We start from the raw sequence: 225,995 nt of genomic DNA, 5'->3' as shown, positions 1-225,995 counted from the left end.
TACGGCCCATGACCTCGTCCAGCCGGTCGCCGATGCGGAAATATTCAGGCCCCACCGCCTGCATCGCGCCATGGACCAGATCGGGCCCGCCGGCCACCAGCCAGGCCATGTGCCCCGCCTCACGCGTTGCCGCGTCGGTGAGGACGGCGATCGCGTCGAGCTTCGACACGAAGGGGGCCAGTCGTTTGCGGGCCCGGTTCCAGTCGATCAGGAAGACGATCCGTGCGCCCAGCCCTTCCAGTGTGCCGTGCAATGCCGTCTCGTCGGCACAGTCGAAGATCGCCGTGCCGACGTGATAGGCCTCGCCGGCATTCAGCCCGCGGGTCCGGCGGCTCTCGCTGTCCGACCAGACGGCGCCAATCGCGCCCAGCAGTCCCTGAAAGAAGGCGAAGCGCTGCCGGTGGAGGTCGGAATAGGTCAGGGTGATGCGCAGGGCCTGTACCTGGACGACCAGCACATGGGCGTCATTGGTGCCGATGTCGTTCTGGATCAGCAGCCGCTCCCCGTCGCGGGTCGCGGCCGTCTCAAGGCCCGGATGATCAAATTTGAGCGGCCGGGTGCGATTGAGCCCGCGCATGAAAGCGGCAATCCTCGGCCGGTCAGCATCGGCAATGGCCCAGACATGGGCGCCGTCGATCTGCTCGTCGGCCAGCTCCGTTGCCAGCCGGTTCAGGCTCTTGTGCAGGTCCATCACCAGCGGATGGAAGCCGTCGGGGGCGATATCGCGACCGGCGGTCAGCGCCGTCAACACAATATCCTCCAGCCGGTTGCCCTCCATCCCGTCAAGCCGGGCCATCCAGGCCGCAACCCGCCTGGTCCAGGTGCCTGCCTCATCATGGCCGCCATCGATCAGCGGCCGGGCCATCAGCTTCAGGTCCTGGGCCAGCAACTGCCGGAGCCGGGGCAGATCCGACAGATGTACGCCGTCGGCATCGGGCGTTGCAGTTGCGACGGCTTCGCTGGCCCAGGCGCCGTCGACGCCGGCCGCGGCCGCCTCCCGCGTCAGGTCTACGGGGACAGCGCCGGGCCCGGTCGACCGATGTCGCGCGGCCTGCAGGATGCTCAGATACAGCTTCAGCCGGTCATTTGCCGCAAGGGCGGTGGTGATCCAGGCCGGCAGCAACAGCTGCACCTGGCCGAGCGCATCGACGACCCCGGTCTTCTCCATACCGTTCAGCTCCTGCACGAATGGGCATCTGCAGGATGCTAGCCCGGCCATGTGGCAGCTTCATGGCAGCGGGGCGCGTCTAGTGGTCGCAGCTTTCCGGCCCTCATCCGGGTTTCCTGCGTCGGGGCGTGCGGGGCTTTTTAGGAGGACGGGCACGCGATGCCGTCAGCGCCGCCTGCCAGGCTGCCCTTGCGCGGCTGCAAAGCGCCTCGTCATCGTCGAAGACCTCGTCGGGCGCCTCGTAATACGACCCGACGGTGACCGTTCGTCCCGGCCGGTCATAGCGGAACGGCTCCAGCCCCATGGCCTCGTATTCGGGCCGACTCTGGTCGTCGACCCTCAAATAGAGGGTACCACCGATCACGAACGCAAAGTTCACACCGTCGATGGACAGCCCTGCCCCGCTGAACATGCGCTTCACGACCACCGGGCCCAGCGTGCCCAACCGTTCCGCCACCTCCAGCGCCTGTTCGCGGGCTTCCGCACTGCTGCTCATGACCGGTCTCCTGCGTTATGGCTGCCCCGCAGACGCTTAAGCTCTTCTTTTGGGGGCAGATTGGGTGACGTATTGTATCTGAGGATGTTCTTATTTTGTCCTCGTCTCTCTGGATTACGCGGTCAGATAATTTTTCTTTTTCAAAGGCCGATAATTGTTGCAGCATGTGGCCGCTGACGGAAGAAGATGACTTCGGTGGGAATCTACCGCAGGGTATGCAGAAGACCTTCGGGTCGGATGACCCCTCGTCCCCTCCTCAGAAGAACAAGATCAAGGCGTCCGGGCTCCCCATGACCACCACATCCCCCGCATCTCCGGTCTTCCACGGCTGGTTCGTGGTTGCTGCAGCCTTTGCCGTGATGTTTATCGGCTTTGGAGCTGCCTACAGTTTCAGTGCCTTCGTCGACCCGCTGCAGGGCACGTTCGGTGCCTCTCGCGGGGAGGTCTCGCTGATCTTCTCCCTGGCGGGTTTTCTGTATTTCGCCCTTGGCCTCATCACCGGACCGATTGCGGATCGTTGGGGGGCACGACCGATCACCCTTGCCGGCATGGTCTTCGTCGGTCTGGGCATGATTCTGGCGGCACAGGCGACATCCATGAACCAGGTCTATATCGCTTACGGGCTGGGTGTCGGCCTGGGCGTCGGCTGTTCCTATGTTCCTGCGATCGCCTGTGTCCAGCGCTGGTTCACCCGCAAACGCGCCTTCGCATCGGGCCTCGCCGTGGCTGGCATCGGCGTCGGTACCCTGGTGGTTCCACCGGCGGCGTCTCTGGCGATCGAGGCACTGGGCTGGCGAACAGCCTGGGTGGTGATGGGTGTGGCGGCGATTGTCCTCGGCGCCGGGATGGCTCTGCTCCTGGAGGCGGATCCACGCCATCGCGGGCTTGCACCGGATGGCGGCGCTGCCGTCGCGGTTCAGGGAACCGGTCCGGCGCCAGGCATGTCGGTTGCCGAGGCCCTGCGCTCGCGTGCCTTCTTTCAGCTCTATCTGTCGGGCACCATCTCGGCCTTCGGCGTTTTCGTGCCCTTCGTCCATCTCGTCCCCTACGCCACGGATCGCGGCACGGCACCGGCGACCGCAGCCCTGCTTCTGGGGGTGATCGGTATCGGCAGCACTGCCGGCCGCTTTATGCTCGGCGGAATCGCCGACCGCCTGGGCCGGCGGACGACTCTGGTCTGCATGTATGTGGGCATGGGCGCATCGCTGATCATCTGGGCCGGGTTCTCCAGCCTTTGGGCGCTCGGCCTTTTTGCCTTCCTCTATGGCGTGTTCTATGGCGGCTGGGTCGCCGTGCTTCCGTCAGTGGTCATGGATGCCTTCGGCAGCCGCAATGTCAGCGGCATCATCGGCATTCTCTATACCTGCGTGGCGGTGGGCACGCTGGTTGGCCCCACGGCCGCCGGCTATATCTACGACGCCTCGGGCAGCTATCTGCTGCCGATTCTGGTGGCGATGACGGGAAACTTCACGGCCGCCGGAGTGATGGCGCTGGGCATGCGGCGCGGGCAGTGAGCGCAGCGTGGCGGTCCTGCGTCTTCCGCGCGACATCGGCGCCCCCCTCTGGCATCCCGAAAGATGCGGTCCGATGTCCTGATGCCAATGGCCACAGTCGGAGGATCCACCGCCATGGATACCAGCAGCAGCCACGACCAGATCGCCAAGAAGCTTCAGGATATGGGCGCGATGCTCGAAATGCAGACCCGCAAACTGCATGACGACGGCAATGAGGGTGGAGCGCTGTCGCGCGATCAGCAGGAGCTGCACGATGCCTATCGGGCCCTCAAGACGCGGCTCGAAGACGGCGTTCGTGATCTCGCCGCCTTCGATCGCGAAGTCGACCGGCTGGAAGAGCGGGTCACCGCCTGGATGGGGCAGGTCGAAACCAGGCCGGCAAGCCGCCCCTCACGATCCTGACCCGTCCCGATCCTAGCCGGCGCCGTTGCGTCCGACAGCCATGCCGCCCGTCGCGAGTTCGATGATCTCGTCGGTGATCTCGTCCTGATGGATCCGGCGGGCGAGATTGGTCAGATCCTCGCGCCGCCGTTCGATCCCCGTCTTGGCGGCGATCATCGCGGTCATGCGGGCGGTGTTCTCGGCCGCATAGGCGAGCAGCAGCACCTCGCAGAGTTCGGCAAAGACGTATTCCGCGGCCAGCCCGTCCAGCAGGTCGGCAGGCGGCAGCGTGATGAGCGGCGCCACGCGCCGGCCCGACACCGGGAAACGCGAGAAATCGAACGGCACCAGCTGGCGATGGATGATCTCGACGGTGTTGCCCTCCCCGCCGGACGAGGGCGTACCGTGCACCACCGCCAGCTGCCGCACCCGCCCGGTGTCGAGCCGGTCATAGACGGCGCCTGCAACATGATCGGCAAGGGCCGGCACGTCATCCACATGGGCCGACATCGGCACCGACCAGGCCACATCCAGCCCGCGCACGCCGGCCAGCATCAGCCCGCGGTCGCCCACGATCAGCAGATCCACCGGAGCCGACCCGGCCACCTCCATCGCCCGGTCGAGCAGCCGGTCGGGCAGACCACCAACAAAGCCCTGATCGGGTGTGACGACCAGAAGAGCGGTGCGCGTCGGCACCACCCGCCGTGGCGCCCCGCCCCGGTCATCACCCGCCTGCATCGCCAGCGCGTCGCCGATTGCGCGCCCGACGATGCCGGCATGGGCCCGGACCGCCTGTATACGCTCGCGCGCCTCCCGCGCCCGGACGGACGCGATGCCGCGCATGGCGGTCACGATCGCCTCCAGCTGACGGACCGTACCGATCCGCGCTTCGACGTCGTGGAGGCGGCCGCTCATCCGTTTGTCCCCGTGGCAGCGAGTGCCGGCAGATGACCCGTCAGCTCCTTCAGGGCCGCGACCAGTTCGGCCCGCGCGGCATCATCCAGCTTGCCGCCAGCCGCCACGACCCGGGCAGCACCGGGTGCATGCGCGTCCAGATGTGCCGCCAGCCGCGGCCGGACGGTCTCCACCTGATCCTTCGACAGACCATCGAAGACGCCTTCCGACAGCCCCACCAGCACGGCGATCTCGTCGATCGGGCGGAGTGCCGCATAGCGCGGCTGGCGCAGCCAGGCCCGGATCGCCTCGCCGCGGCGAATGCGGTCGCGCACGCGGGTGTCGGTCATGCGGCCGAAGCGGGTGAACATCTCCAGTTCCAGGAACTGGGCATAGTCCAGCCGCAGCCGGCCCACCGCGCCGCGAAGGGCTGCGGTCTGGGTCTTGCCGCCCACCCGGCTGACCGACAGGCCGACATCCACCGCCGGCCGCTGATCGGCCGCAAACAACCCGCGGTCCAGAACAATCTGGCCATCGGTGATTGAGATCAGATTGGTGGGGATATAGGCCGAAAGATTGCCGGCATCGGTCTCCGCGATCGGCAGCGCGGTCAGCGAGCCGCCGCCCAGTTCCGGTGACAGCTTGGCGGCCCGTTCCAACAGGCGGGAATGCAGATAGAAGACGTCACCCGGATAGGCCTCACGGCCCGGCGGCTCATGTGTGAGCAGAGCGAGTTCGCGGTGGGTTGCGGCATGGCGGGTCAGATCGTCGATCACGATCAGCGCATGGCCGCCGGCATCGCGTACCGCTTCGGCAATGGTCATGCCGGCGAAGGGTGCCATCCATTGCAGCCCGGCCGGCGCGCCTGCGCCGGCAACCACGAACACCGTGCGTTCCGGCGCCCCGAAACGCTTCACCGCATCGATCACCCGGCGCACGGCCGACGCACGCTGGCCGACCGCGACATAGACGCAGATCATGTCGCTATGGGCCTGGTTGATGATCGTGTCGACCGCCACCGCCGTCTTGCCGGTGGCACGGTCGCCCACGATCAGCTCCCGCTGGCCGCGGCCCAGGGCGAAGAGGGCGTCCACCACCAGCAGGCCGGTCTCCACCGGCTCGGTGACCAGATCGCGATCCATGATCGCCGGTGCAGGGCGTTCGACCGGCAGGGTTTCCGTCGCCTTCACCGCCCCGCCCCCGTCCAGCGGCCTGCCCAGCGGATCGACGACCCGGCCCAGCAGGCCCGGGCCCACCGGCACCGTCACCACCTGGCCGGTGCCGCGCACAGGGCTGCCGGCTGCGATGCCGGCGCCGTCATCCATCATCACCGCGCCGATCCGTCCGGTGTCGAGGGTGAGCGCGAAGGCGCGGCGGCCCTCGCCCATATCCAGCAGCTCCATCAGCCGGATATCGGGCAGGCCCGAGACCAGGGCGATGCCGTCACCCATACGCTCCACCCGGCCGACCGCTTCGGCGGCAGCCCCCACCCGGGCGCGATCGAGCCGGGCCTCGCCATCGGCCAGCCAGACGCCGGCCTCGGCCCTGGCTGCCTCCTCGATCGGATCACTGGCGGTCATCGCGCGCGAACTCCCGGGCAATCTGCGCCAGATCGGCGCGGAAACTGTTGGTGACCACGGCATGATCGGCTGCGGCCTCGAAGCCCGCGATCAGGGCGGGCTCGACCCTGATCTCCAGCGGGGGGACGGAACCGAGCACCCGGCCGATGGCCGCCTCGAGCGTTGCACGGGTGGCCGCGCTCACCTCGGTGGCGGCAAGCAGGACCAGCGTTTCACCGCCATCGGTGAAGCGTCGTTTGACCGCATCGGGCAGGCCGTCCAGGGCTTGAGCGAACCCGTCGATGAAGCCGTCGAGGCGCGCTCCGACCGGCAGGCGATCCAGCAGGCGCGCAGCGATCCTTGCTGCGAGGGTCCTGGCTGCGGCCTCGACTTCCGTGGTGCGCGCCGCCGCCGCGCGATCGGCCGCTTCCGTAGCCCGCGCCGTGATCCGCAGAGCTTCGGCCTGTGCCGCATCGATCACGGCGGCCGCCGCCCGATCTGCCGCCGCAACCGCCGCGGCCTCGGCAGCGGCATGGCCGGCCTTCAGGGCCGCATGTTCAGAGGCAGCGGTCGCCCGTTCGGCAAGGGCTGCCTGCCGCGCGGCCTCGGCTTCGCCGAGGATCGCCCGCGCCGCCTGCTGGCGCCGGTCGATCATCGCCGTCACCGGCTTGAACAGAAAGCGGCCGAGCAGCCAGATCAGAACCAGGACGTTGACCGCCTGGATGCCCAGCGTCCACCAGTCGATATGCATGGCGAGGGGCCGATCAGCCGACGAAAGGATTGGCGAACAGCACCAGCAGCGCGATCACCAGACAGTAGATCGCCATGGTCTCGATCATGGCGAGGCCGACGAACAGGGTGCGCGACAGGGTGGGCGCCGCCTCGGGCTGGCGGGCGATGGCATCCATCGCGGCGGCCACTGCCCGGCCTTCGCCGAGCGCGGGGCCGATGGCGCCGAAAGACACCGCCATCGCGGCGGCGAGGATGCTGACGATCTCGATCCAGTTGGTCATGACTCAGTCCCGGAGGAGGTAGGGGAGGAAGAAGATGTGGACGTATGGCCGGACGCGGGCGGTGAGCCGCCCTCGCCTTCCAGCCCGGAGGCGATGAACACCATGGCGAGCACGGCGAAGATGTAGGCCTGCACCGCCCCGGTCAGCAGGTCGAGCGCCATCAGCGGGATGGGCACCAGAAGCCCCGCCAGCGACAGCACGATGCCGATCACGAACACGCCGCTCATCACATTGCCGAACAGGCGGATGACCAGAGAGAAGGTCCGGGTGATCTGCTCGACGAGGTTGAGCGGCACCATCACCAGGCTGGGCTCGGCAAAGGTCTTCAGATAGCCGCCGAGCCCCTGCGCCTGGATGCCGAAGACGATCACCGAGACGGCGACGATGGCGGCCAGTGCCGCGTCGGTTTCGATATGGGCGGTCGGCGGTTCGATACCCGGCACCAGCGAGGACCAGTTGGCGGTCAGGATGAACACCAGCAGCGTGCCGATCAGGGCGCGAAACCGCGCAGGCTCCACCCGCATGGTCTCGCGGATCTGGCCGTCGATGGCCTCGACCACCAGTTCCAGCACGGCCTGCACCCGGCCCGGCATCAACTCCAGCCGCCGGGTCAGCATCCAGGAACCGCCGGCAAGCAGGATCATGATGCCCCAGGTCACCAGCACCGGCGTTGCGATCGGCACCGGCCCCAGATGAAAGGCGATCGGGGTTTCGAGCGGTGATCCGATCACGACGACCGCCCCCCGTCGGGCAGCATGGCGGCGGATCGACGGCGTACCCGGCCGACCACCACCCGCCGCGCGATCAGAACACCCAAGGCTGCCGCCAGCAGTGGTCCCGCCCCCTGGCGGGCCGCCAGCACCAGAACCGGCACCAGAACGGCGAAGCGCGCCACCTGCATCGCTATGGCGAGACCGATGCGGCCGCCGGCAAACAGATCCGTGTTCCGTCGCAGCACCAGAAAAAACCCGGCCCCGGCGGCAAGCCCCGCGACAAATGCCAGCGCCAGCGCCGTCGGATCCACCGTCAGGGTCGAGAGGGCGTTCATGGGCGATGCATCCATTTCCAGGCCGACCAGAAACCGAGTGCCACGCCCGCCATCAGCAGGGCGGCAGCGAAGGTGATGCCGGTGCCGGCCAGCCGGTCGAACCAGCGGCCGAGGAACAGGCCGAGCAACATCGGCGTCACGATCATCCAGCCGAGCACACCGATCTGCCCCAACCGGTGACCGATCCCGGGCTCATGATCCTTGCGTTTCGCCGCCTCGCGGGCGGCCTGGCGATCGGCGGCCTGCTCCATCCGCCGGTCCTGACGGCGGTCGCGCGGCGGGGTCATGGCGTCGCCTCCCCGGTCATGGCGTCACCTCCTCGGGCCGGTCACGCAGATAGCGCACCATCTGCCGCACGGCGCGGGTCTGCATGCCGACCTCTGCCGTGCGGGCCTTGCGGTCGGCATCGTCGCGTGCCTCGCGGGCCGCGGCGATGTCGGCCTTGAGCCGTTCCGGATCGCTGCCGGTCACCACGCTGCGTGCGGCCAGCGAAATATCGCGCCCGCCCTCGACCCTGAGCACGCCACCCGAGACCACACCATATTCCGCACGCCCGTCGGCCCGCCTCCAGCCGATCACCGAGGCGTCGAGGACGGTCAGGAAATCGGCATGGCCGGGCAGGATGCCGAAGCCGCCGCTGGCATCCTCGGCTCGCACCGACACCACGTCGTCCAGGTCGCGGACGACGGTTGCGGGTGTGGCGATCACCAGATGCAGGCGCCGCCCGCTCATGCTGCCGCATCCCCGCGCCGCTCGTCCCGGTGCCGGGCCTCCATGCGCTGGCGTCCTTCCTCCAGATCGCCGATCATGTAGAGTGCATCTTCCGGCCAGTCGTCGCATTTGCCGTCGAGGATCGCGCGGCAGCCGGCGATGGTATCGGCCAGCCTGACCGACCGTCCCGGTGTGCCGGTGAAGGCTTCGGTCACCTTGAAGGGCTGGGTAAGGAACCGCTGCAGGCGCCTGGCCCGCTCTGCCAGTCGCCGGTCTTCGGCCCCCAGCTCTTCCAGGCCCAGCAGCGAAATCACGTCCTGAAGTTCACGGTAATGCTCGATGGTCCGGCGCACCTCTTCGGCCGTGCGGGCATGGGTTTCGCCCACGATCAGCGGGTCGAGCAGGGTGGAGGACGAGGCGATCGGATCGATTGCCGGATACATGCCCTCGGCCGCCATCGATCGCGACAGCACGACCAGACTGTCCATATGCCCCGCAATTGCGGTCACCGCCGGGTCGGTGAAGTCGTCGGCCGGAACATAGACCGCTTCGATCGCCGTCACCGCCGCCCCGCCCACCGAGGCAATGCGCTCCTGAAGGGCCGCGACTTCGCTCGCCAGGGTCGGCTGATAGCCGACACGCGAGGGCAACCGGCCCAGCAGGCCCGAGACTTCCATGCCGGCCTGGACGAAGCGGAAGACATTGTCCATCAGCAGCAGCACGTTGCGGCCCCGCTGGTCGCGGAAATGCTCGGCCACGGCAAGCGCCGTCATCGGCACCCGCCAGCGGGCGCCAGGCGGTTCGTTCATCTGACCGAAGACCAGGACGGTCCGCTCCAGCACGCCTGAATTACGCATGTCGAGCAGCAGCTCGTGCCCTTCCCGCGACCGCTCGCCGATGCCGGCGAAGACCGAGATGCCCTGATAGCCCGACACCATGGCCTGGATCAGCTCCATGACCAGCACGGTCTTGCCGACACCGGCGCCGCCGAACATCGCGGCCTTGCCGCCATGGGCGAGCGGGGTCAGCAGATCGATGACCTTGATGCCGGTCTCGAAGACATCGGTGGCGGCGGTCTGATCGGCGAGGGCCGGTGCGGCCTGCAGGATCGGCGCGCGGGGCACGTCGTCGGGCAGGGCCGCCCCCTTGTCGCCGATCCGCCCGGTCGCGTCGAGCAGCCGGCCGAGCACGGCATCCCCCACCGGCACCATCACCGGCGCCCCGGTGGCGATCGCCTCGGCCCCCCGGCGCAGCCCGCCGGTCGGCATCAGGGCGATGGCGCGCACATGCTCGCGGTCCAGATGGGACTGAACCTCGGCCACGATCTCGGGCGCGTCGCCGTCGTGGACGTGAAGCACATGGCCGATGGCGGGCAGATCGCCCGCGGGAAAACGGATATCGAGCACCGCGCCACGCACGGCGGTGATCACGCCCGGACCGCTCATGGAGCTGGAACCTCCTGCTGAGCCTGCGGCCCTTCACGGGCCCTTCATTGCTGCTACGCACAATCTCCACCCCGATGCTCCCTCCGACCTTGATCAGGATCAAGCAATTCAGGATTCGGCCGCGGTTCATACACCGACCCTCATTTGGTTCATTCAATGAACCATGATTTGCATATTGACACCAACAAGCAGGCCGCGCAGGATCCACTCAAGTCAAGATGATCACCGGTGCATGAAATCTGGTGGCGTGACGGGAGGACAACAAGTCATGGGCTACACGCTCGCGGAGAAGGTTCTCGCGCGGACCTCGGGTCGCGATCATGTTCGGGCCGGAGACGAAATCGAGGCTCGCCCCGATTTCGTTATCGCGTATGATTTTCCCGGTTATACCGATGTGATCTTCCGTCAGATGCGGGATGATTTCGGTATAGAGCGTGTCGATGATCCATCCCGGTTTGCCATCTTCATCGACCACATGGTTCCGACGGCCACGCCGAAGGAAGAAGAGCTTCACCAGATGACCCGGGCCTGGTGCGCCGAACAGGGCGCAGCCCTTTACGAGCGCCATGGCATCGGTCATCAGGTCTCGGCCGAGGTCGGCTATGCGGTGCCCGGCGGCTTCGCGGTCCATTTCGACGGTCATGTCAGCCAGCTCGGCGCCTTCGGTTCGCTGGCGATCGGGCTGCGCCGCAACCTTCTTGAGGCCTTCGTCCGCCCCGCCATCTCGATCCGGGTGCCAGAGACGGTGCGGATCAATCTGACGGGCTCTCTCCGGCCGGGGGTGATGGCGCGGGATGTCTTCCACCATCTGGTCCGGGCGCTCGGCCCCAAATTCGCCGCCTTCAAAGTGCTGGAGCTGGGCGGGCCGGCGGTTACGGAGATGAGCATCGAAAGCCGGCAGACGATCTGCGGCCTTGCGATGTTCACCGGCGCCACCACCGCTGTCATGATGCCCGACGACAAAACCGCGGACTGGCTGGGAGACCGGCCGAAGCTCGCCCTCGACCCGGTATTCAGCGACACCGATGCCGTCTATGCCGCCCGCCACACCGTCGACCTGTCGGCGCTGGAGCCGGTGGTCGTCCTGCCGCCCACGCCCTCCAATACCCGCGATCTCTCGGAGGTGATCGGCACCGAGGTCCAGGCCGGCTATCTCGGCAGCTGCGCCAGCGGCCGGATCGAGGATCTGCGCGCCGCGGCCCAGGTGCTGAAAGGCCGTCAGATCGCCCCCGGCTTCGCGCTTCATGTCGTGCCGACCAGCCGGGCGCTGATGGCCCGGGCCGCGGCGGAGGGCTTGATCACCACTCTGGTCGAGGCGGGCGCCTTCGTCAGCAGCCCGTCCTGCGACTATTGCTTCGGCCGGATCGCGACCATGGCCGAGGGCCAGCGGGCGGTCTCTACCGGCACGCTCAACGTGCCTGGCCGCATGGGGCATCCGAAGTCCGAAATCTTCCTGTGCAATGCCGCAGCCGTGGCCGCAGCCGCCATCGAAGGCCGGATCGCAGATCCCCGCCGCTATCTCTGACGGCAGCGCCTGTCGTCGGCCCGTTGCCGCCATCTTTCCCCATCCAGGAGTGCAGCCCATGTCGCTGCCCGATCTCCGCGGTCGCGCCGTCTGGGTGTTCCGCGAGGACGACTACGACATCGACCGCATCATCGGTGTCGAGAACATCAAGATCACCGACATCGACGCGCTGGCCGCGCTGGTGATGAAGGATGACGAGCCCGGCTTTCCGCAGAAGGTCCGGCCCGGCGACCTGCTGGTCGGCGCCGACAATTTCGGCTACGGCCATCCGCATTATCCGGCGATGCGCGCCATGCGCCATCTGGGTGTCGCGGGCGTGATCGCCGACGGTTTCTCGCCCGGCTTCTGGCGGGGTGAAATCAGCATGGGCTTTCCGCTGATCCCCTGCCCCGGCGTCGCGGCCGCCACCGACCGCTTCGACAGCCTGGAGGTCGACTGGCAGGCAGGCTGCGTCCGCAACCTGACCAGGGGCTGGGAAAAGCCGTTCGAACCGCTGTCGGTCGCCGACCGGGCGATGCTCGAAGCGGGCGGACTGGTGCCCTATCTCAAGCGCGCGGTCGATGCCGATCGCGCCCGCACCGGAGGCTGATCCCATGCTTGCGCAAATGGCGGTCAGCGGCATCGCGCTCGGTGCCATCTACGGTCTCGTCGCGCTCGGCATCGTGCTGGTCTATCGGGCGACGGGGGTGATCAATTTCGCCCATGGCGAAGGCGTCATGATCTCGGCCTTCATCGCCTGGACCCTGCTCGAAGCCGGCGTCCCCTACTGGCTGGCGGCCATCCTGACCATCGCCGCCGCCGCCCTGATCGGCCTTGCGATCGAAGTGGTGCTGATCGGCCGTTTCATCGGCAAGCCACTGCTCGCCAATGCGATCGCCACCCTCGGCCTGTATCTCATCCTGGGCGACGTCGCGGTCTGGATCTGGGGCAAGGATCCCCACGACATGGCCGGGCCGTTCTCGCAGGCGCCGATCCTGATCGGCGGCGTGGCGGTCAGTCTCGCCGATCTCGGCATCATCGCGACCTGTCTGGTGCTGTCGGCGGCGCTCTTCGCCTTCTTCCGCTATGCCCGGACCGGTATCGCCATGCAGGCGGCCATGAGCAACGAAACCGCGGCCCGGCTGCAGGGCGTGCCAGTGGCCCGCATGCACGGCCTCGCCTGGATGCTTTCCTACATGGTGGGTGCTGTGGCCGGCCTGCTGATCGCACCGCTGACCTTCCTTCATTTCACCATGATGCAGCAGGCCCTGCACTTCGCCTTTGCCGCCGCGGTTCTGGGCGGGTTGACCTCGATGCCGGGCGCGCTCGTCGGCGGCGCCATCGTCGGGCTGACAGCGAACCTCACCGGCGCTTATGTCGACTCGGCGTTCAAGGAATTCATGCCCTTCCTGGTCATGCTCGCGATCCTGATCGTCAAGCCCGCCGGCCTGCTCGGCCGCCACGCGACCAAGAAGATCTGAGGCGGAGGGAGACCTATGACCATGAGCCTCGATCTGCCCGCCGCGCGCAGCCGCCCCGGCCGTCTGGCCCTCACGGGCCTCGGCGTCGCCATCCTGCTGGCCCTGCCCTTCATCCTCGGCGGCTATTTCCTGTTCATCGCCAGCCTGGTGCTGGTCTATGTACTGGCGGCCTTCGGCACCAATCTGCTCACCGGCTACACCAATCTCATCTCGCTGGCAGGGGCCGTGTTCTTCGGCATCGGCGCCTATGGCGCCGCCATCCTGACCGGGGAATACGGTGTCACTCTGCTGGTCGCGGCGCTTGCCGCAGGCCTTGTCGCCATGGTCGTCGGCCTGCTGCTCGCCATCCCGCTGCTGCGCCTGGAAGAGGTCTTTCTTGCCATGGCGACGCTCGGCTTCGTGATGATCTTCGCCGAGATCGCCAAATCGGGCGGCGAACTGACCGGCGGCGAGAACGGCATGGGTGTCGCCGCGCCGGATCTCTTCGGCATGGAACTCGGTGGCGCCGGCACCTACTGGATGCTGCTTGCGGTGGTCGCGGTGCTGATGTGGATGGGGGCCAATTTCGGGGCCAGCCGATGGGGGCGTGCGCTCAAGGCGGTGAAGGGCAGCGAATCCGCCGCCCGGATCATGGGGCTCGACACCGCCCGCCTCAAGATCGTCGCCTTCGCGCTGTCCTCCTTCTATTGCGGCGTCGCCGGTGCGCTCTACGGCCCGCTGATCCGCTTCATCGACCCGTCCACCTTCGATCTGATGGTCTCGATCAGCTTCGTGTCCATGGTGATCGTGGGTGGGCTGGGCTCGATCCGCGGCTCGATCCTGGGCGCCGCCTTCGTGATCGCGGTGCCGCAATGCCTCACCTATCTGGGGCTCGATCAGGTCCAGCGGTCGGTCTATGGCCTCGCCATGATCCTGTCGCTGATGTTCCTGCCGGGCGGCCTTTCGGGCCTTGGCCACACGCTGTTCCGGAGGCATCGCCCGTGACCGCTGCACCCGAACTGCTGACCATTCGCGACCTCGCCATCTCTTTCGGCGGCCTGAAGGCCGTGGACGGCATCGATGTGACCGTCGGGCAGGGGGACGTCCATGCCCTGATCGGCCCCAACGGTGCCGGCAAGACCACCGTGCTCAACTGTGTCAGCCGGTTCTACGACGCCGCGCGCGGCAGCATCCGCTTCGGCGGCCAGGAGCTTCTGGGCCTCAAGCCCCACCGGGTCGCCCGGCTCGGCATTGCGCGCACCTTCCAGAACCTTGAGCTGTTCCCGGAACTGAGCGTGCTCGACAACGTGCTGATCGGCCGCGACCGGGCGATGTCGGCGGGCATTCTGCCGGCCATGCTGCGCCTGCCGTCGGAACGGCGCGAAGCGATCCGCGAACGCGACCATGCCCTTGGTCTGATCGACGAGGTGGGGCTTGGCGGCGATGCCGACGCCATCGTCGCGGATCTCCCCTATGGCCGTCAGAAGCTCGCCGAACTCGCCCGCGCTCTGGCACTGGATCCCAGACTGCTGCTGCTGGACGAACCGGCCGCTGGCATGAACCAGACCGAAGCGCGCACCCTCGGCGACCTGCTGCTACGGCTGCGCGATCGTCACGGCCTGACCATCCTGCTGATCGAGCACAACATGTCGCTGGTGATGCGGGTGTCGGACCGGATCACGGTCATGGAGCAGGGCCGCTTCCTTGCCGCCGGCACCCCGCCCGAGATCGAGCGCCACGAAGCCGTGATTGCCGCCTATCTGGGCAATCGCGATGCGGATGCCATCCCCCGGCGCGACCGGCGCCGCCTGGGCCCGACGAAGGAGATGGCCCATGCCTGATACGCCCATTCTGGAGGTCTCGGGCCTCGTCGCCGCCTATGGGGCGATCCGTGCCCTGCACGGGATCGATCTGTCGCTCATGCCGGGCGAGGTTGTGGCCGTGCTGGGGGCCAACGGCGCCGGCAAGACCACCCTGCTGCGCTGCCTGTCGGGGCTGCTGAAGCCGGTCGACGGCCGGATCGTCTTCGACGGCGACGACATTGCAGGAAAGCCGGCCGAAGGGCTGGTCGCCCGCGGCATCTCGCATGTTCCCCAGGGCCGGATGGTGTTTCCGGGATTGAGCGTGCGCGAGAACCTGATCGTCGGCGGCTGGACCCGCGACCGTGCCGCCACGGCGCAGGGCATCGATCGCGCCTGCACCTATTTCCCCCGGCTTGCCGAGCGCATGGACCAGCAGGCCGGCACGCTGTCGGGTGGCGAGCAACAGATGCTCGCCGTCGCCCGCGGGCTGATGTCGCAGCCCCGCCTGCTGATGCTCGACGAACCCTCGATGGGTGTCGCGCCGGTGATCAAGGCCGTGATCTTCGACGCGCTCGCCGACATCGCCCGCGATGAGGGCGTCACCATGCTGATCGTCGAACAGGATGCCGAACTGGCGCTCGACCTCGCCGACCGCGGCTATGTGCTGGAAACCGGCAGTCTGGCGGTCCAGGGCCCGGCCGAAGCGCTGCTCGTCGATGATGCCCTGCGCCGTGCCTATCTGGGCGGCTGATCCGCCCCCCTTGAAGACTTCGCATCCGCACCGCCGGCGGATCCGCCCGCATCAAGAGATCCCCGGCACCACAGGGAGGAGAGACCGGATGACCCTGCGCTTCGACCGGCTGCGCCGCCGTCTGCTGACGGCTGCCGCCGCCATCGCCCTTGCATCCGCCCTGCCGGCGGGGCTGTCGCACCCGGCTTTCGCCGCAGATCCCGGCGTTTCCGACGACGCCGTCAAGGTCGGCAGCACCCTCGCCCTCTCGGGCACGCTCGCCTATATGGGCAAGGCCGTGCAGGAGGGTATGGAAACCTATTTCGGCATGCTGAACGATCAGGGCGGCGTCAACGGCCGCAAGATCGAACTCGTCTCCTATGACGATGAATTCAAGCCGCCAAAGGCCGTCGCCAACGCCAAGCTGCTGGTGGAGCGCGACGACGTGCTGGCCCTGGTCGGCCCGGTCGGCACTGCTACGGTACTCGCGGCCTACGAATATCTGGAACCGAAGGGCGTGCCGATCGTGGGCGCGCTCAGCATTTCGGATGCGGTGACCAACCCGCCGCGGAAGCTGCTCTTCGCCCTGCCCTCGCCGCAGTCGACCGAGGCCCCGGCCTATGTCGACTATGCCGTGAACGAGTTGGGCGCCCGAAAGATCGCGATGCTGGTTCAGAACGACGCCTGGGGTAAACCGGCGCAGGAGTATACCGAGAAGCAGCTCGCCACTCATGGCATGAAGCTGGTCGAGGTCCAGAATTTCGAGCGCCTGGCCACCGATCTCACCAGCCAGGTGGCGCGGCTGAAGGCGGCCGAGCCGGATGTGGTCATCCTCTACGCCCTGGGCCAGCAGGCGGCGATCTTCTTCAAGAATGCCGAGAAGCTGGGCTGGAACCCGACCGTGTTCGGCGCGGGTGGCCTGAATGATCCCAAATTCGTCGAGCTGCTGGGCGGCGGTGCCGGCAAGACCCTCTATGTCGCCTCCTATTACGACCCGGTCGATGGCGAGAACCCGGCGATCAAGGCCTTTGTCGCGGAATACGGCAAGCGCTTCCCGAAATCGACCCCGTCCAGCCTGGCGCTGATGGGCTATTCGGCGGCGGCGACTTTCGCCGAAGCCCTGAAGCAGGCGGGCGACGACCCCACCCGCGAAAAGCTGGTCGGCGCGCTCGAAGGCATGAAGGGCTTCGATCAGAAGATCGGCCCCGCGATCACCTTCGCGCCGCTGTCGGACGATCCCTATTCGCGCCGCGGCCAGACCGGCGTGGTGCTGATGCAGCTCAAGGATGGCGGCTTCCGCTCACTCGGCGCCGTGATCGACCCGGTTCGCGGTGGCAAGTAACCGTGCCTGAGGCCGGCCGGGTGGCGCACCCGGCCGGCCGCGCCGCACGACAGATGCGCTCCTTTCCACGAAAGAGAATCCAATCGATGTCCCATGCCCGCATGCTCCGCGACCGGATCGAGGCCGGCCAGACCGTCTGGATGGCCGGTGCCTATGACGTGTTGTCGGCCCGGCTGGTCGCCGATGCCGGCTTCGACGCCGTCTTCACCACCGGCTTCGGCGTCTCGGCCAGCCTGCTGGGAGAGCCGGATGTCGAGCTTTACACCATGACCGAGAATGTGGGTGTGGTCCGCGCTATCGGCGACGTGATCGACATGCCACTGGTTGCCGATGCCGATACCGGCTACGGCAATGTGGTCAACATCGTGCGCACCGTGCGCGCCTTCGAGAAGGCCGGTGCCGCCGCGATGATCTTCGAGGACCAGGTCGTGCCCAAGCGCTGCCCGGTGGTCGCTGGCGCGCTTGAGATCCTGCCCATCGACGAAGCCACGGCCAAGATCCGGGCGGCCGTCGATGCCCGCCGCGATCCGGACACCATCATCGTCGCCCGCACCGATGCCGAGACCATGGAAGAGTGCATCCGCCGCGGCCAGGCCTATGCCGAGGCCGGCGCCGACCTCATCCAGCCGATTTCACGCTGCGTGAAGTCGAAAACCGATCTCGTCGCGCTCCGGCATGCGGTGGGCAAGCCGCTGTCGCTGCAGATCCTGGGCTGGCTGGAAGATGAACTGTCGCCCGAGGAAATTGCCGATGTCGCAGGCTTTGCCACCTTCCCGCTGGTGCCGCTGATGACGGCGACCCAGGCGCTGGTCGACAATCTGTCCGTGCTGGCGCGCGATCGCAGCACCCGCAACCTGCCCCGCGCCCGCACCCAGCCGCAGCTGTTCAAGAGCCTGATCGGCTACTCGCGCATTGAAGAGTTGCAGGATAAGTATATCCGCGGCAGATGACGGCAGACGCGATCCCGGCCGAGCGGCCGGTATGGGTGAAAGTGGCAGGCATGAAGGCGAACGGACGGATGGGTGACGAGCCCGAGACGACAGCCGCAGGCGGCGAGACCGTAGGGAGCGACAGCGGCCCGACCACGGTGCGTGCCGTGCTGCGCGCGGTCCAGGTGCTGCGCGCCTTCACCGTCGTCGAACCCTGGGCGACCCTGACCGAAGTCGTCGCCCGGACCGGCCTCGACAAGGCCACGACGCGGCGGCTGCTGGTGACACTGATCGAAGCGGGTCTCGTGGTCCAGGACCGCGAGACCCATCGCTACGCCCTCAGCCTGGCGATGATCGAGCTGTCCAGCGCCGTACCCGACAATCTGGGGCTGCGCAAGGCTGCGGCCCCGATCCTCACCGATCTGGCGCGCGAGATCGACGGGACGACCTTTCTGTCAATTTACCGCGAACATTCAGCGCTTTGCCTTGAGAAGTTCCACCATGACCGATCGATTCAGGTGCGCTGGTGGGCAGTGGGCGGTGCCCTGCCCGCCAATGTCGGCGGTGCCCCCAAGCTGCTGCTCGCCTTCCAGCCATTGGCAGAGATCGAGCGCGCGATCGGCCAGGGATTGAGCCGGCTTACCCCGCACAGCATCACCGATGCCGATACCTTCCGGGAGGAACTCGGCCGGATCCGCACGCAGGGGCACGTCATCGCCGTCGATGACGTGGTCGAAGGCCTGGCGGCCATGGCGGCACCGGTGCGCGATCGCGACGGCCGGGTGATCGCGGCCGTTTCCCTCGCCGGCCTCACCCCGCATATCGCAGGCAGCCGTGCGGCCGCAAATCTGGCGGCATTGCTCGATGCCGCACGCCGGATCAGCCAGAGCGTGGGCTGATCGGCACGGCTTTCGCCCCGTGCCGCCACGCGCGCGATTCCAGGCCGTACAGGGGGTTGCGCGCCATTTTGCTGTCGCATCCGGCCTGGAACCTGCCTATAGTGGTTGAAGTCATCGTTTCGAATCAGACGATGACCCGCAGGCGATCCCGCCCGCAGGACGGTTCCGTGCCTCGTTCTCCGACCATACCCCGGTCTTCGTTCGAGCGCTCGGGGTGTCGTTTTCCGGGTGGGTTCCGGCGGAACCTCTGGAATCAGGAGCGCGCGCGTACCGGCAGGCGATTTCGCCCCCAGCCCCCGTCCGGCCAAGTCTTACGGATCCCGTCAGCGCGGTTCCAGACCTACCCGTTCAGGCAACGGCACGGCGCCATCGCCGCTCAGTTTCTCCGAAAGTAAAAACCAAACCGGCGGCCGAAAAGGCTGGAGGATTGCGCTACCTGGAGTGGTGTGTCCTGCCTTGGTCCGGGACATGGAACCTTTCGGCGTCTCACCGGTTTCCACGCCTCCTTGTATCGTGACGTCCGCCGCGGGGAACGGCGGGCTCCGCAGTCGGAAGGGAAGGGCGACGCGCCATGGCGACCGGCACCGTCAAGTGGTTCAACAGCACCAAGGGCTACGGCTTCATCACGCCTGATACCGGCGGCAAGGATGTTTTCGTGCACATCAGCGCGGTTGAGCGGGCCGGCCTGACGACCCTGAACGAGGGTCAGCGGCTGGAGTACAACGTGTTGACCGAGCGCAAGGGCGAGAAGGCCGTCGATCTCGTTCCGGCCGACTGACAACCCGGCTTCCGGATCCCGGTCGCAGGCCCCGCAGGGAGGCGGGGCAGCGGGTGGTATCCGGTCGGGTCTCCGGCGACGGAGACCCTGCACGACGCATGGCGCTTCCACAAGCGCCGTGACGGGTGGCTGTCAGGCCGGCCATCCGTACCGGATCAGGTTTGCACCAGATCGGGACGGATGCGGGGCCGGACCGCCGCAGGACCAGGAGTGCGCGTACCGGAAGATGCCGGACGGCGGGGAGGAACCGGCGATCCGCATCGACGCTGAACAGTGTCCGGTCACTTTCCGCCTCCATCATCACGTCCGGCGGACCGATCGCGTGTGGAGACGCGGCCGTCGGATCACCAAGACCAGGAAGAGCGACCAGACATGGCGACCGGCACCGTTAAGTGGTTCAACAGCACCAAGGGCTACGGCTTCATCACCCCCGACGAGGGCGGAAAGGACGTCTTCGTGCATATCAGCGCCGTTGAGCGCGCGGGCCTCTCGACGCTGAACGAGGGACAGCGTCTCGAGTACAGCCTGCTCACCGAGCGCAAGGGTGACAAGGCCGTGGATCTGGTTCCCGCCGACTGAGGCGGAGCCGGACTCCCGGGTTTCGAGAAAACGGGCGGCAGCGCAGGCTGTCGCCCGTTTTCGTTGCGGGATTACCCTTCTTTCCCGGAACCTCTTCTTTCCCGGAACCATCGTCACCGGAACGTCATTGCCACGCCATAAAACCTGACGGTCGAACGGGTTAAGACTTCGCTCCGAGAAAGCGACACGTGCCGAGGGAGCGGTGCTCCGCCGCTTCAGGCGCCAGTCGCCCGGAGGGCCCTTGCCGATGACCACGGTCGCACGAGTTCAGCCGCCGCTCTCCTTTCGCCCGGGTACCACGGCATCAGGCGATCACGACCATGCCGGCCATCCCCACCGACGGCCGCCGGCAGGCCAGGACCGGCGAACGGTCGACAGCCGTACGGAGGGCGAACGCCGGCAGTATCGGACGGTGTTCATTTCCGATCTTCATTTGGGTACGCGCTTCTGTCGCACCGATCTGCTGCTCGATTTTCTCGACACCGTCGACTGCGATCACTTGTTTCTGGTCGGTGATATCGTCGACGGCTGGCGGCTGCGCCGGTCCTGGTTCTGGGATGGGCCCCATAATCAGGTCGTGCAGGCGATCCTCGCCAAGGCCGCGGCGGGCACCCGGGTCACCTGGGTGATCGGCAATCACGACGAGTGCCTGATGGCCTATGCCGGCCTCGCCTTCGGCGGAATCGAACTGGTCCGCGAAAGCGAGCACGAGCTGGCCGACGGCCGACGCTTCCTGATCGTCCATGGCGATGCCTTCGACATGGTGGTGCGCTATGCGAAGGGCGTCGCCCTGCTGGGCGACGTTGCCTACAACCTGGCGCTTCGGGTGAATCGCTGGCTGAACATCGCGCGCAGACGGCTTGGCCTGCCCTACTGGTCGCTTTCGGCCTATCTGAAACAGCGGGTCAAGGAAGCGGTCGACTTCATCAACCGCTTCGAGCATGCCGTGACCGACGAGGCCCGGCGCCGCGGTTATGACGGCGTGGTCTGCGGTCATATTCACCATGCCGACATCCGCGAAACCGATGGCATCGTCTATGCCAATGACGGCGACTGGGTCGAAAGCTGCACGGCCATCGCCGAAACCCGCGATGGCCGTCTGCAGATCCTCGACTGGGGCGCCCGCGCCCGCCGCCGCGAACTCGTGGCCCTGGCCCGTGCCCGCCGGTCCCAGACCACCGGTGGGCTGCTGCCGGCGCCGGCCGATGCCCGTCGCCCTGCGCGTGAGCCGGCGGCCTGATCGATGACCCAGGACATCACGCCCCCCGTCACGCGCCTCGCCCTGGTCACCGATGCCTGGGCGCCACAGGTCAATGGTGTGGTCCGCACGCTGGGACGCATGGTCGATGCCATGACGGCAGGTGGTGCCGCAGTCAGGGTGATCGCGCCTGCCGACTTCCGCACCCTGCCCTGCCCCACCTATCCGGAAATCCGGCTCGCACTCGCCACCCCGGCCATGGTCGGGCGGCGGATCCTGGCCCACCGCCCTGATGCCCTGCACATTGCGACCGAGGGCCCCCTCGGCAGCGCCGCACGGCGCTGGGCTTTGCGCCATGGCATCCCCTTCACCACCGCCTTTCACACCCGCTTTCCGGAATATGTCGCCGCCCGCACCGGCCTGCCGCTCAGCCTCTCCTATGGCTTCATGCGCCGGTTTCACAATGCCGGGGTGCGGACCATGGTTGCGACCCCCTCGCTTGCCGAGGACCTCAGGCAGCGGGGGTTTTCGCAGGTCGCCATGTGGTGCCGCGGCGTCGACCTCGACGGTTTTTCGCCCACCCTCCGCGGGACACCGCCCCCTCAGGGCGATGATGAACTCGCGCGGCTTCCCGACCTGCCTCGCCCCCTGATGCTCTATGTCGGCCGGGTGGCGGTGGAAAAGAATATCCAGGCCTTTCTCAGCACGCCGGATCTGCCCGGCACCCGGGTGGTGATCGGCGACGGTCCGGCCCGGCCGGAGTTGATGCGGCGACACCCGGATGCCGTCTTCCCGGGGCTGCGCCGCGGTGCCGCCCTTGCCTGGGCCTATGCTCAGGCCGATGTCTTCGTCTTTCCCAGCCGCACCGATACTTTCGGTCTGGTCATGCTGGAGGCGATGGCGAGTGGCGTGCCGGTTGCCGGCTATCCGGTTACCGGCCCGATCGACGTGGTCGACGAGGCCGGCGGTACCGGCGCGCTCGATGCAGACCTGGGCGCCGCAATCCGCCGGGCACTGCCTCTGGGCGGCAGCGCGGCACGCAGCCATGCGGAGCGTTTTACCTGGGACGCCTGCGCAAGCCGTTTTCAGGCGCTGCTCGCACCGTTTTCCCCAGCCCGTCTGCCGGCGCCCGCCGGAAAGGCTGCGCTGGCAGGGTGACGGCAGGGCGGCTGCGCCCCATATCGACGATGACACCCCATCACGCGTCGAGGTTGCCGCAGATGCCCGCCACATCCGATCCCGCCGGCATCGCGGCGGTGGAAGGCCTTGTCCGCGGCCTGCTGTTCCTCGGCGGGTTCCTGCTGCTGGCCCTGGCGGAGCGGTGGCGGCCGCGGCGCGGCCGGCATCACAGGCTCGACCGTCGCCGGCGGTGGACCACCAATCTGGGTCTTGCGGTCATCGATACCCTGGTCCTGCGTCTTGTTCTGCCGGCAGCCGCGGTGGGCGCCGCTCTCGGCTTCGAAGCGCAGGGTCTGGGCGCCTTCCCGATGCTGGGTCTGCCCGGCTGGCTGGCCGCCGTGGTCGGTTTCCTGGCGCTCGATCTCGCGATCTGGGCGCAGCACGTGGCGATGCACCGTGTGCCACTGCTCTGGCGGCTGCACCGCATCCACCATCTCGATACCGCCCTCGACACGACGACGGCCCTGCGCTTTCACCCCGCCGAAATCCTGCTCTCTGCCGGCTGGAAGATCCTGGTCATTCTGGTGCTCGGCATACCGGCCACGGCAGTTCTCGCCTTCGAAGCGGCCCTGAGCCTGGCGGCGCTGTTCAACCATGCCGATCTCGATCTCGGCCAGGCAGACCGGCCACTCTCCAGTGTCATTGCCACACCGGACTGGCATCGCATCCATCATTCGACGGTTCCGGCCGAGACCGACAGCAATTACGCCTTTCTGCTGACCCTCTGGGACCGGCTGTCGGGGCTGGCCCGGACGGCGCCGGCAGGGGGGCATGACGCGATGAACATCGGCCTTCAGGACGACCCGGCCGGGCGGGCATCGCTACCCGGACTTCTTATCCTGCCCCTCCGGAAACACGATCCGGGATCTTCCAACCGGTTTGCATGATGCAGCACTTTTACGCAAATCATGTAAACTTGATTCTAGTAATGATTGATTAACCAAGCTCGGCATACCTTCGGAATCTCGGTGTTCGTCGGCCACTTCGCCCAAAGGGTTTCGCATGCGTATCTCACTCGGGCTCTCCGCCAAGATCATCCTCATCGGCGGCGGGGCGCTCGCAGCCCTTCTGGCGATCGGCATCCTGGCGGTCAGCCGGGTGGCCGAAGATCGTGTGCTCGACCTCTCCCGCGAGTCGGGTCGCACCCTCTCGCGTGAGATCGCACAGGAAGCCGCGCGAAGCCTCTCCCTCGATCTTTCGATCGCCCGCGGCATCGCCAGCACGATGGAGACGCTGAAGGCGCAGGGGGTCAGCAGCAGGGCAACCTATGATGCCGTCCTGGAACGGAATTTCACCGAGCACCCGGACCTGCTCGCCGTCTGGGCGGCTTTCGAGCCCAATGCCGTCGACGGCCAGGACATCCTCTTCCAGGGCGAGGAGAACACCGACGACAGCGGGCGCTACCTCACCCGGTTCAGCCGGGTCAAGGGGGCCCGCGAACTCGGCGCCGTCACGGGCTATGCCGACGGACCGGATGCCGGCTTCTACCGGTCGCCGGTCGAGACCGGCAAGCCCTATGCCAGCCCGCCGGTGATCCGGCGGATCGCGGGCATTGATGTGCAGACCATCTCGCTCTCTGCCCCGATCCGCCTCGACGGCAAGGTGATCGGCGTCGCCGGCGTCGATCTCAATCTGAAGGTCTGGAATGATCGCCTGAACGCGATCCATCCGCTGGATGCGGGCAACGCCGTGCTGTTCACCGACGGCGCCCTGACGGTGACCCACCCCGATCCGTCCAAAATCGGGGCGCCGCTGACCGATCTGTCGGCCGATGCTGCAGATTTCGCCGATGCCGTTCGCCGGGGCGAGGCGCTGGAGCGCACCGCCTGGTCGCCCAGTGTCGAGGCCATGGTTTTCCGGAACGCCGTGCCGGTCGCCATCACGGGTCTGGAGAGGCCGTGGAGCGTCCTGGTCAACATCCGCGAAGACGCCATGCGCGCGGCATCCTGGGAGATCCGCGATGCGATGGTGATCGGCGGCATCGTGCTCGTGGTCCTGATCGTCGCAGCGCTTGCAGTCACGGTCTGGCTGCTGGTGCAGCGGCCGCTCAAGGCATCGATGACCACGATCGGCCGGCTGACCGATGGCGAGACCGCGATCGACGTGTCCGGCACCCATCGTCGCGACGAGATTGGCGGGCTCAACCGCGCCCTGGTGCATTTCCGGGACACGCTGGCCGAGGCGGAGCGCCTGCGTCTTGCCCAGGCAGCGGCGGAACGCCGGGCGGAAGAGGCGCGGCGGGAATCGACGCTCGGCCTCGCCGATACGCTGGAACGCGAGGTGCGGGGCATCGCCGACGAAATGACCGAACTTGCCCAGGAGCTGGAGCGCGGCGCGGCCGAGATGCGGGGCATCGCCGACACAACCTCGGCCAATTCGGCGACCGTCGCCGCGGCCGGCGAAGAGACCAATGTCAACGTCCAGACCGTTGCCACGGCGACCGAAGAACTGACCGCGTCGGCTCACGAAATCGGCCGGCAGGTCACCACCGCCTCTGACATCATCGCCGAGGCATCGAGCCGCGCGGCCGACACCGACGGAATCGTCCGCAGGCTTGCCGGTTCGGCCCGCCAGATCGGCGATGTGGTGCAGTTGATCAACGATATCGCCGCGCAGACCAATCTGCTGGCGCTCAACGCCACGATCGAGGCGGCCCGCGCCGGTGAGGCCGGCAAGGGCTTCGCGGTCGTCGCCTCGGAGGTCAAAACGCTGGCGACCCAGACCGCCAGGGCCACCGAAGAGATCACCGCCAGGATCTCCGCCACCCAGGGCGATACCGAGCAGGCGGTGACCGCCATCGCCCGGATCGTCGAGACCATCGGCCGCGTCCGGGAAGCCTCCACCACCATCGCGAGCGCGGTGGAAGAGCAGATCGCCGCGATCGGCGAGATCGCGCACAACGTCAATCAGGCCGCCGACGGCACCCGTACCATCTCGTCGGCCATCGGAGAGGTGGCGGGCAGTGCCGGACGTACGGCGGAAGCCGCCACTTCGGTCGCCGACGCGACCGGCCATCTGTCCGGCGCGGCGACCACGCTGCGGCGTGCCGTTGAAAACGTGGTCGATTCGCTCCGTCGCGAAGCCCGGGAGACGGCGGAGCGTCTGGGTATGCAGCCCTGATCCCGTGGTCCCGCTTCAATCGGCATAAGGCGGCGGCGGCGGCTCCATCAGGCTGCGATGGGCGTCCAGGAAGGCCGCCATGGTCGCCTCCGCCCGGCGACGGTTCAGCTTCTGCACCGGCCCCGGCCGTTCGCGTGAGCGCAGCCGGTCGAACAGCACCAGACTTGCAGCCATGGCGACGTTCAACGAGAAGCGCATCGGGATCTTCACGACATGGGCCGCCCGGTCCAGGAACTCCGGCGCCAGCATCCCGCGCTCAGGGCCCAGCACATAGATCGCCCGCGACGGGTGTCGGAACGACGGCAGATCGACGGCATCCGGGGTCAGTTCAACGGCCACCAGGGTGAAGCCCTCGGGGAAAACCGTGGCGGCCGGTGTTTCGAAGGCAAGGTGCGGTACCGTCGGCCGTGGCGCCGCGGCCTCGGCGGCGGCGGCCTCTTCCCAGAATCGCCAATGCCGGCTCGCCTGCCAGTCCGCCCCGGCCGTGAAGGTGTAGGATCCGCCATGCGCCGCCGCCAGCCGGTTGAGCGTACCGGCGTTGAAGGGCTTGCTGGACCGGTCGAGGCCGATCGCAAAACAGCCACCGGCCACAGGATCCTCAATGGGTGTCGACATCGGTGCTTTCTCCGTCGGGCCTGTCATCCGCGCGGCAGGTATAACCGCCCGCCGACGGGACCGGCAATCCGTGATCGTCCCAAAGATCGATGCAAACCAATGATATTCACACAGTCTTGAACAATACGGAGATGCCGTGGCTTCCATGAGGGCACATTCCGCCCGCCACAAAATACAAAACTCTCTTTCCGGTTTTGTATTTCAGAATAAACTTCGACTATATAGGTCTAGATTCATTGATAACTGAAGGAGTTGATTAACACATTTCGTCTAAAGTACCTCGCAATGGACGAGAACGCTGTGCAGGCCGGCTGCAGCCAAGTATCCGTGTGGCCGGGACAGGCAGGACATGAACGCGGGGTACCGTATGCGTCTCACGCTCGGGCTTTCATCGAAGATCATCCTCATCGGCGGCGGAGCGCTCGCCGTATTGCTGACTGTCGGGATTACGGCGGTCACCCGGATCGCGGAGAACAGGGTTCTTGAATCCTCGCTTGAGACGGGGCGTACCCTGTCGAAGCAGCTGGCGGCAGAGGTCGGGCGCGATCTTGCCCTTGATGTGGGCACCGCTGCATCTCTCGCCAGCTCACTGAGCGCACTTAAGGCCAATGGCACGACCGATCGCGGTGCCTATGACGCGATCATCGACCGGACTTTTGCGGACAAGACCCATCTGCTCGGTGTCTGGGCAGGCTTCGAGCCAAATGCGCTCGACGGGAACGATGCCGCCTTCCGCAACACGCCCCGTTCGGACGATACCGGTCGCTTCATCAGCTATGTCAACCGGATCGGCGGCACTGAAAATACCAGCCACCTGACCGTCTATACCGGCCCCGGTTCCGAGTATTATCAGATCCCGATGAGCACCGGGAACACCTATCTGACGCCCCCCACCATCTATGACATTGCCGGTCAGAAGGTCATGACGCTGTCGGCATCGGTGCCGATCCTGGTCGCTGACAAGCCGATCGGCGTTGCCGGCGTCGATATCGAACTCGACGGCTGGAACAAGCGGCTGAACGAAACCAAGCCCTTCGGCACCGGCAATGTGCTGCTGTTCACCGATGCGGGGCTGGTGGTCAACCACCCCAAGCCGGAACTGCGCGGCCGGCCGATGAAGGATCTGACCACCGAGGACATCACCGACTATGCCCGCGCCGTGGTCGAAGGACGCGGCATGGAGCGTGTGGCCTGGTCTCCCAGTCTGGAAAAGAACGTCTTCCGCATGGTGGTGCCGGTGAAGATCACCGGCTACGACAAGCCCTGGAGCCTGTTCATCAACATTCCGGAAGACTCGATGCGCGCAGCATCGGTGGATGTGCGTGACAGCATGATCCTCGGCGGCATCGTTCTCGTCATCCTGGTCGTCGTCGCGCTCGCCATCACCGTCATCATGCTGATCAAGCGGCCGCTGACGGCGTCGATGGGCGTCATCGGGCGGCTGACCGAAGGTCATACCGGCATCGACATTCCCGGCACGGACCGCCGCGACGAGATCGGCGGGCTCAATCGCGCCCTGGTGAATTTCCGCGACACGCTTGCCGAGACCGAGCGTCTGCGCCTTGCCCAGGCTGCCGCCGAACGCCGCGCGGAGGAAGCCCGTCGGGAGTCGACACTGGGTCTTGCCGACACCCTGGAGCGCGAAGTGCGGGGCATTGCCGACGAGATGACCGGCCTCGCCCAGGATCTGGAGCGCGGCGCGGCCGAAATGCGCGGCATCGCCGACACGACCTCGGCCAATTCGGCGACCGTCGCCGCGGCCGGCGAAGAGACCAATGTCAACGTCCAGACCGTTGCCACGGCGACCGAAGAACTGACCGCGTCGGCTCACGAAATCGGCCGGCAGGTCACCACCGCCTCGGACATCATCGCCGAAGCTTCGAGCCGCGCGGCGGACACCGACGGGATCGTCCGCAGGCTTGCCGGATCGGCCCGGCAGATCGGCGATGTGGTGCAGCTGATCAACGACATCGCATCGCAGACCAATCTTCTGGCGCTCAACGCCACGATCGAGGCGGCCCGCGCAGGCGAGGCCGGCAAGGGCTTCGCCGTGGTCGCCTCTGAAGTCAAAACCCTGGCCACACAGACCGCAAAAGCAACGGAAGAGATCACCGCCCGCATCGCAGCCACCCAGGGCGACACCGAGCAGGCGGTCGGCGCGATTGCCCGAATCGTCGAGACCATCGGCCGTGTGCGGGAGGCCTCCACCACCATCGCGAGTGCGGTGGAAGAGCAGATCGCCGCGATCGGCGAGATTGCGCACAACGTCAATCAGGCCGCCGACGGCACCCGTACCATCTCGTCCGCCATCGGAGAGGTGGCGGGCGGCGCCGGGCGCACGGCCGAAGCTGCGACTTCGGTTGCAGATGCGACCGCCCATCTCGCCCACAACTCGGAAGCCCTGCGCCGGTCGGTCGAGAATGTGGTCGATTCGCTCCGCCGCGAGGCCCGCGAAACCGGCGAGCGCCTCGGCCTCTGATCCTCACATCATCAATGTCCTTCGCCCCCCGCTCCCCCGGAGCGGGGGGTTGTCGTTCGTGACCGGTACCCATCCGGTTCCGCGACGTTTCGATGGCCGTTTTTTGGCACTTCCGAAACCGCGCGTCCGGGCTTACCCTCAGCGCCATGATCAGTGACGCTTCCGTAAAGGGTGCCCCGGTGCCCGCAGCAGCCCCCGCCGCCTCTGCCCCTGCCGGCCAGTCCGACGGGCTGGTCGCCGCTTCGCCTGTCGTCGCATCCGCCGCCCTGCCGGCCATGCCTGCGGCGCAGCATGTGTTCGACACCGAGCGGTTCAACCTCACGGAATACTGTCTGGCCTGGAATGCCGAACGGCAGCCCGACAAGGCGGCACTGATCCTGCTGGACGATACTGGTATTCGCGGCGAGATCAGCTTCGGACAGATGTATGATCAGGTCCGCCGGGTGACGGCAGCGCTTCACGCGCTGGATCTGGCCCCGGGCTCGCGGATCATGATCCGGATGGGCAATCGTCTGGAATTCGCCCTGGTTTATTTCGCCGTAGCGGCCGCCGGGCTGATCGCCGTACCGACCTCGGCCCAGTTGACCCCGGCAGAAGCTGGTTTCATCGCCCGCGACTGCGGCGCTGCCGTGGCCTTCGTCGCCGACGGGCTGGAGATCGCACCTCCGCATCCGGGCGGTATGCGCCTGCTCGGCCTCGACTGGCTGGAAGCCGCCATACGAGGGCGCCGGGACATGGCGCCGATGCATCTGCCGGCCCATGATCCCGCACTGATGATCTACACCTCCGGCACCAGTGGCCGCCCCAAGGGCGTGCTCCACGCCCATCGCGCCGTCTGGGGCCGCCGGCCGATGGGGCCGGGCTGGCATGGCATGGGACCTGAGGATCGCGTGCTGCATGCCGGCCAGTTGAACTGGACCTATACCCTGGGCGTCGGCCTGATGGACCCCTGGGCACATGGGGCGACGGCAGTTCTTTATGCCGGGCCGCGTGATCCGTCGGTCTGGCCGCTGTTGATCGAGCGGGCGGAGGCGACGATTTTCGCTGCCGTCCCCTCGGTCTATCGACAGATGCTGAAATACGGCACGCTGACCCCCGAACGCCTGCGGACGCTCCGCCACGGTCTGACCGCCGGCGAAGCCCTGCCGCCCCCCCTGACCCATCGCTGGTTCGATGCCGCGTCCCTGCCGCTCTACGAGGCGCTGGGGATGAGCGAGGTGTCGACCTACATCTCCAGTGGCCCGGAGACGCCGCTCCGTCTGGGCAGCCCCGGCCGGCCGCAACCGGGCCGGCGGATCCAGGTGCTGCCGCTGGACGGGGGGACCGATCCGGTAGGACCGGATGAGGTGGGCGTGATCGCGGTGCATCGCGACGAGCCCGGATTGATGATCAGCTACTGGAACCGGCCCGAAGATACCGCAGCCGCCTGGCGGGGTGACTGGTTCCTCACCGGTGATCTCGCGCGCGTCGACAGCGACGGCTACTACTGGTACGATGGCCGCTCGGACGAAGTGATGACCGTGCTGGGCTATCGGGTCTCTCCGATCGAAGTGGAGGCGGCGTTGAGCGCCCATCCGGCGATCGCCGAAGTGGCCGTCGGCCCCAGGAAGGTCGATGATGCGCTGACCATCATCGCAGCCTATGTGGTCCCCAAACCCGGCCGTGCCGGGGAACTGGATCTCGACGGCGTGAATGCCTGGGTCGGCAAGCACCTCGCCCGCTACAAATGGCCCCGCGACCTCGTTCTGGTCGACAGTCTGCCGCGCGGCGTGAACGGCAAGATACTCCGGCGGGCTCTCGGCGCCGGATGATCGCAGGGGAACGGCAGAGGCATCCTTCGCGACGGGAGACTCCGGCGCCCATGGCTCATATCGCGCGCGTCCTGGTCGTCATGCAAGATCCTCGCGCCGCGCAGCAGGTGATGGACGGCCTGCGCGCGCAAAACATGTTTCTGTTCAGCGCGCGAACCGGCGCCGAGGGCCTTCGTCTTTCCCGACAGCTTCTGACCGACGTTATCATCATCGACGACCGCCTTCCGGATGGCGATGGCTGCGATTTCGTCGACATGATGCGCAACGATCCCGACACCCAGCACATTCCGGTGCTGATGATCGGGACCCAGGCGTCATCGGCCCTGAGGCGGCGGTCGCTCTCGGTCGGTGTCGACGAGCTGCTGTCCGGTGGCATCAATCTCGGCTTCCTGGCTGCCCGCATGGCCAAGCTGGTGCGTCTCGGCATCATGCAGGCGGAACTGCGCCGCCGCACCGCCACCGCGCGCAGCTTCCGGGTCGAACTGGACAAGCGCCGCCCGACCGCTAATGACGGGCCGCCGACCCTGCTTCTGGCAGCCCAGATGGGCGAGGATCTCGATGATGTGGCGGAGCTGCTGCAATCGCGCTATCGCCTGCTCAGAACGGCAGGCGCAGCCGAAGCGGCCCAGCTTCTGCACGAACAATCGGTGGACACCCTGATCCTGTCCTTCGACGGTGGCAACAGCGAAGACTGGCTGGGGCTGGCGCTGCATGTACGCGACACGCCGGCCCTTTACGACGTGCCGGTTCTGGCTGTCGGTCATGCCACAGTCGCACCCGATGCGGCTACCCTGCTCAAGACCGGCATCGACGACCTGATCCAGCGTCCCTACCCGCCCGACGAACTTCACGGTCGGGTACTGTCCGCCCTGCGCCGTCGGCGCATCCGGCGACGTCTGACCGATCTCTTCACCTCGCTCGAGGCACCCTCGACAATCGATGCCGAAACCGGCGCCTATCGGCCCGAATTCCTGCGCGTCCATCTGTCGCGCCTGGTTTTCGAGGCGGCGAAGTGGGAAAAACCGCTCAGCATCGCCACGGTCTCGTACCGCAATCTCTCACTGCTGATCGAACGCCGCGGTCCCGCCGCAGCCCGGTCGGTGATGAGCCGTGCCACCGAGACCCTGAAACGGCTTGTCCGGGTCGAGGACATGGTGGCGCGGGCTGATGATGCCACTCTGGTGGTGGTTCTGCCCGACACCCCCGGGGACCGGTCGATGAAAGCGCTGCACAAGATCGCCGGCAGCCTCGCCACCACCGACTACGGGCTGGGCGGGCTGCCGACGACGCCGATCTGGATGCAGATGGGCCATGCGACGCTGGAGCCGTCGGACACGGCCGATTCCCTGTTGCTCAGGGCGCGTCAGGTCCTGCTCTGACGATCATCCGAGGGCGGCTTGGGCGCGAGCGCCGCGCGCGCGGCATCGGCCAGAAGCCGGCGGATTTCCGGTGACGCGCCGATGGCGACGCCCGCAAGCGCTGCCATGGTGACGCCTTCGGCCGGATTGCGGCGGATCAGTTCCGAGACCACGCCGGTCATGGCGGCAACATCGGCCGCACCCGGGGGGCCTGAAGATCCGGCGGCAGAAGGCTGTTGACGCGCTGGCAGCCTCGGTGCGCGCAGAACCACGCGGCCCGCCCCCATCATCAGCAGGCCGATCACGGCCAGAAGCAGCCCCGTCCACAGCGCAGGCGAGGCCGGATGCCAGGTGATGCCGTCGATCCAGATGTAGAAGGCCGCCACACCAAAGCCGGCCGCGCCCAGAAGGACGAGGCCGGCCAAACCGTAGAGGCCTGCAGCGGCACCGGCTCTCGCCAGTGCCGCTTCGATACGTCTCATCAGCATGGCTGCAGGCTCCGGTGTCGTTGGGAGGTCGGAAGGGATCGGATGATCCCCCCTCACCGGCGATCGATCAGCTTGCCGATCACCAGGCCAACGCCAAAGGCCACCAGAACGCTGGTCAGCGGCCGCTCTTCGATCTTGTGCTCGGCGGCGGCTACTGCACCGCGGCTCCGCTCGCTCGCCAGATGCATCAGGCGATCGACCTCTGCCTTCAGTCGGCTGATCTCTTCATTGGCCTTGTCGCCCAACTCCTCGGCGCCGACGCCGGCCGTGCGTCCCGCCTGTCTGGTCACCTTCGCCAGATCGGCCTTCAGGGCGGCCAGGTCGGCCTTCAGGGTTTCCATCTCGGTGTCGACGGCCTTCCCGGCAGCGGTATCGGCGTTCGCCATGGCTGACGTCCTTTCCTGTCGCGATGGGGGTGCACCTGCAGACATCGTGTCTGCAGGCCATGAAACTCAAGGCATCACACATATGGGAAGGATGTCGGCCTGGCGTAACCCGTGGCGTGTGACCGTTTTGAGGTGCAGACGTGACAGGGACGCGACCTGCTCCGGCAGGGTCTATGCCGCCTTCCCGGTCCGGGCGATCCGGGCCAGGGTCGCGATCAGGTCGCGCGCCCCCTTCAGCCGGTCGTCGACGGTCGCCCAGGCCCTGATCACCACCAGCTTATGATCCGGCCGCAGCCGGATCGTGCCCGACTGGCCGGCAATGAACTGGATCAGCCCCTCCGGCCGGGCGAACTGGTCGAGATGGAAGGCGATGGTGGCACCTTTGGGTCCCGCCTCGACCTTTTCCACACCGGCGGCGATGCACAGCCGCTTGATCGCGACAATCTGAAGCAGCTGGCGAACCTCGTCGGGCAGCGGCCCGAAGCGGTCGACCAGTTCGGCGGCAAACGCATCCAGCTCGTCGCCCTCGTCCAGATCGGCCAGACGGCGGTAGAGCGACATGCGCACATCCAGATCCGAGACATAGGTCTCGGGGATCAGCACGGCGGCGCCGAGATTGATCTGCGGCGACCAGTCGCGCACCGGCGCCCGTGCGGGGGCGTCGCCGCCTCCGGTCTTTGCCGCCTCGATCGCGTCGTCGAGCATCTGCTGGAACAGTTCGAGCCCGACTTCGCGGATATGACCCGACTGCTCTTCACCCAGAAGATTGCCGGCACCACGGATGTCGAGATCGTGGCTGGCCAGGGTGAAGCCAGCGCCCAGGCTGTCGAGGGTCTGCATCACATCCAGCCGCTTCTCGGCGGTGCGGGTGACACCGTGATTGGCAGGCAGCATCAGATAGGCATAGCCGCGCAGCTTGCCGCGCCCCACCCGTCCGCGCAGCTGATAGAGCTGGGCCAGGCCGAAAAGATCGGCACGATAGATGATGATCGTATTGGCCCGCGGAATGTCGAGCCCGCTTTCCACGATGCTGGTGGAGAGCAGCACATCGTATTCGCCGCCATAGAAGCCGCCCATCACGTCTTCCAGCTCGCCCGCCGCCAGCCGGCCATGGGCGACCGCGATCTTGACCTCGGGCACCAGGCTGCGCAGCCGTTCCTCCACCTCTTTGACCTGCTCGATCCGCGGGCAGACGAAGAAGGTCTGGCCGCCGCGATAATGCTCGCGCAGGATCGCTTCGCGGACGATGACGCTGTCATAGGGCATGGTGAAGGTGCGCAGCGCCAGCCGGTCGACCGGCGGTGTGGCGATGATCGACAATTCCTTCACACCGGCCAGCGCCAGCTGCAGGGTGCGCGGGATCGGTGTTGCCGTCAGGGTCAGCACATGGACATCGGCCTTCAGCTCCTTCAGCCGTTCCTTGTGCTTCACGCCAAAATGCTGTTCCTCGTCGATGATCATCAGGCCGAGATCGCGGAACGAGATGCCCTTTGAAAGCAGGGCATGCGTGCCGATGACGATATCGGCCGTACCATCGGCGATCGCCTTCTTCGCCTCGGTGGCGCGCTTGCCTGCAACCAGCCGCGACACTTCGACGATCTTGATCGGAAATCCCTGGAAGCGCTTGGTAAAGCCCAGGAAATGCTGATGACAGAGCAGGGTCGTGGGCGCGACCACGGCGACCTGGACCCCACTCATCGCGGCAATGAAGGCCGCCCGTAGCGCCACCTCGGTCTTGCCGAAGCCGACATCACCGCAGATCAGCCGGTCCATCGGCCGGCCCGATGCCAGATCGTCGATCACATCCTCGATCGCGTGCAACTGATCTTCGGTTTCCGTGTACGGGAAACGGGCGCAGAACTCGTCATACAGCCCCTGTGGCCGCTCGATCCGGGCAGCGCCCTTCAGCTGCCGCTCGGCCGCGACCGCGATCAGCGCGTCGGCCATGTCCTTCAGCCGCCGCTTGGTGCGCTCCTTGCGCTGCTGCCACTGGCTGCCGCCCAGCCGATCCAGCGGCGCCGGCCCGTCGGCGGTGCCATAGCGCGACAGCATGTCGATATGCTCGACCGGCACGAACAGCCGGTCGCCGCCTTCATAGACCACCAGCACGCAGTCATGCGGTGCGCCGCCGGCGGTGATGGTCTCAAGCCCCTCATAGCGGCCGATGCCATGATCGACGTGAACCACCAGATCGCCGACGGTCAGGCTGTCGGCATCGCGCAGAAAATTCTCCGCCCGGCGCTTGCGGCGGGTCTTGCGGTGCAGACGGTCGCCCAGAATGTCCTGCTCGGTCAGGACCGAAAGATCGCCCGCAACATAGCCGTGGTCGAGCGGCAGCACGATCAGCACCAGCGCGCCCGGCTTCGCCTTGGCGATATCGGCCCAGGTCTCCACCTGCTCCAGCTGCTTCAGACCATGATCTTCAAAGACCGTCCGGATACGGTCGAGCGAGCCGGCGCTGTAACAGCAGACCACCACCCGCCGCCCGGCCGACCGCTCGGCATCGACATGGGCCTTCAGCGCCTCGAAGAGGTTGACGTCCTCGTCCTTGCGCTCGGGTGCGAAGTCGCGGGCAGCCCGCCCGGCAAGCCGCGCCGCCTGCCAGCCCTGCTCGAGCGGCCGCTCCGCAGCACCGGGCTGCACGGCGACCAGGGTTTCGCTGCGGCCGATTTCGGCCCATTCCTTCGCGGTCAGGTACAGCTGATCGGGTGGCAGCGCCCGGTAAGGGGCCTCGCGCTCGCCGCCGATGATCGACACCGGCCCCGTGCGCCGCGCCTCGTAATAGTCCTCGATCAGCACGCGCCGTTCGGTGAAGGCCTGATCGGCCAGATGATCGAACACCATCACCGGACGGTCGAAATAGGCGGTCACCGGCTCCAGATGGGTGTGGAACAGCGGCAGCCAGTGCTCCATACCGGCATGGCGCCGCCCGGCGCTGATCGCCTCGTAGAGCGGGTCGCCGGTACCGACCGCGCCGAAAGCCTGGCGATATCCCTGTCGGAAGCGCTGGATCACCCCTTCGGTCAGCAGGATCTCGCTCACCGGCTTCAGATCCAGCCGGCGGATGCGGGCATTGGACCGCTGGGTGACGGGGTCGAAATTCCGGATCGCCTCCACCTCGTCGCCGAAAAAGTCCAGGCGGACCGGGTCCGGCTCACCGGCCGGAAACAGGTCGACGATGCCGCCGCGCACGGCAAACTCACCCGGCTCCATCACGGTGCCGGCGCGGACATAACCGTTATGCGTCAGATAGTCGACCAGACGCTCTGTCGACAGCCGGTGTCCCGGCTCCAGCCGAAGCCTGGCCAGTGCCAGGCTCTCGCGCGGCGGCACGCGCTGGGCCAGCGCATTGACCGTGGTGACGACGATCGCGCGCGGCCGGCTTCCCGTCCCCGCCTTCGGGTCGTCCGCCGCCGGGCCGCCGGCCAGCCTGGTCAGCGTATCCATCCGCTCGGCGGCGATCATGCCGTTGGGGGACGCCCGGTCGTAGGGCAGGCAGTCCCAGGCCGGCAGGCGCAGCACCTCCGCTTCGGGCAGATGAACTTTCAGCGCGTCGGCCGCGGCCGCCATCCGGGCGTCGTCACGCATCACCAGAACCAGATCACGCTTTGGTCTGCCGGCTGCGAACTCTGCCGCCAGCTGCCAGACCAGACCGTCGGGCGCCTCGGTCAGCAGGATGCGTCCGGGGCGGTCGAAAAGCGTGGGATCGATCAGCACGGGCGTCGCATCCTTCAAGCGCGTCCTCCGTCCCCGAAGGACCGGCCCCGAAAAGGACCAGAGCGAGGCGGCGACGTCGTTCATTCGAAACGGTCTGGGGCGTGAAAGGTTGGCGGGAATGGAGAGGTTCCGGCGGGGCCCCGGTCTTGGAGGCCCGATCTCAGAGGTCAGTTCTCAAGCGCCGCCGAGGCCACCCTCGGCCAGACCGCGATCGGGCGCGGTTGCCACGTCGAACTGCATCATCATCTTCATGACCGGGTTGTCCGCCAGATCTTCGGGCAGAGGCTCGCGGCCGCTCAACCAGTTGTAGAGGTCGACATCGCTTTCGTCGAGCAGCGCTTCGAAGGCATCGAGCTGGTCGGCATCGAAACGGTCGATCCAGGCATCGGCGAATTTGCCGAACAGGATGTCGGTTTCCTTGCACCCGCGATACCAGCTCTGATAGCGCAGCCGGCGGCGACGGATTTCGAGGTCTTCGGCCATGAGAGCTGGTGCCCTTCCTGCTTGTCGTCTGCGTCCCGTGATATAGCCCGCGCGCCCTTCGCTGTCACCCCCCGGCGCGGCTTCGGGGCCTTGCGGCCATGCAGCTTGTCACGGCCCGGCCCCGCCCCTATCGTTGGCGCCCGATGCGCCCACCACGCCCGACCGTGCCTGTTGACCGGACCAGATGCGCCCCGAAGCCCTCTTCCCGCTATTTGCCGAAGCCACCAGCCTGCCCGGCATCGGCCCGCGCGTGCTTAAACTGGTGGAGCGTGCCGCACGCGGCAACCGGGTGATCGACGTGATCAACACGCTGCCGATCTCCGTGGTCGACAGGCGTTACGCGCCGCCCGCCGTGATCGCACCAGCGGGACGGATCGTCACCTTCACGCTCACCATCCTTGAACATCAGCCGGCCGAACGCCCGCGCCAGCCGCACCGGGTGCGGTGCGCGGATCCCGACGGCACGGGCGTGACCCTGGTCTTTTTCCACGGCCGCGAGGCCGACTGGCGGCGGCTCATGCCCGACGGGGAGGTTCGTATCGTCAGCGGCAAGGTCGAACGCTATGGCGGCGAGGTGCAGATGCCCCATCCCGACCATATCGTCCCGCCCGAGAAGCGGGCCGAGGTGGAGACGGTCGAGGCGATCTATCCCGGCACCGACGGTCTGTCGCCCAAGCTGCTGCGCAAGGCCGCGAAATTCGCGGTTTCCCGCCTGCCCGAGCTGCCGGAATGGATCGATCGCGGCGTGCTTGCCCGTGAAGGCTGGGCCGGCTGGCGGGGCGCGCTCGCCACAGCCCATGCCCCGACCGATGCCGATGATCTGTCACCGCTTCATCCGGCCCGCCGCCGCCTGGCCTATGACGAGCTCTTCGCCAATCAGCTGGCGATTGCCCTGGTCCGCAACCGTCAGCGACGGGCGGCCGGCCGCCATCTGGCCGGGAGCGGGCGGCTGACCCGGCCGATCGAAGCCGGCCTGCCCTTCCGTCTGACCCAGGATCAGCGTCAGGTCCTGTCGGAGATCGCCGGCGATATGGCAGGGCCCCTGCGCATGCTTCGGCTGCTTCAGGGCGATGTCGGCAGCGGCAAGACGGTGGTGGCGCTGATCGCCATGGCGATCGCAGTCGAAGCGGGGGCGCAGGCGGCGCTGATGGCGCCCACCGACGTGCTTGCGCGCCAGCACATGGAAACGCTGGCGAAGCTCGGCGCCCCGGCCGGGCTGCGCTTCGGCCTGCTGACGGGGCGCGAGCGGGCCAAGGCGCGGCGGGATGTGCTGGCGGCACTGGAGGCCGGGGAGATCGACATCCTGGTCGGTACCCACGCCCTGTTCCAGGAGGGGGTGGCTTTCCGCGATCTGGGCCTGGCGGTCATCGACGAACAGCATCGCTTCGGCGTCCATCAGCGCCTGCAGCTCTCATCCAAGGGCCGGGGGGTGGACACCCTGGTCATGACGGCGACGCCGATCCCGCGGACCCTGGCGCTCACCACCTATGGTGATATGGATGTCTCGCGGATCCGGCAGAAGCCCGCTGGCCGCAAGCCCATCCAGACCCGGGTGCTGCCGATGGACCGCATGGATCAGGTGATCGATGCCGTGCGCCGGACCATCGACGAGGGTCACAAAGTCTATTGGGTGTGCCCCCTGGTCGACGTCTCTGAGAAAGCCGATCTGTCGGCGGCGAGCGCCCGTGCCGAGGATCTGGTAGATCAGCTGGGGCCGCGGGTCGGCCTGATCCATGGCAAGATGAAGGGCGCGGACAAGGACGCCGCCATCGCCCGCTTCCGCGCCAGGGACGCCGATGACCGGACCGATGTGCTGGTGGCGACGACGGTGATCGAGGTCGGCGTCGATGTGCCGGATGCGACGGTGATCATCATCGAGCACGCCGAGCGCTTCGGGCTCGCCCAGCTCCACCAGCTGCGCGGCCGGGTGGGCCGGGGCGACGATCAGGCGAGCTGCCTGCTGCTCTACGCCGCCCCGCTGGGCGAAATCGCCCGCAAGCGCCTGGAGGTGATGCGGGCGACGGAGGACGGGTTCGTGATCGCCGAGGAGGATCTGAAGCTCCGCGGGGCCGGCGATGCGCTGGGGACGAAGCAGAGCGGCGAACCGGAAATGCGGTTCGCCGATCTTGATCTGCATGCCGACCTGATCGAGACCGCCCAGGCACAGGCCCGGCTGGAGATCGAGCGCACGCCGGAACTCGACGGGCCGCGCGGCCAGGCGCTCAGAACCCTGCTCTACCTGTTCGAGCGCGATCAGGCCGTGCGCTATCTCCGCTCCGGCTGATCAGCCGACCGCCGTCACGGTCAGATGGCGCTCGCGCCCCATACGGTCGCGCCAGGCGATCGATGCCCCGGTCCTGAGGCCGATCAGCGCGGCCCCCACCGGGGTCAGGATCGACACCCGGTTGGCCGCGATGTCGGCCTGGCGGGGGAAGACCAGCATCGCCTGATGCTCGGCGCCGTCATCGGCGCGATAGGCCAGGCGGCGGTGCATCGCAATCACGTCGCCGGGCAGTTCGTCATCGGCAACGATGGTCGCCCGATCGAGTTCGGCGGCAAGGAAGGCGACGGCGCTGCCGGGTTCCACAGCGGCCATATCGGCCAGCGCGCTCAACCGGTCGTAATCGCTTTCGCCCAGGATCACCGGCGGTGGCTGGGCGGGAATGGCCGGTGCGTGCTGAAGGTTTTCATTGGTCATCATGATGTTGTCTCCGTTTCTTTCGGATGATGGTTCAGGCGGCGTCACGCACCCCGTCCAGCCGGACGAGGCGTCGAGTGCCGCAGAGGTCGGTGAAGGGCATGACCGCGCCCGCGGCCAGCCCGACCAGTGCGATGCCGAGGGGGGTTGCGAGGGAGAGATCGAAGCCCTGGGCGGCCTGCCCCGCCGTCTCGGGCAGATGGAGACGCCGGCGGACGGGTTCTGCGCTTCCATCAAGGCGGAAACGCAGTTCTGCGCCGATCCGTGCAGTTCCCCAGGCGCCATGCGCATCGCGCACGATCACCGCACGGGCCAGTTCACGGGTCAGGGCCGCCACAAGCGGTGGGTTTTGTGTCACCAGCCGACCGGCAAGCGCGGCAAGCCGGCGGGCATCGTCCGGCAGCAAGCGGATCGGCGGCAGATGCCGGCCGGCCCCGCAAACGGGGCAGCCATCGCTGTGGAAGTCATCGGCCCCCACGGCACGATGACAAACGAAGCAGATCACGGTGGCCCGGTTTTCGGGGCCCCGTGACGGATCATGACGGGCGGACATCCTGACGGCTCTCTCGTCGCGAGGGAGGTAGACCGGGCGGCGGCGCCCCATGCCCCGAGACTGTGACCTCGGTTGCCTGGGCGGGTCGACGTTTCCGGTTTGTGGATGTGGCCCATGTCCCGAATGCGGACATGGCCACGGCGCCGCAACGGCGCAGGCACCCGGACCGGGCGCCGGGTCAACGGACGCGAACGGTCCGGGCGGTCAGCCCGTGACGAGATTGCCGCCGCGCAACAGGCAGGCGGACCGATGATGAACGCCGAAATGCATCATGATCCGTTAAACATGCGCATTCCCATCGGGTTTATCAAGTCCCTCGCGTCACTCGGTCACGCGCGGCACAGCTGGTGCCCGCGCTTCAGGATCTGCCGCATCCGGCGGCGTGATCAGACCGCCCGAAATGACCAGCTTCACGCCTTCCTCCACGGTCATCGCCAGGCGGACGATCTCGGTCTCGGGCACGAACAGCAGGAAGCCTGAGGTCGGATTGGGGGTGGTCGGCACGAAGACGTTCACCATCCGCGCCTTGGTCAGCCGCTGAATCTCCCCGCCGGTGGTGCCGGTGATGAAGGCCAGCGACCAGAGCCCGCGGCGGGGATATTCGATCAGGACCACCTCGCGAAACGACTGCGATCCCTGGGTCAGCACCGTCTCGAAGATCTGCTTCAGGGCCGCATAGATGCTGCGCAACACCGGCATCCGGGCCACGATGCCCTCGCCCAGCCGGACCAGTTCGCGGCCGACCAGACCGGCGGCAAAGGCGCCGATCAGGGTGATGCCGATCACGACCACAATCAGACCGGCACCCGGAATGCTGAACGGCAGGTACTGGTCCGGGTGGTAAGCCGGCGGCACGAAACGCAGCACCAGATCGTCGACAAAGGCGATAAACCACCAGGCGACATAAAGGGTGATGGCGATCGGCGCCGTCACCACAATTCCGGCCAGGAAATAGCGCCTGAGCCGCCCGCCACCATGCGGTCGCTCGGCTGTGTCGCTCTCGGCGTGTCGGTCACGTCTGCTCATGGTCTGGCCGGTCCCCTGATGCCCTGCATGTTTTGCACGGGCGAATGCCTCATCATGGGCATCGCCCGCGGCAGGGCTCAAGGGACAAGCTTGGGACACATGGCGTCCGGCTGGTTTTTATGTGGTGAAGAAAGCGATCATCCGCCGGGCCACCTCGTCCGGTGCCTCTTCCGGCAGAAAATGACCGCAGTCGAGCGCCTCGCCCTCCACCGTCTCGGCGTAACTCCGCCAGATCGCCAGCGGATCGAAACGTTTCCCGACCAGGCGATGCGCGCCCCACAACACCAGCAGCGGCACGGTCAGTTTCAGATCCCGATCCGCCCGATCATGCTCCAGATCGATCGTCGCCCCGGCCCGATAGTCTTCGCAGGTCGCATGAATGGTTTCGGGCAGAACGAACCAGCGCTTGTATTCCTCCCGCTCTTCGGGGCCGATCGCCGCCGGGTCGACGCACAGCCGGTCGCAGGCCCAGTCGAGCAGGAAGCCGGGATCGCCCGCAATCAGCCGCTCCGGCAGCCCGCCCTCCTGGATGAGAAAGAACCAGTGGAAATAGCTGGTGGCCACCGTGATGTCCGTCGCCTCATAGACGTCGAGCGTCGGCACCACATCCATCACCGAGGCTTTCACGATCCGCTGCTGGTGATCGCGCAGCAGCCGATGGGTCACCCGGGCACCGCGATCATGGCCCGCGACCGAGAACCGCTCATGGCCAAGGGCGGTCATCACCTGTGCCATGTCGGCCGCCATGCGCCGCTTGGAATAGGTCGCATGGGCCGCGTCGCCGGCCGGTCTGTCGCTGTCGCCATAGCCGCGCAGATCCGGAATGACCAGCCGGAAATGCGCCGCCAGCGCCGGCGCCACCTTGTGCCACATCACATGGCTTTCAGGGTAGCCATGCAGCAACAGCAGGGGCGGCCCCTCGCCGCCTTCGACCAGATGGATGCCGGTCCCGTCGTCGACGGTGATGCGACGACGTGTGAAGCGATCATCATAAAATCTTGTAGACATTGGGCCGGTCGTCTCCTCCTGTCGCGGCATCGTGTCTGACATGCAAAGGTCCGTCATCGCCGCCATGCGGACCTCTGCCTGACAGCATAACCTCGTGCCCGCCCGTGCGTCCGTCGCATCCGCGACGATCGGGAATGATCGTCACATGAAATTCGGTTGACACCCCCTCCCCCCATCCCTAGGTTCCAGCCACTTTATCCGGGCACGAGGCAATGCCGGTGACCCGTTCCGATGGCCGGACCGTGTTCCGATCGTGTGAAGATCGGGCGGCCCGGCTTTCGTCCTCTTGGGTGTGTAACGAACTGTGGCGTGAGACCTGGGGTGGATCGCCACCTTCTCTGAAAAGGGGGGTGTGCCGTGAAGGCTCTCGGACATCAGATCATCGCTGAATTCTACGACTGCGACGGCGATCTTCTGGCGAATGTCGACTACGTGACCGATGCGATGCTCGAGGCAGCCAAGCGCGCCAAGGCGACCATCGTCACCCATACCTTCCATCATTTCTCGCCGCTGGGTGTCAGCGGTGCGATCATCATCGCCGAAAGCCATCTGGCCATCCACACCTGGCCCGAATACGGCTATGCGGCGGTGGACCTGTTCACCTGCGGCGACAGCCTGCACACCGAACAGGCCTTCCACTATCTGCGCGAAGCGCTGAAGTCGGGAACCTTCTCGACCATGTCGCTGGAGCGCGGCCATCAGGCGATGCTTGCCGGTCGCGTGCCTGTCGAAGCGCCCAAGAAGGTCGTCAACGGCTGACCCCCGGTCACCCGCCCTTTCCGACGTTCCAGCTCAGGTATCGGACAAGATGGAAAAGATCATCGCAGCGGCGGACAGCGAGCTGTGGTTCACTGAACGCATGGCCGGCACCGGCTTCCAGTACAGTCTGCAGGTGGCCGAAGTCCTCCACGCCGAGCGGACCCCGTTCCAGCGCCTGGAGGTGTTCCGCACCACCGGTTTTGGCACGGCCATGGTGCTCGACGGCTTCGTGAACGTGTCCGACAAGGACGAGTTCTTCTATCACGAGGTCATGGCCCATCCGGCACTGTTCATTCATGAACGGCCCCGGCGGGTGCTGATCATCGGTGGCGGCGATTGCGGGGTCCTGCGCGAGGTTTTGCGCCATCCCGGGATCGAGCAGGTCGACATGGTCGAGATCGACGAGCGCGTCGTCCGGGTGTCGGAGAAATTCTTCCCCGAGCTGACGGCGTCGAACAATGATCCGCGAGCATCGATCCGTTTCGAGGATGGCATCGCCTGGGTGCGGAACGCAGCCGCCGGCAGCTATGACGTGATCATCGTCGACAGCACCGATCCGGTCGGCCCGGCGGAGGGGCTGTTCGGTGCCGCCTTCTATGCCGACTGCCACCGGATCCTGACCGATGGCGGCATGGTGGTGGTCCAGAGCGAATCGCCGCTCTTCCATCAGGGCCGCCTGAAGGAGATCCATCGCTGCCTGCGCGGCGCCGGCTTCACCGACAGCCACCCCATGACCTATCCCACCGTCATCTATGGCGGTGGTACCTGGTCGTCCTCGATCGCCCGCAAGGGCCGGCCGTTGAATGACGGCGTGCGGTGGGATGACATCGAGAGCCGCCCCTTCCCGACCCGGTACTACAATCGTGGCGTACATGTGTCGCTGATGACGCTGTCGGGCTATCTGGCGCCGGCTCTCGACGGCCTCTGAGCGCCGGACCTTCGGCCGAACCACGAGAAAGGGCGCCCGCTTCGCAGGGCGCCCTTTTCTCTTTGGCGGTCGTCGCTTATGCGGCCAGGCTCAGAACCGGCCGTAATTGATATAGTCGGACCAGACCCGCTCCAGCGTCCGCAGGCTCTCATTCACCTCGGTGAGATCATCGGCCTCCAGCACGCCCTTGGCGAGGGCTGTGCAGTTGCGCTCGTAGAGTTCATTGACGCGGTCGCAAAGATCCCGCCCCTTCTGAGTCAGGCGAATGCGCATCGCTCGCTTGTCGTGCGGGGAGCGTTCCTGTTCGAGATATTCATTCTCGACCAGTTTCTTCACGTTGTACGACACGTTGGAGCCCAGGTAATAGCCACGGACGGTAAGCTCGCCGATGGTGAGCTGTTCCTCGCCGATATTCGACAGGATCAGTGCCTGGACGTTGTTGATGTCGCTGATACCGAGACGATCCAGCTCGGCCTTGATCACGTCGAGAAAGCGGCGGTGAAGCCGCTCGATCAGACGAATTGTCTCCAGATAAGACTGTCGCACCTTGTCCTCGGCGTTGCCCGGCGGGAGTTCAGGCCATGGGTCGGGGCTGCGGGTGTCGCCGGTCCGCTGCCCGTGCCGCCATGAGCGGGGCCGTTTACTTTGACGAACGTCCTGCTTTCGCCGGTCTCTCTGCCGGCGTTGCAGTCCAATAGGCGATCATCTCGACCACGACGCCGAAGTCAAGATGGCCGCGCCGGCTCGCCGGTGCGGCCATTCATTTTGACGCAGAATCGACGCAAAATCAGTCGAAATGCAGGTCACGCTGGCCGAGGGGCGCGAACAGCGCGTCGATGGCTGCCGGGTCGACATCCTCGACACGTGCCGGCGACCAGACCGGGGCATGATCCTTGTCGACCAGCACCGAGCGGATTCCTTCGCCGAAATCATGGGTCCGCACGATGCGGGTCGCCACACGGAATTCGGTGATCATGCAGTCCTCGAAGGACAGGTTGCCGCCGATGCGCATCTGGCGGAGCGCAATCACCATGCTGGTCGGCGACTTGTGCGACAACTCCTTCGCCACGCCCGCACCCCATTCTCCGCCCTCGACCGGCAGCCGCGCGAGGATACCGGCCATATCGTCGCCCGCGAAGCAGGCGTTGATCGTGGGCAGATGCTGGGTGATCTGCGGGGTGCCGGCGGCAGCCGCATCCGAGAAGCGGTTCAGCACCGCCTCCACCTCGGCGTCGGCACCGGCACCGGCCGTCACCTGCGACAGGGCCTCGGTCAGCTCGCCCAGCTTCGCCGAGGGCACGAAATGGGTCGCGATGCCCAGCGCCAGGCAGTCCGCCGCCTTCAGGCGTGCCCCGGTCAGCGCCAGATAGGTGCCCGACAGACCGGGCAGGCGCGGCAGAATATAGGTGCCGCCCACATCCGGGAGCATGCCGATGGCGGTCTCGGGCATGGCGAAGAGCGTGTTCTCGGTCGCAATCCGCCAGCGGCCATGCGCCGACAGGCCGACGCCGCCGCCCATCACCACACCATCGATCAGCGACACATAGGGCTTGGCATAGCGGAAGATCTCGCGATTGAGGGTATATTCCTCGCCGAAGAACTCAGCCGCCAGCGTGCTGGTCGGGTCCTCACGCTCGTCCCAGAGCGCGCGAACATCGCCACCGGCGCAGAAGGCGGGCCGGCCATCGGGGCGCGCTGCACCGCGCACCACCACCACGGCCACCGCATCATCCGCAGCCCAGTCTTTCATCTGCGGCGCCATCAGGCGGATCATCGGCAGGGTCAGCGCGTTCAGAGCCTTGGGCCGGTTCAGGGTGATGATACCGGCCGAACCGGCACGGTCGAACAGGATCTGCGCGTCGCTCATCTGGTTTCCTCTGATCCTTCGTGTTGACGAGGCCGGCGGCGTGGCAACCGGGATCGGCCCGCGGCCATGGCAAAGGCCATGATATGCCGGGCATCATAGAGGCCACCGGGTGACTGTCAATTTCACCCGAATGCGGCCACGATGCACGCCCCGCCGGGCGATTTTACCGCGGCGCAGCGGCATCCGGTTTACGTCGGGCCCGGCCGGGTGCATTCTCTGGCCCCGGCAGAGCCTTTCGGACTTTCGATCAGGAGTATCGTGTCGTGGCACCGACCCCCCTCGGACGTTTCCCGCGCACCCGCATGCGTCGCAATCGCCGGACCGACTGGTGGCGCCGGCTGGTCGCCGAGAACCGGCTTTCGCCCGACGACCTGATCTGGCCGTTTTTCGTAGTGGATGGCGAAGGGGTCGCGCAGCCGGTCGCCTCGATGCCCGGGGTGGAACGGCTGTCGATCGATCGCGCGGTCGCTGCGGTGCGTGAGGCGCGCGATCTGGGCGTTCCGGCCGTGGCACTCTTTCCCTCGATCGATCAGGCGCTGAAGACCCCCGACGGCCGCGAGGCGGCCAACCCCGACAACCTGACCTGCCGTGCGATCCGGGCGATCAAGGATGCCGTCCCCGATATCGGCATCATCGTCGATGCCGCCCTCGATCCCTATACCAGCCACGGCCAGGACGGCATCGTTGAGAACGGCCAGATCCTGAACGACCCGACCGTCGACATGTTGTGCCGGCAGTCTCTGGTTCAGGCCGACGCCGGCGCCGACGTCATCGCGCCGTCGGACATGATGGACGGCCGCATCGCCGCCATCCGCGACGCGCTCGATGCCGACGGGCTCGCCGGCTGCGGCATCATGGCCTATGCCGCCAAATACGCCTCTGCCTTCTATGGGCCCTTCCGGGATGCGGTGGGCTCGGCAAAGAATCTGGGCGCCGCCGATAAGCGTACCTATCAGATGAACCCCGCCAACAGCGACGAGGCCCTGCACGAAGTGGCGCTCGACCTGGCCGAGGGCGCCGACATGGTGATGGTCAAGCCAGGCATGCCCTATCTCGACGTCGTGCAGCGGGTGTCGCAGGAATTCGGCGTGCCGACCTTCGCCTACCAGGTCAGCGGCGAATACGCGATGCTTCAGGCAGCGATTGCGAACGGTTGGCTGGATGGCGAGAAAGTGGTGGTCGAAAGCCTGCTGGCCTTCAAGCGGGCCGGTGCCGCTGGTGTTCTCACCTATTATGCGCGCGACGTGGCGGCGAAGCTGAACGGCTGAACCGTATCGCACGGCCTTTCTCTTTTCCCTGACGGTTTCCGGAGTTCCAGGTGCCGATCTCGTTCCGTCTTCCGGCCATGGCGGCCGCAACCAGCCTTGTGGCCGCCCTCCTCGCCCTGCCCGCCGTGGCACAGCAGTCGGGACCGCGGGTTCTTGTCCCGCAGGCACCCGCGGCACCCACCACCCCAGCGGCGCCAACCCCACCCGGGGTGTCGCAACCGGCAGGTGAGCCGCAGCCCGCGACACGGCCCGCCTCCGTCGCCCTTCCACCCAAGGTCGCCGAAGAGGCGGAACGTCTCGGCCGGGCCTGGCTGGCGCGGATCCAGCCCAAGGCGCCTGAGGTGAAGCCGGATCTTGCGCAGGCCTACGCCGCCCAGGACCGCTTCCTGGCTGCCGCCATGCCGTCGCGGCCGGCGCAGCTCGGCTGGAAGCTGACGCTGACGGCCCGCACCACGCAGGAGATGTTCGGGGCCCGCGCCCCGGTGGTGGGGCGGATCTTCGCCGGCCAGATCCTGGAGAACGGTGCCGATGTGCCGCGCGACGTCGGCGCGCGGCCGACGGTCGAGGTCGATCTGGCGGTTACGGTCAAGGATGCCGGCATCATGCAGGCGACCAACCCGCTGGAGGTGGCCGCCCATCTCGCCACGGTCTCGGCCTATATCGACGTTCCCGACCTGCTGCTGGCCTCAGGCGAGCCACTGAACGCCGAGACGCTCGCGATGATCAATGCCGGCATGCGTACCGGCGTGGTCGGCAAGGCGGTGCCGGTTCAGCCCACACCGGAATTCGTTGCCGCCATGGCCGAGATGCAGGTCAAGGTCCTCGACGGTCATGGCGGGCTGATCGTCGAGAGCCGGTCCTCGGCCATCATGGGCCAGCCCCTGAATGCCCTGGTCTGGCTGATCGGCCATCTGAAGGCCCGCGGCGAAAGCCTGAAGCCGGGCGATCTGATCACGCTGGGCGCCATCAGCCGGCCGCTGCCGCTGAAAGAAGGCCAGGTCGTGCGCGCGGTCTATACCGGCCTGCCGGGCGGGCCGCTGGAGGCGCAGCTGTCGGTCAAGTGACCGGAAGCACCGCCTCGGCCCGCCGCAACACCGAACCCGCCGCCCTTGCGGCGGGTTCGCCGATTTCGACCACGGCTTCGGGCAGGAAGCCGTTGAACCGGGTGGCGAGCGCGTTGGAATAGGCCCCGATCATATCGATCTCGATCCAGTCGCCCTCGCGGATGTCGGACGGCAGCAGCAGCGGCGCCGGCAGCACATCGGTCGAATCGCAGGTAGGCCCGAAGATGGTGAAGGGCTGACGCTCTGCATCCAGCGGCCCGGCCGGGCGGATGGCGCGGGCGGGGAAGCGCAGCTGGCCGGTCACGGTCTCCGACAGGCTGCCATAGATGCCGTCATTGATGAACAGCCGGTCGCCCTTGCGCAGATGCACCTGCACCACCAGGGACAGCCCGTCAGCCACCAGCGCACGCCCCGGCTCGCACAGAATGCGCCGGCCGGGCAGCGGCGGGATGGTATCGAGCGCCCGGCGGACGGCGGCGAAATAGTCGCCGACCGGCGGCATCTCAACACCCATGTCATAGCGTCCCGGGAAGCCGCCGCCGACATCCAGCGCCACCACGGGCACTTCCGGCGCGTGATCCATCGCCGCCCGCACCACCGCCATGGCCTCGTCATAGGCCTGCGGATCCGGACATTGCGATCCGACGTGGAAATACAGCCCGACCTGATGGCCCAGGCGATGGGCCTCGCGCATCATCGCCGCCGCCTCGGGCACCGAGGCGCCGAACTTGGCTGACAGGTCATAGGTGCTGCGGCTGCTGTCGGTGGTCAGCCGCACCATCATCACCACCGGCCCGCCGCGGGTCTCGGCATGGATCTTGGCCAGCTCGTCGGCGTGATCGACGGCGAAGCGTTCCACGCCATAGACCCGATAGGCATTGGCAATGGCCGCCCGGCTCTTGATCGGATGATGGAAGTGCAGCTCCGCCTCTTCGAAGAGATCGGCAACCAGCGCCACCTCGGCGAGCGAGGCGACGTCGAAGCCGGCGATCCCTGCTTCATAGAGCGTTGAGATGACAGCGCGTTCGGGATTGCACTTCACCGCATAAAGGACTTCGCCGGGAAAACCTTCGATGAAGGTGCGCGCGGCATCGGCCAGCCGCGAAGGTTTCAAACAATAGACCGGATAGCTGGGCTTCAGCCGCGTCACCATCGTATCGACATCCGGAAAACGGCCCGGGGTACTGCGTCGACGGGTGGGGAAGAGGTCCGACATCCGGTTCTGCTCCTCGTTGATCTGGGGGGCGAAGGTCATGGCTCTCCTGCATCATATGGGGATGACGTTGCGGATCCGCGACCATCGATCCACTCTTCTTCCTCAGTCCATGTGACGCAGAGGTTGATCCAAAGCTCCGCCTCCATCAGACTGCCGCCGTGACGCGGCACGGATTCCGCGGCGTTCTGACGGCAAGAGGCGGGGATCTTCATGCGCTGGATCGGTCGAATTCTGGGCGGTCTCGTCTTCATCGTGATCGCCGCTGTGGTGATCGGCGTGATCTGGCTGCGCACCAGCCTGCCCGAGACCGAGGGACGGCTCGCCCTGCAAGGGCTTTCAGGCGAGGTCACGGTCATCCGTGACGAGAACGACGTGCCCCATATCAAGGCCCGGAGCATCGAGGATGCGGTCTTCGCCCTCGGTTTCCTCCACGCCCAGGACCGGCTCTGGCAGATGGAGTTTCAGCGCCGGGTCGGATCGGGGCGGCTGTCTGAATTCGCCGGCAAGTCGACGCTGTCGATCGACCGCTTCATCCGAACCATCGGTGTCTACGGCCATGCCGAACGGGCCTATGAAAAGCTCGACGATCAGACCCGTCGCCGGCTGGATGCCTATGTCGCCGGTGTGAATGCCTATATCGCCAGTCATGACGGCGCCTGGCCGCTGGAATTCGTGCTGACGGGTATCACGCCGACGCCCTGGAAGCCCGCCGATTCGATGGTGTGGCTGAAGATGATGGCCTGGGACCTGGCCAAGAACTGGCGCGACGAGCTGCTGCGCGCCCGCATGCTTGCAGCCGGCATCACGCCGGAGCAGATCTCGGATCTCTGGCCGGACTACGATGCCGACGGCAATGTCGCCCTGCCGGAAATCGCCGGCCTCGGTACCGATCTGGACGCGTTGACGAAGATCTATGCCGCAACGCCCTTCGCAACCCTGCTGGACCAGGGGGCCACGCCGCCGATCGACGGTATCGGGTCCAACAACTGGGTGCTGTCGGGCGCCCACACCGCAACCGGCAAGCCGATGCTCGCCAACGACCCCCATCTGGGGCTCGCTGCGCCGTCGCTCTGGTACCTCGCCCATCTCTCGGCGCCCGGCCTGGAGGTGATCGGCGCCACCCTGCCCGGCCTGCCCAGCGTCATGCTGGGCCGCACCGACAGTTTCGCCTGGGGCTTCACCAATACCGGTCCCGACACGCAGGATTTCGTGATCGAACAGCTGACGGCGCCGGGCGCCGACACTTACGAAACACCGGATGGCCCCCTGGCCTTCACCACCCGCAGCGAGACCATCCAGATCAAGGGGGCGGAGCCCGAGAGCTTCACCGTGCGCGAAAGCCGCAATGGCCCGATCGTGACCGATGTCGTCAATGGCGGCGGGGAACTGACCGACCGACGCCATGTTCTGGCCTTCCGCTGGGTGGCGCTGACCGATGACGATCCCACCCTGCGTGCGGCCTTCGCCGCCAACACCGCCACCGATTTCCCCAGCTTCCGCGAGGGGCTGCGCGACTTCTACTGGCCGCAGCAGAACATCGTCTTCGCCGACACCGGCGGCCGGATCGCCTATCTGGCGCCGGCCCGCGTGCCGATCCGGGCCTCGGGCGACGGCTTTCTTCCCAGCCGCGGCTGGACCGGCGAGGGAGACTGGACCGGGTGGATTCCCTATGACGAGTTGCCGCAGCTGACCAACCCGGAAGATGGCCGGATCGTCACCGCCAATCAGCGGATCACGCCCGAGGGCTATCCCTATTTCATCAGCCGGGAATGGACGGCCCCCTATCGCGCCGACCGCATCGACCAGATGCTCGACGAGACGGACAAGCACGATACCGAGAGCTTCCGTTCGATGATGGGCGATACCGTCTCCCTGATGGCCCGCCAGTTCATGCCGCTGATGATGGCCGGCATTCGCGATGCCAGCCCCGAGCACCCGGCCGCCGCGGAGGCGCTCGATATCCTGAAGCGCTGGGACGGCGACATGGCGGCCGATCAGACCGCACCGCTGATCTTCTCGGCCTGGTATGACGCCCTGCTGCCGCGCATCGCAGCCGACGAACTGGGCGACGATCTGTTCGGCGACTATCGCGGCCACCGCACCGAATTCCTGCGGGTCGCGCTGACCCGCGACCCGGTCTGGTGCGACGACCGGCGGACCACGGAAACGGAGAGCTGCGCCGTCCAGATCGCCCGCGCGCTCGATGACGCGATAGCCCTGCTGATCCGTACCCAGGGTGAAGACATCTCAACCTGGACATGGGGCAAGGCGCATCCGGCAGTCTCAGAGAACCGGGTGCTGTCGGCCGTGCCGGTGCTCAAGGACGTGCTCGCCATCTCGCATCCGATCGGCGGCGATCCGTTCACCGTCAACGCCCAACGCTGGGCTGCCGATGCACCGGAAGGGCCGCAGATGTTCCGATCGACCCACGGCCCCGGCTATCGCGCGATCTACGATCTTGCCGACCCGCAGCGCTCTATGTTCATCCAGAGCACCGGACAGAGCGGCAATCCGCTCTCCGCCGGCTATGATGCCTTCGCATCGCGCTGGACCGAGACCCGCTTCATCCCCATGATCACCGACTGGTCGCGGATCGACGCCGCGGCCGGGACGAAGCGACTGACCCTGGCGCCCGCGACCGCACCGGCCAACTGACCGGACGCGGCACGGGCCCTGTACCGGAGCCCCCGACGTGCCAGCCTCCACCCTGCTGACGCTCGACCAGATCCGAGAGGCGGCCACCCGCCTTGCCGGATCGATCGAGCGCACCCCCTGCAAGGCCTCCCGAACGCTCAGCGACCTCACCGGCGCGAAGGTGGTCTGCAAGTATGAAAACCTCCAGTTCACCGCCTCGTTCAAGGAGCGAGGCGCGCTGAACCGCATGCTCGCCCTGGATGACGCGACCCGGGCGCGGGGTGTGATCGCCATGTCGGCCGGCAACCATGCCCAGGGCGTCGCCCTTCAGGCGCGCAGGCTCGGCATTCCCGCCACCATCGTGATGCCCCGCTTCACGCCCTTCACCAAGGTCGGCCACACCCGCGCACTGGGCGCAGAGGTCGTGCTTGAAGGCGACACGCTGGAAGAAGCCCGCGCCAGGGCGGATTCGCTTGCGGCCGAGCGGGGCCTCACCTTCGTCCACCCCTATGACGATCCGTTGATCGCGGCCGGTCAGGGTACGGTGGCGCTGGAAATGCTGGAACAGGCACCGGATATCGACGTGATGCTGGTACCGGTGGGGGGCGGCGGGCTGATCGCCGGTTGCGCCGCGGCCGCCAAGGCGCTCAAGCCGGAGATCGAGGTGATCGGCATTCAGGCCGATCGCTATCCGTTCATGGTGCAGGCGCTGGGCCGCGAGGTTCCGGCCGCCCAGGGCATGACCATTGCCGAAGGCATCGCAGTCAAGAGCCCCGGACAGTTCACCCGGCAGGTGATCGCCGACTGCGTCGACGACCTGCTGCTGGTGAGCGAAACCGCCATCGAGCGCGCGGTTCAGCTGTTCGTCGAGATCGAGAAGACGGTGGTCGAGGGTGCCGGGGCCGTCGGCCTCGCGGCCCTGCTCGACCCTGCGCATCACGAGCGCTTCGTGGGCCGCACGGTCGGCCTCGTGGTCTCGGGCGGCAATATCGATACCCGGATCCTGTCCTCCATCCTGCTCCGCGGCCTGGTGCGGGACGGCAAGGTCATGCGGCTCAGGGTGATTTCGTATGACCGGCCGGGAGAGCTGGCGCTGATCGCCCGGCTGATCGGGGACGCCGGCGCCAACATCCTCGAGGTTTATCATCAACGCGCCTTCTCTCATGTGCCGATCAAGGCGGTGGAGGTCGACCTGGTCGTGGAGACACGCGGCCCGGACCATGCTCGTGAACTGATCGCCCGGCTCGAAAAAGAAGGGCTGGAAGTTCAGCGCCTGGATCACGACATCAGCGAGAGCGGCTCTCTTCAGATGTAAGGCCCCCGCGGGGCCTTGGTCCGGGGTGGAAGCGACTGCTATAGTTATCGTCAGTGAACGCGCGTCACACGCCGCGCGTGCTCCCGCCTTCGGAGATCGCCATGAGGGAGTGGCCGCATCGGGCGCAGCATCTGTTCACCATGACCGTCGCCCATCCGTGCCCCTATATCGAAGGCCGGCTGGAGCGGGACGTCGTGGCGGATCTGAATGTGCCCAACGCCCAGTCCTTCTACGACTGGTTGCTGCGCTCCGGCTTCAGACGCGTGCAGCACATGGCCTATCGGCCCGCCTGCCCCGGATGCTCGGCCTGCGTGCCGGTGCGCATCCGGGTGGCAGGTATGGAGCCGACCCGCAGTCAGCGGACCGTATTGCGCCGGAACGCCGATCTCGCCCATACCATCGTGCCCCTGACGGCGACGCAGGAGCAGTACCAGCTGTTCCTGCGCTATCAGAAAAGCCGTCACGCCGATGGCGAGATGGCAACCATGACCTTCCATGATTACCGCATGATGGTGGAAGAAAGCCCCATCGACACCCAGGTTGTCGAATTCCGGGGCGAAGAGGGGCAGTTGATCGCCGTATGCCTGACCGACCGGGTGCGCGACGGGCTCTCGGCCGTTTACAAATTCTACGATCCCGACGCGGCACGCCGCAGCCTCGGGACGCGGATCGTGCTCTGGCACATAGACCGCGCACGCGAGTTGGGATTGCCCTATGTCTATCTCGGCTATTGGATCGCCGAGAGCCGGAAGATGGCCTACAAGGCCCGCTTCGCCCCGATGGAAGCCCTGGTCGATGGCGCCTGGGTGCCCCTGCCCCGTCAGGCATGACGCCGGTATTCGACACCATCGAAGACTGTTCGCCCTTCACGCTATGACCGCGGCACGCAGCGGTGGCGAAAGCATGCCGCGTGCATGGTCGTATTCGCGAACGCATGGTTGACCTATTCACTTTCGGCGCACGCCTCCTATAATCGGCGACCAAGAATGGTCGCGCGGCTCGTCCGTCCCGCAGACGGGGTATGCGCGCCCATCGGCCCGGCACCGGCAGATCCAGGTCCCACCGCATCGGGAGAGCGCGGCGGTGGCCGTCGGCAGCGGGCCGAACAGCATCCACGTGGGGAGGCCCGTCCAAAATGAATCGCCGTTCCTTCCTCCGCGGTGGCGCCGTCGCCGCCGCGGCAACCACAGCTGTGGCCGCCAGCGGCCTTGCGGCACCCGCGCTTGCCCAGTCGCGCACCGAATGGCGCATGGTCACATCCTGGCCGAAGAATTTCCCGGGTGTCGGCACCTCTGCCCAGCGGCTGGCCGATCGCATCGCGGCGATGAGCGCGGGCCGTCTGGTGATCAAGGTGTTCGGTGCCGGCGAACTCGCCCCGGCCTTCGGGACCTTCGATGCGGTCCAGCAGGGCGCTGCCGAGTGCTATCACAGCCCCAGCTACTATTTCGCCGGCAAGAATCCGGGCCTGACCCTGTTCACCTCCATCCCGCTCGGCATGACCGCCTGGGAAGCCCATGGCTGGTGGCTGCATGGTGGCGGTGAAGCGCTGCAGGACGAGATGACCAGGCCTTTCGGCATCAAGGCCCTGCCCTGCATCAACACCGGCGTCCAGGCCGCCGGTTGGTTCAACAAGGAAATCAAGACGGTCGAGGACCTGAAGGGCCTCAAGATGCGGACCGCCGGCCTCAACGCCGAAATCCTGCGCCGGCTTGGCGTCAATGTCGTGACCCTGCCGCCCGGAGACATCTTCCAGGCCATGCAGTCGGGCACCGTCGACGCGGCCGAATGGATCGGCCCCTGGAACGATCTGGCATTCGGCCTGCATCGCATCACCAAGAACTACTACGTCGCCGGCACCAACGAGCCCTGCGCCGTGGCCGAGCTCGGTGTCTCCGAGAAGCACTGGAACGAACTTCCCGAAGATCTGCAGGCGATCATCCGCAGCGCCTGCGCGGCCGAATACGAGACCGCCTTCACCGAGTACTTCACCCGCAACGCCGAGGCGATGGTGGTGTTGAAGAACGAGCATGGCGTCCAGGTCCGGACCTTCCCTGACGAGGTCCAGAAGGTACTGGCCGATGCCGCCCGTGCGGTCGCCCTGGAACTGCGCGATCGCGGCGACGACGTGACCCGGCGGGCCTGGACCTCGTACATGACCTATCTCGACCATGCCCGCACCTATGGCAACAGTGCCGAAGGCGGCTACCTGGCACTCCGGGCGAAGTTCGACCCCATCCCGGTCGGCTGATCCGCACCCGATCTTCAAGTCTGCCAAACGCAAGAATGCGCCGCACCATCATCTGGTGCGGCGCATCATTTTTCTGCAGATGCTCCTGGACAGCAGCGGCGCCCGGGCCTAGACAGGTCCCCCGGTGGTATACCGTTGGGGGTATGTCCATCGGGTTTCAGGAACCGTGCAAGGAAGACCGGCCGATGGACCGCCGTTCATTCATCAAGCGCAGCGTTGCCACCGGCGCTGCAGCCGCTGCCACCACCTTCGCCGCCCCGGCCATCGCCGAGGGCCGCATCGAATGGCGGTTGATCACGTCCTGGCCGAAGAACTTTCCCGGCCTCGGTACCACAGCCGAACGTCTCGCACAGAAAATCACCAGGATGAGCGGCGGCCGGTTGACCGTGAAGCTGTATGCCGCGGATGAACTCGTGCCGGCTTTCGGCGTGTTCGACGCAGTCCAGCAGGGGGCTGCCGAAGCCTACCATTCAGCCGCCTATTATTACGGCGGCAAGCACCCCGCGCTCAACTTTTACACCAGCGTGCCTTTCGGCATGTACGCGCCCGAACACATGGCCTGGTGGCTGTATGGCGACGGTGAAAAGCTGCAGGACGAACTGTACGCCCCGTTCGGCATCAAGGCCATCCCGGCCGCCAACACCAGCGCCCAGGCCGCGGGCTGGTTTGCGCGCGAGATCACCGGCCCGGATGACCTGAAGGGGTTGAAGTTCCGCACCGCGGGACTGAACGGCGAACTCTGGCGTGAAGCCGGCTGCAACGTCGTCCAGCTGCCGGGACGGGAGATGTTTCAGGCCTTCCAGAGCGGCATGATCGATGCTGCGGAATGGGTAGGGCCCTGGAACGATCTGGCCTTCGGGCTGCATCGTCTGGCGAAGAACTACTACACCCCCGGTATCGGCGAGGGCCAGGGTGCTGTCGAGATCGGCATCGGCCGCAAACATTGGGATGCCCTGCCCGACGATCTGAAGGCGGTCGTCCGCGAGGCAGCGATTTCCGAGTATCAGGCCAATGTTTCGGAGTTCCTTATTCGCAACGCCTCGGCGCTCAAGGCGCTACAGACCGAGCACGGCGTGAAAGTGCAGCCCTTCCCCGATACGGTGAATGACGCACTCGCCAAAGCCGGCGAGAGCATCATGTTGCGTCTGCGCGACGGTGGCGACGATCTGCTCAAGAAAGTCTGGGCCAGCTATTACGGCTTCCGGAACGACTGCATGACCTGGACTCGCCATGCCGAGCAGCCCTATCTGAACGCGCGGGCGAAAGGTCCCGCCTTTACCGACTGATACCTACGCGCGAACTTCGCACGGCAGTCATGGCCCTTGCGTGTTTCCTTTTGGTAAAGGCGCAAGGGCCAGATCATTTCTATCCCGTCGGACAGGTGCTCGGCACCGATTTGCATTGCATTGCATCATCGTATTTTGCGTCGCAACACAACAGAAGCCTTGATCCGATTGGGTGAACATTACTGACCCAATCTCACCATGTCAGCTTGCGTTCACTCGATGACCCCTTATACTACCCCCAGATCGTCGGGCCGGGGCCTGATCGCGGCGGAGACCCGCGGCCAGGGAGGGGCCGGACCGGCGATGGTTTCGGGGGTATCTCTACGTTCGCCGGCGATCCGCCCCCCGCCGGATCCGGGGACGTCGGGCAACCGACCAAAACGCACGAAAAGCTGCCAAAAAATTCATCAGGGAGAGACCGATCGATGGATCGTCGTTCGTTCCTCAAGGGATCGGCCGCCGCGGGTGCCGCTGCCGCCGCCGTCGCCGCTTCCAACTTCCCGGCGCCGGCCATCGCGCAGGGCAAGATCGAGTGGCGCATGGTCACCTCGTGGCCGAAGAACTTCCCCGGCCTCGGGACGGCCGCGGAGAGCATCGCGCAGAAGATCACCACCATGAGCGGCGGACGGCTGACCGTGAAGGTCTTCGCCGCCGGTGAACTGGTGCCGGCTTTCGGTGCCTTCGATGCCGTGCAGCAGGGGGCTGCGGAAATCTATCACTCGGCCGCTTATTACTATGGCGGCAAGCATCCCGGTTTCCATTTCTTCACCACGGCACCTTATGGTCTCTATGCCGCCGAACAGTTTGCCTGGTGGGCGATCGGCGACGGTGAGAAGCTCCAGGACGAGCTCTACGCACCTTTCGGCGTAAAGGCTTTCCCGGCGGTCAACACCTGTGCGCAGGCGGTCGGCTGGTTCGCCAAGGAGATCAACACTCCCGACGACCTGAAGGGCCTGAAGTTCCGCACCGCCGGCCTGAACGCGGAAATCTTCCGCCGGCTTGGCTGCAACGTGGTTCAGCTGCCCGGTGGGGAAATCTTCCAGGCCATGCAGTCGGGCACCGTCGATGCGGCAGACTGGGTCGGCCCCTGGAACGATCTGGCCTTCGGTCTGCATCGGGTTGCGAAGAACTACTACACCCCCGGCATCGGTGAGCCCTCGGCCACCATCGAGATGGGCATCGGCAAGAAGCACTGGGATGAACTGCCGGATGATCTGAAGGCGATCGTCCGTCAGGCCGCCTACAGCGACTACCAGGAGGGCGTCGGTCAGTTCATCGTCCGCAACTCCGCTGCGGTCGCAACCCTGATCAACGAGCACGGCGTGAAGGTCCGCCCCTTCCCTGACCCGGTCTACAAGGCCCTGGGTGACGCTGCCGAGTCGTTCATCAACGAGCTCAGCGGCGGCGGTGACGACATCCTCAAGCGGATCGTCAAGAGCTACTACACCTTCCGCAACAACAGCATGACCTGGCAGCAGCATGCTGAGCAGCCCTATCTGAACATCCGGGCCGCAGGTCCGAAGTTCGCGGTCTGAGGTCGCGCAGGGTATGGGCCTTGGCCCGTACCCATCCCGTTGTGCCGCAGACAAGCCGAGCCCGTGTCACCGCCTGCATCACCGCGGAGACACGGGTTTTTTTGTACGGGCGGCAGCGTTCCACATTGCGGCACAAAGATGGATCACTGATCAACCTTTACGCTCCGTGGCGGATGAGCTTTGAAACGTCGTTTCATAAATCGACGACTGCAAGACATCTTGCGTCGATGACTTGGCGAACTTTAAGTCGGATCGTTCGCAGGAACGAAAACGCGCGCTGATCTGTCAAAAAATGACAAAAAGACTGCAATTTCAGAGCGCTTCTTCTATACAAGGAGCACGTTTCGGCCGGGTTGTGGCCGATCGCTCCCCCAGCAGCCGCCTGTGAAGGCACAAAGAACCCATTAGGAGGGAACACCGTGAACGCCCTCAGAGCGCTTGCAAGCGCCGTGGACGCGGTGAACGAAGGGATCGGACGAGTCGTTTCCTGGCTTGCTCTCGTGCTGGTGGTCGTGCAGTTCGGAATCGTGCTGATGCGCTACGTCTATGGCGTTGGCGCGATCGCGGTTCAGGAATCGATCCTGATCATGCACGGCGTCCTGTTCCTCGTCGCTGCGGGCTATGCGCTGCTCTACGACGCGCACGTCCGGGTCGACGTGTTCTATGGCGAAGCAAACCCCGCAAGAAGGCGATGGTCGATCTGATCGGTTGCATCGTCTTCCTCGCTCCGTTCATCTACGTCATCTGGGATGTCGCCTACCCTTACGTCGCCTCATCCTGGGCGGTGAAGGAGGCATCCAACGAGACCAGTGGTCTGCCCGGCGTCTATCTGTTCAAAACCACCATCCTGGCCTTCACGGTCCTGGTCGGCATTCAGGGCGTGGCGCTGGCGCTACGCTCGATCCTGGTGATCGCCGGCCTGGCGGATACCAACAAGTCTCGGACGGGCGGGGCTGCGTAACGCCATGCTGATCAAGGACTATCTCGACATCGCCATGTTCCTCGTCCTGGTCGGGGCGTTGCTCATGGGCTTTCCGGTCGCCTTTACGCTCGGCGGCGTATCGATCATCTTCGCCTTTGTCGGCAACGCCCTCGGCGTCTTCGACCTGTCGTTCCTCAGTTTCCTGCCCCAGCGCATCTTCGGCACCATGACCAACGAGACGCTGGTCGCCGTGCCGCTGTTCGTGTTCATGGGCGTGGTGCTGGAACGATCCAAGGTTGCTGAGGAACTGCTGGAGACGATGGGTCTGCTGTTCGGCCGCCTGCGCGGCGGCCTCGGCATCTCGGTCTCGGTGGTGGGTGCCCTGCTTGCAGCATCGACCGGCATAGTCGGCGCGACGGTGGTGACCATGGGTCTGATCGCGCTGCCGACCATGCTGAAGCGCGGCTACGACCCGCGTCTTGCCACAGGCAGTATCGCCGCGGCAGGCACGCTCGGCCAGATCATCCCGCCCTCGATCGTGCTGGTCTTGCTGGGTGACGTCATGGGCTCCGCCTATCAGCAGGCGCAGCTCAAGATGGGCATCTTCTCGCCGGATACCGTCTCGGTTGGCGACCTCTTTGCCGGCGCGCTGATCCCGGGCCTGATGCTGGTCGGCATCTACATCCTGTATCAGGTCTTCGCCGGCATCATCAACCCGACCGGCTCGCCCGCACTCTCTGAAGAAGAGGTTGCAGTGGGTCGGGGTCCTGGTTTCGGCAAGCGCATCTTCAGCGCCCTGGTTCCGCCACTGGTGCTGATCATCGCTGTGCTGGGGTCGATCCTCGGCGGCCTGGCGACGCCGACGGAGGCAGCTGCGGTCGGCGCGGTCGGCTCGCTGATGCTGGGTGCAGCCCGCGATCCGGATCGCAGCCCCGTCCCGATCTACATTTCGGGCGCCGCGCTGATCGCCATCCTCGTCCTGACCGGCTTCATGGATCTGCGCTTCCAGCGCAGCGTGATCAGCACCGCCGAGAACATCGGCATCATCGTCGCGGCGATCCTGCTGGTGCTCATCGCCTGGGGCCTGATCATCTCCATCCTGCGCGCCGCCCGAACCAACATGCTGAACGAGGTGATGCGCGGCACCGCCCGGGTCAGCTCGATGGTCTTCGTCATCCTGATCGGTGCGGCTGCCTTCTCGCTGGTGTTCCGCGGCCTGGGTGGTGATGATCTGGTCCATGAAGTACTGACCGGCATGCCGGGTGGTACGTTCGGCGCCCTCATGATCGTGATGATCGTCATGTTCATCATGGGCTTCTTCCTGGACTTCATCGAGATCACTTTCGTGGTGGTCCCGCTGGTCGCCCCGGTGCTGCTCCAGCTGGATGTGAATCCGGTCTGGCTGGGCGTCATGATGGCAATGAACCTGCAGACCTCGTTCCTGACCCCGCCCTTCGGCTTCGCGCTGTTCTATCTGCGCGGTGTCGCACCGCCGTCGGTCAAGACCTGGGACATCTATAAGGGCGTGATCCCCTTCGTGCTGATCCAGATCGTGGCACTGGCCATCCTGTGGATCTTCCCGGGCATCACCACCTTCCTGCCCGATCTGCTTTACCGGTAAGCAACCCGGCTTCCGGCCAGCCCTGTCGGGGGACGGGACGACCGGAAGGGAGCAGGTCTACGAGAAACGGCCCGGTGGATGGGGATCCGCCGGGCCGTTTTTTACGTCTGATCAGATGTGCTGGACGCTCAGTCGCCGAACCGGTTGTCCCGCGGGAAGCCGTTGGGCGCCAGCGCGCCCGGGCCGCCCCGCGCTTTGGTGATCCAGCGCGCCAGTTCTGGCATCAGCACCTTGCGGGTCTGCGGTCCCCTCTGCCAGGAGAGGCCGTCCTGCGGATCAACCAGCTTCAGGCCCCGCACATCCGACGGACCGCCCTGGCGATAGGTTTGCAGCCGCACGCCCTTGCCCCGCGTCATATGCGGTACCTGATCGATCGGATAGATCGCCAGCTTCCGGTTCTCGCCCACGATGGCGAGATGGGTGGCATCGGCATCGATCCGGCGCACGAGCTTCAGCTTCTGGCCCTCGCCAGGCACCAGCACCTGACGTCCGGTCCGGGTCTGGGCAACGGCGTCCTCGGGCTTCACCATGAAGCCGCGACCGTCGCTTGCCACCAGCAACAGATCGCCCGGAGTCCCGGCCAGTGTCAGGGTCACGATCTGGGCGTCGGCTGCAAGATCCACCATCAGCCGCAGCGGCTCACCGAAACCGCGGCCGGGCGGCAGCTTGTCGCCCTGCAACGTATAGACCCGGCCGTCATCTGCGAAGACCAGGATCCTGTCGGTGGTCTGGGCCTCGATGCGCAGCGCCTCGGCGTCGCCCTCCTTGAAGCGCAACTCCTGATCGGGTCCGATATGGCCCTTCATCGCCCGGATCCAGCCCATGGTCGACAGCACGACGGTGATCGGCTCGCGCTCGACCAGTGCCTCGATCGAGACCATCTCGGTCTTCGGCGCCTCGCCCGGTGTGGTCCGCCGGCGGCCCAGTTCGGTTTCGGGGCCGAAACGCTTCACCAGATCGGCAAATTCCACATCCAGCGCATCCCGCTGGCGGCCTTCGTCGGCGAGCAGCCCTTTGAGCTTCTTCTGCTCGGTGGTCAGCTGCTTGCTTTCGCGCTCGATCTCGATCTGCTGCAGCTTGTGCAGGGCGCGCAGCCGCATGTTGAGAATGGCTTCGGCCTGGACCTCGGTCAGCTCGAACCGCGTCATCAGCCCGGCTTTCGGCTCGTCGGCGGTCCGAATGATATGAATGACCTCGTCGAGGTTCAGATAGGCGATCAGCTGGCCCTGCAGCACTTCCAGCCGCCGGGCGATTTCCGAGAGACGGTGCCTGGTGCGCCGGCGCAGCACCTCGATCCGGTGTTCGATGAAGGCGGCCAGCACGCCGCGCAGGCTCATCACCTGCGGCACGCCTTCGGCATCGAGCACATTCATGTTCAGGCTGAAGCGGTTCTCGAAATCGCTCTGGCGGAACAGGCTTTCCATCAGCAGGTTGGGGTCGACGTCGCGCGAGCGCGGTTCCAGCACGATGCGCACGTCTTCGGCCGATTCGTCGCGAATATCCGCCAGCAGCGCCAGCTTCTTGGCGGTCAGCAGCTCCGCCACCCGCTCGATCAGCCGGCCCTTCTGGACCTGGAACGGGATCTCGGTGACGACGATCTGATAGCGACCATGGGCCAGATCCTCGCGATGCCACCGCGCCCTGACCCGGAAGCCGCCACGGCCGGTGGCATAGGCCTCCGCGATCGAGGCCTTGCTCTCCACCAGCACGCCGCCGGTCGGAAAGTCGGGGCCCTGAACATGGCTCAGCAGTGTTTCATGGGGACAGTCGCGATAGCGATCCTCGGGGCGAACGGCCGTGCCCTCGGGGAAGTCCCCATCGGTCTTGCGATGGCCCAGCATCATGCGTGCCGCCTCGGCCAGCTCGGCGGCGTTGTGCGGCGGGATGCTGGTTGCCATGCCGACCGCGATGCCGGTCGCGCCATTGGCGAGCAGATTGGGGAAGCCCGCCGGCAGCACCACGGGTTCCTCGTCGGTGCCGTCGTAATTGGCACGGAACCCGACCGTGTCACGATCCAGATCCTGCAGCAGCAGCATCGCGACCTCGGTCAGCCGGGCCTCGGTGTATCGCATGGCCGCGGCATTATCGCCGTCGATGTTGCCGAAATTGCCCTGGCCGTCGACCAGCGGGTAGCGGAGCGCGAAATCCTGCGCCAGGCGGACCATGGCGTCGTAGACCGCGGTGTCGCCATGGGGATGGTATTTACCGATCACGTCGCCGACCACCCGGGCGCATTTCTTGAAGCCCTGAGCGGGATCGAGCTTCAGCTGCCGCATGGCGTAGAGCAGCCGCCGCTGCACCGGCTTCAACCCGTCGCGGACATCAGGCAGCGAGCGCGAGGTGATGGTCGACAGAGCATAGGCAAGGTAGCGCTCACCCAGCGCGTCGGCCAACGGTACGGTCTCGATCAGCCCCGCATTGTCCGGGCTTCCGGTCTCGTCGCTCATCGGATCTCCATCGGGTTGGTGCCGTCTGCGGAGGATGGTCCCCGGCCGCTCCGGCGCGCCAGCCGGTCGGCCAGTGCGATCCTGAGCGGCGGCACGGGCTGGCCGGCACCGGAAAACAGGTGTCGATCGAGGAAGTAAAGGGTCAGACGCAGGCCGTCAACGATCTCGGCGACCTCCGCTTCATCCAGCGGTACACTGCCGGTCATGAAGCCAGGCAGGGGGAGCAACCGCCCGGCCCAGGGCGCGCCAGCCGCTCGCGACACCGCCCGGCCGGAGCGGGGAGAGACATGGCTCAGATCCTCGGTCCCCCCCGTCAAGGCACAGCTGCCGAGATCGAGCCCATAGCCCAGATCGGCCAGAAGGTCGCGCTCCAGTAACACGAACGCAGCCGCCCAGACCGTTTCCGGTGCATGTTCGATTGCCGCGATCAGGGCGGCGGTCCGTTCGAAAAGCCCGCCAATGCGCAGCCGGTCGGGCAGGCTGCGATCCAGCACCGCCGACAGTGCACCAAGGGCCGTCAGTCTCAAGCCGTCGTCGATCAACCGTCCGGCCGGCTCGTCCAGCGCCTCGATCATATAGCCGCCAAGCTGACCGTCGAGGCGGCCCCGCCAGGTGACCAGCAGCCGGTTGCCGGGCTCGATCGTGCCGCGCATGCGCCGCCCTGCCCCGCCGCGAACCAGCCCCTGATGCCTCCCATGACCGTCGGTCAGGGCCGACAGCACGACATCGGCCTCACCATGGCGACGGGCGGCAAGCACGATGGCCTCCTCGGTCCATTCGATCATCCGGGCTCTCCCGCCGCGACATGACGACGAAGCCCCGCCACCAGGGCATCGAAGACGACCCGGCAGCGCGGGGCCCGGCGCAGGTTCTCGTGCATCGCAACCCAGGTGTCCAGCACCAGCCCGTTCACCTCGGGCAGTATGCGGACCAGCTCCGGGCTTCGACGGGCGACGGCCAGCTGGCAGAAGCCAATTCCGGCCCCGGCCCGGATCAGCGCCAGCTGCGCCAGATCATTGTCGGTCCTGAGCGCGAAGCGGGCGCGGGTGAACCCGGCCAGCCCCTGCGCCGCCGCACCGGCCATAAATCGCCGGACTATGGCGGTTTCGCGGTCGAAGCCGATCAGCCGATGCAGTTCCAGATCCGCCGGCGTGCGTGGCATGCCGTGGCGCTCCAGATAGTCGCGGCGGGCATGCAGCCCCAGCGGCACAAAGCCCACGCGCTGCGCAACCAGCGCCTCCTGCATCGGCGCGACCATGCGCACCGCAATGTCGGCGTCGCGGCGCAGCAGATCTTCCACTGCGTTCGACAGCACGATCTCGATCGTCAGGCCCGGATGGGTCTCCTGCAGGGCTGCCAGAATTGGCGGCAGAACCTCGACCCCGATCACCTCGCTCGCCGTCACCCGTACCGTGCCGGCCACCTCCGCAACCGACGCAGAGGCCGCCCGCAGCAGAGCCGCTGCGGTCGCCTGCAGGGTTTCGGCATAGGGGCCGAGTTCGAGTGCCGCCGGCGTCGGCATCAGCCCGTGCAGAGAGCGTGTGAAGAGCTGCTGGCCGACGGCCTGTTCCAGTGCATCGACATGACGCCCGACCGTCGGCTGGGCCAGCCCCAGATGGCGGGCGGCGGCCGACAGTGATCCCTCCCGCAGAACCGCAAGAAAGGTGCGATACAGATCCCAGCTCGGGTCACCCATGGCCATGCATGGAAGTATAGCGGCCATAGGAACCTCGTCAATTTTCTGGCAGCCGGATCGGGGGGATGCTGGGGCCGTCGCTATCAGACGGAGCAAAGAGATGAGCATGAGCGGTCAGGCCCTGGTCCTGGGGGCCTCGGGCGGAATCGGTGGAGAGACGGCGCGGCAACTGGTCGAGGCGGGTTGGCAGGTCCGGGCCCTCAGCCGCCGCGCAACCTCGATGCCGGTCACACCGGGCGTCACCTGGCTGCCGGGTGACGCCATGTCGCCGGACGATGTCCGCAAGGCTGCGGCAGGGTGCAACCTCATCCTGCACGCGGTGAACCCGCCCGGCTATCGCGACTGGCACCGGCTGGTGCTGCCGATGATCGATGCCAGCATCGCCGCCGCCCATGCCGTCGGCGCCACCATTCTGCTGCCCGGCACGATCTACAATTATGGCGCCGATGCCTATCCCATACTCACCGAAACATCCCCGCAGCACCCCGATACCGCGAAAGGTGCCATCCGCACCGAAATGGAGCGCCGTCTCGAACGGGCGGCAGATAGTGGTGTGCGCAGTATCGTCCTGCGCGCCGGGGACTTCTTCGGGCCCAGGCCCGGCAACAACTGGTTCTCGCAATGCCTGGTACAGCCCGGCGGACCGATCCGTCGGACGATCCATCCCGGCCGGCCGGGCATCGGCCATCAATGGACCTATCTGCCTGACATGGCCGCCACCTTTTTGCGCCTGGTGGCGATCCGCGACCGGCTGTCCGCCTTCACCACCCTGCACATGGCGGGTCACTGGGACCCGGACGGCACCGCCATGGCCGCGGCGATCACCCGGGTCGTTGGGCGACCGGTCAGGACGATCCACCTGCCCTGGCGTTTGCTTGGCCTCGCCGCGCCGTTCGTACCGCTGATCCGCAATCTGCGCGAGATGCGTCATCTGTGGCAGATCCCGATCCGGATGACCAATGACCGGCTGCGGGGAGTGATCGGCGACGAGCCGCACACGCCGCTGGACGAGGCCGTCCGTCGGACTCTGACCGGTCTCGGCTGCCTGCCCCGGGCTCAGACGTCCCAGCCGGGATGGCGATAGATCATCGGCCCGTCATCCTCCTCCTCGGGGCCGCGCTTGGGCGGCGGGGCCGGCTGCGGTGCCGCGTAGAAGCGGGGCTCGCGCCGGTCCCAGGTGGGTTCATAGGGCGAGCGCATCTTCAGCCCGTTCTGGTTTTTATCGGCGTCGCGCATCGCGTTCTGCAACTGCTGGGCCTGTTTCAGATCCCAGGGCAGAACGTAATAGCGCGGGATATTGCCGCCATCGGGCTGGATCCAGAGATAGATCCCCTCACCCTCTCGTATCACGGATCCCAGCACCGTGGCCTCGCCCGCCCCCTTGTCGAGCCATTCCATCGTGATCGGCTTGGGCTGTGACAGCAGCGTCGTGAAGCCAAGATAGGCTGCGGGCAGCAGCAAGGCCGTCAGCCCGATGGCGGCCATCCGGACCGGCAGGCGCCGGGGCGCCCAGATCGCAAGCGTCGCAAGCAGAGCGGTGATGCCGGCGGTGGCGGCGAAGACATAGACGACATCGTTCATGCGTCTCTCCTTCCCTCACCCGCGATTGCTGCGCAGGCGCTGATACAGGCTGTTGACGCTGTCCGGCACCAGCCGCGCCTTGTCGTCGAGCCGGAACCGCATCGCGGTGATTTCCTCGCCCTCGCGGTTCAGCGCCACCTCGGTCGCCAGGATCTGCCGGGCCGAAGACTGCTGGTCGCTCTTGACGCTGGCGACGACCTTCACCCGCACGGGCAGCTGCCGGCTCTGATTGCGGAACAGATGGACGTTCACGATGTACTCGCCCGGCGGAATGCCGCGGCTGTACGAGACTTCGTGATTGCTGTCGGTGGCGTCGCCATAGCGGCCGAGATCGTCACGCAGCAGGTTGAAGATCACCCCGCCCTTGTTGGAATAGCCGACCGGCACATCGCCCGGCGCCTTGACCCAGAGGTCGACATCGGTGTCGAGATCGGCTTCCCACAGCGCCTCGACAATCACATTGCCGGGCGCGGTGACTTCCGCCTGATCCTGCTTGCGCGGCGGGTTGAGATGCGGCAGCAGCAGGATGACCACGGCCACGAAACCGAGCAGGGTGAGCGTGATGACGTCGCGAAAGACGGTTCCCGCGCCATCGTCGCCATCGGGTTTGAGAGGGTCGTCATACAGCATCGCCTTCACCCCGCGCGACAAGATCCGCGACCAGGGTGACGGTGCCGCCCGCAAGGATCTGATAGTTCAGCCGAAGCCAGATGTGCAGGATGCTGCCGACCAGCGTCGTCCAGAGGGCGATCGCCATGCCGTCGAGCAGCTGGGCGACCATCGGCCCGACCGCCGAGACATCGGCGACACGGTTCTGATCGACGCCCGAGAGCGCCACGATGAAGCCGACCACCGTGCCGATCAGGCCCAGCAGAACCAGGCTGTCGGCGATGTAGCGCACATTCGATGCCCGGGCGTAGAGCTTGGCCTTCAACCCTTCGGCCACCACCGGGCGGCGCGCCTCGGGCACGCGGGTCAGCGTCGAAAGATAGGCAGCGACCCGGCCGTTCTTCGCCGGCTGGGCCCGCTTCAGATCGTTCAGGCCGTCGCTGATCTGGATGATCCGCCAGGCACAGAGCGTCAGGCCGACCAGAAACACCGCAAAGATCAGAACCGAGATCCGGCTCGAATCCGAGGCGAGCACCCGGTCGATCCAGCCATGAACCCAGGCCATGGCGAGCCCTGCGGCCGCCACCATGTTCACCAGCAGAAAACGATAGATCAGAAGATAGCGATGATGCATGCAAACCACCCCCTCGGACACGCGCGCCTCGGGCGCGGGTCGGGCCGCGCCATCGGCGTGGGACGGGGGGCGGGATCGGGGGCCGGCCGGGCGTGTCCGGCCCGGCGGGCGCTTGCGCGCACATCACCGGACCGGCAGCCGGATCGGCGCTGCGGGGTCCATGAACCGGACCGGAACCTCTCGCAGGAAACCCGCCCTCCTTTTCAGGAGGTGGTCGGGTACATGCGAGTGATCAAGCCGTTATTGAATGCTGCAACATCAATCCCTTGAGGGGATCCGGTGCGGTCAGCGGGGGTAGTCGAGGTTCATCTCGCGGTAGCGCTCGGGATCGTCGGCCCAGCTCTCGCGGACCTTCACGAACAGGAACAGGTGCACCCGACGTTCCAGGATCTGCTGTAGTTCCGTCCGCGCTGCGCTGCCGACATGCTTGATCGTCCGCCCGCCGGCGCCGAGCACGATCTTGCGATGGCTCTCGCGCTGGACATAGACCACCTGATCGATCCGGGCGCTGCCGTCCGGCTTCTCGGTCCAGGCTTCCGTCTCCACCGTCAGCGCATAGGGCAGTTCCTCATGCAGGCTCAGGAAGAGCTTCTCGCGGACGATCTCGGCGGCCAGGAAGCGCAGCGGCACGTCGCTCGCCTGATCTTCCGGATACATCCAGGGCCCCTTGCGGGCGATCGCGGCCAGGGCATCGGCCAGATCGTCGACGCCAGACCCGTTCTCGGCCGAAATCATGAAGATCCGGTCGAAGATGCCGAGCCCGTCCACCTCTGCCGCCAGCGGCAGAAGCTTCTCACGCGCCAGCAGGTCGACCTTGTTCAGCACCGCCCAGGCGCGGCGCCCTTCGGCCTTCAACCCGTCCACGATCAGCCGCACGTCGTCGGTGATGCCGCGCTTGGCGTCGATCATCATCAGCAGCCCGTCGCCGGCATCGCCGGCACCGCTCCAGGCGGCCTGCACCATGGCCTTTTCCAGCCGGCGCTTAGGCCGGAAGATGCCGGGGGTGTCGATGAACACCAGCTGGGCCGGCCCGTGCATCGCGATGCCGACGATGCGGCTGCGGGTGGTCTGCACCTTCGGACTGACGATCGAAACCTTGGAGCCGACCAGACGGTTCACGAGCGTCGATTTGCCCGCATTGGGCGCCCCGATGACCGCGAAGAAGCCGGTCTTCTGCTCGTCGACCGGCACCGAGGCCGGAGCCTCGGGCGGCGGCAGCATGTCGAGGCCGTCGTCTTCGTCCTCGTCGTCGTCATCCCAATCGTCGTCGAGATCGGAGGCGAGCCCGCCTTCCTGCAGGTCCTCGTCGCGGATCTCGCCTTCGGCGGGCGTCCCAGGGGTCTTGCCGGGGGTTTCAATCGTCATTTCTGGTCTCCACCGCGCCCCTCGGCGCGGCTCAGCAGGCTTTGGGCCGCGGCCTGCTCGGCAATGCGCTTGGAGGCACCGGTGGCCTCCTCGGCGCCGAGCCGTGCCACCTGGGCACGGACGCGGAAGGACGGGGCGTGATCCGGGCCTTCGCGGCCGATCACGGTGTAGACGGGCGCCTCAAGGCCCCGCGCCTGCGCCCATTCCTGGAGCGCGGTCTTCGGGTCCTTGGGCGGACGGAGGTCTTCCTCCATCAGCGGCGCCCAATAGCGTTCGACGAAGCGACGGGCGGTATCGAACCCGCCGTCGAGATACAGGGCCGCAATGACCGCTTCGCAGGCATCGGCAAGATTGGCAGGATTTCTGCGGCCACCGCTGTCGTCCTCGCCCCGCGACAGGCGCAGATAGCGGCCGAGCGACAGCATCTCGGCCACCCGCGCCAGGCTCTCGCGTCGGACCAGGGCTGCGAAACGACGGGCAAGCGCGCCTTCGCTCTCCCCCGGGAAGCGGTGATAGAGCTGGTCGGCCACCGCCAGCCCAAGCACACGGTCGCCCAGGAACTCCAGCCGCTCGTAATTCAGCCGGACCCGGCCATTGCGATCGCGACCGCCGCCATCGACGCTCGGATGGGTCAGGGCCGCTTCCAACAGCGACGGGTCGTCGAAGTCATGGCCGATCTCACGCGCGCATTCCGCAAGCGTGGTGGCCTGGCGTTGTTCATCCATGCTGTCGTCCGCGGCCGGCCTCGACCGCCGCCGCCCTCATGCCTCTGGTCTTCGTCACCCGGCTCATCCTCAACCCACGCCGTCCAGCAGGCGCGACCAGCGGATGGCCGACGGCCACTTCCACACCTGCCACCAGGCAGCGCTGTCGTCGATCGAGAAGAACAGCACTTCGGCCCGGCCGATCAGGTTCTCCTCGGGCACGAAGCCCACGGCCGACAGAACACGGCTGTCCTGGGAGTTGTCGCGATTGTCGCCCATCGCGAAATAATGCCCGGCCGGAACGGTATAGACCGGCGTGTTGTCCAGCGCGCCATAGGGTGTCTGGTCCAGCGTCTCGTAGGACGGGCCGCCCTCGGGCATCGTCTCGACATAGCGCGGGATGCGGATCTCCTGACCGCCCGGGCCCGTCTCGACAAAATCCTCGATCCGGCGCCGTTCAACGGCCGTGCCGTTGATGTGCAGGATGCCGTCGATCACCTGGATCCGGTCCCCCGGCAGACCGACGATGCGCTTGATGTAGTCGACCGAAGGATCGGTCGGCAGGCGGAAGACCGCCACATCGCCGCGCTTGACCGGGCTCGACAGGATCCGACCCTCGAAGAGCGGCAGGCTGCCCGGAAAGGAATAGCGGCTGTAGCCGTAACTGTACTTCGACACGAACAGATAGTCGCCGACCAGCAGGGTCGGCTTCATCGACCCGGACGGGATGTTGAACGGTTCGAAGGCGAAGGACCGGATCACCAGGGCGAAGAAGACGGCGATGACCACTGTCTTCACCATCTCGCCGAAACCGCCCGAGCGGTCTTCGGCTGCCCGCGGCTTGCGGTTCCGCGGATTGTCGCCGTCCGTCCGGCTCGTGTCGCGCGTCACGTTGAACTCCCGTCTTGCACCGAGATATCCGGCACGGCGCTGATGATCACGAGCGCCTGAGCATATGGATATTCGTCGGTCAGCGTCAAATCGATCTTCGGAAGGTACCCCGCCGGAACCAGTTGCGCCAGAAGGCGTTCAGCCCCGCCGGTGAGCTGCAGGGTCGGCCTGCCGCCGGGCAGGTTCACGACGCCGATATCCCGCCACGCCACGCCGCGGTCGAGCCCGGTTCCCAGCGCCTTGGCCCCCGCCTCCTTGGCGGCGTAGCGCTTGGCATAGCTGTTCGCCCGGCGCACACGTCCGTCGGAGAGGTTTCGCTCCGTCACCGTGAAGCAGCGCTGCACGAAACGCTCGCCGAAGCGGTCGAGCGTCTTCTCGATCCGCCGGACGTCGACCATATCGATCCCGGTGCCGATGATCCGCATCATAAGGTCAGTCGGCCCCGCGTGTCGCATGGCGCCGCGCCTGCCGGCGGGCGGCGTCGATCAGCCGGCGGGTATGGCGCACGGCCTCTTCGATACCGATGAACAGCGCTTCGGTGATCAGGAAACGGCCGCAGGTGATGCCCTGGATATGCGGCAGTCCGGCGATCGGCGCCAGCGTCGAATAGTCCAGGGCGTGGCCGGCCTGCAGGCCAAGGCCGATCCCGTGTGCGTGGCTCGCGGCATGGCGGATCTGCTGAAGCAGCGGTGCCCTCACTTCTTCGGCGGCCTCGCCATAGAAGGTGGTGTCGAGTTCGATACCGCGAATGCCCGAGGCGTGCACCTGATCGATGGCCTCCATCTCGGGCGCCACCAGCGCCAGCACCGGCACGCCGGCCTCGTGAAGGCCGCTCGCCACCTCGGCCATGCGCGCGACATCGGCCTCGGACTCGGGCAGCAGCATCACTGCCGCGGGGCTGAGCGAGGTGACCCAGGCGACCCGCGCCGGGTCGGGACGCATCTCCAGCGTCAGGGGCACGCGGGCACGTTCGGCGATGCGGCGCACATCATCGGCGGTGATCAGGCCACTGCCGTCATCAACACGCAGAACCACGCTGTCGGCGCCGGCCTTCACGGTCGCCTCGGCCAGCCGCGCCATGTCCGGGCGCTGGCCGTCGCCCGCCTGACGAAGCAAGGCTGCATGATTGAGCCGGAGCCCCAGGCGGAGCGGCCCGTCGCCACGCCGGCCGCCATGGGCCTGCAGGGGTGCGGACCAGGCCGCGAGCGGTCGGTTCTGGGTCACTGGCTTGCATTCCTTCTCGTGCTTTGGTGCCGGGGAGACAGGATCCGCCCGGCACCGGAAGCGGCCTCGCGCTCAGGCGAGGCCGCGGCTGCCCGGCTTGACGGCAGGCAGGGCCGCGAGTTCAGGCGGAAGATCGTTCGGGTCATAGCTCGGGACGTCGAGTCCGGTGAGCGACACGAACGGCACCCCCAGATCGACCTTGCCGGCCGACCGGTCGATCAAGGCCGAGGCGGCGACCACGCGCCCGCCGGCCGCCTCGATCGCCGCGATGCATTCCCGGCTCGACTTGCCGGTGGTCACGACGTCTTCGGCCATCAGCACCCGCCAGCCCGCCTCGATCGCGAAACCGCGGCGCAGGGTGAAGCTGCCGTCCACCCGTTCCGTGAACATGGCCGGCACGCCAAGCTGGCGGGCGACCTCATAGCCGACGATCACGCCCCCCATGGCTGGCGACACCACGCAGTCGATGCCACCGCCGGCGATGGTGCCGTCGGCCAGGCGCGCGTTGATCCGCTCCGCCAGCGCCCGGCACAGCCGCTCGCCCTGGACGGGATGCATCATGACCCGCGCGCACTGCAGATAGCGCGGGCTGCGCAGACCGGAGGACAGGATGAAATGGCCTTCGAGCAGCGCGCCGCAGGCGCGGAACACGTCCAGGACTTCTTCGGTGTCCATGGGTCGGGCGAACTCCGTGATAGGGATGCGCGGAAGCCGCGCATCGCCCGTGCGACACGCGGCCCCGAGGGGTGGGAAACCGGTGGTCAGCCGCGGGCGCGGTCGACCGAGTTGATCATCGGATCGGCCCGCAGGGCCGCGATGATATGGGTCAGATGCTTCACGTCATGCACCTCGACATCGACGATCATCTCGAAGAATTCCGAGGTGCGGTTGGTGATCTTGAGATTGGTGATATTGCCGTAATTCTTGGCGATCATCGTGGTCAAGGCCGCAAGACCACCCGGCTCGTTCGACACCATCACCGCAAGCCGCGCGGTATGCCCCGCCTCGCCGGTCGAACCCGTGTCCCAGGCGACGTCGAGCCAGCGTTCGGGCTCGTCGACATACTGCTCAAGGGTCTCGCAGTCGATGGTATGGATGGTGACACCCTTGCCGGTGGCCACGATGCCGACGATCCGGTCCCCCGGGATCGGATGGCAGCAGCCGGCATAATGCACCGCCATGCCCGGGATCAGACCGCGGATCGGAATGGCGTGGCCGTTGACACCGCTCTTGCCGCTGCGCATGCGCTTCAGCGGCACGACATTGCCGGTCTCCCCCTCATCCTTCGGCACACGGGCCTCGGGGAAGACGGTGTCGATGACCTGGCGGGCGGTGATGTCACCCTTACCCACCGCTGCGTAGAGGTCTTCCAGCGTCTTGTGGGTGAAGACCCGCAGCGCCCGGTCGAGGCCCTTCTCCGTCAGAGGCCGCTGTTCCTGACGGAAGGTCTTCTGAAGGATCGCCCGGCCCAGGCTGACATACTGCTCGCGCTCCCGCAGCCGGATGAAGCGGCGGATCCGGGATCGGGCCTTGCCGGTGACGACAAAGCGCTCCCAGGCCGGCGACGGGGTCTGCGCCTTCGAGGTGATGATCTCGATCTGATCGCCGTTCTGCAGCTGGGTGCGCAGCGGCATCATGCGGCCGTTGATCTTGGCGCCGACGCAGGTGTCGCCGATCTCGGAATGGACCGCATAGGCGAAGTCGATCGGCGTGGCACCGCGCGGCAGTGCGATCAGGTCGCCCTTGGGCGAGAAGCAGAAGACCTGGTCCTGGAACATCTCGAGCTTGGTATGCTCGAGGAATTCCTCGGGGTTCGACGCCTGCTCCAGGATGTCGAGCAGGCCGCGGATCCAGCGATACTGCCGGCCTTCGTGGCCGCCACTCTCCTGCTTGTAGAGCCAGTGGGCGGCGACGCCGTATTCGGCGACCTCGTGCATCTCGCGCGTGCGGATCTGAATCTCGATCCGCTGTCGTTCCGGTCCGATGACGGTGGTGTGCAGCGAGCGATAGCCGTTGGGCTTGGCGTTGCTGATGAAATCCTTGAACCGCCCCGGGACCATGCGATACGCGCCGTGAACGGCCCCCAGAACGGCATAACAGTCCCGGATGCTGTCGACGGTCACACGGAAGGCCATGATGTCCGACAGCTGCTCGAACACCACATTCTTGCGCTGCATCTTGCGCCAGATCGAATAGGGCCGCTTCTCGCGCCCGTAGATCTCGGCGCCGATACCGGTCTCCGCGATCACCGCCTTTAGTTCGGCGACGATCCGGGCCACAAGCTCGGACCCGTTCTCCCGCAGGAAGGACAGCCGCTTCAGGATCGAGTCCCGCGCATCGCCGTGCAATTCCTTGAAGGCCAGGTCGTCCAGCTCGTCCTTGATCGCCTGCATGCCGATGCGCTCGGCCAGCGGCGCGTAGATCTCGAGCGTTTCCAGCGCGATCCGCCGGCGCTTTTCCGGCTTGGCGATGTAGTGCAGCGTCCGCATGTTGTGCAGCCGGTCGGCCAGCTTGACCAGCAGGACGCGGATGTCGTCGGACATGGCCAGAAGCAGCTTGCGGAAGTTTTCCGCCTGCTTGGCCTGTTCCGATTGCAGTTCGATTTTGGACAGTTTGGTGACGCCGTCGACCAGCCGGGCGACTTCGCCCCCGAAGATCTGCTCGATCTCGTCAAGCGTCGCAGGCGTATCCTCGATCGTGTCGTGCAGCAATGCCGTCACGATCGACCGGCTGTCGAGCTTCAACTCGGTCAGGATGCCGGCAACTTCAAGCGGATGGAGGAAATAGGGGTCGCCCGATGCACGCTTCTGGCTGCCGTGCATCTTCATTGCGTAGACATAGGCGCGGTTCAGCGCCGTTTCGTCCACGTCCGGGTCATAGGCCTTGACCCGCTCCACCAGCTCGTATTGCCTGATCACCGAACAGCGTCACCCGCATGGCAGGACGCCACGTATTCGCACATCGCCGGCCTGGCCCGCGCGGGACCGGTCCGTCGACGGAAGCCGTGGCCCCCGTATGACCGGCCTTCCAAGCGAAACCCGTGCGCGGCCGGCCGGTCCGGCCGCTGCTGGGTTGCGACGCAGATACCCCGGACGAATCAATCGTCTTCGGGGTCGGCATCCTCGAACCGCGGGGCGCCGAAGCCATCGCCCTCGTCATCCGACACCGACAGCGAACCACCGCCCGACAGTTCGTCCTCGGCCAACTGACGGCTGGCGATCGAGGCGACCTCGCCGATGGCATCAAGGATGTCCTCGTCCGGCTCGTCGACCTCGGGAACGCGCTGATGGGTCTGCACCAGCTGCCGCGAGACGGTATCGAGATCAATGGTCTCGTCGGCAATCTCGCGCAGGGCGACGACGGGGTTCTTATCGTTGTCGCGGTCGACGGTCAGTGCCGCACCCGACGAGATCTCGCGGGCACGCTGGGCGGCCATCAGCACCAGATCGAACCGGTTGGGGACAAGACGGACGCAATCTTCGACGGTGACGCGGGCCATGGCTGGTTGCTCCGATGACTTTTAGAGTCGCTCAAAAAAGGTATGACGACGGAGAAGCGACCGCAAGGCCGTACTCCCGCGTCGGGCGCGGAACACTATGACACGACTATGCGGAAGTCAAAGCCTCGCCGCCGGAATCCGGGGCTTCCTCCATGCAGGGACGGATGATCTGCCCTGCAGGCAACGCGGCAATCAACTCTTCCACCGATCGGTCCAGGGTCGGATGACGCCAGCCCGGCGCCACATCGGCAAGCGGCAGCAGAACGAAGGCGCGTTCATGCAGCCGTGGATGCGGCAGTTCCGGGTCCGGCGCTCCGCCCCTGGTCTGAACCGGGGCGCCCGGCACGATGGGCACCGGCGCGATCCGAGGGCGACGGACCACGCCGCCATGGTCTATAATATCCAGATCCAGCGGCCGCGACTCCCAACGCTGGCGACGCACCCTGCCGAATGCCGCTTCGATCGCATGCAACCGCTCCAGGGCCTCGACCGGCTCAAGCACCGTTTCGGCATGCACGACACCGTTTACATACCACGGTCCGCCATTGTCCGGCAGCGGCGGACTCTCGTACCAGCGCGACACGCCGATCACATCGAAGCCCATCTTCCCAAGTTGCACCACCGCAGCCTGACAAGCAGCGCGCGGCATTCTACCTTCGGCATCGGGGAGATTGGCGCCAACTGCGATAAATATCGTGTCTTTACGCAATTCCATCATGATCGGACGTGTTCCGTCTTGTAATCTGGGGCCATGAGGGATTAAGTACGTCGCGCCGGCGGATGATCCGATACGCGACCCAACCGGCCTCTCCTGACGACGACCCATAGGCGAATTCTGGGGAAAGATATACTCATGCCACGGTCCATCGACAGTATTTTCCACGAAGGCGAGCGTGTTGCGCTGTTCATCGACGGTGCCAACCTTTACGGCGCCGCCCGCAGCCTCAGCTTCGACATCGACTATCGCCGGCTGCTGGATTACTTCCGGTCACGCGCTTACGTGGTGCGTGCCTTCTACTACACCGCCCTGCTGGACGAGCAGGACTACTCGCCGATCCGGCCGCTGGTCGACTGGTTGGATTATAACGGCTACACCATGGTCACCAAGCCGGCGAAGGAATTCACCGACGCCACCGGCCGACGCCGGGTCCGCGGTGACATGGATGTCGAGCTGACGGTCGATGCCATGGAAATGGCCGATCATGTGGATCACATCGTGATCTTCTCGGGCGATGGCGATTTCCGCCGTCTGGTCGAGGCGATCCAGCGCCGCGGCGTGCGCGTGACCGTGGTCGGGACCATCCGCACCCAGCCGCCGATGGTTGCCGACGAACTGCGCCGCCAGGCCGACGTCTTCCTCGACCTCAAGGATCTGGAGCCGGTGATCGCCCGCTCGCGCGCCGAGGCCGAGGCCGGCCGTCAGCGCGGTGAACGTCGCCGGAAGCTGATGGAAGACGTGCCCCTGCCCGCCTCCGAGCCGGAACCCGAGGACGAGGATCTGGAGGACGACGAGGATTACGAGGACGACGACGACTACGAGGATGATGACGACTACGAGGACGACGAGGATTACGAAGACGAGGACGAAGAGGACGAGCCGGCCCCGGCACCTGCGAAGCCCGCGCCCGCGCCGGCACCGGTGAAGCCGCGCACGCCGCCGCGTCGCAAGAGCTGATCCATCTGTGAACGCCGGCCTCTGATCCTGGACGTCGTCCCGGTCAACGATGTCACGCCACCCGCGCGGAGATCCGCCGGGTGGCGTCGTCGTTCATGGCCATCGTAACGTCGCCGCCGTCTTACTAATGGATGCCCCCATGCCGCCAGCCGTTGCCGCCCCCCTGCTTATGGTTCCGGATCCGGACTGCCCGCTCTGCCCCCGCCTCGCCGCCTGGCGGGCCGAACGGCAGGTCAGCGAACCGGATTGGCACAACGGGCCGGTGCCGGCTTTCGGCCCGCTGTCGGCACGCCTGCTGGTCGTGGGCCTGGCGCCGGGGCTGCGGGGCGCCAACCGCACGGGGCGCCCCTTCACCGGCGATTACGCCGGCGACCTGTTGTACCCCACCCTGATCGACCACGGCTTCATCCGCGGCCGGTTCGACCGCAGGCCCGATGACGGTCTGGAGCCGGTCGACTGCCGGATCACCAATGCGGTGCGCTGCGTGCCGCCCGAGAACAAGCCGACGCCTGCCGAGGCAAATACCTGCCGGCCGTTCCTGGTGTCTGAAATCGGGGCGATGACCGGGCTGCAGGTCATCCTGGCACTGGGCCGCATCGCCCATGATGCCGTGCTGCGGACCCTGGGCAGGCGGCTGGCCGATCACCCCTTCAGCCATGGCGCGATGCACGCGCTGGCACCGGCACCGTCCGGAAAAAAGGCCGCGTCTCCCGTGACACGGCCCCTGCTGCTGGCGGATAGTTTCCATTGTTCACGCTATAACGTGAACACCGGTCGGCTTACGGCCGAGATGTTCGACGCCGTCCTGGCGAAAATCCGCCGCCGCCTGCCTGCCGCGGAAGGTCTTGTTCAGGAATAGCGTTCTTCCTCGAACGGATCGGCGTAATTGTGATAGCCGCGGACCTCCCAGAAGCCCGGCTGATCGGTCTCGGAGAACTCGATCCGGCGGATCCACTTGGCACTCTTCCAGAAATAGCGCTTGGGCACGACAAGGCGCACCGGCCCGCCATGCTCGCGGGTCAGCGGCTCACCCTGCCAGGCATGGGCGAGCAGAACATCGTCATCCGCGAAGCCGTCGAGGTCGAGATTGGTGGTGTAGCCGTCATAGGAATGAAGCAGCACGAACCGCGCTTCGGGCTTGGGCTGCACCAGATCCATCAGGGCAAAGGCCGACACGCCGTCCCAGTCGTTGTCATAGCGCGACCAGGTCGTGACGCAATGAATGTCGGACCGCATCCGCACCTGCGGCAGGGCCTGAAAATCGGCCCAGCGCAAGGTGACCGGGTTCTCGACCGCACCTGCGACCGTCAGCTCCCAGTCGCCCGGCCGGATCTCGGGCTGGATCCCCAGGTCGAGAACCGGGAAGTTGGTGACGAGCCGCTGGCCGGCAGGCAGGCGTTCGGCCTCGGGCCGGGGCCCGGTGCGACCGCTCAGCCCGCGGCCTTCCGCCGCCCATTTCCGCTTGGTATCGATCAGCTTGCGACGAACCTGGCCAAGCAGGCCATCCTCGTCGCCGGTCGTGCGGTCTCCACCGGTCTTGCGGTCGTCACTGGCCATGACCTTACCCCTTCTCGCGCATCAGCCGGCCCTTCTGGCGGTCCCAGTCGCGGTCACGCTCGGTCGCGCGCTTGTCGTGCAGCTTCTTGCCCTTGGCCAGGCCCAGCTTCAGCTTGGCCATGCCCTTGTCGTTGAAATAGAGCACCAGCGGCACGATGGTAACCCCCTCCCGCTTGATCAGACCGAAGAGCCGGTTGATCTCCTTGCGGTGCAGAAGGAGTTTGCGCTTGCGGCGGGGTTCGTGATTGAAGCGGTTACCGCCGCCGTATTCGGGGATGTTGGCGTTGATCAGCCAGGCTTCGTTGCTTTCCACCGAAGCATAGCTTTCCGCGATGTTGCACTTGCCACCGCGCAGGCTCTTCACCTCGGTGCCGGTCAGCACAAGACCCGCCTCGACCGTATCCTCGATGAAATAGTCGAAGCGTGCCTTGCGATTGACGGCGACGTCGCCGTGACTGATCAAGCCGCTTTTGCGGGCCATGGGATTCCTCGGGCTTCAGGCCCCTTGGATGTCGGGCCTCGGGCGTCGCGCCGGCTCAGTTGCCGATGCGCGACGGGCCGACCGGCTCCAGGCCGGTACGGGCGATGGCGGCGTCGAGCACACGCTCGGTGCCGGGCGTCACCGGCACCAGCGGCAGACGGATCTCGGCTTCGCAGAGCCCCAGCTTCGCCGCGACATACTTCACCGGCGACGGGCTGGTCTCGGTGAACAGCGCACGATGCAGCGGCATCAGCCGCTCGTGAATCTCAAGCGCGGTCCTGGCATCGCCCGCCCGCCAGGCCGCCTGCATCTCGGCGCAGAGCCTGGGCGCGATATTGGCGGTCACCGAGATGCAGCCATGGCCGCCATTGGCCAGAAAGGCCAGCGCCGTGCCGTCCTCTCCCGACAGCTGAACGAACTCGGTGCCGATGGTCTGGCGCACCGCCAGCGGCCGAACCAGATCGGCGGTCGCATCCTTCACGCCGCGGATATTCGGCAGTTCGGCAAGCCGGGCCATGGTGTCGACGGTCATGTCGATCACAGAACGGCCAGGGATGTTGTAGATGAAGATCGGCAGCGAGGTGCTTTCGGCCACCGCCTTGAAATGGGCATAGAGGCCGGCCTGGGTCGGCTTGTTGTAATAGGGCGTCACCACCAGCAGCGCATCGGCGCCGGCCTTCTCCGCATGGATCGCCAGCTTCTGAGCTTCATGGGTGGAGTTCGAGCCGGCACCCGCGATGACCGGCACCCGGCCGGCTGCGGCCTCGATGCAGATCTCGGTGACCCGCATATGCTCGTCATGCGACAGGGTGGGCGATTCGCCGGTGGTGCCGCAGGGCACAAGGCCGTCGCTGCCTTCGCGGATCAGCCAGTCCACGAACGACGCATAGGCTTTCTCGTCGACCTTGCCGTCCTTGAACGGGGTCAGCGTGGCGACGATAGAGCCGTGGAAGCGTTCGGCGTTCATGGGGGTCCGTCCTCGAAGCGGAAGGCGTCAAGCCTGATTGGGCGGAGACTGGCCTTATGCGGGGTCAAGATCCCGGTCGATGGCGGCTCCGGCTTGTTCCGGGCGCGCGCAGCCGGGCGTTCGGGGCCGGCCGTGACCCGCGGGTTGTGACGGGTCATCGGCAGGTCCGCGCAACATAGCCCCGCCGGCAGGCTTCGACAAGGCGTGCGGCAGCCGGATCTGCCCGAATTCCTTTCAATCTGCGGCCAGGTCGGCACCCGGCCCCCGCCCTTGCCCGCCCCGGGGGCCATGATACACTGTTTCGCGGCCGGTCCGGCCCGGTGTCGTGCGATACCGCCTCCCGCAGTCAAGGCCGTCGCCCCGGCCACGAGGACAAGCTTTCCGATGCCCTCCGCTCAGCTCCGCCCCCTTCGTCATCTCGTCGCCGGCACCGCGCTGGCCCTGGCGCTCGCCGCGCCCGCCATCGCCTGGTCGGCCCAGCCCGTGGCGGCCCCGGCCGCCGCGACGGCATCACGTGCCGCGACCATCGCCCTGGTCCCGCCCGTGCGTGACATGTCGACGGTGCGGTCGGTCTTTGCGGCGGTCGATGACGGCCGCTACGACGATGCACGCGGCCTTGCCGCCGGGCTGAAGCTGCGTCCGCTGGACGATTACATCGACTGGGCAGAGCTTCAGGACAGCCGCACGCCAGCGGTCTACGACCGGCTGGAACGCTTTGCCGCCGCCCATCCCGAATGGCCGCGGGTTTCGCGGCTGATGGCCCGCGCCGAAACGGTGCTGCCCGACACCTGGACGCCGGAGCAGGTGGTCGGTTGGTTCGGCACCGACAAGCCGCGCACCGCAGAAGGGGCGGTGCGGCTGATCGATGCGCTGCGGCGGCTGGGTCGCGATGCCGAGGCCGGCCAGGTCGCCCGGGATGTCTGGGACCGGATGGTGATGAGCCAACGCCAGCAGAGCGCCCTGCTCGTCTCCGCCGCCGGGCTTCTGGGCCCCGCCGATCACCGCCGGCGGCTGGACATCATGCTCTGGCGCGGCCAGGAAGGCGCCGCCCGGATGGTGATGCCGCTGGTCGACGCCGATGCCCGGGCGCTTGCCGAGGCACGCCTGGCGCTGAATGCCGGCAGCCGCAAGGCGGATGCGCTGATCGCGGCCCTGCCGCCCGCACTGCGCGCGGATCCGGGCCTGACCTTCTCTCAGGCGCGCGCGGCGCGTCGGGCCGAAGACCTGGATCATGCCGCAGCCCTGATCACGGCGGCAACCAAGGCGGGGGCCGTCGATCTGGCTCCCGATGACTGGTGGCGCGAGCGCCATATCGTGACCCGGATGCTGCTGGAGCGCGGCGATGTCGCCAAGGCCTATGACCTGGTTGCCTCGCATGAGCAATCCGATCCCTCGGGCTTCTCCGAAGCCGAATGGCTGGCGGGTTGGATCGCGCTCCGCTTCCTCGACCGCCCGGATGCGGCGCTGCGGCACTTCATCGCCATGTACGAACGGGTCAGCCGGCCGATCAGCCGGGCACGCGCCGCCTATTGGGCCGGGCGCGCCGCGGGCGCGCTGGGCGATGCCCAGGCCGCTCAGGACTGGCTGATGGAAGCGGCGCGCGACCGCACCACCTTTTACGGCCAGCTGGCCGCCGAGCGCATCGATCTGCCGACCACGCTCGCAAGCTTTGCCGCCCCCAACGAGGCGCGGGCGCCGGAAGAGGCCTTCGCCGCCATCACCGGCCGGCCGCTGGCGGTGATGGTGGCGCTGATCGCCCGCACCGACGACAGCCGGCTGCTGTCGACCTTCGCCTATGCCCTGGCCGACAGCCTGGCCAAGCCCGACGAGCAGCACGCCTATATCGAGGCGGTGCGCGCCCTGGGCCGCCCGGATCTGGCGCTGCGCTTCGCCAAGCGCTTTGCCGAAATCGACGATCGTCTGGCGGTGGAACTGCGCTATCCGGCCGTTGGAGACGATGCCGGCGTCACGCCCGGTGTCGGCCGCGATCCGCGCCCCGATGATCCGGTCGATTTCGCCCTGGTCCATGCCATCGCCCGCCAGGAGAGCGAATTCAATCCGGAAGCCGTCAGCCCGGCGGGCGCAATCGGGCTGATGCAGCTGATGCCGGGCACCGCCCGCACCACCGCCGGCAAGATTGCGGTGGCCTATCAGCCCGAGCGACTGACCGACCCGCTCTACAACATGACCCTGGGCCGCGCCTATCTGGGCCAGATGATCGATCGCTTCAACGGCAATCTGGTATTGGCGGTTGCGGCCTATAACGCCGGCCCCGCCAAGGTCGACGAATGGATCGCCCGCTTCGGCGACCCTCGCGATCCCTCCATCGACGTCATCGACTGGATCGAAAAGATTTCGTATGGCGAGACCCGCAACTATGTGCAGCGGGTGATGGAAGCGCTGACGGTCTATCGCCACCGCCTGGGGCGGCCGGATCCGGGCCTCGTGCCGACACTGGCTCTCGGCACGGCCGCCGGCACCTTCGATGCCGCCATGCTCGATCGCAGCCGCCTGCGGGAGTGACGGACAGACCAGACTTCGCCTATCCGGCATATTGACGGCCGGGTTCCGGAACGCCAGATCCCTGGCACGTCATTTGTTGGAGGGGTAAGAGACGGCATGTCCACCATGGCTGAACCGCTGACAGGCATCCGCGCCTGTCTGTTCGACGTCTACGGGACGCTGTTCGACGTCCATGCCCCGGTCAGCTCGCGGCTGATCCGCGTCGGGGATCCGGCAGTGGAGCGCGCGCTCAGCGATACCTGGCGTCGCAAGCAGCTGGAATACACCTGGCTGCGCACGGTGATGGGAGAGCATGTCGATTTCTGGACCATCACCGGCCAGGCGCTGGACTATGCAATGGCCTCGGTCGGGCTGAATGACAAGGTTCTGCGCGCGAAGCTGATGGAGGCCTATCTGGCCCTGCCGCCCTTCCCCGACACCCGTCCGGTGATCGAGGCGCTTTCAGCCGCCGGCATGCCGCTCGGCATTCTGTCCAACGGCACGCCGGTGATGCTGTCGGCGGTGCTGGCCACCGCCGGCCTTACCGGCCATTTCTCTCAGGTGCTGTCGGTGGAAAGCGTCGGCGCCTTCAAGCCGGCGCGAGAGGTCTATGCCCTCGGCCCCGAGGCGCTGGGCATGGCGCCCCACGAGATCGCCTTCGTCTCGAGCAATGGCTGGGACATCGCCGGTGCCGCCCATTTCGGCTACAGCGCGGTCTGGATCAACCGCGGCGACCTGCCGGCCGACGGCCTGCCGGGTGCGCCCAAGGCGGTGCTGGGCGGCCTGTCGCAGCTGCCGGCCCTGCTTGGCAAGGCCTGAAGGCCGCATATATCCGCACACGACGAAAACGCCGGCAGGGGCCTGCCCTGCCGGCGTTTTCACGTCTGCACCGGGGTGCCGCGGCACCCCGGCTGACCCTGCACGGATCAGATATAGTAGGCCTGGATCGGCGGAAAGCCGTTGAAGCCCGTCGTGGCATAAGTGGTCGTATAGGCGCCGCAGGACAGGAAGGTGATCTTGTCCCCCACCTGCAGGGCATGCGGCAGCTCGTAGCCCGCCTTCTCGTACAGCACGTCGACGCTGTCGCAGGTGGGGCCTGCCAGGATCACCCGGCCGGTCTCGCTGCCGTCGCGTTCGGTGCGCAGGCGGTACTTGATCGCCTCGTCCATGGTCTCGGCCAGACCATTGAACTTGCCGACATCCAGATAGACCCAGCGCACCGGGTCGTCGAAGCTCTTTTCGGCGATCAGGATCACCTCGGCTTCCAGCACGCCAGCGTCACCGACCAGGCCGCGGCCCGGCTCGATGATCATCTCGGGCAGCTGATTGCCGAAATGACGGGTCATCGCCTGCGAGATCGCCAGCGCATAGGCGGCCATCGGGGCCACCTCGTCCTGGTAGCGCGCCGGCAGGCCACCGCCCAGGTTCACCATGCGCGCCGACACGCCCCGCTCCCCCAGGTCGCGGAAGATCGCCGCTGCCTGGCTGATGGCCCGATCCCACTGCTCGGGGTCGGTCTGCTGCGAGCCGACATGGAACGAGATGCCATAGGCATCCAGCCCCGCCGAAGCGGCGTCGGTCAGCAGCTCCAGCGCCATCTCGGGCGCACAGCCGAACTTCTTCGACAGCGGCCAGTCGGCGGCCTGGCAATCGACCAGGATCCGGCAGAACACCTTCGACCCGGGGGCCGAGCGGGCGATCTTCTGCAGTTCGCAGGCACTGTCGAAGGCGAACAGGCGCACACCCAACTGATAGGCGCGGGCGATGTCCCGTTCCTTCTTGATCGTGTTCCCGAAGGAAATCCGATCCGGGCTCGCACCGGCGGCGAGCACCATCTCGATTTCCTGCAAGCTGGCGGTATCGAAGCACGAGCCGAGCTCGACCAGCATGGACAGGATTTCAGGAGCCGGGTTCGCCTTCACGGCGTAAAACACCCGCACGAGCGGCATCTGCTCGCTGATCTCCCGATACTTCTCGGCGATCACGTCGAGATCGACAACCACACAAGGATTGCTGTCGTATTCTCGTCGGCCGGCGAGAAAGCGCTCGATCTTCGGAGTCATCATTGGCTGATCCCCTACAAACCGGCGGCGGCCCGGCATGGACCGGGACGCTCAGGTTGTTCCCATTCCGCTGCCGTCGTCCCTGGTCACGTAGCGGACGGGCGCCATGTCGGCCCGTCATTTCGGGGGGGTACGTCGGTGGAGGCGGTTTATACGGGCAACCCACGGGCAGGAAAAGAGAAAAATGGGATTTTTCTGCAGAAAAATTCGGGACCCCGAATGCCCCCTGAACGGCCGATTCAGGACCCCGCCCCCACGTCCGATGCAAGCTACGGAAATCACCCCAACGCGCTATTTTGGCCCTCCAGGGGGCGCATGCGGAATTGGCCCCCCTCGGGGCAAAACCAAAGGCCTCGCCAGCAGCCGTTCAGCGGCGCCCAGAAATATGACAGTCCCCGTGGCGGAAGCTCATGTCTTCGCGGTCGCACCGTCGTCGCGCAGAGGCACCAGCTCCTCCAGCCGTCCGCGATCGGGGCCGCAGGCCCGGCAATGACAGCGGGCGACGGGTCGGCGCGGCCGGCGGACGAAGGCGTGCTCGCGCCCACAGGAGACGCAGCGCCAGATCACCCGCGCCTGGGCCGAGGCGGAAAGATAGTCGATCCGGTGCGTGGTTGCGGGCACTTCGCCGATCGCCAGCATCACCGCGCGCCAGCGCGCATCATGGCCGCAGGACCGGCCATGCTCCAGATCGGCGATCAGATGGGCGCATTCGTGGAGAAAGGTCTGGTCGCGGTCGGTCTCGTGCCCCGGCTTCAGCAGATCGGGATGCAGCATGATCAGCCGCCGTCCCGGCCAGGCACTGCCGGCGCGGGTACGCATCCGGCGGCCGATGGTGACCTCGGCCCCAAGGCAGGCTGCAAGCCCCCGCACCGCCTTCCCGGCACCATTCAGCCGTCCCAGCAGCCGCCAGCGGGTGGCCAGCGCCGCGACCGTGCCCAGCGTCTTCAGCCGATGATCCAGCGGATGATTGGGCACCGGCCCCGTGACGGCGTCGACGGGATCGGCTGCGGGCGGGGCGGGATCAAAAGGAAGCGACGTCATCCGGGCTCGACGAAGATTGCGGCCGGGTGCCAGACTGGGCCCGGCCGGGCCGCTTGGCAAGCCCCGGCGCATATCTCCCGCCCTCGATGCCGTTGCCACGGAGCCGCCCTGCCCCATGCCCCGCCTTGCCGCCAATCTCGACTTTCTGTTCACCGATCGCCCGCTGGAGGCACGCTTCGATGCGGCTGCGGCCTGCGGTTTCTCGGGCATCGAAATGCTGTTTGCCGACCGCCTGCCCGCCCCGACGCTCAGGGCCGCGCTCGACGCCGCCGGGCTCGAGGCCGCCCTGATCAACATCGCCGTCGACGACTGGGCGGCGGGTGGTCGCGGCTGTGCGGCCCTGCCCGGGCACGAGGATCGCTTTCGCCGGGCGCTGATCGAAAGCGTGGAGCGTGCCGTTGCCGTAGGTGCCCGACGCCTGCATGTCCTGGCCGGCATCCCGGAAACCGGCGCCGATCTCGCATACGCGCGCGCGAGCTATAAGCGCAACCTGCACGAGGCCGCCGAGACCGCCGCCGCAGCCGGCATCGTCGCCACGATCGAGGCGATCAATCCGCGCGACATGCCCGGCTATTTTCTGGCCGACCCGGACGAGGCGGCCGCCATCGTGCGCGAGATCAACCATCCGTCACTGAAGCTCCAGTTCGACCTCTATCACACCCAGATCACCCGCGGTGACCTGACCCGGCGCCTGGACGCCCAGCTGCCGCTGATCGGCCATGTCCAGATCGCAGGCGTGCCCGACCGTGCAGAGCCCGATCAGGGAGAGATCGCCCCGGCACATCTGCTCGACCGGCTCGACACACTCGGTTATGACGGATGGGTGGGGCTTGAATACCGGCCCCGCGGCCGGACGGAGGACGGCCTGGGCTGGGCCGCCCCCTGGGGTATCCGCGGGCCCGGCTGATCTCCCGTCGATCGACGCCCCCTCAGAATGCGAAACGGCGCCAGACCGTCACCCTTGGGAGACGCCAGACCAGATGAGCGACATCTTCGACGACACCGCCCCGCCACGTGTCACCTATTCCAATACCGGCACCGACTTCAGCCCGGTGCACGACCGGTTGGACCAGCTTTTCCCGGCCCTGGAGGCCGGCCTGGGCCGTGAAACCGTCTTTCCCCTGGTCGAGGGACATCCGGTCACCGGGACCGTCACGACCACTATCCGCAGCCCGATCGACCGCGACATGACCCTGGCCGAGGTGGCGGAGGCGAGTGCTGTAACGGTTGCACGCGCGGTCGCCGTCGCCCGGGCAGCACAGCCGGCCTGGGCGGCCATGCCCTGGCCGGAGCGTGCCGCAATCATCCGGCGGGCCGGCGACATTCTGGCCGACATGAAATGGCGGATGGGCCCGCTGCTGGTTCTGGAAGTCGGCAAGTCGCGCCTGGAGGCGATGGGCGAGGCCGAGGAAGCGGCCGACCTTGCCCGCTATTACGCCGCCGAGATGGAGCGGAACCTCGGCTATGAGCGCCAGCTCCCCCGTGCGAAACCCGAGGAAAGCTGCGGCTCTCTGTTGCGCCCCTATGGCGTCTTCGGCGTGATCGCGCCGTTCAACTTCCCGGTGGCGCTGTCGGTCAACATGATCTCGGCCGCCCTGGTGGCCGGCAACGCGGTGGTCTACAAGCCCGGCCAGATCAATGCGCTGACCGGCGCCCTGCTGGTACAGGCCTTCCTGAAGGCCGGGGTGCCCGCGGGCGTGCTCGCCTTCCTGCCCGGTGGTGCCGCCACCGGCGAGGCACTGGTGGCCGACAAGGGACTTGATGGCATCGCCTTCACCGGCAGCCATGCCGTAGGTATGGAGATCCATCGCCGCTTCGCCGCCGGTCGGTTCGCCCGGCCGGTGATCGTCGAGATGGGCGGCAAGAATCCGGCCTATGTGACCGCGACGGCCGATCTCGACCGGGCGGCAGAAGGTGTGGCCCGATCGGGCTTCGGCCTTCAGGGGCAGAAATGCTCGGCGCTGTCCAAGGTCTATGTCGCGGCCGCGATCTATGACGATTTCCTGGACCGGCTGACCGCCCGCACCGCAACGCTGACCCTCGGCGATCCACGCCGGCGCGAGGTGTTCATGGGTCCCGTGATCGACGATCGGGCCGCCGCCCGTCAGGCTGCTGCAGTCGACGAGGCCCGGCGCGCCGGCCGGGTGATCATGGGGGGCGAGCGCCTCGGCGGCGGGATCTACGACCGCGGCTGCTATCTGGCACCGGTGATCGTCGACCGCCTCGGCCCCGACCATCGCCTGAACAGCGACGAGCTGTTCCTGCCTTTCATATCGGTGCAACCCTTCGACGACCTGGCTGCCGCAATCGCCGATGGCAACCGCGTCGCCTATGGCCTCACCGCCGGCTGCTATGCAGGACGGCAGGCGGAGATCGACCTCTTCCTCGACCGGGCAGAGGCGGGCGCGCTTTATGTCAACCGGGCAAGCGGCGCCACCACCGGTGCCTGGCCCGGGCACCAGCCCTTCTGCGGCTGGAAAGGGTCTGGAGGCGCGGGCGGCAAGGGCGGCCTCGGCCCCTGGTATCTGCCCCAGTTCATGCGTGAGCAGAGCCGGACGGTGATGCTGCGCTGACGCCATGAACGAAGACGGCCCCACAATCGCCTGCGGGGCCGTCTTCATCTCGTGCCCGGCCGGAACCGGATCCGTTGAGGATCAGCTCTGCGCCTGGGGAAGCCGCGAGGAATGGTGAGACACGATGCGCCAGCCATCCACGGTCTTGCGATAGATCAGGGTATAGCGCGCAGGTTCCGTCACCTGCTTGCCGCCCTGGGTGTAGGTGAAGGTGTAAAAGCCGGTGGCGGTGCCGATATCGGGGCCGAGCACGGTGATCCAGCCGTCGCCGAACGTCACCTTCAGGTCAGGGCGATGCGAGACCAGCGCGCCGTAATAGCGCACGATACCGCCGTTGTTGAACATCACCTGGCTCTGATCGTCGCTCATCATGATGGCGTCCGGGCCATACATGTTGGTGACCACGACACCCTGCTGGCCGCTGTTCAGCGACCAGGCCCAGCTGGCCAGGGCCGCGTCGATCTCGGACTTCACCTTGTTCGGATCATAGGCCGCAGCGCCCGCAACCACGGACGGCGACACCGCAGCCACCACCGTGCTGCCGGCCGGCGGGGTCGGCTTGGCCGTCGGGCGCGGTTCGGGGGCGAGGGCCGCGGTCTGGACGGGCTTCGCCTTCGCGGCGGCCGCCTGGGCGACAGGTGCGAGCGGAAGGGCGGCACCCAGCGCGACGATCGTCACGGCGAACAGCCCGGCACGGATCGGGGACTTCACGGTCATCGAGGCGAACTCCGGCTTCACGAGCAGGTCGGAAACTTCACGAGCAGGTTGAAACGCGGGCACCGCCCGCCGCATCAATCACTGCCGCGACATCGGTGCCATCCCGGTCGACGGCATGTCTCCGCCACCGGTGTCGAGGGACACAATGGCACGGTCCGACCGCTTCGCCAAGCCCTGATTCGCAGGGGCACTATGCTGGTCATGCCCGGCCATACCATTGATCCGCCATCGATATCCGAGCCGGTGTGACCAGAGATCACACGCTGTTCTGCCCCCCTGCCCTACCGGACCTACCGTCGGCCGAGGCCGGCACCCGCCGGGCTCAGCGGCACTCCCCGATATAGCGCAGCAGCCATTCCCGGCCCTGGGACGCCGGTGCATTTCCGATCACCCGTTCCTCGCGATCGACGATGCGATAACCGTTCGGGCACAGACGCTTACGGTCGAGTTCTCCAATCAGGAGTCCGGTTCGTGTGGCCTCTCCCTGATCGCTGTCCTTGGCATAACGCCCGCGATCGAAGGCCGTCGCTTCGAAAACGAAGTGCCGGTCATCCTTGACGATGATGTCCGACCGCATGTCGCGTTCGGCCGGAAACTGCAGGCAGCCGGTCAACAGCACGGTGCCCAGAAGGCCGGCGGTCAGAGCCGGACGGAGCGGAAACTGCAAGCCCATGACGTCCGTAAACCCCCTTCACTGATACGAGACGGGTGACAAGACCACAAAACACAGAGCGCCGCCTGATCCGCGACGCCCTGTTCGTCTCATAGCACAGATATATCAGAGAGCTGTGGTGATATCCTCATGTCATGCTGCAGACAGGCTCTGATTGCGCATGTCGGTAAGGAAGGCATCGATGTCGTGCCGCAGCCGCCCCGCCTGTGCCGACAGCAGATCGGTCGCCTGGGCCAGGCTGCGGGCGGCAGTGCCGGTATCGTCGGCCGCACGATTGACCTGCGACACCGTGGTCGACACCTCCTGAGAACCCACGGCAGCCTGCTGAACGTTCCGGGCGATCTCGCCGGTGGCGGCGGTCTGTTCTTCCACGGCACTGGCGATGGTGGTGGAGATTTCGTTGATGTTGTCGATCGTGCCACCGATCGCCCGGAAGGCCTCGACCGAGCGCTCGGTCGCCGCCTGAATGGCCGAGATCTGGGCAGCGATATCCGCCGTAGCCTTACCGGTCTGGCCGGCCAGGCTCTTCACCTCGCCCGCAACCACGGCGAAGCCCTTGCCGGCCTCCCCGGCGCGCGCGGCCTCGATGGTGGCATTCAGCGCCAGAAGATTGGTCTGGCCGGCGATGTCCTCGATCAGCCGAACGATGTCGCCGATCCGTCCTGCAGCCTCGGCCAGGCTCTGGATGGTCTGATCAGCCCCTTCCGCCTGTGCGCTGGCCTTGGCCGCGACATCGGTCGAGCGCACCACCTGGTTGGAGATTTCCCGCAGTGTCCCGGCCATTTCTTCGGCGGCTGCCGCCACGGTCTGGACATTGGCCGAGGTCTCCTCGGCCGCCGCCGCAGAGGACCCGGCCCGGCCGCGCAGATCGTCGGCCAACCCGGACATCGTGCTGGCGGTGTCCTGCAGGTGCCGGATCGCCTTGTCCACTTCGGACAGGATCGACACGACCTCCCGGTCGAAGCCCTGGATGCGCCGCTCCAATGCCTCGGCCCGCTTCAGGCGTTCGACCTGGGCCCGTTCACGCTCTTCGCCAAGCCGCCGCGCCGTCGCCTGCGCGCCCCGCAGCACCTCGAGCGCCCGGGCCATCACGCCCACTTCGTCCCGGCGATCGGTGCCCGGGACCGTCACATCGTCGGTGCCGGCCGCAATGGTCTCCATGGCGCCGCTGATCCGCCCGAGCGGCCGGCCGATGCCCGCGATCGCGACGAAACCAGCCGCGGCCAGGCCGAGCAGAATACCGGCCGCGGCAACGCCCAGCAGCAGCAGCAGCCGGCCATCATGGAAGTCGCGCATGGCGTCGACCCCGGCCTCAACGGCCGCCGCGTTCTGCACGGCCAGCTTCTCCAGCTGGTCGTTGAACGCCTTGCGGTTCGCGCGGTTGGCGTCGTTGTCGCCATAGGCACGTGCCGCTGCAGGCCCTTCAGTGCGGCCCAGACGCACAAGCTCGCTGCGGAACGCGATGAATTCCTGCGCTTTCGCCATCACAGGCACGAAGTCGGCGCGCTGTGCCTCGGGAACCGCACGCTCCCAGGCCGCCATGGTCTCGCCCAGCTTGTCGAGGGCGGCCATCAGCGTCACCGCAAACTTCTCTGCCTTCGCGGAATCGGCCGACATATAGATACCGCGGCTGTCGGACACCACCGACATCACCAGCCCGTTGGCGCGTTCGCCATAGGTGGCGCGTTCCGAGGCATTGCGCATCGTCTCGCCGTGGCGTTCGCTGACCATCAGCCCGTCATAGCTCAACACGGCAATGATCAGGGCCACCACCGCCATGATCACAATCAGCAGAGCTGATTTGATCGTGATGGTCATACGTCCGAGAATCCGGTCCATCGTCCACATCCACATCGGAATGGCGGCCGCAACGGCAGCCTGCTTTCCGGCGCACCTTAAAACGAATGTGGTAAATAAATCGAGAATGCCCGGTAAATTAACGGTAAACGACCATTCATCAAGAATGATCGATCCCGAACGTAAGCTGAGTATTTCAACCTCATTGTCGGACTCTTCCCCATCGGCAATAAAATGTTTCCGACAAAGATGATTCTGACCGAAAGCCGTAACGAAGAAAGCGGCACGCTCCTGAGAGCATGCCGCTTTCCAAAGATGGTGAGCCCGCTGGGACTCGAACCCAGGACCCTCTGATTACTCCACCACCACGGCTTTCGCCGCCGCAACCGCAACCGGTGCGTTTGTGGCCCGGACCATCCCTTCACCATGTCGGAACGCCCTCGGACGGGGCGCTTGAGTTAGGTGGGCGCCGTCTGGCCTCTACACCTTCCGATCCCCCTTACACTCAAGGGGATCGGCTTGGCTCGGGATTGCCGTCGCCGCGACGCGGACGGGTTCCCCGACTTTGACGCCTGTTTCATCCGACCGTTTCCGGCCGGCGCTCCCAATCGAAAGTCAGATGCTCTACCGGCTGAGCTACGGGCTCGCAGGATCTGCGGTTCGCCGCCACCGACTGCCCGGGAGAAGACCGCCCCGGCTGCGAACGGGCGTAACCATAGGGGCGAGGCTGCGATCGGTCAAGCCGTGGAACGCCGCGAAACACACGCCGATGCGATCCGGTTCAAACGTCGTGCGACATCGCAGCTTGGGCGCGTGCAGCGACGGGTCTGGTCACGCCGGGCGTGCTGTGTCAATGATCGATGGACGAGAACGGCCGGCGCACCGCACCTGCGACCGGTCGCGGCCGGAGGTACGACCTGAGAGGACCCTGTCGTCATGACCATGAACTATGCCGAGGCCCGCGCCTTTCTGCTGGCCCATCGCGAGGATTACGACCGCGCCTGTGCCGGATTTTCCTGGCCGCGCCCCGAGCGGTTCAACTGGGCGCTTGACTGGTTCGATGCCGTGCTTGCGACCGAGGCCGAAAGCCGCAACCGTCCGGCGCTTCGGATCGTCGACGTGCCGACCGGCGCCGAGACGTCGCTGAGTTTTGTCGAGTTGCGCGATCGCTCGGATCGGGTCGCCAATCATCTCCGCTATCTGGGCGTCGCGCGCGGCGACCGGATTCTGCTGATGCTGGGCAACACGGTTCCGCTTTGGGAGACGATGCTGGCGGCCATGAAACTGGGCGCCGTGGTCATCCCGGCCACCACCCTGCTGTCCACCGAGGATCTTGACGACCGGCTGGAGCGTGGTCGCGTGCGCCACATCATTGCCGGCGCCGAGCATGCTTCGAAGTTCGAGGCGCTGGAGGGGGCCCGCGGTCTGACCCGGATCACCGCCGATGGCAGCGCGCCGGGCTGGACCGACTTCGCAGATGCGCATGAAGATCCCCGCTTCGCTCATGGCTTCACCCCGGATGGCGAGACCCGGGCCGAAGATGAGCTGCTGCTCTATTTCACCTCGGGCACCACGGCCAAGCCCAAGCTGGTGATCCACACCCATGCCAGCTATCCGATCGGCCATCTTTCCACAATGTACTGGCTGGGGCTGCAGCCCGGCGATGTGCATCTGAACATCTCGTCGCCCGGCTGGGCGAAGCATGCCTGGAGCTGCTTCTTCGCCCCCTGGATCGCCGGCGCCACCATCTTCATCGCCAATCAGCCGCGCTTCGAGGCTGCCAGCCTGCTCGATGCCATTGCACGGGGTGGCGTGACCACCCTCTGCGCCCCGCCGACCGTGTGGCGAATGTTCATCCAGCAGGATCTGAAGTCGATCCGCACCAGCCTGCGCGAGGTCTGTGGCGCGGGTGAGCCGCTGAACCCCGAGATCATCGAGCAGGTTCAGGAGGCCTGGGGTCTGACCATCCGCGACGGCTATGGCCAGACCGAAACCAGCGCCCAGTTCGGCAACCCGCCCGGCCAGCCGATCAAAACCGGCTCCATGGGGCGGCCGCTGCCGGGCTATGTCGCAACCCTGCTCGATGCCGACGGCAACCAGGTCGAGGAGGGCGAGATCGCACTCGCCTTGGGCGATCGCCGTCCGGCAAGCCTGATGCGCGGCTACGAAGCCGCCGAGGGCAAGGCCCTGCTCGCCACCTCAGGCGAATTCTACCGCACCGGTGACGTCGCCATCCGTGATGATGACGGCTATTTTACCTTCGTCGGGCGCGCCGACGACGTCTTCAAGGCGTCGGACTACCGGATCAGCCCCTTCGAACTTGAGAGCGTGCTGATCGAACATGACGCCGTGGCCGAGGCGGCGGTGGTTCCCGCACCGGACCCGGTCCGCCTGGCCGTGCCGAAGGCCTATATCTCCCTGATCAAGGGCTTCGAGCCCGATGCTGAGACGGCGCGGGACATTCTGGCCTATGTCCGCAGCCGGGTGGCACCCTTCAAGCGCATCCGCCGCATCGAGTTCACCGAGGACCTGCCCAAGACGATTTCGGGCAAGATCCGCCGGGTCGAACTCCGCCGCGGCGAGAATGCGGGCGAGGCACCCGAAAGCCGCGGCGGCGTCGAGTTCCGCGAAGAAGACTTCCCCGACCTCAAGGGCTGACCAGGGAGGCCGGCCACCTTCGCCCGGGGGATAATATCAGAGCGGCGGAATGTCCCCCTCGGCGAGGCCGGCCTCGAATTCCGCCGCAAAGGCCTCCATCCGGCCTTCAGGGATGGCGGCGCGCATCCCACGCATGAGATCCTGATAATACCAAAGATTGTGCTGGGTCAGCAGCACCGCACCCAGAATCTCGCTCGACTTGTGCAGATGGTGCAGATAGGCGCGGGAATACTGCGTGCAGGCCGGGCAACCGCAGCGATCATCCAGCGGCCGCGGGTCGTCGGCATGGCGGGCATTGCGGATATTGACCGGGCCCCGGCGGGTGAATGCCTGGCCGGTCCGGCCGGAGCGGGTCGGCATCACGCAGTCGAACATGTCGATGCCGCGCCGGACCGCCGCCACCAGATCCTGCGGACGGCCCACGCCCATCAGATAGCGCGGCTTGTCCCGGGGCATCAGCGGTGTGGTGACGTCGAGGGTGGAGCACATCAGCTCGAACCCCTCGCCCACCGCAAGCCCGCCCACGGCGTACCCCTCGAAGCCGATCTCCGTCAGCCGTTCCACGCTTTCGGCGCGCAGATCGCCATGAACCCCGCCCTGGACGATGCCGAACAGCGCGTAGCCGGGCCGGTCGGTAAAAGCGGTGCGGCAGCGTTCCGCCCAACGCATCGACAGCCGCATCGAGCTTGCGGCCTGGTCATAGGTCGCAGGATAAGGCGTGCATTCGTCGAAGCACATGGTGATCGTGGCATCCAGCAGGCGCTGGATCTCGATCGACCGCTCCGGCGTCAGCCGGATCTTGCTGCCGTCCAGATGCGAGCGGAAGGTGACGCCGTCATCATCCAGCTTGCGCAGCGCCGCCAGCGACATGACCTGAAACCCGCCGCTGTCGGTCAGAATCGGCGCCGGCCAGTTCATGAAGCGGTGCAACCCGCCCAGGCGGTCGACCCGCTCGGCCCCCGGGCGCAGCATCAGGTGATAGGTGTTGCCCAGCAGGATCTGTGCCCCGGTCGCCGCCACCTGTTCGGGCGTCAGGCCCTTCACGGTCCCGGCCGTGCCGACCGGCATGAAGGCCGGCGTGTCGATGGCGCCGTGGGCCGTGACGATCCGGCCGCGCCGGGCCATGCCGTCCTCGGCCATCAGCGTGTAACCGAAGCGGGGTTCGGCCCCCTCGCCCGCGATGGCGCGGGTCGGGTTCTGGTCGTGCGGGGTCGTGGTCATGATGCGACGTCGTCCGGACAATGGTCGATCAGGCAGGCGTCACCATAGGAAAAGAAGCGATAGCCGCCTGCGATGGCATGGGCATAGGCCGCGTGCATCCGGTTCAGCCCGGCAAAGGCCGAGACGAGCATGAACAGGGTGGAGCGCGGCAGGTGGAAATTGGTCATCAGCACGTCGGTGCCGCGGGTCGGCCGCCCGCCGGGGGTGATGAAGATCCGGGTCTCGCCCTCGAACGGCCGGAACCTGCGATCCTCGCCGGCCGCCGTCTCCAGCAGACGCATGGCTGTGGTGCCGACGGCGATGATGCGCCGGCCGGCGGCACGTGCCGCATTCAGCCGGTCGGCCGTCTCTGCCGTCAGCCGGCCCCATTCGGCATGCATATGGTGGTCGACCGTATCCTCGGCCTTCACCGGCAGGAACGTGCCGGCACCGACATGCAGCGTCAACGCCAGTCGCTCGATGCCCCGGGCATCAAGCGCTGCAAGCAGTCGGTCGGTGAAATGCAGCCCCGCGGTGGGTGCGGCAACCGCTCCCTTATCACGGGCGAATATCGTCTGATAGTCGTCGGTGTCGCGGGCATCGGCGCCTTCCGGCCGTTCGATATAGGGGGGCAGCGGCAGGCGGCCGACCTCTTCCAGCGCCTGGATCAGCTCGCCACCGGCCAGATCAAAGCGCAGCACCACCTCGCCCGCATCGCGCCGTTCGATGACCTCGGCTCCCAGCACCCGCCCGCCGGCCTCCGCCTCGAAACGGTCGCCCAGGCGAAGCTTACGGGCCGGGCGTGCGAAGGCTGCCCACACGTCCAGCCCCTCGGCCTTGTGCAGGGTCACCTCGACCTTGGCCTCACCGCGCCGGCCGAACAGCCTGGAGGGAATCACCCGCGTGTCGTTGACCACCAGCAGATCGTCGGGGCGAAGAAGATCCGGCAGATCGGCGACACGATGATCCGACAACCCGTCCGCCTTGATCCGAAGCAGACGGGCGCTTTCACGGGGCTCGGCCGGGCGCTGGGCGATCAGCTCGCGCGGCAGATCGAAATCGAACAGGTCGACTTTCATCGAAGCTGAAGTAACCGATGCAAAGGGTTGATATAGCTTAGAACGGCGCGGGACGGTGACCGCCCTGGCGGACACCGTCCCGCGATATTCATCGGGTCTGGCGGCAACTCAGTCCAGCGGACGAAGGCCGTTTCGTTCTTCCTCGAACCGGACATCGAGGATCTTCTTCACCTGCGGGCTGACAAACTGCGAGATGTCGCCACCCAGCCGGCCGATCTCTTTCACGAAGCGCGAGGAGATGAACTGCACCTTTTCGGACGCCATCAGGAAGACGGTTTCGACCTGGGTGTTCAGCCGGGCATTCATGCCCGCCATCTGGAATTCGTACTCGAAGTCCGAAACGGCGCGCAGGCCACGCATGATCACGCCGGCCCCCTGCTCCACCGCAAAATGCATCAGCAGGGTGTCGAAGGATTTCACCTCGACCCGGGCTGCCTGATCCGGCGGCAGGGTCTGGAGTTCGGCGAGCACAAGGCTCACCCGCTCTTCCAGCGAAAACATCGGTCCCTTGCCGGGGTTGGCCGCCACGGCCACCACGAGCTTGTCCACCACCCTCAGGCTGCGTCGGATGATGTCCATATGCCCGTTGGTCACCGGGTCGAACGTCCCCGGATAGATGCCCTTGCCGCTCAATGCCTGGTCCTCCACTGGGTCTCCACCCGCGCCGGCTTACGCCTCGTCTTCGTCTCCGCGAAGATCGGTCGTCTCCGTCGCGTCCTGCTCCCCCTCGTCGCCGGCCTCGCCATCGCCATTGGCCTCGCCGGCGCCGTTCTGATCTTCTTCCGCGGTCTCGCTCAGCCGGGCGGCCGAGACGACCTTTTCGTCCTGGGCGGTCTTGAACACGATCACGCCCATGGTGTCGCGGCCGGCGATGCGGATATCCGCCACCGGCGTCCGGATCAGCTGGCCACCATCGGTCACCAGCATGATCTGCTCGCCCTGCGCCACCGGGAAACAGGCCACGATGTGGCCGTTACGCGCTCCGGTGGTCATGTTGACGATGCCCGACCCGCCGCGATTGGTGGTGCGGTATTCATAGGCCGAGGTGCGCTTGCCATAGCCGCGGGTGGTGACGACCAGCAGGAACTCCTCCTCGGCCTCCAGCCGCTGGGCGGTCTCGAGGTCGAGCCCGTAGCGGGCCGCGAGTTCGGCCTCGTCCCCGGGCAGGTCACCGGTCTCGACCGGTGCCGCCTCTTCGCCGTCCACCACCGCCGAAGTACCGGTCTCCAGCGCCTTCAACTGCGCCAGCCAGCGGCGCTTGGCATTGGCGAAGCGCAGGTAATTGTCGCGGGTGTCGACGTCCACCTCGCGGTGGCGGATGATCGACATCGACACGACCTCGTCGCTGCCGGCCAGAGAGATGCCGCGCACGCCATCGGAGGTGCGGCTCTTGAACAGCCGCACGGCCCCCACGGGGAAGCGGATCGCCTTGCCGGCCCGGCTGGCGAGCACCACGTCGTCACCGCCATTGCACGGCAGCACGCCGACCAGACGGTCGCCCTCGCCCAGCCGGATGGCGATCTTGCCATTGCTCATCACATTGACGAAATCGGCGAGACGGTTGCGGCGGACATTGCCCTTGGCGGTCGCGAACATCACATAGGCGTCGCCGTCGGCGATGGCATCCAGCGCCTCGGCCGCCTCTTCCGCCGCCTCATCGGCCGCAGCCTCATCGACCTCGGCGATCTCGGGCATGTCCGGATCATCGGGCAGCGGCATCAGGGTGGCGATGACCTCGCCTTCCTTCAGCGGCAGCAGGTTGACCATGGCCTTGCCGCGACTTTGCGGCGTCCCAGCCGGCAGCTGCCAGACCTTCAGCTTATAGACCTGGCCGGCGGTGGAGAAGAACAGCACGGCCGCATGGCTGTTGAGCACGAAGATCTGCGAGACGAAATCCTCGTCACGCACGGCCATCGAAGACCGGCCCTTGCCGCCGCGGCGCTGGGCGCGATAGGTCGACAGCGGCACGCGCTTGATATAGCCGCCATGGGTGACCGTGACGACCATCTCCTCGCGCTCGATCAGATCCTCGACATTGTAGTCGAACTCCGATTCCTCGATCACGGTGCGCCGCGGCGTCGCGAATTCGTCGCGGACCTCGATCAGCTCCTCGCGCAGCACCTCGAGCATGCGGGCGCGATCATTCAGGATGCGGAGATATTCCAGGATCTTGTCGCAGATCTCGCGCAGCTCGGCACCGATGCGCTCGCGCTCCAGCCCGGTCAGGCGATGCAGGCGCAGATCCAGGATGGCGCGGGCCTGGGCTTCCGACAGGCGGTACATGCCGTCGACCACGCTCCGGTCGGGCTCGCCCACCAGCGCGATATAGGGGGCGATGTCGCCGGCCGGCCAGGGCCGGTCCATCAGGGCATCGCGCGCGGACGCACTGTCGGGCGAGGCCTTGATCAGCTCGACCACCGGGTCCAGGTTCACGACCGCCACGCCCAGGCCCATCAACACATGGGCCCGCTCGCGCGCCTTGCGCAGCTCATAGATCGTCCGGCGGGTGATGACCTCTTCGCGGAACTCCAGAAAGGCCTGGAGCATGTCGCGGAGCGTCATCATTTCCGGCTTGCCGGCATTCAGCGCCAGCATATTCACGCCGAACGATGTCTGCAGCGGGGTGAAGCGATAGAGCTGGTTGACCACCACCTCGGGAGTCGCATCGCGCTTCAGTTCCACCACCACGCGGACGCCGTCGCGATCGCTTTCGTCGCGCAGATCCGCCACGCCCTCGATCTTGCGCTCCCGCACCGCTTCGGCGATGCGCTCGATCATCCGGGCCTTGTTGACCTGATAGGGGATCTCGCGAACGATGATCGCCATGCGATCCTTGCGGATCTCCTCCACCTCGACCTTGCCGCGCAGCAGCACCGACCCGCGGCCGGTCAGCAGGGCCTCGCGGCTGCCGCCGCGGCCGACGATGATGCCGCCGGTCGGGAAGTCCGGGCCGGGCACGATCCGCAGCAGCTCCAGATCGGTGATCTCGGGCCGGTTGACCATCGCGATGGCGGCGTCGATCACCTCGCCCAGATTATGAGTCGGGATGTTCGTCGCCATGCCGACGGCGATGCCGCCCGCACCGTTGACGAGCAGGTTCGGGAACCGGGCGGGCAGAACCGTCGGCTCACGGGTCGTGTCGTCGTAATTGTTCTGGAAGTCCACCGTCTCCTTGTCGAGATCCGACAGGAGGGTGCTGGCGGCCTTGGTCAGGCGGGCCTCGGTATAACGCATGGCCGCCGGGGGGTCGCCGTCCATGGAGCCGAAATTGCCCTGGCCGTCGATCAGCCTCAGGCGCATCGAAAAGTCCTGCGCCATGCGGACCATGGTGTCATAGATCGCGCTGTCGCCATGCGGGTGATACTTACCCATGACGTCGCCGACCACGCGTGCCGATTTGCGGAACGGCTTGTTCCACTCGTAGCCGCTCTCGTGCATCGAGAACAGGATCCGCCGGTGCACGGGCTTCAGGCCGTCGCGGACGTCGGGGAGCGCACGCGCCACGATCACGCTCATCGCGTAATCGAGGTACGAGCGCCGCATCTCGTCTTCGATCGTGACCGGAGCGATGTCGGAAGCGATGGGCGGAACGGGCGTGTCGGACAAGGTACGATCCCGGAACTTGAACCGGTGCCGTCATCGATGGACGGCGCCGGAAAAGGGGGCGACGCCTGCCGTCGAAACGCGGGGGCGCGGCGTCGGCGGGCGATCAGTCGAAGGCTTACACGCATCGGCCGGGCCGCTCGGAGATCCGTGCGTCACCGGCCGGTCGTGAAATCGTCCCCGAAGCTACCCAATTTTGCGCCGCCGAACAACCACGCCGGCCGGCCCCTGCATTCCGGGCGGATGCAGGGGCCCCGGAAGCCTCAGGCGACCTTCAGATCAACCTCGACATTGCCGCGGGTTGCCTTGGAATAGGGGCACACCTGATGCGCGGCTTCGACCAGCGCGTGCGCCGCAGCGGCATCGATACCGGGCAGGCTGGCGGTCAGCGTCACGGCCAGGCCGAAGCTGGTCTCGTCCTTGCCGATCGACACCGCGGCCGCGACCTGGGCGTCATTGCCCAGCTTCACGCCCTTCTGGCCGGCGACGAGCTTCAGCGCCGACAGGAAGCAGGCGGCGTAACCGGCGGCGAACAGCTGTTCCGGGTTGGTGCCCTTGCCGTTGCCGCCGAGGGCGGCCGGCATGGCGAGCGGCAGGTCGATATGGCCGTCGTCACTGGCGGCGCGGCCGTCACGGCCGCCGGTGGCGGTGGCATTGGCGGTGTAGAGGATCTGCATGGCCTGTCTCCTTGGCTCGGCCGGCCCTCTCCGGTGCCGGTCATGTCGTCGTTTCGAGTTTCATATTGGCATCAATTTAATTGTATGCAATTTAAAAAACATGACATCGCATCCATGGTCTGCCTTCAGCTGCCGCTGTCGGGTTCGGCGGCGGCATCGCTCAGCCGCGCCTGAAGGGTGTGCAGGCGCCGGCGGAGATCGCCCAGCTCGTCGAGTTCCAGTCCCATGGCGCAGAACATCTGCTCCGGCACGTGGCGCGCCCGCGCCTTCAGCGCCCTGCCCGCCTCGGTCAGGGCCACCCGCACCTGGCGCTCGTCGCGCGGGTCGCGACGTCGTGTCACCAGTCCTGCGGCCTCCAGCCGTTTCAACAGCGGCGTGAGCGTGCCGGAATCGAGTCCCAGCCTGCGCCCCAGATCACCGACCGTGATATCGTCGCTCTCCCACAGAACCAGCATCGCCAGATATTGCGGATAGGTCAGCCCCAGCCCTTCAAGCACCGGACGATAGAGTTTGGTCATGGCCAGCGATGCGCCATAGAGCGCAAAGCAGAGCTGCGCGTCGAGGCGCAGCGGATCATTGGTGTCGTCGGCCATGAGCGGCCCTCCGGTGGCGGCTGGTCCTGGGCGGAATATGGTCGCGCGTCCGGGATTGCACAACGCCGGAGGCTGGCCAAGCCCCGGCCCGAGGCGCATGCTGTTGCCCCTGAACGCCGCCGCGGGGACCCGATCTCCCCGCCAAACAAGATGCAGGACGTCCGGAGATGACCCAGACAAGACGCCTCGGCAGCACTGGCCCGATGGTCTCCGCCCTCGGCCTCGGCTGCATGGGGATGAGCCAGTCCTATGGCGCCACCGATGATGCAGAATCGATCGCCACCATCCATCGCGCCATCGAGATCGGCTGCAGTTTCCTCGACACAGCGGAAGTTTACGGACCGTTCCTCAACGAAAGCCTGATCGGTCGCGCCCTCGCCGGCAGCGACTCCACCGGTCCGCTGCGGGACAGGGTCGTCATCGCCACCAAATTCGGCTGGAAGATCGAGGGGGGCCGCAGCATCGGCGTCGACAGCCGGCCGGAGCGGATCGTCCAGGCGGTGGAAGGCTCGCTCTCGCGCCTCGGCACCGACCGCATCGACCTGCTCTATCAGCACCGCGTCGATCCGGCCGTGCCGATCGAGGAGGTGGCCGGCACCGTGGCCGATCTGGTGAAGGCCGGCAAGGTGCTGCATTTCGGTCTCTCGGAAGCCTCGGCCACGACCATCGCCCGGGCCCATTCCGTGCTGCCGGTTGCAGCCCTGCAGAGCGAATACTCGCTTTGGGAGCGTGACCTTGAAGCCGGAATCATCCCGACCCTGCGCCGGCTGGGTATCGCCCTGGTGCCCTTCGCGCCGCTCGGCCGCGGCTTCCTGACCGGTAGCGTCACCCGGGCCGAAGACTATCCCGAAGGCGATCGCCGTCGCACCGACCCGCGACTGATCGGCGCCAATTACGATGCCAACATGGCGGCCGCCGCGACGGTGCGCGAGATCGCGACCGAACGCGGCGTCACTCCGGGCCGTGTCGCACTCGCCTGGCTGCTCGGCCGGGGCGACGACGTGATCCCCATTCCCGGCACCCGCCGCCGCAGCCATCTGGAAGACAACTGGGCGGCCCTGGACCTGGCGCTCACGGCAGAAGAGACCGCCCGCCTCGACGCAGCCCTGCCGCCGGGCATCACCGCCGGCCCGCGCTACGGTGAGCGCGAGATGGGGTATGTCGACCGCTGATCCCCGCACCTGGCTGATACCCGCACCTGAACGCAAAAAGCCCGGCTGATGCGTGTCGCATCAGCCGGGCTCTTCATGTCGGTCTGTCGATCTGGCGCCGCTCAGAACGGAATTTCGTCATCCAGATCGTTCGAGCCACCGCCGCCACCGGCGCCGCCGCGGCCGCCGCCGGACGAGCCGCCGCCGTAATCCGATCCGTAATCGTCATAGCCGCCGCCGAAGCCGCCGCCCTGGCCACCGCCCGTGCCGCCACCCTGGCCGCCGCGTCCGCCACCATAGCCGCCACCGCCACCCCGGCGACCGCCGCCGCCCTGGCCGCCACCGAAGCCGCCGCCCGCCCCGCCGCCGAAATCGTCGCCGCCGCCGAATTCGGCGCCACCGCCACCTTCGCCGCGGCCGTCGAGCATGGTCAGTTCACCGCGGAACCGCTGCAGCACCACCTCGGTGGTGTACTTCTCCTGGCCCTGCTGATCGGTCCATTTGCGGGTCTGAAGCGCCCCTTCGACATAGACCTTCGAGCCCTTGCGCAGGAACTTTTCCGCCACTTCGGCCAGGCGCTCGTTGAAGATCACCACGCGGTGCCACTCGGTCCGCTCGCGGCGCTCGCCGCTCTGGCGGTCCCGCCAGGTCTCGCTGGTCGCGACCGCAAGGTTCACGATCTTCATGCCGTCCTGGGTGCTGCGCACCTCCGGGTCCCGGCCCAGATTGCCGATCAGGATCACCTTGTTGACGCTGCCAGCCATGGCTCTGTCTTCCCTCGACCTAACGGTTGGAGGCGCCGCACCGACAAGGGGGCGCCCGCGAATTGGCCGCATCCTGCGACAGGAAGGGCATCCGAGGGAAGGAGGAAATCCATGCCGGATGACGGGACCGGCCGCCACGCGCTAGGCTGAGCCTGCATCTCAACTGCCGGGGATCCTGCGCATGAGCGAACGCGGCACCACCATTGCGATCATCGGGGCCGGTTTCAGCGGAGCCCTGCTTGCCGTACACCTGCTGGACCGCTGCCGGCGGACGGACAGGATCCTGCTGGTCGAGCGGAACAGCCAGTTCGGCCGCGGCGTCGCCTATGCCACCGGCAATCCGCACCACCTGCTCAACGTCCGGGCCGGCAATATGAGCGCCTTCCCCGACCAGCCGGGCCATTTCGTCCAGTGGCTGGAGGCGAACCGCAGCACCCTCACCGCCTTCCTGCCCGACGGCCCGGCCGGGCGCGACAGCTTCGTGCCGCGGCGGATTTATGGCTCCTACATTCAGGATCTGATCGGCGACCGGATCTGGCGCCAGGGCAAGGCCATGAATCTGCAGCTGATCCATGATGCCGCCGTGCGTCTGGACGCGGTGGAGGGCGGTGGTTTCGCGATGCAGGTCGATGGCGGTCGAAGCTATCGGGTCGATGCTGCCGTGCTGGCGCTCGGCAATTTTCCGCCCGGCTGCGATGTGCCCGCCGGCCCCGCCTATGCGCCGGATCCATGGGCGCCGAACGCCCTCGACGGGCTGGATCGCGAGGCCGATGTCATCCTGGTCGGCACCGGCCTCACTGCGGTCGACGTCGTGATCAGCCTGCTGGATCGCGGCCATCGCGGTACCATCCATGCCATCTCTCGCCGCGGACTGCTGCCCCGTGCGCATGCACCGGTGCCGGCCCCGATCCCATCACTCACGCCGGACACCGCCCCCGGCCGGCTCAGCGCCCTGGTGAGGACCGTGCGTCAGGCCGTGCGGGCGGCAGAAGCCGATCTGTCGACCCGCGGCCATGGGGGCGGCTGGCGGGCGGTGATCGACGGGCTGCGGCCCATGACACAGCCGCTCTGGCAGGGGCTGGCCGCCGAAGAGAAGCGCCGCTTCCTGCGCCATCTCCGCCCCTGGTGGGACAGTCATCGCCATCGCATGGCGCCGGATGTCGCGGACCGCATCGCCGATGCGCGCGCCCGGGGCCAGCTGCTGATCCGGGCCATGCGCATCCGCGCCCGTCATGTGACGCCCGACCGGGTCGCCTTCGACCTGATCCCGCGGGGCGGCGGGGCGGTGGAACGCATCCTGGCCGCCCGCGCCATCGACTGCACGGGCCCCGGTTCCGATCTCGCCTGCACGCCCGAGCCCCTGCTGGCGGGCCTGTTCGCCCGTGGCGCCATCCGGGCCGACGCGCTGGCGCTCGGCCTTGATGTCGATACGGATCTGCGGGTCATCTCGGCCGACGGCATGGCAAATCGCCGGCTCGCCGCTCTGGGGCCGCTCACCAAGGGCGTGTTCTGGGAAAGCACCGCCGTACCCGACATCCGCAACCAGGTCGCCGCCCTCGCCCGCAGCCTTGCCGGAGAGCTGATGGAATAAACTAAAATATTTTGTGAAATAACTCATAAAACATCATGTCCGTGTTTAATTGTTGACATCCACGGCTGTGGATGCACATTCTCGTCACACATCCCGGATGGGCTGCGTGCGTGGGGAAAATATGTCCGAAGGCAACCGGCCTGAGGGCACGCCGCACGGCCTGCGCAGCACACCGGCCCGCGAGCTTCCCATCCCCGCCTTCCTGGAGCCTGCCAGATGAAGCGCCTCGCTTTTGCCGCCGCCCTCGCGCTCGGCCTCGCCGCCGGCGCGCCGGCGCGGGCCGCCGACGACACCCTCCTCAATGCGTCTTACGACATCGCGCGCGAGCTGTTCGCCGAGATCAACGAGAGCTTCGTGCCGGCCTGGAAGGCCGAAACCGGTCGCTCGATCGAGGTGAATCAGTCCCATGCCGGCACCTCGCGCCAGGCCCGGGCGATCCTCGAAGGGCTGAAGGCGGATGTCGTGACCTTCAATCAGGTCACCGACATCGATTTCCTGGTGAAGCATGGCGGCCTGATTCAGCCGGGCTGGCAGTCGGAACTGCCGAACAACGCCTCACCCTGGTATTCGATGCCGTCTTTCCTGGTGCGCAAGGGCAACCCCAAGAACATCAAGGACTGGTCTGATCTGGTCCGCGACGGGGTGGAGATCGTCTTCCCGAACCCCAAGACCTCGGGCAATGCGCGCTATACTTACCTGGCCGCCTATGCCTATGGTCTGGACGCCTTCAAGGGCGACGTTGCGAAGACGGACGAATTCGTCTCGCAGATCTTCGGCCATGTTGCGGTGTTCGATACCGGCGGACGCGGTGCCACCACCACCTTCGTCGAGCGCGGTATCGGCGATGTGCTGATCACCTTCGAAGCCGAGACCAACCTGATCCGCAAGGAATATGGCGAGGACGATTACGAGGTCGTGACGCCGTCGCAGAGCCTGGTGGCCGAATTCCCGGTTGCCGTGGTCGACAAGGTCGTCGACGAGCGGGGCAGCCGCAAGGCGGCCGAAGGCTATCTGAACTTCCTCTACGGCAAGCAGGTTCAGGAGATCGCGGCGAAGCGCTACAACCGGGTCGTCGACCCCGAGATCGCCGCAAACTATGCCGGCCAGTTCCCCGAGCTGAAGCTGGTGCGCGTCGAAGACGTCTTTGGCGGCTGGGACAAGATCCAGGCCGAGCATTTCGCCGAGGGCGGCAAGCTCGACCAGCTCTTCGCGGCACAGAGCCGCTGATCCGGCCATGGCCACCGCTCTCTCGCGTTCCCGCGGCGTGCTGCCGGGCTTCGGCCTGACGCTCGGCATCACGCTGTTCTACACCGCAATCATCATCGCGCTGCCGATCTTCGCCCTGGTGCTCAAATCCGCGAGCCTGGGACCGGCGGAGTTCTGGGCGATCGTGACCTCGCGGCGGGCGGTGGCCACCTATCAGGTGACGCTGGGCGCCGCCGCCGGCGCCACCGTCTTCAATGCCATCTTCGGCCTGCTGCTCGCCTGGGTGCTGGTGCGCTACCGCTTCCCCGGCCGCCGGGTGCTCGACGCTCTGGTCGATTTGCCCTTCGCCCTGCCCACCGCCGTGGCCGGCATCGCGCTTGCCAATCTGCTCGCCCCGACCGGCTGGCTCGGCGCGCCGCTCAAGGATCTGGGCATCAAGGTCGCATACACCCCGCTCGGCATCGCCGTCGCCATGGCCTTTACCAGCATTCCCTTCGTGGTGCGCACGGTTCAGCCGGTTCTGGAAGACCTGTCGCGCGAAGCGGAAGAGGCCGCCCATTCACTGGGCGCCCCCGATCGGGCGATCTTCCTGCGCGTGATCATGCCGGCGATCCTGCCCGCCTTCCTGGCAGGTGCCGCACTCGCCTTCGCCCGCAGCCTGGGCGAGTTCGGCGGCGTGATCTTCATTGCCGGCAACCGCCCCTTCCAGACCGAAATCACTGCCCTGCTGACCTTCATCCGTCTGGAAGAGTTCGACTATCCGGCGGCAGCCGCCATCGCGACCATGATCCTGGTCTGCGCCTTCGTGATGCTGCTGCTGATCAACATCCTGCAATTCTGGGCCGCCCGCCATTCAGGCCGGGGATGACAAGGACAGGATGAGGACAGGACGATGACCGATATCCCCTCGACCGCGAACCGCCATCAGAGCAGCCGCACCCCCGAAGCCTGGAAGGGAGTGGCGGGCGAAGGCTGGCTGCGCATCCTGCTCATCACCCTTGCCCTCGGCATCTCCGCCCTGTTTCTGGTGGTGCCGCTGGCGGTGATCTTCGCCCAGGCCTTTGCCGCCGGCATCGAGGGCTGGGCCTCGAATGTCGTCGCCCCCGACACGCTGCATGCGATCGGGCTGACCATCCTGACGGCGATCGTGGTGGTTCCGATCAATATCGGCTTCGGCCTCGCCGCCGCCTGGGCGATCGCCAAATTCACCTTCCCCGGACGCAAGCTGCTGATGACCGTGATCGAGCTTCCCTTCTCGATCTCGCCGATCGTCGCCGGTGTCGCCTATCTCTTCGTCTACGGCGCCCAGGGCCTGCTGGGGCCGACGCTCGACGCCGCCGGCATCCAGGTGATGTTCACCATCCCGGCCATCTTCCTGGTCAGCCTGTTTGTCACCAGCCCCTTCGTCGCCCGCGAACTGGTGCCACTGATGCAGGCCCAGGGCACCGACGAGGAAGAGGCCGCCATCACCCTTGGCGCCTCGGGTCTCAAGACCTTCCTGCGCGTCACCCTGCCCAATGTGAAATGGGCGCTGCTCTACGGCGCAATCCTCTGCAATGCGCGGGTGATGGGTGAATTCGGGGCCGTCTCGGTGGTCTCGGGCAATATCCGCGGACAGACCAACACGCTGCCGCTCCAGGTCGAGCTGCTCTATAACGACTACAATGCCATCGGCGCCTTTGCGGCCGCCTCCACCCTCACCGTGCTCGCCCTGGTCACCATCCTGGCCAAGCTGATCGTCGAACGTCGGGCCGAAGGGGCCATTCGCCGCCGCGGCGGCGGTCATTGAGAGGCGGCCACCAGCTCCATGAACCGCGCCGTCGGCGCCGTCACCGGTGCCGCGCGGTTACGCACGATCTCGATCGATGACCGATAGGCATAGCGTTCGGGCAGGATCGGCCGGATGCGCCCGGCATAGCCGGGCCGCCGGGTGAAGTGTGTGGGCAGGAAGGCCAGATAACGCCCTGACAGCACAAGGATCGCCAGGGCCTCGACGCTCTGTGCCTCGGCCGTGAACACGAAGCCGCGATGGGCGTCAGGGGTCTGCTCGGTCGAGACATAGCCGCGATGGGCATGTTCGGCGGCCCGGACCATGTCGGGCGTCGGTTCCGCCACATCGAACAGCGGATGCCCCGCCCCGGCGCAGAGTTCCATCACCACCTCGCAGGCCGGGGCATAGGTGAACTGGGCAAGCCGGCGCGGGAAATAGCCGATCGCCAGATGCGCAGCCCCGCCCAGTACCATTTCCTCCAGCCGTGCCGGTGAGGCCGTGTCGATGCTGACCCGGACACCCGGGGCGCCGTCCCTGAAGCGTGCGATCAGCGCGCTCAGGCTGAAACTCGGGTGGGTGATCAGATTCTCCATCACCGCAAGGTTCAGCCTGCCGGTCATGCCTCCGCCCAAGCCGCCGATCCGGGCCTGAAAATCCTCGATCTGGGCAAACAGCGCCTGCGCCGCCTCGTGCACACGCCGGCCGTCCTCGGTGAGCGCGAAACCGCCGCGCCCCCGCCGGCACAACACGACCCCCAGCCGCTTTTCCAGCGTGCCGATCTGGATGCTGATCGTCGACGCGGCAACGTTGAGCGCGGCCTGGGCCGGCGCGAAGCCGCCCGCCTTCACCACCGCCAGGAAGACGCCCAGGAGCTTCAGATCCACCGTCGAGAGGCTGGGCAGGGCCATGATCCGCTTCCTTTGATATTCATCGAAACGAGATTTATCACATCGATATTTATCGAAGCAAACCGGCCTTTTACGCTCGACATCAGAGGCATAAGACCAAGGGAGGCCGGACCTCAGATGACCGATACCATCACACCTGCATCCTCCGCACCCGCCGGGGCCCGCCCGGACGGCTCGCGGCTCGACCCCGCTCTGGCCGAGGCGATCCTCGCCTCGGTGAAACAGGGCATTGCAGAGCAGATCGCCTTCACCCAGGATCTGATCCGCCTGCCGTCACTGCGCGGTCGCGAGCACACCGCCCAGGACTTCATGGCGAAGACCCTCCGCGACCGCGGCTATGCCGTCGACCGCTGGGCAATCGATGTCGACGAGATCTGCCATCACCCGGGCTTCTCGCCGGTGAAGGTCGATTATCAGAACGCCCTCAACGTCGTCGGCACCCACCGGCCGCGCGACGAGACCGGCCGCTCGCTGATCCTGAACGGCCATATCGACGTCGTGCCCGAAGGGCCGCACGACATGTGGACCAACCCGCCCTACGAGCCGGTGATCGAGGGCGACTGGCTCTATGGCCGCGGATCGGGCGACATGAAGGCGGGCATCGCCGCCAATGTCTTCGCCATGGATGCCCTCCGGCGTCTGGGCTATCAGCCGGCCGCCACCGTCCATGTCCAGTCGGTGACGGAAGAGGAATGCACCGGCAATGGCGCCCTCGCCTGCCTGGTGCGCGGCTATCGCGCCGATGCCGCGATCATCCCCGAACCCGAAGACGAGATGCTGGTTCGCGCCAATGTCGGCGTGATCTGGTTCAAGGTCACCGTGCGCGGCATTCCCGTCCATGTCCGCGAAGCGGGATCGGGCGCCAATGCCATCGAAGCCGCCTACCGGCTGATGCAGGCCCTGCGCCGGCTGGAAGCCGACTGGAACGCGCGCAAGGCCGCGCATCGCTATTTCGAAGAGCTGGATCACCCGATCAACCTCAATTTCGGCAAAATCGAAGGCGGAGATTGGGCATCTTCAGTCCCGGCCTGGTGCACATTCGACTGCCGGATTTCGATCTATCCGGGCGTCGATCCCCGCGATGCCGCCGCCGAAATCGAGGCCTGCCTGTCGGAAGCCGCCAAGGGCGACGCCTTCCTGGCCAACAACCCGCCCGAGATCGACTACAACGGGTTCTTCGTCGAAGGCTATGTGCTGGAAGAAGGCAGTGATGCCGAGAAGACCCTGGGGCGCGCGCATGCCCGCGCCTTCGGCCGCGGGTTGGAGAGCTTCGTGACCCCCAGCTATCTGGACGGCCGGGTCTTCGTGCTCTACGGCGATTGTCCCTGCCTCGTCTACGGCCCCGTCACGGCGGGCATTCACGGTTTCGACGAGCGGGTCTCCATCGCCTCCATAGAACGCGTCACCGGCGCCATCGCTCTTTTCATCGCCGAATGGTGCGGCCTGGAACCCATCGACCAGTGACCTGATATATGCAAGGCACCTGAACCGTTGCGCGAATCCTATACGGTTCAGGTCGCCGTTTTTCTCGAACATCGATCGATTTTCTGGCGCACTTAAAAGAATTGATAAGGTTTTCAGGGCAGGATGATCCCCACCTAAGCCGGTCGAAGAAGGGATTGTCCCCATGCCCCGTACCGTCATCCCTCCCCGTTCCCATCGCCGCGTGCCCGCCCGCACCGCCGCCGTGCGTGCCCCGCTGCCGCTGATGATGAAGGCCGGTCTCGCCGCCGGCATCGCCCTCGCAGCACTCTGCCTTGCCCTGCCGGTGCGTGCCGAAGGGCCGCCGCCCGAACTGGAGGCGGGGCTTGCCAAGGTCGATGCCGGCCTGATGCACCAGCTCACGACCGATCCCGGGATCATCGCCGCGATCCGGGCGCAGAACACGGCCAATGCCGGGCTGACCGAGGCCGATATCCTCGCCCGGGACAAGGCCTGGCGCGCAGAGGTCGGTACCGCCAGCACGCCCACCATCTCGGCTGTTGCCGCCAATCCGGCCTCGGCCATTCTCCACAAGGCCAAGGAAGGCTCGGAGGGATTGATCACCGAGGCCTTCGTCATGGACAACCGAGGCCTGAATGTCGGTATGAGCGACACGACCTCGGACTACTGGCAGGGCGACGAGCCGAAATGGCAGGAGACCTTCCTCAAGGGGCCGGGCGCCCGCCATGTCTCTGACGTCGATTTCGACGACAGCAGCCAGACTTACATCATCCAGCTCAGCGAGCCGGTGATCGACCCCGACAGCGGCAAGCCGATCGGGGCCCTTACCCTCGGCCTCGATGCCGAGGCGCTCGGCAATCTCTGAGGGCCGACGCCGCTCCGGAACCGCATCTGCCCATTCTCCCGCGCCTGCCGACGGCCGCGATCTTCCCCGGATCGCGGCCGGCCGGATGCCCCTTGCCCAGACGCCTTTTTTGCCCAGACGGAGGCCCGAAACATGTCCCCAAAGCTCCGCCGCCGCCCGGTGAAACTGCATCTGCGCATCACGATCATGACCGTCATCATGGTCGGCATGGTTCTCACCGCGATCGGCCTTCGTGAAGCCCTCAGCCGGGCCGACGCGCTCTCTGATGCCTTCGGCCGGTCCGACCGTACGCTCACCGACATGCTTGCGGGCCAGGTGTCGGGCGGTGTGCAATATGCTAAGGCGGCCGGTATCCAGGCGATCGTCGGCCCGCTGATGGAGCGCGACGGCAACCGCCTCGCCTCCTTCGCCGCCTTCTCGCTCGACGGCAGCCAGATCGTCGCCGTGGATGATCCGCGCCTGACGGCAGCCGATCTCGCCGCCCTTCACGGCCGCGCCGCCGCGGCCCTCGATCGAGGCGAGGCCTATGATGAAGAGACATCGGCGGCCACGCTGGTGGTGCGCCCGGTCTTCGCCGGCAAGGACCAGAAACTGGTCGGTGCCGTTGCCGCCGCCTGGTCGCTGGCGGAGGTCGAGGCAGCGACCGCGACCGCCCTGCGGCAGAGCGCCCTTCTGACCGCAGTGGCCATGCTGGCGCTCATGATCGCCCTGACCCTGGGCCTGCGCACCCTGCTTGCCCGCCCGCTCGCCCGTGCGATCGGCGCCATGCGCGACCTGGCCGGAGGCCGCACCTCGGTCGAGCTGGGCGGGCTCGACCGGCGCGATGAATTGGGCGAGATGGCGCGCGCGCTGCTGGTCTTCCGCGACGGCATGGCCGAAACCGAGCGCCTGCGCGAGGTCAACGAGACCCAGCGCCTTCAGGCGGAGGCCGAGAAAGCCGCCGCAATGGACCGCCTCGCCGCCGATTTCGAGCGCTCTATCGGCGAAGTGGTCGCCGCCGTGCGCCAATCTTCGGAACAGATGCGCGAGACCGCGCGCGCCATGAGTGCCGGTGTCGATCAGGCCCGCGAGACCAGTTCCGGCGTCGCCGGCTCGGCCGGTGAAACCGCCCGCAGCGTCCAGACCGTGGCAGGGTCTACCGAACAGCTGAGCGCCGCGATCAGCGACATCCTCCGCCAGGTGGCGGAAGGTTCGACCATCACCACCGAGGCGGTGGGTGAAGCCCGCCGCTCGAACCACACCGTGACCGGGCTGGTGGAGGCCGCCAACCAGATCGGCGAAGTCGTCCGCCTGATCAGCGACATCGCGGAACAGACCAATCTTCTCGCCCTCAACGCGACGATCGAGGCTGCCCGTGCCGGCGAGGCCGGAAAAGGCTTCGCGGTCGTGGCCTCCGAAGTGAAGAGCCTCGCCACCCAGACCAGCCGCGCCACCGCCGATATCGATGCACGCATCGCCCAGATCCGGACGGTCGCAAGCGAAGCCGCCACCACGATCAGCACGGTCGGTGCGACCATCGACCGGATCAGTCAGGTGGTGGAGGGTATCTCGGGCGCGGTCGACCGCCAGCGCAGCGCCACCAGCGAAATCGCCGCCTCGATCGGCCAGGCGGCGGCCGGGGCGGACCGGGTCAGCACCGAGATCGGCCGTGTCTCGCGGAGCGCCGAGGATACCGGGGTCATGGCGCGGCGGGTGCTCGACACCTCGACGGCGCTCGTCGAGGAAGGCCAGCAGCTGACCGCCCGCGTCGGCGCCTTCATCCGCCATATCCGCGAGGCCTGAGCCGCGGCCCTGATACGCCACATCCCGGCGCAGCCATGCCGTCAGCGCATGGCTGCCGCCCCCGCTGCGGCGAATATACCGGGCCTCCTGACATGATTTGCCACGTGACGATCAGGCATCCGTGCACTATTTGTTCGTGTGCTGCCCTGCAGCGCGGGGCGCTGGAACGACATCCGGCCGGCGAGGCACATGGTGCGGGATCAGATGCGCGACACGACCAGACTGATCAGCGTCCGCGGGGCGCGGGAACATAATCTCAAGGACGTCGACGTCGATATTCCGCGCGACCGGCTGGTGGTCATCACCGGCCTCAGCGGCTCCGGCAAGTCGTCGCTGGCCTTCGACACCATCTATGCCGAAGGTCAGCGTCGCTATGTCGAAAGCCTGTCCGCCTATGCCCGTCAGTTCCTTGAGCTGATGCAGAAGCCGGACGTCGAGCGCATCGACGGCCTGTCACCCGCCATTTCGATCGAGCAGAAGACCACTTCGCGCAACCCGCGCTCGACGGTGGGCACGGTCACCGAAATCTACGACTATATGCGCCTGCTCTGGGCGCGGGTCGGCATCCCCTATTCTCCGGCCACCGGCCTGCCGATCGAAAGTCAGACGGTCAGCCAGATGGTCGACCGGATGATGGAGATGGGCGACGGCAGCCGCCTGCTGCTGCTCGCCCCCGTGGTGCGCGGCCGCAAGGGCGAGTACCGCAAGGAACTGGCCGAGCTGATGAAGCGCGGCTTCACCCGGGTGAAGATCGACGGCGAGATCCACGAGATCGAGGACGCGCCCGCGCTCGACAAGAAGCGCAAGCACGATATCGAGGTGGTGGTCGACCGCATCGTCATCCGCGAGGGGCTGGGCAACCGGCTGGCCGACAGCGTCGAAACCGCGCTCGACCTGGCCGACGGCATCATGATCGCCGAGAACGCCGATACCGGTGATCGCACGACCTTCTCGGCCCGCTTCGCCTGCCCGGTCTCCGGCTTCACCATCGACGAGATCGAGCCCCGGCTGTTCAGCTTCAACAACCCCTATGGTGCCTGCCCGGATTGTGACGGGCTGGGGGTGAAGAGCCATTTCGATCCCGAACTGGTGGTGCCGGACCCGTCACTGGGTCTGCGAGACGGCGCGATCGCGCCCTGGGCCAAGTCGACAACCCAGTTCTACAATCAGACGCTCGCCGGCATCGCCGCGCATTACAAGGTGACGCTGACCCAGTCTTGGGAGAAACTGCCCGACCGGGTCCGCCAGGCCATCCTGTTCGGCAGCGGCGAAGAGGCTATCAAGATTCGCTACGAAGACGGTGCGCGCAACTACACCGTCGACCGGCCGTTCGAAGGCGTGATCCCCAATCTGGAACGGCGCTGGCGCGAGACCGACAGTGCCTTCATCCGCGAGGAGCTGTCACGCTTCCAGGGCAACCGTCCCTGCGAGACCTGCGGCGGCCAGCGCCTGAAGGATACGGCGCTCGCGGTCAAGATCGACATGAAGAACATCTCAGAGGTCACCGCCCTGTCGATCGGCGAAGCACGATCCTGGTTCGGCGCCCTCGACGGCCGTCTGGATGCCAAGCGCCAGGAGATCGCCCAGCGGATCCTGAAGGAGATCAACGAGCGGCTTCGCTTCCTCACCGAAGTGGGGCTGGACTATCTCACCCTCGCCCGCGGCTCCGGCTCGCTCTCGGGTGGTGAAAGCCAGCGCATCCGCCTGGCCTCGCAGATCGGCTCGCGCCTGACCGGCGTGCTCTATGTGCTCGACGAACCCTCGATCGGCCTGCATCAGCGCGACAACGACCGGCTGTTGGCGGCGCTGAAGGATCTGCGCGATCTGGGCAATTCGGTGCTGGTGGTGGAGCATGACGAGGATGCGATCCGCGCCGCCGACCATGTCATCGATATGGGCCCCGGGGCGGGCGAGCATGGCGGCAAGGTGGTGGCGGAAGGCACCCCGGCCGAGATCATGGCCAATCCGGCGTCGCTCACCGGCCGCTATCTCACTGGCGCGAAGCTGATCCCGGTACCGGAGGAGCGGCGCAAGGGCACGGGCGAGAGCATCACCCTGGTCGGCGCCCGTTCCAACAACCTCCACGACGTCACCGCAAGCTTCCCCCTCGGCACCTTCACCTGCGTCACCGGCGTTTCGGGCGGCGGCAAGTCGACGCTGGTCATCGAAACGCTCTACCAGGCCATCGCCCGCCGCCTGAACGGCGCCCGCACCCATCCGGGCCAGCACGACCGCATCGACGGGCTGGAGCATATCGACAAGATCATCAACATCGACCAGTCGCCGATCGGCCGCACCCCCCGGTCGAACCCGGCGACCTATGTCGGTCTGTTCACCCAGATCCGCGACTGGTTCGCCGGCCTGCCCGAGGCAAAGGCGCGCGGCTACAAACCGGGCCGCTTCTCGTTCAACGTCAAGGGCGGGCGCTGCGAGGCCTGCCAAGGCGATGGCGTGATCCGGATCGAGATGCACTTCCTGCCCGACGTCTATGTCCAGTGCGACGCCTGCAAGGGCAAGCGCTACAACCGCGAGACGCTCGAGGTTCAGTTCAAGGGCAAGTCGATCGCCGACGTGCTCGACATGACCGTCGACGAGGGGCTGGACTTCTTCCAGGCCATGCCGTCGATCCGCGAGAAGCTTCGCACCATCGCCGAGGTCGGTCTCGGTTATATCCGTCTCGGACAATCCGCCACCACCCTCTCGGGCGGTGAGGCTCAACGTGTGAAGCTCGCCAAAGAGCTGTCGCGTCGGGCGACCGGACGGACACTCTACATCCTGGACGAGCCGACGACCGGTCTGCACTTCGACGACGTGCGCAAACTGCTCGAAGTCCTCCATACCCTGGTCGATCAGGGCAACACCGTGGTGGTCATCGAGCACAATCTGGATGTCATCAAGACCGCGGACTGGCTGATCGATATGGGTCCGGAGGGCGGGTCCGGCGGTGGGCGCATCGTGGCAGAAGGCACGCCCGAGGATGTGATCCACAATCCCGCCAGCCATACCGGACACTATCTGGGCCGGCATCTCGCCATGGAAGACGCAAAACGCGGCGGCAACCAGATCATTTCAGCTGAATGAAAGATAGATGCCGGATCAATTAAATCGGCCTTCACCATAAATTTCGCCGGATTTGCGAGATTTCCTCCGATTTTGCACCTGTCACCTACTCCCAACGGGCGCAAATGGACCGATTCCGCAAAAAATGTTGACTGTGGAACGCCGGTGACTTGCCGTCACCGGCGTCCTGTCATAGCGTGGGCACAGGACGGAACGCGTCGCGACCAGAACTGCGCGTCCGGCCGGTAACGGAACGTGATGATCGGGACAGACCGGGGGGTTTGCCACATGCTCGGAGCATCGGCGGCGAAGAACGACTCATGCGCGCAACATGCGGGCTCCACACGCCACGGGGACTCCGTCCATACATTGCCCGCCATACTCGCCGCCAGTGATCCCCGCGCCCCGGGCCTTGCCGGGCTGGCACCCGATGCCGCCGCCCAGGGGATCGCCCGCATCGGTCGCCGTCTGCTCACCGATGCCGCCCGTCCTGCGAACGGGGGCGACGCCGCCCATCCGGCCCAGGCACCGGCCCCGGCCGACATGGCGATGATTGCCGACACCATCGCCGACCTGATCTCGCGCGGTGCCCAGCGTCGGGAGCTGACCCAGCCGATGATCGCGCCGGCCGAGGCGCGACGTCGCGCCGGTCTGGTGACCGCCCTTCTGGTGGGGGGCGCGCTGTTCGCCCTCACCGGGCGCGACGGCGTCACCTCCGATGCCGCCCGCCCCGATGACGTGGCGGTAATCGTGGCGGCCCTTGGCCTTGCCGGCTTTCATGCCGCCAGCGCACCCGCCGCTCTCGAATCCGCCAGCCGCGCACCGCGCCGGGTCTGACCGCAGGGCCGCAAGCTGCGGCTCCCGCTTGAGGGTCGGGCCCGACTGTAATATGTCCTGGGGCGACGGCTCGTCTCCGCCGTCGGCCACAGGAAAGGTTGGTGCCCGTGAAGACCTCTGCCCCGGTTCACATCGCTCCCGTCCATGTCGTGGGCGGCGGTCTTGCCGGTTCCGAGGCCGCCTGGCAGCTGCTGCAGTCAGGCGTGCCGGTGATCCTGCACGAGATGCGCCCGGTCAGAAAGACCGAGGCCCACGCGACCGACGGTCTGGCGGAACTGGTCTGTTCGAATTCTTTCCGGTCCGACGACGCCACCTCGAATGCGGTGGGCGTGCTGCATGCCGAAATGCGACGGGCTGACAGCGTGATCATGGCGGCCGCCGATGCCCATCAGGTGCCGGCGGGCGGAGCGCTGGCCGTCGACCGCCACGGCTTTTCGGCCGCGGTCGAAGAGCGGCTGCGCGCCCATCCGCTGCTGGAGATCCGTCGGGAAGAGGTCACCGGCCTGCCGCCGGCCGATTGGGGGCGGACGATCGTCGCCACCGGCCCGCTGACATCCCCCGCCCTTGCGGAAGCGGTGCGGGCGGCGACGGGCGAGGACAGCCTCGCCTTCTTCGACGCGATTGCACCGATCGTCCATCGCGACAGCATCGATTTCGACATCGCCTGGATGCAGTCGCGCTACGACAAGCCGGGACCGGGTGGCACCGGTGCCGATTACGTCAACTGTCCGCTCGACCGCGAGACCTATGAAGCCTTCATTGCCGCGATCATCGGTGGCGAGAAGACCGACTTCAAGGACTGGGAAAAGTCGACGCCCTATTTCGAAGGCTGCCTGCCGATCGAGGTGATGGCGGAACGCGGGCCCGAGACCCTGCGCTTCGGCCCGATGAAGCCGGTCGGCCTCACCGACCCGCGCACCGGCCGTTCGCCCCATGCCGTGGTCCAGCTGCGCCAGGACAATGCCTCGGGCACGCTCTGGAACATGGTCGGTTTCCAGACCAAGCTGAAATACGGCGAACAGAGCCGGATCTTCCGGATGATCCCGGGCCTGCAGAACGCCGAATTCGCCCGGCTGGGCGGCATCCACCGCAACACCTTCATCAACAGCCCGCGGGTGCTGGACGGGGTGATGCGGCTGAAGGCGGCCCCGCATCTGCGGTTTGCAGGCCAGGTGACCGGCGTCGAAGGCTATGTCGAAAGCGCGGCCATGGGGCTACTGGCCGGCCGCTTCGCCGCGGCCGAGGCGCTGGGCCAGGAGATCGTGCCGCCGCCCGCCACCACTGCCATGGGTGCCTTGCTCGCCCATATCACCGGCGCTGCGAACCCCGAAACCTTCCAGCCGATGAACGTGAATTTCGGCCTGTTTGCGCCGCTCGAAGGCAAGATCCGCAAGAATGAGCGCAAGCAGGTGATGGCCCGCCGGGCGCTCGAAGACATCGCAGCCTGGGCCGATGCCCGGCCCGCGGCCGCCTGAGGACCGATCCGCCGGTCTCAGCGCCGGGCAAGCAGCAGGGTGAAAGCCCGGCGTGCCGGGCTGAGCACGGCCGGGGCCGTGAATGGATCATGACCCGCCCGTGCCAACCGTGCCAGATGCACCCGGGCGAGCGCCGCCTGCCCCGCCACAGGCCGCGGCAGGCGGCCGGCCTTGCGGGCATCGACGATCAGCGCCGCGGCACGCCCGGCGAGATCGGCGACGATGGCCGCAATTGCGGCCGTCACCGCCTGATCGCGCAGATGCGGCTCGATCACCTGGCCGGTTCCCAGCCCGGCCGCCGCCATCCGGTCCCGGGGCAACAGCACCCGGCGGCGGCGCGCCTGGTGCGGCAGAGCCCTGAGCACACCCGCCAGACCGAAGCCGGTGCCGACCGCCTCGGCCGCATCAAGCCGCGCGCCATCGGTTACCCCCAGCACCCTGGCCTGCAGCCGCGCCAGCTGTCCCGCCGTGTCGCGGGCGTAGGCTTCGACCGCGGCGGCGTCGGCAAAGGGTGTCGGTTCGAAATCCGCCTCGCGGGCATCGATCATCCGCTCCAGCCGGTCCCGCGGCAGATCATGGGCCGCGATCGCCGGGGCCAGAAGGTCGATCACCTGATGGCGCCGCGGCGTGCCGGCCTCGATTCCGTCCAGGACCTCGCGCCACCATTGCAGGCGGATGGCGCCGATCATGGTTTCGCTCACCACCTCGGCGGTCTTCGCGGTCTCGAAAGCAAAACCGAGCAGGGCGACCAGATCGGCACGCCGCTCCGGATCGGCCAGCATCAGGCAGGCGAAGCGATCCGGATCCAGCCGGGTCAGCTCTTCCGCACTCGCCGTCAATGCCGCTGCGCGTTCGGTATCGGAAACCGTGGTCATCCGTCTCTCCGGGCCGGGCGTGGGGGCCGAAGCATGCTCCGGCGGGTTTTGGCCGACCATATAGGCTTCGGGGGCTCCACCGCAAACCGCGTGATGCTATTCTGAAGGCGCGCGACCTTCCTCATCCCGGATCCCTTCCCTGCCGGAGACCCGCCGCCGATGACGGCTGATGCCGATCCACGCCCATCCGCCGTCGCTACCCGTCTGACCGTGGCCTCCGCCGCCCCTGACCGGGTAATCCTGCCGGTGCGCGCGCTGGCCGCCGGGCGCGAGGATTTTCCCGTGCTGGGGATGGCCGCCCCTCCCGGGCCGGGCCGGGCGGCGGTTCAGGCCTTCTACCGGGCAGCACGGCGGCTCGACGACATCGCCGACGACCGCAACCTGTCGAAGGCTGACCGTCACGCCGCCATTGCCGCCTTCATGGATGGTCTGGAAGGGGACGGGCAGCCCCGGCTGACGGCGATGCCGGCTGCTGCACACGACCTGTGGCGGCTTGCGGCCGAGGCAGCCGCCGCCTTCGCACGAGCCGGCATCGACATCACCCCGCTGCGTGATCTGGCCGAAGCCTCGCGCCGCGATGTCGACGGGTTCGTTCCGGCGGACTGGGCGGCGCTCGACGGCCATTGCCGGCTTTCGGCCGCGCCGGTCGCCCGCGTGGTGATGGCGGTGTCCGGCGACCAGGATCCCGCCCGTCGCCAGGCCGGCGACGATCTGGCCGTCGCCCTTCAATTGCTGAACCACATTCGCGATCTGGGGGCGGATTATCGCGCGGCCGGCCGGGTCTGGCTACCGGGCAGCTGGCTGACCGATGCGGGGCTCGGCGCCGCGGTGCTGGGTGCGCCTGCGGCACCGCCGCGCCTGCTCGCCGCAATCGGGCGGATGCTCGAAGCGGTGGACGACCTGCTCGACCGGGCGCGGCCGCTGCTCACCACACCGGTGCGCCGGCTGCGCATTCAAGCCGCCCTCACGCTCGGCATTGCCCGCCGCCATCGTCGCCGCTTCACCGGTACCGACCCCCTGGCCCGGCGCATCCGACCGCGCCGCCGGGACTGGGCAGGTGCCCTTGCCGATGCCGGCCTGGCGGCCCTGCGGGTGCCGGAGCCCGAAAGCCAGACCGCCGGCAGCAGCTTCGGGATGGCCATCCGCCTGATGCCATCGGATGGCCGACCGGCCATGCAGGCCCTCTATGCCGTCAGCCGGCTGGTCGACGACATTGCCGACGGCCATGCACCCGCCGCCCGGCGGCGACAGCTTCTGGACGCGATCGATGCGGATCTGCTGGCCCTCGGTGCCGACCATGCGCCGACCGGGCCCGATGCGGCGCTGCTCGACGATGCCGTCCGCCACCATCATCTGCCGGTCGACGCCCTTCGACAGATCGTCGCCGGCTGCCTGAGCGATTGCAGCGATCATCCCGGCGGTGCCCCTGCCTGGGCGGATCTGTTGCGCTACGCCGATCGCGTGGCCGGCGCCGTCGGCGAGGCCGCCCTGGTGGCCTTCGGTGTCCCCCAGGCTGCAGGCCGGGCCTATGCCCGTCATCTGGGCCGGGCGCTCCAGCTGACCAACATTCTGCGCGACATCGACGAGGATGCGATCCACGGGCGGATCTACCTGCCGGCAGAGGCCCTGATGGCCGCCGGTGCCGATCCGCGCGCGGCACCCGTGGTCATCGCCGAAGGGCCAGCACGCCTGCCCGCCGCACGCGCCCTTGGCCGTGCTGCCCGCGATGCCTTTGCTGCCGCAGATGCCGCCCTGCCCGATGATCCGCATCTGCGCCGCCGTCTGCGCCCGGCCATGGCCATGGCCGATGCCTATCGCGGCCTGCTGGCGGTGCTGGAGGCGCGACGCTTCACAGCCCTGCCCCCGGATCTGCGCCGGCAGCTGAAACGGCGGGCAGTCCGCGCAGCCCTGCGCCACGCCGTGCTCGCCCGGATCGGCGGCTGACCGCCTTGCCCGCTCGTCCCCCGCGCCCGACCCGCGTGCTGGTTGCCGGCGCCGGCATTGCCGGCCTCGCCGCGGCACTCGATCTGGCCGAAGCCGGGCTGACGGTCGAGTTGCTGGAGACGGCGCCCCAGGCCGGCGGCCGCTGCCGGTCCTTCTACGACCCGGTCACCGGCCATCGGTTGGACAACGGCACCCATGTCCTGCTCGGCGCCAATCCGGCCGCGCTCGATTTCGTCCGCAGGGTGGGCGGGCGGTTTCGCGAGCTGCCGGCCATCTATCCCGCGGTCGCCCTTGATGGCCCCGGCGGCGAGATCACCGGCCGGCACGCGATCCGGCTCGGCAGTCCGGTGCAGCTGATGCGCAGCCTGGGGCTCGGTGCGGGCGATCTGCTGGCCCTTGCCGGTCTTCTGCTCGACGGCCGCGTGAACGGCCCACTCGGGACGGCCCGCCCCGGCCTGCTCTCGCGTAAGCTCGGTCAGGCGGTGCTGGCACCGCTTGTCCGCGCCGCGCTCAACATCGATCCCGCGGCCGCCGATGCCCGGCTGGTCGCCCGCATGCTTCGCCGGCTTGCGCTCGCCGGCCCCCGCGGCTTCCGGCTGCACCTGGCCGAAGGCGGGCTGGACGCCGCCTTGATCGCCCCGGCAGTCGCGCGGTTGCGGGCACTGGGCGTCCGTCTGTATCCGACCACGCCGCTCGACCGGCTGCCGCCGCCCGATCCCGACCGGATGATCGTGCTCGCCCTGCCGCCGGCGGCGGCCCATCGCCTGCTGCCCAACATCACGGTGCCCCGCGCCAGCTCCGCCATCCTGAACATCCACTACGCCCCGGATCAGCTGCCCGCCGGCATGCCAGAGGCGCTGATGGTGACCGGCGGGATGGCCGACTGGATCTTTCATCGGGACGGCATCCTGTCCATCACCACCAGCGCCGCCGATGCGCTGATGGACCGGCCGGCAGAGGTGCTGGCGGCAACCGGCTGGGCGGAAATCCGGACCTGCCTCGCCATGGCCGGGCTTCCGGCCGCGATGCCGCCGGTCCGGGTTGTGAAAGAGAAGCGGGCGACCATGCGCCACGATCCGGGCGGCGAGGCCCTGCGCCCGGGCCCTGTCGATCGCACCCGCCCCCGGCCGGATGTCGTGCTTGCCGGCGACTGGACCGCCACCGGCCTGCCGGCCACGATCGAAGGCGCGGTGGTCTCGGGGCAGCGGGCGGCAGCGGCCGTGCTTCGCCGTCGCTGATCCGGCGCACCATGGGCACACACCAACCCGTGACATGTCGAAGGCAGCCCTTGGCCCGGGCCGAGACTCGCCCCATATTCGGGCGGAACGGTGACCCGGGCCCGCCAGCAGGCGGAACCGGGTGGCTGTTGAAGGGGTTTTGCCGCAAAGGCCCCGCCTGGGTCCATTCCGGTCCGAGGGTGGCCCGGCCCACCGATGGTTGGCACAGCGACGGTTGGCAGGGGGCGGCATTTCGCGGTATCACCCCATCGGGCTCCTCCCGACGGCATGCCGGTCTGCGGCATGTGGCCGGCGGGGCCTGTCATCCGGCGGCAGCCCACGACAAGAGGGGTCCGCCGCCTGGGCATAATGACAATTGAGGACGAGGATCGTCATGGCGTTCGAACTTCCCGCCCTGCCCTACGACAAGACCGCTCTGGAGCCGCACATCTCGGCCCAGACCTTCGAGTTCCATCACGGCAAGCACCACAACACCTATGTCGTGAACCTCAACAAGCTGGTCGAGGGCACCGATCTCGCCGACGCCAGCCTCGAGGACATCATCGTCAAGAGCCGCGGCGATGCGGCGAAGGCCGGCGTGTTCAACAACGCCGCGCAGGTGTGGAACCACACCTTCTTCTGGAATTCGATGAAGCCGAATGGCGGCGGCGCCCCCTCGGGCGACCTTGCCAAGCGCATCGATGCCGATTTCGGTGGCCTCGACAAGTTCAAGGAGGCGTTCAAGAACGCCGCCACCACCCAGTTCGGCTCGGGCTGGGCCTGGCTGGTGGTGAAGGACGGCAAGCTCGAGGTCGTGAAGACCGGCAATGCCGAGACCCCGGTCGGCACCGGCGCCACGCCGCTGCTCACCATCGACGTCTGGGAGCATGCCTACTACCTCGACTATCAGAACCGTCGCCCGGATTTCGTCCAGTCCTTCCTGGACAATCTGGTGAACTGGGACTTCGCAGCCGAGAACCTCGCCAAGGCCTGATCCGGCCGGCGCAGGTTGTCCTGCATATGAAAACCCCCGCCCGGCAGCTCCGGGCGGGGGTTTTCGTTTGGCGCCGTTCTGTGGTCAGAGAACGATCAGGGCGGCCGCGGCCTTGCGGTCTTCCATGGTCATGACGTTGTAGGTGCGGGCGGCGGCGCCGGTGTCCATGCCTTCGACACCGATGCCGGCGGCCTTCAGCGCCTCGCGCAGCGGCCGCGGTACCAGCTGGGTGCGCGGGCCACAGCCGATGATCAGCACTTCGACCGCCCCGGCGCGGCCGGCAGCCAGCACCGGCTCCAGGCTGTCGACCGAGGCGGTGGCGAGATCTGCCACCTGCCAGGCCTCGACGACACCCGGCATCACCAGCACCGAATGCGGAAAAATCTCGCCGCCGATACGGAAGCGGCCTTCCGCATAGCCCTGCACCACCTTGGCGCCGTCGGCGAGCTTGGGGGTCAGGTCCATCATCGGTGGAATACTCCGGTCTGAGGGGAAATTGGCTGGACGGTGGCGGCGTCAGGCCTTCACCTCGGCCTCCGCCTCCCCGTCACCGTTGCCATCGGTGCCCACACGGCCCCGCTGGCGCTTCTGCAGGTTCAGATAGACCAGGATCGGTACCGCGATGAAGATCGTGGAATAGGTGCCGATGAACACGCCCGCGATCATCGCGAAGGTGAAGCCCGCAAGCGCGGAGCCGGCCACGAAGTAGAGCGCGAACAGCGCGATCAGCGTGGTGAACCCGGTCATGATCGTCCGCGACAGCGTGTCGTTGAGCGCCCGGTTCAGCAGCTCCAGGATCGTCATGTCGCGGTACTTGCGCAGATTTTCGCGCACCCGGTCGAAGATGACCACCGTGTCGTTCAGCGAATAGCCGATGATCGTCAGCACCGCGGCAACACTGGTGAGATTGAACTCATAGCCGGTCACCGCATACATGCCGATGGTCATGATCACGTCGTGGAACAGGGCCGCGACGGCGCCCACGCCGAACTGCCATTCGAAGCGGAACCAGACATAGATCATCATGGCCGCAATCGCGACCACGAAGGCGATCACCGCCCCTTCGATCAGTTCCTGACCCACTTTCGGGCCGACGAATTCAGCACGCTGGATCTGGATATTCGGGTCGACCTTCTCGGACAGGGTCTGGCGCAGTGCCTCGACCATCCGCCCCTGGGCGTCGCCTTCGCCGGCATCCTGCCCAAGGCGGATCAGCACGGCGTTGTCGGCCCCGAAATTCTGCAGCGACACATCGCCGAAGCTGCCGTCGCCCAGCGCGTCGCGCATCGCCCCCAGATCGGCGGGGCCGGAGGTCTCGACCTCGACCAGCACGCCGCCGGTGAAGTCGATGCCGAAATTCAGCCCCTTGCCGACCACCAGACCGATGGTGGCGACCGTCAGAAGGGCGGTGAAGACCAGGGCCGCGATCCGGTAGCGCAGGAAGTCGATATTGGTCTTGCCGGGGTGGAGCGAGAACTTGAACATGTGATCGATCCCGGCGCGGTCAGAGGGCAAGGGTCTTCGGACGCGCCCGATGCAGCCAGCTGGCCACAAGCAGACGGGTCACGAACACGGCGCTGAACAGCGTGGTCAGAATGCCGATCGACAGCGTGACCGCGAAACCCTTGACGGGCCCCGAGCCGAACTGGAACAGCAATGCCGCGGCAATCAGCGTGGTGAGGTTGCTGTCGATGATGGTGGTCATCGCACCCTTGAAGCCCGCCTCCACCGCGGCGATCACCGATCGCCCGGCAGCGCGTTCCTCGCGGATCCGCTCATAAATCAGCACATTGGCGTCGACCGCCATGCCCATCGTCAGCACGATGCCGGCGATGCCCGGCAGGGTGAGTGTCGCCTGCAGGGCCGACAGGGCCCCCAGCAGCAGCACCAGATTGGCGAGCAGCGCGATATCGGCGTAAAGGCCGAGACGACGGTAGTAGAGCGCCATGAAGGCGATGACCAGAACGAAGGCCAGCACGCTCGCGAATTCACCGCGGGCAATGGCGTCGGCCCCCAGATCGGGCCCGACCGTGCGCTCTTCGATCACGGTCAGCGGTGCGGGCAGAGCACCGGCACGCAGCAGGACGGCCAGATTGTTGGCTTCCTGAACCGTGAAGGTCCCGGAAATGACGCCCGAACCGCCCAGAATGGGCTCGCGGATCACCGGCGCGCTGATCACCTTGTCGTCGAGGACGATGGCGAGGTTGCGGCCGACATTCTGCTGGGTGGCCTCGCCGAACCGGCGGGCACCGACGCTGTCGAAGCGGAAGCTCACCACCGGCTCGTTGTTCTGGAAGCTGGGCTGGCTGTCGGTCAGGCGTTCGCCCGACACCAGAACCCGGCGCTGGACCACATATTTGGTCGGCTGGCCACCCGGGCCGGTACCGTCCAGCAGTTCCGAACCCGGCGGCAGCCGCCCGCCCGAGAGCACCTCGGCCGCGCTGACCGTGGGGTCGAGCAGGCGGAAGCTCATCTTGGCGGTGGTACCGAGCAGGGCCTTGATCTCGCCCGGATTCTCGACGCCCGGCAGCTGAACGATGATCCGGTCGTCGCCCTGGCGCTGGATCGAGCTTTCGCGGGTGCCGAGTTCATCGACGCGCCGGCGCACGACCTCGATCGACTGCGCAAGCGTCTGGTCGCGGCGATGGGCGATCTCGGCCTCGGTGAAGGTAGCGCGGATCACGCCGCCATCGGTCGACACATCGAGGCCGGCATTCAGGCCGCGCATCGCATCCGCGATCTTGCCGGCATCGGCGGCATCGCGCGCCCGGACCACGATGGCATCACCATCGACGCCGATCGCGGCATAACCGGTTCCGTCCTCGCGCAGCTTCGAGCGCACATCATCGGCAACCGAGGCCAGGCGCTCGCGCAGCACCGCCCCCATCTCGACTTCGAGCAGCAGGTGCGAGCCGCCACGCAGATCCAGCCCCAGGCTGAGGCGCTGTTTGGGCAACCAGTCGGGCAGCGCGTCGAGCGTCTGCCGGCCGATCAGGTTCGGAGCGGTGAAGAGAACGCCGATCAGGCAGATGCCGATGATCAGCGCCGTCTTCCACTTGGCGAATTGCAGCATGGATACCGTCGTCTGGGCGGAAAGGCGGAGAGGCGGCCGGGAAGCGGACCTCGGGGAGACGTCTTATCGGGAAGGCCGCCGCCGGATGCCTCCGGCGGCGGCCTGGTCGTCACTTCCCGCTCTTCTCGGCGTCGGCGTCGGCGTCGGCAGCCTCGTCGGCCTCCTTGCCCTTGCGGCCCGAGCGGGCCGGCTCGGTCGCCGCGATCTTGTCGGTGATGGTGTGGCGCATCACCTTCACGCGCACGTCGGGCGCGATCTCGAGGGTGGCGTAGGTGTCGTCATCGACCTTGGCGATCGTGCCGACGATGCCGCCCGCGGTCACCACACGGTCGCCGCGACGCAGCGCCGAGATCATCTCGCGGTGCTGCTTGGCCTTCTTCTGCTGCGGCCGGATCAGCAGGAAATAGAAGACGACGAAGATCAGGAGCAGCGGCAGCAGCTGCATGAGCATGCCAGCACCGCCGTCGGCACCGGCGGCCTGCGCATAGGCCGGAGAGATGAGCATCGATACGTCCCCGTGGGTGTATATTGCGTTGGCAAGAGGAGGCCGCAGCCGCAAACCGGCTCCGGCGCAGTCGTGAGCGGACTATAGCGGTGCCCCGCAGCTTTGCAAAGCGAACCCGGCGGTCAGGGGACCGGGCCGGTCCTGCGGTGTGGGGGTCCCCATCGTGGCCCGCCGCTTGGGCCCGCATCATCAACGCGATATAACACCGCGTCACTGCCCTCTGTCCGACATCCGCCTGCAGGATCCTGCCCCGATGACCGATACCGCCTCTGCTTCCCCCGACCTTCTGTCGGCGCTCGACCGCATCGCCTCGGCACTGGAGCGCATGGCGCCGCCGCCGGCCGCCACCATCGATCTCGATGCCGCCGACGCCTTCGTCTGGGTCTCGACCAATCGCAGCCTGCAGCCGGTCCCCCGGGTCTCGCGGGTCGATATCGGCCTTCTGGAAGGCGTAAACCTCGCCCGCGATCAGCTGCTCGAGAACACCCGGCGTTTCGCCGCCGGCCTGCCGGCCAACAATGCCCTGCTCTGGGGTGCGCGCGGCATGGGCAAAAGCTCGCTGGTCAAGGCGGTGCATGCTAAGATCGTGGCCGAGACGCCGGCCGGCCACCGGCCGATCAAGCTGATCGAAATCCACCGCGAAGACATTTCGCAGCTGCCCGACCTGCTGGCAGTTCTGCGCGGGGGCGATACCCGCGCGCTGCTGTTCTGCGACGATCTCTCTTTCGATCACGACGATACCGATTACAAGTCGCTGAAGGCCGTGCTCGACGGCGGCATCGAAGGCCGGCCCGACGAGGTGCTGTTCTACGCCACATCCAACCGCCGCCATCTGATGCCGCGCGACATGATCGACAACGAGCGCTCGACGGCGATCAACCCGTCGGAAGCGATCGAAGAAAAGGTCTCGCTCTCCGACCGTTTCGGCCTCTGGCTCGGCTTCCATGCCTGCGATCAGAAGACCTATCTCGCGATGGTGCACGGCTATGTCACCGCCTATGGCCTGGGCTCGAAGGACGTCGATGTGGAGCGGGAGGCCCTCGCCTGGGCCCAGACCCGCGGCGGCCGGTCGGGCCGTGTGGCCTGGCAGTATATTCAGGATCTGGCCGGCCGGCTGGGCCGCCAGCTGGAAACCCGCAAGGGCTGAACCACCCAAAGGGCCGCGCTTGACGCGGCCCATTTTTGATGCTCCTGTTAAGTCAGTTGACTAACTAAACCCGAACGAACCACCGGTATGCGCCTCCCTGCCCGAGACCGTCGTGAGCGCCTGGCGCGAGCGGCGGCTGATCTCTTCCATGAACGGGGATATGATGCCGTCAGCCTGCGGGACATCGCCGCCCGGGCCGGCGTGCCGGCCGGTGCCGTGTTCTATCATTTCCCGACCAAGGCAGCCCTTGCGACGGTGGCAGCCGATGCGCAACTAAACCGGGCAGAGGAGATTCTGGCCCGGGCGGCCGAGGGCCGGTCTCCGGAAGAGCGGCTGACGATCATCGCAACCGGGCTGGCCGCCGGTGCCCCGCTCGCCGCCCGCCATGGCTGCCCGATCCAGCGGCTGGCCCGCGACCTGGCCAATGGCGGCGAGGCGGAGCGCGTCGCCCGCGAGACATGCATCCGGGCAGCAACCCTGTTGCGCACCAGCGTAGCGGCCGAACTGAAGGCGGGCGGTGTCGACGCAGACAGGGCGGACATCGCTGCCCGGGATTTCACCGCACGCTGGGCCGGCAGCGCCGTTCTCGCCTTTCTCGCTGGCGATCCCGCGCCGATGACCGACGGGATCGCCGCAGCCCTCAACGACCTCAGGACGCTGCTGTCCTCCGGGTCAAGATGAAGGACACCCCCATGAGACGCATCGTCGTCACCGGTATCGGCGTGGTCTCGCCGCTCGGTCAGGGCGCGCCCACGGTCTGGCGGCGCCTGATCGAGGGACGCTCGGGCATTCGCGCCCTGCCCGAGACCATGGTGCAGGATCTGCCGGCGAAAATCGCCGGCGTGGTGCCCGATGCGGCCGAGGATGCCGAGGGTGGCTTCGATGCCGCCCGCGCCGTGCCGCCCAAGGACCACAAGAAGATGGACCGCTTTATCCTGCTCGCCCTGGCCGCCGCCGAAGAGGCGCTGGGCCAGGCCGGCTGGCTGGAGGCGTCCGAGGCCGAACGCGACCGCACCGCCACCATCATCGGTACCGGCGTCGGCGGCCTGCCCGCCATGGCAGAGGCCGTGCGCACCACCGACGGCAAGGGCCCGCGGCGGCTTTCTCCGTTCACCGTGCCGTCCTTCCTGCCCAATATGGCGGCCGGTCAGGTCTCGATCCGCTTCGGGCTTCGCGGGCCGCTGGGCGCGCCGGTCACCGCCTGTGCCGCCAGTGTCCAGGCGATCGGCGATGCCGCCCGGCTGATCCATTCCGGCGAGGCCGATATTGCACTGGCGGGTGGTGCCGAAGGGTGCATCGACCGGGTCAGCCTTGGTGGCTTTGCGGCAGCGCGCGCCCTCTCGACCGGCTTCAACGACCGCCCGGCCGAAGCTTCCCGGCCCTTCGATACGGCGCGCGACGGCTTCGTCATGGGCGAAGGTGCGGCCATGCTGGTCATCGAGGCACTCGATCATGCCCTGGCCCGGGGCGCGGTTCCGATCGCCGAACTCACCGGCTATGGCACCAGCGCCGATGCCCATCACATGACCGCGGCCCCGGAAGACGGTGAAGGCGCCCAGCGGGCGATGCGGGCGGCACTCGCCTCTGCCCGTCTCGATCCGAAAGAGATCGGCTATCTGAACGCGCATGCGACCTCGACACCGGTCGGCGATGCCGGCGAGCTGGCGGCGATCCGCGCGGTGTTCGGCGAGGGCGCGGGCGTGTCGATCTCGTCGACCAAATCGGCCACCGGCCATCTGCTCGGTGCCGCCGGCGCGATCGAGGCGATGTTCTCGGTGCTGGCGCTGCGCGACGGCATACTGCCGCCGACGCTGAACCTCACCGATCCCGACCCCGCGGCGGCCGGGCTGGACCTGATCGGCCCCGAGGCCCGGCACCGCTCCGTCGATCATGTGCTGTCGAACGGCTTCGGCTTCGGTGGCGTCAACGCATCGGTGATCTTCAGCCGCTACCGCTGACAGCCGGGCCCATCAGCGACGACGCAGCCTGCCCCGGCTCATCGCCGGGGCAGATAGCGTTCAGGATCAACGGCTTCGCGGCCCCGGCGCAACTCGAAATGCAGCTGTGGCTGATCGACATTGCCGCTGGAGCCGACCCGGGCGATCACCTCGCCCTGCTTCACCCGCTGGCCGCGATCCACCAGCACCGCCTGGGCATGGGCGTAGGCGGTCAGCCAGTTGCCGCCATGGCGGATCAGCAGCATGTTGCCGAAACCCTTCAGGTCGCTGCCGGCATAGACCACCACGCCGTCGGCGGCCGCGCGGATCGGCGTGCCGCGCGGCGCCTGGATGTTCACCCCGTCATTGTGCAGACCCCCGGCCTTGTCGCCATAGGCCGAAACGACCCGGCCGTTGACCGGCCAGACGAAGCGTTTCGGCGCCGGCCCCAGATCACCGGTTTCCACGGGCTTGGCCTTCACCGGCGCAGGCGCCGGTTCAGCTGCCGGCTGGGCCGGTGCAGGCGTGGGCGTGGGCGCCGGTTCCGCCTTTGGCGGCTCGACCGGGGCCGGGGCCGGCTGCGGCGCGGGTTCTGCAGGTGCCGCGGGCGGCGGCGTGACGTCTTCCGCGCGCGGAGCAAGCGTCACCGGTTCACCACCGGTCGCGGGCTCGCCGGCCGAAGCCGGTGCCGTCGTGACGGGCGCAACCGTCGTCGATGCCGCGGACGTGGTCTCGGTTCCGGGCGGCGGCAGAGGAGCGGCCGAGATGCCGGTGCCGCCGGTGGCAGCGGTTCCCGCGGATGCGACGGCCGTGCCGCCGACCGCAGGCGATACAGAAATCGTCTCCGCATCCTCGATCCGGGTCGAGGGCGGCCGGCCCTCCGGCCCCGCCGCGGCCACCGCCGCCGCCGCGGCCTGGGTGCCGGGCCCCTGCCCTTCGGGCACGACCAGACGCTGGCCGGGCGACACAGGATAGGGCGGCTGCAATCCGTTGGCCTGGGCCAACGCCGTCATCTCCACGCCATAGGCCCGCGAAATGCCGTAGAGCGTCTCGTTCTGGCGCACGGTATGGATGCGGTTGGCCGGCAGCACCAGGCGGTTGCCGGGATAGATGGTATAGGGCGGTTGCAGATGGTTCGCTTCGATCAGCGCCCGCAGCGGCACATTGTTACGCCGGGCAATGGCATACAGCGTATCGCCCCGCTCCACGACGATCTCGCTCGCCCCGGCGGGGAGTGCGATCCCCCCAGGTTGGGCACCGCGAAAATCGACCGGCGCCGGCTCGTCGCGCCCGGCACAGGCGGCAACGAGAAGCACGAGCGCCGCTGCAGCGGCATGGCGAAAGGACAGGCTGGGTCTGATCATGGCGGCCCCGTTCATGGCGCGCCCAGTCTAAGCCGCATGTCGCACTGCGGCAACGGAAGCGTGATCCGGCACAAGCCGCCAGCGCGTATCAACCCGCCGGCGAGCCCGGATCATCTTCGCGCGGCACGCCGGGCATCAGCGGCACGAAACGGACGCGGGCAATCTCGACGTCGTCGACGCCATCTTCGTTGCGGATCAGCTTCATCAGGCGCTGTTCGCGGCCATGGGCGCCCACCGGCATCACCATCAGTCCGCCGATCGCCAGCTGATCGAGCAGTTCTTCGGGCACTTCGTCCGAAGCAGCTGTCACGATGATCCGGTCGAAAGGCGCCTGTTCGGGCCAGCCACGCATACCATCGCCGATCCGGTTGACCACATTGTGCATGGCCAGTTCCCCGAAACGGCTCTGGGCTTCCCGCGCCAGGCTGCGATGACGCTCGACCGTATAGACCCGGCGAGCCAGCCGCGACAGGATCGCGGTCTGGTAGCCGGAGCCGGTACCGATCTCCAGCACCTTGTGCCGGTCGCCCAGCTCCAGGGCCTGGGTCATCAGCGCCACCACCTCGGGCTGACTGATGGTCTGGCCCTGCCCGATGGGCAGGGCGCGATTGGCATAGGCCTTGGGCACCAGCGGTGTCGGCACGAAGATCTCGCGCGGCACCGTCTCGATGGCCTTCAGCACCCGCGTGTCGGTGATGCCCGCCGAACGCAGCTGCATCAACAGCTTGATCTTCGCTTCGGCGAGCGTCTCCATCGTCAGGCCCCCAGCACGTCCTCGAGCGCGCCCATATAGTCGCGGGCGGTCAGGTCGATATGCAGCGGCGTGACCGAGATGGCGCCCTTGCGGATCACCGACAGATCGGTGCCTTCGGTCTCGTGACCGTCGCGGCGCAGTCCGCCGATCCAGTAATAGGGCACGCCACGCGGGTCGCGGCCTTCGACGATCATCTCTCCCAGAACGCGCTGCCCCTGGGAGACGACCTTCACGCCGGTCACCGCCTCGGGCTCGACCGGCGGATAGTTGACGTTGACCAGCACGCCCTTGGGCCATTTCGTGGCGATCAGCTTCTCGACCAGGGCGGGGCCATGAGCACGAGCCGTGCGCCAGGGCACATCCTGCGGATCGACGAAAACCTGGCTCATCGCGATCGCCTGCAGGCCCAGCAGCGTGGCTTCCTTGGCGGCGGCGATGGTGCCGGAATAATGCACATCCTCACCCAGATTGGCGCCCCGATTGACGCCCGAAAGCACCAGATCCGGCGCGGTTTCGTGCATCAGCCGGCGGGTGGCGATCAGCACGCAATCGGTGGGGGTGCCGCTGACGCCATAGCGCTTGTCGGCGATCTTGCGCACACGCAGCGGGTTATGGATGGTCAGCGAATGCGACACGCCGCTCTGATCGGTCTCAGGCGCGACGACCCAAACGTCGTCGGACAGCTCGCGCGCAATCTGCTCCAGGATCGCGATCCCGGGGGCGTTGATGCCGTCGTCGTTGCTGATCAGGATGCGCACGTGCCGAACTCCTTGAGGATCGGGAAAGCCGGGCTTGGATACCCGTTCTTGGCTTTCATGGGAAGTGCCGCCGATGCAATCGGCGGCACTCGTTTCCGGTATTCCGGTATGATGTGATGCGTGTCGTCTGCAGGGGACAGGCGAACGGATCAGGCACCGACGACCTCGGCGCCGCCCAGATAGGGGCGCAGCGCCTCCGGGATGCGGATGCTGCCATCCGCCTGCTGATGGTTCTCGACCAGCGCAATCAATGCGCGACCGACAGCAACACCCGAGCCGTTGAGCGTGTGAACGAAGCGGGTATCGCGCTCGCCGGCCTTGCGGCAGCGGGCCTTCATCCGCCGCGCCTGGAAATCGCGGGTGTTCGAGACGCTGGAGATTTCGCGATAGGTGTTCTGCGCCGGCACCCAGACTTCGATGTCGTGGGTGCGCGCTGCGGCGAAACCGGTATCGCCCGAACACAGCACCACCACCCGATAGGGCAGTTCCAGCAGCTGAAGAACCTTTTCGGCGCAGGCCGTCATGTAGTCCTGCTCGTCGCGCGAGGCTTCGGCGGTGGTGATGGACACCATCTCCACCTTCGAGAACTGATGCTGACGGAGCATGCCGCGGGTATCGCGACCGGCGGAGCCGGCTTCCGACCGGAAGCATGGGGTCAGCGCGGTCAGCCGCAGCGGCAGGGCCGCCTCGTCCAGGATTTCGCCGGCCACAAGATTGGTCAGCGGCACCTCGGAGGTGGGGATCAGCCAGCGGTCATCGGTGGTGCGGAACAGATCCTCGGCGAATTTAGGCAGCTGGCCGGTGCCGTAGACGGCGTCGGTGCCAACCAGAAGCGGTGGCTGAACCTCGATGAAGCCATGCGTGCCTGTGTGCAGGTCCAGCATGAACTGCGCCAGCGCCCTCTCCAGCCGTGCCATCTGGCCGGCCAGAACCACGAAGCGTGCGCCCGACAGCCTGGCCGCCCGCTCGAAATCCATCGCCTTCAGCACCGGACCGGCAGCCATCATCTCGCCCAGTTCATAATGGGCGCGCGGCGCGAAATCGAAGGCGCGGGGCGTGCCCCAGCGGCGCAGCTCGACATTCGCGGTCTCGTCCGGCCCGTCGGGCACGTCCGCATCCAGCTGGTTGGGCAGGCTGGAGAGCGCATCGTCGAGTTCGCGGCCAAGCGCCGTCTCTTCGGCCTCCAGCTCGGGCATCCGTTCCTTGATCGCCTGAACCTCGGCGACCAGGGCCGCGGCATCGCCGCCGGTGCGCTTGATCTGGCCGATTTCCTTCGAGGCGACATTACGCCGGGTCTGCAATTCCTGCAGCTCACGGATCAGGGCGCGGCGCCGTTCATCGAGCGCCACGAGACGCTCCGACGACGCATCGAGGCCACGACGAGCAAGGGCGGCGTCGAAGGCGTCGGGCGCATCGCGCAGAAGGCGTATGTCGTGCATTGGTTCGCTCGCTGAATGAACGATGGTTCCGGAAACGACGAAGGGCGCGCCGGCCATCCGGCCGAAGCGCGCCCATCTAACGGCCCTGATCCCTTCGGGTCAAGCGCCGCTGTCGTCCTTGTCGGCGAGCGTCGCGGCGAGTTCCGCCTCCTCGGCCTTCTCCCGCTCTGCCCGTGCCCTCTCGATCCGCCGCGCGATGAAGATCGAAATTTCATAGAGGATCAGCAGCGGCACGGCCAGAGAGCACTGGCTGATCAGATCAGGCGGGGTCATCACCGCCGCAGCCAGGAAGACGATGACGATCGCAAACCGGCGCTTCTTGGCCAGGGCTTCGGCGCTCACCAGCCCGGCACGCACCAGCAGGCTCAAGGCCACCGGCAGCTGGAAGGCGAGACCGAAGGCGAAGATCAGCGCCAGCACCAGCGACAGATACTGATCGACCTTCGCCTCGAGTTCGATCGCCATACTGGTTTCGCTGCCGGTGGTCTGGAAGCCGGCGAAGAAGCCCCAGGCGAGCGGAAAGACAAAGTAATAGGCGAGCGCCGCACCGAGTACGAACAGGAACGGCGTGGCGATCAGGAAGGGCATGAACGCCTTGCGCTCGTTCCGGTAGAGCCCCGGCGCCACGAACATGTAGAGCTGGGAGGCGATGATCGGGAACGAGATGAACAGCGCGGCATAGAACGAGACCTTCACATAGGTGAAGAAGGCCTCGGTCAGGCCGGTGTAGATCAGGCGCTTGTCGTGGCCGAGCACCTTGGCGAGCGGCTCGACCAGGAAGCCGAAGATGTCCTCGGCGAACATGTAGCAGACGCCGAAGGCGATCAGCAGCGCCACGACCGAATAGATCAGCCGGTTGCGAAGCTCGATCAGATGCTCGAGCAGCGGCGCTTTGGAGTTCTCGACCTCGTCGTCATCGTCATGGGTCGCCATGAAGCGTCAGGCCTTCGGGGTGGTGGCATCGTCGGGTACCGCATCCGGCGCGGCCGGTTTCGGTCCGACCGGTGCGGCGGGCGTGGCATCCGTCGGTGCCGCAGGTGCGGGGGCCAAAGATGCGGGCGCCTGAGATGCAGGAGCCGGATGGGCAGCAGCCGGGGCCGCGGCAGGCGTCGCCGCATCCGCATCCGCGGGCTTCGCGGCCGGGGCGTCATCATCCAGACGAACCGGAGATGTCGCCCGCTCCAGCGCGCCATCGGGATCGATCGCCCTGCGGGTCGCCTCGCCCATGTCGAAGCGCGACGCCTTCTCGGCCCGGTCGCGCAGCTCCTTGAGTTCGGATTCGCGCAGAACCTCGTCAACGCTCGACTGGAATTCGCGCGCCATCCGCCTCAACCGTCCCATCCAGACGCCGGCCGCACGCAAAGCGACAGGCAGGTCCTTCGGGCCGATCACGATCAGGGCGACGACGAACACCAGGGCGAGTTCCGCCCAGCCGATGTCGAACATGGAGTCACGCAGACGGACGCAGCAGCCTGCGTCCGCTCCTCGAATGCGTCACCGGATCAGGCCTTCGGGCCGCTGACCTCATCACGACGGACCTCGTCCGCCATGCGCGCATCCTGCGGCTTGTTCAGCACTTTCGGATCCTGAGACGACGAGCTGTTGTTCTCGGTCTCCTCGTCCTTCATGCCGGCCTTGAAGCTCTTGATGCCCTTGGCCACGTCGCCCATCACCCGCGGCAGCTTGCCTGCCCCGAACAGGATCAGGACCAGAACCAGGATCAGGACGATCTGCCAAATACCGATGCTCATCGGGTACCCCTCCTCCGCAGTCCCCCGGACTGCCTAATCGTGCGGCGCATGATGGCAGAAGCACGGGGGCTGTGCAATGCAGCCGTCAGCGCCCATCCGCCGCGAATACGAAAGTCTGGCCCAGGTCGAGAGTCAGCCTGAGACGATCGCCCCGGTCATGGCGCGGCACACCGCCGAGCCGCAACCCCAGCCGGCCGGGCCAGCCCGCAACCCGTATTCCCAGCGCCGTCACCGGCCCGAGCGCCCGGACCTCGACGACCTCGGCCTCGATAACCCCATACGCATCCTCGATCAGCGCCTCGGGCCGGATCATCACCGTCACCGCCGCGCCATCAGCAAAGCCCGGTGCCGGCAACGGGCCGAGCGGCGTTGAGACCCGGCCGCCCGCAACCCGCAGGCTGATGGCATTCAGTTCGCCGAAAAGTCTGGCAACAAAGGGGGTTGCCGGCGCCTGATAAAGTTCCGTGGCATATCCTGCCTGCACGATCCGGCCGCCATTCATCACCGCGATCCGATCCCCCATGCGCAGGGCTTCATCCGGATCATGGGTCACCATCAGGGCCGCGGCGCCCACCTCGCGCAACACCGCCAGGGTATCGGCGCACAACCGGTCGCGCAGCGCGATGTCGAGCCCCGAGAACGGTTCGTCCAGCAGCATCACCTGCGGCTCGGGCGCCAGCGCCCGGGCCAGGGCCACGCGCTGCTGCTCGCCGCCGGACATCATATGCGGGTAGTCCCCTCCCCGACCGCCGAGCCCGACCAGATCGAGCAGCGCCTCGCTCCGCCGGCGGCGTTCGGCGGCGCCGGCCTGTCTCAGGCCGAAGCCGACATTGTCGCGCACGGTCAGATGTGGAAACAGGGCATAATCCTGGAAGACCAGCCCCACTCCCCGGGCCTCGGGTTTCACCGCCCGGCCCGGCTCGGCCACTGTCCGGCCATCGATGATCACCCGGCCGTGCTGCACGTCTTCAAGCCCCGCCGCAAGCCGCAGACAGGTGGTCTTGCCGCAGCCCGACGGGCCCAGCAGGCACAGGATTTCGCCCGCCGCAATACCGACCGAGACATGGTCGACCGCCACCCGCCCGTCATAGGCATGGACGATGTCGTCGAGGATCAGTCGCGAAGGCGTGGTGGAGGACGGGTTCATCAATTCCGGGCACCGGGACGGGACCGGGCGATCGCCCGGGACAACAGGATCACCGGCAGGATGCCGGCGGCGACGATGGTGAGAGCGGGCAGAGAGGCATCGGCGAGGCGTTCATCGCCAGCCAGTTCATAGGTGCGCATGGCCAGCGTGCCGATGCCGAAGGGCCGGAGGATCAGGGTCGCCGGCAATTCTTTCAGCACATCGACGAAGACCAGCAGGGCGGCGGTCAGCAGGCCACCCGAAACCAGCGGCGCATGAACCCGGACCAGCGTCGCCCCGGGCCCGAGGCCGAAGACCCGCGCAGCATCATCCATCGAGGCCGTCACCTTGCCGAGGCTCGCCTCCACCGTGTTCAGCGACACCGCCAGGAAGCGGACCATATAGGCGTAAAGCAGGCCGACCAGCGTGCCGGTCAGGACCAGGCCCGGATTGCCGAGACCAAGGGCACGGGCGATGTCGATGATCACCCCGTCGGCCGCCGCCAGGGGAACCACGATCCCGACCGCGATCACCGCCCCCGGCACGGCATAGCCCATGGCCGCCACCCGCGCCGCCAGCGCCGAGGCGCGACCGGGGGCCAGCCTGCGGGCATAGGCGACGACCAGGGCCGCCGCCACTGCCATCACCGCCGCTGCGGCCGCCAGCAGCAGGCTGGTGACCACAAGGCGCGGAAAGCCGCTGCCGGAATCGAGCCGCGAGGTCAGCGCCCACCAGCCGAGTGCTGCAGCCGGGATCAGAAAACCGCACAGGATCGGCAGGGCGCAGGCCGCAACGGCACCCGCCTTGCGCAGGCCGCGGAGCTGCCAGCCCGGCAGCGGCCGATAGCGGCGCGAGGTGTGGTGGAAGCGCCGCTCGCCGCGGCTCGCCCGCTCCAGCAGCACCAGGATAAGCACCACCGAAAGCAGCACCGCAGCCAGCTGCGCCGCGGCGGCCCGCTCCCCCAGGCCGAACCAGGTGCGGTAGATGCCGGTGGTGAAGGTGTCGACGGCGAAATAATCGACCGTACCGAAATCCGCCAGCACCTCCATCAGCGCCAGGCTGACGCCGGTAACGATCGCGGGACGAGCCAGCGGCAGGGCGATGCGCCGGAAGCAGGACCAGGGGCCATTGCCAAGCGTGCGGCCGATCTCCAGCACGCACATCGACTGTTCAAGAAAGGCCGCCCGGGCGAGCAGATAGACGTAAGGGTAGAGCACCAGCGTCATCACCACGATGGCACCGCCCAGGCTGCGGATCTGCGGAAACCAGTAGTCGCGGCGGCTGGTGGCGCCGATCAGAAGACGTAACGTCTCCTGCACCGGCCCGGAATAGTCGAGCAGGCCGGAATAGGTATAGGCGATGACATAGGCCGGCACCGCCATCGGCAGCAGCAGCGCCCATTCGAAACTCCGTCGCCCGGGAAAGCGGCACATGGTCACCAGCCAGGCCGTGCCCACACCCAGCGTCAGCGTGCCGGCGCCGACCCCGAGCGTCAGCCAGAGAGTATTTGCCAGATACCGGCCAAGCACGGTGTCGATCAGATGGGACCAGACGGCGAGATCGGGGGTGAGCCCCGCACTCAGCACCACCACCACCGGTACCGCCACCAGCGCCGCCAGCAGCATGGCCGCAAGCGGCCAGGCCAACCCGCCCCGCCCGCCACGACGGGCCTGCAGGACCGGTGCTACAGCGGCGCGGCCCGCCGCGGGCGGCTCGTCCTCCGGCTTGCCTGCATAGATGGTGGCCATGGGGCGGATACGCCTCCGTCAGCTGCCGTGGGTGCCAGGCATCCTGCCTGTGGAGCATGTCGCGATCGTGACTGCGACACATCCGCAGTCCCGGGATCGAAGATGGGTACACGTCGTCTGACGGCGGATCAAGCATTGCCGGCCTGAAACGGCGAAAGGGTGCCGTGACGTGGCCGTCACGGCACCCTTTCCGGAACGTCGCAGCCGCTCCGCTCAGCGCCAGCCGGCGCGGTCCATGATCTCCACGGCCTGACGGTTCAGCTCACCCAGGCGGGTGATCGCCACGGTGTCTTCCTTGAACGGCCCCCAGGACTGGATGATCTCCGAGGACGGCACGCCGGGCCGCACCGGGAATTCCTGGTTCACTTCGGCGTAGAACTTCTGAGCCTCTTCCGAGACCAGGAATTCCAGCAGCTTGACCGCCGCCTCACGATTGGGCGCGGTCTTGACCACACCGGCGCCCGAAACGTTGACATGGGTACCGCGGCCGTCCTGATTGGGGAAGAACACGGCCACCTTCTCGGCGGCCGCCTTCTGGGCCTCGTCCTTGCCAGCGAGCATACCGCCCAGATAGTAGGTATTGACCACCGCGATATCGGCTTCGCCCGAGGCAACGGCCTGGATCTGATCGCGGTCACCACCCTGCGGCTTGCGGGCAAAATTCTCCACCAGCCCCTTCGCCCAGTCCTCGGTCTTCTCGGGCCCGTTGGCCACGATCATGGCCGCGGTCAGCGACTGGTTGTAGGTGTTGCTCGACGAGCGGATGGCGATACGCCCCTTCCACATCGGATCGGCGAGCTGTTCGTAGGTCGACAGCTCTTCGGGCTTCACCCGATCCTTGGCGTAGACGACCACACGCGCGCGCTTCGACAGGCCGAACCAGGCATTGTCGCTGTCACGCAGATGCGCCGGCACCGCCTCTTCCAGCACCTTGGACGAGACGGGCTGGAAGATGCCTGCTTCCTTCGCCTGCTCCAGCCGCGCCACGTCGACGGTCAGCAGAATGTCGGCAGGGCTGTTCTCCCCCTCGGCCTGGATGCGCGCCAGCAGCTTTTCGCCGCTGTCGGAGAGCAGGTTCACCTTGATGCCGGTTTCGGCGGTGAAGGTGTCGAGGATCGGGCGGATCAGCTGTTCCTGGCGCGCCGAGTAGAGGTTAACCTCTGCAGCGGACGCCGCCGGGCCGGCGACCAGCAGAGCAAGGGCCGCGGCAGCGCCGCCGATGCTGCCGAACAGGCGATGACGGGCGGGACGGCGAAACATGTCGGTCATGGCAGTCTCGTCGATAAGCGGGGCAGGCGGAATCCGGGCCGCCGGGCCGAAGGCGCCAGCGGCGTGCGATTGCGAATTCCTATCAGCTCTTGCCTATCATTCCGGAAGCGTCGCTTCAAGCGCGGGTGAGACTGATTTGCGATACGCGGCGATTCGCCGCCCCGCGATATCGGCCGTCGGATTTCGTGGAGTTCGCCGTTTACAGCACAGCCCTGCATGGAGATACTGCGACGCGAAAGGATCGTTCCACGGCCTTCTGGTGCACAGGGGCGCACAGTGCAACGCAGATGTCCTTTCCCCACCTGATCGGGACGCGATCTACGCTCCTGCCCGGCGCAAGTGCTCCCGCCTGATCGACGAGGCGCCTTCGCGATGACCATCCGCTGCCTTCGTACCGCCCGCCCCGGGCGGATCCGTCTGCACAGCATCTTTCTGGCCGGTCTCATGGCAGGCATGTTTGCGGCCGCACTCCCTTCGGGCGAGGCCCGCGCCCAGGACGCCACACGATCTTCTTGTCGATCGGCCGTGCAGACCCTGGCGAAACTGGTGGCCGATCCGCCCCGGCGGGACCGTCGCGTCGCCGACTACATCGCGGCGCGTCAGCATCTGGATCGCGCCAACCGCGCCTGCGACGGCAACCAGGGAGAACGTGCGATGGCGGAGGCCGATGCCGGCATCCGGCGTCTGGCCCCCGATCTCCGCGGCGGTGTGCTGCGCTAAGCCGGCACCTGCGGCTCAGATCCCCTCGCCCGGCAGCACATCATCCACAGGCCGCAGCCGGATCAGCACCTTGTCGATCCGGCGGCCGTCCATGTCGACGACTTCGAAGCGGATGTCCTGCCAGTCGAAGACGTCGCCCGCCACCGGCACCCGCTCCATATGCCAGAGCAGGAAACCGGCGAGGGTCGCGTAGTCGCCTTCGCCGTGAAGGTCCTGACGGTCGAGCAGGCGCTCGACCTCGCTGATCGCCATGCGACCATCGGCAAGCCAGCCGCCTTCGGGCCGCGCGACCGCCGCAGGCCGATCATCATCCCAGCCGAGCGCGGTCTCGCCCGCGATCGCCGACAGGATGTCGGTGGCGGTCACCACGCCCTCGACACCGCCATACTCATCGACCACCAGGGCCATGGGCTCACGTTCATCGCGGAGCATGGCGATCATTTTCAGCAGCGGCACCGCTTCATGCACCACCAGCACCGGCCGGGCGAGCGTCGCCATATCGGGGGTGCCACCGGCCAGCACGACGTCCAGGATGTCGCGCGTGGCGACGATGCCCACCGGTTCGTCCAGGCTGCCGCGGGCAACCGGATAGCGTGAGCGCGCACTGCCCGAGATCCGGTCCAGCTGTTCGCCGAAAGGCCGATCGGCATCCAGCCAGATGACGTCGTGGCGCGGGGTCATCACGGTGCGGACCGGCCGGTCGTCGAGGGCAAAGACGCTGTCGATCAGGTTCTGTTCGGCACGATCGATGGCACCACTGTCCGCCCCTTCGCGAACCATGGCCCGGATCTCGTCCTCGGTGACCGCTTCGGCCGAGGCGGTGTCGACCCTGAGCAGCTTCAACCCGCCTTCGGTCGACACACGCAGCAGCCAGATCGCCGGGGTGGCGATCACCGCCAGCACCGACATCGGCCGCGCCACCGCCATGGCGATCGTGGTGGCATGGGCAAGCGCCAGCCGCTTCGGGATCAGCTCTCCCACCACCAGCGACACATAGGTGACGCCGGCGACGACAAGGCCCACGGCCACCGGCCGCGCATGGGGCTCGAAGCCCGGAATGGTCGCCAGCATATCGGCCAGCGGCCCGGCGAGGGTGGCGCCGGAATAAGCACCGGCCAGCACGCCCACGAGGGTGATGCCGATCTGGACGGTGGACAGGAACCGGGTCGGGTCGTCGGCGAGCCGCAGTGCGGCGGCCGCCGACCGGTCACCGGCCGAGGCCCGCTCCATCAGCCGAGGGCGGCGGGCGGAGACCAGAGCCATTTCCGACATCGCGAAAACCGCGTTCAGCAGGATCAGCGCGAAGACGATCAGTATTTCGAAGATCACGACGGTGCGACGTTGCTCATGGCCCGGCGGCGACGCCGGCGGCTCTTGGCCAGGATGTTGAGACCTTCGACCAGCGCCGAGAAGGCGATGGCGAAGTAGAGATAGCCCTTCGGTATATGGAAATGGAGTCCATCTGCGATCAAGGCCACGCCCACCAGAAGCAGGAAGGACAGGCAAAGCATTTTCACCGACTGATGCCGCTCCACGAAACGGCCGACCGGGGCGGCCGCCACGATCATCACGATCATGGCCGCGATCACCGCCGCCACCATGACCGGCAGATGCTGCGCCATGCCGACCGCCGTGATCACGCTGTCGAGCGAAAACACGATGTCGAGCAGGGCAATCTGTACTACGGCAGCGGCGAGGCTGAGATGGATCTTCGGCTCCCCTGCCCCGTGCTCTTCATCGCCATCCACCGTGTGGTGGATCTCGGTCGTGGCCTTGGCGAGCAGGAACAGGCCGCCGGCGATCAGGATCACGTCCCGCCAGGACAGGGCGAAGCCCTGGATGTCCACCAGCGGTGCGGTCAGGCCCGCCACCCACGAGATGGCCGCCAGCAGGATCAGCCGGGTGACGAGGGCGAGCGCCAGCCCCACCCGCCGGGCGGTGTCCCGCCGTTCAGGGGCCACCCGTCCGGCGATGATCTGGACGAAGAGAAGGTTGTCGATACCGAGGACGATCTCCAGCACCGCGAGGGTGAGGAAGCTGAGAATGACCTGCGGATCGGTGAGCAGATCGAGCATGGAGCCCGTGCGCCTTTCCTGAAACAAGAACATGCCGTTGCGGTCAGCATAACCGTCGGAGCCCTGCCGGCGATGCCGACAATCCACCGGAGGGTGACGATTTTCGACGACATGGCACCGAAGACACAGCTGCCGCGAGGCCCCCGGCCAGTTCAGGACGCCTCGGGCAGTGGCAGCACCACGCCATCCTCACTGCCGGCCTTGAACTCGGCCTCCAGCCCTTCCACCAGGCTGCCCAGCATCCAGAACAACCGCTCGCAGAGATTGGTTGCCAGCAGCAGGCGCCCGCGATCGGCCGGCGTCAGCGCCTCTTCCGCCGCCAGATAGCTGCTGCGGATGCGTCCCATGGTCTCGGCGCGATCGCCGGTCATCGCCCGCAGCAGCATCCGCTCGTCCGCATCGGCACTCTGCGCCACCTCGGCCAGCGTCATCACCACGGCATCGATACCATCCAGCATGCCGCGCGAGACCCGCCCCATCACCCCCGGATCGGTCAGCCGGTCGATGAGCGTGCCGGCCAGTTCGGCAAAGCCGTGGATCACTCCATCGAGACGCTGATGATTGGCCACCGCGCGAGCCAGCCGCTCATAGGCGGCAGCCGAGATGTCGGCGGCGCCGAGATCCCGCAGCACCTCGGCGATCCGCCCATGCAGGGTCAACAGCCCGTCGACCCGCTGGGCCATCGCCACCCTGCCGGCCGCCGGATCCCCCGGATCGGCCGCAATCGCCGACAGATGCGCCAGATGGGCAACCAGCCGGCGCTGCTCCAGAATGGCCAGATCGAGCGCACCGGCCGGGTCACGCAGCATGCCGTCTTCCAGGAAGGCCGGCTGGGCATCGGCCTCCACCCGCGTCACCGGCCAGATCCGCGCCAGAACCGGCGCGATCCAGGGCAGCAGCAGGCCCGACAGCCCGGCCCCTATCAGATTGAACAGCAGAAAGGCCCAGGCGACGCTCCGCCCCGCATCACCGGTCAGCGCCGCGATCGCGCCGATCGGACCGAAACCGGTAAGGCCGGCGCTTTCCGCCAGCAGCAGCGGCAGGGTCACCGCCGTGCCGACGAGATTGACCAGCACCTGGAACATGGCGAGCTGACGGGCGCGGCCGGTCATGCTGCGGGTCAGCAGCGCCATGTTGAGCGCCGTGCCGAAATTGGCACCGAAGGCGAGCGCGATCGCCTGTTCGGGCCCGAACAGGCCGGCTCCGGCCAGCGAGATGCCGATCATGCCCACGGCTGACGACGACTGTACCGCCAGGATCAGCAGGGCGGCCGCCAGGAAGACCAGGATGTCGTGGCCGCTGATCGCCGCCATGGTGCCGGTTACGATGTCGAGCCCGGCGATCGGCACCGTTCCCTGACGCAGCAAGCCCAGCCCGAACAGCAGCAGCCCGGCGCCGAACAGGGCAGAGAACTGGTCCCGCCAGGGCGCGAAACGGGCGCGGGTCATCGCGATGCCCGACAGACCGATAACGGCATAGACCACGATCCGGACATCGAAAGTCGCCACGAACAGCAGGCCGCAGACCCCGACATTGACGCCGGTCATGACCATCATCGCCCGTTCGGCCCGGATCAGCGCCGCGCGGATCATGCCCGCCAGGATGAAGGTGGCAACCTGGGTGGACTGGGTGACGGCCGCCATCACCAGCCCCATGCCGGCCGCCTTCAGCGGGCCGTCGGTGCTGCGGGCAACCGCCACCCGGACCCGGCGGCCAGCCAGACGTTTCAGGGCATCGCCCAGCGTGCGTGCGCCGAGGAAGAACAGGCCCAGCCCGGCCAGGGCCGTGGTAACGTCGAGCAGCATTCCACCTGAGCCGGAGAAGATCGGGACCGGACCGTCGGTCCCGCAGAGTGCGGAGTGTGCCGCACCACCCCACGCGCCGCAATCGTCACCCAGCAACGTCATTCAACTGTCATATACTGTCGTGCCCGGACAAAATTCCTTGGGCAAAATGCTGCCACCTGATATGGAATCCGGAACGGTTCCAGGGGCCGCGCGTCAGTGTTCTTGACGGCTACCGGCGGCCCCGGGCTCAAGTTGACGGGAGCGAAGATGCAGATCGAGCGTCAGTCCATCGGAACGGTCGTCGTCCTCAGCCCGAAGGGCCGGCTGGACGGCACCAGTTGTCCGGCTTTCGAAGCCGAGGTTCTGGCGGCGCTGGACTCCTCCGCGGGCCGGCTGGCGGTGGATCTTGCCGGGCTGGACTATATCAGCAGTGCCGGCCTCAGGGTGCTGCTGATCGCCGCCAAGCGGTCCAAGGCCAGCGGCGGCAAGGTCGTGTTGTCGGGCATGCGGCCCGAGATCCGCGAGGTCTTCGACATCAGCGGCTTCAGCGCGATCTTCCAGATCCTGCCGGGCCGGGACGAGGCGATCGCGGCTTTCGCCTGATCGCTCACCCCTCGCGCGGCCGGCAGGCCCGGCTGCGCCACACGCGCCCCGGATCAGGGAACCGCGCCATGACCGCAGTGACCGAACTGGCCCTTGCGGCCGACCTGAGCGAACTGACCCGGCTTGCGGATGCGATCGAGACTTTCTGCGACGCGCATGCTCTGCCGCCGGCGGTCTCGTACCAGATCTCGCTCGCGGCTGACGAACTGATCACCAATGTGATCAGCTACGGCTTTCCCGATGGCGCCACCGGCCTGCCGATCACGGTGCGGCTTGCCGCCGGAGAGGGCGACGCCGCCTCGGTCACCGTCGTGATCGTCGATGACGGCCCCGCCTTCGACCCCTTCGCCGAGGCCCCGCCGCCGGTGCTCGAGGGCGATATCGAAGACCGGCCGATCGGCGGTCTGGGTGTGCATCTGGTCCGCAGCATGATGGATCAGGTGGACTATGCCCGCATCGACGGCCGCAATGTAGTGACGCTCCGCAAGCAGATCCCGGCCGGCATCGCCGACGATTGATCCCCCGGACGGATCATCGCCTGTCGGGCCCGGCATCGCCGGGCCCGTTTTGCTTTCCGCCCTCGTTTTCCGCCCGCTCCCGCCCCGGTTTCTGCAGGCCGGCCCCCTTTCGACGCCACTGCGCTGCGCAGCACTGTTGTTCTCTGCCGAAAAGATGGGCAGGATTCAAGTGGGGAGCGGCCGGTTTCCGGGGAAGATCCGGCCGCAGATCGATGGCACGGCATTTGCTGGTCATGCCGTCGAACGTCAACACGGCGGAGGATGCTCTCTTGAGCAATACGACTGACATCCGGATCTTCGACGAGATGAACGGCTGGGCGACGGCGGGGACCGATGCGCCCGAAGAAGCCCGCACACCGGACGAAGTCAGGTCACCGGAGGACGTCAGAGCTGCCTATGCGGAAATCAGAGCCTGGTTGACACAGACACCGCATGACCGCCTGCAACTGAAGCGCCGCGAGGCCGAGGTGCTGTTCCGGCGGATCGGCATCACCTTCGCCGTCTACGGCGAAGGTGGCGACCCGGAGCGCATCCTGCCCTTCGACCTGGTGCCGCGGATCGTGACCGGCGAGGAATGGTCCACCCTGTCCCGCGGTCTGGCCCAGCGCGTTCGGGCGCTCAACGCCTTCCTGACCGACATCTATCACGGCCAGGACATCCTGAAGGCCGGCATCGTTCCACCGGATCTGGTGCTGCGCAATGTGGGCTATCTGCCCCAGATGCAGGGGCTCAAGGTCCCCGGCAATGTCTATACCCACATCGCCGGCATCGATCTGGTGCGGACCGACGAGAACGATTTCTTCGTGCTGGAAGACAATGTCCGCACGCCCTCGGGCGTGTCGTACATGCTGGAGAACCGCGACGTGATGATGCGGCTCTTCCCCGATCTGCTGTCGGCGCATCAGGTCCGCCCGGTCGACCACTACCCGTCCAGCCTGCGCGACACGCTCTGCTCGGTGGCGCCGCCGAACATGTCCGCCGGCCAGCCGACGGTGGTTCTCCTGACGCCCGGCATCTACAACAGCGCCTATTACGAGCACACCTTCCTGGCCGACCAGATGGGTGTCGAACTGGTCGAGGGCCCCGACCTCTTCGTCTCGGAAAACAAGGTCTTCATGCGGACGACCGAGGGGCCGAAGCGGGTCGACATCATCTACCGGCGCATCGACGACGCCTTCCTGGACCCGCTGGTCTTCCGACCCGACAGCCAGCTGGGCGTACCCGGGCTGATCGACGCCTATCGCGCAGGCAATGTGACACTTGCCAATGCAGTGGGCACCGGCATCGCCGACGACAAGATGATCTACACTTTCGTGCCGGATATGATCCGCTTCTATCTGGGCGAGGAGCCGCTGCTCAACAACGTGCCGACCCGCTGGTGCGGCCGGAACGACGACTGCCGCTATGTACTGGAACATCTGGACGAGCTGGTGGTGAAGGAGGTCCGCGGATCGGGCGGCTACGGCATGCTGGTCGGCCCGAAGTCGACCCGCGCCGAGCAGGCGGCCTATGCCGAGCGGATCAAGGCGAACCCGGAAGACTTCATCGCCCAGCCGACACTGGCCCTGTCGACCTGCCCGACCCTGGTCGAGGAAGGGGTGGCCCCGCGCCATGTCGACCTCAGGCCGTTCCTGCTGGTCGGCGCCAACGGCGTCTCGCTGGTGCCGGGCGGGCTGACCCGCGTGGCGCTGAAGAAGGGCTCTCTGGTGGTGAATTCCAGCCAGGGCGGCGGCACCAAGGACACCTGGGTGCTCGCCCGCTGAGGCGCCGCCCGGCGCCCGTCGTCAGCCCTGCCGCAGGGGCCGTTCCGGCGGCCCTCTCGACCGATCTTCCCGGGGAACCCCCTCGATGCTCAGCCGTACCGCCGACAATATCTACTGGCTCTCCCGCAATATGGAGCGGGCGGAAAATCTCGCCCGCATCATCGAAGCCGCCCATCGCATGGCCCTGCTGCCTTCGTCTGCCGAAGGCGGCTATGACGAATGGCGCTCGGCGCTCATCAGTGCCGGTGTCGCCGGGGGCTTCATGGCACGTCATGGCGAGGATGCCGTCGATCAGCGCCGGGTGGTGGACTACATCGCCTTCGATCGCGACAACCCGTCGAGCATCCGCAGCTGTATCGAAAACGCTCGCCGCAATGCCCGCTCGGTGCGCACCGCCCTCACCTCTGAAATGTGGGAGAGCATCAACAGCACCTGGATGGAGATGAACCGGCTCGACCCGGCCGCCATCACCGGCACGGAGCTGCGCAACTTCCTGGACTGGATCAAGGAACGCGTCACCCTGTTCCGGGGCAGCGCCTACGGCACCATGATCCGTGACGACGCCTATGCCTTCGTGCGGCTTGGCACCTATGTCGAACGGGGTGACAATACCGCCCGGATTCTGGATGTGAAATATAACATCCTGCTGCCGCCGGAAGAGACCGTCGGCGGCGCGGTCGACGAATACCAGTGGATGTCGATCCTGCGGGCGGTCTCGGCGCATCGCTCGTTCCACTGGCTGTACCGGACCAATGTCCGGCCCTGGCTGGTAGCCGAGTTCCTGATCCTGCGGCCCGAGATGCCGCGATCGCTGGTCGCCTGTGTGGGAGAGGTCGACACCCAGCTGGACTATCTGGCCAAGCTCTACGGCCGCAGGGCCGAATGCCACCGCCAGGCCGGCCAGCTTCACGCCCAGCTGACCTATGGCCGGACCGAGGACATCTTTCAGGCCGGCTTGCACGAGTTCCTGACAGACTTCATCATGCGCAATGCGCGGCTCAGCGACGAGATTCAGCGCTGCTATCTGTCTTGACCGGGATCTGCGGCGGGTATACCCCGTCGCTCCCGTCCGTATCGTCGAGGGATTCATGCGCCTGACCGTCGAGCACCAGACCATTTACACCTATGGGCGGCCTGCCCGATATGCGATCCAGGCGCTGCGCCTTACCCCGCCCGACCTGGCGGCCCAGCGTGTGATCTCGTGGCGGATCGAGGTTGAGCCCACTGCCCATCTGGTGCCGCTCACCGACGGTTTCGGCAACCGCGTTCATCAATTGACCCTCGATCGCGACCACGACCGGCTGGCGGTGACGGTACGCGGGATCGTCGAGACGACCGATACCGCCGGGGTCGTCGGCAGTGACCTGCCCGACACGCTGTCGCCCGAGGTGTTCCTGCGCGAAACCCCGCTGACCACGGCCGATGACGCGCTGAAGGCCATCGCTGACGAGGTCCGCCCTGTGCTGGAGGCCGAAGGGGCGGTGGCGGCCATGCATGCCGTCCTGCGCCTGACCGCGGGGCGCGTGGCATATGTCAAAGGGGCCACCGATGCCCGCACCACCGCCGCCGAGGCGCTGGCCCACGGGCGCGGCGTGTGCCAGGACCATGCGCACGTCTTTATCACCCTGGTGCGGGAACTGGGCATTCCCGCCCGCTATGTCAGCGGCTATCTCTCGCCCAATGACGACGACCATGCCGAGAACCCGGGCAGCGAAGCCAGCCATGCCTGGGCGGAAGCCTGGCTGGACGGGCTGGGCTGGGTCGGCTTCGATCCGTCCAACGGCATCAGCCCGACCGGATCCTATATCCGCCTCGCCCACGGTCTCGACTATCTGGATGCAGCACCCGTGCGCGGCATCCGTATCGCCGGCGACGAGGAACACCTCGCCGTCCGCGTCCACGTCACGGAACAGGCCCAACAGTGAAGGCGGGACGAAGCCGGGTTCCGCCAGCCCGCCCCTTCGACACCGCGCCCCTCAGACGGATTCCCACCCTCATGACATACTGCGTCGGATTGAAGATGCGCGCCGGACTGGTGATGCTCTCCGACACCCGGACCAATGCCGGCGTCGACAACATTTCGACCTATCGCAAGACCACGCTCTGGGGACGCCCCGGCAAGTCGGTGCTCTGCCTGACGGCTGCTGGCAACCTCGCCATCACCCAGGCAGTGGTCAATCGCCTGCGGCGCGGCCTGGAAGACGGCCGCCATCTGGACGATGCCCCCGACATGGTTTCGGCAGCCGAAATTGTGGGCGAGTCGATCCGGGCCGTCCACCGTGCCGACGGCCCGGCGCTGGAAGCCCATGACACCGCATTCAACGTCACCTTCCTGCTCGGCGGTCAGATCCGGGGCGACGAACTCCGCCTTTTCCAGATCTATTCGGCGGGCAACTTCATCGAAGCGATGAGCGATACCCACTACCTCCAGATCGGCGAGCACAAATACGGCAAGCCGATCCTCGACCGGGTGATGGGGCCGGAGACCCGCATTCACGACGCGATCAAGCTGGCCATGATTTCGATGGACAGCACCTTGCGCAGCAATCTGTCGGTGGGCATGCCGATCGATCTGACCGTGATCCGCACCGACACCTTCGAATACGACCTCGAGCGGCGGATCGACGAGACCGATCCCTATTTCCTCTCCATCCGCCAGCGCTGGTCCGAGGCCTTGCGCGCGGCCTATCTGGATCTTCCCGATCCGGAGTGGTGACCGCACCCTTCAGGGACGCCGCATGAAAAGGCCCCGATCCGGCCAGGGATCGGGGCCTTTCCGTATGACGGGCGGTCTCAGCGACGGCTGATGACCCAGACCGCATGGATGATGCCGGGCAGCCAGCCAAGCAGCGTCAGCAGGATATTGATCCAGAAGTGCTTGGTCAGGCCGACCTCCAGCAACACGCCCAGCGGCGGCAGGATCACCGCGACGATGATGCGGAACAGGTCGCCCAGAAAGCTGTCGTTGCGTCCCTCCATGGATGGACCTCCGTCTTTCGGGAAAGGCGGCTCGCGCAGGGTGCGAAAGCTGACCGGTATGTAAGGAGGGCGGCCGGTCACGTCGACCGCACCGCCCCGTGATGTTTTTGCGACGGGAACCGTCGGGATGGCGATCAGTCGCCGATGTCGATGTCGTCCTTGTCGGTCAGCGCGCCGGTCAGGCCACCGGCCGCACCGCCGACCAGCGCACCACCCAGCACGCTGCCGCCCGTGGCGGCGCCGATCGCGGCACCCGCACCGGCACCCAGGCCGGCACCGGTCAGACCGCGACGTTCAGGCGAGTTACCGCAGGCAGCCAGGGCAAGGGCCGCAACACACACGGCAGCGGCGGCAAGGGCTTTGGGGCTATGCTTCATGGCGGACATGGTTTCGGTGCTCCTCCTTCAGGGGACCGTCGCCGGGAATGGGCCAGCCATTGCATGATCTGGTTGCAAGAGCGGTGCGCATCGGGGGACGCGCGGGCCGGTTCGACGATCTGTAGCGCCACGGTCGATGTCTTGACATCAGCGGGTCGTGTGCGCCTCGGCTATGAGGAGAATGTAGGGCCGACCGCCTTCGATTGCATGAAACAAAGATAGGGCCTTGAACAGCCGCATCTTCCTCTACACCACAATACTCAGCGACACGGCACGCCCTTTTCATGACACACCGGAGAGGCGGTGTGCTTTACACCACGTGGCGAGGCGGGGTCTGTGTCATATTCAGTATGCAGGGAACTTTATGGCGGATGGGCCGACAGGATCAGTCGGCGGTGATCCGGTAGCCGACACCCGGCTCGGTGCGGATCAGGTCCAGATCCCCGGCGCCACGGTCCAGCTTGCGGCGCAGGCGGCTGATCAGGGTCACGACCGTGCGGTCGGAGACCGCATCCGCCCGCTTCGACACCACTTCCAACAGATATTCCCGGGTCACCGGCCGACCGCCCGCCTGGACGATGGCGGCCAGCAGGTCGAATTCGCCGCGGGTCAGCCGCACGACCTCGCCATCCGGATCGGCGATCTCACGGCGGGTGAGGTCGATGGTCCAGCCACGGACATGGCGGATGTCTGCGCCGATCGTCTCGGGCATCATGCGCCGACGCCTCAGGACCGAGCGAACCCGGGCGGTCAGTTCCCGCAGGCTGAAAGGGCGGACCAGGAAATCGTCGGCACCCATATCGAGGCCGATCACCCGTTCCACCTCGTCGTCACGCTTGCTGACGAACACCAGACCGGGCTGACCCTGCGCTAGAATGCGCCGGCCGAGTGCCAGACCGTCAACGGTGCGACCATCGCAGTCCAGCACGACAAGATCCACCGGCCGTTCGGCAAGCTGATCGCAACTTGCGCGATTGGCGATCAAAGCTACAGATATTAATCCTGCAGTTTTAAGATAGTCGGCAATTCGACGCGCTTCGCCGATGTCTTCCGACAGCACGGCAACGCGATCTCTAGGTTCAGACGGAAGTGCCGCCCCGTTATGCCGCAGAGTCACGCCTCTGCCCCCGATCCATCCCGCACGGCGGATAGTCCTCCGCCAGCCTCTACCCTTGGACTGCTTGTTATCTCGCCTTATATACCGGGGCGCCGAAGCTTGCATCCTGAAAAGGACGTCAGGCGGATCGGATCACCATGAACGACCTGAAGGACGACACGCTTCACGCGACAGGCGCGACCTTACGGCCACAGACGACGTGGCATCGTACCTCAATGCGCATGATATCTTGCATGTCGCATAAACGGCCATTGACCCAGGCAGTGGTGGGATTTACCAAACAGGTCGATCATAGCGTTGAATGCGAAAGCGGGCGCGTGCGGGCCCCGCAACAAAGGGCCCATCGCGGCGGGAACATGGACAAGGGCACAGCCTCTCACGATCAGGTGACGGACGAATTGCGCAAGCGCATTGGCGATATCATCGACCATGCCTGGCGGGATGCGGAGTTCCGCGCCCTGTGCAGGACGGATCCGCGTCAGGCCCTGGCGGCCCATGGCATCGACCTGCCGGCCGATGTCAGCCTCGTCGTGGTCGAAAACACGCCAGATCGCGTGCATCTGGTCATTCCGCCGGTCGCCCAGGATACCGATGGCGGCGATCTGGCGGATGATGCCCTCGATGCCGTCGCCGGCGGCGTCGGTGGTCCGGTTGTTCCACCTGGTGGAGATGACATGCTGTTGGTTTTCGGCTCCGGCGGCGTGACATTCACTCTGGGCGGAAGGTGACAGGTCATGAGTGAAGTGACCCGGATGCTGGCCGATCTGCTGCGCCGTGCCGCCAGGGATGCCGCCCTTCGCGACCGGCTGAAGGCCGATCCGGCCGCTGTCCTCGCCGAAGCCGGGCTGGACGTTCCAGACGGCTGCGAGGTCGTGGTGCTGGAAGACCGGCGTGACCGGATGCATCTGGTTCTCCCCTCGCCGCTGATGGCCTATGACGACGTCGACCAGGCCGCCGATGTCGGCGGCGATGTGGTCACCGTCGGCGATGCGGCCTTTGCCGCGGGCCTTTTCCCGAGGACCGACGGCAGCCGATGAGTGCCGGGTCCCCGGTCCGGCACCGGCCAGTCCGGCCACCCTATGCCTGGCGTCTCGCCGCCATCATCGCGGCGACCACGGCGGTGATCGCACCGGCCGGCGCACAAACCCTGTCAGAGACCCTGGCCGCCGCCTATCTCGCCAATCCGGATCTGGCGGTCGGGCGGGCACGGCTCGACGTCGTCAACGAGCAGCGCCCGCAGGCGCTCGGCGGTTTCCTGCCCAGCCTGTCGGCCTCGGCCAGCCGCGACGTACAGGACCTGACCTATGACGGCGTGGTCAACCGCACCAATCGCCAGGACCAGCAGGCGCTGACCCTGAACCAGCCGGTCTATAGCGGCGGCGCCGCCTCCGCCGGGCTCGACCGGGCCGAGAATACCATCAGGGCCGAGCGGGCCCGCCTCAGGACCACCGAGAGCGAGGTGCTGCTCGCCGCGGTCACCGCCCATGTGGATGTCGCGCGGGACCTGGACGTTCTGAACCTGAACCGCCAGGCCCGCGACCTGTTGGTGCGACGGCTGGATCAGACCCGCGCCCTCCACGATCTGGGCGATGCCACGGCCGCGGATCTTGCCCAGGCCCGTGCGCGCGTGGCCGATGCCGAGGCGCGTGTGGTCGCCGCCGAAGCCGCCCTGGCCAAATCGCAGGCCACCTATCTCGCGGTGACCGGCCAGGAGCCGACGGCCCCAGCGCCAGCGCCCTTACCCGCCCATCTGCCCGACACTCTGGGCGCCGCCCTGCTCCGTGCCAGGGAAGCCAATCCCCAGATCGTGGCCGCAGGCTATGATACCGAGGCGGCGACGGACGGGATTGCGGTCAGCCGCGGCGCCCTGCTGCCCAAGGTCTCCGTCACCGGAAGCCTCAGCCGCAATCGCTCCAGCCTTGATGTCAATCCACGGGAGACCGAAGCCGCGGCGGTCGGCCTGCAGCTGACGGTGCCGATCTACAGTGCCGGCATTGCCGAGAGCCGGCTGCGCGAGGCCCGCAAGACCGCCGCCGAAGCCCGTCTCTCCCGCTTAGCCACCGAACGCAGCATCGTGGAGCGGACCGAGCGGGTCTGGCGCGACATGCTGGCGGCCCGTGCGGCCATCGCCGCGCGCGAGGCGCAGGTCGAGGCGGCGACCACCGCACTCGACGGCGTCGCGCGCGAAGTCGATCTGGGCCGGCGGCCGCTGATCGACCTGCTCGATGCCCAACGCGACCTGCTCGATGCGAGCGAGGCGCTTGCCGGAGCGCGCCGCGACGTGGTCGTGGCAGCCTTCGGGGTGCTGGCGGCGACCGGTGGGCTGGAAGCGCGCGCACTCGCGCTCGATGTGCCGTATCATGATCCGACTGGCGACTATGAGGCGGTCAAATGGCGCGTGTTCGTAAACCCGGTCACCGGGGAATAGAGACGGCATCGGCGTGGCTTCTGGCGATGCTGATCTGCAATGTCCTGCCACATGTTGCCCTCGCCGAAGAAGAGGTCTACGGCTCCACGCTCGATGCCCAGGCAAGCGCCGCACGTGCGGCAGCCGCCGAGGACGGCGTCGAGGTCTCACAGCTCGCCGAGGCCTTCTGTGCCGTCTATCCGGACCTCCGCGGCGGCGGCCTGCCGCCCCCCGCTGCACAGCATGCCCTTGAACCTTTGATCACCCTCGGCCTGGATGGTGCCCTCACCGCCGCCCGGCATCTTCACGATGCCGCCATCCGCCACGCCCCTGGCGACAAACCGCCCTTTGCCGATGGCGATCTGTTCTCCAGCCTGTTCGAGGGTGCCACGAGCTGCCGCGTCGGCGCCGTGACTCTGGCACGCAACACCGCCTCGGTCGAGCTGCGCTATGCCTACGAGGCCGGCACGCTGATGACCAGCTGGACCGATCGCCTGTCGATCCTGCGCGGCGATGACGGCTGGCGGATCGATGACGTCGTCTATGACGGCCGCTGGGATTTCGCCAACACCGGCAGCCTGCGCGGCATGATCGAGAGCGCCGCCGCAACCGATGCCGGTCTGCCGACGGCGGATTGACGGCCGTGCTCCTTGGCTGATGGCCTACAGCAGCTGGCGCCGGGCCAGGGCCGCGAATTCGCCATCGAGCGCCATCAGGCTGCGATAGTCGCCCTGCTCCACCAGCCGGCCGGATTTCATGACATAGATCTGATGGGCGTCCTGAATGGTCGACAGGCGATGCGCGACCACGATCCGGGTCATGTTCAGCTTCGAAATGCTGTCATTGACGATCGCCTGGGTGCGGTTGTCGAGCGCGCTTGTCGCCTCGTCCAGCACCAGGATGCGTGGCCGGTGGACCAGGGCCCGGGCGATCATCAGCCGCTGGCGCTGCCCGCCCGAGAGTGTGCCGCCACCTTCCGACAGCACCGTGTGCATGCCCATGGGCAGGGCCCGGATATCCTCGTCCAGGCCTGCAAGCCGCGCTGCCGCCCAGGCATCATCCTGGGTCAGCGGCCACGAGCCGACGATGTTGTCGAAAATGCTGCCCGACATCAGCCGGCCGTTCTGCAGCACCACGCCGATCTGCCGGCGGAGTGCCGTCAGGTCCAGGCCGGCCTGATCCATGCCGTCGAAATAGACACCGCCCGATTGCGGCAGCTCGAAACCGAGCAGCAGGCGCAGCAGGGTCGACTTGCCCGAGCCGCTTTCGCCGACGAAGGCGATATAGCCGCCCGACTCGATCGTCAGCGACAGATCATCCAGCACCGGCGGCGCATCGGGTGCGTAAGCGAAAGTGACGTGAGAGAACTCGATCCGGCCGGTGATCTCGCCCGGATGGGCCCGGTCGGGGGTGATCTCGGGCATCTCGGTCAGGATCGGCGTCACCCGTTCGTAAAGCGGGACGATGGCGAGCACGGTGCCGGCCGTCGCGACCAGAGAGGTCATCGCCATGGTCAGCTGGCCGAAAGCGGCGGTGAAGGCCATGAACGGGCCGATACCGAATTCCGGCCGGCCGTCCGGCCCGGTCAGCAGGGTCGCGACCGAGAGATAAACCGCCAGCGTGCCCAGCACGGGGAACAGCTGCGCCAGCGCCGCCTGCGCCGCCGCATTCAGCCGCACCCGATAGGTCAGCCGCTTGCGCACCGAGAATTCTTCGGCCCAGCGGGCGAAGGCGCGCGGTTCGGCCGCAGACACTCGCAGCTTGGACAGTCCCGTCAACAGCTGGAAGACCAGCCCCTCGATCCGCCCGCCCAGGCTGAGCAGCGCCCGCTGATCGGGCAGCTGGATCCTGAGCAGAATGCCGGTGACCAGCACCTGGACCAGCAGCACGCCCAGTGCGACCAGGGCGAGCTTCGCGCTGTACCAGAACAGCAGGGCCAGGCTGACCAGCGAAAACAGGGCGTCCAACCCCACCTGTAGCGCCGAGCCGGTCAGCAATTCCCGGATCGCCGAAACGCTGTTGGCGCGATCGGCCAGATCACCGCCGGTGAACCGGCGGAAGAACGGCGCCGGCAGGGCAAGCAGCCTGTCCCAGACCGCCGATTGTACCGAGCTGTCCATGGTCGCCTGCAGGCGCAGCAGCGCAATGCCGCGCACCACGGCGAAGGTCAGGATGCCGACCGCGCCCGCCAGCAGCGCCAGCACCACCCAGAGATGGGTCTGCAGATCGGCCCGCGGAATAACGTTGGAAAACAGCGCCCCGCTGGCGATCGGGGTCAGCAGGCCGGTCAGCGCCGCCAGCAGCCCGCAGGTCATGATCGTGCGGACGTCGCCTTTCAGGCCGTACAGGCCGAACCGCCAGACCTCTCCCACCGACATCGGCTTGGCCGGGAACGGCCGGTAGAGCATCCAGCCCTCGCCGCTCAGGCTGTCGACCTCGGCACGGGTGACCGGCCGGCCCGGCCCGGCCGGCCCGTCGGTCTCGGGATCGACCAGCCGCCAGCGGCCATCGGCAGCGGGCAGCAGGGCCACGGGCCGGCCGCGCTCGCCCACCCCGGTCTCACCGATGAAGGCGACGAGGGGCGCGCCCGGGCGGCGCCACCAGTCGCCGGTCAGCGTCACCCGCCGACAGCGCAGCCTCAGGCTCTGGGCGATGTCGAGCACCCGTCTGCCGCGTGGCTTCGCGCCGCGCGAGGCCGGGTCGATCCCGGTCTCGCGGGCCACACGGTCGACCGCGGCAATGAGCGGGCCGGCGCCCTCGGCAAGACCGGCCGTCTCCGTCTGCCCGTGCCGGTCGAGCAGGCGCCCGATGCGGCCGAGCGAGGTCTCGAACCGGCGCCGGCTGGCATCCCGACGGGTTTCCAGCCGGCCGCCATCCTGCTCGGCCGCCTCGGCGAGCCGCCGGGCTGTGGCCGTCAGCACCATGTGGTGGAAAGCGTCCAGCGCCTCCCAGGCCATGTCGCGGAACAGCACCGTCGGCGTATAGGCCGGCGAGAGGATCGCATCCTCGGCCGTCTCGACCCAGAGATGGCGGGCGACCGGTATCGGCGGGTCATTGCGGCCGTATTCCAGCTCCGGCAGACCCATCAGCCGCACCCGACCGCTGTTGCACTGAACCCAGATCACGTCTTCGGGCTGCGGCCCCAGCACCCGGCCGGCCGGCACCTCCTGGCCCGGCTCGGCTTCCAGCAGCTCGGCCGCGCGGGCACCGGCGCCCGGCACTGCAAGCCCGGCCATATGGCCGATCCAGCGGTCCAGCCAGTCGACCACGATCAGGTCGAAATCGCCCTCGGCAACGTCGGCGCGCTTCGCCTCGAAGAGTTCTGTGCCCATCACGGCGACGGCACGGAGCGCCAGATCGGCTCCCTCTTCCGCCGCGACCAGCGCCCCCGCCGACGGCACCAGGCCGGGCGAGAACACCAGTTCGCCGGCCGGCACCCGGCCGACATGAATGCCGACGCCGATCACCTCGCCGTCACGCACCGGCACGGCATAAAGATCGACCGCGCCTTCCAGCACCAGCCAGATGAGATCGGGGCGGTCGAGCAGGAAGGGATTGTGATAGCCGACCTGGCGCCGCACGCCGTCGATCCTGGCCAGCAGTTCGGCCTTGGCCTCGACGAGTTCCGGATCGATCGCCGGCAGACCGGCGCTTTCGGAGGATGCCGCGGTCATCCGCGCCCCCTGGCCGCATCGGCCTGTTCGGACCGGATCAGCCGCGCATAGGGGCCGTCCTCGCGGATCATGTCCTCATGCCGGCCGCGCTGGGCGATACGCCCCCGTTCCAGTACGATGATCTCGTCGCAATCGCGGATGGTCGACAGCCGGTGGGCGACGATCAGGCAGGTGCAGCCGCGATGGCGCAGGCGCTCGTCGATGATCTTCTCGATCTGGGTGTCGAGCGCACTGGTCGCCTCGTCCAGGATCAGCACCGCCGGGTCGCCGACCAGCGCACGGGCGATCTCCAGCCGCTGACGCTGGCCGCCACTGAAATTGGCGCCGTTCTCGGCCACGGGGGAGTCGTAGCGGCCGGGTCGCGCCTCGATCAGGTCCAGCAGCGCCGCGTCCCGCAGGGCCCGGGTGACGGCGGCCTCGCCGATCGTATCGTCCCACATGGTGACGTTTTCGCGCACCGTGCCTTCGAACAGGAAGATGTCCTGGTCGACCGAGGCGATGGAGCCGGCGAAATAGGCATGGGGCAGGTCTTCGGCGGGAATGCCGTCGAACAGCACCCGCCCGCTCCACGGCCGGTAGAGCCCGCAGACCACACGCGCCACTGTCGACTTGCCGCTGCCCGATCCGCCGACCAGCGCCACGCGCTGGCCCGGGCGGATGGTCAGGGAGAAATCGTCGATCAGCGGCGCTTCGGCCTTGTTGTACCCGAAGGTCAGGTTCTCGATCCGCACTTCGCCGCGCAGACGCTGCGGCAGCCTGCGGCCCGAGGGTGCATCGATCCGCATCACCTTTTCGGTGGTATCGAGCGTGGGGTCCACGTCATAACGCAGCACGTCGTCGATCCGGGCGACCTGGCCCTTGATCGCATGCAACTCGCCGCCGAACTGCATCAGCCCGGCAATCGGCGCCGAAAAGCTGGCGAGCAGGCTCTGCACCGCCACCAGGCCGCCGACCGTGATGGCGCCCGACATCACCTCCAGCCCGCCGATGCCCAGGATCACGGCCGAGGTGAGTGCCGCCATGAAGGCCGGCACCGCATTGACCCAGGACGTGATCCGGCCGACCTGCTGCAAGGCGTTCAAATATCGGGCATGGACCCCGGCCCAGCGGGCGAAGAAATCGCTTTCACCACCGCTCGCCTTCAGGGTCTCCAGCAGCTGGATGCCGCTCATGGACGTCGCCGCCAGGGCGCCCTGTTCGCGGGCAAGACGCCGGCCGCCATCCTCCCGCGCACGCTGGGCCAGTTTCAGTACCACCGCATTGACCAGGGCGAGGCCGATCCCCACAGCCCCCAGCAGCGGCGAATAGCCGATCATGACCACGGCATAAAAGACCATGGTCACCAGCCCGACCGCATTGGTCGCGAATTCGCCCGACAGCAGCTGGGCGATCCGGTCACCGGATTCGACCCGCATCGCCACGTCGCCGTGATAGCGCTGAAGGAAGAATTCGACCGGCAGCCGGAAAACATGCCAGAGCAGTTTGGCCGAGCCCGAAATCGCCAGCTTCAGTTCCAGCCGGGCCAGATAGCGCATCTGCGCCCAGTCGAGCCCGGCCCGGATGATCGCGGTCAGCCCGATGCCGATCAGCAGCGGTTTCAGCCAGTCCTGCTCGTCGCCGATCAGCACGCCGTCGACGAAAAGCTTGGAGAAGACCGGCAGCGCCAGCCCCGGCAGCACCAGCATCAGGGTCAGCATCAGCACCATGGCGAGTGCCGGGCCGCTGCCGCGCAGCCGTTCGGCAAAGGCCTTGAACAGCCCCGGCGGGCGACCGCCGCGCTTGAACTCCGGCGTCGGCCGGAAAGCCAGACACACGCCGGTGAAGCCCTGGTCGAATTCCTCCACCGTCATCGCCCGCGGCCCCATGGCCGGATCATTGATCCAGACCCGGTCGCGCTTCGCATCCACCCCTTCCAGAACCACGAAATGGTTGAAGTTCCAGAACACGATCATCGGGAAGGGCAGGTTGACCACGCTGTCGGGCTCGCGCCGGTAGCCGCGGGCCTCGAAGCCGTAGCGACGCGCGGCCCTGAGCAGATTGGCGGCCTTGGAGCCGTCGCGCGACACGCCACATTCCCGGCGCAGCACCTCGAGCGGCAGCCAGAGCCCGTGATGGGCCATGATCATCGCAAGCGAGGCGGCACCGCATTCGGTCGCCTCCATCTGCAGAATGGTCGGCACACGGAAGCGGCGCCCGCCCTGCGGCGCGTTGGGCTTGATCAGGCTTTCAGGGGCGGCGGGCGCCGCGGCAGGCGCGGTCACAGCCCGGTCCACTCCTTGAGCAGCGGGATCACCATGTCGATGGGCCGCTCGGTCGCGGTCTCGACCTCGACCGAGGCCAGCGTACCGGCCGAAAGCGCAAGATCGCTGCCCTTGGACGAGGTCCAGCGATAGCCCGAGGTGCTCGACGGATCCCGATCGATGCGGACCCGGGCCAGGAAGGGCGGGCCCGCCTGAACGAAGCTCTCGACAAGTCCGGGATTGTCGACGATCGCCCGGATGCCGTCGGTCGAGACCGGGAAGTCCGACACCGAGACCAGTTCGCCGGTCAGCGTACCGAAGCTCTCGCGCGGCGCCGTCGACGGGCTGATCTGCACCGGCATGCCGGGCCGGATAGCCTTGCCGTCGGCCGGCGGCACGAACATCACCACTTCCAGCGTCTCGCCGCCGGTCTGCAGGGCCAGCACCGCCTGGCCGGCGCTCAGCTGGGCGCCGGGCAGCTGCTTGATCTCGGTCACCCGCCCCGTCTCGGGTGCCGTCACCACCGCGCCGCGGGCGGCCCGGGCCTCCAGCTCGGCAACACGGCGCTCCGCCTCGGCGATCGCCTCGTCGGCCTCGCGGCGGCGGCGCTCGGCTGCGATCTCGGCCTCGATCTTCCGCGAGCGGAGATCGGCGGTGCCGCTTTCGATCTCGGCCAGATCCTGGCGGGCCTGGGCGACCTCGTCGCGGGCCCGGGCGAGCGCATCGCGCGTCACCACCTTCTGGGCCAACAGGGCCTCCAGATCCGAAAGACGCCCCTGCTGATAGGCCAGCCGGCTGCGCGCGGCATTGAGGCGGGTGTCCAGCGCCTCGCGCTGGGCGGTCAGGCTCGCCTCCCGCAGGCGCGCTTCCTCGGCAAGATCCTGCTCCAGCCGGGTGCGGGCATCGCGGCGTTCCGCCACCACCGCCCGCAGATTGGCAAGCTGCAGGGCGAGATCCGGGTTGGAGATCCGCGCCACCGGCTCACCGGCCGTGACCTCGTCTCCCAGCCCGACCAGAAGCTCGGACAGCGTCCCGGCCCCCAGCGCCGAGGCATCCAGAACCCGGCCGCCTTCGGCGATCAGCAACCCTTGCCCGGCCTTGCGCACGGGGATCGTCCCCACCACCGACCAGACCACGACCCCGGTCATGGCCGCCGCCACGACAAGCGCCGCTGCCCAGCCCCGGGGGCTCGCGACGGTCAGTGTCTGATCAAGCTGTTCGGGGGAAGACAGACGGTCGAGGGCCGCCTTCCGGAAAATACCGCTGGCATTCATCGTCGGACCGACATCACCCCCGTACCCGCATCCCGCCCCAAAGCTAGCTCCCCGGGCGAATGCTGTCCATCGACCGCCGAACCTTCCCTGCCGAGCACAGGCCTGCAAGCGCTGACGTTGACCGGATCAATCATCGTTAACGTCGCCCGTCGCCCACCCTGGCTCACATCTCCCCTGGCTCGCTATCGCCGCCATCGAGCCCCGCTGTGAAGCCGCCAAGCCGTCCGCTCGGCTTCGGGCGGGGTTCCAGCGGCAGGGCCGGCTGTTCCTGATCGGCGGCATAATCGGCGATGCCGCGCCCCTGTCCCAGCAGGCCGGCCGCCTTCAATTCGTCCAGCCCCGGCAGGTCGGCCAGTGACGACAGGTCGAAATGATCCAGAAAATGAGGCGTCGTCGCCCATTCGAGCGGTCGCCCCACCGCCTGCCGCCGACCGCGGGGGCGCACGAAACCGGTTTCGATCAGCAGGTCCAGCGTCCCGCGCGCCAGGGCCACGCCGCGGATTTCCTCGATCTCGGCCCGGGTCACCGGCTGGTGATAGGCGATGATCGCCAGCACCTCCAGCGCCGCCCGCCCCAGCCGGCGCGGCTCCACCACCCGCGCCTGCAGATGCGGGGCCAGATCGGGGGCGGTACGGAAGGCCCAGGCGTCGTCGCGGCGCACCAGCTCCACCCCGCGCCCGGCATAATCGGCGGCAAGACTGTCCAGCACGGCATCGATCGGAGCCCCCGCCGGCAGATACTCGGCCAACCGGTCACGGCCGAGCGGCTCGGCGCTGGCGAAGAGCACCGCCTCGATCACGCGGCGCGCATGGGCGAAACGCTCCGTGTCGTCACCGCTCATCTCCGCCCTCCTCGTCATCCGTCGGAACCTCGTCCATAGGGGCCCGGGCGTCCGGATGTACCATCAGCGGCCCGCCGCCTTGCCTCTGTGCCACCGCAAGCCGGCCCTGACGGGCCAGTTCCAGCACCGCCACAAAACTGGCCGCCAGGGCGGAGCGTCGCTCCAGCCGTCTGGCGCGCGCAGCCGCCACCTCGGCCGCCGCCATGGCCAGCGGGTCGCCCGTCGCCGGCAGCGGCCGGGGGGCCGGCAGATCGGGCAGCAGGCCGATCAGCGGCACCCAGCGCCGCGGCAGCCCGGGCAGCATCGCTCCCAGCCGCTCGATCGCCTGATCGATGGTCATCAGCCGCGACGGGGTGACCGTCAGCACATTGCGAAAGCGTCGCTCGGCGATCCGGGCATAGGCAGCGATCAGGTCACCATAGCCGTCGGTCGCCTGGCGCTCCACGATCCTGACCGCCGCCCCTGCCCCGCCCGCGGGAAACCGGTCCAGCAGCAGCCGCGGCCGGGCGCGCAACACCTCGCCCGCCCGCCGCATCGCCTCCAGCCGGCGCAGCCGCAGGGCCAGGGCCGCCGCCATCTCCTCGGCCGAGGGCTCGTCTTCGTCCGCAGACGGCGCCTCGTCCGGCAGCAGCAGGCGCGATTTCAGGTAGGTGAGCCAGGCGGCCATCACCAGATAATCGGCCGCCAGTTCCAGATGGCGGCGGCGGGCCTCGGCGATGAAGCCCAGATACTGATCGGCCAGCCGGGTGATGGAGATCTTCTGCAGATCGACCTTCTGGTCGCGGGCGAGCGACAGCAGTAGGTCGATCGGCCCTTCGAAACCGTCGAGGTCCAGGACAAGCTGCATCGGACGCGGCGCCGCCGCCGCGTCCGATGCCGTCATGTCCGATATGGGGCCATGCCCGATGTCGCCGGCCATGTCACCGGCCCCCGAACCCGGTCAGTCGCCGATCAGGCCGGCAAGCGCCTTGCGATCGGCTGAAACATCCAGCTGGGCCGAACGGCGCTTCGCCGCCCAGGCCGCCGCCGCCGTCAGCCGCCGCCGGGCTTCGGCCGTCACCAGGGGGGCCGCTTCCAGCACCGCACGGGTTTCGGCCGTGTTGCCGTTGCAGTGGAGCACCGCATCACAACCGGCCGCCAGCGCCGAATTCGCCCGCCAGGACATGTCGCCCTCCAGCGCCGCCATGCAGACGTCGTCGGACAGCAGCACGCCGTCGAAGCCGATTTCGCGGCGGATCACCTCGTCGATCACCTTTGCCGACAGGGTCGCCGGCAGGTCGGGGTCGATCGCCGGATAGGCGACATGGGCGGTCATCGCCCAGGGCAGGCGGTTGAGCGCCAGGAAGGGGGCGAAATCGGCTGCCCGAAGCGCCTCCAGATCGGCATCGACCACCGGCAGTTCCGCATGGCTGTCGGTCTCGGCCCGGCCATGGCCGGGGATGTGCTTCACCACCGGCTGCACGCCGGCCTCGCCCAGCCCCGCCGCCATGGCGCCGGCCAGTGCCGCCACCTTGACCGGATCGGCGCAATAGGCACGATCGCCGATCACTTCATGAGCATGGGCGAAGCGGATATCGGCCACCGGCGCACAATTGACGTCGATGCCGAGCGAGATCAGGTCATGACCAATCAGCCGGCCGGTCAGCCGGGCAGCCGTCAGCCCGGCCGCGGGATCCTTGGCATGCAGGCGGCCGATGGTCCCCGCCGGCGGCACCACACCCCAATGCGGCGGCTTCAGCCGACGGACACGTCCGCCCTCCTGGTCGATCAGGACGGGGGCATAGGGATTGCCGGCCGCCTCGCGGAATTCAGCGACCAGCGCCGACAGCTGCTCGGGTTCGTCGACATTTCGGGCGAACACGATCAGCCCCAGCGGGCGCTCGCCGGCGATGATCGCCCGTTCCTCTGCCGTCAGCTTCAGCCCCTGACAGCCGATGATGATCGGGCGCAGATCGGCCGGACACGAGGGGGTTGCGGGCGTGCTCATGGTGCCACCGGAAAACAGGCGAGCTTCGCCTGGGCAAAGCGGCCGCAGAGCGCCTTGGCGGCGGCACCGTCGGCCAGCGGACCGGCCTGGAGTCGATACAAGGTACCCTTGTCCTTCACCTTGACCGGAACGATCACCGGCTGCAGGCCGGCGACCAGTTCCTTGTTACGGGTGCGCAATGTGTCCCAGCCCTTGCGCGCGCCGGCCTCGTCGCCGAAGGCTCCCAGCTGAACCTTCCAGCCGGCCAGCGAGGCAGTCGCGTCGGCGCCGGTGCGCACGTCGCGCAGATCGGGAGACTTCGGCGGCTCCACAGGCTTCGGGGCTTCGGCCGGCTTCGTCTGCTCGACGGGCTTGGCCTGTTCGACGGGTTTGGCGGGCTCCACGGGTTTGGCCGGCTCGACCGGCTTCGGGGCCTCGGGGGCGGGCTTCGCCTGTTCCACCGGTTTCGGCGTCTCGGCAGGCGCTTGAGGCTGCGGCTGGGCGGGAACCGGCGCCGCCTGGGCCGGCGCCTCCTGCACGGCCGGCTGCTCCGGCGTCTGGTTCTGGGCCTGCGCAACCTCCTGCCCGGCCGCGTCCGGCGCCTCGGCCACCAGCGCACCTTCATCCGGTTCGGGCAGGATGGGGTCCTCTGGCGGCGGCATCAGCCGCTCCACCGGCGCCCGCTCGGGCTCCGTCCCGGTTTCGGTGCCACCGCCGAGCGCGTCGTAGACGGTCTTGTCGCGATGCGGCACTTCCATGCCGCCGGGATCCTTGGGCAGCGACTTCATCGGCGTCTGATCGGCGGTGATCAGTGGCGGCGGTGCGTCGCGCATCGACACATCGCGCTGATCGAAGGCGTACCAGACCAGGCCGCCGAACAGGATCAGCGCCGCCGCCACGGCGACCGGACGCAGGCGATGGCGCCGCGGCAGCGGGACATGGCCGGCGGGCTCGAAATCGTCGTCGCGCGGCGGCCGCGGCCCTGCGGCGGGCCGGCGCGGCTCGGCGCGAAGCCCGCCCTCGTCGTCGCCGTTGAGCGGCGGTTGCGGCATCAGTGCAGCTCCTCGACCGGTTGCACACCCATCACGCCCAGCCCCGAGGCGATCACCAGACGGGCGGCCTCGATCAGTGCCAGGCGGGCGGCGACGATCTCAGGATCGTCAGCCACGATGATCCGCAGGCTCTCATCCTCTCGGCCTTTCGTCCACAGTCCATGAAGTTCTGCGGCCAAGTCCTGGAGATAAAAGGCGATTCGGTGTGGCTCATGTGCATCGGCCGCGCCCTGCACCACTCGCGGCCATTCGGCCAGGCGGCGGATCAGGCCCAGTTCGGCATCATGGGTCAGGCGATGAAGCGGTGCGGCATCGGCGGCCGGCGCCTCGATGCCCATCTGGTCCTTCGCATTGCGCTGGACCGATCGGGCACGGGCATGGGCGTACTGAACGTACCAGACCGGGTTGTCGCGCGACTGCTCGGTGACCTTCGCGAGGTCGAAATCGAGCGTCGCATCGTTCTTGCGGGTCAGCATGATGAAGCGGACCACATCGCGGCCGACCTCGTCCACAACCTCGCGCAGGGTGACGAAGGTGCCGGCACGCTTGGACATCTTCACCGGCTCGCCATTGGCCATCAGATTGACCAGCTGGCAGAGCTTGACGTCGAGTTCGGCCTCGCCGCCCGAGATCGCCTTCACGGCGGCCTTCATCCGCTTGACGTAGCCGCCATGATCGGCGCCCAGAACGTCGATCTGTTCGGGCCAGCCGCGACGATATTTGTCGAAGTGATAGGCGATGTCGGCAGCGAAATAGGTATAGGCGCCATCGGACTTCTTCAGCGCCCGGTCGACATCGTCGCCAAAATCGGTGGCGCGGAACAGGGTCTGCGGGCGCGGCTCCCAGTCGTCGGGCAGCTTGCCCTTGGGCGGCTCCAGCACGCCTTCATAGATGTGCCCGGCCTGGGTCAGCGCCGCCAGGGCGGCATCGATCGCACCATTGTCGTGCAGCACCTTTTCCGACGAAAACACGTCGTGGCGCACGCCCAGCGCTGCAAGATCGTCGCGGATCAGGGCCATCATCGCCTCGACGGCACGGGCCTTGAACACCGGCAGCCATTCGCTGTCGGGGGCCGCCGCCCAGCGGTCGCCGAATTCGGCGGCCAGCGCCTGGCCCAGCGGCACCAGATAATCGCCCGGATAGAGGCCGGCCGGAATCTCGCCCACCGTCTCGCCCAGCGCCTCGCGATAGCGGATATGGACCGACCGCGCCAGCACCTCGATCTGGCTGCCCGCATCATTGATGTAGTATTCGCGGCAGACGGTATAGCCCGCCTTGATCAGCAGGCTGGCCAGCACGTCGCCGACCACGGCGCCACGGGCATGGCCGACATGCATCGGCCCGGTCGGGTTGGCCGAGACATATTCGATATTGACCCGCCTTCCGGCGCCGGCAGTCAGATCGCCATAGGCGGTCCCGGCGGCCAGCACGCTCCGCACCACGCCCTGCCAATAGGCGGGCGACAGGCGCAGGTTCACGAAGCCGGGGCCGGCCACGTCCACCGTCTCGACATCGCCGTCGGCACGCAGCCTCTCGGCCAGCGCCTCCGCAATGTCGCGCGGTTTCATGCGGGCCGCCTTGGCCAGCACCAGGGCGGCATTGGTCGCGAGATCGCCATGGGCGGCATCACGCGGCGGTTCCACGGAGATGTTGGCGGTGTCCAGATCGGCCGGCAGGCGGCCCTCGGTCCCGAGCGCCCCGACGATGCCGGCGATTCTGGCGCGAAACTCTTCGAAGACGCTCACGTCACGTCCTGACGAATGGGTTGAACAACTTTTCGTACTCGTCGCGGGCATGCCTGTCGGTCATGCCCGCGACATAGTCCACGACCACGCGGGCGGTGACGGCATTCCCCGGCCCTTCGGCCCGTTCACGCCAGCCATCGGGCAGGCATTCCGGCTCGGCCAGGAACAGCGCCACCAGATCCCGCACCACCCGGCGCGCCTTCGACGTCATCCGGTTGACCCGGACATGGCGATAGAGCGCGCCGAACAGATAGGCTTTGATCGCGTGCCTGTCTTGGTCCATCTCGGCGGAAAACGCAACCGTCGGCGCGCCCAGCGCCCGTGCATCATCCGCATGGGCGATGCCCGCCGCGGCGATCCGGCGCCGGGTTTCCGTGATCAGATCCGTGACCATGCGATCGATCAGGCGGCGCAGAAGTTCGCCGATCAGCCGGCGCTGTTCAAGCCCCGGATACGCGGCAACCAGCTGCTTGAGCAGCGGCCCCGCCAGCGGCTGTTCCGCCACATCCGCAATCGACAGCAGCCCGGCCCTGAGCCCGTCGTCGATGTCGTGGGTGATGTAGGCGACGTCATCGGCCAGGGCCGCCACCTGCGCCTCGATCGACGGCCAGCCGTCCAGATCCAGCGGCTTGATGCTGCTGATCGCTGCCAGGGTCTCGGTCACCACCGGCGGCTTGGGGCGAGGATCGGCCAGCGGCCCGGTCATCGGCCCGTTATGCTTGGCGATCCCCTCGATGGTTTCCCAGCTGAGGTTCAGCCCGTCGAAGGCGGCATAGCGCCGCTCGAACATGGTGATCACCCGCAGCGCCTGGACATTGTGGTCGAAGCCGCCGAACTCCGCGGCCGCCTGGGCCAGCGCTTCCTCGCCGGCATGGCCGAAGGGCGGATGGCCCAGATCATGGGCCAGCGCCACCACCTCGGCCAGATCCTCATCAAGGCCCAGCACCCGGGCGATGGTGCGGCTGATCTGCGCCACCTCCAGGCTGTGGGTCAGGCGGGTGCGGTAATGGTCGCCCTCGTGGCTGACGAAGACCTGGGTCTTGTACATCAGCCGGCGGAAGGCCCGGGCGTGAACCACCCGGTCGCGGTCCCGCTGAAAGGGCGAGCGGATCAGGCTCTCGGGCTCGTCGATCAGCCGGCCGCGGGTCGGGCGGCAGGCATAGGGGGCGAGACGGGACGAGCTGTCCCGGGGGTCGGCTGCGGCCATGATCTCCTCGTCGACCTCTCGGCGATGCCGGCGCCGGGGCGGCCCGGTCAGGCCCTTCCAGGCTACGCCGAAGCCGGAAGCCCATCAACCGCCCGAGGACAGGCCGTCGTTGACCTCGGGGCCGCACTTGCCTACATCTTGGATCCAAATAACGGGTGAGAAACCCGCGATCCGGTATCGACCTGCGAGGAGGTCCAGCAGATGGCCGCTTCCGACGCCGCCCTCACCTCGGGCAACGGCTCCGCCGGCACGCCCGGCCTGCCGCCGCTGACGCTGAGCGCCCGCGCCGCCCGCCACATCAATCGCATTGCCGAGAAGGAAGGCGTGGCCGTCCGGCTGCGCATCGCCGTTTCGGGCGGTGGATGCTCGGGCTTCCAGTACGAATTCTCGATCGACAAGGGCGGCGTGCAGCCGGAAGACGTGGTGATCGCCCGCGACGGCGCCGAGGCACTGGTCGACGAGGCCTCGATCCCGTTCATCATCGGCTCGGAGCTTGATTTCGTCGAGGATCTGACCGGTTCGCGCTTTGCGGTCACCAATCCCAATGCCACGGCCTCCTGCGGCTGCGGCACCTCGTTCAGCGTGTTCTGAGGCAGCCCGGCCCCGATGATCATCGCCACCTGGAACGTCAATTCGCTCAAGGCCCGTCTTGGTCATGTGCTCGACTGGCTGGCCGAAGCGACGCCGGACATCGTGCTGCTTCAGGAACTGAAGCTCGAGACCGACAGGTTCCCCGCGGCGGAGATCGAGGCGGCCGGCTATCATTTCGCCGCCCACGGCCAGAAGACCTATAACGGCGTCGCGATCCTGGCCAAGGCACCGATCACCGACGTCACCCGCGGCCTGCCGGGCTTCGAGGACGAGCAGGCGCGCTGGATCGAAGGCACGGTGGCGATCGGCGACCAGGGCGTGCGGGTGGCCAGCGTCTATGTGCCGAACGGCCAGTCGGTGACGTCGGAGAAATTCCCCTACAAGCTCGCCTTCCTCGACGCCTTCGTCAGCCATGCCCGGTCGATGCTGGGCGATGCCAGCCGCCCGGCGGTGATCGGCGGCGATTTCAACATCGCGCCCGAGGCCGGCGATCTCTACGACCCCAAGGGCTGGGCCGGCGACGTGCTGTTCCATCCGGAAGAGCGCCGCCGCTTCCGCGCCGTGCTCCACCAGGGCTGGACCGATGCCTTCCGCGCGCTTCATGCCGAAGCAGGCCGCTACAGCTGGTGGGACTACCGCGCCGGCATGTGGCAGAAAGATCACGGCCTGCGCATCGACCATCTTCTGCTCTCGCCCGAAGCCTGCGACCGGCTGGAAGCCGCCGATATCGACCGCACCCCGCGCGGCCGCGACAAGGCGTCCGACCATACCCCGGTCTGGGCCCGGCTGTCCGATCAGGCGCGCATCAACGCCCCCTATGGTGCCCCGGAAGGCGAAGCTGCCGCCTGAGACGGCAGCTTCGCCCCGGGAAGGGCTCAGTCGGTCACAGCCCCCTCGCTCGCCGGACGGGCCAGCCTGGCGAACTTCGACAGCACACCGCGGTTGTAGCGCGGTGCAGGCGGCGTCCAGGCCGCCCGGCGGGTCTCCAGCTCGGCATCGCTCACATTCAGCTGGATCAGCTGGCGATGGGCGTCGATGGTGATCTCGTCTCCCTCCTTGACCAGCGCGATGGTGCCGCCCTCGCTCGCCTCGGGCGTCACATGGCCGACCACCATGCCCCAGGTCGCGCCCGAGAACCGGCCATCGGTGATCAGCCCGACGCTCTCACCCAGCCCGCGGCCGATGATCGCCGAGGTCGGCGCCAGCATCTCGGGCATGCCCGGGCCACCCTTCGGCCCCAGATAGCGCAGCACCACCACATCGCCCGGACGGATCCGGTCGCTCAGGATCGCATCCATCGCCGAGGGTTCGTCGTCGAACACCCGTGCCGGCCCGGTGATCACCGGGTTCTTCAGCCCGCTGATCTTGGCGACGGCACCTTCGGTCGCCAGGTTGCCCTTCAGGATGGCGAGATGGCCCTCGGCATAGATCGGCCGGCTGATCGGGCGGATCACCTCCTGATCGGCCCGCGGCTCGTCGGGCACATGCTCCAGCTCCTCGGCCAGCGTCCGGCCGGTGATGGTCATGCAGTCGCCATGGATCAGCCCGGCATTCAGCAGGATCTTCAGAACCTGCGGCACGCCGCCGGCCTTGTGCAGATCCACCGCCATGAACCGGCCCGAGGGCTTCAGGTCGCAGATCACCGGCACCTTGCGGCGCACCCGCTCGAAATCGTCCAGCGACCATTCCACACCGGCGGCATGGGCGATCGCCAGATAATGCAGCACACCATTGGTCGAACCGCCGGTCGCCATCATCAGCGCCACGGCATTCTCGATCGATTTGCGGGTGATGATGTCGCGCGGGCAGAGGTTGGCCTCCACCGCCTTCACCAGCACCTCGGCCGCGCGTGCCGCGCCCGCCACGATCTCCTCGTCCGGATTGGCCATCGACGAGGAATAGAGCAGCGCCATACCCAGCGCTTCGAAGGACGAACTCATGGTGTTGGCGGTATACATGCCGCCGCAGGATCCGGTCGACGGGCAGGCATTGCGCTCCACGCCCTCGAAATCCTCTTGTGACATCCGGCCGGCCATGAAGGCGCCGACCGCTTCGAAGGCCGAGACGATCGACAGGTCCTGGCCTTTCCAGCGTCCCGGCTTGATCGTCCCGCCATAGACATAGATGCCCGGCACATTGCAGCGGGCGAGCGCGATCATCCCGCCCGGCATATTCTTGTCGCAGCCGCCGACCACCAGCACCCCGTCCAGCCACTGGCCCTGGACGCAGGTCTCGATGCAGTCGGCAATGACCTCGCGAGAGATCAGCGAGTACTTCATGCCCTCGGTGCCCATCGCCATGCCGTCCGAGATGGTGGGCGTGCCGAAGACCTGCGGATTGGCGCCTGCCGTCCTGACGGCAACCGTCGCGGCATCCACCAGCCGCTGCAGCCCGGCATTGCAGGGCGTGATCGTGGAATGGCCGTTGGCGATGCCGATCATCGGCTTGTCGAAATCGGCCGCCTGATAGCCCAGGGCGTAATACATCGCCCGGTTGGGTGACCGCGCCACGCCCTGGGTGATGTTGGCGGACCGCCGGTTGTTCGCCATCTTCTCGTCTCCTCCCGCTTCCGTACCGCGGCATTCGGGGCTGCGGCTTCGATCCGCCCATTGTCGATGGATCGAAGGCAGGAAGAAACAGGTTCCGACGCGACGTGGACCCGTCAGGGCACGAGCACGGCCGCCCCCTGAAACCGGCCGTGGCGCAGATCGTCGAGCGCGCGGTTGGCATCGGCCAGCGGGTAGATGGTCGTCGACGTCTTCACGCCGGCCCGCGGCGCCAGCTCCAGGAATTCATGACCATCGGCACGGGTGAGATTGGCGACCGACACCAGCCGGCGTTCGCCCCAGAGCAGGCTGTAGGGGAAGGACGGGATGTCGCTCATATGGATGCCGCCGCAGACCACGATGCCGCCCTTGCGCACCGCCGCCAGCGCCTTCGGCACCAGATGGCCGACCGGCGCGAACAGGATCGCCGCATCCAGCTCCGCCGGCGGCGTCTGATCCGAGCCGCCGGCCCAGGCCGCGCCCAGGGCCCGGGCATGAGCCTGCGCCGCGCTGTCGCCCGGGCTGGTAAAGGCAAAGACCTCCCGCCCCTGCCAGCGGCAGACCTGGGCGATGATATGGGCGGCGGCGCCGAAGCCATAGAGCCCGATCCGGTCCGCCTCCCCCGCCATTTTGAGCGAGCGCCAGCCGATCAACCCGGCACACATCAGCGGCGCCGTCGCCACCGGGTCCAGATCATCGGCCAGCGGAAAGGCGAAACCGGCATCGGCCAGCATGTGGGTCGCGAAGCCGCCATCGCGGGTGTAGCCGGTGAATTCGGGGAAATCGCACAGGTTCTCGGCCCGCATGCCGCAATAGCGGCAGGTACCACAGGCATGCCCCAGCCAGGGCACCCCCACCCGCCGCCCGGCAAGCGACGGGTCGACGCCGGCGCCCAGCGCCTCGACCACACCCACCACTTCATGCCCCGGCACCACCGGCAGCTTCGGGTCCGGCAGATCGCCATCGACCACGTGCAGATCGGTGCGGCAGACCGCGCAGGCCAGCACCCGGACCAGGATCTGCCCGGGGCCCGGTTCGGGATCAGGCCGCGTCTCCATGACCAGCGCCGTTCCCGGCCGCTGCAGAACCATCGCCTTCATCTCGCCATCTCCCGCGGTGCCGTCACCTCGTCAGGCACTCTCGCACAGGGGTCGGGAGGGCGATTTGACCCCGGTCAAATCCGGTCAAGCGGTGCCGGCGATCATCGCCTTCAAGGCGTCGCCATCCAGGGTCTCCTCTTCCAGCAGCCGATGGGCGGCACGGTCGAGCAGTGCACGGCGTTCGGTCAGCGCGGCCACCGTCCGCTCGAAAGCCTGGTCGACGATCTGGCGGACCTCGGCATCGATCGCCGCCGCCGTCACATCCGAAAAATCGCGCGGCCGCGGCATGCCGGTCAGATCTTCCGGGCTGAGGAAGGATCGCCGGTCGCGCTCCAGCGCCACCTGGCCCAGCGTCTCCGACATGCCATAGCGGGTGACCATGGCGCGGGCGATGTCGGTCACCTTGGCGAGATCGTCGGCCGCACCGGTCGAAAGATGATGATAGACCACCCATTCCGCCGCCCGGCCACCCAGCAGCACCGCCATCTTGTTTTCAAGCTCGGTCCGGGTCATCAGGAAGCGGTCCTCGGTCGGCCGCTGGATGGTGTAGCCGAGCGCGCCGATGCCGCGCGGGATGATCGAGACCTTGTGGACTGGATCGACCCCGGGCAGCACGCTCGCCATGATCGCATGGCCCATTTCGTGATGGGCCACGATCTCGCGCTCACGCGGGTTCAGCAACCGGTTGCGCTTCTCAAGTCCCGCGACGATCCGCTCCACCGCGTCGTTGAAATCCTCCATGGTCACCGCGTCGCGGCCATGGCGGGTGGCGAGCAGCGCCGCCTCGTTGACCAGATTGGCGAGGTCCGCCCCGGTGAAGCCCGGCGTCAGCGCCGCCACCCTGGCCGCATCGACATCCGGGGCCAGATCGACCTTCTTCATGTGGACGTTCAGGATCTGGATCCGCCCGGGCTTGTCGGGGCGGTCGACCAGAACCTGACGGTCGAAGCGGCCGGCGCGCATCAATGCCGGATCCAGAATTTCCGGCCGGTTGGTCGCCGCCAGCAGAACCAGCCCCGATGACGGGTCGAAGCCGTCGAGTTCCACCAGCAGCTGGTTGAGGGTCTGCTCCTTCTCGTCCTGACCGCCCGACATCGGCCCGATCGCCCGCGCGCGGCCGAGCGCATCGAGCTCGTCGATGAAGATGATCGCCGGCGCCTTCTCCCGTGCCTGGGCGAAGAGGTCGCGCACCCGTGCCGCGCCCACGCCCACGAACATCTCGACGAATTCAGAGCCCGAAATCGAATAGAACGGCACCCCCGCCTCACCCGCCACGGCTCGGGCGAGCAGGGTCTTGCCGGTGCCGGGAGGACCGACCAGCAGAACACCCTTGGGCATGCGCGCGCCCAGCCGGCCATAGCCCTTCGGATCCTTCAGGAAGGCGACGATCTCTTTCAACTCGTCCTTCGCCTCGTCGACGCCGGCGACGTCGTCGAAGGTGACGCCGGTGTCGCGTTCGACATAGACCTTCGCCTTGCTCTTGCCGACCTGCATCATGCCGCCGCCGAGCCCTGCCCCCATCCGCCTCAGGATGAAGATCCAGACGCCGGCGAACAGAGCGACCGGCAGCACCCACGAGAGCAGATCACGGAAGAAAGTATTCTCCACCTGCCCCTTCACCACCACGCCCTTGTCCTGAAGCTGGCGCGCGAGGTCGGGCTCCACACGGGTGGTAACGAAGCGGGTCTGGCCGCCTTCCAGCGGCTCCTTCAGCGTGCCCTGGATGAAGCGGTCCGAGACCGCGACCTCGGCGATCTTCCCCTCGGTCAGATAGGTCTCGAACCGGCTGTAGGGGATCTCGGCGACCTGCTGGGCGGTGGTGAAGACATACTGGAACACCAGCAGCGCGAACAGGGCCGCGAACCAGTACCAGAGGTGAAACTGCGTCTTCTTCTCCATCACCCGTCACCTTACGTCGTGCGATCTGCAATGATGCTAACACCATCCGCCGGGGTGGGGGTGGCCGGGATCGCATATCAGCGACACGCCCTCACCCAGGGGAATCGGGTGAAAGTTTTTAAACTGCGATGAGGCTTGCGAGGAAGTCGTCGTCCCAGGCGGCGACCTTGCGTCGGAGGCGTAGGGAGTCCTTTCCCGGTGCTTGTCGCAGCAGGTTATGTGCCATGTGCTTCAGGGTTGTGAAGTTGGCTGGGGCGTTTTGGGTACGCACCCGGCATTCGTCATCACGGAAGACCATATCCATGACCCAGTGGAGACTATTCTCGATGGCCCAATGACTTCTGATGATCGGCCCGACGAGAGCGGCGATGAGCGCCAATGATGTGATGTAGAGCCGGGTTTCGCTGTCGATTTTGTCGCCGATCCGTCGCGTGCTTTCCACGACGACGATGCTTTTGAGGCCGGGCCAGTCATGTCGCGCCCGGAGCCAGGCGACATCATGGATGACGGTGGTCTTGCGGGTTTCGATCCGGCCATGATCGCCGTCGACGGTCTCGTGCTGGCTGATGGTCGTATCCTGGAAGCCCTTGGCCTGCTGTTCGGCGACGAACAGGGCGACGTCCTCGCGCAGCGATCCTTGATTGCCTTTGAGGGCCAACACGTAATCGGCCTTCTTGTCGGTGATCCTGGCCGCAATGTCGCGCTGGCATCCCATGGCGTCGATGGTCACGATGGCCCCTTCGATCGCCAGCAGGTCCAATAGCTTGGGAATGGCCACGATCTCGTTCGACTTCTCGTCCACCTTGACCTGACCCAGCACCAGACGCTGCCGGGCGGCGAAGGCCGAGACCATGTGGATGGGCGCCTTCGCGTCCTTCTTCCCGCCCGAACGCCGCACGGTCTTGCCATCAATGGCGATCACGCCCTCAGGCGTCCCGGTAACCGACGCCACCCACGACACGAAGCACCGCTGAAAGCTCTCCGCGTCCAGCGACGCGAAGATGTCACCCAGCGTGTCGTGCGGCGGCGTGCCATCCGCGAATGGCCGGAAGCGCCGCAGCAGATCGAGCTTCTTTTGGCCAAAGCGCGCGATGTCCGTGAAGGTCTCCGCTCCCGCCAGCACCGCCAGAAGGCTCAGGAGCAGCACCTCATCAAGCGGATACACAATCTTGCCAGCTTGCCGCCCGTCCGGAAGCTCCTCAAAATGCTCAAGAAACCCAATCGCTTCGCCCAAGGCCCCACACGGTTCCATCCATCCCTCCCAAGCCAGCAACGTCGACAACGAGAGATTCAGACTTTTTCCGTCCTGTCACGCACTGTTTCACCCGATTGCCCTGCGCCCTCACCTGCTTGCCAGAGCGGGTTTCGGCTGGTTAGGATAGGAGTGTTTCCCTTTCGTTCCGGAGCAGCCGCTGATGTCCAGACGCGCCGGCAGTGCCGACCTGCCGCTTCATGGCGGCCGGGTACCCGCCTGGCTGGGCCAGCGGATGACGAAGCTCGGCACGGTGATCACGCAGGCGATCATCCTGCATTACGGCCGTGACGAGTTCCTCCGCCGCCTGGCCCATCCCTTCTGGTTCCAGTCCTTCGGCGCAGTCATGGGCATGGACTGGCATTCCTCGGGCATCACCACCTCGGTGCTGGGGGCGCTGAAGCGCGGGCTGACGCCACTGTCGGCAGAGCTTGGCCTGCATGTCTGCGGCGGCCGCGGCCGCCATTCCCGTGCCACACCGGATGAACTCCTGGCCGTCGGCAACCGCACCGGCCTCGACGGCAATGCGCTGGCGTGGACCAGCCGGATGATCGCCAAGGTCGACAGCGCCGCCGTGCAGGACGGGTTCGACCTCTATCTTCACGGCTTCATCGTCGCCGATGACGGGCGCTGGGTGGTGGTGCAGCAGGGCATGAACGACGGCACCCGCCTCGCCCGCCGCTATCACTGGCTGTCGGAAGATCTGAAGAGTTTCGTCGAAACCCCGCATGCCGCGATCGACGGCCGCAATCAGGGCCGGATCGTCAATCTCACCGACCGCCGCGCCGCCGCCTCGCGCATCGGACAGCTGGATCTGCTGCGGGATCTGGGGCCCGACGGCATCGTCCGGGAAGCCGCGGCCCTTACTCCCACGCCCGCGCCCGCCCCGCCCCCACCCGCCACAGCCCAGCCGGACCTGCCGCATCTGGTGATGCCCGATCGTCACGAGGTCCGGCCAGGAGACGTGATCCTGCGCCGCCTGCATGGTGCGCTTGCCGCTGCCGCCGAGGCGGGCCCCCGGGATTTCGCCGAACTACTGATGGTCCCGGGCGTCGGCGCCCGGACGGTGCGCTCGCTCGCCATGGTCGCCGAGTTGGTCCACGGCGCGCCCTGCCGCTTCGACGACCCGGCCCGTTTCTCGCTCGCCCATGGCGGCAAGGACCGGCAGCCTTTCCCGGTGCCCGTGCTGGTCTATGACCGGACCATTCAGGTGATGAAATCGGCGGTCGAAGCCGCATCCCTCGGCAATGACGAGAAGCTCGACGCCATCCGCCGCCTGGACGCACAGGCACGGCGGCTGGAGCAGACCGCCGGCGGCCCGTCGCTGGATGCCTTCATCGCCCGCGAACGCCGCCGCTCCCACGACTATGGCGGCCGGAGCGTTTTCGGCGATGAACCGGCGCCGGCGGAAAGGACATCCCGCACAGGCAGGGCGGGCGGCTGAAAGAACGGTGCGTTTCCATGAGGCAGGACAGACAGTCCCCGATGCTCCGCCTAGGATGACTGCCCCTGCCTGTGCGTTCCAACCACCTGTCCGTTCCAACCACCTGTCCGTTCCGACCTGTTGAAGGACGCCCCGATGGCCGATCTCTCCGTCTTCCCGATCACCCGCAGCTGGCCCGCCACCCATCCGGACCGTATCCAGCTCTATTCCCTGGCCACGCCCAATGGCGTGAAGGTGTCGATCATGCTGGAAGAGACCGGCCTGCCTTACGAGGCACATCTGATCGACATCATGAAGAACGAGACCTGGACGCCTGAATTCCTGTCGCTCAATCCGAACGGCAAGATCCCGGCGATCATCGATCCCGCCGGCCCCGACGGCCGGCCGGTCGGCCTGTTCGAATCCGGCGCCATCCTGCTCTATCTGGCGGAAAAGACCGGCAGCTTCCTGCCCGCCGACCCGGTCGCCCGGATCGAAACCATCCAGTGGGTGTTCTTCCAGATGGCGGCGGTCGGGCCGATGTTCGGCCAGCTCGGTTTCTTCCACAAATTCGCCGGCCGCGAGATCGAGGACAAACGCCCGCTGGAGCGCTACCGCGCCGAAAGCGAGCGCCTGCTCGGCGTGCTCGAATCCCGGCTCGACGGCCGCGACTGGATCATGGGCGACGACTACACCATCGCCGACATCTCGCTGCTCGGCTGGGTGCGCAACCTGATCGGCTTCTACGGCGCGGGCGATCTGGTTCATTTCGAAAAGCTGATCAATGTTCCGGCCTGGCTGGAGCGCGGCCTTGCTCGCCCGGCGGTGCAGCGGGGTCTCGACATCCCGAAGCGGCCGGCCTGACCGACCCGTCATCAGGGTGCTTCATACTCAAGAAGATCCCCCGGCTGGCAGGCGAGCGCCTCGCAGATCTTCTCCAGCGTCTCGAAGCGGATGCCCTTCACATGGCCGCGCTTCAACAGCGAGAGATTGGCCTCGGTGATGCCGATCTGCGCCGCCAGATCCCGGGAACTCATCTTGCGGCGGGCCAGCATCACATCCAGACGCACGACGATCGCCATCAGACGATCTGCGCATGGTCTTCCGCCATGCGTGCTGCCCGATGCATGATGTCGGCGATCAGATAGACCACGGCCCCCAGCACCAGGGTCAGCAGCGGCCCGCTGCTGATGCTGATTGCCAGCTGGCGCTGGCCGGGGGCGGCCAGAACGGTCGCCCCCAGCACCACCACCGTCGGTGCGATCAGCCCCGCAATCCCGCCAAGCGTCACCAGACCGGCGATCCGCCGAAGGGCGGCCACCGTCTCCAAGGTGAAGATGGCTCCCCGGCCGACCGCCAGAAAGCAGCGCCGCGCCACCAGCAGGGCCAGGCTGACCGGCAGCACCGGCGCCAGCATGCCGGCCAGAACAATGCCGACCTGCCACCAGACCAGCGCCGCAAGGTCGATCGTCTTCGACAGGCCTGGAAGATCCGGCACCTGTCCCGCCGCACAGCTCACGACCACACCAACCGGCAGGGCCACGGCAAAGGCGGCGCAGAGATGCGCCAGGCGACGGCTGCGGCGGCAGAGGGCCCCGTCCTCCCGGCCCTTGCCATCGTCATCGGGCGTCTGATTGGTGGCGGGCAGGCGCATGATCCTTCACCTCTCGGCTGTGCCATCCATCGATGCCCGCATGTTGCGGCAAAAATTTTCTGTTTTACAGAAAAATTTTGCCGCCAATTCCGATTTATACCTGCCGATCAGCCCTCCCGCACCATCACCTGACGGGCCGGAAGACGCCCAGCAGTCCAGGCGCCGAACACGGCCACCGCATCCCCGATCCCGAACCGGCTTGCAATCTCGGGAACCAGCACGCCATCGGCCGCCAGTCCGGCGATCCGATCGAGCTGACCGCCGCCACCTGCCAGAGCCGCGAAACCGGCCTTGACGCCCGCAGGTACCGCCGCATCTTCGGGCAGCGGCTCGGCGATGGCCAGGAAACGGGCACCGGGGCGCAGACAGGCCAGCACCTGCCGCTGACGCGGTCCGCCGACGGTGTCGATCACCACCCCGGCTCCGGCGATCGCGGCGGCGAGGTCGGCCCCCTCTGCCGCAAGCACCTGCACCCCATGCACCGCGAGCCGGGCGGCATGGCGGCCGCTGAGCGTCACGGCACGCCCGCGGCGGGCGATCTGCACCAGCGCCGTACCCACCGCACCACTGCCCAGGATCACCAGCGGGCCATCGGCGCCGGCCACCTCGTCCAGCGCCTGCAGGGCAATGGCTGCCGGTGTGACCAGGGCCGCCGCGGTTGCGGCATCGATCCCCGCCGGGCGCCGCGCCACGAAGCCGGCCGGCAGGGTGATCGCGGGCCCGAAGGCGCCGCCGGCAACGGGATCACTGCGCCCGAAAACCTCGTCCCCCGGGACAAATCCCGTCACGCCGGCGCCGACGGCCACCACCCGGCCGGCAAAATCCGTGCCCGGCACCCAGGGCAGCACGATCGGAAACCAGTCGGCCAGATGGCCCCGGGCGAGCTTGGCATCCAGCGGGTTCAACGCCGCCGCATCTATGGCAATACGGAGCTCTCCCGGCCCCGGCTCCCGCAACGGCAGCTCCGCAAGAGCAGGCTCAGGCGTGGCACCCATGCGGGTGAGGATCAGGCTCCGGGTCATGCCGCTGCTCCTTCCATGGCGGGCCAGGCGCCGATCTGACGGAACAGGCCGAACAGATCTTCCATATGGTGGGTGACGGCGATGCGCTCGCCCTCGAAACGGTGGAATTCATGGATGGCCAGACTGACCCGCCGGCCGCTGGCCGGCACGCCGAACAGCGGTCCCAGATGGGTGCCGGTCGCCATCAGGCGCACGGCCGCCCGGTCGGGGCCGGTCAGCACCTCGACAATCTCGACCGTCAGATCGGGAAAGGCCTGCCGGAACAGGCGGAAGATCGGCTTGATGCCGGCGGGCCCGGCGGCCTGGCCGGGCATGGACGGAATGTCCTGCCAGTCCGCCGTCAGCGCAAGATCGACCAGATCGACGTCGTCCGTGCCGAATCCACCATAGAGATGCTCCAGTGCAAGGCGCCGGCCAGGGGAAAGATCCGGCGCTTCGGTCGGGGGAATGCGGGCGATATCCGTGGGCATGATGCCTCCATCATCGGGTGACGATGGAGAAGGTGGGACAGCCTGTGTCATCATTGAAATCGATGCAGATTATATGAGGACATAGATCTGGTGGATCACAACGGTTTCGACCTCAATCTGATCGCCGCCTTTCAGGCGCTGATGGCGGAACGCAACGTCACCCGGGCTGCCCGGCGGATCGGGCTGACCCAGCCAGCGATGAGCGCGGCGCTCGCCCGACTGCGCCGCGCCACCGGCGACGAGCTGTTCGTGCGCAGCCCCAAAGGGCTCGCCCCCACCCCGCGCGCACTGGACCTTGCCCGCCCCTTCGGGCAGATCCTGGAAGCGGTGGACGCTGCCCTGAACCACAGGCCGGCTTTCGACCCGAGCGCCGCCACCACCAGAGTGACGCTCGCGCTGTCGGAGCATCCGGCCCATCGCCTGTTGCCGGGACTGGGGCGGCGCCTCGCGGCGGCGGCGCCTGGGATCGACCTGCAGGTGCTGGGCTTTCAGGGGCGCGAAGATGCGATCCGCCTGCTGGACGAGGCGGTGGCCGATCTTGCCGTCGGCGTGCCGCCGGGCCCGGAAGCGCGCATCCTGTCAGCGCCGCTGTTCACCGAAGCTTTCGTCTGCATCGCCCGCAAAGGCGGGCCGGCAGAGGCGGCCCTTGCCGATCTCCCTTCCTTCCTCGACGCCCGCCACCTGCTGGTCTCCCCCGAAGGCGACGGCTTCGGAGTGGTGGACCAGGCGCTTCAGGCGCAGGGCCTCCGCCGCCGGGTCGGCCTGATGCTGCCGCAGATGTATGCAGCCCCAGCCATCATCGCCGAAACCGACCTGGTGGCCACGCTGATGGCCGGCGTGGTCGCGGGCGCGCGGCCGGATCTGGCCGTGTCTGCGCCCCCGCTGGCCCTGCCGGCGATCCCCTTTCATCTGCTCTGGCATCGGCGCACCGACGATCACCCGGCACAGCGCTGGCTGCGGCAGCAGGTGATCGAGGTCGCCGCCGAGCCGGCGCAGGATGAGGTCTTGTTATTTTAGAGACGATCGGTCTAAATTCACCGCATGACCGATGCCACCATCTCTGCCGCCCCCGCCATGCCTGCCCGCCGCCGGGGCCGCCCGCCCAAGGCCGGGCTGGTCGATGCGCGGGACCGGCTGGTGCGCTCGGGCGTCGCCATCCTGACCGAGAAGGGCTTCTCGGCCGTCGGGCTGGACGAGATCCTGAAATCGGCCGGCATCCCGAAGGGATCCTTCTACCATTACTTCGACGGCAAAGAGGCCTTCGGCGCCGCGCTGATCGGCGCCTATGCCGCCTATTTCGCCCGCAAGCTCGACCGCTGGTTCCTGGACGGCAGCCTGACGCCGATGACCCGGCTTGGCCGCTTCATCGCCGATGCCGAAGCGGGCATGGCCCGCCATGGCTGGCGGCGCGGCTGCCTGGTCGGCAATCTGGGCCAGGAGATGGGCACCTTGCCCGAAGGCTTCCGCGCGCAGATCGCCGCGGTGTTCCAGGATTGGCAGGCCCGCACCGCCGCCTGCCTGCGGGCGGCACAGGCCGCCGGCGAAATCGACCCGGCCCATGACTGCGATCGCCTGGCCGCCTTCTTCTGGATCGGCTGGGAAGGGGCGGTGCTACGCACCAAGCTCGACCGCGACCCGGCGCCGCTCCGGCTGTTCGCCGCCGGCTTCTTCGCCCTGCTCGGCCATGCGCCGCCGCCGGTGCCGGCCACGTCATCCATCTGACCCATCACCCGAACGGAGCCTCTCCCCGATGTTCAAGGCGATCCTGATCGACAAGGACGACAGCGGCTACCATGCCCGGCAGACCGATCTCGACGACGACCGGCTGCCCGCCGGCGATGTCACGGTCAAGGTCGGCTGGTCGACGCTGAACTACAAGGACGGCCTCGCCATCACCGGCAAGAGCCCGGTGGTGCGCAGCTTCCCCATGGTGCCCGGCATCGACCTGGCCGGTGTGGTCGAAAGCTCGGAACATGCCGACTGGAAGCCCGGCGACCGGGTGGTGCTGAACGGCTGGGGCGTGGGCGAGGTGCATTGGGGCGGGCTTGCCGGCAAGGCCCGGCTGAAGGGCGACTGGCTGGTGCCGCTCGCCAGCCCCTTCACCCTGCGTCAGGCGGCCGCCATCGGCACGGCCGGCTACACGGCCATGCTCTGCGTGCTGGCGCTGGAGCGTCACGGCGTCACCCCCGACAAGGGCGAGGTGCTGGTCACCGGTGCGGCGGGCGGTGTCGGCTCTGTAGCCGTCGCCGTGCTGGCGAAGCTCGGCTACAGGGTCGTGGCCCTGACCGGCCGGCCCGAAGAGGCCGATTATCTGACGCGGCTCGGCGCCGCCGACATCATGGACCGCGCGCCCTTTGCCGAGCCGGGCAAGCCGCTTGCGAAAGAGCGCTGGGCCGGTGCGGTCGACGTGGTCGGCGGCCAGACCCTCGCCAATATCTGCGCCCAGATGAAGTATCGCGGCACGGTCGCCGCCTGCGGCCTGGCCGGCGGCATGTCGCTGCCGGCGACCGTCGCCCCCTTCATCCTGCGCGGCGTCACGCTTGCCGGCGTCGACAGTGTGATGTGCCCCAGGCCCGACCGGCTGGAAGCCTGGCAGCGCCTCGGCCGCGACCTCGACCCGGCGCTTCTCGACGAGCTGACCACCGAAATCGGCTTCGACGAGGTGATCCCCACCGCCGCCCGCATTCTTGAAGGCAAGGTCCGCGGCCGCGTGGTCGTGCCTGTGAACCCGGAGCTCGGCTGACAATCGCCTCCGCCCGCCGCTTAAGAATCCCTCCCCAACGGAAACGCCCCGCCATGACCGACACCGCACCCGCCACCCTGCCGATCAGCCGCTTCCCGGTGCCCTCGCTCGACGAGATGCCCGAAGACATCCGCGACCGCCTGCTCAAGGTGCAGGAGAAATCGGGCTTCATCCCCAATGTCTTCGTGGTACTGGCGCGCCGGCCGGATGAATTCCGCGCCTTCTTCGCCTATCACGACGCGCTGATGGACAAGCCCGGCAACCTGACCAAGGCCGAGCGCGAGATGATCGTGGTCGCCACCAGCAATCTCAATCAGTGCCAGTATTGCGTCGTCGCCCATGGCGCCATCCTGCGCATCCGGGCCAAGAACCCGCTGATCGCGGATCAGGTGGCGATCAACTATCGCAAGGCCGACATCACCGAGCGTCAGCGCGCCATGCTCGATTTCGCGATGAAGGTCTCGTTCGAGGCCTATGCGGTGGAAGAAGCGGATTTCGCCACCCTCGCCGCCCATGGCTTCACCGAAGAAGATGCCTGGGACATCGCCGGCATCGCCTCTTTCTTCGGCCTGTCGAACCGCATGGCCAATGTCACCCGCATGCGGCCGAACGACGAATTCTACACCCTCGGCCGCTGACCATCACCCACCCCACAGAGGTTCCGGAACATGAGACGGATCACCCTCCTCCCCCTGTCCGGAACCTACGCCGTCGCCCGGCTCGATCCCCTTGCCCCCATTCCAGGCTGGGCCGACGGGCCGGGTTTCGTCTCGATCTCGCGCACCGCCGACGAGCTGTCGGTGGTGTGCCTGGCCGAGCGGGTGCCCGGCGATGTCAGGGCAGACCGGGCCTGGTCCTGCTTCAAATTCCAGGGCCCCTTCGCCTTCGACGAGACCGGCATCGCCGTCGCGGTTCTGCAGCCGCTGGCGGCCGACGGGATCGGTATCTTCCTGGTCTCGACCTTCGATACCGACTATCTGCTGGTCCAGGCGGCCGACAGGGAGCGGGTGATTGCAGCGCTCAGCGCCGCCGGCCACCGGATCGGGTGAGCCCCCTTCCTGATCAGGCCACCCGCGGCCTGATCAGGCTTGCCGCCACGAAGGCGAAGCAGGCGGCCGCCGCGAAGAAGGCGAGGCCGTGGCGGGTGGCATCCATGGCCGCCCCGGCGAGCACCGGCCCGAGCAGCGCGCCCACGCCCCACATCAGCCCCATGGCGGCATAGATGCCGACCAGGTCGCCGCCCTTGAAGCGGCTGCCGACAACGGCGAGCATGATGGTGTAGACGCCGACGAAGGCGCCGCCCCAGACGAACAGCAGCACCCAGGTCACGATCTGGTGGCCCAGTGCCAGCGGCCAGACCAGGGCGCCCAGCCCCGCGACGACCGCCAGAATCCGGACCAGCAGCATCCGGTCCATGCGGTCGCCGATCCAGCCGATCGGCAGCTGCAGCAGGATGGCGCCCACCATCATCACCGACATAAGCCCCGTGGCGCCGCTCTCGCTCCAGCCCAGATTTCCGGCATAGAGGGCAAGGAACGACAGGCCCGAGGTTTCGAGCGCCGCATTCAGCATGATCGCCGCGATCGCGACCGGGGCGAGCCGCATGAAGTAGAGCGGGCTTTTCTTCACCGGGTGCTCGAAGGCCGGCGCGGTCACTTTGGGGGCCGCGACGAACAGCGCCGCACCGGCCGCGATCGCCGCACCGACGACATAGGCGGTCGCGCCTTCCGAGCCGATGGCCGCCAGGATGGCCGGGCCGGCCGCAAAACCGACCGAGAGTGCTGCCGTGTAGATCGCCATGGCCTGCGCGCGGCTGCGTTCGGTGGCGAGCGCATTGGTCCAGGTTTCCGAGAGCACGAACAGGGTTTCGGACGAGGCTCCGAGCAGCAGGCGGAGCACGAACCACACCCAGACCGGCGTCGCCGGAAACAGCACCAGCACCACCGCCGCCAGCACCAGCGACAGGATAACCATGCGACGGATGCCGAGACGCGGCACCACCCGCGGCAGCAGGAAGGCCATGGCCAGCACGCCCAACGCATGCATCGCCGCATTCGCCCCGATCGCGGCCGGGTCCAGATCCCGCCGGTCGAGGTCGAGCGCGATCAGCGCCGCGCTGAGTGAATAGGTCAGGCCAAACATGGTCGCGGTGGCGATGACTGCCGCCCGCGACAGAAGATTGCCTCGCGGAGCGCCCTCATCTTCGGTTGCGCCGTCTTCGGTCGCGGTCGCCTCGGTTCCGGTCATGCCGCCGGCGCTCCCCTGTCGGTGATCTCACCATCGACCCGCCCCAGAAAGCCGCGGAACCGCCGCCCCCAGGACACATCCCGCCGCTCCACGATCCGGACCAGGATGCGGACATAGTCCAGCACCAGCCCCGGCGTCCAGGTCATCGAAGAGGCCCGGGTGCGGATCATCGCCGCCACCCAGAGATCGGGGTCGATCATCAGCCCCAGCAAGCGCAGCCAGGGGTGACGCCCGGCCAGCACGCCTTCCAGCGCCGCATCCAGCCCGGCCGCCACCACAACCGAACAGTTGCGGTTGGTGATATTGTAGGTGGCATCCTGCTTGTAGCCGGCCCAGAAGGCCTTGAGCCGCCGCGGGTTGAAACGGTGGACTTCGATCCTGAGATCGGCCGGTCGCCAGTCGGCAGCCTCTTCCTCATAGCTGCGCTGAAAACTTCCGGCCATGTCATTGTCCGCACGCGAACTGAACACGGTCATCAGCCCCCGCCCGTTCAGGTCGAAATCGGACGCAGGCCAATGGCTGATATATAGGTCCGGCGCCAGCTCCAGAGAGGCATGGCCGCCCGAGAACACCCCCTCGTCATCCTGCGCCCCCAGATAGCGATCGATCACCGGCCGGCCCGCCCGGGTCCGCTCCGGCCCCGCCGGCATCCAGATCCGCACCACGATCGGCGGGTCGTCGGGGCCGCGTGGCGGCGCCTCGCCGATCAGCACCGGGGCATGATCATACCAGCCGCGCCCCGAGAAGACCGGGAGCAGCAGGATCGCGGCCTCGTCCTCCAGCCCGCGCAGCAGCAGGCCCAGCCGGATCAGCAGCCAGCCCGACAGACCGATGAACAGGCCGATGCAGAACGCCACGTTCCACGCGCCGGAAAACGGCCAGCCCGCCAGCATCATCACCGCCAGGATCAGTTCGGCGATGCCGCAGGCGATCGAGGTCACCCAGCCGGTAAAGCGGGTGAGCAGGGTCATCAGGATGCGGAATGCCCCGTCCAGGATGAAGGCGATCGCAAAGGCCGTCGACAACAGCCAGCCGGTTTCGAAGGCCGTACCCAGGATCAGCAGTCCGGCCAGGATGGCCATCATCGGCCGGGCAAGCGCCAGCCAGCGGCGCGGCCCCGACGAGGCGACTGCCACCACCGCCATCAGCAGGCCCGAGCCCAGAAATGCGAGACCAAGCGCCAGATAGGTCGCAATGGTCAGCGTGGGAGACAGGCCCGCCATCAACGCGGCAGCGATGGCGAGCAGGAAGGCTCCGGCACCGGCGAGCGCATACCATCGCGCCCTGAATGCATCGGGACCAATCAGGAGAAAGGCGAGCTTGAGCAAAGGGGCACCGGAGAGCGGACGGCTTGGTTCAGACTGCAGATTTCATCCACGATCCGCGACCGGCGTCAATCCTGCCCTGCTGTCCTGCAAACCGCCGTCGACCGGACCTGCCCTAGTCCAGAACGATCGGGATCAGCGAGGCGACCAGCAGGGCCGCCATGACGATGTTGAAGGTCCGAAGTGCCCCGGCCGTGCGCAGCAGCCGGCCGGCCCCCACGCCGACCAGCGTCCACAGCACCGAGCAGGGAAAGGTGACGATGCCGAAGACCAGAGCCAGGGTGATCGCCGGCAACAGCGTGCCGCCCGCCCCTTCACCCTCGCCCACATAGGTGACCATGGCACTGGCCGCGATCACCCAGAATTTCGGGTTCACCAGCTGGAAGGCGGCAGCTTCCAGACTATTGAGCGGTCGGCTGCGCCCGCCGCTGCCTGCGGGCGTGCCCTCCGGCGCGGGCCGGGCCGTCGCGATCTTCCAGGCCAGCCAGAGCAGATAGCAGATGCCCGCCCATTTCAGCACGTCATGCACCCCGGGTGCGGCAACCAGCGGCGAGCCGAAGGCGCCGACGGCCGCCAGGATGACGGTCACCCCCAGGCTGATCCCGGCCATATGCGGCAGGCTGCGCAGGAAGCCCCAATTGGCCCCCGATGCGGTCAGCATGGTGTTGTTCGGTCCGGGCGTCGCCGACATCGCGATCGCGAAGACCACCACCGAGGCCATCCATTCCCAGCCCATCCGCACCCCCGCCTGCCCCGCCTCCACCACCGGAGGTTCATCGTCAGACGATAGCCGCACGGCCCGGCAATCGGGTTGCGAAGATGCCAGCCAGCGCCCGATACTTGGCATCAGATGCCAATCTTTTGCGCCGAAGGCCGGTCACATGCCGATAAAACTGGACGAGATCGACAAGCGGATCCTCCGTGCCCTGCAGCGCGACGGCCGGATGCAGAATGTGGAACTGGCGCGCGAGGTGGGGCTGTCGCCCTCCCCCTGTCTGCGCCGGGTGCGCTTGCTGGAAGAGGCTGGCATCATCCGTCGCTACGCCGCCGTGGTCGACCCGGCGAAGATCGGCCTGCCGCTGTCGCTCTTCGCCCGGATCTGGCTGGAGGCGCAGGATGCCGAGACCATCGACCGCTTCATCGCCGCGGTGCGCGAATTTCCCGAGGTGGTCGAATGCTACATCATGCTGGGCGATTGCGACGCCCTGCTGCGGGTTGTCGCCGCCGATCTGGACGATTACCGCCGCTTCCAGGCCAACCACCTCAGCCGGGTGAAGGGCGTGCGCAACATCAAGACCGATGTCCCCAGCCAGACGGTGAAGCAGAGCGTCGCCCTGCCCCTGCGTTGACCCGGCCCCGGCCGGAAAAATCCCGCCTGGACTCATACTTGGCCTTTTCATATTCTATCGATATGCCATTTCATAGAATATGAAATGCCGAGCTGCGAGGAGCCGGGATGACCGACCAGCCCATCATCCGCCAGGGGCCGCCCCTGCTTCACGATCCCGCCCCCGAATTCCGGGCGCGGACGACCATGGGCGACCGGGCGATCGCCGATTATCGGGGGCGCTGGCTGCTGCTGTTCTCCCACCCCGCCGACTTCACCCCCGTCTGCACCAGCGAATTCATCGCCTTCGCCCGGGCAGCCGACCGCTTTGCGGCCCTGGACTGCGATCTGCTGGCGCTGTCGGTCGACAGCCTGTTCTCGCATGTCGCCTGGATCCGCAGCATCCACGACCAGTTCGGGGTGAAGATCCCGTTCCCGATCGTCGAAGACCCGTCGATGGCCATCGCCCGCGCCTATGGGATGATCGCCCCCAACGCACCCGATGCCTCGATGGTGCGTGCGGCCTTTGTGATCGATCCGATGGGCATCATCCGCGCCATCAGCTGGTATCCGATGACCACCGGCCGCAATGTCGCGGAGCTGCTGCGCCTGGTCGCCGCCCTCCGGGCCGCCGACGCCCATGATGTCGCCACCCCCGAGGGCTGGATGCCCGGCGACGACGTGATCCTGCCGGTCGACATCTCGCCCGACACCCTTTTCGACCGCCAGGCCCCCGGAACCGACTGGTATTTCCGCACCGGCCCCCTGCCCGACAGCCCGACCGGAGACCGCAGATGAGCCTGGATCCCGAAGCCGTCACCGAAGGCGCCGCCCGGCTGCGGGTGCTGGCCCATCCGGCCCGGCTGCGTGTCGCCTTCTTTCTGATGGAGGGCGAATGCGCGGTCGGCGGGATCGAGGAGGCCCTCGGCATCCGCCAGCCCAGCCTGTCGCAGTATCTGGGGGAGCTGCGCGAGGCCGGGCTGATCACCGGGCGGCGCGAGGGCCGGACGATCTTCTACCGGGTCACGCCCGGCCATGCCGAGCAGCTTCTGGGCCTGCTGCGGCAGGGCTTCGGGGGCGCCGAAGCTGCCCCCATACCGGCTGCGGTTCCGGCGACCACCGCCCCTGCCAGACCTGCCACACCCACGCGACGCCTGACGCCGGCTGCGACTTTCGCCGTGGTGGGGGAGCGGTAAGGCGCTGAAGACAAAGCCATAGACAACGGCCGCCGGGCAGACCCGCGCCCCCGCGACCATCCGGGTTACGCCACGCGGGCGAAAGGGAACCCGACCATGATGGTGCTGCAATCGATCCTCGCCGTCGCCTCCGGCGGTCTCGTCGGCTTCACGCTGGGCCTGATCGGCGGCGGCGGCTCGATCATGGCGACGCCGCTGCTGCTCTATGTCGTGGGCCTGCCGCCCCATGCGGCGATCGGCACCGGCGCGCTCGCGGTCTCGTTCAATGCCTTCGCCAATTTTGCCGGTCACGCCCGGGCCGGCAATGTCCGCTGGCGCGATGCCGGGTTGTTTGCCGCCATCGGTGTCGGCGGTGCCGCCATCGGGTCGCGGATCGGCAAGGATGTCGACGGCCAGCGTCTGCTGTTCCTTTTCGCCCTGTTGATGATGGCGGTAGGTGTGCTGATGCTGCGCCGCGGCAGCGGCGGTGGCGCAAGCGGCGCTCATGAACCCCGGCGCCTGCCGCTGGTCATCCTGGCCGCCGCCTGTGTCGGGCTGCTGTCGGGCTTCTTCGGGATCGGCGGCGGTTTTCTGATCGTGCCCGGCCTGATCTTCTCGACCGGCATGCCGATGCTCTATGCGGTGGGCTCGTCACTGTTGGCGGTGGGTGCGCTCGGCCTCACCACCGCCGCCAGTTACGCAGCCTCGGGCCTGGTCGACTGGCCGATCGCGGCCGAATACATCGTCGGCGGCCTGGCCGGCGGCTATCTCGGTATGCAGCTCGCCTGCCGCCTGGCCACCCGCAAGGCGGTGCTGAACCGCATCTTCGCGGGCCTCGTCTTCGTGGTCGCCCTCTACATGCTCTATCGCAACGCTGCCGCTTTCGGCCTCGCCATCTGAACGCACGGCCCCTGCAGACACAGACATATCAAGAACAGGAGGAAACCCCCATGGTCCCGTCCCCGGCCACCGGCTGAGCCGGCCACGCAAGGGCCGATCCGCGCAGGCCTCGCCACGCGGTAGTCCGGCCGGCTTCTCAATTACAGGTTATATATCACCGGCCGATCCTGACGATCCTGCGCCGCGCGCGAGGGCGCATGCCCGCACGCGACCACACCGGACCGGCCCCGACGGGAGTAACCATCCCATGCCCCGCACGCACGCCCTGTCGCCGACAGTCTCGGTCGCGCCCCAGATCCATCCGGAAGACATGGCCGATCTGGCCGCCGCCGGCTTTCGCGCGGTCATCTGCAACCGGCCCGACGGCGAAGGCCCCGATCAGCCGGTTTTCGAGGAAATCCGCCAGGCGGCACAGGCCGCCGGGATCGAGGCCGCCTTTCTGCCCGTCGCCTCGGGCAAGGTGACGGATGACCAGGCCGGCGCCTTTGCCGGGCTGATCGACCGCCTGCCGCGGCCGGTGCTCGCCTATTGCCGTTCGGGTACGCGCTCGGCCACGCTCTGGTCGCTGGCCGAAGCCGCCCGCGGCCGGCCGCTGCCCGAAATCATCGCCGCCGCAAAAGCGGCCGGCTACGACATGACCGGCGTCGCCCGCCGGATCGCCAATGGCGGCCGCACGCCGGTGGATGGCACCAGCCTCCACCACGACGTGGTCATCGTCGGCGGTGGCGCCGCGGGTATCGCCGCCGCGTCCAGCCTGAAGGCCCGCAAGCCCGATCTCGACATCGCGATCATCGATCCGGCCGATATCCACTACTATCAGCCGGGCTGGACCATGGTCGGTGGCGGCGTGTTCGATGCCCGCACCACCGCCCGGACGATGGCCTCGCTGATCCCGCCGGGCGTCACCTGGATCAAAGCGGCTGTGGCGGCCTTCGAGCCCGATGCCAGGGCCGTCATCCTTGATGGCTGCCGGGTGATCACCTGGCGGGCGCTGGTCGTCGCCCCCGGCCTCAAGCTGGACTGGACCGCCATTCCGGGCCTGGCCGAGACGCTGGGGCGCAACGGCGTCACCTCGAATTACCGCTATGACCTGGCCCCTTACACCTGGGAGCTGGTCCAGGGCATGAAGAGCGGTCGGGCGATCTTCACCCAGCCGCCGATGCCGATCAAATGCGCGGGCGCACCCCAGAAGGCGATGTATCTGTCCGCCGACCACTGGCGCCGGCAGGCTGTGCTCTCCGGGATCGACATCAATTTCTGCACCGCCGGGGCGGTGCTGTTCGGCGTGAAAGACTATGTGCCGGCGCTGATGTCCTATGTGGAGCGCTACGGCATTCATCTCCGCTTCCAGGAAAGGCTGACCCGCATCGACGGGCCCGCCCGCACCGCCTGGTTCACCCGCACCGATGCCGCGGGGCAGACCAGCACGGTGGAGCGCGGTTTCGACATGATCCATGTCGTGCCGCCGCAATGCGCGCCCGATTTCGTGAAGGTCTCGCCGCTTGCCGATGCGGACGGCTGGGTCGATGTCGACCCGTCGAGCCTGCGGCACCGGCAGTATGACGGCGTCTATGGCCTGGGCGACGTCTGCAACGCACCCAATGCCAAGACCGCGGCCGCCGCCCGCAAGCAGGCGCCGGTCGTGGCCCACAATCTGCTGCGCGATCTGGGCCTGATTTCGGGGGGCGACGCGGTTTATGACGGCTACGGATCCTGCCCGCTGACCGTGGAGCGCGGCCGGATCGTGCTCGCCGAATTCGGCTATGGCGGCAAATTGCTGCCGAGCTTCCCGAACTGGCTGATCGACGGCCGCCGGCCCAGCCACCTCGCCTGGCTGCTGAAAGAACGGATGCTGCCCTGGATGTACTGGAAAGCGATGCTGCGTGGCCGCGAATGGCTGGCGAAACCCAAACCTGCCCTTCCCGCATCGGCGCAATGATCGCTCACCACCAGCCGCGGGTGGCGTAGTCGGCGCCCGACAGCGCGAAGAGGATGCCGAGCCAGGCAATGGCGCCCAGCGCCATAACCCTGACGAGCCCCGCCTCTTCGCCCAGATGCATGAAGAACCAGAAGATCAGCCCCGCCTTGATCGCGGCGATCAGCAGGCTGGCGGTCAGGCTGGCCGCGCCGTGGAGAACGGCACTTGCCGCCACCGTGGCCGCCAGCAGCACCAGCAGTGCCGCCCAGATCAGGATCAGCCGTCCGATACCGGTCATCATTCTCACCGTATCAGATAGAGCGCGGGATAGAGGAAGACCCAGATCACATCCACCAGATGCCAGTAGAGGCCCGCGACCTCCACCACCACCGCCCGTTCCGGCAGCTGCAGGCGGCCGAGGCCGATCCTGAGGGCAAGGCCCGCAAGCAGCACCACGCCGATGCTGACATGGATCGCGTGCAGTCCGGTCGCGATCATGTAGAGGTTCATGAACAGCCGGTCGACCGGGCCCGACAGGCTGCCCGACACCCCCCTGAACGGCAGCAGCCCTTCCTCTGCCTCCATTCCCCATTCCATGCCCTTGACGCCCAGGAACAGAAGCCCGGTCAAAGCCGCGCCCAGAAGCAGCATCCAGCCGAGCCGCACCCGCCCGGCCCGCGCCGCCCGCACGGCCACGGCGACCGCCAGACTGGAGGTCAGCAGAATGGCGGTATTGGCGGCCCCGATGAACAGATGCAGGCGCTTTGAGGCTTCCACCACCTCGTGCGGGTGCAGGCCGCGAACCACATAGATCGCCGCGAACAGCCCGCCGAACAGCATGATCTCGGTGCCGAGGAAGACGAACATGCCCATCAGATCGGCGGTGCGCTGCTGCACGGGCCGGGCATAGGGGTCGTGCAGCCGGACGTTCTCAGCCATGTTTCGACCCCTTCATCTCCACCTCATAGCCGTCATAGGGGCCTTCCGAGACCACGGGCGGCGGGTAGAAATTGTGCTTGGGCGGCGGCGAGGCGACCGTCCATTCCAGCCCGGTCACGCCCCAGGGGTTGGGGCCCGCGGGCCGGCCATAGCGCAGCGACCAGAACAGATAGGCGAAGGGCATGACATAGGCGACCGCCAGGATCGAGGCGCCGGTGGTCGACATGATGTGCAGCACCTGAAAGGCCGGGTCATAGCTGTGGTAGCGCCGCGGCATGCCCAGATAGCCCAGGATGAATTGCGGGAAGAAGGTGAGGTTGAACCCCAGGAAGATGAACACGGCCGACAGCGTGCCCCAGAGCCGGGGATAGATCCGGCCGCTGATCTTGGGCCACCAGAAATGCAGGGCGCCGAAATAGGCCGAGACCGTGCCGCCGACCATGATGTAGTGGAAATGCGCCACGACGAAATAAGTGTCGTGGAGATGGACGTCGATCGCCAGCATGGCCAGGATCAACCCGGTCAATCCGCCCAGAACGAACAGGCCGATGAAGCCGGCCGCAAAGAAGAAGGGCGGGTCGAGCGCGATATGGCCTTTGTAGAGCGTCGCCGTCCAGTTGTAGACCTTGATCGCCGACGGCACCGCGACCACGATGCTGAGGAAGGAAAACACCGCGCTTGCATACATCGACTGTCCGGCCACGAACATGTGATGGCCCCAGACCAGAAAGCCGATGATCGCGATCGCCATGGACGATCCCGCCACGAACCAGTAGCCGAAGACCGGCTTGCGCGCGGTGGCCGCGACCAGCTCGCTCACCACTCCCATGGCCGGCAGCACCATGATGTAGACCGCCGGGTGGCTGTAGAACCAGAACAGGTGCTGGAACAGCAGCGGGTCGCCCCCCAGCGCCGGATCGAACACCCCCAGCCCGAACAGCCGTTCGGCTGCGATCAGCACCAGGGCGATCGACAGCACCGGCGTCGCCAGCACCAGGATGATCGACGTCGCATAATGCGACCAGACGAACAGCCTGAGCCGCCCCCAGGTCATGCCCGGCGCCCGCAGCTTGTGGACGGTGACGATGAAATTGAGCCCGGTCAGAATCGAGGAAAAGCCGACGATGAACACCGCCACCGCCACCAGCACGACATTGCCGTTGGCGAACATCGACGACAGCGGCGTGTAGAAGGTCCAGCCGGTATCGACCCCGCCGGTGATCAGCACCACCAGCGTGAACAGCCCGCCCAGCATGTAGATGTACCAGCTGATCAGGTTCAGCCGCGGGAAAGCCAGGTCGCGCGCGCCGATCATCAACGGCAGCAGGAAATTGCCGAAGGTGTTGGGAATGGACGGGATCAGGAAGAACCAGACCATGATCACGCCGTGCAGCGTGAAGGCCCGGTTATAGCCCTCATTGCTCAGGAGATCGCCCTCGGGCGTCAGCAGATCGGCGCGGACCAGGGCCGCGGCCGCCCCGCCCACGAAAAAGAACAGGGTGACCGAGATCATGTAGAGGATCGCGATCCGCTTGTGATCAGTGGTGAACAGCCACGAGCGCAGCGTATGCCCCGCCCCCAGATAGCTTGCCCGTTCGGTCGCGGTGGTCGCGGTCATGGTCCGTCCTTCCAGCCCTGGCGCCGCAGCGACTTGATATAGGCCACCAGCTTCATCACCTGCTCCTCGTCCAGCAGGTTGCGGAAGGTCGGCATGATGCGCGGATAGCCGGCAGCGATCTCGGATTGCGGCAGCAGGATCGAGTCGCGGATATAGCGGTCGTCGGCGGTGATCACCCGGCCGTCATCCAGCGGTACGGGGCTGCCATAGAGCCCGTCGAGCGGCGGCGCATGAACCGTCGAACCCGACCCGTGGCAGCCGCTGCAGCCCAGCGTGCGGAACAGCTGCGCCCCCTGTTCGGCAAGGGAGGGGTCAAGATCCGACTCTGCCAGCCAGCGGGCATAATCGGCCGGGCGCATCACCACCAGCCGGCCGCCCATGGTGGAATGATCGGTGCCGCAGAATTCGGCGCAGGTCAGCCGATAGGTTCCGGGGCGGTCGGCGGTGAACCACAGGCTGGTATAGCGCCCCGGCACCACATCGCGCTTCAGGCGGAGCGCCGGCACATAAAGGCTGTGGATCACGTCCTGCGATGCCATGTTGAGCCGCACCGGCGTCCCCGCCGGCACGTGCAGCTCGTCGATCTCTCGCTGACCGCCCGGATGCTGGACCTTCCACATCCACTGCTTGGCCACCAGGTTGATTTCCAGCGCGTCGTCAGGGGGCTCGTAGAGGTCGATATAGCTGCTGGTCGACCAGACATAGAAGATCAGGATCAGAAGGAAGGGGATCAGCGCCCAAGAGGTCTCCAGCCAGACATTCCGGTCGGGGGCATGGCGGCGGTCGACCTTGCGGCCGCGGCGATAGCGGATGGCGAACACCACCAGCAGCAGGAAGACCGGCACCGACAGGGCCGCGATCAACAGGCTGAAGGCCAGGGCCAGCCGGTCGATTTCGGCCGCATGGGCCGATGCCTCGGTGATCCAGGGGGCAAGGGAGGCGGTCATGAGCGCGGCCCCCCGCTCCGCCGGCGCCGTTCGCGCAGCACCGCAAGGCCGATCAGCCCCGCCCCCGCCAGAACCGTGGCGCTGCCGCCGATCCTGAGCGCCCACGAGACCAGCGAGCCATAGCGGCCGGTCTTCGGATCATAGTGATAGCAGAGCAGCAGCAGCTGATCGCCCCAGTCGCCGAGCCGCCCCTCCCCGGCCTCGGTCAGGGCCAGCGACAGATCGGTCGGTTCCGGCGCCACACCATAAAGCCAGCGGGCCAGACGACCATCGGCCGTCAGCACCGCCACGGCGGCGACATGGGCGTATTGCCCGATACTCTCGTCCCAGGCATAGCGGAAGCCCAGCGCATCGGTCACGGTCCGGATCTGGGCGGCCTGGCCGGTCACGGCCGCCATGGCGCCATGGCCGAGATCCGGGAAGCCCTGCGTCAGCTCGTCCAGGCTGGCGCGGGCAGTTTCCGGCCCCTCACGCGGGTCGATGCCGAAGGCGACCACCGCGAAGTCCCGGCCGGCCGTGTAGTCCTGCGCCTGCATGGCGCGGGCCAGGCCGGCCATGGTCACGCCGCAGATGTTCGGGCAGTCGTGCAGCACCGGCGCCAGCAGGATCGGCCGGCCGCCGCCCAGCTCGCCCAGAGTGACGCGCGCACCGGTCTGGTCGCGGAAGGCCAGATCCAGCGGCACCCTCGCCCCGGGCTTCGGATCGATACCCGCCCGGTCGAAGGGGTCGAAGGGGGCCTGGGCGCCGGCCGGCAGGGCGGCGAGGATCAGGGTCAGCAGAATGGCGGCAAGGCGGATCATGGCGTCGCCCCTTCCCCCTGCCCCTGGTCTGGCGCGGGGTGAGCGGGATGGGTGGGATGGGCGGGCCAGCCGCGGGCCGCCAGAATCTGCATCGCCCGGTCGATCGGGATATGCGCCCGCCGGCCGGGGCCGTCGATCCAGCGATAGCCCTGAAGCTTTGCCGCGGCCGCGGCTTCCACCGCCGCGCGTTCGCGGCGCGGATCGACCTGAAGACGCGGTCCGGCGGGGCCCGGTCGGGTATCGCCGATCGCCTGCGGCTGTTCCGGCCCCACCCCGGGGGTCAGCAGCACCACCAGCCCGGCCACCAGCGCCGCCGAGAGTGCAATCCCGGCGAAGAGCCCGATCACGGCACGCACCACGCCGCGGGCGGGTACGTCCTGTGGCTCGAAGCCCTGGTCGTCCCGGCGGTTACGGTGGGTGGCGGTCATGGTCGGTCCTCCCGGCTGCGCCGCGCACGGAGCCGCGCGGCCCGTTCCAGCAGCGCCGGCAGCGACAGCCCCGCCAGCAGGCCCAGACCTCCAAGGCTCAGTCCCGTAACCACAAAGATCGACGTCGCCGGCGCCCCCGCCCGTCCCGCCGTGACCGGCAGCACCAGCCAGGCCATTTCCAGCATCCGGCCGACCAGCACTGCGATCGCAAGCCCGGTCAGCCGGCGCCGATGGTGGCGGACCGGCGGGAACAGAAGCAGAAGGGCGGGCACGAAGCTCAACGCCGCGACCAGCCAGATGGCCACCGTCCAGATCCCGTCCGCGCGATGCTCATACCAGAGCACGCTGTCGGGCAGATCATCGGACCAGCTGATGAAGTACTGCATGAAGGCGAAATAGATCCAGAGCAGCAGGGCCGAGAGCAGCAGCCCGCCCAGAATGCCCGGCCGCGCCGCGCCGCCGCCCCTGCGCAACCGGATCAGGATCGCCACCGCCAGTGCCGAGGCGGCCTGGATCGACAGCACATAGAGCCCGAAACCCGACGGAATGGAATCCCGGCTCCAGCGACATCAGCCAGTCGACCGCGAACATGGTGTGCAGCAGGGTGACGAGGATCAGCCCGCCGGCCGGTATGGCGACCGGCCGGCGCCGGGCAAGCAGCAGCAGGGCCGCAAAGCCGGCCACCACCGCCAGAAAGATCACCGTCCGCAGGGAGAAGAACCAGGGGGTGAGATAGAGGGTGCGGAAACCGGTCCGCTCGGGCCCCGACACCCAGGGATAGACCGCACCGGGCATGATCAGCAGCGGCAGGGCGGCAAGCACCATCAGCGGCGACAGCAGCAGCATCGCCTCTCCCGGCCCGCTCAATTCCTGGCGCCAGCTGCCTGGGATGATCCGGATCATCATGACCAGCACCAGCGCACCCAGCGGCAGCCCCGACCAGAAGGCCGAGGCCGCGAGCCAGCCGGCCAGCACCGCCGGCTCTGCGATCATCCAGCCGAGGGAGGCGAGGATCAGGGCCAGGGCCAGCATCCAGAGGCCGCGGATCCGGCCTCCGGCCGCGCGGGTCGTGTTGGGGGCGGGGGTGGTGTTGGGAGCAGGGGTCATGGCGCCCCCTCCGCCAGACGGGCCATATCCTGGTCGTCCAGCAGTCCGGCCGGCGCATCCTGGCTGAGTTGCAGCGCCCGGATATAGGCCGCGATCGCCCACCGATCGGCAGGGGTAACCCGGTCGGCATAGGAAAACATCACCCCATGGCCCCGGGTAATGACGTCGACGATATGGCTGTCGGGCGCCCCCCACAGCCGGGCGATATGAAAGCTCGGCGGCTCGGGGAAGCCGCGCGCCGGCACGATACCCCGGCCATAGCCGGCCTGGTCGTGGCAGGGGGTGCAGTAGATTTCGTACCGCTCCCGGCCGCGGGCGAGCAGCTCCATGCTCATCTCCGGCCGGGTGTTCAGGGCCGCAAGCGGCACCTCGTCGCCTCGCGCCATGGTACCGGCCGGCAGCGCCTGGCGGGATTTGCCGTCGGCGAACAACCCGCTCGGCTCGTAGGAATCATAGCGCGGCTGGTAGCTCATCTCGTCGCACGAGGGCAGAAGGGCAAGCGCGGCCGCCAACAGGACCAGACGTTTCATTCCGGCGCCTCCCCCTGCAGCACATCCTCGATGCCGATCGGCGACAGCGCCTCCAGCGCAGCCCGGGTGGCTGCCGGGTCGAAGCGGTCGTCATCGGCATAGACCACCAGAAAGAACCGGTCGGTGCTGGCCATGTGGAAGGCGGGCACGTCGAACAGCGGATGATGCAGCCGCGGCAGGCGGTTGAGCAGCAGCATGGCGCCGATCCCCGCCAGCACCGCAAACAGCACCATCAGCTCGAACGTGATCAGCATGAAGGCCGGGTTCGAGATCAGCGGCCGGCCGCCGATATCGATCACATAGTCGAGATTGGTATAGACCTGCATGCCATAGCCCGTAGCGGCCCCCAGCACGCCGCCGGCAAAGGTGGCCCAGGCGATACGGTTGTCCCGGAAGTCCAGCATCTCGGCCAGCCCCTCGATCGGGAACGGGGTATGGGCCTCCATCCGCCGATAGCCCTGGTCGCGCAGGCGGCGGATGCCGTCCTTCAGCCGGTCGGGATCGTCGAACTGTGCGATCATGCCGAAGACATTGCCGGCGGGGGCGGGTTCACGCATCCCGGCGCGCCTCCTTTTCTTCCAGCGCAGCCTCGTTCACCTCGAAGGCCGAAATCACCGGCAGGGCGCGGACGAACAGCAGGAAGGGCACCAGGAAGACGCCGAGCATGCCGGCGAACAGGGCCCATTCCCAGAAACTCGCGTGGTATTCGCCCCAGGACGAGACCAGCCAGTCGCGATAGAGCGAGCTGACCAGCAGCATGTAGCGCTCGAACCACATGCCGATCGCGACCGACAGGCCGATCAGGAACAGCGCGGTCGGGCTGCTGCGCAGGCGGCGGAACCAGAGCAGCTGCAGCGGCACGAAATTGCCGATCACAGCGCCCCAATAGCTCCAGGCATAGGCGCCGGTCAGCCGGTCGGTCAGGGTGCGGATTTCGTGTTCGCGGCCGGAATAGAGCACGTCGAACACTTCGGCACAGTAGCCATAGGCGGTCATCATGCCGGTCGCGAGCAGCAGCTTGCCCAGCAGGTCCAGATGCCGCGGCCGGACCAGATTGCCGAGCCCGAGCGCATGGCGCAGCACCACGGCGATCATCGAGACCACGGCAAAGCCCGAAAAGGCCGCGCCCAGCACGAAATAGGGCGGGAAGACCGTGGAGGCCCAGCCGGGGATCGGCCCTGCGGCAAAGAGCAGCGAGATTTCGGAATGGACCGACACCACCAGCGGCACCGCGATGGCGGCGGTCAGCCGATAGGCCTGCCGCCAGCGTGCCCAATGCCGGGCGGAGCCCCGCCAGCCCAGCGCCAGCAGGCCGTAGAACACCTGCTGGCGGCGCTTGCGCGCCCGGTCGCGGGTGGCGGCGAGATCGGGCACGATGCCGATATACCAGAAGGCGACCGAGACCGTCAGATAGGTCAGTACCGCGAAGAAATCCCAGGCCAACGGGCTCTTGAACTGCGGCCAGACCTCCATGGTGTTGGGATAGGGAAAGACCCAGTAGAACCGCCAGGGCCGGCCCAGATGCAGGATCGGGTAAAGCCCGGCGCAGATCACCGCGAACAGGGTCATCGCTTCGGCGAAGCGGTTCAGCGAATTGCGCCAATGAGCGTTGAGCAACAGCAGCAGGGCCGAGATCAGGGTGCCGGCATGGCCGATGCCCAGGAACCAGACATAGTTCGCAATGGCGAGGCCCCAGTTGACCGGGATGTTGTTGCCCCAGACCCCGACCCCGTAAAGAAACAGCACCCCCGCCGCCGCCAGGAAGGTGGCGAAGAGCAGCAGCGCCACGCCGAAGCAGATCCACCAGGCCCGTGGCGCCGGATAGTGCAGCGGGATGCCGGTGACCTCCGCTGTCACCGCCGCATAGGGGCCGCGGGCGCCGCCGGTCACGTCGCTCATCCCGCACCCTCCCCCTCGCTGCCCTCCCTGCTCTCACCCGGCCCCGTCTCACCAGGATCCTCTATCCGGGCCAGATAGGTGGTGCGGGGCCAGGTATTGGCCTCTTCCAGCAGGGCGTAGTTGCGGGGTCCGGTCTTCTGCCGGGTCACCTCGGCATCGGGGTCGGCGATGTTGCCGAAGGTGATCGCCCGGGTGGGGCAGGCCTGTTGGCAGGCGGTCACCACCTCGCCATCGCCGATCGGCCGGCCGTCGATCTTGGCCTTGATCCGGGCATCGCTGATCCGCTGGACGCAATAGGTGCACTTCTCCATCACGCCGCGGTCGCGCACCGTGACGTCGGGATTGCGCATCGCCCTCAGCTCTTCCGGATCGTCGCCGGTATAGTCGAACCAGTTGAACCGCCTGACCTTGTAGGGGCAGAAGGACGAGCAGGTACGGGTGCCGATGCAGCGGTTGTAGACCTGGACGTTCAGCCCCTCGGAACTGTGCACCGTGGCATTGACCGGGCAGCCCATCTCGCAGGGTGCCTGTTCGCAATGCATGCAGGGGACGGGCTGGAAATAGGCGCGCGGCTCCGCGGGGTCGCCCTCGTAGTAGTGGTCGACCCGCAGCCAATGCATCTCCCGGCCTTCGGCGACGAGATCCTCGCCCACCATGGCGACGTTGTTTTCGGCCACACAGGCGACCACGCAGGCATTGCAGCCGATGCACAGGTCCAGATCGATCGCCATCGCCCAGGACGGCCCGTCGCCGCTCTCCCGCACGGGATAGAAAGTCGGCGCCCGGGCCCGTTCCGCTTCGGCCGCCTTCGGTCCCGGTGTTGCGCGATGGTGGGAAATGTCCTGCGCATCGGGCGGCACGGTGCGGACGAAATCGAACCCGTCCATCGCCTGATGGGCCTGGGTGGTCGCGATCCGCCGGCCGGCGCCCGTCGCCTGAAGCCGGGCCTCTTCCACATGCCAGATTTCGCCATGTGGACGGATGGCAAAGGCATCATAGCCGATGCCCTGCCCCACCCTGCCGGCCTTGCGCCGGCCATAGCCGAAGGTGACCGACACCGTATCGGCCTCCTGCCCTGGCGTGATCCAGACGGGGCCCTGCAGGCTGCGGCCCGCGGCGGACAGCGTCACCACATCGCCGCCCTTCAGCCCGCGTGCCGCGGCAAGTGCCGGGCTGATCCCGATCACATTGGTCCAGGTCACCTTGTTCGCGGGCTTCGGCGTCTCCTGCAGCCAGGCATTGTCGGCGAAGCGGCCGTCCCAGATGGTGGGTCGGGGCCGAAGACCACGCTCAGCCCGTCGACCACCGGTTCATCCGCCACCACCGGCGGGTCGATCACGGCATCGGGCCTCACCTCCGGTGCCGCCGTGCCCTCGACCAGACCGGCGAGCAAGGCCGCCCGCCAGCGATCTTCGAAGGCCACGCCCCAGCGCTGCCGCCAGGTCTCCATCACCCAGGCGCGCTCCGGCGGCTCGGCACCGCCGGGCAGGATGCCGGTCAACCCGGCCAGCACCCGGTGCCGGCCACGCACATCGTGGAAGGGCCGCACCAGCGGCTGGATGATGCTGACGGTGCCGTCCACCGCCCGGGCATCGCTCCAGCTTTCCAGCTCGTGGGCCAGCGGCAGATGCCAGCCGGCGATGGCGGCGGTCTCGTCGACATGCAGCCCGGCATGGATGATCGTGCCCACCTGCGCCGCCGCCTCGCCGAAGCCGCTGCCGGCCGGGGCGGCATAGGCCGGATTGGCCCCCAGAACCGCCAGCGCCGTCACTCGCCCGGCGGCCATGTCCGCCACCAGCCGGTCGAAGGATTCAGGCCCATCGGGCGGCAGGGCCGCAATCGGTTCGGTGAAGCGTAACGTCTGCCCCAGGGCCCCCGTCCGGGCATTGACCAGAAAGGCCAGGGCCTGCACCTCCGCCGGGTGGCGGGGCCCCACTGTGAACAGCCCGCTCGGGCCCGCGGCGGCAAGCGCCCGGGCCGCACGCATCGCCCAGCCCTTTTCCCGGGCGGTCAGCGCCGGCCCGGTCGCCGGCACCTCGCCCACACCCAGTTCTGCGGCGATGGTCACCGCCAGACGGCCGATCCGCCGCGCCGGCGTCACCAGCCGGGCATCGGCCCGGGTGCCGGTCAGCGAGGGCACGGGTTCTGCCACCATCAGCCGGCTGTCGCCGGCCCCGGTCTGAAAGTCCCGCCGCCGCTCCGCCCAGCGCCGTGCCGTCACGATCTGGTGCGGCCCGGGCCCCAGCAGGTCGTCATCCAGCGCCACGACCACCTCTGCCGCCTCCAGTGCCGGCTGGCGGTCGAGCGGCCGGCCGAAAGCAAGCGCCGCCGCCCGGCGCGGGCCATCCTCGGCCAGCGGCTCGAACACATGCCAGCGCGCGCCGGGCCAGCGCGCCTGCATCGCCCCGATCTGCCGGGCCAGTGTCGGGGACGTGACGGTCCCGGTCAGCAGGCGGAAGCCCTGCCCGCCGGTCCCGTCCAGCAGTGAAACGAGGCGCGCCAGCGCGCGGTCGACCTCTGCCCAGGTTACCGGCCGCCCGTCCCGCAACGGCGCAGCCGACCGGTCGGGATCGTAGAGGTCGAGCAGGGCGGCCTGCAGAAACGGATCGGTGCCGCCGCGGGTCGCCGGATGGTCGGGATTGCCCTCCAGCTTCACCGGCCGGCCGACATGGGTCTTGCCCAGCACCGGCTGGGCATAACCGCACAGCGTCACCGCCGTCGCGTACCAGCGCGGCTCACCCGGCACCATGAATTCGGGCGCATTCACATAGGGCAGCGCCGCCTCGTCGCTCTCACCCTCGCAGCCGGTGAAGCCGGCAAGGGCCAGCGAGGCGGCCATGGCCTTCAGAACCGATCGGCGGTCCACCTCGGGCATCAGCCGGGCGAAACCGGGAAACTCCGTCGCCACCGCCTCGCGGAAGCCGGGGGCCGCGGTCAGTTCGTCCAGGCTGCGCCAGAACACGCGGCCGGTCTTGCCGTGCAGCTGCCCCCTCAGCCGGGCCGCCGCATCCGTCGCCTCCGTTTTCGGGGCGTCACCGGTGGCAGACATCGCAATCGTCGAGCTTCGCAGGCTCGATGCCATAGACCTTGATCATCATCTCGCCATACAGGGCATGGCGTTCGGGGTGGGCGTCCCATTCGGACCAGTCCATCCGGGTCACCTGATCGGGCGGTCTCAACCGCGGGGCGGGATCGCGGTGACAGTCCAGGCACCAGCGCATCTGGAAGGGCTCGGCCCGTGCGGTCAGCGGCATCCGGTCGATCCGGCCATGGCAGGTGACGCAGGGCACCCCCCGGTCGATATGGATGGCGTGGTTGAAATAGACGTAATCGGGCAGCCGTGCGACGCGCTGCCAGGCGATCGGCCGGCCCGTGGCCAGGCTGTCGCGCACAGGCGCCAGCACCGGCGCACCGGTCCAGAGTTGGGAATGGCAGGTCATGCAGACATGGGTCGGCGGCAGATCGGCATGTTCGCTGGTCTCCACGGCCGTGTGGCAATAGCGACAGTCGATCCCCAGCCCACCGACATGATGTTCGTGGCTGAACGGTACCGGCTGGTCCCGGACCCAGCCGATCAGCGTCGCATAGCTCGACTCCATGTATCCCCCGATGAACAGAACGGCGCCGACGGCGGCAAGGGCGACCAGAAGCAGCGCGGCCCTGAGCCGTGTATCGGCCGATTTGGTGAAAATCTGCGGCATTGCGCCCCTGCCCTCTTCGTCCGGCGGCAGCCTTGCCCCCTGCTGCCGAACAAGTGGTTGCAGTCTCGAAAGCCCCGAGCTGCCGATCGGTTCCGTATCAATCTGTCCCGGAACAGGAAAGCGGACGGCCGGTTGCCGATGCGTCTGCCCCAACCAAACCACCGGAGCCGCCGACGTGCTCTCGCTCTTCCAGCTTCTCGCCAGCCTGTTGACCGTCACCGCCGTCTTCGCCTGGCTGAACCACCGCATTTTCCGCCTGCCCGCAAACATCGGCCTGCTGGTGATGGGGCTGGGCGCCTCGCTGCTGCTGATCGCGATCGAGCTGCTCTTCCCGCAAACCCATCTCTATGGCGCGCTGACGCAGGGGCTCCGTCAGATCGATTTCTACGAAGCGGTGATGCACGGCATGCTGGCCTTCCTGCTGTTCGCAGGTGCGCTGCATGTCGACCTGGGCCGGCTGCGCCGGCGGGCACCGGTGGTGGGGGTGCTGGCGACGGTCGGTGTCGGTATCTCGACGCTGATCATCGCGGGCGGGTTGTGGGCCGGTGCGGCGGCGCTCGGCATCGACATCGCCTTCGCCTGGGCCCTGGTCTTCGGTGCGCTGATCGCCCCGACCGACCCGGTGGCGGTGCTCTCCACCCTCAAGGCCGTCGACGTGCCCGAAGCGCTCGAGACCGACATGACCGGCGAGGCCCTGTTCAACGACGGCATCGCCGTGGTGCTGTTCACCATCACACTCGAAGCCGCGACCGGCCCGTCGGAGGATTTCGGTCTCTCCCACATCCTCCGGCTGCTGGTGGTGGAAGCGGGCGGCGGGGCAGTACTCGGTCTCGCCACCGGTTTCCTGGCCTTTCGGGCGCTCAGGGCCATCGACGACTATTCGATCGAGGTGATGATCTCGCTGGCGCTCGTCACCGGCACCTACGCCCTCGCCGACATGCTGCAGATGAGCGGCCCGATTTCGGTGGTGGTGGCCGGCGTGCTGATCGGCAATCACGGCGCCGCCGATGCCATGAGCGCCCAGACCCGCCGCTATGTCTTCGGCTTCTGGACGCTGGTCGACGACACCCTCAACGCGGTGCTGTTCCTGCTGATCGGGCTGGAAGTGCTGGTGCTGGGCTTCGACCCCGACCTCGCCTGGATCGGGCTGGTCGCGATCCCGCTGGCCCTGCTGGCCCGCTTCGCCTCGGTCGGCCTGCCGGTCGCGGTGCTGGCGCATTGGAAAAGCTTCGCCCGCGGCACCGTCCCGGTGCTGACCTGGGGCGGGGTGCGGGGCGGGATTTCGGTCGCCCTCGCCCTCTCGCTCCCCGCCTCGCCCGACCGGCCGGTAATCCTGGTCGCGGCCTATGCGGTGGTGCTGTTCACCATCGTCGTCCAGGGGCTCAGCCTGGACCGGGTGGTCCGCCGCACCGCCTTGCCGGACGACGCGACGGCCCCGGGGCCGGATCAGCCCGACCCCCCGGCATCCGGCAAGGCATAGGCCACCAGATAGTCGCCGAGGCGGGTTCGCAGCCCGCCATGGCCACCGGCCGCGATCACCACATACTGGCGGCCATCATCGCCCATATAGGTCATCGGCGTCGCCTGACCGCCGGCCGGCAGCCGCGCCTCCCATAGTTTTTCGCCGGTTCGCTCGTCGAAGGCGCGCAGATACTGATCGGTGGTGGCCCCGATGAAGATCAGCCCGCTGGCGGCTGCCGTATTGCCGCCGATATTGAACACGCCGGTCGGCAGCGGCAGGTTGACATGCGTGCCGAAGGGGCCGGTATCGCGCGTGGTCCCCAGCGGCCGCTGCCACAGGATCTGACGGCTGCGAAGGTCGATCGCCACCAGCTTGCCCCAGGGCGGCGCATGACAGGGCGCCTGGAACAGGCCGAGCCAGGGCTTCACCACCGCCGCATAGGGCGTGCCGTATTGCGGCCCGACCGCGAATGCAGCCGGCTTCGGATAGGGCTGGCCGCTGTCCCATCCGGCCCAGGGTTCCATCAGCCCCTCGGCGATGGCCTGATCCTGCGGCATCGGACGCACGGTGAAGGGGATGTAGCTGGCATTGGCGATCAGCACCTGACGGGTGGGGTCGATCGTCGCCCCCTGCCAGTCCACCACGCCGTCGAAGGCGGGATAGGAAATGTCGCCACCCAGGGTCGGCAGGGTGAACCGCCCGTCATAGCGCAGCCGGCGGAAATCGATCCGGCAGAGCAGACGATGCGCTGTCGACAGGGCGTGCCCGCGGGTGCTTCGTAATAGGCGACACCCCGGCAGGCCAGATATTCATTGGCAGCGGTATCCGCCTCGGGGTCGAAGCGCCAGCGCTCCTGGCCCGTCTCGGGGTCGAGCGCAATCACCTGGCGGTGTGGCGTGCAGAAATAGAGCCCGTCGCCAACGCACCACCACCAGAGCCCCGGTCGCCGCCAGGCCGATGCCGGCGATGGCATAGTACCACACCCCGCCGAGCAGGATCAGCCAGCCGCCAAGCCCGATGAACACAAGGCCCAGCAGGATGACGAGCACCCCGGTCACGCCGGTCCAGGACGGTCTGAGCGATTGCAGCCTCATCGGGGATCCCCTCTTTCTGCGGCAGGTTCAATTCCTGCAACGGGGGCGTCCGGCGACTGTTCCGGCCGGGGCGCGTCGGAACCCATACGCCCGCCTTCCGTTGCCCCCGTACCTGGTCCGCATCACGGGAGGCGTCCGATGATCCCCACCTGGCTCCATATCCTCGCCATCCTGTCGATCGCCACCGGCCTGCTGGTCGCGATCGCCATTGCCGTCGACGAGTGGCGCCACCCCCAGCACATGTGGATCATGAATGTCGTCTGGCCGGTGACGGCGCTGTTCGGCAGTTTCCTGTCGCTCTGGGCCTATCGCCGCTATGGCCGGCTGGCCACGCGAGACCGCGCCATGGCCGCGATGAAGCGGAACGAAGACCCGCCCCATCGCCGCGAGACCCCGTTTCCGGCCATGGTCGGCAAGGGGGCGGCCCATTGCGGCAGCGGCTGCGCCCTGGGCGATCTCGCCGCCGAATGGCTGGCGGTGGCGGCGCCGGTGGTCGCCACCTGGTTCGGCTGGCAGACCCTTTTCGCCGAGAAGATGTTCGCGGTCTGGATCCTCGACTTCCTGTTCGCCTTCGTTCTGGGCGTGGCCTTCCAGTATTTCACCATCAAGCCGATGCGTCAGCTTGGTGTGGTTCAGGGGCTGATCCAGGCGGTGAAGGCCGATGCCGCCTCGCTCACCGCCTGGCAGGTCGGCATGTACGGCTTCATGGCGCTCGCCCAGTTCCTGATCTTCCGGCAGTGGCTGGGCACAAAGCTGGAAGTCGCGACACCGGAATTCTGGTTCATGATGCAGATCGCAATGCTGGCGGGTTTCACAACTGCCTATCCGATCAACTGGTGGCTGCTGTCGCGGGGCATCAAGGAACGGATGTAGGCTGTCGGATCGATCAGGCGGCGACCAGGGCCTCGATCGCGGCCACCGCATCGGCGACGCCGTTCTCTGCCGTCATCGCTGCAGCCAGTACCTCTGCCCGCGCGCGCATCTCGGGCCGGCCGGCGGCGGCGATGGCGGTGTCCAGGCTGTCCGCGTCCAGCCGGGCGACCTCCACCGGCGGCGGCGCCACGCCGGCCCGGCGCAGACGGTCGGCCCAGAAGGCATTGTCGACGGCAAACGGCACCACCACAGACGGCACGCCGGCCCGCGCCGCCGAATGGCTGGTCCCGGCGCCGCCATGATGGATCACCACCGACATCCGCGGAAACAGTCGGTCGTGGGGAGCCTCGCCGATGACGAACACGCTCTCGGGCAGATCACCGGGGTCGACACCGCTCCAGCCCGGGCTGAACACGATGCGGTGGCGTCCGGCCAGCCGTGACACCTCGCGGGTCAGCAACCGCGGATCCATGCCCGCCATGCTGCCGAAGCCGATATAGACAGGTGGCGGCCCCGCCGACAGAAACGCCTCGAGCGCCGGCGGCGGCGTCCAGGCCGCTGCCGGCCGGACCCATTGCCCGCAGACCCGCGCCGTGACCGGCCAGTCTCCCGGCCGGGGCACCAGGCCCGGCGAAATGCCGTAGAGCATCGGATGATCCCGCCAGGCGTGGAGCCGGGGCGGCAGACCGCAGACCCTGCGACGGGCGGCATTGGTGCTCTCGGCGAGGCCTCGCCAGAACCGCTCGTTGACCAGCCTGTGGCTCAGGCGGTTGAACGGCCTGAACACGCGCCCGGGCCGGATGAAGGGCGACGGAAAGGCCGAGGTCGGCGACAGCGGAATGGTCCCGAGGCCGATGGCCGGCACTTTCAGGCATTCCGCCACCGAAAACCCGACAAAGGCGGCAAGGGCCGAGGGCAGGATGGCGTCGCTGCCGGCCGCAGCCGCCAGAACCTGCCGCATCCAGCCTTCGACCAGCGGGTTCACCACTTTTGCCGCTGCGCGCGCCGTGCCATCCACACCGTCGGGATCGCCGACCAGGTCAGACAGCACTTCCCCAGGCTGCAGATCCTGGCGGATGTCGCCCGAAAGCCCGGTCGCCGGCACGCCCAGCGCATAGGCGCTGCTCAGCGTGGACGCATCGGCAAGCAGCCGCACCCGATGACCGGCATCCATCAGCCCACGCGCCAGCACGGCCAACGGGCGGGTATCGCCCTCGGTGCCGTAGGTGACGATGGTGAACTTCATCGGGGGATGCCTTCGCGGGGTGCGTGGCGAATCCGGGTGACGCCCGGGCTTCGTCGCCGTATATAAATGCACGTCGTATACTTTTGTAAAGATCGGAACCGAGCAGGAGCCGGAAATGACCCGGACCCGGAGATGACAGCCGGCAACACGGTTTCAGACCGGACGATGGCCCCGGACGAGACGCTGCACCCGGACGAGACAATGGGACGGAGGGAGCGCAAGCGCCGGCAGATGCTGGACCATCTGGCCCTGACCGCGCAGCGCCTGTTCGCCGCGGCGGGCTATGATGCCGTCACGATGGAGCAGATCGCCGCCGAAGCCGGCGTCGCCAAGCGCACGCTCTACAACCATTTCCCCACCAAGGAAGCGGTGCTGGCGCATTGGATGGACCAGGAATTCGCGCGCGAACGGGCGAAGCTTCGGGCCGGCTTTTACGGGCGCGATGGCGTGGCCGCGCGCCTCTTCTGGGTGCTCGACAGTTCAGCGGCCTGGTGCGAGGCCCACCCGGGCTATATGGCGACCTATATCCGACACCGCTTCACCATTTTTGCTCAGGACGGCGCTGCACGCCCCCCCTGCACCGAGAGCGACATCACCCATGTCTGGCGCGAGCTGGTCGAAGCGGGCCAGGCCGCTGGAGAGCTGACCGGCACCCTCTCCGCCGACCATCTGGCCAATGGGCTGCACCATCTCTATTTCGGCGCCATCATGCGCTGGCTCACCGAGCCCGGCCTGTCCCTCCGCGACGAATTCGCGGTCGTGGTACGGCTGTTCATGGAGGGGGCCCGCCCCCTTCGAAGGGGCGGCTGAATCCCGCGGCGTCAGGACAGCAGCCATGAAAAGGACTGTCTGAGCCGCGCCGTCCCGTCGGTTTCGAACCAGCGGCCATGGGCCAGGATCACCCGCTCGGGAGCCTGGCCGATCATGGTCTCGACCGCCGATTTAAGCCCGGCGCGGTTGTGACGGAAGGTCAGCCGCATATCCCTGGGCATGGAGCCATGCGGCGCCAGCACCCCGCCCAGCCGGCAGGCGATGCACAGTAGCGGCGAGCCCAGCCGCTCGCGCTCAAAATTCTCGATCAGGTCGGTCAGGATCAGTGTCCGGCTGGGACGGTGAAAGAACACGATCTCGGTCATGAAATCGCCGGCAACCGGCATGGTGTCCAGCACCCCGTCCCAGGGCCAGGGCCCCGGCCCGTCCAGCGGCTGAAAGGGGCCGCGGATCCGGTCGCCCGCCTGTTCGGGGATGCGGGGCGCAAGATACACCACGGCCTCGGGCCAGGCCGCCGACCAGTCGGGGATCCACCAGTAATGGATGCGGTTGGGGCCGATGATCCAGGCAGGCCGGCCGATCCGGTCGATCGCGGCCCGAAGCTCCGGCGTCAGCTCGGTGGGGGAGTGCACGAACAGCCGCCCGTCCGGCAGGCGGATGATGGTGGTCCGCGTCGGAAACGGAATTTTCGGCCAGGGCATGCCATAGCGGATCACCGGCCCGTCGACGATCCACACATCCTCTGCCACCGGCTTCAGCGTGAACAGCGGATCATAGGTCGCCCGCATCCTGCACCCCGCTCAGAACGAGATCGACTTGAACGCCCGGGTCTGCTCGGTCAACGCCACCTCGGTCGGCAGGCGCTCCATGGAACTCGCCCCATAGAAGCCGTGGCAGTGGCGCGCGGTCTTCAGCACATAGCGCGCATCCTCGGGCATCGAAACCGGCCCGCCATGGACCAGCACGATGACATCGGGATTGACCGATTGCGCAGCCGCCGCCCAGCGGTCGACCATCGCCGGGCAGTCTTCCAGCTTCACGGCGGTGTCGGCCCCGATGCTGCCGCCGGTGGTCAGCCCCAGATGGCAGACGATGATGTCGGCGCCGGCCTCGGCCATGGCGACCGCATCCGCCTCGCCGAAGACATAGGGCGTGGTCAGCATGTCTTTCGCGGCCGCAAGCCGGATCATCTCCACCTCATGGGCATAGCCCATGCCGGTCTCTTCCAGGTTCTGGCGGAACACGCCGTCGATCAACCCCACGGTCGGGAAGTTCTGCACGCCCGCGAAACCCAACGCCTTCAGCTGGTCCAGATAGTGATCGAAGATGCAGAACGGGTCGGTGCCGTTGACGCCGGCCAGGACCGGGGTGTGCTTCACCACCGGCAGCACCTCGCGCGCCATCTCCATCACGATCCCGTTGGCATTGCCATAGGCGAGCAGGCCCGACAGCGAGCCGCGCCCGGCCATGCGATAGCGGCCGGAATTGTAGATCACGATGAGGTCGATCCCGCCGGCTTCCTCGCATTTGGCCGAGAGGCCGGTCCCGGCCCCGCCGCCGATGATCGGGATCCGGTCGGCCACCATCCGGCGGAAACGGTCCATCAGCTGGCCACGATCGAAACGGGTCATCATCATCTCCCGGCAATGTCGAGGAAGGCCGCCACCACCGCCTCGGCAAAAGCGGGGTCGTTGACGGCATGGGGCAGGTCGATCAGCCGCCGGCGATCGGTCTGGCGGACCGTCTCGCGCAGTGCAGCGAACAGGGCGGCATCGGCCTCGGGGTCGTGGAAGGGCGCGCCGGGCACATCGATCACCGACACGCCGCCCAGCGGCAGCAGGAAGCGGACCTCGCCCTCCATGCGGTTCAGCCGCTCGCCGATCCAGCGGCCCATCCGGTCGTTCTCCTCGGGCGTGGTCCGCATCAGCGTGACCTGGGCATTGTGGACATGAAGCTGCCGGTCGCGATAGCGCGCGGGCACGGTCTCCAGCCCGCCGAAATTCACCATGTCGAGCGCACCGCACGAACCGACATAGGGCAGCCGCGTGCGGATCGCCGCACCCAGCCGGTCCTCGCCCGCACTCATCACCCCGCCCATCAGCAGATCGGCGACCTCGGTGGTGGTCACGTCGATCATGCCGGCAAGGCGGCCGCTATCGGCCAATTTCTCCATCGTCCGACCGCCGGTGCCGGTGGCGTGGAAAACGAAGCATTCGTAATCGGCCTCCAGCCGCGCCACCACCTGTTCGATGCAGGGGGTGGTGACGCCGAACATGGTGAGGCCGAGCGCGGGCTTCTCCGGTACCACGGCGTCGGGCAGCGGCCGGGTGACGGCGCCGGCCATCATGTTGGCGGCATTGCCCAGAACCCTGCGCGAGATCGAATTCAGCCCGGCCAGATCGACCACCGAATAGAGCATGGCGATGTCGTTGGGCCCCACATAGGGCGCCACATCGCCTGAGGCGACGGTCGAGATCATGATCTTGGGCGTGCCGACCGGAAGCCGCCCCATCCCCGGGGTGATCAGTGCGGTATTGCCCGAACCGCCCGCCCCGATCATACCCAGAATCCGGGGCGCCTGCGCATCCACCCAGGCCGCGAAGGCCCGCGCGACAATGGCGACCGCCTGGCCGCGATCCGCCGTTGCGGCCAGTTCTTCCGCCGCCCCCGGTAGCGCGGACAGCACGTCCCGCGTCGTGACGTCGGCGGCCCCGGAGCTGCCGCGGGGGGCCACATCGACCAGTTTCACGGCCACGCCGGCCGCACGGATCAGATCCCGCAGATAGACCAGCTCGTCGCTCTTGGTGTCGCAGGTGCCGGTGACGACGACGAAGGGGGCATCGGTCGTGTCGGTCATGGGGTCGTTCCTCCCGGTTCGGCTTTTGACCGAACCCTATTGCATCGGAACCCTTCAGCCCAAGAGAAATTCCACACCATTTCCCACGGAAAAAGCGAGCCCTCGGTCACAGCAGAACCATCACCACCAGCACCAGGGTGAGCAGCACAAGATATGCTCTGGCATGCAGACGATCGGGCAGGCGGCCGATCAGCGGCGCGCTCAGCCTGACGCCGATCGTCGATCCGATCGCGAGGGCCAGAAAGGCGCCGGCATCGACCTGTCCCGTCGCTCCCTCGGCCAGCCCCACATAGCCGATCGTCCCCGCCACCGCCATCGGCAGGGAAAGCGGGCTTGCCATCGCGGTGGCGGTGGTCATGTCGGCGCCGCGCCGGCGCAGCAGCGGCACGGTCATCACGCTGCCGCCGACGCCCAGAAAGGCCGCGACCGCGCCGATACCCAGCCCGATCAGGGCCGTGGCCCGCCGCCGCATCGGCCGGGCCGGCCTCGCCGCACGGGTCATGAAACCGGGCCGGAACAGGCAGTCGAGGATGGTGAGGCCCAGATAGGCGATGAAGGCCGCCCTGAGGCCTTCGCCCCCGAACGAGATCGCCGCCCGGGCGCCGATCACGGCCCCCAGGCTGACCGGCAGGATCAGCGGCCGCAGCTGCCCCATGTCCAGAGTGCCGGCACGGGCATGGCGCAGGCTGGCGAAGCCGGCGCCGACGATCATCACGGCCGTGGAGGTCGCGACCGCCACATGCATGGCCTGCGCAGGCGCGGTGCCGACGGCCGTGAACATCGCATAGAGCAAGGGTACGGCGACGAAACCGCCGCCGAAGCCGAACAGAACGGTGGTGAGCCCGGCGAGCCCGCCGAAGGCCAGAAGCAGAAGATTAAGATCGATCGGAAGATGCATGACACGGGGATCCGGATGAGGCAGCGTCCGGGCCATCATGGCGTCGGCAGGCCTTGCCGGCTTTCGAAGATCAGCCGACTATCTTCGTGTTCAGGCCACATTTCCGGAAGGGTGCCCTCCCTTGCGCAACATCGCCCTCGACACGGTCGATGCCACCCCGCGTCCGGTGCTGGCGATCGGCACCGACTATCGGTACGGGGCGCAGCTGCCGCCCCATACCCATCGTCGCGCGCAGTTTCTCTACGGCATGACCGGGCTGATGGAGGTGGAGACCGCCGATGGTGCCTGGGTGGTGCCGCCGCATGCCGGGGTCTGGATCCCCGCCGGCGCCCGCCATGCGGTGCGGATGGTCGGGGTCGCGACCCGCAGCCTGTACATCGAACCGGCGGCAGCGCCGCGTCCGGCGGCGGTCTGCGAGGTGCTGACCGTCTCGCCCCTGCTCCACCAGCTGCTGCTCTCTGCTGCGGAACTACCCGCCCTCTATGATCAGGCGGGCCGCGAGGGGGCGTTGATCGGGTTGATCCTGCACGAGCTTGCCGCCGCCCCGGTGCTGCCGGTCTTTGCGCCGCTGCCGCCGGATCCGCGCCTCGGCGCGCTCTGCCGCGAGATCCTGCGCGCCCCCGATATTCGCATCCGCCCCGACGACATCGCTCGCCGGCTGGCGATGAGCCCGCGCAGCTTCACCCGCTTCTTCCGCAGCCAGACCGGCCTCTCCTTCGGGGCCTGGCGCCGTCAGGCCTGCCTGATGGCGGCCCTCTCCAGACTCGCCGCCGGTCAGGCGGTCACCACCGTGGCGCTGGATCTGGGTTATGACAGCCCGGCCGCCTTCTCGACCATGGTCCGGCGCCTGCTGGGCCGGCCGCCCTCGGCCCTGGCGGGCAATGTCTGACGCAGCAATGTCCGAGGGGGCCGCCGGCCGAGATCGGAACACGCCGCCCCGGCAGGGGTTCGGACGGCAATGGGCGCATCGCCCGCCGATCAGGAGACCGGATCCATGCCGCTCACACTCCGGAGCCCCGCTTTCGCCGATGGCGAACGCATTCCCGACCGTTTCGCCCGGACGGGGGACAATCTGTCGCCACCCCTCGACTGGCAGGACGCGCCCGAGGGCACCCGAAGCTTCCTGCTGATCGTCGAGGACCCCGATGCCCCCGGCGGCACCTTCCGGCACTGGGCGGTATTCGACCTGCACGCCGATCGGACCGGACTGGAGGAAGGCGCCGGTCGTCCCGGCAGCGGCGTCCACCACGGCACCAATGATTTCGGTTCAGCGGCCTATGACGGTCCCGAGCCACCCGAAGGCCACGGCCCCCATCACTATTACTTCCGCCTGGCTGCACTCGACATCGACCATCTGGATGTCGACCCGGGCCGCCGCGTCGGCGAAATCTGGGCCGCCGCCCGGCCGCATATGCTCGCCGAAGCCGGGCTGGTCGGGGTGTATGAACGCGGCCGCGGCTGACCCGGGGCGGTCTCTATGCCGGCCGGGCCGCCCCTTCGGGCGGATCGCGGAAGAAGCCTTCCAGCTCCGCGAAAGGCATGGCCTGGCCGGCAAAGCCGAAACTGCCGTCGCGGCGCATCTCGCGCGCGGCCCGGACGAAGGCACCGAAGGCGAGCCGGGCGAGGGTCGACCCCAGGCTGATCCGCTTCACGCCTGCCGCGGCCAGTTCATCGGCCGAAGCCGCCATGCCCGCGATGCCGATCACCACATTGACCGGCCGGCTCACGGCGGCACAGACACTGCGCACCGCCTCCAGATCCGGCAGGCCCGGCGCATAGAGGACGTCGGCGCCGGCCGCTTCAAAGGCCTGAAGGCGGCGGATGGTGTCGTCCAGATCCGGGCGACCCCACATGAAATTCTCGGCCCGCGCCGTCAGCACGAAGTCCCGATCCAGCCCGCGGGCGGCCTCTGCCGCAGCCGCAATGCGCTCGACCGCGAGCCCGTGGTCATAAATCGGCTGCGACCTGTCGCCGGTGTGATCTTCCAGCGAACAGCCGGCAAGCCCGGCCGCCGCCGCAGCCCGGACGGTTTCGGCAGCGCTGTCCGGATCATCGCCGAACCCCTTCTCCAGATCGGCCGAGACCGGCAGCGCCGTCGCGTCGACGATCGACCGGCAATGGGCCAGAACCTGCGCCCGCCCGGCCACGCCTTCCGGCTGGCCGGCGGAAAAGGCCATGCCGGCGCTGGTGGTCGCAAGGGCCGGGAAGCCCATCGCCGCCAGGATCCGCGCGGTGCCCGCATCCCAGGGATTGGGCAGGATGAAGGCGCCGGGTGCCTCGTGGAGCCTGCGGAAGACGCGGCCGGGATCAGCTGCCGGGAGGGTCATTGGCGACCTCCATCATCATATCGGGGGCCCTCATCCTCTCAGCCGGATCCGAACATATCAAGAACAAATCATCCAGACCTGCTTGACACCGCCGCCTCAGGGCGAAATGGTCAACGCATATGCAATGTCTGGCGGATCTGCCGGCGCCCTGAATCTGAAGGGACTGCACCCGTGACGGACCACCCTCGCCGACACGCCCGGGCTGGCATGCTGGTTCAGAGCCTTCTGGTGCTCGTGTTTCTGCTGGCCTCGATCACCGGACCGCTGGCCGCGTGCTGCAATCACGGCCGCCCCGTCCGCGGAGGAACATCCGATCATCGGGGGTCCCGACCACATCTCCGGCAGACCGTCGATCATGGGCGGCCAGACCTCCCTGCACGCGCAGCGCTGCCCCACATCCATCTGTGGCCTGGGCATCTGTCGCCTGGGCTGCCCGACGCCATCGGGCCTCGACGGCGGCATGATCCGCACCGTTGCGGCCATTCTCCTGCCCGCGCGCAGCGACCCCTTGCCGGACGGCATCGCACTGTCTCCGCCCCCCGGTCCGCCGCGACCTCTGGCCTGACCGAAGGACGACGCCCCTCAGGGCATCGTCCATCCCGTCATACCGCCGGTTTTGCGCCCGGAACACGAAAGGGGGCCATCGTCATCATGTCCGATCACCATCAATCGCATCACGACCATTCCCACCATCACATGGACGGGCACATGCACGGGCACGGGCACGGGCACATGCACGCGGCCGGAAAGGCCGGGGCAATCGACGCCCCGCCTGGCACCGTCTGGACCTGCCCCATGCATCCCGAGATCCGCAAGGACGGCCCCGGCAGCTGCCCGATCTGCGGGATGGCGCTGGAACCGCTGATGGCCACCGCCGAAAGCGGGCCCAGCCCCGAACTCACCGATATGACCCGACGTTTCCGGTTCGGTCTGCTGCTGGCGATTCCGGTCTTCCTGCTGGAAATGGGGGCTCATCTCGTGCCCGCCCTGCATCGCCTGATCCCGGCCGGGGTATCGGTCTGGATCCAGTTCATCCTGGCAACCCCGGTGGTGCTGTGGGCGGGCTGGCCGTTCTTCCGTCGTGGCTGGTCCTCGATCGTCAATCGCAGCCTCAACATGTTCACCCTGATCGCCATGGGAACGGGGGTTGCCTGGACCTACAGCGTCGTCGCCACCCTGGCACCGGGCGTTTTTCCCGAGGCGTTTCGCGGCGCCGACGGCACCGTCGCGGTCTATTTCGAAGCGGCAGCGGTGATCACCGTCCTGGTCCTGCTGGGCCAGGTGCTGGAACTGCGCGCCCGTGAGCACACCTCGGGCGCCCTCCGCGCCCTTCTGAACCTCACCCCAAAGACGGCACGGCGGATCGGGGCCGATGGTGCCGAGGCCGATATTGCGGTGGAGGACGTCGCCATCGGCGACCGTCTGCGGGTGCGGCCGGGTGAAACCGTACCTGTGGACGGCATCGTCGAGGACGGCCGCTCCTCGCTGGACGAATCCATGGTGACCGGCGAATCGATGCCGGTCGGCCGCAGCGCCGGCGACCGGGTCGTCGGCGGAACGCTCAACCAGACGAGCGCTCTGGTCATCCGCGCCGAAAAAGTCGGCCGGGATACGATGCTCGCACGCATCGTGCAGATGGTGGCGGATGCCCAGCGCTCCCGGGCCCCCATCCAGCGCATGGCCGATCAGGTGTCGGGCTGGTTCGTCCCCATCGTCATCGTGATGGCGCTGCTCGCCTTCGCCGCCTGGGGACTCTGGGGTCCGTCACCGCGTCTGGCCCACGGGTTGATCGCCGCTGTCTCGGTTCTGATCATCGCCTGCCCCTGTGCCCTCGGTCTGGCCACGCCCATGTCCATCATGGTGGGCGTCGGCAAGGGCGCCGCCGCCGGCGTGCTGATCAAGAACGCCGAAGCGCTGGAACGGATGGAGAAGGTCGACACGCTGGTGGTCGACAAGACCGGCACACTGACCGAAGGCCGTCCGGCGGTGACGCACATCGCCGTCGGACCGAGCCATGAGGAGAAAGATATCCTGCGCCTTGCAGGCGCTGTCGAAGCTGCCTCGGAACATCCGCTCGCGCATGCGATCGTCGCTGCGGCGGAGGCCAGGGACATCCGGCTACCCCAGGTCACCGACTTCGACTCCCCCACCGGCAAGGGCGCCAGCGGGATCGTCGAAGGGCGACAGATCGTACTCGGCAATGCCGCCTTCCTGGAGGAACAGGGCATCGACGCGTCGCCTCTCTCCGACCAGGCCGACACCCTGCGGCAGGACGGTGCGACAGCGATTTATATCGGCGTGGACGGTCGCGCTGCCGGTATCTTCGCCATCGCCGATCCCGTCAAGCAGACCACGCCCGATGCGCTGACGGCGCTCCATGCAGACGGCATCCGCATCGTCATGCTGACCGGTGACAACCGCACCACCGCCGAGGCCGTCGCCCGGCGTATCGGCATCGACGAGGTGGAGGCAGATGTCCTGCCGGACCGCAAGGCCGAAATTATCCAGCGGCTGAAGGCCGAGGGCCGGGTGGTGGCGATGGCCGGCGACGGCGTCAACGACGCCCCGGCACTCGCCGCCGCCGATGTCGGCATCGCCATGGGGTCGGGCACCGATGTTGCGATCGAAAGTGCCGGCATCACCCTGCTCAAGGGTGATCTCACCGGCATCGTAAAGGCGCGCCGCCTGTCCCAGGCCACCATGACGAATATCCGTCAGAACCTCGTCTTCGCCTTCATCTATAACGCCGCCGGCATTCCGGTGGCAGCGGGCGTGCTCTATCCGGTGTTCGGCCTGCTGCTGTCACCGGTCATCGCCGCTGCCGCCATGGCGCTGTCGTCGGTGAGCGTCATCGGCAACGCACTCCGGCTCAGATCAATGAAGGTCTGAGACCCCGGCTCGGCCGCCGCCACATCGAGAGACGTGACGGCGGTCACAAACCATACCCGAATGTGCACTGGTGCAGAATCATATACTAATACTTGCCGTATCTTCCGGCGTTGTCTGCGCATCGGCGCGGTCACCCGCCGTTGACCAGCTCCATTACCCTGGATTGACTGGCACATCTCATGTCCCGCATAGTGGCCGCACGAGATCGGGCGCTGACCGGGAGGCAGAGATGACGCAAGAGAGCAAGCCGTCGACCATCGTCGCGGACGAGGATCTGGCGAAAGTGACGGGTGGCTCGTCAGGCGGCCTGAACTTCAACTCCATGGATCTGTCCAATATGGATATGAACCAGATCCTGGCCATGGTGCAGCAGGAAAGGCAGGGTCAGCTGGACACCAGCCTGCAGCAGCAGATGGACGGAATCCAGGAGCGCAACACCCAGCTCGCCCAGATGAACGGCACCCTGCAGGAACTGGACGGTTTGGGCGACATGCTGGAGGACCAGGGCCCGCTCTCGACCGACACGCTCGTCCACCATATGGGCCAGGAGACCACGCTCGGTGCCCTCGCCGCCGATCTGGGCCTGGATCAGGAGCGGATCGATGACGGCAGCATCGATTCTGCGGACATGGATGCGATCACCGGCCTGCTGCAGGACCGGATCACCACGGTCACGGCCGCCCAGGACATGGAGATGGCGGCCCTGCAGGCCATGACCGACAAGCGCAACGAAGCAATAGCGCTGATGCAGCAGTTCATGAACAGCATGCAGAACAATTTCAACAACATCATCGGCAATATGCGTTGATACGCCGCGACCGGCCGGCCGATCAGCTGCGGGGGCCTTGACGGGTGAGCGCGCTCTTCCGCCCGGCTGCCGTCAGTTCATCGGCGACCTCAAATCAGTACCGCGACGCGCTCGGCGTCATGCGACCGCGCCTCTGGGCGGGCGGCCTGTTTCTGGTTGTCCTGATCCTGGGAGCGCTGGTGTGGAGCGCCCTCTTCCGGGTGCCGGTCTCGGTGACGGGACAGGGCATCCTGCTCGCCCCGGGCGGCATGATCGACGTGGTGGCAGACGCGGCCGGCCAGGTGCTGGCACTCGACGCCGCCCCGGGCACGCCGGTGACGGAGGGAGCGGTGGTCGCCCGTATCGCCCAGCCGGATCTGGAGCTGAAACGCGATATCGCCCGTGCCGAACGTGCCGATGCGCTCAGATTCCGTGACGATCTGATCCGCTTCCAGGCGGCCGACGATGCCAATCGGGCCCGGCTGCGCGCCGCCCGCGAAGCCTCTCTGGCAGAGCGGATCCAGGCGCTGGAGCTGCGCGGTGCCGCCCTCCGCGACCAACAGGCCAATCTTCGCCGCCTGCTCAAAACCGGCAATGTCACCCGCGACCGGCTGTTGCAGGTGGATCAGGAAGTGCTGGCGGTCGAAAGCAGCATCGCCGATGCCCGCGACGAGCGGGTCGCCATGCAGGCCGAAGCCGCGCTCCAGGCGACCGAGCGCGAAAAGGCGCGGCTGGAAGCCGAGCGGCGGCTCGCCGAGGCCGAGCGGGAGCTGGCGGCCCTGGACCGACAGCTTGCCCGCAGCAGCACGGTGCGCTCCCCCTTCGCCGGGCGGGTGGTGGAAGCCAAGGTCAATGTCGGCCAGATGGTCCAGCCCGGCACCGCCATGGTGACCCTGGAGCGGCAGGCGGAGCCGGCCGATGGCAGAAGCACCCTGCCCTATGTCACCGCCTATGTCACCGCGGCCGACGGCAAGAAGATCCGTGCGGGGCAGCCGGTCGAGATTTCACCCGCCACGACACAGCGCGAGGAACACGGCTTTCTGCGTGGCCATGTGCTGCATGTCAGCGACGTGCCCGCCAGCAGTGCCGGCATGCTCAAGACCCTGCAGAACGACCGGCTGGTGCAGACCTTCCAGGACGGCATGGGCGCGCCCTTCGAGGTGACGGTGGCGATCGACCCCGACCCGGCGCGGCCGGATCGCCCGCTCTGGTCGTCCCCCCGCGCCCATCCGCCCCGGATCGAGCCCGGAACGCTGGCCGAGCTGCGCTTCACCATCCGGTCGGGGCCGCTGCTCGCCCTCGCCATCCCTGCGCTCCAGTATGCCGGCCCGGACGTGCCGCGCGACGGCCGCTGAATGTCCGGCCGGCGGAGGCGTACCCCCACCCTGTTGCAGATGGAGGCCGCAGAATGCGGGGCGGCGGCGCTCGGCATCATTCTGGGGCATTATGGCTGCTGGGTGACGCTGGAAGAACTGCGCCTGGCCTGTAATGTCTCCCGCGACGGCAGTTCCGCGCTCGCCATCCTGCGCGCCGCCCGCGCGATGGGGTTGGAGGCCCAGGCCGAACGGCTGGAACCGGCCGATCTCCGCGCCCGCGAGCTGCCGGCGATCATCCATTGGGGCATGAACCACTTCCTGGTGGTGGAAGGCTTCAGCGGTGACCGCGTCCGGCTGAACGACCCCGCCACCGGCCCGCGGGAGGTGGGCGCCGCCGAATTCGACCGCATGTTCACGGGCATCGTGCTGTTCATGCAGCCCGGCCCCGGCTTCCGACGCCGGGGCAGCCGCCCCTCGCTTGTCCGCGGGCTCACCCGGCGGCTCCACGGTGCCGGCGATGCCTTCGGCTTCATCCTGATGGTCTCGCTCGCCCTGGTGGTGCCGGGGCTGCTGGTGCCGGTCTTCGCCCAGATCTTCATCGACCAGATTCTGGTCAACCGTTTCGCAACCTGGCTCTGGCCGCTGATCCTGGGCATGGGGCTGGCGGCGGTGCTGATGGCCGCGCTCACCTTTCTGCAGCGCGAAGCCCTGCTGCGGCTCGAAACCCGGCTGGCGCTTCAGGGTGCGGCCGGTTTCGTCGGCCATGTCGTCCGCCTGCCCCTGCTCTATTTCGCCCAGCGCCATCCGGGCGAGGTGGCGAGCCGGGTGATGCTGAACGACCGGCTGGCCCAGCTGATCGCCGGCGATGTCGGCGCAGTGCTGCTGAACCTGCTGACGGCGACCGCCTATCTGGCCGCCATGATGTTCTATGCCCCCCGGCTCGGCCTGCTGGTCGCGGCGGGGGCTGTGGTCAATCTCGCCCTGCTCACCCGATCCTCGCGCGCGCTCGCCGACGACAACCGGCGGATGGTGGTCGCCGGCACCATGCAGGCCGGCTTCGCCAGGCAGGGGCTGGGTATGATCGAGGCCTACAAGGCCGCGGGCCTCGAGGATCTGTTCCGCGCGCGGCTGTCGGCCATGTCTGCCCGGGTGCTGAACCTCCGCCAGGGGCTGGCCCGGCGGCGCATGCGGCTGACCGCCCTGCCCGGCCTCACCAGTCTCGCACTGGGCGGGCTGGTGCTGGTGATCGGGGCCGACATGGTGATCCGCGGCGAACTGACCCTCGGCATGTTGATCGCCTTTCAGGCCCTGATGGCGGGCTTCCTGGCGCCGATGGCCCAGCTGGTCCAGCTCGGCGCCAGGATCCAGGACGGTCAGGCCTATATCCAGGTTCTGGACGACACATTGCGCCACCCTACGGCGCCCGAATTCGCCCCGATGCCCGCCGCCCCCGAGACGACCTCCGGTCGCCTGATCGGTGCCATCGAGCTTCGGGATGTCAGCGCCGGCTATGGCCCGGCCACGGCGCCGCTGATCCGGGATCTCAACCTCTCGCTTAAGGCCGGTGAACGGCTGGGTATCGTCGGGGCCTCGGGCTCGGGGAAGTCGACCCTGGCGGCGCTGATCGCCGGCATTCATCCGCCGTCGGCGGGCGACATCCTGATCGACGGTACGGCGATGAGCGCGATCCCGCGGGCGCGGCTGCGCCAGTCGCTCGCCTATGTCGATCAGCGCGCCGCGATCCTGGAGGGCAGCATCCGCGACAACATCGCGCTCTGGGACCCGTCCCTGCCCGACGAGCGGATCGTCGAGGCTGCCCGCATGGCGCTGATCCACGACGTCATCCTGCGCCGCCCCGGCGGCTATGGCGGCCATCTCGCCGAGGGCGGCACCGATCTGTCCGGCGGCCAGCGTGCCCGGATCGAGATCGCCCGTGCCCTGGTCCGCGAGCCGCGCATTCTGATCCTCGACGAGGCCACAGCCTTCCTCGACAACGAAACCGAGGCGAAGCTGCATGCCGGTCTGCGCCGGCTGGGTGCAACCATGATCATCGTCGCCCACCGCTTCAGCGCCATCCGTGACTGCGACCGCGTGATCGTGATGGACCGGGGCGCCATCGTGCAGGAGGGCACGCCCGAGGCCCTGCTCTCCCGCCCCGGCCCCTTCCTTCAGCTGATGGCCGAGGGGTGAGCCGGATGGATCGGCCCACCGCCACGCAACCACCGCCGCCGCCGCGCCCCGTGACCGAACGCCCCCTGGTGCTGGACCGGCCGGGCAGCTGCTATCTGGTCATGGGCGGGCCGGTCGACCTCTTCGCCCTGTCCTCGGAACGCCCGACGGCCCGCATGGCGGTCGGCCGGATCGAAAGCGGCGGCCTGCTGTTCGGTGCGGCACCGTCCCTGCTCGGGGCCGAGCATCTGATCGCGGTCGGCGACGCCGTCACGCTGATCTGGCAGATCCCCGACGCGCTCTGGCGCAACAGCGCCGGCCTGCCCGACTTCACCGCCGGCATCGCCGGCTGGCTGACCGCTCTGGGCGGCGGGCTGGGCCGGATGATCGAGCCCCGGCCGGTGCCGGATCTGGTCGCCACCGGTCAGCGGGCGACGGCTGTCCGGCTCGGTGCCGGATCGGTGATCGGCGCCACCGCCGGCATCACCTGGGTGCAGCTGCCGGCCGGGGCCTGGGCCCGGTTCTGCGGCCTGGAGCCGGTTTCGGGGCTCGTCCCCCTGCCCGCAGGCAGCTGGCTGACGCTCGACCATGCCGCGCATATCGACCTGCTGCCCTTTGCCGAGGGCCTGGCCCGGCCGGACTGGCCGGATGCGCTCGCCGCCTGGGGGGCGGCGGTGGCGGAATTGCTGCCGGTCCTGCGCGGTCTGGCCGAGGCCGACGAACTGAACCGGATCCGCGCCCGCGATCATGCGGGTGCCCAGGACCATCACCAGACCCTGGCGCGCTTCGCCGGGCTGCTCGGCAACCGGGTACCGCCGCTCGCCGAAGCCGATGGTGGCGATGGTCTGCTCGACGTGCTGCGCCTGCTCGGCCGCGAACTGGGCGTGCCGGTCCGGCGGCCGGCCACGGCCCGGCGCGCGCAGATGGACCGGCTGCCCGGGCTGGACGAGATCGCCCGCGCCTCGGGCCTGCTGCTCCGCCAGATAGAGCTGCCCGACAGGTGGTGGCGGCAGGAGGCGGGCCTGCTGCTGGCCCGCCATCAAGGCCGGCCGGTGGGGCTCGTCTGGCGCGGCGGACATTACGACATGATCGACCGCCACGGCGCCCGCCGACGGGTCACGGCTGCATCCGCCGCCGACATCGCGCCCGCGGCCTTCCAGATCTTCCGGCCCCTGCCCCGGCAGACCGGACTGGCCGCCATGATGGCCGCCGGCCTGACCAGGGCCGGGCCCGACAGTCTGGTCTTCCTGGCCGCGACGCTGATCGGCAGCCTGATCGGCCAGATCCTGCCGATCGTCACCGGCCTGGTCTTCGGGCTGCTGGTGCCGGCGGCGCTGCGCGGGGCGCTGGTCCAGATCGGGCTGCTGATGCTGCTGGTCGCCGGCGCCGGCTACCTCATCCAGGTCGCCACCGAGGCGGCGCGGGAACGGATCGCCATGCGCGGCGATGCCGGCCTGTTCGATCGTGCCTGGGCGCGGATCATCGCCCTGCCCCTGCCATTCCTGAGATCGCGCCCGGCCGCCTTCCTCGCGGCCCAGCTCGGGGCAGGGCTCGGCAGCATTTCGGGCTTCCGCCAGATGCTCTATCTGAGCGGCAGCACGCTCGGCATGCTGGTCTCGTCGCTCGCCGTCATCGCCTGGCACAGCCCGCTTCTGGCCGGGCTCGCCGCCGGTCTGGCGGGGGTGCACCTTCTGATCGGCCTTGTCGCCGGCCATGCCCAGGCGCGTGCCTATCGCAATGGCGAGGAGCTGATCGGCACCGCGGACGCCCAGCTGCTGCAGATGATCAACGCCATGGTCAAGCTGCGCAGCGCCGCGGCAGAAGACCGGGCCGTGCTGCGCTGGGCCGATCGTTTTGCCGCCATGCGCGACCGCTCGGTCCGGGCGCGGCGGATCGGCAATCTGTTCGAAAGCTGGCAGGCCGCCTTCCCGATCCTGGCCACGGCGGCGTTGTTCGCAGTGATGCAAGGGCTGGCCGAGACGACCGAGGGCGCACCGGCCCTGTCCATCGCCGCCATTGCCGCCATCGCCACCGCCTTCGGCCTGATGGCGGGCGGGCTATCGCAATTCCTGCGGGCGCTGCTGGGTGCCTGGATGATGCTGCCCGGCTGGCAGTTCGCCCGCCCGCTGCTGGAACGGGTGCCGCCGCCCTCGACGGGCCTCACCGATCCGGGGCCGCTTTCGGGCGAGATCAGCTTCGCCGCCGTCGGCTTTGCCTATGAAAGCGGGCCGCCGGTGCTGTCCGACATCTCGTTCCGGGTTACCCCCGGGCAGATGGTCGCGATCGTCGGCCCCTCGGGCAGCGGCAAATCCACCCTGGTCCGGCTGCTGCTGGGGCTGGAGGCCCCCGGGGCGGGGGCGATCTATGTCGACGGCCACGATCTCCGCACCCTGCATCCCACCGCCCTCAGGCGCCAGATCGGCACGGTGCTCCAGGACGAGGCCCTGCCTCCGGGATCGATCCTCGACATCGTCCGCGGCATCAGCGATGCCGGCCCCGACGAGGTGCGGGCCGCCCTGGCCGCCGCCGCCCTGGACCAGGATGTCGCGGCCATGCCCATGGGGCTCCACACCCTGCTGCCCGATGCGACCCGCATGCTCTCGGGCGGACAGCTTCAGCGCCTGGCATTGGCGCGTGCCCTGGTCCAGCGGCCGCCGGTCCTGGTGCTGGACGAACCCACCAGCGCCCTCGACGGCCCCACCCAGGCGCGGGTGATGCAGACCATCCAGGCCCTGCCCGCCACCCGCATCGTCATCGCCCATCGCCTGTCGACCATCCGCCAGGCCGGGCTGATCCTGGTGCTGGATGGCGGGCGGATCGTCGAGGCCGGCACGCATGACGAGCTGGTAAAGCGGAAGGGGCGGTTTGCAGGTCTGATGGCGACCGGTACGTAGACGGCCAACTCACCTCATCCATCGGATCGCGATGCCGACGGGCTCGAGTCTCTGATAAAAGCCGACGTCCTGCCCTCGGATCAGATGATCGGACAATTCAACCAGTTGCCGCCCATGCAACAGCTGTGCTGATGCCTCGATGGCCCCGGATATCACCAGCATTGCTGCCCCCCAGCCGACATGGCATGGGTGCCGTTACTGTTGCCCCCGCC

At 67.5% G+C, this 225,995-nt stretch carries 212 protein-coding genes and 1 pseudogene (2 of these 213 running past the window's edge); 94 read left to right on the top strand and 119 right to left on the bottom strand.

From position 1 onward, the window contains the following. Positions 1-1,168 carry the 5' portion of a phosphate transport regulator gene (locus tag TMO_RS08345; protein WP_014745178.1) on the bottom strand. Its footprint begins 779 nt before the window's first position, so the window shows 1,168 of its 1,947 coding nt (coding positions 1-1,168); its start codon is at positions 1,166-1,168; the stop codon falls past the left edge of the window. Positions 1,169-1,271: 103 nt separating this feature from the next. Then, on the bottom strand, positions 1,272-1,664 hold the full coding sequence (locus TMO_RS08340) for a TfoX/Sxy family protein (protein WP_014745177.1): 393 nt from the start codon (positions 1,662-1,664) through the stop codon (positions 1,272-1,274). Between the two features lie 290 nt (positions 1,665-1,954). Between TMO_RS08340 and TMO_RS08335 the strand changes: the two genes are divergently transcribed. Next, on the top strand, positions 1,955-3,178 hold the full coding sequence (locus tag TMO_RS08335) for an MFS transporter (protein WP_041605737.1): 1,224 nt from the start codon (positions 1,955-1,957) through the stop codon (positions 3,176-3,178). A 114-nt stretch (positions 3,179-3,292) separates the two neighbouring features. After that, positions 3,293-3,580 carry a hypothetical protein gene (locus TMO_RS08330; protein ID WP_014745175.1) on the top strand — a complete coding sequence of 96 codons (288 nt, stop codon included), beginning with the start codon at positions 3,293-3,295 and terminating at the stop codon, positions 3,578-3,580. Positions 3,581-3,592: 12 nt separating this feature from the next. Here TMO_RS08330 and TMO_RS08325 read toward each other — a convergent pair whose 3' ends face one another. The 10 genes from TMO_RS08325 to TMO_RS32115 all read right to left on the bottom strand — a co-directional run bounded on the left by TMO_RS08325 (position 3,593) and on the right by TMO_RS32115 (position 10,743). Further along, positions 3,593-4,474 (bottom strand): F0F1 ATP synthase subunit gamma, encoded by an 882-nt coding sequence (locus tag TMO_RS08325; RefSeq protein WP_014745174.1) that lies wholly within the window; start codon positions 4,472-4,474, stop codon positions 3,593-3,595. Further along, complete coding sequence (locus TMO_RS08320; protein ID WP_014745173.1) at positions 4,471-6,033, bottom strand: F0F1 ATP synthase subunit alpha; 1,563 nt, start codon at positions 6,031-6,033, stop codon at positions 4,471-4,473. The genes TMO_RS08325 and TMO_RS08320 overlap by 4 nt, the downstream gene beginning before the upstream one ends. After that, a complete protein-coding gene (locus tag TMO_RS08315) occupies positions 6,020-6,763 on the bottom strand; it encodes a H+transporting two-sector ATPase subunit B/B' (RefSeq protein WP_014745172.1) in 744 nt (247 codons plus the stop codon). The genes TMO_RS08320 and TMO_RS08315 overlap by 14 nt, the downstream gene beginning before the upstream one ends. A gap of 13 nt (positions 6,764-6,776) precedes the next feature. After that, a complete protein-coding gene (locus tag TMO_RS08310) occupies positions 6,777-7,025 on the bottom strand; it encodes a F0F1 ATP synthase subunit C (RefSeq protein ID WP_014745171.1) in 249 nt (82 codons plus the stop codon). Then, positions 7,022-7,756 carry a F0F1 ATP synthase subunit A gene (locus TMO_RS08305; protein ID WP_014745170.1) on the bottom strand — a complete coding sequence of 245 codons (735 nt, stop codon included), beginning with the start codon at positions 7,754-7,756 and terminating at the stop codon, positions 7,022-7,024. The genes TMO_RS08310 and TMO_RS08305 overlap by 4 nt, the downstream gene beginning before the upstream one ends. Beyond that, positions 7,753-8,073, bottom strand: coding sequence for an ATP synthase subunit I (locus tag TMO_RS08300; protein WP_014745169.1), 321 nt, complete (start codon positions 8,071-8,073; stop codon positions 7,753-7,755). Before TMO_RS08300 ends, TMO_RS08305 begins: the two co-directional genes overlap by 4 nt. Then, a complete protein-coding gene (locus TMO_RS08295) occupies positions 8,070-8,360 on the bottom strand; it encodes an AtpZ/AtpI family protein (RefSeq protein ID WP_014745168.1) in 291 nt (96 codons plus the stop codon). The genes TMO_RS08300 and TMO_RS08295 overlap by 4 nt, the downstream gene beginning before the upstream one ends. A gap of 16 nt (positions 8,361-8,376) precedes the next feature. After that, positions 8,377-8,805, bottom strand: coding sequence for a F0F1 ATP synthase subunit epsilon (locus TMO_RS08290; RefSeq protein WP_014745167.1), 429 nt, complete (start codon positions 8,803-8,805; stop codon positions 8,377-8,379). Beyond that, positions 8,802-10,229, bottom strand: a complete 1,428-nt coding sequence (gene atpD, locus TMO_RS08285) for a F0F1 ATP synthase subunit beta (RefSeq protein WP_014745166.1) — start codon at positions 10,227-10,229, stop codon at positions 8,802-8,804. The genes TMO_RS08290 and atpD overlap by 4 nt, the downstream gene beginning before the upstream one ends. Positions 10,230-10,437: 208 nt before the next feature. Continuing rightward, positions 10,438-10,743, bottom strand: coding sequence for a hypothetical protein (locus tag TMO_RS32115; protein WP_228382334.1), 306 nt, complete (start codon positions 10,741-10,743; stop codon positions 10,438-10,440). Between TMO_RS32115 and TMO_RS08280 the strand changes: the two genes are divergently transcribed. From TMO_RS08280 to TMO_RS08210, 15 genes are all read left to right on the top strand, one after another. Continuing rightward, positions 10,639-11,754, top strand: coding sequence for an aconitase family protein (locus TMO_RS08280; protein ID WP_228382303.1), 1,116 nt, complete (start codon positions 10,639-10,641; stop codon positions 11,752-11,754). The genes TMO_RS32115 and TMO_RS08280 overlap by 105 nt on opposite strands. Before the next feature lie 58 nt (positions 11,755-11,812). Next, positions 11,813-12,343, top strand: a complete 531-nt coding sequence (locus tag TMO_RS08275; protein WP_014745164.1) for a 3-isopropylmalate dehydratase — start codon at positions 11,813-11,815, stop codon at positions 12,341-12,343. Positions 12,344-12,347: 4 nt separating this feature from the next. Further along, positions 12,348-13,214 carry a branched-chain amino acid ABC transporter permease gene (locus TMO_RS08270; RefSeq protein WP_014745163.1) on the top strand — a complete coding sequence of 289 codons (867 nt, stop codon included), beginning with the start codon at positions 12,348-12,350 and terminating at the stop codon, positions 13,212-13,214. A 21-nt stretch (positions 13,215-13,235) separates the two neighbouring features. Continuing rightward, entirely contained in the window at positions 13,236-14,198 is a 963-nt protein-coding gene (locus TMO_RS08265; protein ID WP_145978097.1) for a branched-chain amino acid ABC transporter permease, read from the top strand. After that, positions 14,195-15,034, top strand: coding sequence for an ABC transporter ATP-binding protein (locus TMO_RS08260; protein ID WP_014745161.1), 840 nt, complete (start codon positions 14,195-14,197; stop codon positions 15,032-15,034). Before TMO_RS08265 ends, TMO_RS08260 begins: the two co-directional genes overlap by 4 nt. After that, positions 15,027-15,746, top strand: coding sequence for an ABC transporter ATP-binding protein (locus TMO_RS08255; RefSeq protein ID WP_014745160.1), 720 nt, complete (start codon positions 15,027-15,029; stop codon positions 15,744-15,746). Before TMO_RS08260 ends, TMO_RS08255 begins: the two co-directional genes overlap by 8 nt. A gap of 88 nt (positions 15,747-15,834) precedes the next feature. Continuing rightward, positions 15,835-17,067 (top strand): ABC transporter substrate-binding protein, encoded by a 1,233-nt coding sequence (locus tag TMO_RS08250; RefSeq protein WP_014745159.1) that lies wholly within the window; start codon positions 15,835-15,837, stop codon positions 17,065-17,067. Positions 17,068-17,153: 86 nt separating this feature from the next. Next, the gene (locus TMO_RS08245; protein WP_014745158.1) at positions 17,154-18,017 is read left to right on the top strand and encodes an isocitrate lyase/PEP mutase family protein; all 864 of its coding nucleotides are present in this window, start codon (positions 17,154-17,156) and stop codon (positions 18,015-18,017) included. Between the two features lie 50 nt (positions 18,018-18,067). Next, a complete protein-coding gene (locus TMO_RS08240; RefSeq protein WP_187297820.1) occupies positions 18,068-18,895 on the top strand; it encodes an IclR family transcriptional regulator in 828 nt (275 codons plus the stop codon). Between the two features lie 571 nt (positions 18,896-19,466). Then, a complete protein-coding gene (locus tag TMO_RS08235) occupies positions 19,467-19,673 on the top strand; it encodes a cold-shock protein (RefSeq protein ID WP_014745156.1) in 207 nt (68 codons plus the stop codon). Between the two features lie 372 nt (positions 19,674-20,045). Then, positions 20,046-20,252: a cold-shock protein gene (locus TMO_RS08230; protein ID WP_014745155.1), complete on the top strand. Its 207-nt coding sequence runs from the start codon at positions 20,046-20,048 to the stop codon at positions 20,250-20,252. Positions 20,253-20,499: 247 nt separating this feature from the next. Beyond that, positions 20,500-21,492: a UDP-2,3-diacylglucosamine diphosphatase gene (locus tag TMO_RS08225; protein WP_014745154.1), complete on the top strand. Its 993-nt coding sequence runs from the start codon at positions 20,500-20,502 to the stop codon at positions 21,490-21,492. 3 nt (positions 21,493-21,495) lie between these two features. Beyond that, a complete protein-coding gene (locus tag TMO_RS08220; RefSeq protein WP_014745153.1) occupies positions 21,496-22,608 on the top strand; it encodes a glycosyltransferase family 4 protein in 1,113 nt (370 codons plus the stop codon). Between the two features lie 62 nt (positions 22,609-22,670). Continuing rightward, a complete protein-coding gene (locus tag TMO_RS08215; RefSeq protein ID WP_014745152.1) occupies positions 22,671-23,516 on the top strand; it encodes a sterol desaturase family protein in 846 nt (281 codons plus the stop codon). Positions 23,517-23,631: 115 nt separating this feature from the next. Continuing rightward, entirely contained in the window at positions 23,632-25,749 is a 2,118-nt protein-coding gene (locus TMO_RS08210; RefSeq protein ID WP_014745151.1) for a methyl-accepting chemotaxis protein, read from the top strand. Between the two features lie 15 nt (positions 25,750-25,764). On the opposite strand, the gene TMO_RS08205 is transcribed toward TMO_RS08210, so the two are convergent. Then, positions 25,765-26,364 carry a TrmH family RNA methyltransferase gene (locus TMO_RS08205; protein WP_014745150.1) on the bottom strand — a complete coding sequence of 200 codons (600 nt, stop codon included), beginning with the start codon at positions 26,362-26,364 and terminating at the stop codon, positions 25,765-25,767. Positions 26,365-26,713: 349 nt separating this feature from the next. Between TMO_RS08205 and TMO_RS08200 the strand changes: the two genes are divergently transcribed. From TMO_RS08200 to TMO_RS08190, 3 genes are all read left to right on the top strand, one after another. Continuing rightward, positions 26,714-28,843 carry a methyl-accepting chemotaxis protein gene (locus TMO_RS08200; protein WP_228382283.1) on the top strand — a complete coding sequence of 710 codons (2,130 nt, stop codon included), beginning with the start codon at positions 26,714-26,716 and terminating at the stop codon, positions 28,841-28,843. Between the two features lie 275 nt (positions 28,844-29,118). Further along, on the top strand, positions 29,119-30,654 hold the full coding sequence (locus tag TMO_RS08195) for an acyl-CoA synthetase (RefSeq protein WP_041605727.1): 1,536 nt from the start codon (positions 29,119-29,121) through the stop codon (positions 30,652-30,654). 50 nt (positions 30,655-30,704) lie between these two features. Continuing rightward, on the top strand, positions 30,705-32,033 hold the full coding sequence (locus TMO_RS08190; protein WP_014745147.1) for a response regulator: 1,329 nt from the start codon (positions 30,705-30,707) through the stop codon (positions 32,031-32,033). Here the strand turns inward: TMO_RS08190 and TMO_RS08185 are convergent. The 4 genes from TMO_RS08185 to TMO_RS08170 all read right to left on the bottom strand — a co-directional run bounded on the left by TMO_RS08185 (position 32,018) and on the right by TMO_RS08170 (position 37,086). Next, positions 32,018-32,500, bottom strand: coding sequence for a hypothetical protein (locus tag TMO_RS08185; RefSeq protein WP_014745146.1), 483 nt, complete (start codon positions 32,498-32,500; stop codon positions 32,018-32,020). The genes TMO_RS08190 and TMO_RS08185 overlap by 16 nt on opposite strands. 53 nt (positions 32,501-32,553) lie before the next feature. Beyond that, positions 32,554-32,886 carry a DUF883 family protein gene (locus TMO_RS08180; RefSeq protein WP_014745145.1) on the bottom strand — a complete coding sequence of 111 codons (333 nt, stop codon included), beginning with the start codon at positions 32,884-32,886 and terminating at the stop codon, positions 32,554-32,556. A 171-nt stretch (positions 32,887-33,057) separates the two neighbouring features. Further along, the gene (gene mfd / locus TMO_RS08175) at positions 33,058-36,621 is read right to left on the bottom strand and encodes a transcription-repair coupling factor (RefSeq protein WP_014745144.1); all 3,564 of its coding nucleotides are present in this window, start codon (positions 36,619-36,621) and stop codon (positions 33,058-33,060) included. 156 nt (positions 36,622-36,777) lie between these two features. Beyond that, positions 36,778-37,086 carry a succinate dehydrogenase assembly factor 2 gene (locus TMO_RS08170; protein WP_014745143.1) on the bottom strand — a complete coding sequence of 103 codons (309 nt, stop codon included), beginning with the start codon at positions 37,084-37,086 and terminating at the stop codon, positions 36,778-36,780. 184 nt (positions 37,087-37,270) lie between these two features. Between TMO_RS08170 and recG the strand changes: the two genes are divergently transcribed. Continuing rightward, on the top strand, positions 37,271-39,370 hold the full coding sequence (gene recG, locus TMO_RS08165; protein ID WP_014745142.1) for an ATP-dependent DNA helicase RecG: 2,100 nt from the start codon (positions 37,271-37,273) through the stop codon (positions 39,368-39,370). On the opposite strand, the gene rnk is transcribed toward recG, so the two are convergent. From rnk to TMO_RS08145, 4 genes are all read right to left on the bottom strand, one after another. Then, positions 39,371-39,787: a nucleoside diphosphate kinase regulator gene (gene rnk / locus TMO_RS31635; protein ID WP_014745141.1), complete on the bottom strand. Its 417-nt coding sequence runs from the start codon at positions 39,785-39,787 to the stop codon at positions 39,371-39,373. It lies immediately after the preceding gene. Positions 39,788-39,818: 31 nt separating this feature from the next. After that, the gene (locus tag TMO_RS31210; protein WP_014745140.1) at positions 39,819-40,337 is read right to left on the bottom strand and encodes a hypothetical protein; all 519 of its coding nucleotides are present in this window, start codon (positions 40,335-40,337) and stop codon (positions 39,819-39,821) included. Positions 40,338-40,658: 321 nt separating this feature from the next. Further along, positions 40,659-41,363, bottom strand: a complete 705-nt coding sequence (locus TMO_RS08150) for a DUF502 domain-containing protein (protein ID WP_145978094.1) — start codon at positions 41,361-41,363, stop codon at positions 40,659-40,661. 117 nt (positions 41,364-41,480) lie between these two features. Further along, positions 41,481-42,371: an alpha/beta fold hydrolase gene (locus TMO_RS08145; protein WP_014745138.1), complete on the bottom strand. Its 891-nt coding sequence runs from the start codon at positions 42,369-42,371 to the stop codon at positions 41,481-41,483. A 357-nt stretch (positions 42,372-42,728) separates the two neighbouring features. On the opposite strand from TMO_RS08145, the gene speD reads away from it, so the two are divergent. After that, a complete protein-coding gene (gene speD / locus TMO_RS08140) occupies positions 42,729-43,130 on the top strand; it encodes an adenosylmethionine decarboxylase (protein ID WP_014745137.1) in 402 nt (133 codons plus the stop codon). Between the two features lie 49 nt (positions 43,131-43,179). Then, entirely contained in the window at positions 43,180-44,058 is an 879-nt protein-coding gene (gene speE / locus TMO_RS08135; protein WP_014745136.1) for a polyamine aminopropyltransferase, read from the top strand. A 90-nt stretch (positions 44,059-44,148) separates the two neighbouring features. Here the strand turns inward: speE and TMO_RS08130 are convergent, their stop codons facing one another. After that, a complete protein-coding gene (locus TMO_RS08130) occupies positions 44,149-44,604 on the bottom strand; it encodes a MarR family winged helix-turn-helix transcriptional regulator (protein WP_014745135.1) in 456 nt (151 codons plus the stop codon). Between the two features lie 241 nt (positions 44,605-44,845). After that, positions 44,846-45,925, bottom strand: a complete 1,080-nt coding sequence (locus TMO_RS08125) for an enoyl-CoA hydratase/isomerase family protein (protein WP_014745134.1) — start codon at positions 45,923-45,925, stop codon at positions 44,846-44,848. Between the two features lie 263 nt (positions 45,926-46,188). Between TMO_RS08125 and hemB the strand changes: the two genes are divergently transcribed. Both hemB and TMO_RS29240 read left to right on the top strand, forming a co-directional pair. Beyond that, positions 46,189-47,193: a porphobilinogen synthase gene (gene hemB / locus TMO_RS08120; protein ID WP_014745133.1), complete on the top strand. Its 1,005-nt coding sequence runs from the start codon at positions 46,189-46,191 to the stop codon at positions 47,191-47,193. A 50-nt stretch (positions 47,194-47,243) separates the two neighbouring features. Beyond that, the gene (locus TMO_RS29240; RefSeq protein ID WP_014745132.1) at positions 47,244-48,257 is read left to right on the top strand and encodes a 2-keto-4-pentenoate hydratase; all 1,014 of its coding nucleotides are present in this window, start codon (positions 47,244-47,246) and stop codon (positions 48,255-48,257) included. On the opposite strand, the gene TMO_RS08110 is transcribed toward TMO_RS29240, so the two are convergent. Beyond that, a complete protein-coding gene (locus TMO_RS08110; protein WP_014745131.1) occupies positions 48,250-49,512 on the bottom strand; it encodes a type III PLP-dependent enzyme in 1,263 nt (420 codons plus the stop codon). The two genes, TMO_RS29240 and TMO_RS08110, sit on opposite strands and share 8 nt — an antisense overlap. Positions 49,513-49,683: 171 nt before the next feature. Between TMO_RS08110 and TMO_RS08105 the strand changes: the two genes are divergently transcribed. The 9 genes from TMO_RS08105 to TMO_RS08070 all read left to right on the top strand — a co-directional run bounded on the left by TMO_RS08105 (position 49,684) and on the right by TMO_RS08070 (position 61,034). Further along, entirely contained in the window at positions 49,684-52,128 is a 2,445-nt protein-coding gene (locus tag TMO_RS08105) for a penicillin acylase family protein (RefSeq protein WP_014745130.1), read from the top strand. 37 nt (positions 52,129-52,165) lie between these two features. Continuing rightward, positions 52,166-53,422, top strand: a complete 1,257-nt coding sequence (locus TMO_RS08100; RefSeq protein WP_014745129.1) for a threonine ammonia-lyase — start codon at positions 52,166-52,168, stop codon at positions 53,420-53,422. Between the two features lie 101 nt (positions 53,423-53,523). Continuing rightward, positions 53,524-54,252 (top strand): arginyltransferase, encoded by a 729-nt coding sequence (locus tag TMO_RS08095; RefSeq protein WP_014745128.1) that lies wholly within the window; start codon positions 53,524-53,526, stop codon positions 54,250-54,252. 305 nt (positions 54,253-54,557) lie between these two features. Beyond that, positions 54,558-55,670 (top strand): TRAP transporter substrate-binding protein, encoded by a 1,113-nt coding sequence (locus TMO_RS08090; protein ID WP_014745127.1) that lies wholly within the window; start codon positions 54,558-54,560, stop codon positions 55,668-55,670. Between the two features lie 185 nt (positions 55,671-55,855). Then, positions 55,856-56,956, top strand: coding sequence for a TRAP transporter substrate-binding protein (locus tag TMO_RS08085; protein ID WP_014745126.1), 1,101 nt, complete (start codon positions 55,856-55,858; stop codon positions 56,954-56,956). A 425-nt stretch (positions 56,957-57,381) separates the two neighbouring features. Then, entirely contained in the window at positions 57,382-58,491 is a 1,110-nt protein-coding gene (locus TMO_RS08080; RefSeq protein WP_014745125.1) for a TRAP transporter substrate-binding protein, read from the top strand. 419 nt (positions 58,492-58,910) lie between these two features. Further along, positions 58,911-59,195: a TRAP transporter small permease subunit gene (locus TMO_RS32110; RefSeq protein WP_014745124.1), complete on the top strand. Its 285-nt coding sequence runs from the start codon at positions 58,911-58,913 to the stop codon at positions 59,193-59,195. Further along, positions 59,183-59,452, top strand: a complete 270-nt coding sequence (locus TMO_RS32105; RefSeq protein ID WP_014745123.1) for a TRAP transporter small permease subunit — start codon at positions 59,183-59,185, stop codon at positions 59,450-59,452. The genes TMO_RS32110 and TMO_RS32105 overlap by 13 nt, the downstream gene beginning before the upstream one ends. A 4-nt stretch (positions 59,453-59,456) precedes the next feature. Further along, positions 59,457-61,034, top strand: coding sequence for a TRAP transporter large permease (locus TMO_RS08070; protein WP_014745122.1), 1,578 nt, complete (start codon positions 59,457-59,459; stop codon positions 61,032-61,034). A gap of 128 nt (positions 61,035-61,162) precedes the next feature. Here the strand turns inward: TMO_RS08070 and parC are convergent, their stop codons facing one another. The 3 genes from parC to TMO_RS08055 are packed head-to-tail and all read right to left on the bottom strand — an operon-like array spanning position 61,163 to position 65,183. Beyond that, positions 61,163-63,481 (bottom strand): DNA topoisomerase IV subunit A, encoded by a 2,319-nt coding sequence (gene parC / locus TMO_RS08065; protein WP_014745121.1) that lies wholly within the window; start codon positions 63,479-63,481, stop codon positions 61,163-61,165. Beyond that, a complete protein-coding gene (gene recO, locus TMO_RS08060; protein ID WP_014745120.1) occupies positions 63,478-64,266 on the bottom strand; it encodes a DNA repair protein RecO in 789 nt (262 codons plus the stop codon). The genes parC and recO overlap by 4 nt, the downstream gene beginning before the upstream one ends. Next, positions 64,263-65,183 carry a LysR family transcriptional regulator gene (locus TMO_RS08055; protein WP_014745119.1) on the bottom strand — a complete coding sequence of 307 codons (921 nt, stop codon included), beginning with the start codon at positions 65,181-65,183 and terminating at the stop codon, positions 64,263-64,265. Before TMO_RS08055 ends, recO begins: the two co-directional genes overlap by 4 nt. Before the next feature lie 94 nt (positions 65,184-65,277). Here TMO_RS08055 and TMO_RS08050 point away from each other — a divergent pair, with 94 nt between their 5' ends. Continuing rightward, on the top strand, positions 65,278-66,261 hold the full coding sequence (locus TMO_RS08050; protein WP_014745118.1) for an NAD(P)H-binding protein: 984 nt from the start codon (positions 65,278-65,280) through the stop codon (positions 66,259-66,261). On the opposite strand, the gene TMO_RS08045 is transcribed toward TMO_RS08050, so the two are convergent. The 12 genes from TMO_RS08045 to folK form a co-directional block, all read right to left on the bottom strand. Further along, positions 66,234-66,758 (bottom strand): hypothetical protein, encoded by a 525-nt coding sequence (locus tag TMO_RS08045; protein ID WP_014745117.1) that lies wholly within the window; start codon positions 66,756-66,758, stop codon positions 66,234-66,236. The genes TMO_RS08050 and TMO_RS08045 overlap by 28 nt on opposite strands. Before the next feature lie 15 nt (positions 66,759-66,773). Continuing rightward, complete coding sequence (locus tag TMO_RS08040) at positions 66,774-67,388, bottom strand: hypothetical protein (RefSeq protein WP_014745116.1); 615 nt, start codon at positions 67,386-67,388, stop codon at positions 66,774-66,776. Then, positions 67,378-68,001 carry a MotA/TolQ/ExbB proton channel family protein gene (locus tag TMO_RS08035; protein ID WP_014745115.1) on the bottom strand — a complete coding sequence of 208 codons (624 nt, stop codon included), beginning with the start codon at positions 67,999-68,001 and terminating at the stop codon, positions 67,378-67,380. The genes TMO_RS08040 and TMO_RS08035 overlap by 11 nt, the downstream gene beginning before the upstream one ends. Positions 68,002-68,286: 285 nt before the next feature. Next, a complete protein-coding gene (gene era, locus TMO_RS08030; protein WP_014745114.1) occupies positions 68,287-69,366 on the bottom strand; it encodes a GTPase Era in 1,080 nt (359 codons plus the stop codon). Beyond that, on the bottom strand, positions 69,363-70,091 hold the full coding sequence (gene rnc / locus TMO_RS08025) for a ribonuclease III (RefSeq protein ID WP_014745113.1): 729 nt from the start codon (positions 70,089-70,091) through the stop codon (positions 69,363-69,365). The genes era and rnc overlap by 4 nt, the downstream gene beginning before the upstream one ends. A 69-nt stretch (positions 70,092-70,160) precedes the next feature. Further along, positions 70,161-70,961 (bottom strand): signal peptidase I, encoded by an 801-nt coding sequence (gene lepB, locus TMO_RS08020; protein ID WP_014745112.1) that lies wholly within the window; start codon positions 70,959-70,961, stop codon positions 70,161-70,163. Next, positions 70,958-71,389, bottom strand: coding sequence for a holo-ACP synthase (acpS, locus tag TMO_RS08015; protein ID WP_014745111.1), 432 nt, complete (start codon positions 71,387-71,389; stop codon positions 70,958-70,960). Before acpS ends, lepB begins: the two co-directional genes overlap by 4 nt. 4 nt (positions 71,390-71,393) lie before the next feature. Next, the gene (locus tag TMO_RS08010; RefSeq protein ID WP_014745110.1) at positions 71,394-72,185 is read right to left on the bottom strand and encodes a pyridoxine 5'-phosphate synthase; all 792 of its coding nucleotides are present in this window, start codon (positions 72,183-72,185) and stop codon (positions 71,394-71,396) included. Positions 72,186-72,257: 72 nt separating this feature from the next. Beyond that, positions 72,258-72,860 carry an orotate phosphoribosyltransferase gene (gene pyrE, locus TMO_RS08005; RefSeq protein ID WP_014745109.1) on the bottom strand — a complete coding sequence of 201 codons (603 nt, stop codon included), beginning with the start codon at positions 72,858-72,860 and terminating at the stop codon, positions 72,258-72,260. Positions 72,861-72,946: 86 nt separating this feature from the next. After that, positions 72,947-75,103, bottom strand: coding sequence for a RelA/SpoT family protein (locus tag TMO_RS08000; protein WP_014745108.1), 2,157 nt, complete (start codon positions 75,101-75,103; stop codon positions 72,947-72,949). A 179-nt stretch (positions 75,104-75,282) separates the two neighbouring features. Continuing rightward, entirely contained in the window at positions 75,283-75,684 is a 402-nt protein-coding gene (rpoZ, locus tag TMO_RS07995) for a DNA-directed RNA polymerase subunit omega (RefSeq protein WP_014745107.1), read from the bottom strand. A 106-nt stretch (positions 75,685-75,790) separates the two neighbouring features. After that, positions 75,791-76,402, bottom strand: a complete 612-nt coding sequence (folK, locus tag TMO_RS07990; protein WP_228382281.1) for a 2-amino-4-hydroxy-6-hydroxymethyldihydropteridine diphosphokinase — start codon at positions 76,400-76,402, stop codon at positions 75,791-75,793. Between the two features lie 135 nt (positions 76,403-76,537). Between folK and TMO_RS32100 the strand changes: the two are divergent. After that, positions 76,538-77,077: pseudogene (locus tag TMO_RS32100) on the top strand (NYN domain-containing protein); the annotation flags it as partial. A gap of 421 nt (positions 77,078-77,498) precedes the next feature. Beyond that, a complete protein-coding gene (locus TMO_RS07980) occupies positions 77,499-78,218 on the top strand; it encodes a uracil-DNA glycosylase (RefSeq protein ID WP_014745104.1) in 720 nt (239 codons plus the stop codon). Here TMO_RS07980 and TMO_RS07975 read toward each other — a convergent pair. Genes TMO_RS07975 through dapA form a run of 3 tightly spaced genes read right to left on the bottom strand, consistent with a single transcriptional unit; the run spans position 78,209 to position 80,364 of the window. Beyond that, entirely contained in the window at positions 78,209-78,916 is a 708-nt protein-coding gene (locus tag TMO_RS07975) for a sulfite oxidase-like oxidoreductase (protein WP_014745103.1), read from the bottom strand. The genes TMO_RS07980 and TMO_RS07975 overlap by 10 nt on opposite strands. A 4-nt stretch (positions 78,917-78,920) precedes the next feature. After that, positions 78,921-79,397, bottom strand: a complete 477-nt coding sequence (smpB, locus tag TMO_RS07970) for an SsrA-binding protein SmpB (RefSeq protein ID WP_014745102.1) — start codon at positions 79,395-79,397, stop codon at positions 78,921-78,923. Between the two features lie 55 nt (positions 79,398-79,452). Then, positions 79,453-80,364, bottom strand: a complete 912-nt coding sequence (gene dapA / locus TMO_RS07965; protein WP_014745101.1) for a 4-hydroxy-tetrahydrodipicolinate synthase — start codon at positions 80,362-80,364, stop codon at positions 79,453-79,455. Between the two features lie 384 nt (positions 80,365-80,748). On the opposite strand from dapA, the gene TMO_RS07960 reads away from it, so the two are divergent. Both TMO_RS07960 and TMO_RS07955 read left to right on the top strand, forming a co-directional pair. Continuing rightward, complete coding sequence (locus TMO_RS07960) at positions 80,749-82,887, top strand: lytic transglycosylase domain-containing protein (protein WP_014745100.1); 2,139 nt, start codon at positions 80,749-80,751, stop codon at positions 82,885-82,887. A 96-nt stretch (positions 82,888-82,983) separates the two neighbouring features. Next, positions 82,984-83,685: a haloacid dehalogenase type II gene (locus TMO_RS07955; protein ID WP_014745099.1), complete on the top strand. Its 702-nt coding sequence runs from the start codon at positions 82,984-82,986 to the stop codon at positions 83,683-83,685. A gap of 107 nt (positions 83,686-83,792) precedes the next feature. On the opposite strand, the gene TMO_RS07950 is transcribed toward TMO_RS07955, so the two are convergent. Together TMO_RS07950 and TMO_RS07945 are read right to left on the bottom strand one after the other, a co-directional pair. Further along, positions 83,793-84,929, bottom strand: coding sequence for a type III PLP-dependent enzyme (locus TMO_RS07950; protein ID WP_041605705.1), 1,137 nt, complete (start codon positions 84,927-84,929; stop codon positions 83,793-83,795). A gap of 408 nt (positions 84,930-85,337) precedes the next feature. Further along, positions 85,338-85,970 carry a SprT-like domain-containing protein gene (locus TMO_RS07945; RefSeq protein WP_014745097.1) on the bottom strand — a complete coding sequence of 211 codons (633 nt, stop codon included), beginning with the start codon at positions 85,968-85,970 and terminating at the stop codon, positions 85,338-85,340. Between the two features lie 115 nt (positions 85,971-86,085). On the opposite strand from TMO_RS07945, the gene TMO_RS07940 reads away from it, so the two are divergent. Both TMO_RS07940 and TMO_RS07935 read left to right on the top strand, forming a co-directional pair. Continuing rightward, on the top strand, positions 86,086-86,877 hold the full coding sequence (locus TMO_RS07940) for a hydroxypyruvate isomerase family protein (protein WP_014745096.1): 792 nt from the start codon (positions 86,086-86,088) through the stop codon (positions 86,875-86,877). Between the two features lie 73 nt (positions 86,878-86,950). Further along, a complete protein-coding gene (locus TMO_RS07935; protein ID WP_014745095.1) occupies positions 86,951-88,543 on the top strand; it encodes an aldehyde dehydrogenase family protein in 1,593 nt (530 codons plus the stop codon). A gap of 81 nt (positions 88,544-88,624) precedes the next feature. Here the strand turns inward: TMO_RS07935 and TMO_RS07930 are convergent, their stop codons facing one another. From TMO_RS07930 to TMO_RS07915, 3 genes are all read right to left on the bottom strand, one after another. Further along, complete coding sequence (locus tag TMO_RS07930; protein ID WP_014745094.1) at positions 88,625-89,260, bottom strand: nuclear transport factor 2 family protein; 636 nt, start codon at positions 89,258-89,260, stop codon at positions 88,625-88,627. A gap of 322 nt (positions 89,261-89,582) precedes the next feature. Then, positions 89,583-89,873, bottom strand: a complete 291-nt coding sequence (locus tag TMO_RS07920; protein WP_145978093.1) for a hypothetical protein — start codon at positions 89,871-89,873, stop codon at positions 89,583-89,585. A gap of 192 nt (positions 89,874-90,065) precedes the next feature. Continuing rightward, positions 90,066-91,751: a methyl-accepting chemotaxis protein gene (locus TMO_RS07915; RefSeq protein ID WP_041605704.1), complete on the bottom strand. Its 1,686-nt coding sequence runs from the start codon at positions 91,749-91,751 to the stop codon at positions 90,066-90,068. Between the two features lie 915 nt (positions 91,752-92,666). Here TMO_RS07915 and TMO_RS07910 point away from each other — a divergent pair. Next, positions 92,667-94,388, top strand: coding sequence for an AMP-binding protein (locus TMO_RS07910; protein WP_014745091.1), 1,722 nt, complete (start codon positions 92,667-92,669; stop codon positions 94,386-94,388). A 36-nt stretch (positions 94,389-94,424) separates the two neighbouring features. On the opposite strand, the gene tgt is transcribed toward TMO_RS07910, so the two are convergent. The 6 genes from tgt to TMO_RS07880 form a co-directional block, all read right to left on the bottom strand. Further along, positions 94,425-95,528, bottom strand: coding sequence for a tRNA guanosine(34) transglycosylase Tgt (tgt, locus tag TMO_RS07905; RefSeq protein WP_041605703.1), 1,104 nt, complete (start codon positions 95,526-95,528; stop codon positions 94,425-94,427). A 77-nt stretch (positions 95,529-95,605) separates the two neighbouring features. Beyond that, positions 95,606-96,667, bottom strand: coding sequence for a tRNA preQ1(34) S-adenosylmethionine ribosyltransferase-isomerase QueA (gene queA, locus TMO_RS07900; protein WP_014745089.1), 1,062 nt, complete (start codon positions 96,665-96,667; stop codon positions 95,606-95,608). Positions 96,668-96,775: 108 nt separating this feature from the next. Next, complete coding sequence (gene coaD / locus TMO_RS07895; protein ID WP_014745088.1) at positions 96,776-97,315, bottom strand: pantetheine-phosphate adenylyltransferase; 540 nt, start codon at positions 97,313-97,315, stop codon at positions 96,776-96,778. Between the two features lie 21 nt (positions 97,316-97,336). Then, positions 97,337-100,273 (bottom strand): DNA gyrase subunit A, encoded by a 2,937-nt coding sequence (gyrA, locus tag TMO_RS07890; protein WP_014745087.1) that lies wholly within the window; start codon positions 100,271-100,273, stop codon positions 97,337-97,339. Positions 100,274-100,533: 260 nt separating this feature from the next. Continuing rightward, complete coding sequence (locus tag TMO_RS07885) at positions 100,534-100,947, bottom strand: organic hydroperoxide resistance protein (protein ID WP_014745086.1); 414 nt, start codon at positions 100,945-100,947, stop codon at positions 100,534-100,536. Positions 100,948-101,072: 125 nt separating this feature from the next. Further along, positions 101,073-101,540 (bottom strand): MarR family winged helix-turn-helix transcriptional regulator, encoded by a 468-nt coding sequence (locus TMO_RS07880; RefSeq protein ID WP_014745085.1) that lies wholly within the window; start codon positions 101,538-101,540, stop codon positions 101,073-101,075. A 167-nt stretch (positions 101,541-101,707) separates the two neighbouring features. Between TMO_RS07880 and TMO_RS07875 the strand changes: the two genes are divergently transcribed. Next, positions 101,708-102,712, top strand: a complete 1,005-nt coding sequence (locus tag TMO_RS07875) for an aldo/keto reductase (RefSeq protein WP_041604873.1) — start codon at positions 101,708-101,710, stop codon at positions 102,710-102,712. A 101-nt stretch (positions 102,713-102,813) separates the two neighbouring features. Here TMO_RS07875 and ssb read toward each other — a convergent pair whose 3' ends face one another. Beyond that, on the bottom strand, positions 102,814-103,455 hold the full coding sequence (ssb, locus tag TMO_RS07870) for a single-stranded DNA-binding protein (RefSeq protein WP_014745083.1): 642 nt from the start codon (positions 103,453-103,455) through the stop codon (positions 102,814-102,816). A gap of 181 nt (positions 103,456-103,636) precedes the next feature. Between ssb and TMO_RS07865 the strand changes: the two genes are divergently transcribed. The 4 genes from TMO_RS07865 (at position 103,637) to cysW (ending at position 108,041) form a co-directional block, all read left to right on the top strand. Next, positions 103,637-105,046 (top strand): FAD/NAD(P)-binding protein, encoded by a 1,410-nt coding sequence (locus tag TMO_RS07865; protein WP_014745082.1) that lies wholly within the window; start codon positions 103,637-103,639, stop codon positions 105,044-105,046. A gap of 216 nt (positions 105,047-105,262) precedes the next feature. Then, positions 105,263-106,273 carry a sulfate ABC transporter substrate-binding protein gene (locus TMO_RS07860; protein ID WP_014745080.1) on the top strand — a complete coding sequence of 337 codons (1,011 nt, stop codon included), beginning with the start codon at positions 105,263-105,265 and terminating at the stop codon, positions 106,271-106,273. A gap of 7 nt (positions 106,274-106,280) precedes the next feature. Further along, a complete protein-coding gene (gene cysT / locus TMO_RS07855) occupies positions 106,281-107,120 on the top strand; it encodes a sulfate ABC transporter permease subunit CysT (RefSeq protein ID WP_014745079.1) in 840 nt (279 codons plus the stop codon). A gap of 24 nt (positions 107,121-107,144) precedes the next feature. Beyond that, positions 107,145-108,041: a sulfate ABC transporter permease subunit CysW gene (gene cysW / locus TMO_RS07850; protein ID WP_014745078.1), complete on the top strand. Its 897-nt coding sequence runs from the start codon at positions 107,145-107,147 to the stop codon at positions 108,039-108,041. Here cysW and TMO_RS07845 read toward each other — a convergent pair. Beyond that, positions 108,035-108,931 carry a LysR family transcriptional regulator gene (locus TMO_RS07845; RefSeq protein ID WP_014745077.1) on the bottom strand — a complete coding sequence of 299 codons (897 nt, stop codon included), beginning with the start codon at positions 108,929-108,931 and terminating at the stop codon, positions 108,035-108,037. The two genes, cysW and TMO_RS07845, sit on opposite strands and share 7 nt — an antisense overlap. Positions 108,932-109,048: 117 nt before the next feature. Here TMO_RS07845 and TMO_RS07840 point away from each other — a divergent pair, with 117 nt between their 5' ends. From TMO_RS07840 to trmFO, 6 genes are all read left to right on the top strand, one after another. Beyond that, positions 109,049-110,395, top strand: coding sequence for an ArgE/DapE family deacylase (locus tag TMO_RS07840; RefSeq protein ID WP_014745076.1), 1,347 nt, complete (start codon positions 109,049-109,051; stop codon positions 110,393-110,395). A 163-nt stretch (positions 110,396-110,558) separates the two neighbouring features. Continuing rightward, the gene (locus TMO_RS07835; protein ID WP_014745075.1) at positions 110,559-111,239 is read left to right on the top strand and encodes a cache domain-containing protein; all 681 of its coding nucleotides are present in this window, start codon (positions 110,559-110,561) and stop codon (positions 111,237-111,239) included. 132 nt (positions 111,240-111,371) lie between these two features. Next, positions 111,372-113,021, top strand: coding sequence for a methyl-accepting chemotaxis protein (locus tag TMO_RS07830; RefSeq protein ID WP_014745074.1), 1,650 nt, complete (start codon positions 111,372-111,374; stop codon positions 113,019-113,021). A 204-nt stretch (positions 113,022-113,225) separates the two neighbouring features. Beyond that, on the top strand, positions 113,226-116,102 hold the full coding sequence (gene uvrA / locus TMO_RS07825; protein ID WP_041605690.1) for an excinuclease ABC subunit UvrA: 2,877 nt from the start codon (positions 113,226-113,228) through the stop codon (positions 116,100-116,102). Positions 116,103-116,450: 348 nt separating this feature from the next. Then, complete coding sequence (locus TMO_RS07820) at positions 116,451-116,918, top strand: hypothetical protein (protein WP_014745072.1); 468 nt, start codon at positions 116,451-116,453, stop codon at positions 116,916-116,918. A 107-nt stretch (positions 116,919-117,025) separates the two neighbouring features. Next, positions 117,026-118,393: a methylenetetrahydrofolate--tRNA-(uracil(54)-C(5))-methyltransferase (FADH(2)-oxidizing) TrmFO gene (trmFO, locus tag TMO_RS07815; RefSeq protein WP_014745071.1), complete on the top strand. Its 1,368-nt coding sequence runs from the start codon at positions 117,026-117,028 to the stop codon at positions 118,391-118,393. Positions 118,394-118,410: 17 nt separating this feature from the next. Here trmFO and TMO_RS07810 read toward each other — a convergent pair whose 3' ends face one another. Then, positions 118,411-119,268 (bottom strand): phytoene/squalene synthase family protein, encoded by an 858-nt coding sequence (locus TMO_RS07810; protein ID WP_014745070.1) that lies wholly within the window; start codon positions 119,266-119,268, stop codon positions 118,411-118,413. Between the two features lie 159 nt (positions 119,269-119,427). On the opposite strand from TMO_RS07810, the gene TMO_RS29235 reads away from it, so the two are divergent. The 3 genes from TMO_RS29235 (at position 119,428) to TMO_RS07795 (ending at position 123,423) form a co-directional block, all read left to right on the top strand. Further along, the gene (locus tag TMO_RS29235) at positions 119,428-121,212 is read left to right on the top strand and encodes a squalene/phytoene synthase family protein (protein ID WP_014745069.1); all 1,785 of its coding nucleotides are present in this window, start codon (positions 119,428-119,430) and stop codon (positions 121,210-121,212) included. Positions 121,213-121,217: 5 nt separating this feature from the next. After that, complete coding sequence (locus tag TMO_RS07800; RefSeq protein WP_081598816.1) at positions 121,218-122,450, top strand: FAD-dependent oxidoreductase; 1,233 nt, start codon at positions 121,218-121,220, stop codon at positions 122,448-122,450. Positions 122,451-122,823: 373 nt separating this feature from the next. Continuing rightward, positions 122,824-123,423 (top strand): superoxide dismutase, encoded by a 600-nt coding sequence (locus tag TMO_RS07795; protein ID WP_014745067.1) that lies wholly within the window; start codon positions 122,824-122,826, stop codon positions 123,421-123,423. 84 nt (positions 123,424-123,507) lie between these two features. Here TMO_RS07795 and TMO_RS07790 read toward each other — a convergent pair whose 3' ends face one another. The 4 genes from TMO_RS07790 to yajC form a co-directional block, all read right to left on the bottom strand. Next, a complete protein-coding gene (locus tag TMO_RS07790) occupies positions 123,508-123,891 on the bottom strand; it encodes an Mth938-like domain-containing protein (protein WP_014745066.1) in 384 nt (127 codons plus the stop codon). Positions 123,892-123,939: 48 nt separating this feature from the next. Beyond that, positions 123,940-124,908 (bottom strand): protein translocase subunit SecF, encoded by a 969-nt coding sequence (gene secF / locus TMO_RS07785; RefSeq protein ID WP_014745065.1) that lies wholly within the window; start codon positions 124,906-124,908, stop codon positions 123,940-123,942. Positions 124,909-124,927: 19 nt separating this feature from the next. Then, positions 124,928-126,496 (bottom strand): protein translocase subunit SecD, encoded by a 1,569-nt coding sequence (gene secD, locus TMO_RS07780; RefSeq protein ID WP_014745064.1) that lies wholly within the window; start codon positions 126,494-126,496, stop codon positions 124,928-124,930. A gap of 109 nt (positions 126,497-126,605) precedes the next feature. Continuing rightward, positions 126,606-126,947 (bottom strand): preprotein translocase subunit YajC, encoded by a 342-nt coding sequence (yajC, locus tag TMO_RS07775; RefSeq protein WP_322108061.1) that lies wholly within the window; start codon positions 126,945-126,947, stop codon positions 126,606-126,608. A gap of 307 nt (positions 126,948-127,254) precedes the next feature. Here yajC and TMO_RS07770 point away from each other — a divergent pair, with 307 nt between their 5' ends. The 3 genes from TMO_RS07770 to fabF all read left to right on the top strand — a co-directional run bounded on the left by TMO_RS07770 (position 127,255) and on the right by fabF (position 130,106). Further along, on the top strand, positions 127,255-128,148 hold the full coding sequence (locus TMO_RS07770) for an ATP-binding protein (protein ID WP_014745062.1): 894 nt from the start codon (positions 127,255-127,257) through the stop codon (positions 128,146-128,148). 87 nt (positions 128,149-128,235) lie between these two features. Next, positions 128,236-128,829, top strand: a complete 594-nt coding sequence (locus TMO_RS29230) for a TetR/AcrR family transcriptional regulator (protein WP_014745061.1) — start codon at positions 128,236-128,238, stop codon at positions 128,827-128,829. 11 nt (positions 128,830-128,840) lie between these two features. Beyond that, on the top strand, positions 128,841-130,106 hold the full coding sequence (gene fabF, locus TMO_RS07760; RefSeq protein WP_014745060.1) for a beta-ketoacyl-ACP synthase II: 1,266 nt from the start codon (positions 128,841-128,843) through the stop codon (positions 130,104-130,106). 38 nt (positions 130,107-130,144) lie between these two features. Here fabF and TMO_RS07755 read toward each other — a convergent pair whose 3' ends face one another. The 10 genes from TMO_RS07755 to TMO_RS07710 all read right to left on the bottom strand — a co-directional run bounded on the left by TMO_RS07755 (position 130,145) and on the right by TMO_RS07710 (position 140,294). Then, entirely contained in the window at positions 130,145-131,449 is a 1,305-nt protein-coding gene (locus TMO_RS07755; protein ID WP_014745059.1) for a peptidoglycan DD-metalloendopeptidase family protein, read from the bottom strand. A gap of 88 nt (positions 131,450-131,537) precedes the next feature. Further along, complete coding sequence (locus TMO_RS07750) at positions 131,538-132,203, bottom strand: protein-L-isoaspartate(D-aspartate) O-methyltransferase (protein ID WP_014745058.1); 666 nt, start codon at positions 132,201-132,203, stop codon at positions 131,538-131,540. A gap of 2 nt (positions 132,204-132,205) precedes the next feature. Then, on the bottom strand, positions 132,206-132,961 hold the full coding sequence (gene surE / locus TMO_RS07745) for a 5'/3'-nucleotidase SurE (RefSeq protein ID WP_014745057.1): 756 nt from the start codon (positions 132,959-132,961) through the stop codon (positions 132,206-132,208). A 149-nt stretch (positions 132,962-133,110) separates the two neighbouring features. Beyond that, entirely contained in the window at positions 133,111-134,400 is a 1,290-nt protein-coding gene (gene serS / locus TMO_RS07740; protein WP_014745056.1) for a serine--tRNA ligase, read from the bottom strand. 99 nt (positions 134,401-134,499) lie between these two features. Continuing rightward, positions 134,500-135,333 carry a twin-arginine translocase subunit TatC gene (tatC, locus tag TMO_RS07735; protein WP_014745055.1) on the bottom strand — a complete coding sequence of 278 codons (834 nt, stop codon included), beginning with the start codon at positions 135,331-135,333 and terminating at the stop codon, positions 134,500-134,502. A gap of 6 nt (positions 135,334-135,339) precedes the next feature. Then, positions 135,340-135,846 carry a Sec-independent protein translocase protein TatB gene (gene tatB, locus TMO_RS07730; RefSeq protein ID WP_014745054.1) on the bottom strand — a complete coding sequence of 169 codons (507 nt, stop codon included), beginning with the start codon at positions 135,844-135,846 and terminating at the stop codon, positions 135,340-135,342. A 56-nt stretch (positions 135,847-135,902) separates the two neighbouring features. After that, positions 135,903-136,151, bottom strand: coding sequence for a twin-arginine translocase TatA/TatE family subunit (gene tatA, locus TMO_RS07725; RefSeq protein WP_014745053.1), 249 nt, complete (start codon positions 136,149-136,151; stop codon positions 135,903-135,905). An 85-nt stretch (positions 136,152-136,236) separates the two neighbouring features. After that, entirely contained in the window at positions 136,237-137,298 is a 1,062-nt protein-coding gene (locus TMO_RS07720; protein ID WP_014745052.1) for an ABC transporter ATP-binding protein, read from the bottom strand. Next, on the bottom strand, positions 137,298-139,025 hold the full coding sequence (locus tag TMO_RS07715) for an ABC transporter permease (protein WP_014745051.1): 1,728 nt from the start codon (positions 139,023-139,025) through the stop codon (positions 137,298-137,300). The genes TMO_RS07720 and TMO_RS07715 overlap by 1 nt, the downstream gene beginning before the upstream one ends. 213 nt (positions 139,026-139,238) lie before the next feature. Beyond that, the gene (locus TMO_RS07710; protein ID WP_014745050.1) at positions 139,239-140,294 is read right to left on the bottom strand and encodes a Fe(3+) ABC transporter substrate-binding protein; all 1,056 of its coding nucleotides are present in this window, start codon (positions 140,292-140,294) and stop codon (positions 139,239-139,241) included. A gap of 372 nt (positions 140,295-140,666) precedes the next feature. On the opposite strand from TMO_RS07710, the gene TMO_RS07705 reads away from it, so the two are divergent. Then, positions 140,667-141,014: a hypothetical protein gene (locus tag TMO_RS07705; protein ID WP_014745049.1), complete on the top strand. Its 348-nt coding sequence runs from the start codon at positions 140,667-140,669 to the stop codon at positions 141,012-141,014. A gap of 15 nt (positions 141,015-141,029) precedes the next feature. Here TMO_RS07705 and TMO_RS07700 read toward each other — a convergent pair whose 3' ends face one another. The 3 genes from TMO_RS07700 to TMO_RS07690 all read right to left on the bottom strand — a co-directional run bounded on the left by TMO_RS07700 (position 141,030) and on the right by TMO_RS07690 (position 144,894). Beyond that, on the bottom strand, positions 141,030-142,343 hold the full coding sequence (locus TMO_RS07700; protein ID WP_014745048.1) for a hemolysin family protein: 1,314 nt from the start codon (positions 142,341-142,343) through the stop codon (positions 141,030-141,032). Next, positions 142,340-143,089, bottom strand: a complete 750-nt coding sequence (locus TMO_RS07695) for a TerC family protein (protein WP_014745047.1) — start codon at positions 143,087-143,089, stop codon at positions 142,340-142,342. Before TMO_RS07695 ends, TMO_RS07700 begins: the two co-directional genes overlap by 4 nt. A 152-nt stretch (positions 143,090-143,241) precedes the next feature. Then, positions 143,242-144,894, bottom strand: a complete 1,653-nt coding sequence (locus TMO_RS07690; protein WP_014745046.1) for a Na/Pi cotransporter family protein — start codon at positions 144,892-144,894, stop codon at positions 143,242-143,244. Between the two features lie 249 nt (positions 144,895-145,143). Between TMO_RS07690 and TMO_RS07685 the strand changes: the two genes are divergently transcribed. The 6 genes from TMO_RS07685 to TMO_RS07660 all read left to right on the top strand — a co-directional run bounded on the left by TMO_RS07685 (position 145,144) and on the right by TMO_RS07660 (position 150,476). Next, entirely contained in the window at positions 145,144-145,479 is a 336-nt protein-coding gene (locus tag TMO_RS07685; protein ID WP_014745045.1) for an STAS domain-containing protein, read from the top strand. Between the two features lie 68 nt (positions 145,480-145,547). Further along, entirely contained in the window at positions 145,548-145,997 is a 450-nt protein-coding gene (locus tag TMO_RS07680; protein WP_014745044.1) for an ATP-binding protein, read from the top strand. 305 nt (positions 145,998-146,302) lie between these two features. Continuing rightward, positions 146,303-147,760: a circularly permuted type 2 ATP-grasp protein gene (locus TMO_RS07675; RefSeq protein ID WP_145978212.1), complete on the top strand. Its 1,458-nt coding sequence runs from the start codon at positions 146,303-146,305 to the stop codon at positions 147,758-147,760. A gap of 85 nt (positions 147,761-147,845) precedes the next feature. Beyond that, complete coding sequence (locus TMO_RS07670) at positions 147,846-148,793, top strand: alpha-E domain-containing protein (RefSeq protein WP_014745042.1); 948 nt, start codon at positions 147,846-147,848, stop codon at positions 148,791-148,793. A 55-nt stretch (positions 148,794-148,848) separates the two neighbouring features. Continuing rightward, positions 148,849-149,685, top strand: a complete 837-nt coding sequence (locus TMO_RS07665) for a transglutaminase family protein (protein ID WP_014745041.1) — start codon at positions 148,849-148,851, stop codon at positions 149,683-149,685. A gap of 71 nt (positions 149,686-149,756) precedes the next feature. After that, a complete protein-coding gene (locus TMO_RS07660) occupies positions 149,757-150,476 on the top strand; it encodes a peptidase (protein ID WP_014745040.1) in 720 nt (239 codons plus the stop codon). 77 nt (positions 150,477-150,553) lie between these two features. Here TMO_RS07660 and TMO_RS07655 read toward each other — a convergent pair whose 3' ends face one another. The 3 genes from TMO_RS07655 to TMO_RS07645 all read right to left on the bottom strand — a co-directional run bounded on the left by TMO_RS07655 (position 150,554) and on the right by TMO_RS07645 (position 152,176). Further along, complete coding sequence (locus tag TMO_RS07655) at positions 150,554-150,739, bottom strand: YqaE/Pmp3 family membrane protein (RefSeq protein WP_014745039.1); 186 nt, start codon at positions 150,737-150,739, stop codon at positions 150,554-150,556. Positions 150,740-150,873: 134 nt separating this feature from the next. Then, the gene (locus tag TMO_RS07650; protein ID WP_014745038.1) at positions 150,874-151,125 is read right to left on the bottom strand and encodes a hypothetical protein; all 252 of its coding nucleotides are present in this window, start codon (positions 151,123-151,125) and stop codon (positions 150,874-150,876) included. 376 nt (positions 151,126-151,501) lie between these two features. After that, complete coding sequence (locus TMO_RS07645; RefSeq protein WP_014745037.1) at positions 151,502-152,176, bottom strand: response regulator transcription factor; 675 nt, start codon at positions 152,174-152,176, stop codon at positions 151,502-151,504. A gap of 194 nt (positions 152,177-152,370) precedes the next feature. On the opposite strand from TMO_RS07645, the gene TMO_RS30315 reads away from it, so the two are divergent. The 4 genes from TMO_RS30315 to TMO_RS29225 are packed head-to-tail and all read left to right on the top strand — an operon-like array spanning position 152,371 to position 155,278. Then, complete coding sequence (locus tag TMO_RS30315) at positions 152,371-152,961, top strand: NHLP leader peptide family RiPP precursor (protein ID WP_081598812.1); 591 nt, start codon at positions 152,371-152,373, stop codon at positions 152,959-152,961. 6 nt (positions 152,962-152,967) lie between these two features. Beyond that, entirely contained in the window at positions 152,968-153,270 is a 303-nt protein-coding gene (locus TMO_RS07635) for a hypothetical protein (RefSeq protein ID WP_014745035.1), read from the top strand. Next, positions 153,267-154,661, top strand: coding sequence for a TolC family outer membrane protein (locus TMO_RS07630; RefSeq protein WP_014745034.1), 1,395 nt, complete (start codon positions 153,267-153,269; stop codon positions 154,659-154,661). The genes TMO_RS07635 and TMO_RS07630 overlap by 4 nt, the downstream gene beginning before the upstream one ends. A 26-nt stretch (positions 154,662-154,687) precedes the next feature. Beyond that, entirely contained in the window at positions 154,688-155,278 is a 591-nt protein-coding gene (locus TMO_RS29225) for a hypothetical protein (protein WP_014745033.1), read from the top strand. 24 nt (positions 155,279-155,302) lie between these two features. On the opposite strand, the gene TMO_RS07620 is transcribed toward TMO_RS29225, so the two are convergent. The 9 genes from TMO_RS07620 to TMO_RS07580 form a co-directional block, all read right to left on the bottom strand. After that, positions 155,303-158,314 (bottom strand): NHLP bacteriocin export ABC transporter permease/ATPase subunit, encoded by a 3,012-nt coding sequence (locus TMO_RS07620; RefSeq protein ID WP_014745032.1) that lies wholly within the window; start codon positions 158,312-158,314, stop codon positions 155,303-155,305. Then, positions 158,311-160,575 (bottom strand): NHLP family bacteriocin export ABC transporter peptidase/permease/ATPase subunit, encoded by a 2,265-nt coding sequence (locus TMO_RS07615; RefSeq protein WP_014745031.1) that lies wholly within the window; start codon positions 160,573-160,575, stop codon positions 158,311-158,313. The genes TMO_RS07620 and TMO_RS07615 overlap by 4 nt, the downstream gene beginning before the upstream one ends. Next, complete coding sequence (locus TMO_RS07610) at positions 160,572-161,828, bottom strand: NHLP bacteriocin system secretion protein (protein WP_014745030.1); 1,257 nt, start codon at positions 161,826-161,828, stop codon at positions 160,572-160,574. Before TMO_RS07610 ends, TMO_RS07615 begins: the two co-directional genes overlap by 4 nt. A gap of 163 nt (positions 161,829-161,991) precedes the next feature. Further along, positions 161,992-162,669 (bottom strand): SMC-Scp complex subunit ScpB, encoded by a 678-nt coding sequence (gene scpB / locus TMO_RS07605; RefSeq protein WP_014745029.1) that lies wholly within the window; start codon positions 162,667-162,669, stop codon positions 161,992-161,994. Then, positions 162,659-163,516, bottom strand: coding sequence for a segregation and condensation protein A (locus TMO_RS07600; protein ID WP_228382280.1), 858 nt, complete (start codon positions 163,514-163,516; stop codon positions 162,659-162,661). The genes scpB and TMO_RS07600 overlap by 11 nt, the downstream gene beginning before the upstream one ends. A 93-nt stretch (positions 163,517-163,609) precedes the next feature. Next, on the bottom strand, positions 163,610-164,656 hold the full coding sequence (nagZ, locus tag TMO_RS07595) for a beta-N-acetylhexosaminidase (RefSeq protein WP_014745027.1): 1,047 nt from the start codon (positions 164,654-164,656) through the stop codon (positions 163,610-163,612). Continuing rightward, positions 164,653-165,687, bottom strand: a complete 1,035-nt coding sequence (locus TMO_RS29220) for an SPOR domain-containing protein (RefSeq protein WP_014745026.1) — start codon at positions 165,685-165,687, stop codon at positions 164,653-164,655. Before TMO_RS29220 ends, nagZ begins: the two co-directional genes overlap by 4 nt. Then, complete coding sequence (argS, locus tag TMO_RS07585) at positions 165,687-167,432, bottom strand: arginine--tRNA ligase (protein ID WP_014745025.1); 1,746 nt, start codon at positions 167,430-167,432, stop codon at positions 165,687-165,689. The genes TMO_RS29220 and argS overlap by 1 nt, the downstream gene beginning before the upstream one ends. Before the next feature lies 1 nt (position 167,433). Beyond that, positions 167,434-168,639 (bottom strand): deoxyguanosinetriphosphate triphosphohydrolase, encoded by a 1,206-nt coding sequence (locus TMO_RS07580; protein ID WP_014745024.1) that lies wholly within the window; start codon positions 168,637-168,639, stop codon positions 167,434-167,436. Positions 168,640-168,840: 201 nt separating this feature from the next. Between TMO_RS07580 and TMO_RS07575 the strand changes: the two genes are divergently transcribed. Together TMO_RS07575 and xth are read left to right on the top strand one after the other, a co-directional pair. Continuing rightward, a complete protein-coding gene (locus tag TMO_RS07575; RefSeq protein ID WP_014745023.1) occupies positions 168,841-169,230 on the top strand; it encodes a HesB/IscA family protein in 390 nt (129 codons plus the stop codon). A 15-nt stretch (positions 169,231-169,245) separates the two neighbouring features. Further along, a complete protein-coding gene (xth, locus tag TMO_RS07570) occupies positions 169,246-170,079 on the top strand; it encodes an exodeoxyribonuclease III (protein ID WP_014745022.1) in 834 nt (277 codons plus the stop codon). A gap of 26 nt (positions 170,080-170,105) precedes the next feature. On the opposite strand, the gene ilvD is transcribed toward xth, so the two are convergent. From ilvD to TMO_RS07550, 4 genes are all read right to left on the bottom strand, one after another. Next, complete coding sequence (ilvD, locus tag TMO_RS07565; RefSeq protein WP_014745021.1) at positions 170,106-171,779, bottom strand: dihydroxy-acid dehydratase; 1,674 nt, start codon at positions 171,777-171,779, stop codon at positions 170,106-170,108. A 113-nt stretch (positions 171,780-171,892) separates the two neighbouring features. Further along, on the bottom strand, positions 171,893-172,876 hold the full coding sequence (locus TMO_RS07560) for a zinc-dependent alcohol dehydrogenase family protein (protein ID WP_014745020.1): 984 nt from the start codon (positions 172,874-172,876) through the stop codon (positions 171,893-171,895). Positions 172,877-172,960: 84 nt separating this feature from the next. After that, positions 172,961-174,775, bottom strand: a complete 1,815-nt coding sequence (gene ftsH / locus TMO_RS07555) for an ATP-dependent zinc metalloprotease FtsH (RefSeq protein ID WP_014745019.1) — start codon at positions 174,773-174,775, stop codon at positions 172,961-172,963. Between the two features lie 118 nt (positions 174,776-174,893). Continuing rightward, the gene (locus TMO_RS07550; RefSeq protein WP_051045304.1) at positions 174,894-176,027 is read right to left on the bottom strand and encodes an ISAs1 family transposase; all 1,134 of its coding nucleotides are present in this window, start codon (positions 176,025-176,027) and stop codon (positions 174,894-174,896) included. Between the two features lie 163 nt (positions 176,028-176,190). Here TMO_RS07550 and TMO_RS07545 point away from each other — a divergent pair, with 163 nt between their 5' ends. Further along, the gene (locus tag TMO_RS07545) at positions 176,191-177,471 is read left to right on the top strand and encodes a DUF763 domain-containing protein (protein ID WP_014745018.1); all 1,281 of its coding nucleotides are present in this window, start codon (positions 176,191-176,193) and stop codon (positions 177,469-177,471) included. Between the two features lie 135 nt (positions 177,472-177,606). Continuing rightward, a complete protein-coding gene (locus TMO_RS07540) occupies positions 177,607-178,314 on the top strand; it encodes a glutathione S-transferase N-terminal domain-containing protein (protein ID WP_014745017.1) in 708 nt (235 codons plus the stop codon). An 11-nt stretch (positions 178,315-178,325) separates the two neighbouring features. Here the strand turns inward: TMO_RS07540 and TMO_RS07535 are convergent, their stop codons facing one another. From TMO_RS07535 to TMO_RS07520, 4 genes are all read right to left on the bottom strand, one after another. Next, positions 178,326-178,532 (bottom strand): helix-turn-helix domain-containing protein, encoded by a 207-nt coding sequence (locus TMO_RS07535; RefSeq protein ID WP_014745016.1) that lies wholly within the window; start codon positions 178,530-178,532, stop codon positions 178,326-178,328. Then, positions 178,532-179,104, bottom strand: coding sequence for a DUF2975 domain-containing protein (locus TMO_RS07530; RefSeq protein WP_014745015.1), 573 nt, complete (start codon positions 179,102-179,104; stop codon positions 178,532-178,534). Before TMO_RS07530 ends, TMO_RS07535 begins: the two co-directional genes overlap by 1 nt. 107 nt (positions 179,105-179,211) lie before the next feature. After that, positions 179,212-180,126, bottom strand: a complete 915-nt coding sequence (locus tag TMO_RS07525; RefSeq protein ID WP_014745014.1) for an alcohol dehydrogenase catalytic domain-containing protein — start codon at positions 180,124-180,126, stop codon at positions 179,212-179,214. Further along, a complete protein-coding gene (locus TMO_RS07520) occupies positions 180,123-180,596 on the bottom strand; it encodes an ester cyclase (RefSeq protein ID WP_014745013.1) in 474 nt (157 codons plus the stop codon). The genes TMO_RS07525 and TMO_RS07520 overlap by 4 nt, the downstream gene beginning before the upstream one ends. Before the next feature lie 90 nt (positions 180,597-180,686). Here TMO_RS07520 and TMO_RS07515 point away from each other — a divergent pair, with 90 nt between their 5' ends. Genes TMO_RS07515 through TMO_RS07495 form a run of 5 tightly spaced genes read left to right on the top strand, consistent with a single transcriptional unit; the run spans position 180,687 to position 184,388 of the window. Beyond that, entirely contained in the window at positions 180,687-181,613 is a 927-nt protein-coding gene (locus TMO_RS07515; protein WP_014745012.1) for a LysR family transcriptional regulator, read from the top strand. Positions 181,614-181,637: 24 nt separating this feature from the next. Continuing rightward, positions 181,638-182,318: a TetR/AcrR family transcriptional regulator gene (locus TMO_RS07510; RefSeq protein WP_014745011.1), complete on the top strand. Its 681-nt coding sequence runs from the start codon at positions 181,638-181,640 to the stop codon at positions 182,316-182,318. Positions 182,319-182,346: 28 nt separating this feature from the next. Then, positions 182,347-183,339 carry an MDR family oxidoreductase gene (locus TMO_RS07505; RefSeq protein WP_014745010.1) on the top strand — a complete coding sequence of 331 codons (993 nt, stop codon included), beginning with the start codon at positions 182,347-182,349 and terminating at the stop codon, positions 183,337-183,339. Between the two features lie 53 nt (positions 183,340-183,392). Next, positions 183,393-183,977: a peroxidase-related enzyme gene (locus tag TMO_RS07500; protein ID WP_014745009.1), complete on the top strand. Its 585-nt coding sequence runs from the start codon at positions 183,393-183,395 to the stop codon at positions 183,975-183,977. Between the two features lie 30 nt (positions 183,978-184,007). After that, on the top strand, positions 184,008-184,388 hold the full coding sequence (locus tag TMO_RS07495; RefSeq protein ID WP_014745008.1) for an ACT domain-containing protein: 381 nt from the start codon (positions 184,008-184,010) through the stop codon (positions 184,386-184,388). A 13-nt stretch (positions 184,389-184,401) separates the two neighbouring features. On the opposite strand, the gene TMO_RS07490 is transcribed toward TMO_RS07495, so the two are convergent. From TMO_RS07490 to TMO_RS07480, 3 genes are all read right to left on the bottom strand, one after another. After that, on the bottom strand, positions 184,402-185,586 hold the full coding sequence (locus TMO_RS07490; protein ID WP_014745007.1) for an MFS transporter: 1,185 nt from the start codon (positions 185,584-185,586) through the stop codon (positions 184,402-184,404). Further along, positions 185,583-186,914 carry an HdeD family acid-resistance protein gene (locus TMO_RS07485; protein ID WP_014745006.1) on the bottom strand — a complete coding sequence of 444 codons (1,332 nt, stop codon included), beginning with the start codon at positions 186,912-186,914 and terminating at the stop codon, positions 185,583-185,585. Before TMO_RS07485 ends, TMO_RS07490 begins: the two co-directional genes overlap by 4 nt. A gap of 112 nt (positions 186,915-187,026) precedes the next feature. Continuing rightward, positions 187,027-187,677 carry a LysE family translocator gene (locus tag TMO_RS07480; protein WP_014745005.1) on the bottom strand — a complete coding sequence of 217 codons (651 nt, stop codon included), beginning with the start codon at positions 187,675-187,677 and terminating at the stop codon, positions 187,027-187,029. 115 nt (positions 187,678-187,792) lie between these two features. Here TMO_RS07480 and TMO_RS07475 point away from each other — a divergent pair, with 115 nt between their 5' ends. The 5 genes from TMO_RS07475 to TMO_RS07455 all read left to right on the top strand — a co-directional run bounded on the left by TMO_RS07475 (position 187,793) and on the right by TMO_RS07455 (position 192,252). Then, positions 187,793-188,260, top strand: coding sequence for an Lrp/AsnC family transcriptional regulator (locus TMO_RS07475; RefSeq protein ID WP_014745004.1), 468 nt, complete (start codon positions 187,793-187,795; stop codon positions 188,258-188,260). A 107-nt stretch (positions 188,261-188,367) separates the two neighbouring features. Next, complete coding sequence (locus tag TMO_RS07470) at positions 188,368-189,036, top strand: peroxiredoxin (RefSeq protein WP_014745003.1); 669 nt, start codon at positions 188,368-188,370, stop codon at positions 189,034-189,036. Beyond that, positions 189,033-189,434, top strand: a complete 402-nt coding sequence (locus TMO_RS07465) for an ArsR/SmtB family transcription factor (protein WP_014745002.1) — start codon at positions 189,033-189,035, stop codon at positions 189,432-189,434. The genes TMO_RS07470 and TMO_RS07465 overlap by 4 nt, the downstream gene beginning before the upstream one ends. Positions 189,435-189,530: 96 nt before the next feature. Further along, positions 189,531-190,313: a sulfite exporter TauE/SafE family protein gene (locus tag TMO_RS07460; RefSeq protein ID WP_014745001.1), complete on the top strand. Its 783-nt coding sequence runs from the start codon at positions 189,531-189,533 to the stop codon at positions 190,311-190,313. Between the two features lie 247 nt (positions 190,314-190,560). After that, positions 190,561-192,252, top strand: a complete 1,692-nt coding sequence (locus TMO_RS07455) for a bifunctional protein tyrosine phosphatase family protein/NAD(P)/FAD-dependent oxidoreductase (RefSeq protein WP_041604871.1) — start codon at positions 190,561-190,563, stop codon at positions 192,250-192,252. A 4-nt stretch (positions 192,253-192,256) separates the two neighbouring features. On the opposite strand, the gene TMO_RS07450 is transcribed toward TMO_RS07455, so the two are convergent. Genes TMO_RS07450 through TMO_RS07390 form a run of 14 tightly spaced genes read right to left on the bottom strand, consistent with a single transcriptional unit; the run spans position 192,257 to position 204,200 of the window. Further along, positions 192,257-192,532, bottom strand: a complete 276-nt coding sequence (locus tag TMO_RS07450) for a cytochrome C oxidase subunit IV family protein (RefSeq protein WP_051045327.1) — start codon at positions 192,530-192,532, stop codon at positions 192,257-192,259. Positions 192,533-192,534: 2 nt separating this feature from the next. Then, the gene (locus TMO_RS07445) at positions 192,535-193,170 is read right to left on the bottom strand and encodes a cytochrome c oxidase subunit 3 (protein ID WP_014744998.1); all 636 of its coding nucleotides are present in this window, start codon (positions 193,168-193,170) and stop codon (positions 192,535-192,537) included. Beyond that, complete coding sequence (locus TMO_RS07440; RefSeq protein WP_014744997.1) at positions 193,163-194,788, bottom strand: cbb3-type cytochrome c oxidase subunit I; 1,626 nt, start codon at positions 194,786-194,788, stop codon at positions 193,163-193,165. The genes TMO_RS07445 and TMO_RS07440 overlap by 8 nt, the downstream gene beginning before the upstream one ends. Then, complete coding sequence (gene coxB, locus TMO_RS07435) at positions 194,785-195,735, bottom strand: cytochrome c oxidase subunit II (protein WP_014744996.1); 951 nt, start codon at positions 195,733-195,735, stop codon at positions 194,785-194,787. Before coxB ends, TMO_RS07440 begins: the two co-directional genes overlap by 4 nt. Beyond that, positions 195,732-196,535 (bottom strand): SCO family protein, encoded by an 804-nt coding sequence (locus TMO_RS07430; RefSeq protein ID WP_014744995.1) that lies wholly within the window; start codon positions 196,533-196,535, stop codon positions 195,732-195,734. Before TMO_RS07430 ends, coxB begins: the two co-directional genes overlap by 4 nt. Next, positions 196,532-196,963, bottom strand: a complete 432-nt coding sequence (locus TMO_RS07425) for a hypothetical protein (protein ID WP_014744994.1) — start codon at positions 196,961-196,963, stop codon at positions 196,532-196,534. The genes TMO_RS07430 and TMO_RS07425 overlap by 4 nt, the downstream gene beginning before the upstream one ends. Beyond that, on the bottom strand, positions 196,960-197,349 hold the full coding sequence (locus tag TMO_RS07420; protein WP_014744993.1) for a hypothetical protein: 390 nt from the start codon (positions 197,347-197,349) through the stop codon (positions 196,960-196,962). The genes TMO_RS07425 and TMO_RS07420 overlap by 4 nt, the downstream gene beginning before the upstream one ends. Continuing rightward, a complete protein-coding gene (locus TMO_RS31630) occupies positions 197,321-198,070 on the bottom strand; it encodes a hypothetical protein (protein ID WP_014744992.1) in 750 nt (249 codons plus the stop codon). Before TMO_RS31630 ends, TMO_RS07420 begins: the two co-directional genes overlap by 29 nt. Then, positions 198,067-198,600 (bottom strand): c-type cytochrome, encoded by a 534-nt coding sequence (locus TMO_RS07410; RefSeq protein WP_014744991.1) that lies wholly within the window; start codon positions 198,598-198,600, stop codon positions 198,067-198,069. Before TMO_RS07410 ends, TMO_RS31630 begins: the two co-directional genes overlap by 4 nt. Further along, on the bottom strand, positions 198,597-199,157 hold the full coding sequence (locus TMO_RS07405) for a DUF3341 domain-containing protein (RefSeq protein ID WP_014744990.1): 561 nt from the start codon (positions 199,155-199,157) through the stop codon (positions 198,597-198,599). Before TMO_RS07405 ends, TMO_RS07410 begins: the two co-directional genes overlap by 4 nt. Continuing rightward, positions 199,150-200,499, bottom strand: coding sequence for an NrfD/PsrC family molybdoenzyme membrane anchor subunit (gene nrfD, locus TMO_RS07400; RefSeq protein WP_014744989.1), 1,350 nt, complete (start codon positions 200,497-200,499; stop codon positions 199,150-199,152). The genes TMO_RS07405 and nrfD overlap by 8 nt, the downstream gene beginning before the upstream one ends. Beyond that, a complete protein-coding gene (locus TMO_RS32095) occupies positions 200,496-201,701 on the bottom strand; it encodes a 4Fe-4S dicluster domain-containing protein (protein ID WP_014744988.1) in 1,206 nt (401 codons plus the stop codon). The genes nrfD and TMO_RS32095 overlap by 4 nt, the downstream gene beginning before the upstream one ends. Beyond that, positions 201,698-203,548 carry a TAT-variant-translocated molybdopterin oxidoreductase gene (locus tag TMO_RS32090; RefSeq protein WP_014744987.1) on the bottom strand — a complete coding sequence of 617 codons (1,851 nt, stop codon included), beginning with the start codon at positions 203,546-203,548 and terminating at the stop codon, positions 201,698-201,700. The genes TMO_RS32095 and TMO_RS32090 overlap by 4 nt, the downstream gene beginning before the upstream one ends. Next, complete coding sequence (locus TMO_RS07390) at positions 203,532-204,200, bottom strand: cytochrome c3 family protein (RefSeq protein WP_014744986.1); 669 nt, start codon at positions 204,198-204,200, stop codon at positions 203,532-203,534. Before TMO_RS07390 ends, TMO_RS32090 begins: the two co-directional genes overlap by 17 nt. Positions 204,201-204,375: 175 nt before the next feature. On the opposite strand from TMO_RS07390, the gene TMO_RS07385 reads away from it, so the two are divergent. Beyond that, complete coding sequence (locus TMO_RS07385; RefSeq protein ID WP_014744985.1) at positions 204,376-205,680, top strand: cation:proton antiporter; 1,305 nt, start codon at positions 204,376-204,378, stop codon at positions 205,678-205,680. On the opposite strand, the gene TMO_RS07380 is transcribed toward TMO_RS07385, so the two are convergent. Beyond that, a complete protein-coding gene (locus TMO_RS07380; protein ID WP_014744984.1) occupies positions 205,647-206,303 on the bottom strand; it encodes a PQQ-binding-like beta-propeller repeat protein in 657 nt (218 codons plus the stop codon). The genes TMO_RS07385 and TMO_RS07380 overlap by 34 nt on opposite strands. Next, positions 206,258-206,635, bottom strand: a complete 378-nt coding sequence (locus tag TMO_RS32905; RefSeq protein WP_081598810.1) for a PQQ-binding-like beta-propeller repeat protein — start codon at positions 206,633-206,635, stop codon at positions 206,258-206,260. The genes TMO_RS07380 and TMO_RS32905 overlap by 46 nt, the downstream gene beginning before the upstream one ends. Positions 206,636-206,894: 259 nt before the next feature. Here TMO_RS32905 and TMO_RS07375 point away from each other — a divergent pair, with 259 nt between their 5' ends. Next, positions 206,895-207,629, top strand: a complete 735-nt coding sequence (locus tag TMO_RS07375; protein WP_014744982.1) for a DUF4396 domain-containing protein — start codon at positions 206,895-206,897, stop codon at positions 207,627-207,629. A 13-nt stretch (positions 207,630-207,642) separates the two neighbouring features. On the opposite strand, the gene TMO_RS07370 is transcribed toward TMO_RS07375, so the two are convergent. Continuing rightward, on the bottom strand, positions 207,643-208,875 hold the full coding sequence (locus TMO_RS07370; RefSeq protein WP_014744981.1) for a glycosyltransferase: 1,233 nt from the start codon (positions 208,873-208,875) through the stop codon (positions 207,643-207,645). A gap of 132 nt (positions 208,876-209,007) precedes the next feature. Between TMO_RS07370 and TMO_RS07365 the strand changes: the two genes are divergently transcribed. Then, positions 209,008-209,685 carry a TetR/AcrR family transcriptional regulator gene (locus TMO_RS07365; protein WP_014744980.1) on the top strand — a complete coding sequence of 226 codons (678 nt, stop codon included), beginning with the start codon at positions 209,008-209,010 and terminating at the stop codon, positions 209,683-209,685. Positions 209,686-209,696: 11 nt separating this feature from the next. Here TMO_RS07365 and TMO_RS07360 read toward each other — a convergent pair whose 3' ends face one another. The 4 genes from TMO_RS07360 to TMO_RS07345 form a co-directional block, all read right to left on the bottom strand. After that, entirely contained in the window at positions 209,697-210,434 is a 738-nt protein-coding gene (locus tag TMO_RS07360; RefSeq protein ID WP_014744979.1) for a hypothetical protein, read from the bottom strand. Between the two features lie 12 nt (positions 210,435-210,446). Further along, positions 210,447-211,277: a phosphoenolpyruvate hydrolase family protein gene (locus TMO_RS07355; RefSeq protein ID WP_014744978.1), complete on the bottom strand. Its 831-nt coding sequence runs from the start codon at positions 211,275-211,277 to the stop codon at positions 210,447-210,449. Positions 211,278-211,279: 2 nt separating this feature from the next. Beyond that, on the bottom strand, positions 211,280-212,503 hold the full coding sequence (locus TMO_RS07350; protein WP_014744977.1) for a Tm-1-like ATP-binding domain-containing protein: 1,224 nt from the start codon (positions 212,501-212,503) through the stop codon (positions 211,280-211,282). Between the two features lie 106 nt (positions 212,504-212,609). Next, the gene (locus TMO_RS07345) at positions 212,610-213,401 is read right to left on the bottom strand and encodes a sulfite exporter TauE/SafE family protein (protein ID WP_014744976.1); all 792 of its coding nucleotides are present in this window, start codon (positions 213,399-213,401) and stop codon (positions 212,610-212,612) included. A 121-nt stretch (positions 213,402-213,522) separates the two neighbouring features. Here TMO_RS07345 and TMO_RS07340 point away from each other — a divergent pair, with 121 nt between their 5' ends. Beyond that, positions 213,523-214,290, top strand: coding sequence for an AraC family transcriptional regulator (locus TMO_RS07340; protein WP_014744975.1), 768 nt, complete (start codon positions 213,523-213,525; stop codon positions 214,288-214,290). Between the two features lie 105 nt (positions 214,291-214,395). After that, the gene (locus TMO_RS07335; RefSeq protein ID WP_041605655.1) at positions 214,396-214,863 is read left to right on the top strand and encodes a YbhB/YbcL family Raf kinase inhibitor-like protein; all 468 of its coding nucleotides are present in this window, start codon (positions 214,396-214,398) and stop codon (positions 214,861-214,863) included. Positions 214,864-214,876: 13 nt separating this feature from the next. Here TMO_RS07335 and TMO_RS07330 read toward each other — a convergent pair whose 3' ends face one another. Continuing rightward, the gene (locus tag TMO_RS07330) at positions 214,877-215,728 is read right to left on the bottom strand and encodes an isocitrate lyase/PEP mutase family protein (RefSeq protein ID WP_014744973.1); all 852 of its coding nucleotides are present in this window, start codon (positions 215,726-215,728) and stop codon (positions 214,877-214,879) included. A gap of 651 nt (positions 215,729-216,379) precedes the next feature. Here TMO_RS07330 and TMO_RS07320 point away from each other — a divergent pair. The 5 genes from TMO_RS07320 (at position 216,380) to TMO_RS07300 (ending at position 225,783) form a co-directional block, all read left to right on the top strand. Next, entirely contained in the window at positions 216,380-218,617 is a 2,238-nt protein-coding gene (locus tag TMO_RS07320) for a heavy metal translocating P-type ATPase (RefSeq protein ID WP_081598809.1), read from the top strand. 229 nt (positions 218,618-218,846) lie between these two features. Continuing rightward, positions 218,847-219,425 (top strand): hypothetical protein, encoded by a 579-nt coding sequence (locus TMO_RS07315; RefSeq protein WP_014744971.1) that lies wholly within the window; start codon positions 218,847-218,849, stop codon positions 219,423-219,425. A gap of 119 nt (positions 219,426-219,544) precedes the next feature. Continuing rightward, positions 219,545-220,759 (top strand): NHLP bacteriocin system secretion protein, encoded by a 1,215-nt coding sequence (locus tag TMO_RS07310; protein WP_041604869.1) that lies wholly within the window; start codon positions 219,545-219,547, stop codon positions 220,757-220,759. Beyond that, a complete protein-coding gene (locus tag TMO_RS07305; RefSeq protein WP_014744969.1) occupies positions 220,760-222,910 on the top strand; it encodes a cysteine peptidase family C39 domain-containing protein in 2,151 nt (716 codons plus the stop codon). It begins immediately after the preceding gene. 5 nt (positions 222,911-222,915) lie between these two features. Next, positions 222,916-225,783, top strand: coding sequence for an ATP-binding cassette domain-containing protein (locus tag TMO_RS07300; protein WP_014744968.1), 2,868 nt, complete (start codon positions 222,916-222,918; stop codon positions 225,781-225,783). Positions 225,784-225,978: 195 nt separating this feature from the next. Here the strand turns inward: TMO_RS07300 and TMO_RS07295 are convergent, their stop codons facing one another. Continuing rightward, positions 225,979-225,995, bottom strand: partial view of a LysR family transcriptional regulator gene (locus TMO_RS07295; protein ID WP_014744967.1) — the 3' end only. The gene runs 889 nt beyond the window's last position; 17 of the gene's 906 nt are visible here — the last part of the coding sequence; its start codon lies beyond the right edge, outside the window — the gene reads right to left on this strand; its stop codon occupies positions 225,979-225,981.

The sequence above is a fragment of the Tistrella mobilis KA081020-065 genome (genome assembly GCF_000264455.2).
Classification (GTDB): Bacteria; Pseudomonadota; Alphaproteobacteria; order Tistrellales; family Tistrellaceae; genus Tistrella; species Tistrella mobilis.
Note: the sequence above shows the minus strand (reverse complement) of the source record. Positions and strands in the feature narration are given on the sequence as shown.

Excerpts from the sequence above, each read along its gene's own strand:
- TMO_RS08340 (WP_014745177.1), bottom strand. The coding sequence starts at position 1,664 with ATGAGCAGCAGTGCGGAAGCCCGCGAACAGGCGCTGGAGGTGGCGGAA.
- TMO_RS08335 (WP_041605737.1), top strand. The coding sequence starts at position 1,955 with ATGACCACCACATCCCCCGCATCTCCGGTCTTCCACGGCTGGTTCGTG.
- TMO_RS08330 (WP_014745175.1), top strand. The coding sequence starts at position 3,293 with ATGGATACCAGCAGCAGCCACGACCAGATCGCCAAGAAGCTTCAGGAT.
- TMO_RS08325 (WP_014745174.1), bottom strand. The coding sequence starts at position 4,474 with ATGAGCGGCCGCCTCCACGACGTCGAAGCGCGGATCGGTACGGTCCGT.
- TMO_RS08320 (WP_014745173.1), bottom strand. The coding sequence starts at position 6,033 with ATGACCGCCAGTGATCCGATCGAGGAGGCAGCCAGGGCCGAGGCCGGC.
- TMO_RS08315 (WP_014745172.1), bottom strand. The coding sequence starts at position 6,763 with ATGCATATCGACTGGTGGACGCTGGGCATCCAGGCGGTCAACGTCCTG.
- TMO_RS08310 (WP_014745171.1), bottom strand. The coding sequence starts at position 7,025 with ATGACCAACTGGATCGAGATCGTCAGCATCCTCGCCGCCGCGATGGCG.
- TMO_RS08300 (WP_014745169.1), bottom strand. The coding sequence starts at position 8,073 with ATGAACGCCCTCTCGACCCTGACGGTGGATCCGACGGCGCTGGCGCTG.
- TMO_RS08295 (WP_014745168.1), bottom strand. The coding sequence starts at position 8,360 with ATGACCCCGCCGCGCGACCGCCGTCAGGACCGGCGGATGGAGCAGGCC.
- TMO_RS08290 (WP_014745167.1), bottom strand. The coding sequence starts at position 8,805 with ATGAGCGGGCGGCGCCTGCATCTGGTGATCGCCACACCCGCAACCGTC.
- atpD (WP_014745166.1), bottom strand. The coding sequence starts at position 10,229 with ATGAGCGGTCCGGGCGTGATCACCGCCGTGCGTGGCGCGGTGCTCGAT.
- TMO_RS08280 (WP_228382303.1), top strand. The coding sequence starts at position 10,639 with ATGCGGGATGATTTCGGTATAGAGCGTGTCGATGATCCATCCCGGTTT.
- TMO_RS08275 (WP_014745164.1), top strand. The coding sequence starts at position 11,813 with ATGTCGCTGCCCGATCTCCGCGGTCGCGCCGTCTGGGTGTTCCGCGAG.
- TMO_RS08270 (WP_014745163.1), top strand. The coding sequence starts at position 12,348 with ATGCTTGCGCAAATGGCGGTCAGCGGCATCGCGCTCGGTGCCATCTAC.
- TMO_RS08265 (WP_145978097.1), top strand. The coding sequence starts at position 13,236 with ATGAGCCTCGATCTGCCCGCCGCGCGCAGCCGCCCCGGCCGTCTGGCC.
- TMO_RS08255 (WP_014745160.1), top strand. The coding sequence starts at position 15,027 with ATGCCTGATACGCCCATTCTGGAGGTCTCGGGCCTCGTCGCCGCCTAT.
- TMO_RS08250 (WP_014745159.1), top strand. The coding sequence starts at position 15,835 with ATGACCCTGCGCTTCGACCGGCTGCGCCGCCGTCTGCTGACGGCTGCC.
- TMO_RS08245 (WP_014745158.1), top strand. The coding sequence starts at position 17,154 with ATGTCCCATGCCCGCATGCTCCGCGACCGGATCGAGGCCGGCCAGACC.
- TMO_RS08240 (WP_187297820.1), top strand. The coding sequence starts at position 18,068 with ATGAAGGCGAACGGACGGATGGGTGACGAGCCCGAGACGACAGCCGCA.
- TMO_RS08235 (WP_014745156.1), top strand. The coding sequence starts at position 19,467 with ATGGCGACCGGCACCGTCAAGTGGTTCAACAGCACCAAGGGCTACGGC.
- TMO_RS08230 (WP_014745155.1), top strand. The coding sequence starts at position 20,046 with ATGGCGACCGGCACCGTTAAGTGGTTCAACAGCACCAAGGGCTACGGC.
- TMO_RS08225 (WP_014745154.1), top strand. The coding sequence starts at position 20,500 with ATGACCACGGTCGCACGAGTTCAGCCGCCGCTCTCCTTTCGCCCGGGT.
- TMO_RS08220 (WP_014745153.1), top strand. The coding sequence starts at position 21,496 with ATGACCCAGGACATCACGCCCCCCGTCACGCGCCTCGCCCTGGTCACC.
- TMO_RS08215 (WP_014745152.1), top strand. The coding sequence starts at position 22,671 with ATGCCCGCCACATCCGATCCCGCCGGCATCGCGGCGGTGGAAGGCCTT.
- TMO_RS08210 (WP_014745151.1), top strand. The coding sequence starts at position 23,632 with ATGCGTATCTCACTCGGGCTCTCCGCCAAGATCATCCTCATCGGCGGC.
- TMO_RS08205 (WP_014745150.1), bottom strand. The coding sequence starts at position 26,364 with ATGTCGACACCCATTGAGGATCCTGTGGCCGGTGGCTGTTTTGCGATC.
- TMO_RS08200 (WP_228382283.1), top strand. The coding sequence starts at position 26,714 with ATGAACGCGGGGTACCGTATGCGTCTCACGCTCGGGCTTTCATCGAAG.
- TMO_RS08195 (WP_041605727.1), top strand. The coding sequence starts at position 29,119 with ATGCCTGCGGCGCAGCATGTGTTCGACACCGAGCGGTTCAACCTCACG.
- TMO_RS08190 (WP_014745147.1), top strand. The coding sequence starts at position 30,705 with ATGGCTCATATCGCGCGCGTCCTGGTCGTCATGCAAGATCCTCGCGCC.
- TMO_RS08185 (WP_014745146.1), bottom strand. The coding sequence starts at position 32,500 with ATGCTGATGAGACGTATCGAAGCGGCACTGGCGAGAGCCGGTGCCGCT.
- TMO_RS08180 (WP_014745145.1), bottom strand. The coding sequence starts at position 32,886 with ATGGCGAACGCCGATACCGCTGCCGGGAAGGCCGTCGACACCGAGATG.
- TMO_RS08170 (WP_014745143.1), bottom strand. The coding sequence starts at position 37,086 with ATGGCCGAAGACCTCGAAATCCGTCGCCGCCGGCTGCGCTATCAGAGC.
- recG (WP_014745142.1), top strand. The coding sequence starts at position 37,271 with ATGCGCCCCGAAGCCCTCTTCCCGCTATTTGCCGAAGCCACCAGCCTG.
- rnk (WP_014745141.1), bottom strand. The coding sequence starts at position 39,787 with ATGATGACCAATGAAAACCTTCAGCACGCACCGGCCATTCCCGCCCAG.
- TMO_RS31210 (WP_014745140.1), bottom strand. The coding sequence starts at position 40,337 with ATGTCCGCCCGTCATGATCCGTCACGGGGCCCCGAAAACCGGGCCACC.
- TMO_RS08150 (WP_145978094.1), bottom strand. The coding sequence starts at position 41,363 with ATGAGCAGACGTGACCGACACGCCGAGAGCGACACAGCCGAGCGACCG.
- TMO_RS08145 (WP_014745138.1), bottom strand. The coding sequence starts at position 42,371 with ATGTCTACAAGATTTTATGATGATCGCTTCACACGTCGTCGCATCACC.
- speE (WP_014745136.1), top strand. The coding sequence starts at position 43,180 with ATGGAAAAGATCATCGCAGCGGCGGACAGCGAGCTGTGGTTCACTGAA.
- TMO_RS08125 (WP_014745134.1), bottom strand. The coding sequence starts at position 45,925 with ATGAGCGACGCGCAGATCCTGTTCGACCGTGCCGGTTCGGCCGGTATC.
- TMO_RS08110 (WP_014745131.1), bottom strand. The coding sequence starts at position 49,512 with ATGACCTTCGCCCCCCAGATCAACGAGGAGCAGAACCGGATGTCGGAC.
- TMO_RS08105 (WP_014745130.1), top strand. The coding sequence starts at position 49,684 with ATGCGCTGGATCGGTCGAATTCTGGGCGGTCTCGTCTTCATCGTGATC.
- TMO_RS08095 (WP_014745128.1), top strand. The coding sequence starts at position 53,524 with ATGAGGGAGTGGCCGCATCGGGCGCAGCATCTGTTCACCATGACCGTC.
- TMO_RS08090 (WP_014745127.1), top strand. The coding sequence starts at position 54,558 with ATGAATCGCCGTTCCTTCCTCCGCGGTGGCGCCGTCGCCGCCGCGGCA.
- TMO_RS08085 (WP_014745126.1), top strand. The coding sequence starts at position 55,856 with ATGGACCGCCGTTCATTCATCAAGCGCAGCGTTGCCACCGGCGCTGCA.
- TMO_RS08080 (WP_014745125.1), top strand. The coding sequence starts at position 57,382 with ATGGATCGTCGTTCGTTCCTCAAGGGATCGGCCGCCGCGGGTGCCGCT.
- TMO_RS32105 (WP_014745123.1), top strand. The coding sequence starts at position 59,183 with ATGGTCGATCTGATCGGTTGCATCGTCTTCCTCGCTCCGTTCATCTAC.
- TMO_RS08070 (WP_014745122.1), top strand. The coding sequence starts at position 59,457 with ATGCTGATCAAGGACTATCTCGACATCGCCATGTTCCTCGTCCTGGTC.
- parC (WP_014745121.1), bottom strand. The coding sequence starts at position 63,481 with ATGAGCGACGAGACCGGAAGCCCGGACAATGCGGGGCTGATCGAGACC.
- recO (WP_014745120.1), bottom strand. The coding sequence starts at position 64,266 with ATGATCGAATGGACCGAGGAGGCCATCGTGCTTGCCGCCCGTCGCCAT.
- TMO_RS08055 (WP_014745119.1), bottom strand. The coding sequence starts at position 65,183 with ATGGCCATGGGTGACCCGAGCTGGGATCTGTATCGCACCTTTCTTGCG.
- TMO_RS08050 (WP_014745118.1), top strand. The coding sequence starts at position 65,278 with ATGAGCATGAGCGGTCAGGCCCTGGTCCTGGGGGCCTCGGGCGGAATC.
- TMO_RS08045 (WP_014745117.1), bottom strand. The coding sequence starts at position 66,758 with ATGAACGATGTCGTCTATGTCTTCGCCGCCACCGCCGGCATCACCGCT.
- TMO_RS08040 (WP_014745116.1), bottom strand. The coding sequence starts at position 67,388 with ATGCTGTATGACGACCCTCTCAAACCCGATGGCGACGATGGCGCGGGA.
- TMO_RS08035 (WP_014745115.1), bottom strand. The coding sequence starts at position 68,001 with ATGCATCATCGCTATCTTCTGATCTATCGTTTTCTGCTGGTGAACATG.
- era (WP_014745114.1), bottom strand. The coding sequence starts at position 69,366 with ATGACGATTGAAACCCCCGGCAAGACCCCTGGGACGCCCGCCGAAGGC.
- rnc (WP_014745113.1), bottom strand. The coding sequence starts at position 70,091 with ATGGATGAACAACGCCAGGCCACCACGCTTGCGGAATGCGCGCGTGAG.
- acpS (WP_014745111.1), bottom strand. The coding sequence starts at position 71,389 with ATGATGCGGATCATCGGCACCGGGATCGATATGGTCGACGTCCGGCGG.
- pyrE (WP_014745109.1), bottom strand. The coding sequence starts at position 72,860 with ATGGACACCGAAGAAGTCCTGGACGTGTTCCGCGCCTGCGGCGCGCTG.
- rpoZ (WP_014745107.1), bottom strand. The coding sequence starts at position 75,684 with ATGGCCCGCGTCACCGTCGAAGATTGCGTCCGTCTTGTCCCCAACCGG.
- folK (WP_228382281.1), bottom strand. The coding sequence starts at position 76,402 with ATGATGGAATTGCGTAAAGACACGATATTTATCGCAGTTGGCGCCAAT.
- TMO_RS07980 (WP_014745104.1), top strand. The coding sequence starts at position 77,499 with ATGCCGCCAGCCGTTGCCGCCCCCCTGCTTATGGTTCCGGATCCGGAC.
- TMO_RS07975 (WP_014745103.1), bottom strand. The coding sequence starts at position 78,916 with ATGGCCAGTGACGACCGCAAGACCGGTGGAGACCGCACGACCGGCGAC.
- smpB (WP_014745102.1), bottom strand. The coding sequence starts at position 79,397 with ATGGCCCGCAAAAGCGGCTTGATCAGTCACGGCGACGTCGCCGTCAAT.
- dapA (WP_014745101.1), bottom strand. The coding sequence starts at position 80,364 with ATGAACGCCGAACGCTTCCACGGCTCTATCGTCGCCACGCTGACCCCG.
- TMO_RS07960 (WP_014745100.1), top strand. The coding sequence starts at position 80,749 with ATGCCCTCCGCTCAGCTCCGCCCCCTTCGTCATCTCGTCGCCGGCACC.
- TMO_RS07955 (WP_014745099.1), top strand. The coding sequence starts at position 82,984 with ATGTCCACCATGGCTGAACCGCTGACAGGCATCCGCGCCTGTCTGTTC.
- TMO_RS07950 (WP_041605705.1), bottom strand. The coding sequence starts at position 84,929 with ATGACTCCGAAGATCGAGCGCTTTCTCGCCGGCCGACGAGAATACGAC.
- TMO_RS07945 (WP_014745097.1), bottom strand. The coding sequence starts at position 85,970 with ATGACGTCGCTTCCTTTTGATCCCGCCCCGCCCGCAGCCGATCCCGTC.
- TMO_RS07940 (WP_014745096.1), top strand. The coding sequence starts at position 86,086 with ATGCCCCGCCTTGCCGCCAATCTCGACTTTCTGTTCACCGATCGCCCG.
- TMO_RS07935 (WP_014745095.1), top strand. The coding sequence starts at position 86,951 with ATGAGCGACATCTTCGACGACACCGCCCCGCCACGTGTCACCTATTCC.
- TMO_RS07930 (WP_014745094.1), bottom strand. The coding sequence starts at position 89,260 with ATGACCGTGAAGTCCCCGATCCGTGCCGGGCTGTTCGCCGTGACGATC.
- TMO_RS07915 (WP_041605704.1), bottom strand. The coding sequence starts at position 91,751 with ATGACCATCACGATCAAATCAGCTCTGCTGATTGTGATCATGGCGGTG.
- TMO_RS07910 (WP_014745091.1), top strand. The coding sequence starts at position 92,667 with ATGACCATGAACTATGCCGAGGCCCGCGCCTTTCTGCTGGCCCATCGC.
- tgt (WP_041605703.1), bottom strand. The coding sequence starts at position 95,528 with ATGGCCGAGGACGGCATGGCCCGGCGCGGCCGGATCGTCACGGCCCAC.
- queA (WP_014745089.1), bottom strand. The coding sequence starts at position 96,667 with ATGAAAGTCGACCTGTTCGATTTCGATCTGCCGCGCGAGCTGATCGCC.
- TMO_RS07885 (WP_014745086.1), bottom strand. The coding sequence starts at position 100,947 with ATGCAGATCCTCTACACCGCCAATGCCACCGCCACCGGCGGCCGTGAC.
- TMO_RS07880 (WP_014745085.1), bottom strand. The coding sequence starts at position 101,540 with ATGGCCGACGACACCAATGATCCGCTGCGCCTCGACGCGCAGCTCTGC.
- TMO_RS07875 (WP_041604873.1), top strand. The coding sequence starts at position 101,708 with ATGACCCAGACAAGACGCCTCGGCAGCACTGGCCCGATGGTCTCCGCC.
- ssb (WP_014745083.1), bottom strand. The coding sequence starts at position 103,455 with ATGGCTGGCAGCGTCAACAAGGTGATCCTGATCGGCAATCTGGGCCGG.
- TMO_RS07865 (WP_014745082.1), top strand. The coding sequence starts at position 103,637 with ATGAGCGAACGCGGCACCACCATTGCGATCATCGGGGCCGGTTTCAGC.
- TMO_RS07860 (WP_014745080.1), top strand. The coding sequence starts at position 105,263 with ATGAAGCGCCTCGCTTTTGCCGCCGCCCTCGCGCTCGGCCTCGCCGCC.
- cysT (WP_014745079.1), top strand. The coding sequence starts at position 106,281 with ATGGCCACCGCTCTCTCGCGTTCCCGCGGCGTGCTGCCGGGCTTCGGC.
- cysW (WP_014745078.1), top strand. The coding sequence starts at position 107,145 with ATGACCGATATCCCCTCGACCGCGAACCGCCATCAGAGCAGCCGCACC.
- TMO_RS07845 (WP_014745077.1), bottom strand. The coding sequence starts at position 108,931 with ATGGCCCTGCCCAGCCTCTCGACGGTGGATCTGAAGCTCCTGGGCGTC.
- TMO_RS07840 (WP_014745076.1), top strand. The coding sequence starts at position 109,049 with ATGACCGATACCATCACACCTGCATCCTCCGCACCCGCCGGGGCCCGC.
- TMO_RS07835 (WP_014745075.1), top strand. The coding sequence starts at position 110,559 with ATGCCCCGTACCGTCATCCCTCCCCGTTCCCATCGCCGCGTGCCCGCC.
- TMO_RS07830 (WP_014745074.1), top strand. The coding sequence starts at position 111,372 with ATGTCCCCAAAGCTCCGCCGCCGCCCGGTGAAACTGCATCTGCGCATC.
- uvrA (WP_041605690.1), top strand. The coding sequence starts at position 113,226 with ATGCGCGACACGACCAGACTGATCAGCGTCCGCGGGGCGCGGGAACAT.
- TMO_RS07810 (WP_014745070.1), bottom strand. The coding sequence starts at position 119,268 with ATGACCACGGTTTCCGATACCGAACGCGCAGCGGCATTGACGGCGAGT.
- TMO_RS29235 (WP_014745069.1), top strand. The coding sequence starts at position 119,428 with ATGACGGCTGATGCCGATCCACGCCCATCCGCCGTCGCTACCCGTCTG.
- TMO_RS07795 (WP_014745067.1), top strand. The coding sequence starts at position 122,824 with ATGGCGTTCGAACTTCCCGCCCTGCCCTACGACAAGACCGCTCTGGAG.
- TMO_RS07790 (WP_014745066.1), bottom strand. The coding sequence starts at position 123,891 with ATGATGGACCTGACCCCCAAGCTCGCCGACGGCGCCAAGGTGGTGCAG.
- secF (WP_014745065.1), bottom strand. The coding sequence starts at position 124,908 with ATGTTCAAGTTCTCGCTCCACCCCGGCAAGACCAATATCGACTTCCTG.
- secD (WP_014745064.1), bottom strand. The coding sequence starts at position 126,496 with ATGCTGCAATTCGCCAAGTGGAAGACGGCGCTGATCATCGGCATCTGC.
- yajC (WP_322108061.1), bottom strand. The coding sequence starts at position 126,947 with ATGCTCATGCAGCTGCTGCCGCTGCTCCTGATCTTCGTCGTCTTCTAT.
- TMO_RS07770 (WP_014745062.1), top strand. The coding sequence starts at position 127,255 with ATGACCGATACCGCCTCTGCTTCCCCCGACCTTCTGTCGGCGCTCGAC.
- TMO_RS29230 (WP_014745061.1), top strand. The coding sequence starts at position 128,236 with ATGCGCCTCCCTGCCCGAGACCGTCGTGAGCGCCTGGCGCGAGCGGCG.
- fabF (WP_014745060.1), top strand. The coding sequence starts at position 128,841 with ATGAGACGCATCGTCGTCACCGGTATCGGCGTGGTCTCGCCGCTCGGT.
- TMO_RS07755 (WP_014745059.1), bottom strand. The coding sequence starts at position 131,449 with ATGATCAGACCCAGCCTGTCCTTTCGCCATGCCGCTGCAGCGGCGCTC.
- TMO_RS07750 (WP_014745058.1), bottom strand. The coding sequence starts at position 132,203 with ATGGAGACGCTCGCCGAAGCGAAGATCAAGCTGTTGATGCAGCTGCGT.
- serS (WP_014745056.1), bottom strand. The coding sequence starts at position 134,400 with ATGCACGACATACGCCTTCTGCGCGATGCGCCCGACGCCTTCGACGCC.
- tatC (WP_014745055.1), bottom strand. The coding sequence starts at position 135,333 with ATGGCGACCCATGACGATGACGACGAGGTCGAGAACTCCAAAGCGCCG.
- tatB (WP_014745054.1), bottom strand. The coding sequence starts at position 135,846 with ATGTTCGACATCGGCTGGGCGGAACTCGCCCTGGTGTTCGTCGTCGCC.
- tatA (WP_014745053.1), bottom strand. The coding sequence starts at position 136,151 with ATGAGCATCGGTATTTGGCAGATCGTCCTGATCCTGGTTCTGGTCCTG.
- TMO_RS07720 (WP_014745052.1), bottom strand. The coding sequence starts at position 137,298 with ATGAACCCGTCCTCCACCACGCCTTCGCGACTGATCCTCGACGACATC.
- TMO_RS07715 (WP_014745051.1), bottom strand. The coding sequence starts at position 139,025 with ATGGCCACCATCTATGCAGGCAAGCCGGAGGACGAGCCGCCCGCGGCG.
- TMO_RS07710 (WP_014745050.1), bottom strand. The coding sequence starts at position 140,294 with ATGACCGACATGTTTCGCCGTCCCGCCCGTCATCGCCTGTTCGGCAGC.
- TMO_RS07705 (WP_014745049.1), top strand. The coding sequence starts at position 140,667 with ATGACCATCCGCTGCCTTCGTACCGCCCGCCCCGGGCGGATCCGTCTG.
- TMO_RS07695 (WP_014745047.1), bottom strand. The coding sequence starts at position 143,089 with ATGCTCGATCTGCTCACCGATCCGCAGGTCATTCTCAGCTTCCTCACC.
- TMO_RS07690 (WP_014745046.1), bottom strand. The coding sequence starts at position 144,894 with ATGCTGCTCGACGTTACCACGGCCCTGGCCGGGCTGGGCCTGTTCTTC.
- TMO_RS07685 (WP_014745045.1), top strand. The coding sequence starts at position 145,144 with ATGCAGATCGAGCGTCAGTCCATCGGAACGGTCGTCGTCCTCAGCCCG.
- TMO_RS07680 (WP_014745044.1), top strand. The coding sequence starts at position 145,548 with ATGACCGCAGTGACCGAACTGGCCCTTGCGGCCGACCTGAGCGAACTG.
- TMO_RS07675 (WP_145978212.1), top strand. The coding sequence starts at position 146,303 with ATGAACGGCTGGGCGACGGCGGGGACCGATGCGCCCGAAGAAGCCCGC.
- TMO_RS07670 (WP_014745042.1), top strand. The coding sequence starts at position 147,846 with ATGCTCAGCCGTACCGCCGACAATATCTACTGGCTCTCCCGCAATATG.
- TMO_RS07665 (WP_014745041.1), top strand. The coding sequence starts at position 148,849 with ATGCGCCTGACCGTCGAGCACCAGACCATTTACACCTATGGGCGGCCT.
- TMO_RS07660 (WP_014745040.1), top strand. The coding sequence starts at position 149,757 with ATGACATACTGCGTCGGATTGAAGATGCGCGCCGGACTGGTGATGCTC.
- TMO_RS07655 (WP_014745039.1), bottom strand. The coding sequence starts at position 150,739 with ATGGAGGGACGCAACGACAGCTTTCTGGGCGACCTGTTCCGCATCATC.
- TMO_RS07650 (WP_014745038.1), bottom strand. The coding sequence starts at position 151,125 with ATGTCCGCCATGAAGCATAGCCCCAAAGCCCTTGCCGCCGCTGCCGTG.
- TMO_RS30315 (WP_081598812.1), top strand. The coding sequence starts at position 152,371 with ATGAACGACCTGAAGGACGACACGCTTCACGCGACAGGCGCGACCTTA.
- TMO_RS07635 (WP_014745035.1), top strand. The coding sequence starts at position 152,968 with ATGAGTGAAGTGACCCGGATGCTGGCCGATCTGCTGCGCCGTGCCGCC.
- TMO_RS07630 (WP_014745034.1), top strand. The coding sequence starts at position 153,267 with ATGAGTGCCGGGTCCCCGGTCCGGCACCGGCCAGTCCGGCCACCCTAT.
- TMO_RS29225 (WP_014745033.1), top strand. The coding sequence starts at position 154,688 with ATGCTGATCTGCAATGTCCTGCCACATGTTGCCCTCGCCGAAGAAGAG.
- TMO_RS07620 (WP_014745032.1), bottom strand. The coding sequence starts at position 158,314 with ATGACCGCGGCATCCTCCGAAAGCGCCGGTCTGCCGGCGATCGATCCG.
- TMO_RS07610 (WP_014745030.1), bottom strand. The coding sequence starts at position 161,828 with ATGAATGCCAGCGGTATTTTCCGGAAGGCGGCCCTCGACCGTCTGTCT.
- scpB (WP_014745029.1), bottom strand. The coding sequence starts at position 162,669 with ATGAGCGGTGACGACACGGAGCGTTTCGCCCATGCGCGCCGCGTGATC.
- TMO_RS07600 (WP_228382280.1), bottom strand. The coding sequence starts at position 163,516 with ATGCAGCTTGTCCTGGACCTCGACGGTTTCGAAGGGCCGATCGACCTA.
- nagZ (WP_014745027.1), bottom strand. The coding sequence starts at position 164,656 with ATGAGCACGCCCGCAACCCCCTCGTGTCCGGCCGATCTGCGCCCGATC.
- TMO_RS29220 (WP_014745026.1), bottom strand. The coding sequence starts at position 165,687 with ATGCCGCAACCGCCGCTCAACGGCGACGACGAGGGCGGGCTTCGCGCC.
- TMO_RS07580 (WP_014745024.1), bottom strand. The coding sequence starts at position 168,639 with ATGGCCGCAGCCGACCCCCGGGACAGCTCGTCCCGTCTCGCCCCCTAT.
- TMO_RS07575 (WP_014745023.1), top strand. The coding sequence starts at position 168,841 with ATGGCCGCTTCCGACGCCGCCCTCACCTCGGGCAACGGCTCCGCCGGC.
- xth (WP_014745022.1), top strand. The coding sequence starts at position 169,246 with ATGATCATCGCCACCTGGAACGTCAATTCGCTCAAGGCCCGTCTTGGT.
- ilvD (WP_014745021.1), bottom strand. The coding sequence starts at position 171,779 with ATGGCGAACAACCGGCGGTCCGCCAACATCACCCAGGGCGTGGCGCGG.
- TMO_RS07560 (WP_014745020.1), bottom strand. The coding sequence starts at position 172,876 with ATGAAGGCGATGGTTCTGCAGCGGCCGGGAACGGCGCTGGTCATGGAG.
- ftsH (WP_014745019.1), bottom strand. The coding sequence starts at position 174,775 with ATGGAGAAGAAGACGCAGTTTCACCTCTGGTACTGGTTCGCGGCCCTG.
- TMO_RS07550 (WP_051045304.1), bottom strand. The coding sequence starts at position 176,027 with ATGGAACCGTGTGGGGCCTTGGGCGAAGCGATTGGGTTTCTTGAGCAT.
- TMO_RS07545 (WP_014745018.1), top strand. The coding sequence starts at position 176,191 with ATGTCCAGACGCGCCGGCAGTGCCGACCTGCCGCTTCATGGCGGCCGG.
- TMO_RS07540 (WP_014745017.1), top strand. The coding sequence starts at position 177,607 with ATGGCCGATCTCTCCGTCTTCCCGATCACCCGCAGCTGGCCCGCCACC.
- TMO_RS07535 (WP_014745016.1), bottom strand. The coding sequence starts at position 178,532 with ATGGCGATCGTCGTGCGTCTGGATGTGATGCTGGCCCGCCGCAAGATG.
- TMO_RS07530 (WP_014745015.1), bottom strand. The coding sequence starts at position 179,104 with ATGCGCCTGCCCGCCACCAATCAGACGCCCGATGACGATGGCAAGGGC.
- TMO_RS07525 (WP_014745014.1), bottom strand. The coding sequence starts at position 180,126 with ATGACCCGGAGCCTGATCCTCACCCGCATGGGTGCCACGCCTGAGCCT.
- TMO_RS07520 (WP_014745013.1), bottom strand. The coding sequence starts at position 180,596 with ATGCCCACGGATATCGCCCGCATTCCCCCGACCGAAGCGCCGGATCTT.
- TMO_RS07510 (WP_014745011.1), top strand. The coding sequence starts at position 181,638 with ATGACCGATGCCACCATCTCTGCCGCCCCCGCCATGCCTGCCCGCCGC.
- TMO_RS07505 (WP_014745010.1), top strand. The coding sequence starts at position 182,347 with ATGTTCAAGGCGATCCTGATCGACAAGGACGACAGCGGCTACCATGCC.
- TMO_RS07500 (WP_014745009.1), top strand. The coding sequence starts at position 183,393 with ATGACCGACACCGCACCCGCCACCCTGCCGATCAGCCGCTTCCCGGTG.
- TMO_RS07495 (WP_014745008.1), top strand. The coding sequence starts at position 184,008 with ATGAGACGGATCACCCTCCTCCCCCTGTCCGGAACCTACGCCGTCGCC.
- TMO_RS07490 (WP_014745007.1), bottom strand. The coding sequence starts at position 185,586 with ATGACCGGAACCGAGGCGACCGCGACCGAAGACGGCGCAACCGAAGAT.
- TMO_RS07475 (WP_014745004.1), top strand. The coding sequence starts at position 187,793 with ATGCCGATAAAACTGGACGAGATCGACAAGCGGATCCTCCGTGCCCTG.
- TMO_RS07470 (WP_014745003.1), top strand. The coding sequence starts at position 188,368 with ATGACCGACCAGCCCATCATCCGCCAGGGGCCGCCCCTGCTTCACGAT.
- TMO_RS07465 (WP_014745002.1), top strand. The coding sequence starts at position 189,033 with ATGAGCCTGGATCCCGAAGCCGTCACCGAAGGCGCCGCCCGGCTGCGG.
- TMO_RS07460 (WP_014745001.1), top strand. The coding sequence starts at position 189,531 with ATGATGGTGCTGCAATCGATCCTCGCCGTCGCCTCCGGCGGTCTCGTC.
- TMO_RS07455 (WP_041604871.1), top strand. The coding sequence starts at position 190,561 with ATGCCCCGCACGCACGCCCTGTCGCCGACAGTCTCGGTCGCGCCCCAG.
- TMO_RS07450 (WP_051045327.1), bottom strand. The coding sequence starts at position 192,532 with ATGATGACCGGTATCGGACGGCTGATCCTGATCTGGGCGGCACTGCTG.
- TMO_RS07445 (WP_014744998.1), bottom strand. The coding sequence starts at position 193,170 with ATGGCTGAGAACGTCCGGCTGCACGACCCCTATGCCCGGCCCGTGCAG.
- TMO_RS07440 (WP_014744997.1), bottom strand. The coding sequence starts at position 194,788 with ATGACCGCGACCACCGCGACCGAACGGGCAAGCTATCTGGGGGCGGGG.
- coxB (WP_014744996.1), bottom strand. The coding sequence starts at position 195,735 with ATGACCGCCTCCCTTGCCCCCTGGATCACCGAGGCATCGGCCCATGCG.
- TMO_RS07430 (WP_014744995.1), bottom strand. The coding sequence starts at position 196,535 with ATGATCCGCCTTGCCGCCATTCTGCTGACCCTGATCCTCGCCGCCCTG.
- TMO_RS07425 (WP_014744994.1), bottom strand. The coding sequence starts at position 196,963 with ATGACCGCCACCCACCGTAACCGCCGGGACGACCAGGGCTTCGAGCCA.
- TMO_RS07420 (WP_014744993.1), bottom strand. The coding sequence starts at position 197,349 with ATGCAGTACTTCATCAGCTGGTCCGATGATCTGCCCGACAGCGTGCTC.
- TMO_RS31630 (WP_014744992.1), bottom strand. The coding sequence starts at position 198,070 with ATGACCCCTGCTCCCAACACCACCCCCGCCCCCAACACGACCCGCGCG.
- TMO_RS07410 (WP_014744991.1), bottom strand. The coding sequence starts at position 198,600 with ATGAAACGTCTGGTCCTGTTGGCGGCCGCGCTTGCCCTTCTGCCCTCG.
- TMO_RS07405 (WP_014744990.1), bottom strand. The coding sequence starts at position 199,157 with ATGCGTGAACCCGCCCCCGCCGGCAATGTCTTCGGCATGATCGCACAG.
- nrfD (WP_014744989.1), bottom strand. The coding sequence starts at position 200,499 with ATGAGCGACGTGACCGGCGGCGCCCGCGGCCCCTATGCGGCGGTGACA.
- TMO_RS32090 (WP_014744987.1), bottom strand. The coding sequence starts at position 203,548 with ATGTCTGCCACCGGTGACGCCCCGAAAACGGAGGCGACGGATGCGGCG.
- TMO_RS07390 (WP_014744986.1), bottom strand. The coding sequence starts at position 204,200 with ATGCCGCAGATTTTCACCAAATCGGCCGATACACGGCTCAGGGCCGCG.
- TMO_RS32905 (WP_081598810.1), bottom strand. The coding sequence starts at position 206,635 with ATGCCATCGCCGGCATCGGCCTGGCGGCGACCGGGGCTCTGGTGGTGG.
- TMO_RS07375 (WP_014744982.1), top strand. The coding sequence starts at position 206,895 with ATGATCCCCACCTGGCTCCATATCCTCGCCATCCTGTCGATCGCCACC.
- TMO_RS07370 (WP_014744981.1), bottom strand. The coding sequence starts at position 208,875 with ATGAAGTTCACCATCGTCACCTACGGCACCGAGGGCGATACCCGCCCG.
- TMO_RS07365 (WP_014744980.1), top strand. The coding sequence starts at position 209,008 with ATGACAGCCGGCAACACGGTTTCAGACCGGACGATGGCCCCGGACGAG.
- TMO_RS07360 (WP_014744979.1), bottom strand. The coding sequence starts at position 210,434 with ATGCGGGCGACCTATGATCCGCTGTTCACGCTGAAGCCGGTGGCAGAG.
- TMO_RS07355 (WP_014744978.1), bottom strand. The coding sequence starts at position 211,277 with ATGACCCGTTTCGATCGTGGCCAGCTGATGGACCGTTTCCGCCGGATG.
- TMO_RS07350 (WP_014744977.1), bottom strand. The coding sequence starts at position 212,503 with ATGACCGACACGACCGATGCCCCCTTCGTCGTCGTCACCGGCACCTGC.
- TMO_RS07345 (WP_014744976.1), bottom strand. The coding sequence starts at position 213,401 with ATGCATCTTCCGATCGATCTTAATCTTCTGCTTCTGGCCTTCGGCGGG.
- TMO_RS07335 (WP_041605655.1), top strand. The coding sequence starts at position 214,396 with ATGCCGCTCACACTCCGGAGCCCCGCTTTCGCCGATGGCGAACGCATT.
- TMO_RS07330 (WP_014744973.1), bottom strand. The coding sequence starts at position 215,728 with ATGACCCTCCCGGCAGCTGATCCCGGCCGCGTCTTCCGCAGGCTCCAC.
- TMO_RS07320 (WP_081598809.1), top strand. The coding sequence starts at position 216,380 with ATGTCCGATCACCATCAATCGCATCACGACCATTCCCACCATCACATG.
- TMO_RS07315 (WP_014744971.1), top strand. The coding sequence starts at position 218,847 with ATGACGCAAGAGAGCAAGCCGTCGACCATCGTCGCGGACGAGGATCTG.
- TMO_RS07310 (WP_041604869.1), top strand. The coding sequence starts at position 219,545 with ATGCGACCGCGCCTCTGGGCGGGCGGCCTGTTTCTGGTTGTCCTGATC.
- TMO_RS07305 (WP_014744969.1), top strand. The coding sequence starts at position 220,760 with ATGTCCGGCCGGCGGAGGCGTACCCCCACCCTGTTGCAGATGGAGGCC.
- TMO_RS07300 (WP_014744968.1), top strand. The coding sequence starts at position 222,916 with ATGGATCGGCCCACCGCCACGCAACCACCGCCGCCGCCGCGCCCCGTG.